Below are 230,686 nucleotides of genomic sequence, written 5' to 3'. Positions count from 1 at the left end.
CTCAGTGCCACGACCATAAATTCGATCCAATTTTGCAGAAAGATTATTTCGGATTGCAGGCGTTTCTATCTTCGGTGGCGTGGCCCATGGATCGCCCCCTGGCAACGCCGGAACAGATCGCAGCTCATCAAGCTCAGCAACAGAAGTGGGAAGAGGCAACCCAAGCAATCCGAGATGAAATTGACGAGTTGGTAGGAAACGGTATCGAGAACACTCGCCACAATATCGTCAAGCAGTTTCCGCCGGACGTTCAGGACATCTACAACAAGCCGGAGTCAGAAAAGACGACGTTCGATAAGCAATTGTCCTATCTTGTTTGGCGACAGGTCGATCGTGCAGAACAGCGGTATGATCGGGCCAAAGGACTGAAAAAGTCTCCAGAAAAGCTGAAGCGTTACGAAGAGCTTCAGGCTGAGTTGAAGAAGCATGACTCCTTGAAACCCAAACCACTCCCCACTGCGTTCGTCGCAACCGACATCGGTACAGAACCGGCACCGACCTTCTTGATGACGCGCACCACGAAGGAAGAAGTTCAGCCATCGTTCCTAACACTGCTTGGCGAACAAAAACCAGATATCGATCCGACCAAGTCTACCACCGGTCGACGTACGGCACTCGCCAACTGGATTGTCCGCAAAGACAATCCGCTGTCGACACGTGTGTTTGCCAACCGTATCTGGCAACGTCACTTTGGCCAGGGAATCGTACCAACGCCGAACGATTTTGGCTCACTGGGCGAGCCACCAAGTCACCCGGAACTACTCGACTGGCTGACACAGCGATTCCTGGATGGCGGTTGGAAAACCAAGCCATTGCATCGCCTGATCATGAATAGTGCTACATACCGCCAGACCGCTCGTCGTGAAGGCGACATGCCCCAGTCTGTCAGCATATCTTCACAGGAAGATCCTTCCAGTAGTACGACAGCCGCTCGTCCACTCGATATCGATCCGGCCAATCGACTGCTTTGGAGATTCCCAGCTAAGCGGCTCGATGCCGAGCAGTTGCGCGATGCGATGCTCGCCGTTTCCGGTGAATTAAAGCATCGTGACGGAGGTCCATCTGTAAGTGGATCAACACCAAATCGCAGTGTTTACGTTATCAAGAAGCGAAATAAACCAGACGAAATGCTGAGTGGATTTGATGCGCCATTGTGTTTTGAATCCGCCCCAGACCGCGTTGCAACAACGACGCCCGTTCAGTCGTTGCTTTTGGTAAATGGCGAATGGACGCTGGACCGCTCCGAGGCCTTCGCTAAGCGACTTTTGGCGGGCAAGACGGAACTTGATGCAGATGATATTCGCGAGGCTTGGCAGCTAACCTTCGGACGTAATGCAGACGACGAAGAAGTCGCTGCCGCATTAGCGTTTATCCGTGAACAGGCCGAATCGATCACGGTTCCCGAGGTCGTTGCCAAGTATCCCAATGAAACGGGACTACGCCCTGTCACCCAACACTTTGGAGCGGTTAAGGGATTTGGGCTCGGAACGAAGACGCTGTGGATTCAACCGGGCAGCCGCTTTGAACGGCTTCAGGTGAAAGACACGAACGGTTTCGATGATCAGTTCACGGTGGAAGCGGTTGTGAATCTCGATCGCCTCTACCCCGATGCCAGCGCGAATTCACTAATTTCTCGTTGGAATAGCAACTCAAAATCTGATGGTTGGTCGGTAGCCGTGACCAGTACAAAGTCGGCGTACCAGCCACGTAACTTTGTTGTCGTCTTGAGTGGTCGCGATTTCCAGGATCAAGCAGCGTTCGACGTGGTCGCGTCCGGTCTACGAGTTCCCTTGAACAAGCCGGTTTATCTAGCCGCAGCAATTTCCGCGACTACTTCCGATGACGATCCCACTGCCGGATCGGTGACTTTCTATATGAAGGATCTATCCGATCCTGACTCAGAGGTAGAAACATCAACCGTGACAACGTCCGTTGTGTCCGGAATACAGAATCCGGCACTGAAGATCACTGCGGGGGGTCGAGATGCAAGCGGGCATCTGTGGGATGGTCAATTTGCGCGTCTGACCATCAGCCGCGGCACCTTGCCACGTCAGCAACTGCTGATCGGCGAGCACTCAGAGAAGGCCGTGCGAATCCTCGACTGGCGTTTCAATGATGAAGATGGTGAGCAGCCTGCCCCGAACACGGCATGGCTACGTTCGAGTCAGGAAGGTGAAAAATCATTGGCCGAGAAGAAGATACTCTGCGCCGTTACCGATTTTTGTCACGCTTTGTTCAATTCCAACGAGTTTCTGTACCTGCAGTAGACAGCGTTCACAATAACTGAAACATCCTGAAGCCTGGATTCTGGATATGAAATACTCCATGTGCAATAACATCGAACTCCCCAATTCGCGTCGTGACTTTCTTTGCCGCGCTGGTGGCGGATTCGGAGCGCTGGCGTACACAGCACTCACGGGCCAATCACTCTTTGCCGCACGCGAAAACAATCCGACGGGCGAGAAGATTCCACATCACGTCGGCAGGGCGAAGAATATCATCTGGTTGTTTATGGAAGGTGGACCAAGTCATTTGGACCTCTTCGATTACAAGCCAGAGCTAAACCGCCTTGCCGGTCAAAAGCTGCCGGAGAGTTTCCCCCGGCCGGTCACTGCGATGGGTGAAATCAATTCTCCCATTCTAGAGTGCAAACGAAAATGGTCGCAGTGCGGAGAAAGTGGGCTGTGGATTTCCGACTGGCTGCCTCATCACCACGCAATCGCAGATGAACTGTGTGTCATTCACTCATGCGTATCTGATGGTATCAACCATGCTGGTGGCGTCTGCCAAATGAATACGGGTGCCGTGTTTGGCGGGCGTCCATCTCTCGGGGCATGGGTCTCCTACGGACTGGGTTCGGCTAGCAAGAGTCTTCCGGACTTCGTCGTGATGAAGGATAGTAACTCGATGGTGGTCAACGGAGTTCGTGCGTGGGGCTCCGGGTTTATGCCGTCCGGTCATCAAGGAGTGTTGTTCGAGGGGGGCGATGAGCCGCTGCGGAATCTTAACAATCCCAAAGGCATCTCATCTTCCCAGCAGAAGCGGAAGCTGGAGTTTATCAATCAACTAAACCGCCACCACTTCGAGGGCCGCGAATCGAACACTGACCTCGATGCTCGCATTCACAGCTATGAACTGGCGGCAAGGATGCAGGCCGATGCACCGGAAGCGATCGATCTTGAGAACGAGCCCGAACACATTCAGAAGATGTACGGACTCGATCAGAAGGAGACCGAAGTCTACGGTCGTCAATGCCTCCTGGCACGACGGTTAGTCGAGCGAGGCGTGCGTTTCATTCAGCTCTACTCTGGGGCTGGCAGCAAGTGGGATAGTCATAGCAATATCGAAGGCAATCACTCACGTCTTTGCCGCGGCGTGGACAAGCCGATTGCAGGCCTGATCGCGGATCTGAAACAACGCGGAATGCTGGAAGATACGCTCGTCATGTGGGGTGGTGAATTCGGCCGTACACCGATGAGTGAAAAAGGAACGGGACGCGATCACAACCCAACAGGTTTCACGATGTGGATGGCCGGTGGTGGAGCCAAAGGCGGACAAACGATTGGTGCGACGGATGATCTTGGATTGTATGCAGTCGAAGACAAACTGCACGTGCACGACATTCATGCGACCGTGATGGGCATGATGGGGCTTGATCACACAAAGGTCGTCTACATGCACAAAGGAAGACCTGAGCGTGTTGATCTTAACGAAGGTCATGTGCATAAGGGACTCGTGTACGGCGCATAATGCCTGCTCTCAGCCTGCTCATCCGCGAGACATGTCAGACAATTCCCCCGTCCTTGCCGGGTCTATTCCATGGAACGAATCGCACGTCCCACCTACCTGATTCCCTTCCAAACCAGCTACGACAAAGAAACAACTGACGCCTAACGCTGAGGCAATTTTTGAGAGCATGTGAGAAGCGGCCATTTACGCAGCTCACGGACTCAATATTGGCCTTCTATAGGTAACCTGATCGAAAATGAATTCCCTATTGCGCACTATTCTTTTCCTCCTGATCGTCTCCGCGCCGCCCCTAGCTGGCGCGGCACCGCCCGATCGCGAGGACCTGACACCAGCTGTGCCGGCGCTTACCTGGAATTTTGATGGCGAAGATGATCTTGGGCCATGCCCTGATACCGTCGCTGGACCGCGTCCACCACTGCATCCGCTTTTCAGAAAAGATAACAAGGCAGCCCACTTCACAACGGAGGCACCGCTTATCCTTTCCGGAGATAGTGCGCCCACATTCAAACACGGGGATTCACTGACATTCGACTTTTGGATCGCGCCAAAGGAGTTGAAGGAAGAACAGCCCGTCTTTCTACTCGCCAAGGGCGATCCTAATCGAGCTGGAAAAGCTGACGACAATCTCAATTGGTCGTTGATGGTAGAACGTCTAAGTTCCAGTTCGATGCGAGTTGGCTTCTGCTTCGCGGCGGAACCGGAAAAGGAAGGTGATGTACCGACCCGTCATCAGTGGTGGAGCGGCACCATTAGCCTGACCGGACTCGAATGGCATCACATCGCCATTCCTTTCACCTACGGTGATCCGTCAAGCATTCTGCTCTACGTAAACGGCAGGCTACAGTTGTTCTCGGGAAAGTGGGAGAAGTCGACCACTCGGGGACCAGTTCAGCGACCTGCATCACTACAACTCGGGGGTGCCACCGGAGAAGGTGAACATAAGTCATTTTTCCAAGGCCGGCTTGATTCCCTGGTATTGCATCGTGGCATTTTAAAGAACTCAGAGATCGATAGCCGCTATGCGATCTCCCCTCCCCCGACCCCAATTTCCCACGATGACGTCAAGTCCGGCGAAGTACTGGTAGAACTTTGCACCAATGGTATTCCTGGTAGACGAGAATGGCCAGACACGTCCCCTGCGGCAAGCGAGACTCTGACCGAAGACGCATTTGGATTCTTCGAGGTACCCAAAGTCTATACGGCCACTGGCGTCATCGGGAATTCCCCAAGCAACACGTTCCTCAGAGCAGTGGGCCTGGTTTCCTTTCCTAAAGGCAAACATCGTATCCTGCTGCGGGCAAGAGGTATTTCACGTTTAGTCATTGATGGAAAAACGATTCTCGACACGCCGCTCATGCCATCCAGCTTGAATGGCCATCACCTGACTTCTGAGCAGGACAACTATCTCGATCTAGGACCTGATTTCCGCTTTGCGCCTCCCGGCAATCGCGAGGCGTGGTGTGAATTCGAATCCACGGGAGAACAGCCACATCTCGTGGTTCTGGAAACCGTTTTTGGAACGGTTCGTCCAGGTCTCGGTGAAACGGTGGCCGCTTGGTCGCCTGAGGGCGAAGAGTCTTGGCAATTGATCTCACCCTCAGGAAGGAAGATCCCTTACACCGACCAACGATGGGCCGATTACGAAGCGGAACGCAGTGCGCATTACGATCAGATTAATACTCAACGCCGACATGCCAAGCGTGACCTGTCAGCCGATTACTGGAAACAACGACGCGAACAGGCTGATGCATGGCTTGCCTCGACCTCCGACGTGCCGGTGCCACCACTACCGGCAGCCATGCCCGCGTTAAATGAGGTAGATCATTTCATCGCTGCTCGCATTACCGAGGTCGCGCCGGCCTATGAGCATGCCGATCAGGATGGGTTGGATTTCTTCCAGGATATTAAGCCCATACTGGAAAGCCGCTGCAACAGCTGTCACTCAGGCGAAGACGCTAAGGGTGGCTTGCGATTGGAAACGCTGGAATTCAGTCTTCAAGGGGGCGATTCGGGTATCCCAGCAATCGAACCAGGCGAGCCGTCCGCCAGCGAGTTGTTCTGCCGCGTTACCACCGACGGCGATGACATCATGCCGCCTAACGGCAATCGACTTACACCCAAAGAAACCGCGCAGCTCGAGGCATGGATCAAGCAGGGAGCCAACTGGCCGGAGTTCCAGGTAACGACTCTGGAGATGCCCCCGCTGGCCGACGACCTTACCTTTCTACGCCGTGTCACACTCGATACGGTTGGTGTGTTGCCAACCACTGAAGAAATTCGTGTCTTTCTCGACGACGATTCCCAAGTGCGTCGCGAGAATGCGATCGACCGCCTGCTCGCCGATCCTCGCTGGGCCGATCACTGGATGGGTTATTGGCTCGATGTGTTGGCCGAGAATCCAAATATGCTCTCAGGAAGCCTGAATAATACGGGCCCTTTCCGTTGGTGGATTTACGAATCTCTCCGTGACGATCTGGCAATGGACGCGTTCGTAACGGAACTGATATGCATGGAGGGAAGTTCAAGCAATGGCGGTCCCGCCGGCTTCGCGCTGGCTGGCCAGAATGACGCTCCGATGGCAGAAAAAGGCGCCATTCTCGCAAGTGCCTTTCTCGGTGTGCAAATGAAATGCGCACGCTGCCACGACTCCCCAGTGCGTTCTTCAAAACAGGAACAGCTATTCCAACTGGCGGCCATGCTATCGAAGAAGCCTGTCCGGGTTCCAGCCACGAGCGTTGTTTCCACTGATAAGCTTAGTGCCGGCGGCCGCGAGCCACTCATTCAGGTCACGCTGAAGCCTGGAACGGATGTGCAACCGACTTGGCCGTTTAGCCAATTCTGCTCAGAAAAGTCCTTCCAGAAGATTGCAGCCGATCCCAAGAACACTCGTGAACAACTGGCGGCATTGATCACCGCGCCTGAGAACGAACGATTCGCACGCGTGATGGTGAATCGTGTTTGGCAGCGTCTGATGGGGCGCGGCCTGGTAGAAGATCCAGGAGACTGGGAGAAGTCGCAAGCCACGCACCCCGCTTTACTGAATTGGTTGGGACGTGAGTTCGTACACTCCGGGTACAGCCTCAAGGCCGTGTCGCGGATCATCTTCAATTCCCACGCCTACCAGCGAGCTAGCCTGCCACAACTGTTGCAACCTGAGGCTTTATACGTCGGCCCCGCTCCGCGACGTATGGCCGCCGAGCAGATCGTCGATTCTCTCTTCGCCGCCACCGGAACGCCGTTCAAAGTGGAAGAAATGACCTTTGACGTGGATGGTATCTCTAACCAGCGTTCGCTCGGAAAACCACGGCGTTCTTGGATGCTGGCCTCGACTTCCAACGAGCGTGACCGCCCCAGTCTCACACTCCCGCGGGTTCAGTCTGTTATCACCGTTCTCGAATCCTTCGGCTGGCGTGGTGCTCGACAGTCACCGGTAACGTTGCGCGAAAGCGATCCCAACGTGCTTCAACCTGCCGTCCTGTCAAACGGAACGATGGCAAGCTGGACCACGCGTCTAAGTGACGATCACGGCATTACGCAACTAGCACTGGAAGACCAGTCTCTGGAAGAGTTCATTGAATCGCTGTATCTCCGGCTTCTCACTCGCGAGCCGACTGAAGCTGAGTCCAAGTTTGCAATCAACTTGCTGGGGCCCGGTTTCGAACAACGGCGCACGAACGTACCGCCTGAAGAGCCGGTTAAACGCGTTCGTCCAAAGTACACGGCATGGTCAAATCACCTCGATGGTCCCGCTAACGCCTTGGCCGCCGAACTTGAAGCCAAAGCAAGGCGTGGCGATCCGCCGACTCGAAAGTTAGATGCCGACTGGCGAGAACGCGTCGAGGATTTCCTCTGGTACACGTTGAATCAGCCTGAATGGATTTACATCCGTTAGACCAACCCCCATCATTCACCCAAAACCATTGGTTCCTATGAATCGCCGTAAGTTTCTGGCCCAGAGCGCCCCTGCGATCGCCGCCCCGATGTTGGCAGGAGCTCCATCATCGCTGCTCGCTTCCTTCGAGACGCCTGTCCACGTACCCAAGGGCAAGGCCGAGCATTGCATCTTCATTTGGCTCGGCGGCGGCATGTGCCAACTTGACACTTTTGACCCGAAACGCCGGGGCAACTCACGCGCTACTCCGAAGATCGCCGGGACGGATTACGGAAGCGTCGATACTGCCGTGTCGGGTGTACGGTTCACCGAGCATCTTTCTCGTACGGCGAAAGTCGCTGACCGGCTTACCGCGGTTCGAACCGTGAATCACACCATTGTGGACGAGCACGCTTTTGCGACAAACTTTGTCCACACCGGTCGCATGATCAGTGGTACGGTCACCTATCCTTCGCTTGGTGCGCTCGTTTCCCATCAACGTGACGCGGCATCGGAAGATGTACCTGCCTACATGCTGATTGGTTATCCGAATGTCAGCCGCGGTCCTGGATATCTTGGCCCCAGCTACTCTCCGGTTCACCTTGTCGACACGCAGAGTGGTCCCGCCGGCTTTACCCAACCCGACGGACTCTCCAAACGCCAGATTGAACGGCGGCAGCGTCTGGTGGCCACAATGGATCATCCTGTGAAGGAACGCGTTATCGCCCACTATGCAGAATTGCAGGCTCAAGCTCGCCGCTGGGCTGGTCCGAAGTTCATGCAAAACTTCCGACTCGACGAGGAACCCGCCGCACTTCGTGATGACTATGGGGGCGAGTTCGGTCAACGATGCCTACTTGCTCGGCGATTAACTCAGGCCGGTGTCCGATTCATCGAGGTATCCCACAATCTCAACTTCATCAACGGCACAGGTTGGGATACACATTTCGAGGGACAACTTAATCAGCACATACTGATTCAGGAACTCGATACCGCGCTGTCTGCGTTGATTCGTGATTTGGAGAAGCAAAAACTACTCGACAAAACACTTGTGGCCGTTGGCACCGAATTTGGTCGACCCGCGGAATTTGACAACCGCGGTGGTCGAGGTCACCAAGGCACCGCCTTCAGCCTCATTCTCGCTGGCGGTGGATTGAATCACATGGGTGCCTACGGCGTGACCGACGAAGAACACGGAAAGAAGATAGAAGAGAATCCCGTATCCATACCTGACTTCCATGCAACGATCTATGCTGCCATGGGAATTGATCCCCGCAAAGAACTGCACGAGTCTGGCCGTCCAGTGCCCATTACCGACGGCGGCACACCCATCGCGGCATTGTTCCCATCGTAGGTCTGTTTGCCCTAACTCCTCGTCATTCCCGCCGAGCACTGTATCCATGAAGATTCCGACCCTTATCGCATTCTCCTTGCTACTGATGACCAGTAGCCTGGCCGTGGCAACGGAGCCAATTCTTGAGTGGCGTTTCGATGGGACGTCATCGCCCGGTGCTTGGGTGGGCAAGTTCGGCAGTGTTGCTGACGGCCCCAGACCGCCCAAGTATCCTGGGTTTCATTCCGGAAACCGTGCCATGTCCTTCAAAGGACATGAGGGTGCGATCGAAGTCAAGGATCATGAACGAGGTGGCTTCACGAATGTGCGATTCGGCATTGGTGATACCTTCGCTTTTGAAACCTGGGTGAAGTTCAGCTCGCTTGGTCGCGGAAATGTCGCCTATGTCGTTGGCAAAGGACGGCATATCAAAGATGGCGAAGATTTTCCTGAGACCAACCAGAATTACGCCGTTCGGTTTCAAGACACTGGTCGAGGAGCACAACTCGGATTTCTCTTTACCAGTAAGCATCCCAAGACTGGCGAGTTTGCGTGGCACCGGTGGTGGAGCGATACGACTGTTCCATCCACAGGCTGGCATCACGTCGCTTTGCAGTTCACCTTCGGAAATGCCGACAGCCTGAAGGCCTGGATCGACGGTAAACCTGTTGCGGGAAAATGGGATCTCGAAGGCAAGACCGATCTGCCACCAGTTCAGGACCCGGACGACCTGATCATCGGCACCGGATACACACGTGGCGAAAGTTCCTCGTTCCACGGTTGGCTCGACAATCTAGCAATCTACCGTTCGGGATTCGAACCAGAAGAAATCGCTCAGCGATACCAATACATCCCACCGCCGCCAGCCGTCACGCGCGAGATGATTCCACCAGGAAGAGTGCTTGTACAGATTAGCGAGAAAGGTGTGCCCGAAACGAACGGCTGGCCTGAAGAGCCCGAAGTAACCGAATCGTACCTGGAGAACGCATTTGGGTTCTTCGCCGTTCCACACAAGTACATTTCCACCGGTGTGCGAGGCGATCGCCCAAACCCTTCTCACTTTCGCGCGTCTGCAATCGTAAAACTCCCAAAGGGAAAGCATCGTCTACTGCTGAGAGGCCGAGGCTTATCACGGCTATACATCGATGGAAAAGAGATTCTGGAAAACGGACCTCGCAATTTCGACTCTGGAGGCCATACGCCGTTGTCCGTGCAGGACGATTACCTCGATCTCGGTCCCGATTTCCGTTTCGTGCCGCCGGGAAACCGCGATGCATGGTGCGAGTTTGAATCCTCTGGTCGCGAGCACTTCGTGATCCTCGAAAGCATGCTCGGAAACGTTAAGGGAAAGCTCAAACAACGCCCCGAGCTTGGTGAGACGGTTGCCGCGATCTCGCTGGAAGGGACCGACTCATGGTCGCTGTTGTCGCCGGGAAATCAACGTGTTGCCTACAACGATGCTGGCTGGAAGGACTATGTCGCCGATCGTCATGCGTGGCTCGATCAGGTAAATGCAGCGGCCAGAGCTAAGTGCCGCGAATCGCATAGCGAATACTGGAATAGAAGGCGCGAGGCTGCAGCAGACTGGCTGGCCAGCACAAAACCGGTCACCGTGCCTGAGCTGGCAGCCGGTTATCCTGCTCACAATGAGATCGACCATTTCATCGCCGCGCGGATTGCTACTGTCGCCACCGAGGCGCAACAGAGCCAGCAAGCCGACGTCGACTACTTCAAAGACATCCAACCACTGCTCGAGAAACGATGCTACGATTGCCACCAGGGTGGAAAGGCTGCTGGTGGATTGCGAATCGATGATCACGCCTCGATGCTACTGGGCGGCGACGCTGAGGGGCCTGCACTTGTCCCAGGCGAAGCCGGCAATAGTGCATTGATCGATCGTGTCACATCAGAAGACGAAGATGTTGTGATGCCGCCCAAGGGCGAGCCGCTCTCAAGCGAAGAGGTTGCCTTGCTGAAGCGTTGGATCAACAACGGAGCGATGTGGCCGCAATTCAATGTGAAGACCTTTCAGCCCACGCCCCTGTCGGATGACCTGGCATTTCTACGCCGCGTGACGCTGGACACGGTGGGAGTTACTCCGACTGAAGTTGAAATCGCGGCATTCCTTAATGACAGCCCTGACACCCGGCGTATTAATGCGATCGATCGACTGCTGGCCGACCAACGCTGGGCCGATCATTGGATGGGCTACTGGCTTGATGTGCTGGCCGAGAACCCGAATATCATCAACCCAACACTCAATAACACAGGCCCGTTCCGCTGGTGGTTATACGAATCGTTGGTTGATAACAAGCCCGCAGATTTGTTCGTCACTGAGTTGATTCGGATGGAGGGGAGCGAGCGTTTTGGGGGACCGGCAGGTTTTGGCACAGCTTCGCAGAATGACCTTCCAATGGCAGCCAAAGGGATTATTGTCAGCTCCGCGTTTCTGGGCGTAGAGATGAAGTGTGCCCGATGCCACGATGCACCGGCGCACGTTTCGCGTCAGGAAGACCTGATGCAGCTTGCAGCATTGTTGAAGCAGGATGTGATTCAACTACCCCAAACGAGTAGTGTCCCTGCTGGACGACTCCATCAAACCGATCGCAAACCACTGATCGAGGTAACGCTCAATCCCGGTGCTAAGGTCGAACCGACCTGGCCGTTCGAGCGGTATTGTGACGAGTCGGTTGCTGATGCTCTCGCCGAGCATCCTGACAATTCGCGGGATCGCCTGGCGACCTTGATCACAGCACCTCAGAACGAACGCTTTGCGCAAGTGATGGTCAACCGCGTCTGGCAGCGACTAATGGGACGTGGCCTCGTAGAGAACCTCTCTGACTGGGAAAAGGGTAGTCCGTCGCATCCAGAACTCCTGCAGTGGCTGGGGCGAAAGTTCATCGCATCAGGGTACGATGTGAAGGCGATCAGCCGATTGATCCTCTCTTCTCACGCGTACCAGAGAGCTACCGATCCTTCTTTGACGGAAACGAGTCCGCTCTATATTTCTCCTGCCCCGCGCCGTCTGACCGCCGAACAGATCGTCGATTCCGTCTTCCACGCCACTGGGACGCCGTTCGACCTGGAAGAAGTCAGTTTGGACATCGACAGCGTACGAGAGATTAAGAATGCGCTCACCCTCGGGAAGCCACGACGTTCGTGGATGTTAGCTTCCACTTCCAATGAGCGTGATCGTCCGAGTCTAGGACTACCACGCGTTACCGCGGTCGCTAGCGTTCTGAGAGCCTATGGCTGGCGTGGAGCCCGTCAAGATCCACGCAGTCAGCGCGATATGGAACCTAACATTCTGCAGCCGGCAATTTTCGGCAACGGGGTCATGAGCATCTGGCTGACTCGCCTAAGCGATCGTCACGGAATGACACAGCTTGCCCTAGAAGATCAAACCGTCGATCAGCTTGTTGACCGAATGTTCCTGCGTTTGTTGACGCGTAGGCCAACGTCTGCTGAACGAGATCTTTACGTACGCTATCTGTCCGAGGGATATGACACGCGCGTGATTCCCGAGTCGGAACGAGTCAAACCGAATCCCCAAAAACGTGAACGAGTTCGATATGTAAGCTGGTCAAACCACGTCGATGGCCCAGCCAACGCTCTGGCACAACAAAAGGAGGTCGCTGCCCGGCGTGGCGATCCTGCGACCAACGCTTTGAATAACGATTGGCGTCTCCGCATGGAAGACGTGCTGTGGGCCATTCTGAATGCGCCCGAATGGATTTACACACCATAACCAACCAGAGAGATACGCCCCAACTCAGATTGGATCTATCCGATGCACAGACGAACATTTCTTCAGCAAACCGGCGCGTTGACTGGTGCTGCTCTTTCCGGCTCCTCACTGCTGGCATCGCCCGCCGCCGTCAACGTGCCCAAAGGCAAAGCTGAGCATGTTATCTTTCTTTGGCTGGGCGGCGGTATGGCGCAGATCGACACTTTCGATCCCAAACAACGCGGAAACTCGAAAGCGTCCCCCAAGGTCGCAGGTTCGGAATACGGAACAGTCGACACTATCGTGCCCGATGTGAAGTTCTGTGAGCATCTACATCGCACGGCAAAACTGGCCGATCGATTGACAGCAATCCGTACGATTAATCATCACCTCATCGACGAACATGCGTTCGGTACGAACTTTGTTCATACGGGACGACTCATCAGTGGCAGCATTACCTATCCATCGATCGGCTCAATCATGGGACACATCCGCGGCGCCGCCAATCCAGATGTGCCCGCTTATATGGTGGTCGGGTATCCCAATGTGAGTCGCGGTCCCGGCTTCCTAGGTGCTAAAGGCGGCTTTGTCTATCTGGTGGATACCGAGAGCGGTCCGGCTGGTTTTACTCGCCCCGAAGATGTGCCTTCCGATCGTGCGGCCCGCCGTCAACAACTACTCCAGCCTTTGACCGATCGCGTTCCCAAGGGTTCTGTCATCGAGCAGTATCGCGAAGCACAGACGGAAGCCATGCGACTTGCCGGCCCAGACTTCATGCGTCACTTCCGCCTGAAAGACGAATCTGCCGACTTGAGAAATGCATATGGGGGTGAGTTTGGCCAACGGTGCCTTCTCGCTCGACGCCTTGTTCAGGCCGGGGTCCGCTTCATTGAAGTGTCACACAACCTGAACTTTATCAACGGTACGGGCTGGGATACGCATAACGAAGGTCAGAAGAACCAGCACTTGCTCATTAAGGAACTCGATATCGCGTTATCAGCCTTGATCGCCGATCTCGAGAACCAGAAACTCCTCGACAAAACACTGGTCGCAATCGGCACTGAGTTTGGCCGACCCGCCACGTATGACGGCCGTGGCGGACGAGGGCACCAAGGTACTTGTTTCAGCCTACTGTTAGCCGGAGGCGGACTAAAACACCAGGGAGCCTACGGAGTGACCGATGAGCTAAGCAAAAAGATCGTGGAGAACCCTGTTTCAATTCCGGATTTCCACGCCACCATTCATGCAGCTTTGGGGGTCAACCCGGCCCACGAACTCTTCGATGGATCTCGACCGGTTCCGATTACCGACCAAGGCACGCCAATAGCGGCTCTGTTTGCATAGCTTAGGCCTCCATCGGCAAACAGCAACACCTTTGAAAGGACTGGAATGAAGATCGCAAACATCGGCGGCCGCGCACATATCGTGACGGCCACAGGTGGAGTAGACATTGAAGAAGCATCCGACGGCCGATTCACCTCCGATAATCAACAACTTATTTCGCAGCTTGACGAACTCCAAAGTTGGTACTCCAGCAGCGAACTAGCGGAAGACCCATCTCTAAGTACAGGTAGTCTCGAAAAGTCATTCGATCGTTTGCAGTCGCCGGTACCTAATCCCAGCCAGGTCTTTGCCATTGGCCTCAATTACAAGGCGCATGGTGAGGAAGTCGCTATGGCTACGCCGCAGGAACCCATGATTTTTACCAAGTTCCAGTCTTCTATCGCGGGACCAGGGGCAACCGTCACTCTGCCCAGCGATACGGTCGACTGGGAGGTTGAAATGGTGGTGGTCATTGGTCACAGCGGCCGCAACATTGGCAAGATGGATGCGATGAAACACGTGGCGGGTTACTGTGTTGGTCAGGACATCTCTGAGCGAACGCTTCAACTTGCTTGCAAACCACCACAGTTCAGTGTGGCCAAAAGCTATGAGGCATTTGCTCCCATGGGTCCCTGGCTTACCACTTCCGACGCCGTTGATATCTCATCGATTCGACTAACCTGCCAAGTTGGTGGTGAAACTCTGCAGGACGGGAACACACGGGACATGATATTTGATGTTCCCACACTGATTTCATATCTCTCAAACATCTGTGAGCTCAGAACCGGCGACATCATTTTCACTGGCACACCCGATGGAGTGGGCATGGGGCGCAAGCCACCCAGGTACATTGAAGATGGCTGGTTGCTGGAATCAACGATCGAAGGCCTGGGAACGCTTTCCAATCCATGCCGTCGACGTTAGTCTCGCTGGCGAACAACTTCAGTGATGATCACACCAAATCACGGAACAAGACAATGAGTCATGACTTTCGCAAGAGGCTTCGTGAGCGACAAACGCTACTCGGAACGATTGTGAGTTCAACCGATCCTGCTTCCGCAGAAGTGCTCGCTGAATGCGGTTTCGATTGGCTCTTTATCGATGCCGAACACGGACCTTACGAAACGACAGATCTCTTGCCCGTCTTACGCGCGGTGGATCATCGCATTCCTTGTATCGTCCGCGTTCCTGCGTCGGAAGAGATTCCTATCAAGAAGACACTCGATATTGGTGCGACCGGCATCATCGCACCACAAACGAATACTGTCGAACAGGTTGAATCGGTAGTGCGATACTGTCGCTATTCACCCAACGGCAATCGCGGCGTCGGCCTGTCTCGGGCATCGACATATGGACTAGGGCTCACCGAATACGTTGGATCAGCCAACGACGAAGTGGCTGTTATTGTGCAGGCCGAGCATATCGAAGCCGTCGAGAACATCGAGCAGATCGTGAAAGTCGAAGGGGTCGACGCCATATTCATTGGTCCGTATGACCTATCCGCCAGTATGGGCAAGATGGGCGAAGTGACCGCTCCAGACGTCGTGGACGCAATCGAACACGTGACCAAAGTGTGCGACGCTGCGAAAATGCCACTAGGCATCTTTGGTGTCTCGGCCGAATCGGTCAAGCCATATATCGAGCGAGGTTACTCACTAATCGTATCTGGTGTGGACGTCTTAATGATGGCTCATGCCGCGAAGGGAATGTTGTCAACGTTACGATCGTCTAACGATCGAAAGGGAACCGAATGAGAGCTATCATCCCGTGCATGGCCATCTTAGTCATGGCATCACTCACTTTGGCCGCTTCTGCTCAGGACGAAACGGTTCACAAAGGTGTTTACTACGGCCCCGAAACTGGGACAGAGTACCAGAAGGAACGGTGTCAGCTAGATATCTATCTCCCTGGGGATCAGTCCGACAAATTCCCGGTACTCATTTACTTTCATGGAGGCGGAATCGTCGGTGGAAGCCGAGGCGGTCCTAACCTGACGAAGCAAGGCGTCTGTCTTGTCGCGCCATCCTATCGTCTAAGTCCCAAGGCCCAATGCCCTGACTATCTCAACGACGCAGCGGACGCAGTGGCCTGGACATTCAAGAACATCGAGAAGTACGGCGGAGATCCGGACCGCATCTTCATCGGTGGTATGTCGGCCGGAAGTTATCTAGCCGCTATGATCGCCATGGATAAGAGCTGGCTCGAGAAACGTGATATCGACGTTGACCGGATTGCCGGGCTGCTCCCGATCAGTGGCCACATGATTACACACTTTACTGTCAGGAAGGAACGTGGAATCTCGGCGAGTACCGGATTATCGGACGAGTTCGCACCGCTGTACCACGTGCGCAAGACGCCCTTTCCAATCTTCATTCAGTGTGGCGACAATGACTATCCCAGCCGTCAGGAAGAAAACAAACTCTTTGTTTCCATGATGATCAAGTACGCGAAACAGCCGGAGAGTGACATCATCTACAAAGAGTACCCGGGAACACACGGTACCTTTGGTAAAGACAAACAGAAGCAGGAAGACTTCGCCCATTTCATTCTCGAGAAGTCTGGAATCGAAGAACGTTAGTCCAGTTGTCGATCAGCCTTCAGTTTGAATCCAGCTGAAGGCTGGTGTCCAACATGAGCGAGAGTACTTTGTGAGCATATTGCGGGCAAGGGACTCAGTTTTCCCTAACAGTTTACGAAAGCACTCTGCCGCAATCGCGAGGAATACTCGATGAGTAGCAACCATTTTATTCCTCAGGGCGTTATTCCTGCTTGTCTGATGCCGTTCGATGCTCGGCTTGAAATCGATGAACAGTCCTATCGACGTCACCTCAGCGATCTTGCCGGTACGAATGGCATCTCCGCAATCACCGTCAACGGACATGCCGCCGAGGTTCATGCATTGAGCTTTGAGGAGCAGCGACGCGCGATAGAAATTGCCCGTGACGAGATCGTGGATCGGATACCACTGGTAGCTGGTATTCACACTGGAAATACGCGCGAAGCGAGCCGTCTAGCAGCAATGGCAGCTGTCGCTGGCGCCGACGCACTGCTGGTCTTTCCCTCTGATGTCCTGGTCATGGGTGGTCAGCAGCGCCCTGAATGTGCCCGTGCTCATGTTGCGGCCATCGCTGAATCGACGGATCTGCCTCTGATTCTCTTTCAATACCCGCTGAACAGTGGTCTCGGCTATCCGCTGGAGACGCTGCTCGCGCTTTGCACCGAATTTCCTTCAATCAAAGCCATCAAGGACTGGTGCAACGACCCTCATCTGCACGAACAACACATCCGCGAACTTCACGCGTTAGATCGTCCGGTTCGCGTACTCTCTACGCACAGCATGTGGCTGCTGTCCTCCTTGGTTCTAGGCTGTGACGGGCTGCTTTCCGGTGCCGGTAGCGTGGTCGCCAGTCTGCAAGTTGCGTTATTCCAGGCTGTTCAGAATGACGACCTGGAAACAGCTCGTGTTATCAACGATCGCATCTATCCAACCGTTCAGGCTTTCTACCGTGCCCCCCTGCTCGACATGCACAATCGCATGAAAGAAGCGCTGGTATTGCTCGGTCGACTCGACGCAGCCTACGTACGTCCACCATTAGCAAAACTCACTCAACCCGAAATTGAACGCATTAGCGCGCTTATGCAAGACGCGGGTTTTACTACTTCCACTAATTCCGACTTTGGAAACCACTAACGCTGACGGGAAATATTGGCAGTGGGTGGATAGCGAATCATCAAGAGCAGGTCATCAACCATGAGAACGATCATTGCCTACATCGTGCTTCTTGCCACGTGCGTAAACTGCTTCGGAGCGGACGCAAATCAAGAGTCATCTGGCATATATACTCGAGAGAACAATCACACCGACCCCAATGAACGTGAAGGGACGCCGGTTTACTTGACCGCTAACGACATGTCAATCGCGACGGGCAAGCCATCGCTCGTGAACATGTCGCACGGTTCCACGCATATACCAGTTTGGTCCTTATCCGGTGGTACCGTCGGACAGTCTGTTGCCGGTATCGTGAACGGTCTTCCAGCGGATTGTACCGCCGTCCGCGTCGAGATTGTGGTTACGACAACGCACAATTCGACGAGCCCTGAGTTCTCGGATGTTTACCGGGTCCACTTATCCCAGTTGGTGGAGAATGCACCGTTTACAGACCGCTATGCGTTGGGTAAACCTGTGCAAACGGCCCTGCCTTCCGCGCCGCTCCATTCCCGGACCATCGTTCTTGAAACCTACTACGAAGTTGATCCAAGTGCTCCCCTTTGGCTTCGGATTCAACGGGAGCCTGGTGAACCTGCCGACACTTTCATCCATCCCACCGGTCTGGCTGTCGTCAAAGTAACTCCCCTGAATCTCGACCCGCGCCAGTCGTATGTTGTCCAAGACGTTAATGGATACAATTCCTGGCCAATGACCCAGGCCATCGGAGAAACACTGGTCTGCACATACAGTCGTGGCTCTGCCCACTCCATCGGCGAAGATGCCCGTGCAGTTTACGCTCGAACCTCTACGGATGATGGCAAGACCTGGACGCCGGAAACCGTGGTTGCCGATACCCCTGGTTACGGGGAGGTTACTGTCGGAAAGGGATTGGATTCCAAGGGAGCGATGCTTCTCTGGGTTCGTCGAATCGGAAAGGATTGGAACCACGATCTTTACCGCACCACAGATGGCGTGACGTTCACGCACGTGGCGACGCCGAAACTCGACGTACAACCCATGCAGATCACGGATGTGTTCGCAGTCCCCAAGGTCGGGCTCATGGCGTTATGGTTCGCGGGAAAGTATAGCGACGAAGCCGTTCACTCTTGGGGCGTGATGACTAGCAATGACGATGGCCTCACCTGGACGCAGAAAACTATCGAGTCTGGGTTGACGAAGAAAGAGTGGCCGACCGAGCCTGCCGCCGTCTACCTGGGCGATGGCCGAATCCTTGCCATTGGACGAACGGAAGGCGGTCCCTCACAATTTCAGATGGTCTCCACCGACTACGGCGCGACCTGGACGCGCGAGCGAACGAATATTGGCGATATCATGGCCTCCACGCCGAGCCTCATCCTCGATCCTAAGACCGGAATGCTGAGCAACTATTACTACGAACGTGGTAGAGGCATCCTTCGCTGCCGAGTCGTCGATCCAGAGAGCATCTTCGATCATCCCCGCAACTGGCCTGCGTCCGAAGTCGTTGCTATTGGTAGCAAGATCGCTTTTGATTCTGGCAATGCGAATGCTACCGCTATCGGGGACACGCACTATATCTCGTTTTACTCCGGCAAGGCTCCTAATACGGCGGTCCTTATAGCAGAGCAACCGGCACCGGCGGCTAGTAAGTAGCCATCAGCACATCGGTTTCGAAACATGAGCTACTACTCTTGAGGAGCTAACTGCTGCTTTGTTAGATCGATGAAGGCCTGCAGGATCGGGTCTTCCGAGATTCGATGCTCGCGATACCCATAGCAGATGGTTGGAGGCAAGCAGTGTGCCAAGGATCTCTCAATCAACTCAGGGTCTCCGGGAGAATTGGGAATGACGCGACCTACCAAACCAATTCCATGACCCTGTTTTACACAGCTTCGAATCGAAGCCGCCAATACCAGGTCGAAGCCTCGCGCCGGGTTTTTGAAAACGCCCGCTTTGGTCAGAATGGCTTTGCCTTCTTCGTCCGGATACGACTCTCGATGATTCAGGACCGGATATTTGGCAAGGTCCTTGGGCATTATCTTTCGGCGTGATGCAAGCGGGTGCCCCACAGGCATGATGACCATGGGATCAATCCTATACATCTGTTCGACGACCAACTCTTCCGGGCGGCGACAACACTTGCTGTCGCCAATGACAAAGTCTACCTCCCGGTTTTCCAGCATTTCGTTGCCCAAAGACTCAAAGACCTCACGCATGATCAGCTGGACATCAGGAAACCTCTGACGAAAGCTGGCAATCACCCCAAGCAGGTCATCAGTATAGCTCCGAGGGGGCGAGGCAATCGTAAGTATGCGCGGCGATGCGTCGCAAGCCTTTTCAAATCGCTGCTGGAGTGTCTCGAACTCCGTAATGATGGGAGTCGCCAGCTCTGCCAAAATTCTTCCCTGGGGAGTGATTTCACTACGCCGTCCGTCCGATTCAATTAGCTTCTGCCCTAGCAACTCTTCCAGCGCACGAATCTGTTTCCAAACGGTCGGATGAGACACCTCAAGCGACTCGGCTGCAGAGGACATGCTCCCGAGTCGAACCGTTTCGCAATAGCTCCGCAGTTGTTGATAAGACATGTCCTTGTAAACATGCTTCAACGATGCCTTCCTCGCCATAAGCCGTCACTCGTTGCATATTGTGCAACGCTCCATTTCATATTATTGCACCTAATGCATTGTCGTATTTTAGCGAAAAACTACCTAAGATCGAGTAAAAGAAATAATTGGCGGATGATTTCTTGAGACGATTCGCATTTCTGAACTCGTTGATACTGGGGTTTGCATGTTCTCGTCCTCTTCAATTTCCTGCCAATCTCTTTGTGCTTGCCTATCGACACCATCCCATTCCCATGGGCATGTCGAATCGATGAAGTTATCTCCTCGTTGGCCAAGTTTTTCGATCGCCGAATTCAACGAAACGGCAGCCTGACAAATGATCGTCTGCTTAATCCCGTCCATTAGGTCCTCCAGGGCAGAAAGCAAGTATGCCAGCCTGTTGTCCTTACGATGCACTTCCTGCGGATTCGGCCTATCTCGATAAGCCTTATTTGAATACCGCAGCCGAAGGCCTGCCTCTTGCCGCATGTCTGGATGCCGTGCGTCAATATTTCATCGAGAAGTGCCTAGGCGAACCCGGTCGCGTTTTCTTCTGGAATCAATATCAGCGGGCACGCGTCGGCGCGGCGAACCTGTTCTCAGTTGATCCTTCTCAGATAGCCTTGGTTAGCAGCACGACCGAGGCTCTGAACACGATTGCCCACTCAATCGAATGGCAGCCAGGCGATGAGATCGTCCTCACGTCTAACGAATTTCCGTCGAACATTTTTCCCTGGGTCGTTTTGCAGCAGAAAGGGGTTCGCCTGCGAATCGTTGCTCCTGGCCCCGAAGGCATATCGATCGACAAATTGCTAGAAAATATCAATCCCCGTACGAAGTTGATCACGCTCAGCCAAGTGAGCTATGCCACCGGCGAACTAATTGACCCAGAACCGATCTGGCAGCGAGTCCGTGACACAGACACTCTCCTGTGCGTTGACGCCACACAAGCTGCCGGACGCGTCCCGGTCCGTGGAGACCTTGCAGATTTCACCGTCGCCAGCGCCTTTAAGTGGATCAACTCAATCCATGGCACGGCAATGATGTCGGTCAGCTCTCGAGTGCTCGCAGATAACTTACGCGGTCCCACCGGGTGGCTCTCCACGGAATTTTGCTTCGCTGACGACCGTTTCGATACGTTTCACCCTCGCAGTGATGCCCAGCGATTTCAAGCCGGCATGCCAAACTTCGCGAGCGTTTATGCCGTTGCCGAGGCTTTAGCGTTTCACACACCAGAGCGAGTCCAGGCACAAGCCACGCAACAGGCTCCCCTCATTCAATCCCTAAGAGACAGTTTGCTGGAGATGGGGCTTGATGTCCTACTTCCCGAAGATAAATCGAGGCACGCAGGAATTGTATCCTTCAACTGCCCTAAGGCGGCCGCGTGGAAGCAGGAACTCGCCCTCTACGGGAGCTATGTCCAAGGCGACGATAACCGTATTCGAGCTGCCGTGCATTGGTATAACACGGAACAACAGATCCATCAGTTCCTCGACGCGTTAGCGCGTGTCCAAGGAAAAGAGCCGATTCCAACACGTACCCCCGCTTAGGGCAACCGAACACTGGAAATCTATCCCCGACAATCCCTCTCATGCCTGCACCTAAGGACACCTCCATGAAACCCGCAGTTGATCCCCTAGAGGTTTTGCAAGCGTTGATCGCGATACCAAGTGTCAATCCGATGGGCATCGATCGAGACGGTAGTGAATACTACGAGGGGAAAATATCCGATTGGTTGCTTACGTTCTTTAGCGACCTGGGCGTTCCCTGCGAATGTCACGAAGTCGCCGAAGGGCGTAGCAACGTAATTGCAAAGTTTCATGCGGATACCAACGTCCCAACCATTCTTTTGGATGCTCACACGGACACCGTCCCTGTCGACGGGATGATCATCGATCCTTTTCATCCTACGGTTTGCGATGGACGTATCTATGGGCGTGGTGCTTGCGACGTGAAGGGAGGCATGGCCGCGATGCTTGCCGCTTTCGCAACCCTAGTCCACCAGAAACCGGCTAGCAGCGCGAATGTGATAATGGCCTGTACATGCGACGAAGAATACACCGCGACCGGTGCTCGCCATTTGGCCAAGCACTGGACCACTTCGCCCAAGCGTAGTGAACTGGTTTCCACACCTCCAGACTACTGCATCGTTGCAGAACCAACTGATCTGAATGTCATTGTCGCCCACCGTGGTGTGCTTCGCTGGAAACTGCGAACCACCGGACGAGCCTGTCACAGTTCGCGGCCACACGAAGGGCGCAATGCCATTTACGATATGGCACAGTTAGTTTTGGCATTACAACGGTATGCCGATGATCTCGCTCAAAGGGTTGCTTCGCACCCTCTGTGTGGGTCTCCTACGTTAAGCGTTGGCAAGATCTCAGGCGGAACGAGTGTCAATATCGTTCCACACGAATGTGAAGTCGAAATCGATCGAAGGACGATCCCGGGTGAGAATTCAGTCGACGTTCTAAAACACATCGAAAGTTTCTTGCGGGAAGAGACAACATCAGACTTCGAGATGCTACCGCCATGGATCGATGCCGATGCACTGTCTGACGACGACAACCAGGAGTTGGCGAATCACTTACTTACGCAGGTCGCGGCAGTAGCTGGCCCACACGAAAAACAGGGAGCATGGTATGGGACCAACGCCAGTTGCTTTGCTGTCAGAGGAAATGTTCCCTCGGTTGTGTTTGGTCCAGGCTCCATCGCACAGGCACACACTGAGGATGAATGGCTCGACATCGCTCAACTATACCAGGCGACAGAAGTCTATTACCGAATGTTTCAGAGTCCTCTCACTTCTGATTGCTCGCGAAAAGACGGCGTTCACGCTACGGAGATTGTTTCGTTATGAAATCTGCTAGTTCGGTGACGCTACTGATACTTTTGGTTTTTGCTATTGGAATCAACTACATCGACCGCGGTAGTCTTTCGATCGTTAAGACCGATGTTGCTACTGAATTCCAACTTTCCAATACCCAATTGGGCTTGCTCTTCTCTGCATTTTTCTGGAGCTACGCGCTATCGCAGATATTCGCAGGATGGCTTGTCGACCGAGGCGATGTGAAATGGGTTTATGCCGCAGGCTTCCTAATCTGGTCACTGGCAACGGTCTCCATGGCTGTTTCCAGTAGCTTTGCAGTGTTTCTAATGCTGAGACTGCTTTTGGGGATGGGAGAAAGTGTCGCTTTTCCGGCTTCCTCCAAGCTCATCGTTCTAAACTTCCATGAACATCGCCGTGGTCTCGCCAATGCGCTATTGGACGCGGCCTCGAAACTGGGGCCGACTTTGGCGTTACTCTTGGGCGGTTTGTTGGTCGCTAGTAGCGGCTGGCGAATGCTGTTTCTGGTTGTAGGTCTAGGTGGCATGGTCTGGCTTCCGGCATGGCTGTGGCTCGTACCTTCGCAGAAGAATGACACGACCCACAAAGCAACTCAGCAGACAATTGTCCCGGTTTCGGCTCTGTTGCGTCGCCAGGAATTTTGGGGAACGTGCCTGGGCTTCTTTTGCTTGGGATATACATGGGCATTCCTGCTTTCCTGGTTGCCTGCCTACCTGGAAGAATCTCGCAATTTTTCTAAGGAATCGATGGCCATCTTCGGTTCATTGCCTTTCCTGGCAATGGCCATCACTTCAATTTTGGGAGGTTGGCTCTCCGATCGCTTGATTCGCGGCGGCGCTTCGCCAACCCGCGTAAGAAAGTCGTTCATGCTTGGTGGCTTGATACTTTGTGCGTTTCCAATGTTCGCCGCGGTAGTTGCCACCGACCATCGCGTTTGCATCGGTCTATTGTGCGTCGCGTGCGCCTCGCTTGGATTCTACACGTCCAATGTATGGGCCATTACGCAAACGATGGCAGGTCCTCACGCCGCCGGCCAGTGGACCGGGCTACAAAATGCGATCGGCAATATTGGCAGCGCGATCTCGCCAGCACTAACTGGGTGGCTCGTCCAGGAGACCGGCAGCTATTACTCCGCGTTCGCAGCAGCTTCGGTGATCTTGGTAGGAGCTGTGTTCTGCTACCTGGTATTAGTGAGACAAATTGTTCCTCTCGAGTGGCAAACTCCCAGCCACGAACTTCAAGGGGCTACCTAATGAATAACACGTCCGTTTCGAAGCAACTATCTCGACGTCAAGTCATTCAGGCAGCCGCTGTCGCCGCGATGGCTAGTTCGAATCCCATTTGGGCGAGCGAATCACAAAAAAATAGGTGGATCGATGCACACGTTCACATATGGACGCCTGACACCCAGGCCTATCCTTTGGCCCATGGGTTCTCGAAGACCGATATGGTTCCGACAAGCTTTACTCCAGACGAGCTATTTGCTGAGTGCCACCCCGTCGGCGTCGATCGTGTCGTTCTGATTCAGATGAGCTTCTACAAGTTCGACAACCGGTACATGCTCGACGCCATTGCCGAATATCCGAATACCTTCCGCGGCGTGGGCATTGTTGATCATCAGCAGGCCTCGGCGGCGGCGACAATGAAGTCCCTTCATAAGCAAGGGGTAACCGGCTTTCGGTTGTATGCCAATGCGGAGTCTGCGGCGTCTTGGATCGATTCTCCAGAAATGTCGGTGATGTGGAAGACAGCCGGCGATACAGGTCAAGCCATTTGCCTACTCGCCAACCCGGATGCCCTGCCTGCCATTGAAAAGCTCTGTCGTAAGTTTCCGAAAACTCGCGTCGTTGTCGATCACTTCGGGCGGATCGGAGTCGACGGAAGCATGCGAGCGAAGGATCTAACCAACCTTTGCAGGCTCGCAGATCTTCCGGAAGTCTTTATCAAGACCTCCGCTTTTTACGCGTTGGGAGAGAAGAAACCGCCCTACGTCGACCTGACCTCCATGATCCGACAACTTCACGCGACATTCGGGCCGCAGAGGCTTATGTGGGCGAGCGATTGCCCCTACCAGGTACAAGGCTCACATACCTATGCCGCGTCAATCGAACTAATTCGCGATCGACTCGATTTCCTCACAGACGAAGACAAGTCGTGGATACTGCAGAAGACCGCCCAGAAGGTGTATTGGTCGGCATCGTAGACGACCTAAACAACGGCAGCGCCGAGAGGCCGTTGTCGACTTTTCCCTAAGATCGGATCACATCATGAACCACCCACCGTCAAAAACTACTCTTGAGAATTTCGGCCCGTGCATGGAAGCTTCACGCTACCCTTTCGGGGAGGTTATGCATCGCCGACAACTACGATTCGACAGGCAATCACCCGGTTCTCGTAGCTGTTTTCTTGGGTAGTGTCCTTCAACCTGTTAGAATAAAGAGTCCTAGGATTCGCAGAATTCCTGGCAAACCCTACCTGGCAATTCCTTCCCGCCCAAATGCCTGCCACCGTCAACTTGCCTAGACGGCGTGTGAAACTTTCAGGGGCTTTCAATGCGACTTCTCACGATCACTTTTGCGCTCGTCCTGAGCTATTGCTCAGCCGTCTTTGGCGAACCTATTCAAATAGCCGATTTGCAGCGGTCAAAACCTGTCTCCTTCGAGAAAGAGATCCTCCCGATCTTCAGGCAAAGCTGTCTCGCTTGCCACAGCGACAGTGAGGCGAACGGTGAATTGGTCATGGAGACTCCGGACAAATTGCGCGTCGGTGGGGATTCTGGAGCCGCGATTGTTCCTGGAAATGCAGCCGAAAGCCTGCTTCTCAAACTGGCAGCCCACCAAGAGGAGTCTTTCATGCCTCCACCGGACAATGATGTGAATGCCCCCACACTGACCTCACAACAACTTGGCCTTTTGCGTCTTTGGATTAATCAAGGTGCCAATGCGGGCTCCCATTCAGCATCAACATCGCCCCAACAATGGAAGTCGATACCGACGAACCTCGGGCCCGTATATACCGCAGTCATCAGCCCGGACGGGCAATATGTTGCCGCAAGCCGCGCCAATCAACTTTTCATTTACCACCTTGCGTCAGGGCGGATGGTTGGTACGTTAGTGGATTCTTCCTTGGAATCACCGGCAGCCCATCGCGATCTGATACAATCTCTCGCCTGGGGTCGCGATAGTACCATGCTTGCTTCGGGTGGATTTCGCGAAGTGAAGATTTGGGAAAAGCCCCTAGATGCCCGTACCGGTTCTTTCCCTACCGGTTCAATGACTACCGCTTTAGCGACGAGTGTGGATCTTAAGTGGCTTGCAACGGCTGGGGCCGACCATGCCATTCAACTTTGGAATCTCGAGACTGCACAGCCAGGCCCTAAACTGACTGGGCACCAAGATACCATCACATCGCTCTGCTTCACTCCCGACGGCCAACGCCTGCTATCGGCCTCGCTGGACAAAACGATTCGATCCTGGAATTACGTAGAAGAATCGCAAGCTGAGGTTCTTGATGTTCCAACGCCAATACACGCCATCGAGTTGGTACCCTCGGTGTCCCCGACCAAAGACGCGCCACACCCTCCCCAACTATTGGTTGCGGGTGGTACGGACAAGGTTCTGCGAGCCTGGAGCTTGCCGAGTAGCGATGCTCCAGACTCTTGGTCACTTCTCGAACCAAAGGAAATCGGGACACACGACGACGCGATAACGTCTCTAGCCTCAATTCCAGGGCACCCTAAGCAAGTCTATGCCGCAAGCTTAGATGGAACCATTCGTAGTTGGGACCTGAATGAACCGAAACAACTCGGCAGTTTCAACCACGAGGGCCCTGTATTCGATATCGCCGTCCGCTCTGATGGAAAACGAATCGCTTCGGTAAGTGACAATCACACGGTCAGGCTTTGGGACGATTCCGGCAAACAAATCGCGGAAATGAAAGGGGCACCCAACGCACAGCATTATTCATCTCGCATGAAGTATGCCCTCGATGCAGCCGAACAACGACTGACAATCGTCCAGCAACGGCTTACGGCCGTCGAGGAAGTTCTCAAGAATCGCCTCGCTGCCAAAGAAGTAGCAGTTATGGAGGTAGCCGCTGCGGTCGCCCTAATCGCCAAGAAGAAGAAGAAGGCACTCGAGACAGTTGCCGCCGAAACGTCGGAATCAGAGCCAACAACGGAAGCACCGCAGCCAAAAGACGCCCCTGCAGACGACAAGTCGAAGCTCGACAGGGCAGAGAAAGAACTCGCCGATGCAGAATCGGCGCATCAGTTGGCGTTAAAAAGACAAACATCTGAAGCGGTCGCTGTACAAGCATCTCAAACGAAAGTAACGACGGTCAAAGCTTTGGTCGCTCAAGCCGAAGCCAACAAGAAGGACGTTCAACAACGAGTTGACGAGGCCAAGCAAAAGGCAGTAGCTTCAGAGCGACCATTGCGTTCGGTCAGTTTTTCGCCTGACGGCACGAATTTGGCGACAGCAGGCGAATATCCGACAGTCCAGCTGTGGAACGCCGAAACCGGTAGTGCATTGGGTGAATTGGGTGAATCGTCTACCCCCCTCTTTCCCATCTCATTTCTCGACAATGACCGCCTGGCCTCTTCGCACGGTTCAACCGAAACTGTGGTCTGGGATGTAAATCCCGAATGGCGAATTCGAAGGACGATCGGCCCCGCGAAATCAGGCGATCTATTCGCGGATCGAATTACATCGCTCGATATCAATCTAGAGGCCACAAGACTATTAGTTGGCAGCGGTTTGCCTTCTCGTAGTGGTGAACTTAGCCTAATCGACCTGGCCGATGGCTCGCTCATTCACCATCTGCCCAAAGCACATAGTGACGTCGTGGCCTGTGCGAGGTTTTCGCCTGATGGGCACCAGATCGCTTCTGCCGGTACGGACAAGTTTGTTCTACTTTGGAATCTTAACGATGAGCAACCACTCAAGAAGTTCGAGGGGCACTCCGATTATGTTCTCGGCGTGGCTTGGAGTGAAGATGCCAAGTCGATCGTGACGGGATCGTCCGACCGCACGATCAAGACTTGGACAATGGAAACGGCTGAACAATCTCGGACCATCTCCAACTTCGGCAAAGATGTGACTTCGACGCGATTCGTTGGTAGTTCAGGCAACATCATTTCAAGCTGTGGCGACGGAATCGTCCGCCTTCAGGTAGCCTCCAACGGAGCAACCACACGAACCTTCAACGCCGGAGTGTGGCTGCACTGTGTCGATGCAACCTCCGACGGACAGTTGGTTATCGCGGGAGGAGATGACGGACGACTATTCGTGTGGGATGGGACCAATGGCAAACAGCTACAAGCAATTACGGTAGGCCAGTAGCGGCCATGGATTCCCGCTCATAGAACGCAACGATATGTGTCTTCGGCCAAGCGACTTCTTACTCCATGGCCTTCCACCATCCTAGGAAATCAATTCCGGAATCGGATCCCCATGGTCGACAATCGGGGTCGGGCGGCCGTTGAAGTCTTTGATGAAGACCTTCCGTCCGTCGATACCAAGGTGATGGTAGATTGTGGCGAGGAAGTCCCCAGGACCACAAATTCTCTCGATTGAGTCCTCACCACGTGCATCCGTGGCGCCAATGAACCGTCCCGTGTCAATTCCACCACCGGCCCAGATGTTAGAAAATGCTCGCGGCCAATGATCTCTGCCTGGTTGCTTCGTACCAGCAGCCGCACTGGCATTTCCGGCACCTGTGCTGGGCTGATAATTAACTTTGGGTGTCCGACCGAATTCACCGGTTACGACCACCAGTACACGCTCGGAAAGCCCGCGTTCATAGACATCTTCAATCAGTGCCGAAACCGCTTGGTCGTAAGCTTCCGCACGAAACTTCAGGGCATCGAACACATGATGATTCACCGCATGATCGTCCCAATTGTTGACCCGGCCGCAAAGCGGCCCCGACAGCGACGTCGTAAGAATATCGACTCCTGCTTCGACCAACCTTCGAGCTAACAGAAGTTGTTGACCCCACTTGTTTCGTCCGTAACGGTCGCGCGTCTTATCATCTTCTTGAGTTAGGTCAAAGGCTTCCTTGGTCTTAGGGTTGGTCAACAGGCTCATTGCCTGCATTTCAAACTGATCGAGCGCCTCCATCTCACCCGCCTTGTCGAACGCACGCGTGAGAGTGTCGAGCTTTTGCCGTAACGAAGCCCGGCGTTCGAGATGAACTGCTTCTCCAGGATTGTCCACTCCAATATTGGGCACGGAAAAACTTGGGCTGTTTGGATCGCCTGTCACTGCGAACGGACCATAAGCGTCGCCCAGATAGGCAGGACTGACGTAATTCGATGGTGGGTTCACTCCAGCGTAAATCGGAAGAGGATTAGTACGACCTCCTTCTTTTGAACGAAGGTAGTTCGCCACTGACATCCAGTCTGGCAGGCGCGGTGCTGGTTTGTCACGGGTATCTGGGTCACCCGAGAGTAATTGCATCGTCCCTGCCGGGTGGCCACCGGCCGTCTGTCGCATGGAACGCAATACGGTCAACTTGTCGGCGATGGCAGCCTGCCGTGGCAGCAACTCGGTGAAGTGCATGCCCGGCACTTTCGTCTGGATCGTATTGAATGGCCCCCGATATTCAACCGGAGCATTCGGTTTCGGGTCGTATGTGTCAATGTGAGAGCATCCGCCAGGCTTCCACACCATGATAACAGCGTTCTTCTTGCGGCTTGGATCTGCCGAAGGACTCTCGGCCCGCAGACGAAACATGCCTGGAAGGCTTAGCGAAGCGAAGCCCGCCAAGCCCATCCGCATGAATCCGCGACGCGATGCTGGGCCGGAACAGATGGCCGACGATGCGTTGAACGGGTGAGTCATTTCAGCGTTACCTCAAGTGCAGGGACAACACGGATCTGTATAGGCTTCGAGACGATGATATCGACGATATCCTTCGGTGCCGCTGCCTTCGTGACGGCCTTCAGATGACTTTCAGCCGCCTTGACCGCAGCCTCGGCCTTTGATTTCTCTTCATCAGTAGCTTTCTCGACGGCTTTTTTGGCTACTTCCAAAGCAATCTCCGCTTCGGTGACGGCTTGTGGGTTATGCGAATACTTGGTCACCGCTTTTCCGTAAAAGGCGATCGTGTGCAAGCCGGCGGTAGGTTTCAGTTTCGACAAGTCGAGAACTGCTTCTGACGAATCTTCGTTCAGTGGTACATCGAAGGCAGCATTGTTATCGAACCCGTGACCGAATGTCTTAAGACTCATTGTCGCCCCAGAGAACTCGCCCCGCCGAATATGCTTCAGCGGAATTGTCAGCTTCTTGCCGGCCGAGACCTCCCACACTTTTTCTTCAGCAGCCACAATGCTCAACGGAGTTGCCTCTGAGCCACCAACCGACACTGGAACCTCGGCAAGGAGGCGTGGGCTCGGTATCTCAGATCGTGCATCAGTGACGGGCCATTTCATCGATGCAAAACTCGCTTGCCGTGTCACCGTTTTCCCTTCGATCTCTGCACGACCAAAGAAGTTAGCAATGGTTACTCCTCGAGGCGCATCTTCCTCGGCAGTTATCAGAAGCGTCCCACAGCACTTGCCTGGGCCAATTGTCAGCCCGTGAGCGGTAACGCCTTGGGGAAGGTCTTCCAAGCCCAGCTCAATCGCTCCGTCAAAACCATCCCGGCGAATTACGACCACCTCGATCGGCATCGTAGTCCCGCCACGAAGTGCGATCGGCTTCGACAAGGCATTTCGATCACCATTGCGAAGGTTCATGTGCAGTGCCCATCCCACGATCGCGAAATCTGGTTGAGCCTTGCGAATGATCAGACGATAGATATTCCGCGAGTCATCCCGAGTTCCGCCAAAGAGGTCGGTCACACTGAGACGGTAGACACCGTCTTCCTTGATCTCCATCTTCCCCAGGATGTCAGAAGAACCGGCGTTGTAAGGTGGTCCGTCGTAACTGTAGTGATTGGTCGAAACCTTGATCGGGCTAGGAATATCGGTGAACTCCACCAAATCCTCCACTTCAGCCTCTGGTCCAGTTCCCTTCACATGCTGTACCGATACCGAAGGGTCCGTCGGCAAACCAAGTCTTTCCGATGCGACTTCAACCCACCATACCTCGCCCTTCTTGGCCGTAAACTCAAACGTGTCAACATCGGCGGCTGGGTAAAAACTTCCTTCGATATCACACGGTAGCGTAATTTTCTGGGCCTCGGTCACATCGTTATTTGGCTCTGCTTCGGTCGATGCTGCCGTAGGACTCAAGTTGACAGGTGGCCACGAGAACGCATTAACTTTGCGGGTCGAAGCAAGACGCGGGACCAACGCATCGACGGATAGTTCCTTAAGAGCCAACCGGTAGAAATAATAGGCACCGCCGTCATAGGTAAGATCGTGGACCTTAATCACATACTTTCCGTCTGTCTCGGCCGTGAAATCAATCGCGCCCCCACGGCGTTCTACCTGAAGATCGTTTCCACTTTCATCGGCCACAACCAAAACTGGATTCAACTTGGAGTCGATACCCTCAGCCGCACAGTCCACGACCAGTCGCTGTCCCTTCTTGGCCTCAAAAGTATAAAAATCAATCTCCCGGGATTTGGTCTGTCCGTTACAAATGGAATTGATCTCTAGCTTGATTGCTGTCTCCAGAGAGTTGTTTGGCTTCGACGCGACGATCTCTGGCAACGTGCCAACGCTGAACACACGAGAACTTGAAAGCCCAAGCCGCGTCATAATCCGCGCCTCGTGAACGCCAGGAGGACAGTCGCTCGCAATCGTGATCGTATATTGATTGGCGACCGGAGCACCATCAGCATCAAGCTTGGAAATCGCGGTGATTCCCGGATGAGAAAAACGCAGCTCACCAAATTTCTCAAGGTTCTGGCCGCTGATGGTCACGTCGACAGTCGTCCCAGCCTGACCGCCCATCGGCGTCGTGGTTAATAGCCTCGGAGAAGGCAGGCAAACGGACTGCGCTGTACATAGTGATGGCCATAAGAAGACGAGCAATACAAATTGAAGCCCCTGATGCCAGATGGTCAGTCTAAAGCGTTTGGAATTCATTTCGTCCTCTAATGGTTGAACATAAATTCTTTGGAGTTCATGAGCGCCCAGATCAAATCTTGATAGTTCTGGCTGATCGCCGCTTTGGCATCCAAAGGTTTGCCATCGGCGTCACTGGGAACCTGATCTAGGTATTCGAGTGCAATTCTCAGTTCATCTGCGGCTGGCTCTCGGGAAAACGCAATCATATAGAGCTCCCGAATACTCTCTTCCGCAGGTGAATTGCGTTTCGCCAGTTCTGCAGCACGCCCGCTGGATGACCTCAGCTTCGTCTTGACCTCATCCGAATTAATGAAATGCAGACTTTGGGCCAAACTGGAGGACTGCACTCGCTCGCATTCACACACACTGGCATTGTCGGGACGTCCGAAGATCTTGAGAAACCCTGATGCCGTGTTGTAACTGTTGTCTGGCAAGGCAACCGCACGTGTCCCAAGTGGTAGGTTGCGAAAGCTGGTCTGCGAAGCCGTCAAGTCGTTCACCGCGTCCAAAATCACTTCTGCTTGAAGCCGACGCGGGTAGTATCGCGAATAATTCTGCTCGTCAATCAGGTTGTGCTCATTGGGGACCGCACTCAACTGATAGGCTCGCGACTGCGTAATTATGCGTACGAGTTCCTTCAGGTCATAACCACTTTCAACAAAGTGCTTTTCCAAAGCGGCCAACAGCTCAGGGTTTGAGGGTGGGTTCGTATCGCGAATATCGTCTTCCGGTTCAATCAGCCCCCGTTTGAAGAAGTGCTTCCAATAACGATTTACCAGGGCTTTGGCGAAGAACGGATTATCCGGATTGGAGATCCAGTCAGCCAGGAGAAGGCGCGGGTCTTGATCCGCGGGAATATCACCAACAGAATCACCCAGTGCTGCAGGCCGAAGCTTTTCCCCCGTCTTCATGTTCGTGGCAGTCGCAATCCCTCGCTTGTGAAAGATCATATCTTCGCCACGAGTCGCCGTAGGCTTCCGGCCCACCTGGCTAAAGAACGCTGCCAGACTGTAGTAATCGTCTTGACTCCAGCGCTCGAATGGGTGGTGGTGACATTGAGCACACTGTAGGCGAACCCCCAAAAACAGTTGAGCCACGTCCTCTAATTGCTCTTTGGGCTCCCTTACGCGCTTGTACCATGCCACCGGCGGATTCGCTACAACGGTCCCCGTTGCGGCAAGAAGTTCGCGAACCAACTGATCGTACGCGACGTTGTCGAGCAGGCCATCTCGCATCCACGCATGAAACGCAAAATTGGACGTGATATCCCTTGCATCGTCTCGGCGATTCTTGAGTAGCGACGTCCACTTATTGGCAAAGAAGTCGGCATAACCAGGACTCCGCAGCAGGCGTTCGATTACTTGATCCCGCTTAGCCGGATCGTCGCTGTTCAAAAAGGCTTCGGCCTCCTTCGTCGTCGGGAGTCGCCCCGTAATGTCGAGCGTCACTCGTCGAAGAAAAGTTGCATCATCACATACCGGCGAAGGCGGAATACCAATCTCCTGGAGATTTCCAAAGACAAATTCGTCGATAAAGTTTTTCGCCTCTGGCAACTCATCAAGGGGAGCACCCAGCGGCACCGCTGCCGTAAAAACAGCCGATTTGTCCTGGTAACGCAACATGATCGCAACCCGACCAGGAATCTGCTGGATCTCGACGAAGCCCTCTAAAGACACCTCCGCCATCGCTTCCGAATTCGATTCAAACAGCGTGAATTCGGTAACATCGCGTTGGCTACCATCAGAAAACGTAGCAACTGCCTTTAGCTGAATCTCTTTTCCCATTCCGACAACGCTTCGAGCAGGCTGCACCTCAAGCGTCTCAAGACTCGGATCGTTTTCCTTCTCGAAGGGAGCACCTTCGCCAATCCAGCGACGTATCAGTTCGTAACCTTCGGAATCCTTAGGCAGTCTCACCCCACCGCCGTGAGGTGTTTCGCCTGCAGCCTTCTTGAGCAACAGGCTCTCTTCGGGAATCGTTGGAAACAGACGGCGTCCGCGGCCCTCGCGAACAATCGCTTCGTAGTCTTCCGCAACTTCGAATCCTAACAAGGACAGTTGAAAGCCGTTCTGCCCACTTCCTGCTTTCGCATGACACCCGCCAGTATTGCAACTTGCCTTCGTCAGTACAGGAATAACATCGTTGACGAAGCTAACCGACGGGACGGCAACCTCTTCCGCATGGACCGCAGATGCAAGCATCAACGCGATTGATGCACCGAAAAGAACTCCGTACAAACGATCACTCGCTCGGCGATAGATTGGCAATACCATCTTGTTTGCCCTGAAAGCTTGCGGTGGGAGCTCAACACAAGGACACCTTGCAATGAGCCAAACTTAGAGAGAGGCGGGAGGTGACGAGCAGAATATCATCCCGACCTAATTAGGTCCAGATTTTTCTGTCTCATTCGGTCCCCAAACCACAGAAAATAACTCGTGACATCATGTTGACCAGATTTATTATAGCTAGTTCGGTCGGCCTCGGCACAATAGGAAATCCTGAGAACATTTCTAGATAACGAGTTTGGCTCGCTTTTTACGGTATCTGCGATCTCTGAGACGCAACATCGCCTCCGCGTAGTTCAAATAACGCGTTCGTTGATTTGGCGGAAAAGAGCTAACCAACGGGCACATACGCTCGAACGTCTGACCTGTCGGATCACGCGAGTCAAGATTGCGTAATATGCAATCTCTCATTTCACATTATTTCATCCGAATACTTGTCGAATTCTGAAAATATACCGATAGACTAGACGTTGTAGTCATGGCGGATGATTGCATTGCTCGTGGTTTTTTCTTCCCGAACATTGATGCAGAGACGTCCTCATGATTCCATTTCTAGATCGATTTCTTGAGTCACTTCTTCTCGGCTATTCAGTTCGCTGCCACGCGTTGGCTAGTAAGCGACGAGGTTTTACTCTCGTTGAGTTGCTGGTGGTCATCGCCATTATTGGCGTGCTGCTCGCTCTCCTCTTGCCGGCAGTACAACAAGCTCGTGAAGCAGCGCGTCGAATGCACTGCAGCAACAACCTGAAACAACTTGGGCTTGCGCTGCATAACTATGTCGACACGCATGCCAGGCTGCCTGCGTTTAGTCGTGGCTTTGCCGGTTGCTCAAACGGTACACCGGACAACGATGAAATCAAGAATGCCAATGGATTGGTAGCGCTGCTTCCTTACATCGAACAACAAAACGTCTACGACCAGTTCAACCACGAGGAAGCGTTCGCCGTATTTCCTTCCTACCATAAGGCTCCTGGCACCGTCATCGGAGATCCTGTAACCAATGGCAACGCAGCCCTGTCCGAAACGGTATTAGACGCATTCCTCTGTCCGTCGGATAACAATCCCGTAAAGGGCCGTCTCAAAGGCACCTATTACGGGCCAGGTGGATCTTATTCAGCTGCGGCGACCAATTACGACTTCATCACCGACTGTGGTGATGAGTTCTCATACTGCAATGGTTACGTCAGTTCAACTTCGCCTGACAAACGTATGTTTGGCGCCGATGTCAACACGAAGTTTGCTGAGGTGACCGACGGGATATCGAACACATTCATGCTAGGCGAGACCACCAGGTACCACGTGAACGGTGGCGCCTTCGCTTGGGCCTATCGAGCGCACGTCATGGCTGGTATTGATCCCTATCATGGAACCAATGGTTCAGCCGGTGGAATCAACATCTGGCACCAGCCTTTCATTCATCCGACATGGCAAAGTCCACCATTCAATCCAGTTCGTGGTCGAGCTCGCAGTTGGTGGGTCGCGGCCGCCAGTTTGCACCCAGGGGGTTGCCATTTCTTAATGGGCGATGGATCCGTTCATTTTGTCGCTGAAACAACCGATAGATCGTTACTGAATCAACTTTCTGCCATGGCCGACGGTAAAGTTGCGGCCCTTCCCTAGCCAACTCCCCTCCATCATCGCCAAAGACTAGCCCCTTCCTAATCCCCAAACCTTCCTTATCCATTGATAGGTGAGACGGATGTCGAAACGATGGAGAATACTTGCATTACTGTTTCTATCAACACTAGTTGGCTGCGGTGACTCGGGCCCTTTGCGACACCCTGTTGAAGGAGTCCTGCGTATCGATGGCGAACCACTTCCTTTCAAGTCCCTCACCTTTTTGCCGATCGAAGGCACCAAAGGACATGGCGCCGCTGGATTTTCTGATGAAGATGGTAATTACAAACTTCAAGCGATGGTTCCAGGGGCTCTACGCGACTATCCTGGCTGTCCTCCAGGACGCTACCGTGTGGCCATTGGCGAGCCCATGATCCCATTAGATTCTCCCCAGCCTCAAGGTGATGCCGATAACGAAGCTCCCGTGGTTATCCTCGGTCCACCAGCCGGCAGTCGACGCAAGAAGGGTAAAGGGAACATTCCCAACCTGTACCGATGGGAGGCAACGACTCCACTTATCGTCGAAGTCGGTGAAGGGTTCGACAACTTTGACCTCGAACTAAGCTCTAAGCCGCAGTCGCTGGCAGCTTCAGCACGTTAGACGAAGAACAGGGGGTCTCTCACCAAGGTGGCTGATTTGGTGGCCGCCTGGACGCAGGTAAGATTCACTCCATGATTTCAATGTACTTCACTCCGCAATCCCGCTAAGATGCAGGCACCTTCCTTTTCAAAACAATGTTTACCAGGAAATGCTTCGCATGCTCTCCTTTCTGGGAAAACAGACAAGGCTCTGCAATGGCGTCTCACGACGTGATTGGCTTCGTCTTGGTGGCCTAGGGGCGTTTGCTCTTTCGGTTGATCAGCTGTCCACAGCACAGGCGACTGAAATATCCCTAGCCCCTAGCTCCGGTTCTTTTGGCAAGGCGAAACGCTGCATTGTGCTTTTCATGCTGGGTGGTCCTCCGCAGCTTGAAACATGGGACCCCAAGCCGGATGCTCCGAAGGAAATTCGAGGAGAGTTCGGAACCATTGCCACCGCAACACCTGGGTACCATGTCGGCGAATTAATGCCACACACAGCGAAACTGACCGACAAGATCGCTGTCTTGCGTGCCATGGCAACAGGAGACAACGCCCACTCTTCCAGTGGTTATTGGATGCTGACTGGACGACCGCACTCTCCCAAGGGACAGGAGAACGCTCTGCCTGGTGCTCCGAACAATTGGCCGTCACTGCCAGCGGTGGTAAGGCATTTAAAAGGAGATCAATCCAGCCTGCCTGGATCGATTCGTTTGCCCGAGGAGATCTGGAACACAGGACACATCGTATGGCCGGGACAAGATGCAGGATGGCTAGGTAATCATGCTGATCCCTGGCTGATTACTTGTGATCCCAATAAAGCCGACTTTCGCGTACCTGACATCGGACTTCCGCTTGAGATTTCACCGGAACGTCTCTCTCAGCGAAATGCCTTGCGGGACCTGATGAACAATCACTTCAATAAGGTCGACAGTGCCCCCGTACAGCGCTGGTCAAACTGGCAGGCGAAGGCAATGGACTTACTTCGAACCGAGGAAACACAAGCGGCGTTCACGGTCGACCAAGAGCCATCCCATGTCCGCGATCGCTACGGCCGCAATCGTTTCGGCCAGAGTGTACTACTGGCGCGACGATTGGTCGAGCATGGCGTATCTTTGGTACAAGTCAATTGGACCCGCTGGGAAGAAGACGAAAACGTCGCACCGGCTTGGGATACCCATGCCAAGAATGGCGAGCGACTCAAGAACGCTCTCATGCCGCCGATGGATCAGGCCTATTCCGCCCTGCTGGAAGATTTAGACCAGCGCGGCATGCTGGAAGATACTCTAGTCGTGTGGATGGGAGAGTTCGGACGATCGCCTAAGATCAACGCCCGGGGAGGACGCGACCACTGGGGACATTGCTTCTCGGTGGCCCTGGCAGGCGGGGGCGTTACGGGTGGCGTCGTTCACGGCCAGTCCGATCGACAAGCAGGCTATCCTCTGGATGGGCGAGTCGAACCTCAAGACCTAGCCTCGACCGTCTATCATTGCCTCGGAATACCGCCAGAAACCACCATGAAAGATCCGTTTGGGCGACCTTTGGCTATCTCTACCGGTACGCCGATTACCGCGATTCTCTAAGACGAGACCAGTAAATGACTCGAATCATCCAACAAGCTGACCGCCGGGCTTTTCTAATTGCCTCGGCGACCGGTTTCGCTGGTTTACATTTCGGAATTCCTGGCAAGGTCTCCGCAGGTGAACAAGACACGCTTGTATCGCAGAATCGTGGTGGCGGGAAAGCCAAATCGGTCATTTTGTTCTTTCTGTGTGGGGGTGCCTCGCACATCGATACATGGGACCTGAAACCACAAGCCCCCGCAGAATACCGAGGACCATTCAAGCCAATTTCAACATCGGCTCCCGGTCTACAGATTTCCGAACATCTCCCACAACTGGCCAAACAGGCACATCACTTGGCCGTCATTCGCTCCGTTTGCGGAACGGTCAACACCAACGATCATCACGCCGGTTATTACTACAACTTGACGGGTCACGTGCCAGATGTGACCTTTAAGACGCTTGGAAACGACCGACGCCCGTATGCCGACGATTGGCCATTCATGGGGTCCGTGGTTGCCTCGCGACGCCCCAGCCAACTCGGGCTGCCCAATGCCATTACCCTGCCCCACAAACCAAGTCGACTGCCGTACACGCGACCTGGCCAGTTTGCGGCGCGGCTTGGCGTTGAATTCGACCCGCTCTACGTAAAAGGTAGTGTTGCAGAGCCACTCAAGTTTCAGGTCCCTTCTTTGGTATTAGCTGGGGATGTGACGCCAGCTCAACTTCAGTCACGACAACAGTTACTACAGACGTTGGATGTCGCGAGAAGGCAGTTCGATTATTCCCCTATAGAGCGGACGTGGAAACGCCATCAGAAACGAACTCTCGACTTGCTTCTTTCTTCGCAGACAAGCACCATGTTCGACATTGAGAGCGAACCGGAATCGATTCGCACGCGGTACGGTCCGTCGATTAACTCGACAAGCTTGCTACTAGCGCGCAGGATGGTCGAAGCCGGGGTGCCGTTTATCACGGTGTTCTGGAAAGAAAACGAAGCGATTAAGAACAAGTGCCGTAGCGCCGGTGGCTGGGATACACACGGCAACAACTTCGAATGCTTGAAGCAACATCTACTACCGGAATTCGATCAGGCGTTTTCTGCGTTAATCGAGGACTTGCAGCAGCGAAATCTACTGGACGAGACGCTTCTGGTCGTTAATAGCGAGATGGGACGCACACCGAAGATTGGTGACCCACGTTCCGGCGGCGTAAAGGGTGCCGGACGTGACCACTGGACCCACTGTCAAAGCGTGATCATGGCCGGCGGCGGAATTCAAGGAGGACAGGCTTACGGCTCAAGCGATAGGCTGGGCGAATACCCGGCCGAACATCCGTTGACGCCGGCAGATATTGCAAAGACGGTCTACTACGCAGCCGGAATCGACAATCTTCAAGCAAACGACCAACAAGGCCGCCCTTACAATCTGTTGGAAGAAGGCCACCCAATCGAGCAGCTATTTTAACTCGCAAATCGGCTTAAGGCTTCGCCGTCCAGCTTCGTACCGGCGACGCGTCGGCCACTTTCCATAGTTTTACTTCGCCATCAAACGATCCACTCGCCAGCAATTGACCTGCCGGATCACTCACACCGGGCTGCGGCGTGATGGACAAGACCCAGTTGGTGTGTCCTTTAAACTCTTTGACGACTTTATTGCTCTTCAAGTCGATCCCCAAAAGACGCGTGTCGGAACATGGCACAAACACATCATCTCCCTGGCGGACAATCTTGTTGCCGTCACTTCCGAGCCCTACCTCGGCAACCTTCTTGTTGTCAGCAATATTCCATCGGTGCAACTTCTTATCGGCTCCAACAGAGACAACCTGCTTGTTATCGGGCAGGATGTTCACGCCCCGAACGATGTCCTTATGTCCCAGATAGCTGGAGACCAAATCACCAGAGGCACCATCGTAGACCTTGGCAGACTTGTCGCGACTGCTCGAAGCAAGCATCTTGCCGTCATCGCTCCAGGCTACTGATGTAACCCAATCCGCGTGACTTACGATCGTGCGGAGTTCTTTCATGGTTTGGGTATCCACGATACGTATTGAACTATCCGCCGAAGCGACGGCTAATTCCGAAGTGCCGGGACGAAAGGCAATGTCCAAGACAACATCACTGGTCCGCGAAACGACTCCCTTGACCTCGCCCGTCGCATAATCGACTAGCCGTACCTCGCCACTTTTCCCAGGCTCGCCGCACCCGACCGCCAAGGTCTTTCCATCAGGAGAAAAGCTCACCGCAAACACACGTTGTCCAACATTTGGTATCCGTCTGATGAGTGCGCCGTGTTCAATATTCCAAACAGTAAGCTCATGGTAGCCAGCTGAGATAATCTGCTTTCCATCTAATGAAAACGAAACAGCGGTGATCGGAATAGGGTGAGAATAATGCTCGGGAGGCGGCGCATAAGTCGGTGGGGGAATCACCAGGGCGAGTTCCTGAGTGGGGTCTTCTCCATCGAATTTCGCTCCCTCTGCGACCCACCTTTTGAACATGGCAATCTGCTCACCAGTAAGTGGATCGCTTTCCGCTGGCATCCTTTCGAATTCGTCTTCACATACGATACGGCGAACCAATTCGCTTGGATCGTTGGCATTCTCCGAAATCGGCACTTCACCTGAGTCGCCTGCTTTAAACAACTCTTCGTAGTTGTCGACACGATACCCGCCTTCTGCCTTCTTTGCTCCATGACACGCCAAGCAGCTATCTTGAAGTATGGGCGCAATATCACCGCGGAAGCTAACTGGCGCGTCAGCACCGAACGCCACCACAGACATGCTGCCTAGGAAAAGACACGACAGATAAAATTGACCAGTCATGGATTGCTTTCAGAGTCTCGCTCGCCGTCACTGACACCAACAACAGAAGCAACTTGCTTAATGCTGAAACAAGAACTCGTCCGTGTTAAATAGCGCCCAACAGACATCCTCGACACCAGAAACCGGATCGGTAGCCTTCGAGCAATGCGCCAGCGCCGCTTTCAATTCGACATCCGAGGGAAGGCGACACACCGCCGCGAGGTAAATCTCTTTGATTACGTCTTCGGTACTCTTTCCCTCAGCCAGATTCTTGCGGAATCGATTGTTTTCCGCACGGAGTTTCTCGTGGATCAGCGGTCCGTTGAACAACTCAATTGCCATCCCTAGGTTGGAATCGCTGGAACGTTCGCAAGCACACACCGTACTGCGTTCGGGTTGCCCGAAAACTTTCAAAAAGTCGACCTTAGCGACATCGGGCGCTGGCATCTGGGTAGCCAACGTCCCTGCTGGCAGACTACCCAACTTCTGATTCAGCTTCAACGTATGATTGATCGCATCAAGCAATTGCTCGGCGCCCAACATACGAGGTTCCTGATGAGAAAAGTAGGTCGTATCGTCGCGATTCATTTCGTTGGTCACGTGGCTTGCTTGATAGGTTCGGCTATTCAGAATCGCACGCAACAAATGCTTTCGATCGAAACCGCTGTCGACGAAGTCTTTCGCCAATGCATCTAACAGTGGGCCGTTCGCTGGTGGATTCGAGTCGCGAAAGTCGTCGATGGGCTCGACGATTCCCCGGGCAAACAACTGGCTCCAAATTCGATTGGCCTCGATACGAGCAAAGTAAGGGTTTTCCGGCTGGACGAGCCATTCGGCAAACGCGATGCGTTGATCAGCATCTGCTTTGCGATCGATACTACCTACTTGTGGCAGCCATGGAGTCATCACTTGTCCGGTTCGCGGCTGCGTAACCTCCCCTGAGAAGGATGTATAGATGAACATCTCACCGGGACGCTCGGTTTTGCGCTGTTGGACTCGATTAAAGAACGCCCCTAGACCGTAGTAGTTGTCTTGAGTCCAACGTTCGAACGGGTGATTGTGGCACTTAGCACACTGTAAACGAGCACCGAGAAACACCTGCGAGATTGTTTCCACGCATTGGTTCATGTCGGCGGCTGTACGATAGAAGTTTGCTGGCGGATTCGCCAATGTACTGCCTGATCCCGTCAAAAGGGCGGTGGCGAATTCATCATACGGCATGTTCGTACGGAGTGAGTCTTCAACCCAGCGATGGTATTTGTACACCCCGTCATCACCAACCTCTTTGCTGGTCATCCTCAGCACATCGCCCCACTTGAGTGCCCAGAATTTGGGATACTCGTCACGCTCGAGGAGAGTGTCGATCAACTTCGCCCGTTTGTCCGCGGATGTATCGGCCAGGAAAGCGGATGTCTCTTCTACCGCAGGCAACACGCCCAGCAGATCCAAGTGAACTCGCCGGAGGAATTCCGCGTCTGTGCAAGTCTCGGCTGGGAGGTACTGAAGCTGCTTTAGTTTTTCGTTTACCAGTTGGTCGATATAGTTGACCGGGGTTGGCGCCGTCCACTTAAAGCCGAACTGATTCTCGACGAACATCAGCGGAATTGACTCGATATATTCCAATACTCGCACAAGGACAACGACTTCACCTCGGGCATGTGGCGTAACCAGGCCATTGGCATTGACTGTCGCAACCGTTGTATTCGACGACTCGTATGCCGCGAGATGCGTTACATCACGCGTTTTGCCGTCGGCGAAATGTGCGGTTACCGCTAGCTGCTGGCCACCATCGGCGACCAGTCGGATTTGCTTCTCACTTGGAGACACCTCCAGCTTGGTTATCCGCGCAGTGCCATCAGGATCTGAGGCCGCGCCGCCTGCGATCCAGTCTCGCAGTATCGCATAAGCTTCGTCTTCTTTGCTTAACTGCTTGCCTCCGCCGTGCGACACCTTCATTAGCGGCTTAAGAAGCAACAAGCTCTTCTCTGGTTCAATCAGATTGACGCGGCGGCCGAAGTCTTCGTGAATAAGCGTGAGTTCATCCAGCTTCAAATCAAACGCTCGCAACGATAGCCGAAAGCCTCCCTTGCCGCTGGGAGATCCGTGACAGGCACCCGAATTACACCCCTGCTTCGACAAGGCGACCAGCACTTCGGATTCAAATTGGACCGGACGTCGTGTCGACATCTGCGATACCTTCACTGGAATCGTCTGTTGAGTGGCTCCAACTTCGATCTTGATCGCCGCTTCGCCATCGGCCCGTGGGTAGACAACGCCGTTACGAACCTCGGCAATTTCAGGATGGGACGACGTAATCCGCGCATGCCGAGTCCAATCTCGTGAATTCTCACTTTCATCCGTTCCGATCACGACGATTTGTTGCCGCCCTGTGGAATCGTTCAGATCAATTCCAGTGGGATAAATAGTCAGTTGCTTCGGGCTGTCGATCAGCGGCGGTATCTCGTGGCTCGAACTTACAGTAAAATCCTGCCCCTGAAACTTACTGGCGGCTTGGACTGTCACTGCACTAGGTACGTCAACGGAAAATTCACTCCCAATCTTGAGTTCGAAGTTCGCAACGGATTGGTCGGCCGCAATTGCGATCGACTCTGGACCAGTGACGCCTTGCGGAAGGTTAGGCAATGTCAGGCTTACCGGCTGAGCATCACCTCCGTCACGAATCACGCTGGCTTGAACATTCACTGAACCACCACGGATGATCGGTTCCTCAAAAGCAAGCTTTACAATCACCGGTTCCATCCATTGAATCGGCACATTGAAGCTCTCCAACCGTCCCATTCCTTTGAATTCGCCATAGGCCTTTAAAACCAAGTGATCAGGCTCGCCAGTTGCCTGTTCGTTTCGGCTGAACGTCAGCGTGTATGTGTCTTTGTCGGCCTTGACTTGAGTACTCCAACCGGGCGGCAGCGTGCCAGCCAGGACTTCTACGCCTGCCTTGAATTCACCTTGCAGGCGTTTGAGGTTCATCTGGGCACTGTGAGATCGAACCGGACGAGCAAACTTAATTGGCCCCGTGGCTTCCATCGCGAACGGTGAATTCGTTTTATTATTAGCCGACAGAACAAGAGTTCCGTCCAGCTGAGAATCGGGGGTTAAGACAAATGGTTCTTTCGCGCGATGAATCGCGTGGCTGCTTACCATGCACGAATTGCTCGGATCACCCACAGCCGCAGCGATAAGTTTCACCACTTCCAATTGCTCGAGATTCCAGTTCTCGGTGGCTTCGAGGTAGACACGCCCAGTTTTCGCTTGGGCGGGAATACGCGAGTTGACGAGGCGAATGCCACGATCAGGCTGCGCTAAGGTGAGATCGATTTCGCCATCGAAGCCAAAACGAGCCACATCGAGGTCAATTGCACATGCACCGTTCTTTAGCTCGATGACATATTGCTCGCGTGTTTTCGCGTCGCCCTTGATCGACACCGAAAAGGTCCCCCCTGGTACGACCTCAACCCAGTAGCCGAATTGTTCCCCGCCACGCTTCAGCAGGTCAGACACCTCCAGCCGATACTCGCCATCTTCAGGGAAGGTGGCATCCATGCTCCATTCGTCGCTGTCGGAAACTTTCGTCTCGGCAATCTTGCCGCCCAATGGGTTGAGTAGTGCCATCTGAAGCAAGGTAGGACTATTCAGGCTTCGCGTTCGTGATGTGATCCTGACCGTCTGACCCTTAGCTCCCTTAATCGGATAGACGTCAATCTCTTTAGGCTCACTCAGGCGGCCATTGATGCCAATCGGCGGGGCAGAAACTGGCATCGATTCTGATTCGGTGAGTTGGGGGTACTTGCTCGTAAGCAGGGGAACCCAAGTTGCGGATTTGCCATCGTTAGACAGAGCCTGAATGTTAACCATCTCGGTCGAAGCCGACGGAACCTGAACTTCACGCGCCTGGACTTGCCCAGCATCCGCCCCCACAAAAGTTACTTTCGTTGTTTGATCATTCTGTACGGCGAGCGGAAAGCTGTGACTGACTATTGGAAAATCACCGATACGTAATTGATAGGGCGCGCCACCAGCTGCATTGCGGTTGTCGTGGACTTCAATCCAGTAATCGCCCTCCTTGGGAAAGACGTAGCTGAAACGAACATCCGGGCCCACTTCGGAATCATCTGCCTGAATGAGGGTATTGCCATTTCCATCTACGACGCGACATACGGGGTCCATTGCTGAGTGAAGATCCTGGGTATGAATCTCGAAGGCAATGCGCTGCCCAGCTGCGGCATGCAACCGATAAAAGTCGCTCAACGATGGATCGCACTTCCCTTCGACGGACGCTAACGAAGGGACTTCCTGTGCCGATTCGAGGGAGTGGTTGTTCCCGTTATCTACAACGGGTTCCAACCCATCGACTAGAAGCGTACGAACTTGTGCCGTTCCGTTCTTTCCCGCTACCCAAAGATGAACCGGTCCGAGGGGATGCTCGGCGGGTACGCTAACTGAGACAACCGCCTGAGTCGGCTCAATCTTCTCGACATTCCACGTGATGCCTGGCGCACTGAATGCCAGTCGCACGGTGTCGGAAAGATCTTTCCCATGGATGACCAAGCTGGTTGATTCGCCTGGCTTGCAGGTACGCGGCTGGATCGCTTCGAACGTTTCGGCATATGCGGAAATTTGCCATACGGCAATCACAACGCCGAGCACGTAAGTTGAAATCGTTCTCATTCGCATGGTACTGATGCTGACGGTAGGGGGAGAACAGTTGGAAGGCGGTAGTATGAGGAGCGTCCGAAGGACGAGTTGGTTTAGCTGATGAGCAAATCCTGCAAGACTCTTCCGGAACAAATGTGATGAGGTCGGTTTTCTCGATCCAAGAGAGTTTCTGCCGTGGGGATACCCATCGCATGCAGGATTGTCGTGGCAAAATCCTGCGGGGTGACTGGGTTAGCAACTGGATACGCGGCGTGCTTATCGCTGGCGCCATAAACAATCCCGGGCTTGAATCCGCCACCCGCCAACAGACCGTTGTAGCAGAATGGCCAATGTTCTCGCCCAGCATTGTTCTTGCTAATTTGCGGCTTGCGTCCGAATTCTCCGACCCACGCTACGATGGTCTCGTCCAACATGCCGCGGTCTTCGAGATCTTGTAGCAGCGCCGCTAGCGCCATATCTGTTGGTGGAATCAAGTCGTTTTTCAAACGATTGAAATTGTCACCGTGCGTATCCCAAAAATTCTTGCCATCGTTATGCCAATTAACCGAAACCAGCGGGACACCATGTTCGACCAGTCGGCGAGCCATCAAAACGGACTGCCCGTGCACATTGCGGCCATATCGATCTCGCGTCTCAGGAGTTTCCTGGGAAAGGTCAAACGCGCTACGAACCTTCGCGGAGCCGATCATCTCGAGCGCTCTTGTCTGATGACTTTCAAAGGACGAAGCAGCTAATGACTCGTGAATACCGGCACGCTGCGCATCCATCATCTTCAACAATTCGACGCGTGACTGCAGCCGACCCAGTTCTATATCGGCGGGCAAGCCGAGACCTTGCGGACGCCAGTTCGGATCGTTCAAATCGCCACCGAGCAGCATCCCATCATAGGCCGACCCCAGCCACCCGCCATGTTGCCCGGGCGCCTCGCCACCAGGAGCCGCCGGGTGAAGTGCTTTCCATGGCATAGCAACAAACGATGGCAAGCCTCCGTTGTTGGGTCGCATCTTTGAGATGAGTGAACCAATGTGAGGGGAATCCTTGGAACTTGGCGGATCGGCATCGCTTTTCACGACTGGTGCCAAGTGACCGGTTAGTGTGGCATGCCCGCTCGACAAGTGAGCAGGGTCGTCATGCGTCAGCGAGCGGATGATCGCCAGCTTGTCGGTCCACTGGGCCACTCTGCTAAAGTGCTCACAGATCTGAGTTCCTGGTACCTTGGTAGAAACAGGATTAAAGTCGCCCCGCACTTCGGCCGGCGCATCCGGCTTGAGATCGAACGTATCCAGTTGACTGGGTCCGCCCCACATGAATAGGAAAATGCACGCCTTGGCACGCTTTCGTGGCAGGCTGTGATTCTGCTCGGCCGCAGCCAGGCGGGCCTGGAAATCCCCTAGGCCAAGTCCCAACGTTCCGAGGGCTCCAGCTTGAAGCAACTGTCGACGGCTGATCACCGAGGCGTTTTGGAATTCAGGACATCCTTGTGTTCTAATTGTCTTGCGCGGAGACATTCGTTGATTTCGGCTTTTCAGGAGAGGGTCGAATTGGCGAAGTGGCAGGACCAAGTAGTTCAAGCACCCTTGCTAGAACAACTCGGCGATGGGTTCGCCGTGGTATATATGGTGAGGTCTGTTTTCTACGTCGTACCACGCGGCCGTCGCAGGAATGCCCAAGGCATGATAAATGGTTGCGGCGAAACTTTCCGGCTTTACGGGTCGCTCGGTGGGGTAGGCACCTATCGCATCGGACTTGCCGATCACGTTACCTCCTCGAACTCCGCCTCCCGCAAAAAACACTGACTGCAAAGCGCCCCAGTGATCACGGCCCGGTAGTTTGTAATTCTTTTCAAGCAGGGTGATTTTGGGTGTACGACCAAATTCGCCCGCCATCACGATCATGGTTTCATCCAACTCGCCCGTAGACTTCAGGTCATCTAACAAGGCAGCTACCGCTTTGTCAGTCGGTGGGAAGAGATTATTCTTCAAATGCGGAAAGGCGTTGCCATGCGTGTCCCAGGTTTCGTCGTTGCCTAGATTGACCTGGACCAAGCTAACACCTGCGTTTACCAGTTTACGCGCCATCAGCAAGGACCAGCCGAAGGAATTGCGGCCATAGCGATCAAGGTCTTTGGCATCCGCATGGGTGACATCGAGCGCCTCATGAACGCTTGATTCCGTGAGCAGCGATACGGCACCTTGTCGCAAACGGTCGAAGTTCTCAACCTGAGCATGATGAGCCAGATCACGACGTTGGCGCCTAAGAGACTTTAGTAACTCCAAGCGTCCCTGAACCGATTCCATACCGAGGCCATGTGGCAACGACAGTTGCGGAGCTTGAAACACTCGTTCGTCTGGTTTGCCTCGGTCTTGATGATCGAAGGCGTACTCCGGAAAAGCTCCGTACGACATGTTGTGAAATGGGGATGCTTCGATGATCCAAGGATCGTGCTTCGGTCCCATTTCTCCGGCATGTTGCCCAGGAATGACTCGACCGCTGTTGTGAACCAGTCGCTCTGGCAAGACAACCGCGGTTGGAAGATTGTTCTTCTGGCGATTCCGTGTGGCATAGCCCGCGATGGCGGCAATCGATGCTCGATCCGTTCTTTTGGGACTGTTGGGATTGAAGCCCGTTGGTAGCTCGGAGTGTCCCGTCAGCATCATATGGTGACCGGCCGAGTGCTCGTTCGATCCGTGCGTTACCGAACGACATAACGCCCACATCTCGCTTCGTTGAGCCAAGAGGGGTAGGTGTTCGCAAATCTGCAGTCCAGGTGTCTTCGTCGCAATCGGCTTGAACTCGCCACGAATATTATCTGGAGCATCGGGCTTCATGTCGAAGCTATCATGCTGAGACAATCCACCTGACAGGAAAATGAAGATGAGTGACTTGGCCTTACCCAGCGGACGAGCATCGACATCGGCCTTAGCTTCTCGCAACCCGGCCAAGTGATTCATTCCGAGACCGAGAAGTCCAACCGCACCGGCGTGTAGCGCCTGGCGACGCGTGAAGCCGCCATGTTGCCAATCATTCGACGGATTGTACCCCGGTCGAAGACTCATGCGCTGGCTCCTGTGTATAGGTTTGAAATCACGGATCCGTTAAGAAGGTGATGCGGACGACTCAAGGGATCATAGATGGTCGCATCCGCGTCGATACCGACCGCGTTGAAGATCGTGCTGCAGACATCGGCCGGAGACCACGAAGTTGTAATCGGATAGGCAGCCTTCGCATCAGTTTCTCCTAGGACCTGACCTCCCTGAATCCCTGCCCCTGCGAAGAGACCACTGTAAGCGTGCGCCCAGTGATCGCGTCCCGGGATTGTTTGCCCAGGCAGCGTCGACACCTTCGGTGTACGACCGAATTCGCCCATCACAATCAGCAGCGTTTCATCTAGCTTGCCCGAGTTCGCCAAGTCGTCGGTCAATGCTGCTAAGCCTTGATCGAGTTGAGGCAGAAGTCGGTTCTTGAGCTTTCCCCAATTGTCGACGTGGGTATCCCAGGTCTGTACGATTCCCATGGTGGTTTGCACGATCGGCACCCCGGCTTCAATCATGCGGCGAGACAATAGCAAAGACTGTCCAAACTTATTGCGGCCATATCGCTCGCGTGTCTCGGCAGACTCGCGACTAATATCAAATGCCTGGACCAGTTTTCCTGAATTGAGCAATTTGTAGGCGATGTCTCTCTGGTCGCGAAGCGAATCAGTCCTGCTTCCACTCAACGTGTGACGACCGCGATTCAGATCGTCGAGCAATTGCTGACGCGACTGCAGCCGATCCAGTGAAACGCCATCACGCATCGAGAGAGCTTCGATGCGGAACTTCTCGTCGTTTGGATCGCCGTTGATTTGCCACGGGTCGTGCTTGGCCCCTAGGAACCCCGCATGCTGTCCGGGCCAAGTGAGTGGTCCCTCGATCAAGTAGTTCGGCAACGACACTCCACTTGGAATTCCATCTGTCCGGGGTCGTATGAAATCGAGGGCTGCCGCGTAATTCGGGAAGTCGTTGCGCGACTCGACCCGGTCTAAGTCCGAGCCACCTCGTGGCAGCGGAGTTGGTCTTCCGGTTAGTGCCACGTGCGTTGCCAGAAGATGATTGTGCTCGCGATGAGCCATGGTTCGCACAATTGCCCAACGCTTCATCTGACTGGCCAGTTTCGGAAGGTGTTCGCAGACACTGATTCCAGGTACCGTCGATGAAATCGGTTGAAACTCACCCCGTACTTCTTGCGGAGCATTCGGCTTCAGATCGAGAGTATCGAGTTGACTGGGGCCACCGCTAAGCAACACGATCAAAACGGACTTCGCCTTGCCAAACCCGACCGGTCCATTCTGGCCCGAATCGGCAGCGACAACCGGCAGACCGGGGAGTGTTGCTCCCATCACGCTGCCAGCGGCAATGCGCAACATGTTCCGGCGATCCAAACCGAATAACGGAGTAGTTTGCATGGCAAGTTGTGGTGTGCTTAGACAAGCGGGTAGGTCCGCATCCGATGCGGAAAAAGGTGAGTACTATCAATATCGGCCATTTGCCAATTAATTGCAACAGAATTATGGCGCCGAGGGTTCGCCGTATGGGTCGCAGATCTAAGGCATTTTTCGGCAAGAGTGGCCGAATTTGAGAGCGGGTTACTGTTCCTCCGTGACTCGCCATCCATGCATTCCCCTCATTCGATGGGCAATTAGTTATTGAAGCATACCTCGGCAATCGACAGGGCTTCTTTCAGCTTGCCCAAATTCGTTAAGCCAAAGAAAGCTGTCATGAAGGTTCACACACGGACAAATGTGATTTGGGATTACGGTTACTCTTTCCCCAAGACATGGCTTAGATGAGCATTCGGAAACGTCGATTTCACCATGCTCTTCACTGAGTCGTACGATCTTAGCATCGGGATACTCAATGACGTGGCCAAAACCCGAGTCTGGAACGATCCAATTTCGGTCACTTGCCAGCGCCTTCGATCCGGCGTCCACAACAACCTTTCCAGCAACCGCAGTACTTACCACCGTAGCGACTACGCCTGCAGCGCACTGCTCGATGTCGCAAAATCGACCTCGCACCGTATTCATGTCGTTGAATACATAAGTACCTGGTCGTATTTCGGTCTGGCAGGTGATGTGGTGTGATTGAAATGAAGATGGGGTCGAGCCCCCAGAAACGACCTCGACTTCGATTCCCATACTCCGACAACTCTGTAGAGTCATTTGTAGCTGGTCATCAATTTGTCGAAGTAGCTCTTGCTGTTGATCCGCTGGTGCCGTGATATGCCCGGGATAAAAGAAGATTCCGTCAAATCGAAGCATATCTGGTTGCTCTAGCACGTGTGCAGCAAGTCCAACAACCCCATCCGGTGACGATATTCCAGTACGATGAAAGCCAACGTCTTGATCGACTAAGATCCCAATTGTCGCACCATGTACTTTGGCAGCACTTGCCAAGGCGTCGACACTCTCTCGTGAATCCACAGCAACTCTTAGATTGACCTTCCTTGCAAGCTGGGCGATCCGCTGGCACCTTTGAGCATCAATAGCAGGGTAGGCAATTAGCAAGTCATCGCATTCTTGACTCAATACTTCCGCCTCACCCACTTTGGCGACAGACAACCCGTGACTGCCCATTTGCAATTGCTCTCGCGCGATGCGAAGTGACTTATGTGTCTTGGCGTGAGGGCGCACTTGCAAATTGTGTTGCTGAGCGTATTGCTGGAGGGCTTCGAGGTTGCGACGCACCACTTGTGAGTCGATGACCAGACATGGTGTGTCCAGTTCCATCGACTTTGCCGACATCAATCGATCGAACATCCAATCAATTCCTAATGGGGTAGCGTCCTAGCGAAGAAAATTCAGGCTAACTCGAGCCCGTTTTGAATGGAACGCTTTACAAGTCGAAATAACTTCAACACTCTAGTCGAACTTGAAGTATTGATCGAACGACGACATAGATTTCGCGCACAAGGTCTTGTCATGCACAAAGCAATCGCTGCGCAGTTCAATTCTATCAGAGAGTCAACCGATATCGTTCCGCGACAGGCAAATTAACCCATGACATCAGGTAACGACTTCCTTAATAACATGCCCGAAGTCCTTCTCCAGTCGCTTTCTTCCCGGTACCTGCATCGCACGAGGGTCTAAGCCCAATTGATTCAAGACAGTAGCATGAATATCAGTTACATAATGCCGATTCTCCACGGCATGAAAACCGAGTTCGTCCGTCGCGCCATGGGCAACACCACCTTTGATGCCTCCACCGGCCATCGCAATTGTGAAGCCGTAAGGGTGATGGTCACGTCCATCCGTACTTTGGGAACCGGGTGTTCGGCCGAATTCCGTGGCCCAGACAACAAGTGTTTCGTCGAGAAGTCCACGTCGCTTCAAGTCCTTCAGTAATGCCCCAAGCGGCTGATCGATCTGCTTGCATAACTTGGTGTGATTTGTCTTGAGGCCCTTGTGGCTGTCCCATTGTCCGGCGCCGCCATTGCTGCCGTGATAAACTTGCACGAACCGAACTCCCCGCTCGACCAAGCGGCGGGCAGCAAGCATCTGTTGACCGAAGGTCTTCGTCTCTTTTTGCTCAATCCCGTATAGATCCAACGTCTCTTTCGTTTCATCGGCGAACTGCACAACTTCAGGCACAGCCGTTTGCATGCGATAGGCAAGCTCATAGGAGCGGATCCGAGCAACGAGAGCATCATCGTCTGGAAATTTATCGACCGTGAGCCCGTTCAGCTTTCGTAGCAAGTCAAACTGGCCGGCTTGTTCTTCCTGAAAAGTGCCCTTGGGAGGCTTGGCGTACGGAAGCGGGTTCGCTGGGTCGATGTTCAGCGGAACACCGTCATATCTGGGACCAAGATAGTTTGCCCGATGACACTCTCGCCCTCCACAGCAGTCAGCGACCGGAGTCCCCATCACCACAAACTGCGGCAGGTTGTCGTTGATCGATCCTAGCCCGTAGTTTACCCATGAGCCGATGGTGGGAAAAAATCCTTCGACACGATGCCGTCCGGTGTGAAACTGCAATTGAGCACCGTGATTGCTATCTTCCGTCCACATCGATCGAATCAAACAGAGGTCGTCGGCGCGAGAACCCACATGTGGTAGCCAGTCGCTTATCTCCAGCCCACTCTTACCTCGTCGCGAGAAACCAACTTGCATAGGGAATAGCTTGTTCCGAATAAAGCCATTATTGGGATCAAAAGCGACGACCCGTTCGTTTTCCAGAAACGACGACTTCAGGACTCCTGCATGCGGAGTCGCTTCGATCGATTTGCCCGCGTATTTGTTGAGCGCTGGTTTGGGATCAAAAGTCTCAAGGTGACTAGCACCACCAATCATGAACAGCCATATCACACTTTTGGCGCTTGGCGCTATCTGCTGCAACTGGGTTTCGGAAAAGCCATCCTTAGCCAGCATGCTCGAAAGAGCAATGCTGCCGAAACCAAGGCCCAGGTCATTGAGAAATCTACGACGAGTAAAGCTCTCGGAGGGCAAGTCGGTCTGGCGGGTGAAATAGCTCATCGGACTGTCACAAAATCGTTGTGGTTGAAGAGAACATGCACGAGGTTCTCTCGGGCACGTTGAGCGGAATCTTTGGAAGCGGGCACACTCGCGTCTGCCACACCAGCGATTGGAGTTAAACCTTCAGGCTGACTCAGACGCTCTGCCTGGCTTTCCAGAAAGTCTTGGCACGCAGCAAGCTCCTGGGTGGTACAGTCTCGACATAGAATCGACTCAAATGCCAAGCGGATGAACTTCTCGCTCTCCAGAGCGGTTTCGCTTAGCTTTTCCGCCAATCGACGCGATTGTTCGACCACCAAAGAACTGTTCGACAAGGCAAGCGCCTGCTGCGGGATAATACTTTGAGATCGTCGATAGCACTCGTTTGGCGCGGCGGCATCGAAAGTGACAAGCATCTGCATCTGCTTCTCGTATGCATGCCGAAAATAGAGGCTGCGACGAAATACCTTTTCTCCTTGGTTGAAATCAATGTCGGGACCACCCTGCGTGCGATCCAAGCTGCCTGCGACGTGAAGCACACTATCGCGGATGCTCTCAGCATCTAGTCGCCGAACATTTGACCGCCAGAGGAACTGGTTATCCGGATCCTGATCTAAGTTGACCGCGAAGTCCTTACCAGAGATGCTAGAAGCACGACGATAGGCTGACGAGGTCAAAATCAATCGATGTAGATGCTTCATGCTCCAATCGTGTTCCATGAAATCGACTGCCAACCAATCGAGTAGTTCAACATGCTCCGGCTCTGGCGAGCGGAGGCCGAAGTCGAATACATTCGCCACTAGCGGTTCACCAAAGTGACGCATCCAAATTTGATTCACGGCCACACGTGCGGTAAGCGGGTTGCGGCGATCCGTTATCCAGCCAGCCAGGGCGGAACGCCTGCCGGTACTCTTGGCAGGATAGGCGGTACCCACTGACGAATATTTCGTGGTATCGGTATCCTGAACCAAACCTTGTGCTTCGTCGCGCTGCTTGATGGCTTGATTGACTTCTTTCTGAGCTTTTTCCAACGCTGCCTTCTGTTTATCTTCCGCCTGGTCGCTCGACTCGGCTTGAGAAAGCGCTCTTTGCTTGACGAGCAGCGTGTGTCGCGCTCGCTCCAATTTCGCATTGTTTTCGGCCGCAGCAGCCCGCCTGGCAAGTTCCTGCTGCTTGGCTGCTTCCACATTCTCGGCATACTTGGCCCGGTCGGCTGCCCAACGAGCTTGCAGTGACTCCAATTCCGCAACAGCTGCAACCACCGCTTGTTGGTGTGACGGCTTGTCGGCCGCGTCCTTGCTCTCGGCGAGGCCATTTTTACTGGCTTTCACTTTAGCCGTCGCAGCTACCAACTGCTCCTTCTCAACGTAATCACGTAAGCTGGGATAGACAGCCAAGGCGGGGAGATCAACCGGCGCTGGTTCATACGGCAAATCGATCACCTCAGGAAGGCCAGGCGCAACGGGGTTTTCCTTGTCAGGATGCTTCTCGTTACCCGCGATGTACAGGTAGGTCGGCTCTTCAAGTTTTGCGTCGTAGGCACGTACCAAACCTTGCTTGAGAAGATCGGCCTCGCCAGGCAGTCTTTCTGTGCGAACATCATGTGGTTCAAATACTGCCCGCATTGCGTAGTACTCGGGTTGCCCGATTGGATCGTACTTATGATCGTGGCAGCGTGCGCAGTCGATTGTCATTCCGAGGAATGCCTTGGCCGTATGTTCCACTGTGGCATCAAGCCAGATATTGCGGTTACTTTTGTGATAGTTACGGGCGAGAAATCCAGTGGCTCGTAGTGTTTTATCATCTGTGGGAGCGAGCTCATCCGCAGCGAGCATCTCCGCTATCATTCGATCGTATGGCTTGTCAGCGTTGACCGATTCGATGATCCAGTCGCGCCACCGCCAAATGTGTCGTTGGCTACCACGAAGCTCGTTCTTGTACCCGTCCCAATCACTATAGCGCCAAACGTCCATCCAATGCCGTCCCCAGCGCTCGCCGTAGGCAGGATCATCGAGAAGCTCATCGACGAGCTGGCTCCATCCATCGGGCGACGTATCGCTCAAGAATTGATGTTGCTGATCTGCCGTCGGCGGCAAACCAAGCACATCTAGATAGACCCTTCGTACCAGAGTGGCTGGATCCGAGTGTGGTGCGACAGGAAGCTGAAGCTCCTGAAGCTTGGCGAGCAGAAACGCATCAATCGGATGGACTTCGCCTATCTCGTTCTTGATTTGTGGTATCTCTGCTTTGCGCGGCACCTGGTAGGCCCAGTGCTGCCGAGGATCAGGAGGAATGTCTTCTGACTTCGGAAATGACGCCCCAGTGCGTATCCAGGTCGTCAACACCTCAATCTGCTCTCGGGTAAGTGGCTCGCCCTGACCCTCGGGTGGCATTCGCAGATCCAGGTCTGCAGACTGAACCCGACTGAGCAGCAGGCTCTCCGGCGGTTGCTCCAAATCAAGAACCGGGCCACTCGCTCCGCCGGTGTGAATTAGTTGACCGGCGTCAAGTCGCAGATCGGACTCTTGCTTCAGCGCTCCGTGACACGAAGAACATTTCGTGGCCAGCAGCGGCTTAATATGTTGTTCGTAGTACTTCTCATCAGCCCAAATTGGCAGGGCGAAAAGGTGTAGCACCAGGAGGGTGAGGAGGAGTCTCATGGTATTTCGAGGGAGAGACGGTGGGTGGTGGGACAACAGTGATATCAACTGATATCACCGCTGTTCACCGATGATACAAGAAATCGACCATCAAGGCGAAGCGAATTTTCCTGAATCCAAAATTACCAGCCGACAGCGTGTAGTTTGGCTAAGGGCATTGCTCCCCAGGACCACCAGCATTTCCTCCAGATTCCCGCTTGCCTGTTGTCCTCTACGAACGAAAAGGGTTCGCTGCGGCAAGCGTCAATTCTTCGTGGGCAGGCGTTTCAGATTAGTGTTTTGCAGTTCAGCAGGCTGTAGCGACTGAATTGGAATGACTGCCAATTCCGCGCTATTAAGATTGCCGCGACGGCCACCATTGTTGGAATACCCGACGTAGAGATACCCTTCGTGCTCGACAGCACAAGGATATGCCAAGCTGAGATTCTGTGCCGATTCCCCCGGCTGATCTTTATGGAGAGATCGTCGGATCACGAATACCTGGGAAAACTCATTTTCGCCGGGACGTGTGACGGCAATCGTCAGGGGCGTTCGCTTACCTCCATTGTTTCGCGCGGTCGTGCAAATCAAGTATCGCGGTCCTGTGCTAAGCGTTCCACTTGCCGGTTTCGACGTGGCCATAGGCAGGTTACTGGCCTGTGAGTCTGTCCATGTACGACCATAGTCGTCACTCACGGCAACCAATGCCGCAGCCTTACCGCCGTATCGCGCAATGTTGAAAATTCGCTTGCCGTCGATCCAGATCGAAGACTCGCCCCACATCCGGCCAATACCGTCGGCGGTGGGAATCTCAACACAGTCCCAGTCCGTGAAGTCGTCACCGTGACTGATGGCAACCGCTGCTGGAAAGACCTTGCTATTGTCGTAAGGTCCAGCCAAAACCCCTGGCATAATCCAGTTTCCATCAGCCAGTTGAATCGGCTGATTCATCGGCCAAAAGCCGTTTTGAATCACAACGCCGTGCTTGATCCACTCGTCGGTATCTTCATCAAGCGAATAGGCACGGGTGTGTATCCGCTGCATCTTCTTGTAGTAAGCCCCGTGAAATGCCCACAGTTTCCCATTGTGCGAGAGAAACACGCCGTGACTTACGGCAAGATCAGCTTCATCACCACCGTCAATAACCTGAAGTTCGCTCCAGGTTTGTCCATCGTCACCGCTTACGCAATACTGCGCTTCCTCAGTCACGGTGTTCTCGGCACCCTTATTATGGCCAATCGAAGCGAAGAGCTTCCCCTTGTGCCAGCCTAGCCCCACACCATGGAGAAACGTATAGCCGTCCTGTTTTTGATCCCACTTCTTGATCACATGGAAAGTGACTTCAGGCAGTTCCTGAATGTCCTTGACCACCGGCAACGGCTCTTTCTCATCCCAAAGCGGAAACGGCCCATCATTGTCTGCCCCGAGCAATATCTGAGGGATAAGCAATGCGAACAATAACACAGCGAGATTTTTCATAACACTTGCCGGAGGAGAATATCTACTTCAGTGCCTTAGCAATCGCGTCGGCGACGTTCTGACCGAGGAAATCGTACCCCGTGGCATTAAAATGGACATCGTCTGGATTCTGCATCTTGTCGAGATGAGGCGTGACTACGAAGAACAGGTCGTCCGTTGCTACGTCATGCTTCGCCATGATCTCAGCGGCTGCCTTGTTGCGTTGTACGATCGATTCGGAAGCCTGTTTCTTGGCAGCATCGTCCGGAATCGGGGTCGTTGACGCCCAGACAAGTTTAGCACCAGTCTGCTGCATACGCTCGACAAGTTGCTCCAATCGTTGTCGGTACTCCACGATGGGAGTGTTCCGATCATGGATTCCAAAATTGAAGTGGATGACGTCCCAATTGCCATCACCCAGCCAAACGTCAATTTTTCTCAGCCCGAGTGATGTCGGACCACAGTTCGCGGGGGCTCGATGGACATTCGCTTTGCCTGCCAAATGTTTGCGGACGCTTTGCGTGTAACCACGAGAAACGGAATCGCCGATCAACAGCACGCGAGGAAGTTGGGGATCGTCTTCGACAAAATCCCAGGCGTTAGACTGGCCGGCAACCTTTTGCCGCTTGTGGATCGGGAGGTAGAAGTTGCCCAGGTTCTCCTGAAGTGTACGTTCCCAGGCTTGCTCAGCGGGTGAGAGCATCTTGATCAATGTTTGATACTGTTGCTCAAGCTTTTGATCTTCCTCTGCCTTCTTTGCGGCAGCTTCCTTGGCATTGGTTGGTTCACCTTGAACAGCCGGACAACTGATCAACCCGATAGAGAGGCAGAAGGCCAAAGGCCACAACTTACAGCGTATCATCAAATCTTGTCGCCTTTCGATTGCTAAACAGCGATCTCCATGCGGATCGCAGGAGCCGCCAATTACACGAGGGATTTTACGCGACGTTGATTGCCCATTGCAATGAGTTGCCGTCATTGGGGAATTTGGTGATGACGTCAACAACGAAGCAGATGACTCTTTCCTACCTGGCTAAGAGTTGTTCGGTCTCTGCTGTTTGCGATACTCGGAGGGTGGAATACCGACTTCGCGAGCGAATACCTGATACATCTGCATTGTGGCACCAAAGCCAACACTGCGAGCGATTGCCTTAATGGATGCATCCGTCTGGGCCAACTCCCGCTTTGCCCTCTCGATGCGAACACGGCGAATTTCGGCGGCTATTGAACGATCAAGGTGCGCACGAAATCGTCGCTGAAGTGTCCGCAGCTCGGTCGTCAACACTTGGGCAACTTTCTCAGGGGTAATGGGCCGATGACTATTCGCCGCGATGTACTCAAGCGCCGAGGCGACCAACCTATCATCAACAGCAAAGAAGTCTGTAGATTCTCGTACGACCAACGCCTGTGGAGGAATGAGAAGATGCGTTGGCTTTGCCTCGTGGTCTCCTGGGCGTTCCGTATCCTTCCCTTTCATCAAGCGGTCGAGCATTTGCGCGGCCTCGTAACCGATGCGGTTGAAGTTCAGTTCGACACTCGTGAGTGACGGACGCGGATGTGCGCAGATGATTTCCGTGTTTTGACCGGTTGTGATAGCAACATCCCGTGGCACGTGCCAACCACGGTCGCTGCATAGTTGCGCGACCAATCTTCCGATCATTTCATCACCAACATACAAGCCGAACGGTGGCTTTAGTTTGTCCATCCAAGTAGTGATCGCTTGTTCGGTCGCTCGCCAATTTGCTCGCTTCAAAGCATGAAGCGCCACGTTGGCGGTCTTACAGGTACATCCCGCCTCTTCGACGACACAACGGAATTCCTTCATTTGAAGTTCCTGACCTTGGTCGCCGCGGTTGGTGATCGTCCCAAAATTTCGTAGCCCACGGGTCAGAAGATGTTCCGCTTGAAGATGCCCGGCGGCCTCGAAGTCTGGAAACACCCCAGGCAAAAGCTCACGTGCAGGGGAACTCCACCAGACGTTTACCACCGGGAGCCCCAGACGAACTGCATGCTCGGCCAATGGTTTCGTTATCCGGCCGATAATTCCGTGATACGCCAGCGACTTCGTCCTTCGCTGCGGAAGTTTATCGATAACGACCTCATCGACCATCGATTCCCAACTGTGCTGCTGCGCGTACCGCTGGATGCCGGCAAAGATGTCGACGTGGCGTTTGAGTGGCCATTCGATCTCCAGGAATACAGCCACCCGGAATGTTACGCCGTTTGCCATTCGACCGCCTGTCGCAAGTACTATAGAGATTGTCGCGAATTACAGCATTCTTTCATTTACATTTACTATATGTCCGTTTTCGTTGGGAGACAAACCAGTTCGAGCAACTTCTTAACTCTCCTCTAGGTAACAAATACATGCCATTTCAACCGATAAACCGATTACTTCTGACTATTCTGACCGTCGCGTTGTTGCCCTTTGCGGTTGACGCTGCTGACAAGATTCAGGCCCCCGACGGTAAGCCTGCGGATATGACCAAGCCCGTGAAGGTCTATATCTTGATGGGGCAGTCAAACATGCTTGAAATGGGCAAGGTTGCTGGGGATAAGGAAGGCACGCTCGAGCATGCAGTTAAGAGCAAGGGACTCTATCCCTACCTTGTTGATTCCGCGGGCAATTGGACAGAACGTAAAGATGTACGCAATGTGGCTGTGATGGGCAGTGGTGGTCCAGGCAAAACACAAGTACGGAAGAACGACTGGCTAAAGGTTGCCGGCGGTAAGGTCGGCGTCGAAATCGGCATCGGCGAGCACATGGGCCAATTCCACGATGAGCCAGTACTGATCCTCAAGAGCGCAATTGGTAACCGGTCCCTTGGCTGGGACCTTCTTCCGCCAGGCTCACAATCTTACGAATTCACGGACCCTAAGGACGGCAAGACCTATGTCTATGCGGGTTACGGACAGTCGCCTCTTCGTTGGGAAAAAGGCACCGAGCCTAAACCTATCGGCTGGAAGGCTGGCGTCCAATACGACGGCGACATCGCTCGTGCCAAGCAAGTATTGAGCGAACTCGATAAGTACTATCCCGGCGCCCAAGGTTACGAGGTTGCAGGCTTCTTTTGGTGGCAAGGCGACAAGGATCGTTATAACTCAGGCCATTCTCAGAAGTATGAAGAGAACCTGGTGAACCTGATCAAACATCTGCGAAAAGAATTTGACGCACCACGTGCCAAGTTCGTTTGCGCCACGCTAGGCCAAACGGAAAAGGAGGATGCTTCAGGTACCGAGAAGGACATCATTGAAGCACAACTAGCCATCAGCGACCCGAGCAAGCACCCCGAATTCAAAGGCGATGTGGCAACCGTCTATACCCATCCCCTATCTCAAGGAGGTGCCTCGAATGGCCATTACGGAGGTAACGCAGAGACCTACATGAACGTGGGCGAAGCGATGGGAGCTGCGATGGTTGAACTAATGAAGAACAAATATTAATTCGCTAATCCTTTGCCAGCAGCTACGTAGTGCCCCATGGCAAAGGACGACGACGAAATCGCCAGGGGTGTATGATCCCTAGCGATTGCTGACCAATGCGTTTAAGGCAAAACACAATGGAAAGCCTTAAACGCTTCTCTCGAATAGGCCCATCGCTCCGAGAGAATTTACCCTACCCTACGCCCCACCATACGACCGCCCGCAACACTTCATTGGCTTGAAAGCCGCCACCTTGCAGAATGAGGTTCAAGTGATACGCAACCTATCGCTACGATTCTTCGCACTTGTCATTGCTGCATCTCTGCTCGCGTCCGCGCGAGCCGAAAACACTTTCGCCATACCTACTGACGTTGCAGCAGTCTTTTCCCAAAGCTGCCTGGATTGCCACAGCGACGACTCCGCTGAGGGAGATGTGCGTTTAGATGCGATATCGACCCTAGATCTCGATGCCCGACTCGACTTGCTGAACAGAGTCCAAGAACAACTGTTCCTCGGCCGAATGCCACCTGAGGACGCAGAACAGCCGACATCCGCCTCACGCACACATCTAGCGGCTTGGGTTTCGCAAGAACTAGAAACATATGATGCATCGAAACTCAAGCTGAAAATGCAGAAGCCAGAATATGGAAACTATGTCGATCACGACAAGCTTTTCTCTGGCGAATTCAAGGATATGCCCGGCTTTACTTACGACCGTCGCTGGCTCATGAGTGAATACATTTTCAATGCAAAATTCCAGCGCATTCTGCAAGGTAATGCAAGGGCCAAGCGATACGGACAAACCGTCTCGGTATTTGGGAGCCACAAATTCCGAGATCTCAGCCTAACGAATCCATTTCTGCTGCCGAATCGATCCGGAGTGAGATACTACGCCAACACCGACCTCACCGGTGGCCATCTGTCGAGCATGCTGACAAATGCACAGAACACGTCGGAGTACATGACCAACTACTTGGTCAAGCGTAATCCGAAGTACTTGCCTGCTGTCACGCAAATCATGGCGATGGAGGACGCACACAACGCAACATTGGCGACTCGCCGCGAGTTCCTGGAGAACTTCATAGATCGACTTTGCGTGGACGTCTTCGGCAACGAACACCATTCATTGCTGCCGGAATTCATCCCGGTCACGCTGAATAAGCTCGAATCACTTGAAGAAGGCGAGACCTACAAGAAAGCCCCAACGCACGTTGCACTCAAAATGCTGACGAGCCTTGAGGGGGATGATACTGTCTACCAGGCTCTACTAAACCCAGAACACGAGAACAAAACGGACGACGAGTTTCGTAAGTTGTGCGAGCGTACCTGGTTCTACTTTGGAGATCACGAGCGAGACATTCAGGGTCGAATGACGATCCTACGGGACTACATGCCGGAAATTCGCGAAAACCTTGAAAAGAATCGTCGCAAATTCAAACCACTCGTGTACAAGCCGCTTACTGACGACGAGATGAAAGAACTTCAATCGTCAGTTCGTAAGCATCGCAAACCTGGCGACCACTACGCTGATATCATTGATAAGTGCATCGCTCAATGGGAGCAGGATTTTGTGGCAGAGCGAATAGAAGCAGGTCCACCTTCCAAAGAACTGCTGCACCAACTCGTAGATGAGTTGAGCTTACAAATCTTAGAACGTTCTCCCGATTCAGCGGAATCCGAAGAATACGTTGCCCTTGCCGAAAGCTACATCGACAAGCTCGGGAACCTGAAAGCGATTCAGAAGCTGATTCAAACGATGATGCTTTCAAGCGAGTTTTCCTACCGTCAGGAATTCGGTCGCGGAATGCCGGACGAACATGGCCGTCGAATGCTTTCTCCTCGCGATGCTAGCTACGCAATTGCCTACGCACTCACGGACCAGAGCCCGGATGAGCAACTGGTCGAAGCAGCCAAAAGTGGCAAACTCAACACGATAGAAGATTACCGTCGAGAAGTAACACGGATCTTAAATCAACGAGATGTGTACTACCTGATCGACCCTATCCTGGAAGACAAGAACTACCCAGACAATACTACGAACATGGCGATCCGCAAGCTGCGATTCTTTCGCGAGTTTTTCGGATATCCAACGGCGATCACCATCTTCAAAGATGAGAAACGCTTCGGCGGCGACCGCCTTGAAAATGCTACGGCACGATTGCTTAACGAAACGGATCGCCTTGTCGAACATATCTTGGAAAGAGACCAACATGTGTTCGAGGAATTGCTGACGACCGAAGAATTCTACGTCTACCACGACGGAGACAACGAGCGGATGCAGGCGGCCTCAGACCGAATTAAGAGCATCTACAACCACTTCAAAGATCTCGACTGGCAGAACTTCGACAAGGAAGATCTGCTTGATCACCGAGACTTTCTGAAAGAGGTGAAGATGCGCAGCGTCGATCCGGACAACTTAGAAGCCAGAAATCGCCAAGGTAACACGATCCAGCTGTTCAAGAAATCGATGACAACGATCACCGCCCGACTCGATAAAGGACAACAGGAGGCGGCACCTTACGACCTTTACCGAGGCTACGGCAACGATTTCATGCGGGGCTACAACGTCGCCAAGTTTTTCAACTTCAGTTTGGACAACTGGGACTATCAGACTCAGCAGCCTGCAAAGGTTGCAAATCGCAGTGGTTTGTTAACCCACCCAGCTTGGCTCATCGCTCATGCTCAGAACACCGAGACCGATCCGGTTATTCGCGGCAAATGGGTTCGAGAGAAGCTGCTGGCCGGCACGATTCCGGACGTACCAATCACGGTTGATGCAGCCGTTCCGGAAGACCACCACCGGACACTTCGCAATCGTTTGGCGAGCGTGACGGAAGTCACCTATTGCTGGAAATGTCACCAGCATATGAATCCACTCGGCTATGCGTTTGAGGCATATGATGACTTCGGTCGCTTCCGTCAAGAAGAATCGCTTGAACACCCGGACAACCTTGTTCAAAAGGGTCCGGAACAACGTGGCGATCACCTCGTTGACACGCGAGATACCTACAAGACTCTACCAGTTGATTCGTCCGGATATCTCGAAGGCACCGGAGACGACTCATTAGACGGCGAAGTGCGGGATGCCATAGAACTCACCAAGCGTCTGGCAAAATCGCAGCGGGTGCGGCAATCGATTATCCGCCATGCCTTTCGCTATTTCATGGGCCGCAATGAAACTCTTTCCGACTCGAAAACGTTGATTGACGCCGAACAGGCCTATATCGACAACAACGGCAGCTTCGATGCTGTCATCATCTCGCTGCTGACTTCCGATTCATTTGTCTATCGCAAAGCTATCGAGGACTAAACCTGTGCTCAACCGAAAAGAATTTCTGAAAACGACGGCACTTGGCCTGGGTGCAATGACTCTGGCTCCGTCCTTCAATCAGCTGTTTGCGGCTCCAGGTGAACAAGGTATTCCCAAACGGTTCATTTTCATTCGGAAATCGAGTGGCATCCGCCCTCTTGAAATCGCTCCGCTTGATTTTTCTGACCGGGACAAGGCCCTGGATGAAAAGAAGTCACCATTTGAGGCCGATCTGCACAAGCATGAATTGCCAAAATGGCTGCGCGGCCTGGATGCCCACAAAGAGCATATGACCATCTTGCAGGGCCTGTCCGCTAAGATGAGTGAAAACGTCCACTGGTCGTTTTCGTCGGTGATGGGTTGCTTCAAGTCAAATCGAAACACACTAAGTGCGATCAAGCGGGCCACAATCGATTTTGAGTTGGCCAAGTTGTTTCCCTCACCATTTGGGCATGTCGAACTCTCATTTGCCGGTGGACGGACGGGTATCGTAGACGGTTACTCGGCACCGGCGCCACAAACGCGAAACTACTGCTATGCCGATCCAGAAACGGCGCGCAATGAGCTTTTTAAGTCGGTTCTCAACCCTGAAGCTGTCAATTCCGACAATGACATGCTTTCCTTCCTGCAAAGCAAAGAGGGCCTGACAATCAGTGGCATCAATGGCCATGAGAAGAAACGTCAAGAGATGCAGGTGGATTCGATCGATGCTATCCGGAAACGTAATGCTGAACTGATCAAGATGTCCGGATCGCTCGCTGAGTTTCTGCCTGAGATTGATGCTGTCCATGCCAATGGGGGACCAAACGCAAGTACCCCCGAAAAGCAGGCAGCAATGACGGATGTCCTGATTGCAGCACTCAAGGCCGGATTGACCAACGTAGTAACTTACACAATTGATGACCTGGGGACACCAATCACCGGTTTGCCAGGCAACGAAACGGACCGTGTAGGCATTCACCCATTGGGACATGACGAAGCCTTTGGAGGGGTACCGGCCTGGAAGACTCGGGAGCAGATCCGGATCAGCCACGTGAATCAGATCAAGAAGATCATCGAGGAACTGAAACAGGTGCCAGAGGGGAATGGCACGATGTTTGACAATACGATGATCATGTACTTCCCTGAAAACGGGGAAACGCACCATGGCATTGGCACCGAATCGCCATTTTTAATCATGGCCGGCAACAACTGTAACTTGAATTGTTCTGGTCGCTATATTCGCTTGCCATTTCTCGGCAATGAAGGCCACAAGACTCTGGGCAACTGGTATACGACCCTGTTGAACGCTCATGGCAATCCAATTGAACACTACGGCGATCTCGACGCAGAGATGTCACGAAAGAAGCTACCTCAAACAGGCCCCATTTTACAGTTGATGAGCTAACTCGCCGTCGTAAGAGTCTCAACTGCGAAGCAATGACGACACCCTTTCAATCCCTTAATCAACAATGACGAACAGACTGCGCAAAGCTGGTTGGCTAGGAGCATTGCTTCTAATCGCCTTCTCACAACAACTCTTCGCCGCTGAAACGCTAAAGGTACATGGCATCTTCCGAAGCAATATGGTCTTGCAGCGTGAGAAGCCAATCACTGTGTGGGGATGGGCACCGGTCGGCAATGACGTGACCGTAAAGCTCGGTGATTTGTCGGCGACGGCAACCGCCTCAGGGGATGCGGGCCGGTGGGAAGTCGTCTTCAAACCTCAGCCTGCCAATACCAAAGGTCAGAAGCTGATCGTAAAGTCGGGTCCTCACACCGTCGAGATGGACAATATTCTTGTCGGTGATATCTGGGTGATGAACGGTCAGAGCAACATGGCCTTCGCCCTCAAGGCCGTCTACGAAGCCCCCTTCGAGGCCTCGATGGCCCACTTACCACTACTTCGCCACATCAGGATCAATTCAGGGGCTGAATCGGAAGAGATCGAAGTCGATCTTGCCGACGAGTTTATCAACGGAGGCGCCGAAGATAAGAACTGGAGTGTAGTCACCCCAGAGGTCGCCTTAGAGATGGGCGCCATCGGTTACTTCTTTGGTTCCCGCCTTCAGCGAAGCTTACAGATCCCGATTGGAATCGTCGACAACGCCCGCGGAGGCGCATCGCTGGAAAGCTTAGTACCGCGACATAAATTTTCCGAAAATCCGCTTGCGGCTGAATATCTGGCGTGGGTCGATCAGCGTCACGCCGAGTTCAGTGAAGAGGAGTTTCTTCAGAATCAAATGGATCGTTGGCAAGTTTCCCACGATAAATGGAAAGCCCAGATTGAAGCCGACAAGGCCAAAGGGCTAACCAAAAACCGTCGAGAGCCGCAGAAACCTGACGGCAGTATTCGCACGTGGTCGGTGCCTGGACGCAGCCCCAGCGATGCCGCCTCTTGCTACAACGGCATGTTCGGCGTCTTCAAAGGGCTGAACATCAAAGGGGTCGCGTTTCATCAAGGGTTCAATAACGCAATGATGAACACCAGTTGCAAGCCGAAGCTTTATCGCACGCTGATGAAACTGATGGTCGAAGGCTGGCGTGAAGACTTTAAGGACCCGCATCTACCAGTGGCGGTGATAGGGCTTTGTGCTGGCGGTAAGGCGCAAACGCGCTCGAATTTTGAGGAGTTAGGATTTTCTACCGCCGCTTACATTCGCGAATCGCAACGTCTCGGGTTGGCTGATGTGAATGACCCGGATCATACCGTCTTCATTCCTGCGTATGACCAGAAGATACCGCAGCTGCATACCAAAAAGAAAAAAGAACTCGGACTCCGAACGGCACGCTGGGCATTGAAAACGGTTTACGGCAACGATGATATTGTATGGGAATCGGCGGAGTTGCTGTCAGCCGATATCAAAGGTAATTCTATCGTCTTGACTTTCGACAAACCCGTGCAACCTGATGACTTCGGCTCTGAAATCGAAGGGTTTTCGATCGCGGATGAGACGGGCATCTTTTACATGGCCGATGCTACTGCTAGTCCGACCAAAGACAAGTCGATGCAGAATAAGCAAATCGTTGTTTCCAGCCCACTTGTCAAAAACCCGGTGGCGGTACGTTACGCCTGGTCACGATCGCCGATGGGCAACCTTAAGGTGAATGGAATCCCGTGGCAACCGCTCCATAGTTTCCGCACGGATGACTTTGACTTTACTGCCGAAGTTACCCATATGGATCCTGACGGACCTACCAAAAACTCCGCCGAGATTAAAGCGCTGAAAAGCCAGGCCATCGCCGCACTGCAGACGCGGTTAGATGCCAAGATCGACTAGGCTGAAATGAACATAAGCCCACAAGGCATACTCAGCTACTTAATTCGGCGGCAAGGCACCGGAACGACGGAAATTCTCGGCATGAAACTGGACGATCTCCAGGCCACGCTTTTCGTAGACCTTTTGAGCACTATGCGGCGCGCCTTCGACAATGATTCGCTCGAAAGGAATCTCTAGTGATTCGAGGAATTTCATGTACTCTAGGTTATTGTCGTAGTTGAATCCTTGGGTACCGACATGCAGCATAATGCGTATTGGCGGCTCTTTGCTCTGGGCATACTTACGTGCTAGATCCCAGGTATTGTCACCAGGAGCAAACACCAGGTTCTCACTCTCTCGCCCATTTTCTTCTGAAATCCGCTTCTCAGTCGAATATCCGGAACCGCCGGGCGCTGCTGAGTAGAACAGATCGGGATGCTTAAACATAATCCGAGTGGTCCCGCGACCTCCCTGAGAGAAACCCTCGATTCCACGCCCATTGCGATTCGCAACGGTGCGATAGGTCTTGTCGATAAATGGGATCAGTTCTTGCACGAAGACATCCTCTCCCATCGCGTTCTCACGATCGGCGAGGTTGTAATGACTTACTGGACCGCCATTGACGAACACATAGATCACGTCCGGTATCTCGGAATCGGTCATGTAGCGATGGAAATAGTTCGCCAGCCCGATACTCTTGGCTTCACTTCCAGGTCGGCCACCATGCAAGTAATAAACCACCGGATAGCGACGATCGGTATCGGTTGCATATGACGGTGGCAAGTAGATACAGTAACCCACGTCTTTCTTCATGGACGGGCTCTTGAAAACGCCATGCTGAACACCAGTTGGCATCATGCGTGGTGGATTGACCCACTTGAACAGCGGGGGCGTTTTCTTCTTAGCGTTCTGCGCCGACACGTCCGAACTTGGCAGAGCGAGCAGACACATCACGATAATGAGCACAATGATTCGACGCATCACTTTCGTATTCCTATACAGAGAGGCTAATGTTATCCGTTTGTTCACCGTAATTTGACGCAGGCAGCCATTGCAAGCTGTTGCGGAAAATAGCCTATTTGGATTCGTTAGCTTCGTATCCGCCAACTAACTTATCTGGGTCAGCCGGATCTAATGTCCACAGTGGCGGCGGAATAAAGCCGGCCCGTCCGATTGCATACGAAGGAACAGCGTTCTTCGGCTGCAGGGACCGGTGGTCGATCAATTGTTTTGCCAGTTGAGTGACCTTTCTGGGCTTCTCTTTCACCAAGTTGTTCGTTTCATTCAAATCCTGCTCGAGATGATACAGACGAACCTGATGCGAGCCGTCTTTTAATTGCTTCACGTCAGTTAGCTGAGGACCGTTAACTACGAGCTTCCATCCCTTGTCGACGATTGCCAGATGCTCGGACGACACTCCAGACTGCCCGTGGTACGAAAACCAAGAACGCTCGGCAACGGATGCTGCCGGCTCGGCAAACACGGACGTTAAGTCGATTCCATCGATGGTTTGCTCCGACAGCTTACTACACTCCCCGCCCGCAATCGCGACCAATGTTGGCAAGAGGTCGATATAGCCGCAAACGACATCCGTCGAGTTTCTAGCAGGTATCTTTGCAGGCCAACGAACACACGCAGGCACCCGAATCCCTCCCTCAAACACCGTCAGCTTTGCCCCCTTCAGTGGTTTGTTGATGTCTTGCAAGTTACCGACGCCGCCATTGTCACTGAAAAACCAGACGATGGTGTTGTCCGATTCTCCGGAGTTCTCGACCGCCTGCAAAATCCGCCCAATACCTTCATCCATTCGCCCAATCATTGCCTTGTAAATCTCGCGATGCTTACCATCGCGGTCAGTCGCTTCCGGTAAATCACCGTATTGTTCAATGGCCTCTTCTGGAGCTTGATAGGGAGAATGAGGTGCATTGAAAGGTACGTAACAGAAGTATGGAGCATCTGATTCTGCGGACTGCCTTATCCACTTCGCCGCAGCATCGGCGATTAGGTCGGTTGCGTATCCCTGTTCATCGAGGGAATCAAAGCCAACGTGCCAGTCATGAACGCCATCCCTTGAGAGGTCGAAATAGTCGATAGCCCCGTTGTAATGCCCATGGAAATGGGTGAACCCTTGAGCCAAAGGGTGCCATTTCGCCCGACGGTGTCCCAAGTGCCACTTTCCGAAGATTCCCCGATTCTTGTAACCCAGAGTCGACAACATCTCTGGTAACGTCACTTCGGATGTTGGCAGGCCGAAGTCTCGGTAGGGTGGAATCACTGCCCGGGCGCAACCGAAGCGAATTGGATAGCGTCCCGTCATCATCCCGGCACGCGTTGGAGAGCACATCGGTGCGACGTAAAACCGGTTCAAGGTTATTCCACTGGCGACCAGGGAATCGATGTGCGGCGTCTGAAATTCCTCGTTGTGATATCCCACGGAGTTCCAGCCCAGATCATCCGCAAGAATCACTACGATGTTGGGCAATGGATCAGAAGTAGCACCTGGTTTCGAAGTATCCGTGGACGACTCATCTGCAAGAACATTACAGGAAAGCGAAACGACCAGAATTCCAAACGCAGTACAAGCACGCATCAACATGAGGGAGTATCTCGCGGAAAGAGTTCGAATAGCGTGTCCATATTGTAGATACCTCGCAAAAGTCTGCCACGCGATTGCCTCTTTGTCGGCCGCCGAATCCAAGTGATTTACGGGACAAACCGTACGTTTCGAGGATGAAACCTTTTATAATTCAGTTCCCGTGCCCTGCACTTTTCAATTTCCCTCTAGCCCCTCCCGCCATAGCATTACAGCTTTTTGGCCCCGGAACTCCGCCATGAACTCGCTACTCCAGTCGTTCCTATGTTTGCTAATCATCATCTGGGCTACTGATGTCGCTCACGCGGCAGACAAACGACCGAACGTCTTGATGATCTGCATTGACGACTTGAATGACTGGACTGGCTTTTTGGGTGGTCATCCAGACGTCCAGACACCTCACATGGATAGCTTGGCCAGTCGGGGGCGAGTATTCGCCAACGCACATTGTGCAGTACCCGTTTGTTCAGCGTCACGCATAAGTGTCATGTCAGGCCTGTCGGCCACCACGCACGGCAGCTACGAATTGGGGCCTTCGTACGAACAGTTGCCCAAGTTGAATGGGGTTCCCACGCTGCACCAATATTTCCACGACAACGGCTACTACACGATGACCGGCGGTAAGGTTCTGCATCATGGATTTCGGGGCAAACTAGCGTCGTCGATTGACCGAACGCTGCAAGACCGCGCTGGCGGGCCAAAACCTAAGGAACCGCTGAACTTGCCTAAGGGGTGGAGCCGAGCTTGGGATTGGGGCGCGTTTCCTCAAAAAGATGAGGACATGTTCGACGCTCAATTGGCCAATAGGGCTGCCGCGACGCTGAAGGAGAATTTCGAGAAACCGTTCTTTATGTCCGTCGGCTTCTTTCGTCCACACGTACCGCTCCACGTTCCTCCGAAGTGGTTTGCCCTGTACAACCAGCAATCGATCGTGCTACCGAACAATCCCCTGGCTGATCTAGACGATGTCCCGGAGAACTTTCTCTCCATTAATAAGTTCGCCGCGGCACCGACACATGCAGAAGTCGTGGAGACAGATTCGCAGCGAAGTTTGACCCAGGCGTACTTGGCATCGATCAGCTTTGTGGATCATTGCGTGGGCATTGTGCTGGATGGTCTTGCGGCAAGTCCCCATGCGGATAATACGATTGTCGTGCTTTGGAGCGATCACGGGTTTCATCTCGGCGAGAAACAGCATTGGGCCAAGCGTACACTGTGGGAAGAATCGACGAGAGTGCCACTTTTGTTTGTCGGACCTGGCATTGAACCGGGCCAGGCCTGTGATGAGGCGGTGAACCTGCTCGACATCTTTCCAACGCTTGTTGACTTGTGCGAGTTGCCAAGCAATCGACGCCTGGACGGCGTTTCACTATCGCCACAGCTTGCCGATCCGAAGTCGCCACGCCAGCGGCCAGCGATTACATCGTCGTATTTCGGAAATCACTCGATCCGCAACCACGACTGGCGTCTTATCGTCTACCGCGACGGAAAAGAGGAGCTGTATGACCATCGTTCCGATCCGGATGAGTTCGATAATCTCGCCGACGATCCGGTTTACAAAGGGGTACGCGACGAACTGGCACGTTGGCTGCCTCAGAATGCTACGCCAGAGGTTAAAAAGGACTCAGAACAAGCGCGAAGACCGAAGTAATTCTGACTACTCGGTTTTCCTTAAAAAAAGATTGACACCACCTACTACAATCTGTAGTTTTACATTTGTAATACTTAGGCACTGCAGAGGAGTCGATCGTGAAGTTGGGTGGCCGACAACTGGCAATCATGAACGTTCTTTGGGAGCGGGGCGAAGCGACCGTTGCCGATGTCCAAGCTGCTTTGGATGTGGAACGTGCCCTCGCGTATTCGACGGTGGCCACTGTGCTTTCCCGCATGGAGAAGAAGGGCCTTGTGACTCATCGAGTCGAAGATAGGGTCTATTTCTACCAGCCTGCAGTGACCAGAGATGGTGCTGGTCAATCCATGATCGGCGACGTGATCTCACGGATCTTTGGTGGTAGCCCTGCCGAACTGGTCAATCACTTGCTCGAAAGTGAAAGCATCGATTCATCGGAACTTCAGAGAATCAAGGAACTGGTTCGGAAACATGAAGCGGAGCAAAAGAAGGGAGATCGTAAATGATCGAACCTACTTTGCTGGCATTCTTGTTGACGTATCTGATTCACTCCTCCGTATTCGTGCTAGGCACCTGGGGAGTATTAAACGCGGGATCGAAACATTTCCGTCCAGAAATTCGAATCTTTGCCTGGAAAACGGCCCTTGTACTTCCTATCGCCACGGCACTCATCGCTTCGACGACCACGCTTCCCCACTTCGGACCTCAATGGTCTGTACATGACACCGCATCAAGCACAACGGCCCAGACTCTTGAACGGTACGTAGAACCGAGTATCCAGCGCTCGAACGATAATACTTCTGAGAGCCTTGAAGACACTTCCTTAACGCCTGGCGAGCTCTCCTCGGCCGTCGGTATTGTCTCTCAGGCAAAGGAAAGTGGGCAACCCGAAAAAACAGCAACGTTTGCCCCTTGGTTGCGATGGCAAGCCGTCGCTTGGCTTGTATGGGCAACTCTTATCCTATGCTTCTTAGGAAGACTGATTAGTCAGGCGGTGCGCCTTGGACGCTTACGGCGAAACGCCCGGAAAGTTTCCGACGGCTACCTGAAAGACTCGCTCGCTAAGATCCAGTCCGCGATGGGTATCCGTCGCACCGTCGATATCTATCTTTCGCCTGAGATTGATAGCCCGCTTACAGGCGGCGTCTGGAGGTCTTTCATTCTGATTCCTGAAAGCTGGCAACGAGAACTTACCACATGTAATGGGACTTCACACGAAAACCATTGTGGAGATACGGACGCGGTACTAGCTCACGAACTTGCTCACATCGCGAAGGGAGATGCGATTTGGACACTGATTGCTCACCTCGTTGTTGGGCTCATTCCCTGGCAGCCTTTCAATCGTTTTGTCTGTAGGCAAATCCGAAAGGAAATGGAGTATGTTGCCGATCTCTTCGCAGCACGAACCATGGGAGAAGGGATTTCCCTTGCCAAGTGCTTGGTTAACATCGGCGAACGACGCGTGAATGCGACTTGCAAGCCACAAGCTCCCATCTTAGTGACTGGCATGGCCAGCTATTGTTCTGAATTAGGACAGCGCGTCGAGGCATTGCTTGCGCACCACTATGACACTCCTTCCCGCAGCAACTGGAATCAGTTTCTCATCTGTCTAACCGTAGGGATGGTCAGCTTGCTAATGATCATGCCCAAAGCGGTCTCACACTCCTCACTCTTGGATAACAGGACCATGTCCATGCGCAATCATGTTCTCACCCTGGCTGTACTTGTCGGTCTCACGTCTCCAATAGCCGCGGAAGAGCCCCAAGTGCCCCAAACTGAACGCGAAACGGTCGCTCTGAAGACATCACCCGATGAGTTGCCCGCTGGCATCCGGAAGTTCAGTGGCATGGTTGTAGGACAACTGGCCACGAAGGACATCGAACGTGGAACATTCGTCGTTCAAGTCGATGCCATACCTCGAGTCTGGAGAAATAACGGTTCCGAGAATCCGAAGGCAATTGTTGGCAAAACGATCGAAGTTAGCGGCGTGACAGGCAAATTCCTGGACGTGCTTGTCATCATGCGTCCCGGTGATACCGTAGAATTCGAGTGCAAGCATGACGGCGATCGGCTTGTCTTTCCCGGAGAACTCCTCCGCAAGGTCGCTCCCTACAAGCCGGAAGACTACCCAGTTCTTCCTGACGATTTTCGCGGGTTTCGCGGTCAGGTGGTCGCCGATGTCCTTCAAAAAGACCCTGAAACATTTGAACTGATCATTAAGGTAGCTAAGGTCACGAATACCTGGAAAGAAAACGATGCGAAGAATCCTGAGAGCATCGAAGGCAAGACCTTGATGCTCGCTGGCTTTTGGAATCGCCGCGAGGCTTACCACAACCTGAAGGTTGGAGATCGTATCAACGTAGGGATGCAACACATCGGCCGACAAAGCGACCACCTGACGGTCGCCGAAGCTGTTCGCAAAGTCTCTGTGTCGGACATATCCGAAGGTCAGATGGAACGGCCGGAGATGAAGATGGAGCGCCCAGGCGATCAAAGAGGTTTCCGAGGCCTTCTGGTAGGAAGATTGACTGCTAAGGATAGCGAACGCGGGACTTTTTCCATCGTCGTTGATGCTGTACCTCGCGTCTGGCGCAATAACCAGGCCCGCAATCCCAAGGCCCTGATTGGCAAGACGGTAGACGCAGGTGGTGTCCACAGCAATATGCTCGACGCGTTAGTTGTAGCACGGATTGGTGACACGATCGAATTTGGCGCACTGGACAATGGCGAGGGAGAGATCCGCGTGGGTGAAGTCCTCCGAAAGGTGGCCCCCGTCAAGCCGGGCGATTATCCCGAGCTTCCGCAAGAGTTCCGCGGCTTTAAGGGCATCTTGAATGGAAAGATTGTCAAGAAAGACGAACATCTTCTCGATCTGACAATTGAAGTCTCCGGCGTGGTTCGAACCTTTGAGCAAAACCGTGCTCGAAATGCCGAGTCGATCGTGGGCAAGCAGGTGATGCTCTCAGGCTTTTGGAAACGAAAAGAAGCCTTCCATAACCTCAAACAAGGTGACGAGATACAGTTCGGTGCCGAACATCCTGTCGTGCTAAGTGATAGTCTCAGCGTAATCGAGGGCATCAAGAAGCTCGACTAGGTACTCGTAGGCAAGACTTATCGAACTCGTGAGTCCGATCCATGAAATGTTTCCTCGTCACCTTTGCTGGAATACTCATTTTACTGGCAGGCGTCTCCGAATCAGTCCAATCGGAGACGCTACCAGCTGCTAACGACCTACCGGGCTTCAAGGACCCATCTCAGGAGCCAGATTTCCAGCGGCATGTGATTCCACTTCTCGGTAGGCTTGGATGCAACGGAAGATCCTGTCACGGATCTTTTCAGGGTCAGGGTGGCTTTCGGCTGTCACTCTTTGGATTCGACTTTCGGATGGACCTGGCAGGGTTAACAGCCCAAGATCGAATTGATCGAAACGCTTCCTCCAAAAGTCCTATTCTGCAGAAGCCGACGCTCCAGGTGGATCACGAAGGGGGAAAAAGATTTGAGGTGGGATCCTGGGAACATGATCTCCTCCAACGCTGGATCAATTCCGGCGCGAAGGGAATCAGCACTCCAAGCGAATTGTCACGCCTCGAAGTTACCCCAGACGAAGTTGTATTTTCGACCGAGCAACCTTCGATCGCACTAGATGTAATTGCCGTCTGGGCGAATGGTGATCGTGAAAATGTGACCGAGCTTTGCCGCTTCCGGACAAATGACGATTCCGTCGCAACCGTAGATTCCGGTGGAACGATCACCTCCCAGGGAGTTGGTGATACCCACGTCATGGTGTTTTACGACAATGGGATCTCGGCCGTGCCAGTGATGCGGCCGCGAGACGAGTCCCTCCATCTTGCGTCGCATCAAGCGTTCGCGCCTGGGATAGATCGTTTTGTGAACGAAAAGCTCGACAAGCTTGGCATTATTCCTTCTGACGTATGTACCGACGCCGAGTTTCTTCGACGTGTAAGTATTGATCTCACGGGGACACTTCCCACACCCGATGAATCAACCCGTTTTCTGGCAGACAAGCGTCCCGATAAACGGGAACTCAAGATTGACGAACTCCTCACTCGGCCCGCATACGCTGCATGGTGGGCCAACAAGTTATGCGACTTCACGGGATGCAATCCCCAGCAACAAGCCGAACTCGGTCAAGACACTTCGGTTCAGTGGTACATGTGGACGTACCAGCGGTTGCAGGACAACGTTTCTTACGACGAGTTGGTAAGACGCATTGTTCTCGCGAAAGGTCGTCGGCCCGGACAGTCGTACGATGAATATACCGGCGAAATGTCGAGCTACTTTCGTGAACAGGACCCTAACGATTTCACAGATCGCGAGTTCATGCCACATTACTGGACCCGCCGTAGCATGCAAAACCCGGAAGAAGCCGCGCAAGCGTTCGCGCACAACTTCCTGGGCATTCGCCTGCAATGTGCCCAGTGTCATAAACATCCATTCGCCCCGTGGACCCAGGACGATTTCAGACAGTTTTCGCGATTCTTTGAAACCATCGAGTTTGGAGTCCAACCTCAAGACGAATCCCAATACCGCCAGCTTGCCAAGAATGTTGGCTTAAACGTACGCGACAAGAATGGATCTCCGATTCGCGACGAAGTATTGCGTCATGCCCGTAAGGGTCGAGTCATCCCGTGGCGCGAACTATACGTTGAAAGCCGCGGATCTGAAGTTCGCCTAGACCTCTTACGAAGCGGAATGGTTTCCCTACCGCCTGAGCTTGATCCTCGAATGCCAATCATGGATTGGATGCTCGAACCCGAAAATTCCTATTTCGCCAAAGCCTTCGTCAATCGTGTTTGGGCTGGCTATTTTCATGTCGGGATTATTGATCCTCCGGACGATCTCAATCCAGCAAATCCACCCAGCCACCCCAAGCTTCTCGATTGGCTGACCCTCGGTTTTATCGAGAACGGATACGACATGAAATGGTTGCATCGCACGATCGTGTCGAGTCAAGCATATCAGCGAAGCTGGAGACCTAATGAAACGAACACAGAGGATCGACGCAATTTCAGCCGAGCCATTCCGCGCCGTTTGCCTGCTGAGATCGTCTATGACTCGGTGAAACAAGTACTTGCCGCGAGTGACCAACAACACGAAGTGCGAACCGATCTTTCGCGACGCGCTATTGGTCACTTATCCATGCGACTAGCAGGTACGTATGCAATGCAGGTTTTTGGAAAGCCAGAGCGGGCCGTAAATTGCGACTGTGAACGGTCGAATCAATCGACCCTGCTGCAGTCGATCTTTCTGCAGAATGATCCTTTAGTCGACCAACGTCTGGAAGGCAGTGGCTGGCTGGAAGAACTTTCGCGGCAAGAAGAGGCAAAGACAAAGCCTGATCACGCGGCATTGGTACGCGAGGCATGGCTACGATCTGTTTGTCGTCTCCCGAATCACGACGAAGAAACACGTGCACGACAGCATCTTGCCTCTACAGATTCTCTTGCCGATGGAATGCGGGATCTGCTATGGGCGCTCATGAACACTAAAGAATTCATCCTCAATAAATAGCTCACTTTCCAAAGGTTTGAACATGGCTCTATCGAGGCGGAGTTTTTTGAAGGTCGGTGCTTTGGGCACCAGCTTGACTCTGAGTCAGTACCTAGAGCTTCAAGCGGCTACTGGTAACCCCGACTCAGGGCGTTCGGCGATATTGGTTTTCCTAATGGGTGGGCCAGCCCACCAGGATACGTTCGACCTTAAGCCGGATGCTCCCTCGGAATACCGCGGGCAATTTCGTCCGATCAAAACCTCCGTACCAGGCATGGAGATATGCGAACACTTGCCGCGTCTTGCCCAACGAGCGGGTAACTATGCGCTGATTCGCGGTGTCACCCACAGTCTGGCCGATCATGGTTTAGGAACTCGCTATCTCATTACGGGAAACTTGCCAACGCCGGTAGTCAACTATCCAATGTATGGCTCGGTCGTTAGTAAGGAGTTTCCTTCGCACCCCGACATTCCACCGTTTGTGTCGATTGACCGGCCTGTTGAAGGACCAGGCTATTTAGGTGCCGAGTTTGGACCACTATCGACAGGAGAGAAGCCCCAACATGGCCATCCGTTTCGCGTCCGGGGCATCACATTGGATGGTTCGCTTACGCTCGAAAAGTTCAACACACGCACAGCGTTATTAAAGGATATCGATACAGCCTTCGCCGGGTTTGAAGAACTTGACGACTCCGTTAAGGGTTTGAATCGATTCTCGGAACAGGCACATCGTATTATTGCTTCCCAGCGTTCCCGTAACGCCTTTGATCTGTCCCTCGAGCCTGACCGAGAGGTCGATCGCTTTGGGCGTCATGACTACGGTCAGAGCATGATGTTGGCAACTCGATTGGTCGAGGCTGGCGTTCGATTCGTAACGGTGCTGCTTGAAGGCTGGGATACGCACCAAGACAACTTCAACCAGTTGGGCAGAGAACTGCCCCCAAAATTCGATCAAAGCCTATCGGCGATGTTCGATCGATTGGGAGAGAGTGGACGACTCGATTCGACTTCGATTCTTGTCACTGGCGAATTCGGTCGTACACCTAAGGTAAACAATAACGCCGGAAGAGACCATTGGGCCCGGGCGATGTGTAGCCTAATGGCAGGAGGCGGTGTTCGCACGGGTCAAGTCATAGGGGCGACGGACGACAAAGCCCAAGGTCCACTAAACGAAGGATTCAGCCCCGATGATCTGGCAGCTACATTCTTCCAAAGTATTGGCATCGATCCCAAGACGGAATACGAAGCAAACGTCGGCAGGCCAATAACGCTTGTACGAGACGGATCAGCGATCGCAAGTGTGCTCAAGTAGTTCCTAACAACGAATCGATGAACCCTTAGCACCAATCTGCTTCGAGCGCCTGACTTTCACTCTTCGCATCTTGGACGCAACCTAGCCATCAACGCATAGAGAAAATGCGTATCATGAAGACCGGAACTCTACCAAATGCATCGCCGTCTTGGACGAGGTCGCGGTAGCAGCGGGTGCCGCATCATCCTGTGATTTGTCGGGAGGAGAGCGGAAAATCATACCCAGCGACAACAGCAGTAGTGTGCCCATCGTAAGGCCACGGAACACGCGGGCATCGATGTTATGCGACACCTTGAGCCCGCAATAGATTCCGAGAAGAGCAAAAGGAATGGCCAAGACACAATAGCTCAGCACCGAGAGGTCCATCCAACCGGCGGCGGCCAGACCGCTGACTCGGAGAATTGCGGTCAGAAAACTGAATGCCAAAAGAAAGACTTTAATCTGCCTTGGTGACCACGATTGCCTCGATGCAAACGCTGCCACCGGCGGTCCACCCATGCCGACCGCGCCTGTCAGCAGGCCACTGGCAACTCCAGCAATCGAAGTCCACAGCCAAGAGGTTTCCTTTTCCGTTTCGATCTTGATTTCCTTACGCATTGACCAAAGACCTTCAGCCGAGAGCAAGAAGATCAACACTCCGGTGACTTGAATCAACAACGTCTCATTTACGACACTAAAGAAGTAGAGGCCGACTGGCAGCCCTACGATTGCCCCTGCCAGGCAGATTAATAGCGTCTGAATCTTGAGCTCACCTCGGTACATCCACACCGCCGAAATCAATGGAGCCAAAACGCTCACGGCGACGATCACGTTGGCTTCGCGAAAATCAACGAAGTAAGAGAAGAGAGCAAGACAAACGATTGCATAGCCAAAACCGATTGTCCCCTGAACTGTGGCAGCGAGGAAAATAACCAGAGGGATCAGCAGCAATATCACACTCAATTCTTTCCGGGAAGCAAATCTATTCAGGCAATTCCTGGCCTTTAGTTTCCGGCAAGAACAGCATTATCACCACCCCCACTAGGAAGAGTAGAGCTAGTAAACTAACCGCTATTCTCAAATCGATTTCCGACTTTAGCGTGCCGGCCGCCAGCAATACGGGAACGGCGACGACTCTCCCGCCGTTGAAACAAAAGCTCGTACCCGTGGCACGAAGGTGCGTCGGAAACAGTTCTGGAAAGTAAATCGCATAGCCTGCATGAATTCCTAGTGTGAAGAATCCAAACAACGGCAAGAGAAACAAAAGTTGCCAATAGGTCTGTGGCAAAAAGCAGACCGCTGGCACGATAGCCAAAGCCGCAAGTTGAAAGAAGATGAATGTTGGCTTACGACCGAATCTCGCGGACAGAGGTCCAAACGAAAGCAGCCCGATGCCCCCTCCCGTCGCTTGAACAATTCCATAAGCAAACTTGGCCTGTTGTGCCGCCCCTTCTGGAGAAACATCGTTTCGTAGTAATAACTCGCGCATGAGATCTTGCCCGGAAACCGTCACTGCCCAGAACGTCCCCAGCCCAACCGCAGCAAGGCCCATTCCCATGAAAGCGCGAAAACTCCATGGATTGGCCAACAGCAATTGCTTAAAGCTGCCTAGCTTTTCAGGCCCAGCAGAAGACTTCGCTGCATCCTTCGTCTTTTGCCATCGCTCCGGTTCCTGAACCGAAGAACGGACCCACACGATCAAAAGCGCAGGCAGAATACCCACGAGGTAAGCATATTGCCAATTCGCTCCAACGGCCAAACCGGCGAGCGCCGCGAGCCACGTCCCCAGGATGCTTGTCGCATGGAAGATGCCGGACGCCTGGGCCCTCGCCTTCGGTGGAAAGACCTCCGCGACCAAACTAGCGGCAACCGCCCATTCGCCACCCACACCCACGGCAACCAGGAATCGCAAGATGGCAACATGCCAGAGTTCCGTAGCGAAAAACGTCAAACCGGAAAACACAGAGTATGCGAGGATCGTCGCAATCATGATAGGTCGCCGGCCGAAGCGATCTGCCAATGTGCCAGCTAGTAGTCCCCCGACCGTTCCGCCGAACAGGAAGATGGCCAGAAAGAAGTCTCCGTACCACTTCACGTTTGCCCCGGCCTGCGGGACGATGTCGTTCAACATCTGGTTGCGAGTGATGTTGAAGATCTGCCCTTCATAAACATCAAACACCCAACCCGCTGAGGCAATGATCAGGACCAACCATTGGTAACGCGTTACTTCGTGATACCATGGTCGCGCTGGTTGAGAAGGAGAGTCCATGGCTTCATTTCACTTGTTTAGACGAGATGAGGATTAAGGAAGGACATGTATGTGGAAGGAAGAACGAGTTAGGGAAGCTATCTAAAGGATGTCGGTCATGGCAACTGGTTGCCACGATTCAACGGACTTTTGGGCAGCCAAGCACATGGCCACGGACCACATACCATCTTCCGCCGTTGTCGACAACGGCTTGTCACCGCGGATGGCCTCCAGCAGCATAGCGACCTGGTCTTCGAGTTCAAAGATTTCGCCGGTGATCTTATCGATCTGAATATCTCGAACGGTTTCACCGTTGGAGGCCTTGAGAAAGAAACTAGGGTGACGCGTCCGATCCATGGCACCACTCCAACTAGCCCACAAGGACCCTTCTGTCCCGGCGACCTTTGCGGTCTGGTGATGCTCGAACATCGACAGGGACTGCGATACGACCGCGTATTTTCCTCCATCAAAGTTGACAATCGCGCTAAAGTTGTCTTGTAGTTCGGGATGACCTGCCTGGCGAGAATTGGCTGTGGCGTATAACGAAGTCGGCTTGCCGGCAGAACTCAGATACCAACGAGCCAAATCGAAGAAATGGATCGGCTCTTCCAAAATCCAGTTACCCACACGGTCGATATCGTAACGCCAGCCATCGGCTCCCAGGCGATAGGGTTTGCGAGATAACTCCACCAATGCATATTGTGGCTCGCCGATTGCTCCTGCGTCGATCTCTTGCTTAACTCTTGACCATAGTGATGATAGCCGCAGTTCGTGCCCAACTGCCAGTAGAAGATTCTTGTCTTTTGCCAACTGATTCAAAGCCTGGCAGTCGGCGATATTCAGGCACATCGGCTTTTCCAGCAGCAGATGCTTGCCCGATTCCAATACCGCTTTCGCGATCTCAAAGTGCAGATAGCTCGGTATGACCACATGGACCACTTCAATATCGTCCCGGGCCAGCAAGTCGCGATAATCGCGGTACACCGATGCATTGGGATACATTTCGCGACCTTCCGCACAAGTCTTTTCTGACTTCGCGGCGATGGCGGCGACTTCGGCACCTTCAGTATTGTTGATCGCCCCGGCGTGACACTTGCCCCAGGCGCCGAATCCAATCACGCCAAAACGTACGGGTGATGATGTCATGAGTTGTCCTATCTTTCGTATCGACCAGCGTGGTCACAATGCGAGTTTTCAAACTTGAGGATTTACGAGTTATGTCGCGTGGGCGTGCTGTCCCATCTCGAGCAGCGAGGCCAGAATTTTTCGTGGGCCTTGGAATGTTCGGCGACCGTGCATCACCAGGAAGTTATCTACCAACGCGATATCACCGTCTTGCCAAGCAAGGTCGAACGTCAGTTGGTCCGCCATTTTGGCAACTTCCATTACCGTGTCCCGATCGAGCGGTTGCCCGTCGCCGAATGTGATCGACTTGGAAGGATCATTTCGACTGTCCTTCCAACCACAGAAGGCCGCAATTAATTGATTGAAGAAGACTTTGCGGCCCGGTGATACTTCGCGGACTGCCGGCAATACAGGCGTGGTTGCGCGAAGGCTGCCATCCTCCATCCATTCCCATGTGTACCCATACTCAGCCATGCGAGCTTGAGCTTCTTCTTGCGTTTCGACCCGAAACGTGCTTTGCCAACTACGCCCCATCCCAGAAGATGCATCGTTCGCGGCGGGCATTACGTTTGTGTATTTCAACCCTTTCGTTTCGCAGTCATAGGCGAACTGAGGAAAACGCTCTTGAATCCGCTCGAACAAAACATCGGAGCGGCACAGTGGCGTGGCACCTCCCTCTTCGGCGGCCTGCCAGCAGCAGAAGAACAGCTTGCTGGGGAAAATAGGCGTTTGCGCCATCTCGTGATGCAAATAGATGTTCACCGTCGAAGGAGCCTCGTTGGCCGAGAACACGCGTTCTGTAAAGTTTGTCCGAACGGCGTTGGAGAGAGATACCTCGTAGGGAAAGTTCTCAATGTCGAATGTGGCAATGAAACGATCGAAATCTTCCGGTTCGCTCAACGGAAAGCCACGAAAAAGGATCGCCCCATGCGTCTGCCCCTGTCGTAACAAGTCAACATGGTTCTCCTTGGCCCAATTAACAGCGTCTTCCAGCGTCGCTGACTTGGCGTCACACTGCAGAACTAATGGAAATACTTCTCCATCATACGACTGTTGATTGGGCACACTGATGGGCGAGACGTTCAACCGTGGATCGGTCATGGTGGGAGTTCCTGAAAACTAGGTTCCGTTTGTCTTGCGGGAATGAAAGGAATAAACCGTTAGCGCAATGGCTTCCACTGATGGACGGCCAATGCGGCAGCCCCGAGCGCCCCTCCATGCATGCCGAATTCAGAAGCCACAATTCGAGGAGCCCTGGCATGCTTCGTATTGGACAGGGGATAGACAACCTGACGGATTGGCTCGAGGAACGCATCTGTCAACTTAGCCAATGGCCCGGCTACAATGATCTTTTCGGGGTTTAGTAACAGGCTGATCTGCGCGATTACGCGTCCGACAGCACTGGCTGCAGACTGTAAAACATCGAGAACTAACGGCTCCTGCTTCTCAGCGGCGGCAAGCATGTCCTCCAGGACGACACGGTTCCGTTTCAGCGACAACGCAGTCTTTTCCCCGGCAGCCATGCGTGCGGCCAGTTGATCAAGAATCGCCCAAACCGAAGCGATGCGTTCCAGCGGAACAAGCTCTCGCGAGTCGTCTTCAAGACGTTCGCACGGCCAGTTCCCGATTTCGCCTGCGAGACCGTTCTGCCCGGTATGAAGCCGCCCGTCGATTACGACTCCCGCGCCAATACCACTACGAATTCCCAAACAAACGAAATCACTCACCCCACGAGCAGAACCAAACCACTGCTCAGCCAGTGCCATAGCACGGATATTGTTTTCGATATAGACAGGTACGTCGAACTGTTGTGAGAAGTGCTCGACCAAAGGGATATGCTGCCATCCAGTGATATGTTCATAGTGAACGGCCTCACCCAGCTGGTGATCGACAACACCAGGCACACCGATGCCGATTCCTAGCAGTTGACTGCCATTTTTGATTGCTTCGATGCCCGTTTCGATCTTCTTGACCACCTGCGCGGCCGAGTCGGATGCGAGAATGCGAACGACCTCTTGCTGGAGCACCTGTTGAGAGAAATCGACCGATGTGATCGCGATTTGCGATGCCTCAAAGTCGACCCCAATGAAATGCCCTGCTTCTGGATTGAGCTCGAGTATGGTTGGGGGACGTCCTGCGCTGCTAGCGACCTTTCGCCCTTCCTGAAGGAATCCTTCACTCACGAGTCGATCGACATAAAGGCCTACCGTCGATGGGGCCAAACTCAACTGACGCGCTAGTTCGACGCGTGAGACGGACTCGGTCTGACGAACCAGACGAATCAACTCGGATTCCGCTTCTGCAATCGCGCGCTGTTTAGTTTTAACGGCCTGCATCCAAATTTCCTTGCGGGCAACGAGTGAACTGCCTAAGATATTATTTCGATTTCAAAAAAAGTCAATCATCTGCCGGCAGGATTCTATAAAACGTTCCGTTAGCCTCGTCGTGTGATCCTTTCGACTAAACTTTTTTTGCCCCACGAGAAAGGTGCGATGGGATTGACGCCACCCCCGCAATCCTACTTTTCCAGCCCCCTCCCCATTCATCCAACTCAAGGAATACCCCCATGCCCAACTCGACTTTCCGATTGACACGCCGCAAGTTTCTCGCTGCCGGCGCGGTCGCAGCGGCAGCACCGACAATCCTTTCCTCTCCCGCGAAGGCCGCTCCAAGCGAACGGATCACAGTTGGCGTGGTAGGCCTGGGCTCAAGGGGATTCAACTTGCTGGATGATCTACTCGGTTCAAGCGACGCTCAGATCGTTGCCGTTTGTGATGTCGACACGATGCACTACCGAGATCAGACGTGGGGTAAAGGCAGGGAGTTTGGGCTTAAGGCCGGGCAAGAATATATCGATCAGAAGTCGGGCTCCAAGACCGGCGTTTCCACCACCCGTGACTTCCGCGACATCTGTAACCGGGATGATATCGACGCGGTTGTTGTTGCGACGCCGGACCATTGGCATGCATTATGTACGCTTGAGGCACTGCGTGGTGGCAAGGACGTCTACTGCGAGAAGCCAGTCACCCATACTTTCCATGAAGGGCAAACCGTTTACCGCGAAGTCGCCAAGCAAGAGGCGATCTTCCAGACTGGCAGCCAACAGCGAAGCGATTGGCGTTTTCGCCGTGCGGTCGAACTGGTTCGCAACGGGCATCTAGGCAAGATTCATTCGATCGAAGTCGGATTGCCACCTGGATATGACAATCCACAAGGCGATCCGACGGTTGCGAAGCCGCCAGAGCATCTTGATTACGATTTCTGGTGTGGCCCTTCCCCGATGCTTCCATACATGCGGGCCCGGCACCATCGCTGGTGGCGTGGCCACCGGGCTTATGGCGGAGGAGTATTGATGGACTGGATTGGCCATCATAACGACATCGCTCACTGGGCGCTTGATTTGGACCAATCGGGTCCCGTAAAAGTAGAGGCGGTCGGTTGGACATTCCCAGACACCGATGTCTATAACACGCCACACCAGTATGAAATTGAATGCGAATACGAAGGCGGCGCTAAAAGCTCGATTTCGAGCCGCAACAGACTGGGCCTGCGACTAATCGGTGACAAGGGCTGGGTGTTCGCTACGCGCGGAAGAATTGAGGCATCTCAGCCGACTTGGATCGAAGCCAAATTCGACCCGGGCTCGGAAAAGGCTTATGCCTCGGACAATCACATGCACAATTTCTTGAGTAGCGTTCGTACTCGTCGCCCGTGTATTTGCCCGGCCGAGACGGGACATCGCTCGATTACGCCAGGACATCTTGCCTATGTCTCGCAGGCCCTTGGGCGTGCTCTGAAATGGGATGCGAAAACCGAGACCGTTGTAAACGATCAAGCGGCCAATGAACTACTACAGCAACACCATTACCGCCAGCCATGGGGCTAAGTAGCGTTGTCGAGCGGCGGCTATCGCGACGATTTCAACTCGGTAATCGTCGCATCCAGAGCCTCCTTGGAAGTTGGGGCTTCCGGAAGAGCCTTGTCGTGAAATGCTGGCAGCAGTTTGTCCCAAACCACGTTCAATTCTGCCTGCATGTTGCCGGTGTGAGCGGTAATGGCCACGACTGCATCTTGTTCCGGCAGAACGATACAGAATTGGCCATCTTTTCCATCACCGCGAAAAGCTCCATGTCGGCAACGCCAGAACTGGAAACCATAGCCCTGATCCCAGTCGCTGTCTGGATTGCTTCCGTTAGAAACTTGTTTCGAGGTGGCCATGCTGATCCATGATTCTGGAATCAGTTGCTTCCCGTTCCAATTTCCCTTTTGCAAGTAGAGTTGGCCAAACTTCGCGATATCCTCAGTCCGTAAGTAGAGCCCATATCCACCAATGGAAATTCCTTGAGGGCTGTTCTCCCAGACTGGCTTTTCTATGCCCAAGGGCTCAAATAGTCGCGGCGTCAGGTAGTCGAGAACCGTTTGCCCGGTCACCTTTTGTACGATCGCAGAAAGCATATACGTGGCAGGCGTGTTATAGCGAAAGTGGGTTCCCGGCTTATGAGGAACCGGGTGGGCCAAGAACGCTTTCGCCCAATCGGTCTGCTCTCGCCAATTCAGTTCGTCCTGATGTCCAGCGTTCATCGTCAGGAGATCCCGAACCCGCATTGATCGGAGATTAGCCGAAGCCTTTTCCGGGGCATCCTCGGGAAAGAACTTCAGCACAGGATCGTCGATGCTGAGCTTCCCCTCAGCGATTGCAAGCCCGACAGCCGTTGAGGTGAAGCTTTTGCTAAGCGACCAAAGAATATGCGGCTTATCGGCCGACTCAGGTGCCCACCAAGCTTCCGCAACAACTTTGCCATGACGAACAAGCATGAAGCTGTGCATCGAGTTGACTTCACGATCGGCCGCCAGGATGTATTCGCGAATTGCCTCTGAAGAAACGCCCTGCGATTCCGGCGACGCTCGTGGCAAATAACTCTCTTCAGCGCAAAGAGTACTGGCTCCCAATAGACACAAGACGAGCAGTACACGAGTGATTGACTTCATATTTGATTCTTCACGTTTCTAAAAGGTCTACCGTTACTGGGTAGTCGGTACGCTGATGAATGGTACGGTCATACTGTGTTTTACTTGACTCGCCATCGTTGCAGGCGTCAGGCCAAGCTTCGTTCTTGATCAGTCAACTTTGAGTGAAGATCGAATATGACCGACTAGGGGTGGATGAATCGGCTTGCGGTCGAAGAAAAATGGATCCGCTCCGTGACTCGCGGGGCGGTCCATATCGATCAATGCGAGAACATAAGAATACATGTCGTTGATCTCGATCGATTCTTCCTTCATAACTTTCGCGGCAATCATGTTGTACTCAATCTCCGAGCCTAACTTGAAAACGTTCGATGTCGAATGACGGATCGGAGTCGTGTTGGCCCAAATCAATTTGGCATTCGTCTCTTTCAATTGGGCGACGAACTCTCGCAAATTGTCTTCATACTCTTGTGGAGATGTTGCGCGGATACCGCCAGCGTGAATCGGCATGACTCGGAAGGATTTCATTCGAGGAGCACAATAAATCAAATCTCCGAGGCCAAAGTTGAATTGGATCACATCCCACGGCTTGTCTCCCAACAGCGAATCCAAATTGGCAAGCGCTGTTGTGGTGTTCACTATCGCGACATGCTTAGGCTTGGCATAAACAACCTCGACCTGGCCCTTCAACTCTTTTGCCGCTTCGGATGCTGCCTGTTGCGAGACGCTATCGCCAAGAATGAGAACCCGGGGACGCGCCGTTTCTTCACCCAATGCAACGGTTGGCAAAAGCAACGTTGCCACGACCAGAAGATTCGTTACAAGTTGATACATGGGCTAACCTATCAACTGGTTCAAATTGCCCGTACTATCAGCAAATTTCTCGACAGGTACGTCCATTACATTCAACATAGTGACAAACAAGTTGGCCAACGGCACTTTTTTGCTATCCACGAATTCATGCAGGTAGCCATGCTTGAATCCTAGGTTCTTCCCGCCTGCCAATTGCAATGGATAATTCTGACCGCTATGCGACGCATGGGGATGGGCCGACCCCCAAAGCACCAATGTGTTATCCAGCATGTTGCCATCCGCTTCAGGTGTATCACGCAAGCGTTTCAGAAAGTAAGCGTGATTCGAGGCCCGCCATCGATCCCATTGCCCCGAGAAACCTTCGGGACGTTTGTGCGCGATGTCGTGCGTAGCCCCTTTATAGCCGAGCACGTAATTTGCATAATTCCACAACTCGCTACTGCTTGAGTGTTCACTCTCGGTCATGAACGTTGCCAGCCGAGTTTGATCGGTCACAAACGCCAGGTACATCAAGTCGTACATACACTTGATGTACTCTTCCGGATCTTTATGGGTGACATCTAGATTCAAACCTTTCGTCGAGACGTCTGGCAGCGGCTTATGAGTCCACTCGCTCGTTCGCTCTACTCGTTTCTCAATCTCGCGAACCGACTCCAGGTATTCATCCAGTTTGACTTGGTCCTCAGAACCAAGCCGATTGCGAAAGCTACGACTGTGTTCCATCATTAGATCGAGGATACTTGCATCTCGCTTCAAGTTTGCCCGCACCTGCTCAACACCTTGATTTCCGTAAGGGTTGAATAAGCGATTGAATATCTCTTGCGGCTTATGCAGCGATGGTATTGCCTTCCCTGGACCTCGGTGCGACAGCGTCTTGCTGCGAAGGTATGAACCTGTGCCTCCTTCGGTACCCATTACCAACGAAGCATGTCTTGTGTTATGCCCGTGATAAAATGCGATTAGTTGGTCGATCGAGACATTGTTGGTCGTTTCGATCTCGGCCATGTCGGCCCCGGTAAGAAACACGTCGCCACTGCTGTGCCCGCCCAGTTGCCAGCCTCCCTTGTGGTCTAAACCACGTAAATAGGTAATGTCATCCTTTAAGTCTTGAAATGGCTCGCTCGACTTGTTGAAGGAAAGTCGGCCTGGTTCGGCACACGGCCACCAACTCCACTCATGATGCTTATACTTACCTTCGCTATCCTTGCCAGGGACTCCTGCAGGGCCATCCGGCATGTAAACACCGTACGAGATGTACGTAGCGACCATCCGTTTCGGAAGATCCCGAGCAACGCCGACAGTGGCTCCTACTGCGGTATTCATTGCATTGAGCCAAGGAAGCGCGAGCGCTACCCCACAACCTTTGAGTAGCTCGCGGCGATTAACCTGCCAAGACTTCTGTGCCATGATTAGTCTTCATCCTCAGAGTACTTTTCGCGAAAGATGTCACTCAGACAGATAGAAATCAGAATGTCCCGCGTCCCAAAGGAGTTTTGTTCCGTTGCGGACATAATTGCTTCCACGGTCGATCGGTCTCGATATGTCAATTTTCTGCCGGCTGCGTAAGACAAGAGCCGACGAATAATGTTCTCGGCGATTTCTTCTTTGTGAACATCGATCAGAAATTCTTTTAAAGCTTCTATGCCCTCGACTTCTGGGCCACCTGGCACGCGTGCCGTGGCCTCGACTTCGACAACATTGATCGATTCGAGATAACGTCGATACCCGCTGAGATCACGATCAACCTTCTCGTCAAAGCGACGAACCCTCACGCCGTCTTTGGGAACCCTTGGCTGAAACTGGCCAACTGCGTTGTATTGCTCGAATGGGATACCCCATGGATCGAGCCGCACATGGCATTCATTGCAGCTTTCGGTATTGCGATGTTTGGCCAGCAGATCGGCAATCGAGATTGCCTTTTCCACGGAGTCGCCAGCAGTTTCACTTAGTGCCGGCACTTCCGATGGCGGGGGAGGTACGTCGTCCCCAAGAATTGCCTCGCGAAGCCACACAGCGCGATAGATAGGATGGGGAGCCGTCCCAGTACCATTTCCGATAAGCACTGACCCCTGCGTCATCAGACCGCCCAATTGATGTTTCGGTTCAATATCAACGGGACGCAACTGCATACCGTGAACTCCTTGAACACCGTAATGGGCTGCAAGCCGCTCGTTCAGAACGGCAAAGTCCGAATCAACAACCGCCATTGCACTTGCATTACGATCGATCATCTCGCCAAAGAATTCCACCGTTTCTTGGAGCATGTAGTCGCGTACCGTCGGGCGATAGGGTACTTCCGTCCCAGCAGTTTCGCCCGCTGAGACCGTATACAAAAATCGTGGAAATAGATCTCGATTGATTGGCACTGTCCGCATCTTACGGATGCTGAGCCATTGCAGAGTGAATTCTTCGATAAAGCGGTGGGCTTTCTCGTCGCCAAGCATTCGGATCACTTGCTGTTGGATCACTGCTGGATCATCCAGTTTTTGGTTAGCGGCCAGCTCCAGCAAATGGGGATCTGGCATGCTTGCCCAAAGAAAGTATGAAAGGCGAGAAGCCATCGCATGGTGGAACTCGGCATCCACACTCCACTCGTTGTGATAAAGAAATTGCGGTGACACAAGCACCATCGCGAGTGTCTCACGAAACGCTTCCTCTTTGGATTCTACGTTTGCACGAACAAGGTCGTAAATCTTAGAAAAACGCTCTACCTCACTCTCGGTTGCCGGTCGACGGTAGGCCCGTGACATGAATCGTGTTAACACTTCTCGCACATACGCAGCAGGATCGCTTTCCTTCAAGGGCGAGGCAAACAAGATCGCCTTGTGGTGTTCGGGAGGCCATACATCAACAACGGGTGCCTCGAATTCAATCCAGTTAATGACTGCCCGCGGAAACTCAAGTTGACGCGCGTTACCGTAACCATCATTCAACGTTCCATCGTCAAAGATAAGACGCGGGATGATACTCATCTGATCGACCAATTCACCGCCGTTACCTCCCTTGCCCGTGCGGGTAGTGATGTACGGATGGTTCTCCACTCGACCGGTAAATTCAAAGATCTGAGGGTCGTCAGGGTTATTCGTTAGGTATAGCGTCGCTACCGTCTTGAAAGGTGTTTGCGTTCTGCCAGGAGGCGTCCCCATATCGATATTAAGAGGAGCTTCAGAATGCCCATCAGGCAAAACTGCCGACGCCTGCATTCGTATGCGATACTGGCCCGTCTTAGGGAAATTATTCAATCGAATTCCATCCGACGCGCAATTACGACGATTACCCCAGATCCCAACTTCATCCTGCCCCATGCCACGATCAATCCCAGCGGACGACCATTCTCGACGCACCTTGAAAACCTCTGGCTTCTCAAGATCGACGATCGCACTCTTCATCGCTCGGCGGGCTATTTCCATGTACCGATCCAATCGCTCGGGACCGATACGCATGAGTTCAGCTGTGTTACGAAAGTCATAGAACTTTTCGGGATCTTCCGGCAAGTCGTCCGCAACATCGAATTCAAACCCGAGCAGATCGCTGATCGTGCTTTGATATTCCAAATTGGTGAGTCGTCTCACCGCTGGTGCCGATGTTTGTCCCGGTGACTCGGTCGCAACATGCTTCAGCTCGCGATCAATCCAATCAACAATTGCCGTTCGCTCAGCATCAGTCGGTTGCCGCTCGTCCTCGGGCGGCATCTGGCCATCTTCAAGTTTCTCCAGAACTTGTTCCCAGCGGTCCAGGTCGGCCTCTGTACTAAAGTCACCCCGCAAGTCATGAAGAGTCATGTCCCCCTTGCGCTTCTCAGTGCCGTGACATCGAATGCAGTAAGTAGCAACAAATGACTGAACGTTAGACGCAAACCCATCAGCCCCCATGGGAATCTCGGCGCTGAATGCCAGGCAGGGAACAAACAGCACGCAAGCCATCGCAACAAATGCATGAAGCAGTGGTTTGTATGGTACGAAAACAATGTCTTTCTGTACTAACCAAACGCTGCTCGTTCGAAGCGAACACACTCCACCACTGCGATACGTTGGCGGCATCGAATAGCAATGCCGACTTTCATCTGGGGAGGAATGGCAGGCAGGCAAGCAGAGGGGCATGAGCAACCAGCGAGTAATTCTAGCGCGGGAAGGATTAGAACCCTTTCTATAATATCCAGAAGCTCGTCGAATCGCGATAACAATTGTGACGTTTTCCTCAATCGAGGTATAGGACAACGCCCTTCAATAGGGCAGCGATTCGACGAAGACTACCCAGCAGACATTGGTCACACTCTGAGTTAGCTAACTGTTGTTTTCCAAACTTTGGGTCCAAGCCTGATTGAACTCACAGCGCTATCCGGTTCGCTTTAGCTTTTGCGGCACATTACAATGTGTTCTGAAAGCTACGGCGATGTAGCCGTGCCGATAGCCAGTGGGATTGCCCCGCTAGAAGGAAGCTTCCTGGTGAGCAGTAGTCTATTTGTATTTGTAACTCTTGTCGCTTTCTCTGTTTCAGGTTGTACCTCAGTAGCGCTCGCAGAGTCGGTCGATCCGCATGCACTCCCCAACGTTGTCATTATCTATACCGATGACCTGGGCTACGGCGATGTATCGTGCTACAACGCGGACGCTAAGTACGAGACCCCTCGGATCGATCAGATGGCAGCCGAGGGGATCCTCTTCACCGACGCTCATAGCCCCTCAACAATCTGTTCGCCATCACGCTACGGCCTCTTCTCGGGCCAACAGATTTATCGCTCGACGGGGCGAGGTGGAGGCGCGTTTGAGGGGCCTTCCGGCCCGAGCTATCTCAAGCCAGGCACGCTTACCCTTGGCCAGATGCTCCAGGCCAAGGGATATCGAACCGGCGTCTTTGGAAAGTGGCACGTAGGGCTGACCTGGCTGGACAAGGATGGCAAACGACTCGGCGGAGGCTTTGAGAATTCCCTCCTCATCGATTATGAAAAGAGCACTCCGTTAATCGATGGTCCGAACGCACGCGGGTTTGACGAATCATTCATTACTCCGAACTGCCCCAACACCGATCCGCTCTACCTTTACATCCATAATGGCATGGTTGTCGAGCCAGCTGACCGCCGGCATAAACGCGATACTCTTCCCAACCCTGGCGGAAAGTGGCGGTGGGACAATGACGAAGGATGGCGTCCACCGCATTATGATTTCGTCGGCGCGGACCAGCTTTTCTATCGCAAGATGAAAAGCTTCATCACGTCGCACCACAAAGCACAGCCACAAACGCCATTTTTAGCAGTTTTGTCTACGCAGATCTGCCATGCCCCGGTGCTACCTTCGCCTGAGTTCAATGACGTTACCGATGCCGGTCCGCGTGGCGATTTTGCGGCCGAGCTTGACTCCATTGTTGGCAAGACACTCGATCTTCTGAAAGAAATAGATATCGATGACAACACGATTGTCCTGTTCAATTCGGATAATGGCCCAGAGACACTTCACACGGTCTGGATGCGGCAGGACCATAATCACGACGCGGCCGGAGGTTGGCGCGGCATGAAACGCGATGGATGGGAGGGCGGCCATCGCGTCCCCTTTATTGCTCGCTGGCCTTCACGAATCCCGGCTGGGCGGGTCTCCGATCAGATGACTAACACAACCGACATCATGGCGACGCTTGCTTCGGTTGTCGGCTACAAGCTTCCCAACGATCAAGCAACCGACAGTTTCGACATGCTGCCAGTGATGATCGGGACACAGGCCGCTGATGAATCCGTCCGGCCCCATCTTTTGACCCAGAGCTTCCGTGGCGAGTTCCAAATCCGAGTGGACGACTGGAAGTATTTAGACCATCAGGGCTCAGGCGGAAATAACTACGACAATGGCAACATGGCCCAGTACGTCCTACCTGAACAAGCCCCTCACTCCAAAGGACAGCTCTACCATCTGGCTAACGATCCAGGAGAGACAACGAACCTATACTTTAAAGAACAGCAGCGTCGCGAAGCGATGCAATCGCTGCTGAAAGAACTCAAGGAAAGCGGCCGAAGTGCGCCACTAAATCGCGTACCAATCGGTATCGGGAACATTCCCATCATTCAAAACTAGCCCACCAAGAAGCCTGTATACCTCGGCGTATCGCACTGCGTACAGCCAGGCCAGGTACATATGGAGTAAGAAATGACGCCCCGCTTCTTAGCGCTAATCATCCTCCTCCTGGCAAGCACAAAGGCCTACGCAGACGTCGACCGTTCTCCTAACATTGTCGTTATTCTGGCCGACGATTTAGGTTGCCGCGACTTGGCACTGTACGACGGCTGGGTAAAGACGCCCCGACTAGAGCAGATGGCTCGCGAGGGTATGCGTTTCACTGATTTTCATTCCAACTCTTCCGTGTGCAGCCCGACACGGGTGGCCTTTTTAGCAGGACGCTATCAACAGCGTCTGGGTGTTGTCGATGTTATCGTCGGCGACCGCGAGCCGGAGAAGGGAATTCTGCCATCCGTTCCCACCATCGCGAGTGTCCTCAAAGAAAACGGTTATGCGACTGCCTTGTTCGGCAAATGGCATTGCGGCCACCAGGATAAATACAATCCTCTGCACCATGGCTTTGACGAGTTCGTCGGATTCCTCAATGGCGGAAGCGACTATCACCAGCACGGTGGCTGGCGTGTAGGACTGAAAAGAGAAAACATGCCAGGATACACGACGCACGTAATCACCGACCGTAGCATCGATTTTATCAAGCGTCATCAGGACAAGCCGTTCTTCCTCTACATCTCACATGCCGCCGTACACAATCCTTATCAAACCATTGAAGACACACCGGAAAAGAGAATACCGGGCGAGAAATCGCACCTCATCAACGATAAGAATCGTGTACGTTACAAGTGGATACTTGAAGACCTCGATCAAAGCGTCGGGAAGATCTTCGACACCTTGAATGAGCAAGGGCTTGCTGAGAATACTCTGGTATTCTTTTTCTCTGACAATGGCGCCGTTGGGATGGCTCCACAGCAGTATCGCCAGTTTCGAGGCGGTAAATTCAGCAACTACGAAGGTGGCCACCGCGTGCCGGCTATCGCCTGGTGGCCGGGCAAAATCAAGGCTGGCAGCAAGTCGGATGCTTTAATTGCTGGTTTCGATCTTTTCCCTACGTTTACGGATATCGTCGGTCTAACTACGAGCAACCCGGATAATCTCGACGGTACCAGTTTAGAGGGACACCTCCTCAAGCAAGAAGATTTCCCTGGCCGAGATATCTTCTTTGGCTATGAGCCCAAACTGGGGACGGCGATGCGGCGTGGACCTTGGAAAATGATTGTCAAGGAAGATGACGTTCAGCTTTACAACCTTACATATGATCGTATGGAAACCACCAACTTGGCAGATCAATATCCCCAACGCGCCGAAGAAATGCGTAGCGCGATTGAGCAATTTAAGAAAGATGTCACGCCCGGCTCATAACCTGCTCGATCGCTAGTCAGCGACTTGGCACGCCCCTTCTCCCCTACCCCTCTTCCATTGAAACCTCTCATGACGCGGATTGCCAAAATACTGACACTAATCATAACCATCTTTTCCGGGATGGCTCTTACCGGCAATTGCCACCTTCAAGCGGAGGAAAATTGGTACCAGCCAGCGGGACCAAGCGGTAATTGGCAGATCGAGGGCGACCCGCCAATTAAGTGGAGCGTCACCCGAAATGAAAACATTCGATGGCGAACGCCTATGCCAGAAGCAGGCATGAGCGGAGTGACTATCTGGGGGGATCGTGTTTTCGTGACAACCCATGTGCCTATTGGATCTCCCGAAGAAAGGAACTCGGTGAAGAATATTCTCGGGTTCTGTCTCGACGCCGACACAGGCGATGTGTTGTGGCAGGTCAAACTACCGGGAACGGCCTTTATTTCTCTTGCCGGTGGGTTCACAGACGGAACCGTTTTCGCACCCATTACCGATGGTGAGCACGTCTGGTTCTTCAACCGCTGTGGTTCAATGGGGTGTTACGACATGTCCGGCCAAGAGATATGGCTACGTGAATGGACACCAAGATTCAAACACAACAACCGGCAAGCCGAACCTTACTTAATTGGCAATACGATCCTGTACGTAGAAGTCGCCAACAAGCAGCAGGGTGCGAAGATCCAAAAATGGTTAGCTCCAGGACAACAGTCCCGTAACACAGCCGTACCTACCGGTGTTGACGAAAAAGAAGTATGGACCTACGTACATGGTATCGACAAGCGTACCGGCGAAGTGCTTTGGCGTGAGCAGGTCGGAACAGTCGTCCATAACACTCCCACAGTCGGCAAGACAGCGGATGGCAAGTGGGCAATCTCGCACGCACGGGGCGGTCCCCATCAACCACTCGAGAAGCCAACGGGACACAGTCTGACGAGTCTCGCACCGGGCGAAGAAGGCAAAACGCTCTGGAGCACTGAATTGAAAGGATATGACCCTTCATTCGCAAGCCACTGGAACCAGAATTGTGTTTTTGGTTTTCGCGGAGGCCAGCATATTGTGCTCGATGCCGCGTCCGGCAAACTGTTGCGTGAGCAGCCACTGTACACTGGCGCGACGCTCTGGAAATTCGATCCCACGAAGAATGTCTGGAGCAAGAAGACCGACATTACAGTCAAAGCCGGAAAAGGACATCCCAATACCAATCAGGCCAACATTGTCGTTGGCGACTGGCACTGGTTTCTCTCACACAACGTTCACTTTCTCGGTCGGATTCATGTCGAAACTGGCGTCGTTGAGTATCTCGAATTGCCTGCTCAGTTAATGGCCAGTCCTGTGTCTCGTGAAGCAGACGAATGGCTATGGGGTAAGGGCAATCCCAGCAATATGCCGGTCAACGCAGCTGGTTTTCCAGTTGGAGACAAAGGGCACCAAGGAACGGGATGGGGGCATATTTCTGCAGCTAGTCCGGTTTTAATCGGCAGGTACCTCTTGCTACCGGTAGTAACAGGTACGGTGTACGTCATCGACACCCACGCCGACGAACTCACCCCAGAAGCCCTGGTCGCCATCAATGACCTTGGTCCTGGCGGAGAAACCTGGACGCTGGCTACCGTAACCTACGCTAATCAAAGACTGTACGCCCATACCATGAAAGAAGTCATCTGCATTGAGGCAGACAGCCACCTTAAGCCGATCCCATCGAGACCCTAGTCATCTACTCCAATACACTCAAGACACGCAAATATGACATTCCCACGAAGTTTCAGCCGCCCCATCAGCTACCTGCCACTCTTAATCGTCTCAGCCTTTTTCGCCAGTAATCAATTACAGGCCGCCGACTGGAAAATCGATAGCGAGGCAGAGTGGAACCAGAATATTGCCAAGGCTCAAGGAGCCTCTGTCGCCGATGGAACGGTCTCCCCAAAGGAAAAGACCGCGACCATCACCACAAAAGTTCATGCTACTGACAAGAAACAATCTGCCAAAACCCTCACCCTGACCCAGTCACCGATCTGGCAAAACTGGAATCCGATAGACAATATCGGCCCGTCTAACCTGGGCGACGCGCCGGTTCTGCTGACAGTCGGTCCTAACAACTACTGGATGTTCGGGCGTTATGGTAAAGGGAAACAGAATACAAAGTTTCAGCCAGCGGAAGTTGCATTGGAAGGATATGACTACCCGGTGCAAACCACGCCCTACCCCAATCAGTACAACGCCCCAGGAGGACTAAAACCAGGTAAAGGTGGTTACCATGCCTGGCAGAGCCGGGACATGAAGACCTGGGTTCATCACGGTCCGGTCACTGAAGGTTTTTCCAAGTGGGTGACCAGTGCTGAGTGGGTCGATGGCAAGGCATTGATCTACTACGACTTCCCCAATGACCAAGACCCACACGTCTACGTCGATGAAGATCTCTTCGATGGCAAGCCTGGCAAGAACATGGGCATCGCCGTACGCGACCCCTCGCACGGTTCGGATGCCGGATTCATTCGCGATCTACAGGGAAATATGCATGTGATCATCGAAGATTGGAGCCCGATCAACGCCAGCAAACGTTCATGGGACTCTCCTCTAGCTGGCCATGCCGTCAGTGGCAATGGCATCACCGATTTCAAGTTCGGCAAGCCGCCTGTCGACATGCGGACGAAACCAACGGGAGAAATAGCCACCTACAAACATCCTCACTGGGCCAAGGAAGATCCGAAGAACTTCAAAACCAACATTGCCCAGTACAACGTTCACGAGCCTGAGCAGGAAGCCTTTGGTGACTGGGCAGCGATCTGCATTGGCGGTCAGTACTACCTCTTCGGCGACTACGATCCCGTGGGCGGGCATCAGATGAGCGTGGGCTGGTTTACCTCGCCCTCAATCGACCAACAGTTCACATGGTGCGACCATATCGGCAACGGCCACCCGGATCCGGATATTGCGTTCGCCGAGGGACAGTTCTACCTCGCCACACAGCAGAAGACCGATTTTGTCAGCCCGGGTCCGTGGGTCGAGACCGTTGAGGTCCGTGTCGGAGTCGATACCGACGACGATGGCAAGATCGATCAGTGGACCGGTTGGACCGAAGTCCAAGAGAAGTACGACTACACACCAGGCTTTTCGAAGCAAATCGCGAAAACGCCTGCGGAGCTAGACCTTTCGGGTTTGCCGGCCGGCTACGGGTTTCAAATCGAAATGCGTCTGACTGATTCAACCGAGAACAAGTCGAAGCCAATCATCGAAAGCATGACGGTGGCATTCGCCGAGTAGTTGCATCATGACGTTTCCAAAACTGCAAACATTGTCTCTTGTCCTTTTCGCATTTTTCAGCATCCAGACGTCATTTGCATTGGCGGCTGACAAGCCCAATGTCATTATCGTGATGACGGATGACCAGGGGTACGGCGATTTAGCGTGCCATGGGAACCCAATCCTCAAGACACCGAATCTTGACCAACTCAGTGCCGAGTCTGTTCGCTTCACGGATTTCCATGTCAGCCCCTTTTGCACGCCAACGCGTGCTGCCCTAATGACGGGCAATCACCCAGGTTACACTGGGGCATACCGGACTAGTTCCGGGCGTACGATGTTGCATCGCGATGAGAAGACGATCGCCAACCTGTTTGCTGATAATGGATACACCACCGGCATGATTGGTAAGTGGCATCTTGGAGACAACGCTCCGCATCGACCACAAGACCGGGGCTTTCAGGACGTGGTATGGCATCGCTGCGGCGGTATCGGGCAAGCCTCCGATTACTGGGGCAATGACTACTTCGATGACACCTACGAACGTAACGGCAAGTTCGAACAGTTCGAGGGATACTGCACCGACGTTTGGTTCCGAGAAGGAATTCGTTTTATCGAAGAGCATCAGGACAAACCTTTCCTGCTTTACCTTCCGACCAATGCCCCGCACGGACCCTACCGAGTCCCTGAAGAATGGGCGAGGCCATACGTCGGCAACAAAAACGTGCCCAACGCAAACTTCTACGGAATGATTGCGAATATCGACCACAACATTGGGTTATTGCGCGAGCGACTCAAGACTCTCGGGCTGGCCGACAACACGATCCTTATCTTTATGACCGACAATGGTACGGCAGCAGGTGGCAAGTTTCAGGGTTTGGATTCCGAGCCGCTGGTTGGTTACAACGCAGGAATGCGCGGCAAGAAGTCTTCCGTTTTTGAGGGTGGCCATCGTGTGCCGTTCTTCATTCACTGGCCCCAGGGTGGTCTTGGTGGTGGCAAGGAGATCGACACACTCGCGGCCCACATCGACGTTCTACCGACTCTTGCCGATCTGTGCGGTCTCTCAGTACCAGATGACTATAAACCTGACGGCGTCTCGTTGAAGCCATTGCTATACGACCCTACACCCAACTGGACACGAGATCATCACGTCATTCAATATCACGGCGGTGCGGGTGCGACGAGCCTACCTTCCAAACCGTGGGAGTACTCCGTCGTGTTGACCGAGCGGTGGCGACTGGTCAATTCCGATCAGCAAAGTTTATATGACATTCAGGCAGATCCCGCGCAAAAGCATGATCTCAGTGAAAAGCACCCCGAGGCCCTCGTCCAATTGCGTGATTATTATCTCCCGTTCTGGGATAAGGTTTCTCCGCGACTAACGCCCGTTCGCATCGACGTCGGCAACCCAACGGAAAACCCCACGGTTCTGTGCTCGCAAGACTGGTACATGCCAACCGGAAACCCTCCTTGGAACTTCGGTACGATCAAGAAGCTTCCAAAGATTACCGGGCCATGGATGCTGCAAGTACAGCAGGCGGGGCGATACCGAATTACGCTTCGCCAACTCCCCAAAGAAGCCGATACCATTGTCGTCGCAAAGAGCGCAAAGATCGAGATCGCCGGAAATACTTTGAGTGAGAATGTAGAAGCCGGCAGCAAAGGGGTCGTGTTTGATCTCGAACTTCCCGCTGGCCCTACCCAATTGGTGACGTACCTCTACGACCAAGATGGCAACGCAGGCGGAGCCTACTTCACCGAGGTGGAAGCCCTGGATCATCAAGTCCCTGAACGGCAACCAGCGTCCCAGGGCTTGAAACATACCGGCAAGGCGTCCCTGGAAGGAAACGCGAAGTGACCGCCAACAACAACAAATACCTTTTCAATCCTTAGACATCTCCTTCTACTCATCACGTTCTCATTGCTATGAATAGAATTCTTTCAGCCGTCCTATTCTCGCTTCTGCTTCCATTCACGACTTTTGGGGAAGCAGATTCAACACGGCCCAATATCATTATTGTTATGCCCGATGATCTCGCATACGGAGACTACGGCTGCCTTGGCAACCCTGTTCTGCAGACGCCTGCCGTCGATGGATTCATCAAGGAAAGTCTGCTGTTCACACAGTTTCACGTAAGCCCCACCTGCTCTCCCACGCGTGCCTCTCTGATGAGCGGTCGACACGAATTCAAGAACGGAGTTACCCATACGATCCTCGAGCGAGAGAGAATGAGCCTGGACACATTCACGCTTCCGCAGATGCTCAAAACCACTGGCTACTCCACAGGTATCTTTGGCAAGTGGCACCTTGGAGACGAGGAAGCCTATCGGCCTGAAAGTCGCGGATTTGACGAAGTCTACATTCACGGAGCCGGAGGTATTGGTCAGACATTTCCCGGTTCATGTGGTGACGCTCCCGGCAACAGCAACATCAACCCAACGCTGTGGCACAATGGCAAGTTCGAAAAAACCAAAGGTTATTGCACCGATCTCTTCTTCCAGCAGTCTTTCAAGTGGATTGATTCGCAGCGGAAAACTAAGCAGCCCTTCTTTGCTTACATTTCACTGAATGCTGCCCACGGTCCGCACGTCGTTCCGGACGAGTACTGCCAGAACTACCAAGGCAAGACGGGTATCAGCGATGGACTGGCCAAGTATCTCGGTATGGTCGAAAATATTGATACCAACTTTGGCAAGCTGTTGGCGAAGCTCAAAGATTGGGACCTCGAAGAGAATACCCTGCTGATCTATCTTGGCACTGACAATGGCGGCGGCATCAGCCGTAAACTTTTTGACTCGGGATTGCGAGGGGGCAAGAACTCACCGTATCAAGGAGGAACGCTCTCTCCCTGCTTTGTCCGCTGGCCAGCCGGTAACGTTCCAGCAGGTGAAACTTGCAATGCGTTGACTGCCCATGTCGATCTATTCCCAACGCTGATGGAGATAACGGGCGCCAAGACGACCCCCAAACTTGAGCATCAACTCGAAGGACGCAGCATGCTGACTCTCCTGACAGATCCAGCGGCCAAGTGGTCTGAACGCCTGCTTGTCCACCATACAGGCCGCTGGAAGATTGGTACGGTAGAGAAAGCTATGTACAGTAAGTCAGCTATTCAGAACTCGCGATTCACACTCGTCAACAATCAAGAGCTCTACGACCTGAAGACCGACCCAGGCGAAACCACCAATGTGATCGATGCCCACCCCGAAGTCGCGGCCACACTTCGTTCAGCGTATGATCAATGGTGGCAAGACGTGCAGCCACTGTTAGTCAACGAAGACGCTGTCGGTCCCGAGATCAATCCTTTTCAAAAGCTGTACTTCGAGCAATTCGGAGGAAGCCCTTCCCCACAAGATATCCAGAAGATGCGCCGGCATCTCATGTCTAGCGACGCTCTGCCTGCTTCGAACAATAAGCGTAAAGCTCGATAGACCTCTTCTGCAAATCTCAAACACTAAACGTTTCTGCCGCACATCTCTTCCCTTGATAAACTCCCGGACCATATGATGCGAAAAACACTTGCTCTAATGCTGCTGTTTATCTTGTCTCAGGCAGAACTTAAATCGGCCGAGCCAGCACGTCCCAATATTGTTTTCCTCTTCGCGGACGATCAATCGACCTATTCCGTTGGTTGCTATGGAAACAAGGACGTCAAAACGCCCAACATGGATCAGCTTGGTCGAGATGGGGTGATCTTCGACAAACACTACAATACCACCGCCATCTGCATGGCCAGTCGAGCTAGCGTTTTCACGGGCATGTATGAATATAAAACCGGGTGCAATTTCAGCCATGGGGATATGCATGAAGATGTATGGGCCAAGTCGTATCCTGTACTACTTAGAGAAGCTGGTTACCTCACGGCATTTGCAGGGAAGTTCGGAATCGTCGTGAAAGGTAAGGGACTCTGTGCTGAGGACTTCGATTTCTGGGGAGGCGGCCCTAGCCAGACCAATTACCAAACGTCGAAGAACAAGTCGATGCAGAAGTACGCCGCTCAGTACCCTCACTCGACCTTGTCCTACGCGGCGTTCGCCCAAGATGTCATTCGCGAATCGGTTGAACGGAAGAAGCCGTTCTGCCTATCGATCAGTTTTAAAGCTCCCCACAAACCGGCGACCCCAGACCCCCAATTCGATGACGTTTACGCAGGCAAGACATTCACAAAGCCGGCAAACTTTGGACGTGAATTCGGCGAGCATCTATCATTTCAAAGCAAGTCAGGGAGACAATATCCTCGGTTCACCGAATGGAATTACGACACCGATTACGACGGAGAAATGGCCAAGTACCACCAACAGGTCTACGGCATCGACGTGGCACTAGGCATGATCCTTGATGAACTAAAAGCCCAAGACATCGCAGACAATACGGTCGTTATTTACACGAGCGATAACGGCTATATTTGCGGTTCGCACGGTTACGGTTCGAAGGTTCTGCCCATGGAGGAGTCTTCCCGCGTGCCATTGATGATCTATGACCCGCGGAGCCCGCTTAATGGGAAACAAATGCGGTGTGATCGATTAACCGGAAATATTGACTTTGCCCCGACGATCCTTGAACTGGCCGGCGTACCAGTTCCCGCGAATATGGACGGAAAGAGTCTTTTGCCATTACTGCAAAATCCGCGGGTCGGAGGTCACGAGCAAATGGCCTTCATCAACGTGTTTGGCCCCCTGCCAACGCACAGCTTGAGTTGTCTAACGGCGCGATTCAAATACACATACTGGTGGTACGCTGACGACAAGATGAAGCCGGTGGAGGAATTATTCGATACCAAGAACGACCCGCTCGAACTCACCAACTTGGCCATTAGCACCGCTAGCCAAGAAGTTCTACAGGAAATGCGAAAGCGATACGATCAAGAACTGTCGAAGTGGAATCGTCAGGCCGTCGACTATAACGACTACCAACGGTATGGCAATCTTTTCCGTCGGAAATAACTACGCCAGGATGTCCTTGATCACATGGCCGTGTACGTCGGTTAAACGGCGTTCTAGGCCGTTGTGATAGAAGGTTAGTCGCTCGTGATCTAAACCCAACAGATGCAGAATCGTCGCGTGAAAATCGTGAACATCGACAACATTGTCAGCAGCCTTGTACCCAAATTCGTCACTGGCACCAAAAGTAAAAGGCGCTTTAACGCCCGCTCCCGCCAGCCAACAGGTGAATCCTTCCGGGTTATGGTCTCGCCCACTTGCTCCCTTCTGGAAGGTCGGCATTCGTCCAAACTCCGTACACCAGACAACTAGTGTGTTCTCCAACAAACCCCGCTGTTTCAAGTCCTTCAGAAGCGCCGCCGTTGGCTGATCGAGAACCGGCCCATGGACACTGTACTGCGACTCAAGCGATTTGTGCCCATCCCAATTGCTGACCCCTTCGCCGCCAGTCTGATAGGCACCGTTGAATAGTTGGACGAAGCGAACGCCTTGCTCAATCAAACGTCTCGAAAGAATGCAGTTCCGAGCATAGGCCGCCTTAAGCGTGTTTTGAGTATCATCCGCCCCATACATAAGTAGCGTTTCCGCAGACTCCGACGAGATATCGCTTACCTCCGGGACCGTCATTTGCATGCGAGCAGCCAACTCGTAGCTCGAGATTCGAGCGGCAAGTTCGCTATCTCCCGGAAACTGTTCTAAATGACGAGCATTCAGTTCATTCAGAAAGTCACGCGTAGCCGCATCCGATTTAGGGTCAATCCCTGTTGGTCGTCCCAAGTTACGAATAGGCTTATTCGCATTAAAGTCAGTTCCTTGGAACGCTGCCGGCAAGAAGCCTGGTCCCCAATTGTTGACCGAGGCCTGAGGCGTACCGCGAGGATCGGGGATCGCCACGTAAGCAGGAAGATTCTGATTGGCACTCCCCAGGGCATATGTCGTCCATGCGCCCATGCTTGGATAACCATCTAGCGTAAACCCCGTGGACATCAGGTTCTCGCCCGGACCATGCGTGTTCGTTTTCCCTTTAATGGAATGTAGGAAGCAAATATCGTCTGCCATGTCGCCAAGATGGGGCACCAGGTCGGAGATCATCTTGCCACACTCACCGCGAGGGCGGAACTTCCAAGGGCTCTTGGTTAGATTCCCTTGTTGCCCCTGGAACGTAACTAGCTCGTCCGCTCCAGGCATGGGCTGACCGTGCCGCTTGATCAATTCTGGCTTGTAGTCGAACGTATCAACTTGACTGCATGCGCCAGAACAGAAGATCACCAATACGTTCTTCGCAGCAGCCTGAGCATGCGGCGTCCGCGGGGCAAACGGTTTACCAGGATCGATTTGAGGCCGAATGGGAGCCTGACCGCCGACAGATCGCGCATTCTCCGCCAGTAGTTTGTCTTGGGCAAGCAGCATCGAGAACGCAATGCTCCCCAGGCCCGATACCGTATGGCCAAGAAAGTTCCGGCGATGCAACAGGTGACTCCCTAAGGGACGCTGCATGTTTTCGCTCGAGTTAACTTGAGTATTCATGATTTGAATCGCTTCGTTACTGCATGAATAGAAACTCATTGCTGTTGAGCAACGCTCGGCAAAAGGCTTCCAAGCCCTGCTTTTCAATGAACGCTTCGCAAGCCTTCACTTCCTCATGGCTTGGATCACGCGCATAACACAGTTGATACGCCCGAGTAATTTGAGGAGTTGTTGAATCTGATTCCGCACGCAATCGGTTGCTGAACAACACTGCTTGCTGCAACACAAACTCGCTGTTGAAAAGGTTTAATGCTTGCAGTGGTGTCGTCGAGCGAGACCGCTTTGCGACAGACGTTGCCGCATCGGGACAATCGAACAGGCCAAAAATGGCATCTTTTTCCATGCGGACCTTGGTCATATAGATCATTCGGCGCCAATCTTTCGGACCGAATTCTGTTTTTGGATGGTAGTGCCGGACATTCTCCGCTTCGACTTCAAAGGCACTGAAGCCTGGTCCGCCACTTGTCCGGTCTAAGACGCCCGAAACTGTCAGAATGGAATCACGAATAGGCTCTGCTTCAAGTCGGTGAGGTGGATATCGCCAAAGGAGTCTTGTTCCGGCATCTGCCTTCAAAGACGTGGGATCGGGACGGCTCGACTGCTGATAGGTAGCCGATTGTAGAATGAGCCGGTGGATATGTTTAAGCGACCATTGATTATCCATGAGTTCCATCGCAAGCCAGTCGAGTAATTCCGGATGCGTTGGAGGAACACCGGCTGCACCGAAATCACTCGGCGTATCCACTAACCCGGTCCCAAAGTGGAATTGCCAAATCCGGTTAACGATTACGCGGGCCGTCAATGGATTCTCGCGTGAGGCGATCCAATCGGCCAACTCTTTCCGGCGTTGTTTTTCGGGACTATCCGCGGCCAACTCTAAATCAGTAAACACGTCCGGAGCATTCGGCAGCACTTCTTCGCGCTTTGCCGTCGGTTCACCGCGATAAAGACGGTGCGTTGGACCAGGCTGTCGGTATCGGCCAGCGTAGGCTTTCGTAGGGGCGGTTATTGTTTTCAACTCTGCCGTGGCAAACTTCAACTTCTCGACCAGTGCCTTCGCAAATTCAGCATCCGCGGAAGACAGATGAGTGAACTGATACTGACGTGGCGTGTTTTCACTCGACATGGCTGTCGCAAGCCGATCGGAACTACTAGCTACCTCATTCCAGGCCTCGCCATCGTTCGAAAGCTCTACCCGATACTTTGTAGGAACCCGGTCCGCGTAGACGCCAGCTTGATCTCGCGACCATTCAACGCGTTCAACTTCAAACACTTTCGGCAACTCAATTTGAACCCAGCCCTTACCTTGGGTATCAGAAATCCAACTGTGGTTGTTTGAGTATTTTCCGTCATTGATGTGCTTCAATTGGTGGATCGGATATCCAGACAACGAACCGGACGCGCTCGGCTTGGAGCCTTCACTTGCCAGAGCGACGTTGCGTCCCTTAGAAAAGATGGCGAGCTCATCTAGGCAAGGCTGTGACCCAGAATTGGTTTCCTCAATCGTAAAGCGAACAAACTTCGTCGACTGGGGAGATATGTGCTCGACGTTGGCAGTTGCGGAGACAGCTTCTCGGAAGATCGGTTTGTCTGGCGTCGCTGATGAATCTGGTTGCACCTCTTCCAGTAGTAAGACATCCGCTGTCAATGCCGTACCGGTGGAGCCACCGACAAGCAAAATCTGATCGTCGGCATCCAACTTAGTAACCGACGCATGAAAGAATCCACTCCACATCGGCTCGCTCTTCAGTTGCACATCTCCATTGGCAAACTGCTGCTGGTTGACAATCGCCAAGACCTCCCAGTCGTTGCGTGTTTGTGGATCGCCGTCTCGGTCAACAACATATTGAGCGTCTTGGCAGTGCGTATCATAGCCACATCCCCAGGAAAGCCAGACGCGATAAGTACCTGCCGTTTGAGGATGCCAGGCAATTACGGGCTCACCGGGCTTATGCTTCCACCACGAATATTTGCCTCCGCTGACATTGGGTGATCTTTTCGCATCGCCAGGATCATTCGCCTGCCCGACTGCGGTGCCAGGTAGATTGATCCCTCTTGCGGTTACCGGTTTGAGCAACTTGACCTTCGTTCCGGCAATGTCAGGATCGTCATCGATCATAAGAAAGCGGCTACTATGAGAGTGCTTCACATAGGCAGAGAGTTCTTTCTCGATCCCGGCAACTTGCAGCTTCAATGCCTTAGCTCGCTCTATCCTTTCCTCTGATAATGGCAACTCCATATCACCATGCTGTACTCCTGCAAAGATGGCCTGCATGGAGTAATAGTCGCTTTGCGAAATTGGATCGAACTTGTGGTTATGACATCGGGCACAGCCAATGGTGAGACCAAGAAACGCCGTACCCGTCGTATTGATCATATCGTCCAGTTCATTCTGGCGTTGCATGAGCGTCAGGTTGATGTCGGGACTTTTCACCTGATCGAACGGGCCGGCGACAAGATACCCTAGACCAATCGGGCTATCGTAACTGTCGCCTGCAATCTGCTCGCGAATGAACTGGTCGTACGGCATGCCGCTGTTAAATGCCCGGATCACGTAGTCTCGGTATCGCCAGGCATTGGGGCGTTCGCGATTGGTCTCGAAGCCATGAGTCTCAGCAAATCTGACGAGATCAAGCCAGTGCGAAGCCCAACGCTCACCAAAATGAGGGCTTGCCAGAAGCTTTTCGATGAGTCGGTCGGTGGCCTCAGGGGATTCCTCATTAACGAATGCGTCGACATCCTCCGGCCGCGGTGGCAAACCGAGCAAATCCAAGGACAAACGACGAATGAGTGTGCGTCGGTCGGCTGGGCCACTGGGAGACAGACCTTTGTCAGAAAGCCGCTTCAAAATGAATTGATCGAGCGGGTTGTTTACCCAGTCGCTCTGCAAGTTGGGTACATCAATATGCGTCAGCTTTTGAAATGCCCAGTGATCTGTAGTTAGCTTCTTTTCTTCGACGACACCATTGGGGCCGGGCCATTTCGCGCCTTGGTCGATCCATGCCCGGAGAATCGATATTTCCTCTTTGGACAGTGCGTCATCCTCGTCCGGTGGCATTCTCAACTCAGGCTCAAGACCCGCTACTAGCCGAATCAGATGACTCTTCTCGCTGTTACCGACAATGATTCCAGGCTCACCGGAATCGCCACCGCGTAGCAGCGGCGTTTTCTTATCGAGTCGAAAGTTGCTTTCCTGGCCAAACTCGCCATGACAATCGTGGCACTTCGCTTCTAGAATCGGCAATACGTCCGACTCAAAGCTAGCTTGCTTGTCCGCTGGTGTAGGTAGGTCTTCTGCGGACAGAAACCCAGGAACAAGAAGCAAAATTCCGATTATCAGGCAGTAACGAATCATGCTCTTGCCTCGAAGCGTCGTCAGGACTTGTTCAAACGTCCTGATGACCCGAATGCAATTCGTTCCACACGAAGCGTTTGAAGTTTTAGGTGGGCTAGTGAAAGGTAGGTCTATGAATCAAGATAACTTGTGGCGATGACTGCTGGCAACCCAATTTGCCATTTATCGATGAGTGTGCGCGATATAACGGCTCACACTCGAGCAACAATCTGTACTTGTAATTTTTTGTTAAAGTGTCGGCTAGTCCAGTAACTCGATACGCAGGTCCACGTTACCTTCCTTGGAGATACTCTCTCGCAGAGGTGACGTCTTGATCTCCGAATACTTCTTAGGAATAGCTGTTTTCACTTCCGCGTATAGTTCATCGGATGCAGGCTGGGTGAACTTTTGCACAAGCACGTGATGTTCTCCCGGAAGAGCTCCATCACCTTGAACAAAGGTAGTAAGTTCGAACTCGCCGTTCGAATTGGTCGTTCCACTGGCAGGCCTTCCACCAGATGGAATAAACGACACATTTGCATCGGCGAGAGGTTTTCCCTTGTACGTAATCACACCTTTTACCGGTGCCGTTTTCGGATAACCATTCCCTCCGAAGCATCCCGTGACGAAGGCCAGCAAGGCTACGCTCCCGAGAATGTTCCACTTCGTCGGAAAGTTTGTTTGGCGACCGCTCATTAGAATTCACCTACGACCTGGCCGTCACGACGGTCCCCGAGAGCCTGATACGTTACCATGTCCAGTGTTTCACTGAGGAAATGAACCGAACCGTCACACAACAGGAACATAGCTCCGCCCGGGTGACGAGACTTGAAGCCTTGTGAAGCGCCCCACTGACCTGAGTGTTGATTGCATCCACTACCCGTCCCAGGTTCTCCCTCACAGGTATTGAAGTTGATAGCCACTCCGGTGCCGGTATAGACCGAATTGACTCCCATCCAACCGTCGCGAGTGTGCATCGAACATTTAGGACGAATTTCCCCGAGAGCAATTGTGTTTGTCAGGCCATCGGTGATGTCCCGCATGCGAGCTGCCCATGCCCAGTGACCAAAGACCCCCGAGATTTGATTAGGATTCAACGTATCGGCGCGGACAATGGGACCATTTCCGAAATAGTTATTGTGCGTTCCGCATGGCGAATTTGCCTGGCTTCCCATGCTGAATGAATAGTTCGTCAATGCGCGGTCTTCGCCGTTGGAACCTCCATTAATCGCGGCACCGTCTTTCCATCTCCCCGGATGATCGTCCGAGGGGCAAATAATGGTATCTATGACTACCGAATTGACTTTGTCTCCATCCGGCGTAACGCTTACTGCGACCGTATCGCCTTGAAAGTTGCAGTTTTCATATAAAGGGTTTTGCTCAAGGTAGGGAAGGATCTTCACATAGGGGCTTCCCTTGTGCGAATCATGCACAGTGCCCCAGTTATGACCCACAGCTGAAGCACAGGGGAAGACTTTGTGTGTGTCGTGATAGTTGTGGATGGCCAGACCAATCTGTTTTAATTGATTGGAACACTGCATTCGCCGGGCCGCCTCACGGGCTTGTTGAACGGCGGGAAGTAATAACGCGATCAGAACGCCAATGATCGCGATGACCACAAGCAGTTCGACCAAGGTGAAGCCGCCTCGCGATGAAGATTTCGTCATAGGGATACTCCTACGAAATGCGGAACAGAATGAGAGGAAGGAGAATAATGCGACAAGGATCGGTCGATCTATTGTCTGGGGGGAACATTGACAAGAGGACGTCATTCTATTGCTACTATTTCCCAAAAGTAACTATATTTATCGTTTTTTATACAAAAGTTGTTCTCATACCCTTGTCTCAATGATTGCAATTGAGAATTTCATCCGCTTTTCTAAGTCGGGAGCAGAAAAGTCCGTTAAATATCCAGTTGACCTGGAAATATCGTGCAGAGAGCCTCCAACATGCTGATGAGCGAATCCAATCGAAATGCACGCTTTGTCCGCGAGTTCGCTTGCCATGAAGAGGCAATTCGTGCTTACGTGCGCCGATTGGTTCCCTCGCGCAGCGACTGCGACGACATCTTGCAGGAAGTGGCGATGATTCTATGGGAGAAGTTTGACGAGTTTCATGAAGGGGGCAATTTTCGCTCTTGGGCCTTCGGATTTGCTCGCTACAAAGTTCTTTCCTGGCTCCGTGACAACGGGCGACGACGCTTGGTGCTCGATAGTGATGTGGTGTCCATGATCGCCGACGAGTCGATCGAAGAAGATTCGTATCTCGAACAACAACGGCTCGCCTTTCGGTCCTGTTTCGGAAAACTCCCCGACGACCAGCGGACGTTAATAGCGAACGCCTATCGAAAAGATATGACGATCCAAGATATAGCGGCGACGAGCGGCCGCACGACCGCCGGATTTTACCAATGGCTCTATCGCATGCGGCAGATGTTGTTGGAATGCGTGCAACGTACACTCGCCAGCGAGGCGAATCCATGAGCAGCGATCATACCTTCCGCCAGAATGTTCAAGACTACCTGGAAAGTCGTGCGACTCCAGAGCAAGTCTCCCAGCTTAACGAGCAACTGCGAAACGATCCCGAGGCCCGACGTGCTTTCCGAGAAATGCTGAATCTTGATTCATTTCTCATGGAAACGACCGAAGAGTTCACGCATGACACGTCAGCGGTGGATGTCGCACTTCACCCGTCACGTGCTGAGGCTCCTTTCCCTGCCGAACAGCAGAAAGATCGTATCAAACCAGCGTCAGATTCAAACGGCAACCGCGGTTGGGTGAGCTTGCTTCTTGTGATCGCAGCCAGCTTGTTGGTAGCCGTCGGAACGGTGGCATGGTTTGTCGAGAATCAAGAGTTTGCCAGCGTAGAATATGTAGCTGGGGCGCAAGAATTGTCGGTTGGGATGGTTCTGGGCAGAGAGTCGCATCTCATCCAAGCCGGAACAGTTCAATTAGTGACTCCACGGGGGGCTCGCATCGTGATTGAGGCTCCCGCTCTGTTTTTCTTCGAGTCGGCTCAACGGTTGCAGTTGAAACATGGCCGTTTGGCAGCAGATATTCCTCCAGAAGCTCATGGGTTTACCGTCGTTACACCAACCGGCCAGGCAATTGACTTGGGCACGAAGTTCGGCGTGGATATGCCGGAATCAGGAGAAGCTGAAATCCACGTATTTCAGGGAGAAGTCGTCGCCCAATCGACTGAAGGCGGCAATCTAAGTAATCTTCGTGATAGTCAGGCTTTTCGCCTTCAATCGGCGGCAGGAATTCCGAGCAGTTTTCGCTCGGGCGCCTTTATTCAACCTGGGGAAGTCAATTCCCTGAATGCCGCTCTTCAGGCTGGTCAACCGAGTCGCTCCCAATCAGCACTCGAAGTTTTGCGAGAAGATCCCCATCTCATCACCTTGCTAGACTTCGAATCTGAGCAAAAGAATCCAGGAGTTTATCGCAGCGTTCAGGGGCGCTGGCCAGGATCTCAAGCCGCGGAGTTCGTCAGCGTAGGGGATCACATGAAACTTGACGTCGGTGGAGAACGCTTGTGGCCGCAACTGACTTTGGCCGCATGGGTTCGCCTCGACCAACTTGGAGAACCGTACCACTCCCTACTGCATACTGATGGTTGGGAAAACACCAAGAAGGGTCAGGTTCATTGGATGGTTACAGGATTGACCACCATGCGATTGGCCCTCCGTGACAACACGCTCGCCTCGGAAGAACGGGCGCATCATGGATTTCCTGACTCGCAAACAAGCGTTCTGCCCGAACAAGGTCGCTGGGTGCACTTGGCTGCTGTTTACGATGCGGACAACAAGACGGTCCGTTTCTATCTAAATGGCAAGTTTGACGGTGAAGCCAAGCTGTCTCAGGCATTTCCCGCCCGTTTGGGGCCCGCACAAATAGGCAATTGGAATACGAACGACCGTACACTCAGTGGCCGTATTGACGAAATGTTAATTCTTGGTCGTGCGATGTCGGATAGTGAAATGGAACGGCTCTTTACCGCAGGAAATCCTTACCGCTAGATGTTCGCGCCGTCAGAATACCAAGCATTGGGAATCGTATCTGAGTCAGGCCCCGATCATTCCCCCACTTCCACTCGAGCTATCATCCTTGTATCGGCCATGCTTTTTCCGATTCGATGCTTTATTGTGACAAATGTGTAGATCATTTGTGTTAAAGATCGCGCGGCATTGGAAATACAAAGGTGAGCAAACAATTCTCTTGATTTACCCCTGTGAGAATGCATGATGCGTTTGAGCGTCCTGGCAATCATTGTTACCTGTTTGGTTAGTAACATCGCGCTGGCCGAACCAGTCGACTTCGTCCGCGACGTTCGTCCGATTCTGCAAAAGTATTGCTACGATTGCCACGCCGGCGACGTTCGCAAGAGCGGTCTACGACTTGACGTTCGTTCCGAAGCAATGCAAGGCGGCGAACTCTACGGCAAATCGATTCTTGCTGGTAAGCCGGAAAAGAGTCCATTGTGGCAATTCATCGCTGACGAGGATGCCGATATTCAAATGCCTCCGGAGGGTCCCTCTCCTACTTCAGAGGAGATTGCCATAGTTCGCCGCTGGATCGAGCAAGGAGCAGTTTGGCCAGACGGCGTCGACAAGGTCAAATTGGCAAATCCGCGTGATCACTGGTCATTCAAGCCCGTTAAGAACGCGCCACCTCCTCAGGTACAGCAAACCGATTGGCCGCGGAACCCCATCGACCACTTCATTCTCGCTCGACTTGAAGCAGAAAAGCTTTCTCCGGCAGAGGCCGCTACACGTGCCGACTGGCTACGACGGGTAAGTTTTGACCTGATTGGTCTCCCTCCTACCCAGAAGGAATGGGAAGAATTCCAGCGTGATGATAGCCAAGAAGCCTACCAACGAGTGGTCGACCGACTACTCGATTCCCCGCGCTATGGCGAGCGGTGGGCGCAGCATTGGCTCGATGTCGTTCGTTACGCCGACACGCATGGCTTCGAGGTCAACACGGAACGCCCCAACGCCTGGCCCTACCGTGACTATGTAATCGAGGCACTCAACCAAGACGTACCGTACGACGCGTTCATTCGTCAGCAACTAGCTGGCGATACGATAAACGCGGACGCAGCAACCGGCTTTCTTGTCACCGCATCGGTTCTCTTGCCTGGCCAAATCGGTAAGGACGAAGCTTCGAAGCGATTAGCCCGACAGGATTCGCTCGATGAAATTGTCACCAACATCGGCACCTCCTTCTTGGGAATGACGATTCACTGTGCCCGGTGCCATAACCATAAGTTCGACCCCATTTCGCAACGCGACTACTACGAGATGCAGGCATTCGTATCCGGTGTCGAATACCAAGATCGCGAGTTTGAAATTCCCCTAGGTGATATGCAACGCGATCAACGCAAACGCTGGCAGGAACGCCGACGCGAGTTATCGCTTCAGTTAGCTCGTGCCATTCCGAAGGCCGATTCTCACACACCTCGCCCGATGGTCAATTCGTACGAGAACATCGATCGCTTCGTCCCGGTTCGCACCCAAGAGGTTCGATTTCTAGTGAAAGCGACCAACAAGTACGAACCCTGTATCGACGAGTTGGAAGTCTTTAATATCGAGGGAGTTAACGTGGCTTTGGCCGACAATGGGGCAAGTTTATCCTCGTCCGGAAACAAAGTCGCGCTGAATCGTCATGAACTTCGTCTAATCAATGATGGACACTACGGCAATTCCAGCAGTTGGATGTCGAACGAAGTCGGAGGAGGATGGGTCGCGGTTAAGTTTGCTCAACCTCAAGTGGTCGAGCAGGTCGTCTGGGGACGGGACCGACAAGGAAAATTCTCCGATCGACTCGCTATGGAGTACGTCATTGAAGTTCGTGACGACAATGGGTCGTGGAAGAGCGTCGCCAACTCGTCCAACCGACATCCGTTCGACCCGACGAAAAATCAACACGCACCGATCGACCTAGAATCGCTCAAAGTAGACGAACTGGCTGAGGTGAACAAGCTACTTCGAGAAAAGGATGCGCTGGATCAGAAATTGAATGATTTGACAGATCGGCGGTCAGTCTTCGCTGGCGTCTTTCGCGAACCAGACGAAATCCGCATCTTGGGTCGCGGAAGCCCAGAACTGCCGAAGGAACTTGTCTCGCCTGCGGTGCCAGATCTTCTGGGTGATACGCAACTCTCCCGGGATTCGGATGAAGGTCAGCGCCGTCTTGCTCTGGCTGATTGGATCATTTCCAAAACCAACCCGTTGACTGCGCGTGTTATGGTGAACCGAATCTGGCAAGGGCACTTTGGCTTGGGGCTGGTCGAAACGGCCAATGACTTTGGTCACAACGGCGTCCCTCCGTCGCATCCGGAATTGCTCGACTGGCTTAGTGCCGAATTCATGCGCAGCGGCTGGTCCCTAAAACATATGCACCGTTTGATTGTTCTTTCCTCAACCTATCGGCAGGCAAGTTCCTACAATCCCGCAGCAGCGGCTGTGGATACGGATAACCGACTGCTTTGGCGGTTTCCGCCCCAACGTCTGATGGGAGAAGTGATTCGCGATTCGATTCTGTTAATTAACGGGAACCTCAATCTGGAAATGGGGGGACCTGGTTTTAGCCTCTTCGATAAACGAGGTGGGCTTAGCGGATTCTCTCCTATTGAGTCCTTCGGCAAGGATGGTCTTCGCCGAATGATTTACTCGCATCGTGTTCGCCGAGAACGGGATCCGGTGTTCGGGGCTTTCGATTGTCCCGACTATGGGCAAAGCACATCTCGCCGTCGGGCATCGACCACTTCGATTCAAGCACTGAACTTGTTTAACAGTCAATTTATGATCGACCAGTCAAACGCCCTGGCCGACCTGCTCAAGACCAAATATGCCGAGACGCCTCAACAGATCGAGGCCGCCTACGAGCGTGTCCTAATGCGATCTCCGACGCGACAAGAACGAACGGAAGCAACCTCACTGGTCAACCAACATGGCTTGGCCTCGCTCTGCCGAGCGTTAATGAACAGCAATGAATTCTTGTATATCCGTTAAGGAATTGGAATGTTTCGATCTCATTCACAAGTCATGCCTGCCAATAATTGGCTCGATCGACGCAATTTCCTTAGCCATGCCGTTAGCGGTCTAGGGTCGATCGCAGTAGCCAGCTTGTTGGGGCAAGAAGGCCTGCTTGCAGCCGATGACCAGTCAATCGATCCTTCCCGTCCTTATCAGTCTCGTTCTTCCCATTTTCCTGGTGCTGCCAGAAACGTCATTGTCATCTTCTGCGCTGGCGGTGTGAGCCATCTCGACACATGGGACTACAAGCCAGAACTTGAGAAGCGGGACGGCAAACCCATGGAGAATGGACCAGCCGTCACCTTCCAGGGACCGGCTGGCAACCTGGCACGTCCGCAGTATCGATTCCGTCCTCGCGGGGAAACCGGCAAAATGGTCTCGGATATGTTGCCTCACTTGGCTGAACTAACGGACGATCTGACTTTCATTCATTCACTGACGAGTAAAAGTAATACCCACGGTCCCGCTGAGAACTTTCTTTCGACAGGCTCGGTACTCGATGGGTTTCCCAGCTTGGGAGCTTGGGTTACCTATGCCCTGGGTTGCGAAACGCAAGAGTTACCGGCGTATGTTGCGATTCCAGATCCTCGTGGTGTTCCTCAAAACGGCTCGAACAACTGGGGACCGGGCTTCCTCCCCGCAGCGTTTCAGGGCACCACCTTTAGTGCCACCAGGCCGATTCGTCACTTGCAACCTTACGATGTTACTTCCGAAAAAGATCAGGCAACGCGTCAATTCCTCTCTCAGATGAATCAACGGCATCTGGAGGACAACCCCCACGACTCACAACTCGCCGCTCGAATTGCCAGCTACGAGTTGGCAGCAAAGATGCAACTGAGCGTGCCGAACGTGATGAACCTGGAAAGCGAACCGGAGCATATCTTGAAGATGTACGGAGCGGACTCGCCCGACAAAACTAAGGCCGCTTTTGCCAGAAACTGCATTTTGGCAAGGCGACTCGTTGAGCGAGGCGTCCGATTCGTTCAGCTGTTCAACGGTGCCTATGCAAGTGGAGGCGAATTGAACTGGGATGGGCACAATAAACTAAAGGAACAATACGACAAACATGCCCATATTCTCGATCAACCGGCGGCAGGTCTCATTCGCGATCTGAAGCAGCGCGGTCTACTCGAGAATACCTTGGTAGTCTGGTGTACCGAGTTCGGACGCATGCCCATGTTCCAGAAAGGATCGCATGGACGCGACCATAACCCCGACGGCTTCACTTCTTGGATGACCGGAGCCGGTGTAAGACCCGGCATCAGCCACGGGGCTACAGATGAACTCGGCAAGAAGGCCGTGCAAAATGTACACCCACTCTACGACTTCAATGCCACAATCTTGCACCTGCTAGGACTTGATCACGAGAGGCTTACCATCCGCCACAATGGAATCGATCGTCGTCTGACCAATGTCGAAGGGCACGTAATTCGAGAGATTCTGGGTTAAGTCTCAGGGCCGGCGCTGGGACGAGCATCGCCCAAGCTTGTCACCTTGCCAATTGCAATGCGAGCCGTAGCACTTGGCTTGGTCTGTTGTGAGTAGGAATGCGAAGGTCTTATCAAGCGCCAACTACATCCTAAGTAGTTTGCGAAATTCATCTCTGATGTGGTCACTTGCATTGCAGCAGTGAGGGGAAACTATTTTGTAGATTGCACTTGCCACATTTGATACGATCCATCTAACTACAGCGATCTCACATTTATCCCACCTCAAACTCGCACCCACCCTGCCCCGAGTTTCAACCATGACGCATATACGGAGCTCCTCCAGCGGTTCGATGTTTGCTGGGTTTGCGATTGTTTCTGCATGCCTTTGTTTCTTACCGAAGGCAGGCGCTGCTGAGTTGCACCAGACAATCGATCAGCTAATTGCACAAAAGGCTGGTGGATCCGTCGCTGCCCCAGCCGATGATGCCGAGTTTCTGCGTCGAATCTTTATCGATCTGACTGGCAAGCTACCCGCGCCCGCTGAGGCCAGAAAGTTCTTGGCCGACAAGGACAAAGCCAAACGCAAGACGTTGATCGACAGCCTGCTTGCCAGCGACGATTTTCCCCGCCGCATGCAAGAAGCCTTTACGGCCATGTTGTTGGAACGTCGAACCGATACACAAGTGCCGGATGCCGAATGGGAAAGGTATCTCCGCGACTCCTTCGCCAGGAACAAACCGTGGAACCAACTCGTAAGCGAATTACTGTTTGTTGATGAAAAGGATGAGACGCTGAAGCCGGCATCGAAGTTCTTTCTAGTCACGGGTCGAAACGATGAGAATTTAAGGACGGAAGACGTTGCCCGCCTGTTCCTGGGTCGCGACATCACCTGCTCTCAATGTCATGACCATCCGGAAATTGCGGACTACGCCCAAGATGATTATTTCGGCCTGTTCACCTACCTGAAAGACAAGCCGGCTGAAGCGTCCATTGAATACGAGTCCGTTTTCGGACCAGGCAAGCATACAACGGGACCACGGTTACCTGGTGGCGAAGAGTTGGAAATCCCCACGTTTGAAAAGGATCAAAAAGAAGAAGCCGCCAAATATCGCCCGCGATTGCTCCTGTCGCGCAACCTCCCGACGGCGGAAAACGAATTGTTCGTTCGTAATAGTGTCAATCGCTTTTGGTTCTTGATGATGGGGCGTGGGCTGGTGCACCCATTGGATCTTCACCACGAAGACAATCCTCCTTCGCATCCGCGACTGCTCGACACCATGGCGGCCGAGTTTGTTGCCCATAACTTCGACGTAAAATGGCTCCTTCGCGAAATCGCCCTGAGTGACAGTTATCAGCGGAGCAGTATCTTGCCCAACGGGGTAGCCTTGAAAGACGCCCCACCACAACTCTACCGCATGGCAATTCTTAAACCCCTGACGCCTGAGCAGATGGGCTGGTGCATAGCAGGCGCAACCGGAAATCTCGACTGGTTGCTTGAAGCCCCAGTGCCTGATAATTCGGAGTTCACGCACTTCGATTACATCAATGGCCGAGTTGATCAGTTTCCCCAGAATTTCCCGGACGTGATGAAGCTATTCGTTGGTGTGTACAGCAATCCACCTGGCGAAGCGGAAGTCGACTTTACGCCATCGATGGGACATGCCTTGTTCTTGATGAACGACCAAGGAGTGCTTGATTGGCTAAAACCAAAGTCGGGCAATCTGGTCGAGCGACTCTCGAATCTGAATGACGCGGCGACGGTAGCAGACGAACTCTACATCAGCGCACTGACACGACCACCTGCAGATGAAGAAGTGGCTGAAGTGGCCGCCTACCTGACTCAGAATAAAGATCGACGAACCGAGGCGTTGGGCGAACTGGTCTGGGCATTGATCTCATCCGCAGAATTTAGGATGAATCACTAGCAGCTTGCGACTCGATTTTTGGATACACAACGATGAAGCACAACTTCGCATGCAACAGCCTTGCACACGACCTTTCGCGGCGGCAAATGCTGGGTACGTTGGCTGGGGCAGCAGCCGGAACCCTTGGCATGGGTGCGCTCTTGCAGCCTGCCATGGCTGAGAAGATCAAATCGCAGGGTAAGCAAGTACTGTTTATCTGGCTCGACGGCGGCATCAGCCAACTGGAAAGCTGGGATCCTAAGCCCAACACCGAATTCGGCGGCCCCTTTCGTGCGATTCCCACCGCAGTGCCAGGCGTGCATTTCAGTGAGTTGGTACCCGAGACTGCCAAACGGATGGACAAACTGGCCGTCATTCGCAGCATGTGTACGAAGGATCAAAATCACTCAACCGGCGTTCCGCGTGTGCAGCGAGGTGATCCAAAGAATCGCGGGGTGACCTATCCATTTATCGGTTCGGCACTCGCCAAGTTGATGCCGCCGGTCAAAAATGACTTGCCTCCCTATATGCATATCAAGCCGGGACGCGGCGGATATATGTGGAAAGACGCTGGATTTCTCGGGGCAAAATATGGTGCGTTGGCCCTAGGGGATGGTAAGCCTCCGATCCACATTCATCGCCCTGATTCGATCGACGACGCGGTGGACGTCGCCCGCGGCGATCTACGACGCAGGCTAAACAACCGATTTCGCCAACGCCGCGTCGATTCCGAAGTCGACGCGTACGAGTATTCCTATCAGGTTGCCGAGAAGCTGATGAAGCGAAAGGAACTATTCGACGATTCGCTCCTGCCCCCGAAGGATGTCGAGCGGTACGGTACGCATCCGCTGGGGCGGCACCTTTTGCAAGCTCGGCGACTGCTGGAGGCCGGCGTTCAGTTCGTCAAAGTGACGTCGTTCCACTGGGACACGCATGGTGACAATTTCAATATGCACTTGAACCTTGTGCCGCAGATCGATCGCCCGTTTGCCGCCATAATTGATGATCTGGACGACCGTGGCATGCTGGACAACGTCCTGGTCGTGCTCATGTCTGAATTTGGTCGCACTCCCAAGATCAACACCCGGGCAGGCCGCGACCATTGGCCAGAAGCTTGGTCGGTGGTACTCGCCGGTTGCGGCATCAAGCGTGGGGCGGTCATCGGCAAAACGACTGCCAACGGCGCCTGGGTTGACTCACAGGAACACGACATCGGGCATCTGTTTCACACAATTTTCCACACAATGGGAATTGACGCCAAGAAGGTTGAGTACGTTAACGACGGGCAACCTCTGCCGATCGCTCACGACGACTGCAGCAAGATTAGCGAGGTGCTCTCCTGATGGCCGCCACTAGTCCAGATTTCGATCCGACCAAGATTTGGGAATCGCAGTCCTTCGAACACGATCGCATCTTAACCGTATGCGCTTTCAGCCCTTGCGGAAAGTTCGTCGTGGCCGGGGCGCAGCATGAAGACCTGCAGCGGTGGGACCTGGAAAGCGGCACTCGAACGCCACTTACGGCACATCGCAGTTGGGTAATGGCGTTAGCATTCCATCCAGATCGGAAGCGACTGATCAGCGGCGACTATCACGGCGTGGTGCATTGTTGGAACTATGCCGAAACCGAGCCTAAGCCCCTATGGACGATTGAAGATACCAGACACGGCTGGGTGCGCGACCTCGCGATTACCCCTGATGGCAAGCATCTCTTAACGACTGGCAACGATAAACTGGTGAAGCTCTGGTCGCCTGACGGTGGTACTGCAATTCGAGAATTCACAGGCCATAAGCATCATGTCTATAGCCTGACAGTGGCTCCTGATGGCAAGTCTTTCTACAGCGGTGATGTGCTTGGTGAAATTCACCATTGGGATCTCGCTAGCGGTGAACTGATACGAACGATCGACGCAAGCGTATTGCACGAGCGTAAAGAGAATTACTTGGCAGATGTCGGCGGAGTCAAACGACTCGCCATCTCCCCCGATGGAACACTTCTCGCGTGTAGTGGAATGACGGATGCCAATGGCAACACTTTCTGTGTCGGTAAAGCGGCAGTCTTGTTGTTTGACCTGTCCACCGGCGAGCTAAAGCAAACGTTGCGTCCGCAGACCAAGATGGACGGTCCGTTGGAAGGACTATGCTTCCTGCCAGATGGGAGTATCGCCGCTCAAGGACAATTGCTCCACAGCTCTACATCAATCGAGTTCTGGAAGCCTGACGCGGAAGCGCCGTACCACATTCTCAAGGCGCCCACCGGCTACAGCCTACATCTGCATCCCGACAAGCTTCGCCTGGCCTCAGCCTGTTACGAGGCCCATGGCCGCACGGGCAACGGACGGCACACCGACCAGCAAGAATACGTGAGCAACAACGGAGCCCTCAAGATCTATAGCTTGTTCGAACAACCGAAGGATGAAGTTGCCTCGACGAAGTCGTAGCGACTGCTTCGTCCGGGACCTACCCTAGAGAAGTCGGTCGACCTGAAAATCCGGAAGGAAGGCGATCGAAGGGCACAGGTCACTCGACATAGCCCCGATGGACGCTATGCAATTTTCACCCCTGTTCGCCTGCGTCTGTCCATATCTTTCGGATTCGCTCCAGCTTTCTTTCGACGGTTCGCTCGACTCGATCCGTTTTTACGCCAATTTCGCGATTGGAATACCCTTCCAATTTCAACTGTGCGATCTCCAAGAGAACCGGATCGTCAAGTAGACCCAGAAGGCGATCTAGATTCTCCGAAGACTCGACGATCATCTCAGGAGAGGGACAGTCACCCATGACTTCGCCCAAACCAGCGCCGCACATCCCATCCGTATTGAGAAAGACCGACTCACCTCGCACCTGACCTCCACCTCTTTTCTGTGCGTTATTTCGGTCACGACGATTGGAAATCTTGCGGGCAGCGATAACGATGATCACCTTCCATAAATCGTGCCGGTCGTTAAGTTGCGGAATCCGTTGTTCTTCAACCGCACGAAAGAAGCTATGAAAAGCACTCACAGCAACGTCCTCCTCGTCGAACGATCGCTTTTCATGGTTGTTAAGCTTCTTGCGAATTGCACCGAGTAGAGCCTGAAAATAGGCATTCCAAAGCTCTTCGTGCGAACGAGGGTCATTCTCTTTGAGTTTTGAGATCCAAAGGGTGATTTCATCCATGGCGGTTTCTTTAAGCTTTGAATAGCCAGTAAGAGTGCGATCAGATACTTCAAACAGGGCGCCCAACATGCTAATTTTGCTTGTTTCAAGCATACGCTTCTAGTCCACGTTTTGCACGGATCAACACAGCCCAACCGGGGTAAAGGATATGCGAGACGCTCTAGCCTGTACTGGGTCAAGACAGTTGAGGATCTCTGCCCATGTCCGATCCTGACGATGCAGAATTTGATGCTCTTTTGGATGAGTTTGAATCGCTCTGGCGAAACGGAGATGCGCCCAGCATCGAAGTTTTCGTGAAACAATACCAGGGAACCAAGCAGGACGAATTCATTGAAGAAATGCTAATGATTGAGTTCGAATTTCGTAGGCGACGCGAAGAGACGATCGATATTGCATTCTATTCAGCCCGATTCCCACGATTGAAACATGTCATCGAACGATTTGGGCAAAGCTCGAGAAGCTTTATTACAGAGGACTCACCGACTCGTAGTTTTGTTTCTTCGCCCGACAGCCGAACTCTTTGCGGTCAAATGGAAGCGGGACGATCGCTCGGCCCCTATAAACTCATACGGTGTCTTGGCGAGGGCGGATTTGGACAAGTTTGGCTGGGTGAGCGACAAGGAGCTTTTGCGACAACCTACGCTGCAATCAAAGTTCCTTATTTCTTTCCCGACCTTCATGCATTCGTAGAAAACGAGGCACGCACCTGGGTTCGAGCGAGTGGTCACCCCAATGTGGTTCCCATCATCGAAGCGGACTTCTATGGTGATACCGTTGCGATCGTGAGTGAGTATGTATCGGGAGGCACGCTTTCCGATGTCTTAAACGAAGGAACACTGCCACTCGCTGTCGTTGTTGAAATCGGCATCGGAATCCTAAGTGGCCTGGAGTTTCTTCATTCGCGTGGAATTGTCCATCTCGACTTAAAGCCAGCAAATGTACTGATGCAGGATGGAATACCCCGGCTATCAGACTTCGGGCTTGCCAGAGGAGGAGAAACGGCCCAGCAAGGGATAGCTGGGTCGCCCGCCTATATGGCGCCCGAAGCGTTTGTCGGAAAGTCCGATGACAGAACAGACCTATGGGGCGTCGGCGTCATTCTCTATCGAATGCTTGTGGGATCGGTACCGTTTTCAGGCACTTCACTCAGTCAACTCGTTGAAGAGATCTGCGGTCCTCATATTCCCGAACTTCCCGCTGAACTTCCCGATGATATTCGACTTGTGCTTTCACGTAGCCTAGAAAAAGATCCTAACAGTCGCTTTCGTACGGCTTCAGAGATGAAAGCCATACTGAGCGACATACGCCGAACGCTTCCCTCGCAAGTTAGTGGAGAACCACTGGAAGCACCCCGCCACTTTACCGTCGCAGTGACGGGCACGATGAACGTGGAATCTTCAGCAATCGAACGCAAAGTTGCAGAAGCTCTTGCTCCTTACTGCTCGCTTTTGACAACCTGGTATCACGGCAGCTATGGATGCGTTGACGAGCAGGTGGCCGAATATCTCGTTAGCCGTGGTCAAAGCCAATTTCTCGTCGGTTATTCGGACGCGGATATATCCGAATCGATGAAATCCCTTGTGAAGAAGCACGACCTGCCATTTATCGACGCTAATAAAGAGTCTGTGCTCCCGAATCCCGACGCTCCAAGTCGTCGGGATATCTTCTTTGCAACCAAGGCAGATCTAGTCGTTCTTCTCTGGGACGGCAAGAGTCGCGGAACTGGCCGATTGATCCGATGGCTCTCGGCCAATCGCCGGGATCACTTGGTGGTGTACTTGTAGCATTCGCGAATTGAAAACTCGCGGACCGACTCAACCAAGTTGCGAGTCAACGCAGGATCAAGTTCGGTAAAGCTCTTGCTGATTCCCGTGGCCACCATTACGCAATCGCAATGCGGCAGTAAGTCAGACACATTGTCCGGCGTCACTCCGCTTGCGATCGCTAAAGGAAACTCACCCATAGCTTCCTTCATGGTTTTCAGTTTTTCGACGGTGGGGGCATGCCCCGTGCCAGGTCCGGAGGTTGTGACGACGTCCATGTGACGCATCGCGATGCGTGATGCAGCAGCAAGTTCGTCAACCTCTCGCTGATATTTGAAGGCAACACCTCCGAAATACAGCCCAGGCCAATCTTGCTTCGCCCGAACGTCATCGATCTTTTCCGCTTTCTCCTGCTCGCCAAGACGTTCGTCAATCTGAGCGTTATCGGTCCAGATACCCGATACTTCCGTATTACCAAACAAATTGCAGGGATCTTCCCCCAAGCTGTTGATACCAATCCAGAAGTCGGGAAGAGCCTCCTTTACGGCCGAGAACGCGGTCATCAATGCCGCATGGGAAATCCCGTGATTGATCAGAAAGACACCGTCACACTGTGCGTCGCACGCAATTCTTGTATTGCGAACAGCTTGCGACGGTGATTCGACGTGCACGACAGGCAGCACCACATGAGTATTTGCAAAACAGTTTCGAAATCGATTGTTCATTGTTTGAATCTCCCAAAAATCAGTATCAATAACTTGTCACTATTGATCACATGGGGTTTTCGAGATTCTGCCCGACATCGATTTCCAAAGTTTTTCCTGGATGCCCCCCACTTGGTTAAAGCGATCTTAAGAAGATCAATCGGTGACGGGGCGTGGAGCGACCAAATCCACTGTTGGACCGACAAATAAGTCCTAGGCTTCCTGCTATCCGTTCTGAAATATCTGCCTTGTTGATGGAAATTTTCAACTTCAATTCTCTCCTGCGCAATTATTAACATGATAGTTCACAGGCAATTTGCAGTTACCACGAACTGAACTGAGAAGTCTCTTGAAGCCCTATCTCGACGCAAATCCACTGTTACGACTGTCGACTCTTTGCATCCTTTACGCGGCTCAGGGCATTCCCGATGGTTTCGTTCGGATTGCTTTGAAGACGTACCTAATAAGCGAAGATGTCCCCACCGGGGCAATCGGCACGGTCGTGGCAATGGTCAGCTGGCCTTGGGCACTGAAGTGGATTTGGGGGCCGTTTATTGACCGATTCGGCTACTTTCCGATGGGGAGACGTCGTCCTTGGATCCTCGGGGCTCAATTCGCGATGACCGCGACTTTGGGAGCGATGGCATTCATTCCCGAGCTAACCTCAAGCATCGGCATCATTGCCGCCATGGTCCTCTTGGTGAATATCTTCGCTTCGCTTCAAGATGTTTCTGTCGATGCCCTCGCGGTAGACCTACTTCCGGCGAAGGAACGGGGTGTAGCCAACGGCTTTATGTTTGCCTCCAGCTATGGCGGTACCTTCATTGGTGGGGCCGTTTTGGGGAATATTATTCTGATGTATGGATTCCCAAGTGCTGTTTCACTGCAAATCGGCATCCTCCTTCTGATTGCCGCCGTTCCATTCTGTTTACGAGAGCGGCCCGGCGACTTGCTCTGGCCCAGTAAGAAGGCCAAGGATCATCAGTCACGATCCGAGCAAGAGAAGCACCCCACGTCCCTTCGGGCCCTGTTCCGGATGTTGTTTCGTGCATTCTCGATTCGCTCGACGATTCTCGGTGGTCTATTGGCTGTGTTATCTCTGATTACGATTAACTCCCATCTCATCATTTGGCCGGTTTTCCTCCAGCGTCAGCTCGGATGGACAAGCAGCGATTGGTTATTCCTGGAAGGGCAACTCGCGGTCTGGTTTGGACTGGGAGGATCAATTCTCGGAGGGATCATCGCCTCGACACTTGGAACCAAGCGAACGGTAATTCTGAGCCTCACTGCCCTGTCTGTGTGCTGGCTGGCATACCCCATGACAGAAGCCTATTGGAGTAACTCAGCGGTTGTGACAACTCTCTTTCTGATGGAATCGACGCTAGCAGCCATACTGCAGGTCTCGATGTTCGCACTGTTCATGGGAATCTGTTGGCGACCGATCGCCGCTACCCAGTTCACCGCATTCATGGCCCTATTAAATGTGTCGAATGGACTCGGAGCCAGATTCGCCGGCACTATGGAGTGGGCGTTCAGCATCAGCGAGCTACACGTGTTTCTCGCCGCTCTCCAGATCCTGCTCGTCTTCATCGTGTTGGCAATCAACCCCAAACAGGTCGATGAGGTGCTGGAAGATCAACACGAACCTACAGGCTCCGCCGTTGAAAACAGTGAGATTATCGCACCCGAAGTGGCATCTTAGCATTCCAGCGTTGACCTGGTTCAGAGCAGCAAGATTGATGACTAGTCCATCAAGATCTACTCGTCCTGAGTAACCTGCCTGCAGCATCAAAGCGTACAAGTACGCCTGATGATAGAAAGCTTCTTTCGCTCGACAATGCAGTCGGCTCCCTTTTACGACCATTCTGCATTCTCTCGCCGAGACGCACCGCGTTGAGTTCAGCTGCTGAACATTGCGTCTCCACTACTTCTAGTGGGGATCCTCGCGACGATCGGCAGTCAACGAATAACACGGCCCTCTCATGGAATGAGTGACGGGATTGCGAGTATCACTTGGCAGCACTGTCGAAAATAATTCGCCCCATGTTTTCGTGAATCGACAGCGGAAATCGCCTCTCGACATCAGAAGACAGGTGCAATCAACATAGGCTCCGTCGAAATAATACAAAAACATACAGCCATGAATCCAGATCGCCTAAGAATAGACGCATAGTTTCTGTGTCAGGAAACGATTTTGATTGACAAAATGCTCATGGGAATGATGCGGATATATCTACAAAATAAGAGCACATGGAAGAAACTTTGCCTCGTACTTCTTATTTTTTTGGGAGCCAGAAAATGCGTACCATTCGATTACGGCGTGGATTTACTCTCGTTGAACTTCTAGTTGTCATTGCCATCATCGGCGTTTTGATTGCGTTGCTGCTTCCCGCGGTTCAGCAGGCCCGTGAAGCAGCCCGACGGATGTCCTGTACGAATAACTTGAAGCAACTCGGTTTGGCCGTGCACAACTATCACGACACGTTTCAATCCTTCCCCACAGGTGCCATCGGCTACAAGAACGTCGGTGGAAACCAGGACACGAATTACTCAGCGTGGACCCTCCATCTGCTTCCATTTTTGGAGCTTAACAATCTTTACAACGCTTTGGAGCCGGGACGAATTCGCCTGGATGAAGCCGCCACGGTGGGAAGTGCAGTCAATGGAGCATCCGGTCGAGTATTGATCGACATGATGCGACAACCCATTTCGGCTTTGAATTGTCCGTCGGATGCTGGGGATGAGATTCTCGTGCCAGTCGAAGGAACGGTCGGACTACTCGCCACATCGACAGGCGCTCCCGTCAACAACCCGGCTGACAACTGTGCCAAGGGCAACTATGCAGGCGTCGCGTCCTCAATCCGCTACGGTGCTGACTGGTGGGGGCCTGTAACCGGAGGCGTTGGTCCTAACGCCTTCAATGGAGCATTTGGGATCGAGTCGAACGTCAACTTCGCCAAGATACTCGACGGAACGAGCAATACGCTCTTGATCGGTGAAAGGGCTTCGCTGGTGAAAGAACCAGCCGGCCACGATTCCGATGATGTCGATTCGATTCCTGGAAGTCTCGCTCCCAGCGTGGGAACGAATCCATTCGGGTTCCCCAATCGCGGAGCCGATGGATGGGATTGTGCCGGAGCCATGGGCACCATCGGCTACCCGCTCAATTCTTCCTTCTACACCATGTGGGGCCGTGGTGGATTCAGTAGTCATCATCCCGGTGGCGTGCAATTCGCCTTCTGCGATGGCTCCGTGCATTTCATCCCAGAAACAGTCGAACACAAACCAGACGAAGTGCTGGACAACGTCGTGTTGGAAAACTTGGCCAATCGTAACGACGGCCAGACCGTTAAAGCCAGCTTCTAACGGCTGTCGGGAAAGTCTTCAGGGCACAACGCACACAGCATTGTGCCTAGAGAATCAAGGAAGCTTCCTAACGCCACTCTATTTAAGGAGAAAGACAGTATGTTTCGCAAGCATTACCTATGTGCACCCGTCATTGGCATCTGTATCGGTGTATTGGGATGCAGTGCCTCAAGTCCAAGTAACGTTTCCGAAGTGCAAGGTACGGTCACAGTTGACGGGCAGCCGATCCCAGATGCACTGGTCACTTTCAAGCCAAGGCACTCTGGCAAGAATTCATTTGGCCGCACCGACACGAGTGGCCACTATTCCCTCGTTTACAGTACCGATTTAACAGGAGCGGAAATCGGGGAACATGATGTCACCATTAGCAATAAACCTTTCCCCGGACATGCAATACCAAAAGTCCTCATTCCAACGAAATTCGGAAAGCCTGGAACGCTTACGGCAAATGTTGCTGGCGGCACTAGCAACGAAATCGATTTTGCGATGAATTCCAAACGCTAGACGCCATACACCCTTTACCCACGAGAGAAGTTGGTGATGCCGAAAGTGGTCTCTGAATTTGTCTCAGTGCGATTCCCCATAATCGACAGCCGCCCACTGCCCACCCCATCTGCGAACGTCCGCCTATCTGTTTCCAATAGGCCCATCTGCCAAATGCAACATGATCTCAAAGGTCACTCTTGATGTTCGCCAAAAGACTTACGACAACTCTAGTTCACACATCGCTTCTAACACTGGCCTTCGTCATTACGGGCTCAGCAATAGGTCGTGCAGATTCGTCATTCGATGTGGCGGTAGAAAAAGGGTCCCTGACCCAAATCAAAAGTGTCGGAGACACCTTCGATACGAACTACCTTCGTCAGGATGGGCGGCTCGGTGGTGTTGTGCTCCGCTACAAGCAGGACCAAGATCCCTGGAGTCAGATCCGAACGGATGACCTTGTCGATTCACCCACGACGCTCTTCGAAGAGAACCCGGATCGCAGCACGAACAAGGCCGTGTTTCAAATCCACAAAGACGGTGCGAGTGTTTTAACCGTCGAAACCTCCATCGAGGTTACGTCGAATGAGATACTTTGGTCGGCAACAGTGCGCAACGACACCTCTAGCCCATTGCGAATAGGCGACCTATCCCTGCCACTACCGATGAATAGCGACTTCTCGACGCAGCATCCCGGGCATTCATCAGTATTCAAACACAGCTTTATCTCCGGACACGGTTCATTCCTGTATTGGATGAGAAGCAACAGTGTCGGCCCCTACCTAATGCTGACGCCTACCAATAACACACGCCTCGAATACTGGGAAAACCACGGCAAGCAAGGTTTCCACATCTTCTTTCATAGTGAGGCCGCTTTTGCCGACGCTGCTGAACGAGGAGGAACCTGGCGACAACCTACCACCGGGCTGACTTTAGCAGCCAAGGGCAAGCCCACCGACACGAAAACATTTAGCCTGAAGTTCCAATGGGCAGAGAACTATGACGACGTTCGCAGAATTCTTGTCGAAGAGGGGCTCATTGATGTCCATGTTGTTCCAGGCATGGTAGTACCCAACGATCTCACGGCCAAATTCGCACTTCGCACAAACGAGCCGATCAAGTCGATCGAGGCTGAATTTCCTCATCACACTTCCGTGCAGCGTATAAGCGAATCGGATGATACGACGATTTACCAAGTAAAGTTTTCTCGTCTCGGTGAGAACCGCCTGACCGTCAACTTCGGGGACGATAAGCAGACCTACCTGGAGTTCTTTTGTACTGAGCCCATCGAAACGCTGATTAAGAAGCGAGGAGCGTTCATAGCATCGCATCAAATTCGTGATGAATCCAAGTGGTACGACGGGCTACTGTGTGAATGGAACATGGAAACACAAGTCATGCTCGACCCGAGCAACTACGATCGGATTCGCAGTTGGAGAATCTACGAGATCACTTGTGATGATCCAGGGCTCAGTAAGCCAGCGTTTCTCGCTTCCAAGAATGCGGAATACCCAGTGCAATCGGAAGTAGAAGCACTTGACTATTACATCGAATACTTTGTCTGGGGTGGCTTGCAGCAAACCACTTCGGAACCGTACCCGTACGGCATTTATGGAATCCTGGATTGGAGGCGAAACCGGGAAAGCAGCGATCCTGGCCCAGATGGGCGACAGCACATGTGGCGCGTCTACGACTACCCTCACATCGCATTGATGTACTACGGGATGTACAAGGTCGCCAGTCGACACCCGGAAATCGAAACCAAACTACCAGCTGAGCAATATCTGCAACGAGCAGCTCGGACGGCAATCGCCATGTTTACCGTGCCAGACAAGTTAGTTGGCTGGTCCGCGTACTACACAGGTCTTTACAACGAACTCGCCTACGTCGAGTTGATCGAAGATCTCGAGAACGAAGGCCTAACAGCAGACGCACAAGAGCTTCGCTCACATTGGGAAGCCAAGGTCCGGCATTTCGTGAACGACAATCCCAATCTCTTTGGCTCCGAGTACCCATTTGACTCGACGGGTTTTGAATCGACGCATGCCTTAGCTACCTATGCACTTCGTCATCCCAATTCTCTCCAACTAAGTGATCCCAATGAAGCCGAGACAAGTGCCAGACGCTTTCTTGACAAGCAAATGGCGGCAAACGTTTTCTGCCGCGGCTGGATTGAGCCGACGTACTATCACCTGGGAAGCGACTACCGCCAGCAGGCAGGCGACACCTATACGTTAAGCTACATGTCTCAAATGGGTGGATGGGCAGTTCTGGACTATGCGTTACACCATGCGAGCGATCCCTATCCTTACGCAAGGCTAGGCTACGCTTCGTACCTTAGTTCATGGGCCTTGATGAACACCGGTACGCCTGATTCAAACTACGGATACTGGTACCCTGGCAAGGCAAATGACGGCGCCGCCGGCGGAGGATTCGAGCCCGCATCGCGAGGTCACACCTGGCTTGGTCAGCCTCATCATCGTGGAAGCTGGTACTACTCCTGTGAAGAGGATCTTGGGTTCTGCGGAGCATTACGGATGGCTGCAACCGTTGTCACGCAAGACCCGATCTTCGGAATGACCTGCCTCGGTGGTGAATTACATACGACAGACACGCATATTGAAGCAATTCCCAAAGATGGCATCCGCCGCCGGTTTCATGCAATTTTCCAAGACAGGACCATTGACCTCAGTCTGAAAACGCGGAGATTTGCCACCGGGTTTCCCATTCGGCTGGAATTAGCACGTAGCGGAATCCAATTTGAATTAGAAGCCAGCAAGTCGCCAAAAGGCGAGTGTCATCTGAACATCGCGGGCTTGGCAAGTGGGCGGTACGTCGTAGAAACTCGGGGAACCAAGTGTGCCGAATTCGACGTGCAAGACGATCGACTAATCGCAATTGCCCTCGAGAATGTTCCAGGCAATGCCACTTCATTTACGATCACACCGGCTGCGGCTTTTTCCACTGAGTAAAGCCATGAGGAAACCCTGGTTTAGTGAATGATGCTAGACCAGGGTTTTCCGGCCGGGAAGATCAAACACAGTATCGAACGAGACTATGTAAGTTCCAATGTGAAGTTGTTCTGGGGCGATGCATTGATCTGCTCGCGAGTCGGAGAGTAGTCCGTAATCCCAATTGTATTGTTCTTGCGGAACTCAAGCAGTCGCAGCCATCCATCACCTCCTTGCGGTTTCATTTGGAAATTCACTAGCATCTGATGAACCGTGTTTCCATCTGGCGATTTCGACGACAAGCGGCCGAGCCCATCGTACAGCACATGACCGTTCAGCGTAAGAATGAAATTCTCGTGTTGGCTGACCAAACCGTTCCACAACTCTTCGCCATCGCTCACATCTTGGTTGCCTGTCTTTGCCAAGGGGTATCCGTGGGGGTTCCAGCGCTGCTTGTCGCCGTGCTGCTTCCAGTCATACCTCTGGTCATCATGGAATAGGTAGGCATGCGTGATGAGGATGGCCTCTCGATCTTTATGCTTGGAAGCGATTTCGTTTGCCCAGCGAATAACATCCTTCCGAGGGCCAAATTCCAGACCGAGAACCAGGAACTTGCGGTCCCCCACGGAAAACAAGTGATAGCTATTCAGCATGCTCTCTGGCTCACGATCGTAGGTACCACCGAAGGTCGGAAGGTCACGATAGTGCGAGACAGGAAAGTAGTTGTCGAGCAGGCTTGTCCGATCACGCGCGCCGCCGCCATTGCTATAGTCATGGTTCCCAGGCACAAAGAAATAGGGGAGATGCCCATCGAGCTGACGCATGGCCTTCTGGGCAACTTGCCACTGCTCGGTCGTATTTCGATTGGTGATATCACCTAGGTGAAGCACTGCCTGAATATTCCGCTGCTTCTTTTGCTCTACCAGCCATTTTGTTTGTTGGTAGAAGCCGTCCGGAGCACGCTCGCAGTAGTTCTGCGTATCAGGCAAAACGGCCACTGTAAATGAGCCATCTTCTATTTGAGGTAGCGGGCCCGGTTGTAGTTGCGCTTCGTCGTAGGGACCTGCGGCAAGGGCGTTCAGGGCCGGCAACGTAGCGATCGGCAGCGAAAGCCCCGCATGCAAAACCGTGCGACGAGTAATGTTGGGCATATCTAAACTCCTTGGCGGGTTGTGGAAGTCACTGATTACCTGTCATGCAAGTAACCTTAGAAAACGTTTCTATATCACGTTTGCAAACCACTAGAAACCGCATCCCCTATGAATGACTAGGGCGACGAAACACTTGGCCTTTTCCTGGTCAGATCGGGAATTGGCAGCTTCTCAGGAAATAAGCGAGCCAGGGAACTGGCATCAGGTTGAATCGCGTACTCGCTAATCTCGTAAGCTTCGACAAGATCGATGGATTCCCCTGCTTCTGGCCCCCACTTTGCGATGACTTCATCTCGAAAGAATTCGGTTCGTCGACGTACATGGCCGGCATACCAGTCCTTTGCCCATTGAAGTCGCTCATTCTTGCCGGTGGGGATCTTGTCTAAGGTGCCTTCTTCATACGCAAGCCATTCAAACAACTGAGACTGATGGCATGCCATCATTTGAGCAATCGTTTCATGCAATTCGGTAACATCGATCAGAACGTCCGCGCGAAAGCGGACAGGGCGAGTAAACAGGTCGCCCATATACGCAATCACCGGGCAACGCCGCAGCGCCGCCACCTCGGGCACAATGTGGGGGACAGTTACCATGTACGATGCATCTTGAACGCACTGGCCAACCGCTCGATGGTCCGGGTGATAGTCACACGTTCGATGCGTCAAAATGAGATCGGGTCGAAACTCGCGGATTTCGCGGATGATACGATGACGCACTTCCAAAGTCGGCTCGAGGCGACCGTCCGGAAACTCCCACGTCTCGTAAGCAGCTCCGATCACGTTTCCGGCCGCAGCAGCTTCTTGCCGACGAATATCAACGAGCTGCTCCGGAGATCGCTCGTGATGGCCCACGGATCCATCGGTAACTGACACGAGTTTGACAACTCGCCCGAGTAGCCGGTATATCGACGCCAGCCCTCCGGCATGGAATTCGGCATCGTCAGGATGAGCACCCAGAACGAGAAGTCGTGGTTCTCGATTCTCTTCCGTATTTGGCATAGGAATCTTGAATTCAAAGGGAGCGTTTAGGACTCACCCGAATACCTCAAACCACCTTCGTGACCCCAGGCATAGCAATCGTAACTTCGGGTGCGTCTCCCCATTGGTACGCAGCCGGAGACAGATCTAGGTTCGAATTGAGTGCCTGATCCCATGTAATCTCCTGCCCGGTGTATGTCGCCATTCTTCCCTGGATAGCCATTAACGTGCTATAGGACATGTACTCACCATCGTTACGTGGTTTTCCAGAACGAATACTCTCAAACAGTCGGTCATGCTCGACCTGGTACATGTTCTTTACAGGTCCCTTAAATGACCATTTTTGTCTTCCCTCGATCTCGAGGCCTCTCTCCGAGATAAGCGCCGACCCGGCTGTTCCCATCGCGAAAGCACGCATTGAATTCTTGCAACCTGACTGTTGTCGACAGTTACTGACCACTCGCGAGCCATCGTCATACTCGTAGATCACGCTATGGTGGTCATAGATGTTTCCAAACATCTCTTCTGTTCTGACTTGTCGACCTCCCATTCCGATGGCTTTGACCGGATACTTGTTCATCACCCAGGCACACACGTCCAGGTAGTGCACATGCTGTTCGACATTAAAGTCACCAGACAACCACGTGAAGTAATACCAATTATGCATCTGCCAGTGCATGTCAGACCAATCGGGTTTTCTCTCCTTGACCCAGATCGGACCGCGATAGTCATCTGCAAACAGAGTATGCACGTCTCCGATTTCTCGGTCGTGAATCCTCTGGATCGTCTCCTGAAATCCCGCATCGTAACGAAGGCAGAGCCCTGATACGACGGAAAGATTCTTCTGCTTGGCCAGCGCACAGCTCTTCAGAACCGACCGCACCCCAGGGCCGTCGACGGCGACCGGTTTCTCCGCAAAAACATGTTTGCCCGCTTCGATCGCAGCCTTTAGGTGAATGGGCCGAAAATGTGGTGGGGTCGTTAGCAAAACGACGTCCACATCACTGTCTAAGACATCTCGGTAGGCCTCGAATCCCAGGAACTGTCTTTCTTTGGGGACGTCGACTTTCGCCGCTACGTCACTATCGGCAGAGAGTGATCTTAAGCAAGACGAGACGCGTTCCGGAAACATATCGGCAATGGTCACCAGTTTGACATTCTGGTCTGCCATTAACGCTTGTTTCGCAGCCCCCGTTCCGCGACCACCAGAACCAATCAAACCCAACTTCAAGGTATCGCTACCAGCGGCATGGACTGGATGGCCCGCTGCCAGGATGGCTCCGCTTGCGACCGAGAGGGACGCTGTTTTCATAAAGCGACGACGACTGGAACCGTTCGTGACGGAATGACCTAGTTTACTTTGCATGAACTTCTCGCATTTCCACGGACTTTGAGTCTTCCTCGGCAAGTGGCTGAATCTTCATGTTCCGGAAGAATATCTCGTTCTTCTCATTTTCCAGTAGGATCTGACCTGCTGTGGGGAAAACGTTGTAACACTGGTTAACCGTCTTTCCGTTGATTTTCACTGTGATTCGATCTCCCCGGCAGATACATTCAACCAGCGTCCATTCCCCGAGCGGGCTCGCCACGTCGTGCTCACCTCGAGTATCTCGCAATTCCTGAAAACCCACTTGATGCTTGTTCCACCAAAGCTGCGACTTGGTAAACTCCTCGGGGTTGCCGGCCTCGTTCCATCGCGGTCGTCGATCGGCCCCTCGGATAGAGTTCGCGGTAAAGGACACTGGGATCACATCGCCGTTCGCATCTCGACCTTGGATCGGAATAAAGTCGCCCTCACAGCCTTGGGCAAGTTGCACTTCGATGGAAGACATCCATGTATCCCGTGCATTCCCGGGGGGCCCAACGGCATGCAGCAGAATGCCTGAGTTGCGGACAAACTTCGAGCCATCGGTACGCTCGCCCCATTTGTATTCAAAACTTAGGTGATAATTCTGATAGGCGTTGACCGTCGCGAGGTAACCCATGCCTTCCCCGGAGATATGGATCATCCCGTCGGTCACGCCATAGACCTTTGCGTCTGCCAGGCGATCCTCTGGCCTCAACCACGTCGTGAAGCCGGTCAAGTCGCGTCCATTGAAGGGGTAAATTGTTTCATCGCGCGGCTCGACGAGTTTAGCCACGTCTTGGGCAAAGCACGACTCTTCGGCCCCAATAATCACGGCGATCAAGCAAATCATACGTATCATCAGCATTTCCCCCCTGCCCATCACGACGACTGATTTACCTTTTTAATGCCTGCCACAACTGTTTCCAGAAACACCCTCGCTCGCTCCGCGTAGGCGTCCACCTCTTCGGGACGATCGGGACGACTAAGAATCGGAGGAAAAATATTCTCGCAGCAAAGAGGAATCGTGCGTCCAAGGCGTGCTACGGGGTTAAGCAACCGATAATGATCAATCTCGCCCAGCCCAGGACCACAATCCTGATCGACGGGCCAATTGCGATGATCCTTAATACAGAAGCTATGAACGACGTCGGCACACTTCTCGATGTCGGGAATTGGATCGACGTTCAAGTAGTCCATCACGTTTCCGGCATCGTAGTTGACGCGTACCCCTGGATCGTTCACCTCTCGGATTATGTCCGCACATGCCTCGCCAGTTCCCGTGGAACCCCCGTGCTGCTTGACAACCAGGGTCACGCCAAGATCTCTCGCAATTGGCCCCAACTTCTGGAATCGCTCGACCCACAGCTTGCGCGAGCCACCTTCCGTATGGCCAAAAGTGAGAACCTGATTAATCCCGGCGGCAGATGCCTGGCGAAGTCGATGCGTGAGCACAGCGAGCCCATCAGCGTGCTCCGGATAGATCGTCGAGAACATCATTACTGGCTTCAGACCTAGATCACGACATTCCTGCCCAAGCTTGGCAGCTGTCTTTTCAGGTGCATCGTCTGCCAACACCGGAGTTCGCTTACCGTCCGTACCTTCAAGATGAGATGTTCCCCAGGCAACATATTCAAACCCGGCTGACTTGATCCCTTGAAGAGCACGACGTAGCGGAAAACGAGAATACGGAAGCGTCATACAGGCGATCTGAAACTCCGTAGCCGTCGGCTCCTTCGTCTCCATAGCATGCGTGACTGATGAACCAGTCAAACCATGCAGACTGACCGCGGCCGCACCACCTGCCATAAACTTTAGGGCCTTTCGCCTGGTGCACCGTAACGGCTCGATAGTAGTCATGACATCCAATCTATTCAGGGACGACAGTTCTCTCGCAATACATTCACTCTGGCAGAAATCGAGTCGCCAGCGTTGTTGCGTTTTGCCCGCCAAACTGCCGTCGACGAACGATATGTTAACAGGCTAAATGCTCAATGCGAACGAAAACACACTATTACCAGTATCTTGTAATTGTGTGATTTGAAGACATCCAGCATGCCCATTGAGATACAGACGTAGATCGGCTACCGTCTGGGCGTTGTTCCGAACACGAGTAGCTCAGGTGCTTTATCGATAGAAAGCTACTTCGACAAGTCAATTATTGGTCTGCAGAAAACTCGCCGGTAAGTGAGCCCAAGTACTCTTCCAGGTTCGTAAACCCGTCGTTATCTCGGTCCTCATTGCCGTCAGCGGGATCGTTGGGATTGAGGGAGTTGACCATTTCCCAATTGTCCGGCAGACCGTCACGATCGCTGTCCCATGAAGCCGGTCGGCAAGACTCCGGGTAGACTTCCCATCCGCCCACATCCTCTTGAGAATCGGGCAAACCGGGTAGTCCGGTGACACTGCCCCGATGTTCACATTCTCCAGTCGCGACTTCATGAAGTATCCGCTTGTCATGATCGTCCAATCGTGGAATGTTGCAGCCGACGTTTGCCAAAACACTGCCTCTAGCTAGGTCTGCGGAGTGTGTTTCGACGTGGCTTTCAAAGAACGGAGTTCTCTCGACATATTCGTCGATTGGTGTTTCTTTCCATGCCACGAATCCGCCGAGAGGATTTTCCGCGTTAAAGTATCCCTCCAACACATTGCCTGCGATGTAGTACTTCTGTGGACCGTACAGATGCACCCATTCAAGCTCGGGACGAATCACGTGAAATTTCTGCGTTGCTGGGCCAGGCTTGTAATAGTTATTCACAAACTGGACACGTGCCGCGCCTCCGTCCGTGGCTCGATCTTTCCAGTTGAAGACAACGTTATTGCGAATGTCGAGCCAGCCTGTATGGCGTTTTTCTTTATCGAGCCCACCGGCTAGGCTCCAGTTTCGGCCCGCGCAATTGGCGAGCAGATTGTGATGAAAGCTGCCGGTCATTCCACCGATACTCGCTGCGTATCCATGCTGGGTACCTGCTGGATACTTACGATGCCCGGCAGCATTCAACGCCTCGGAAATCAGGCACCGCTGCAACGTAATGTTCTTCGCACCACGTGAACTGAAAGCTTCGTCAATCGTCCAACTGATCGAGCAATGGTCAATGATGCAGTGATCGCTGTACGCCATGCCCATACCGTCCAACGTCTCTCCTGATATATTTCCAGGACGCACTCGGATGTGTCGAATGATGACGTCGTGGGTTGCATAGAGTCCTACGTTAAATTTCCGGATGCAGATCCCTTTGAAAGGGGAAGTCTGGCCCGCGATAGTCAAATACGGATTACGAACGACCAATGGAGATTCGAGGGTAATTAGGCCCGAGACGTCAAACACCACGGTTCGCGGTCCTTCCGCTTCGACGGCTTCTCGCAGGCTCCCCATCCCTTGGTCGTTCAGGTTAGTGACATGAATGACTCGTCCGCCTCGGCCTCCTTTAGCGAACCGGCCGTAGCCTTCGGCCGTTGGAAATGCAAGCTGCGTGCGTTCCTCCGCCACCAATTGCCCACTTGAAAGGATCACCAGAACGGCGATCAGACAGTGATACCATTTCAGTTGAATCATTACCCGCTGGTTTCCAAAAACGCACGATCTGGGCTCTTACTCGGCAGTCACACTTGGCGAGAGATTGACACGTCTATCTGAGCGTGCTCATAAAACACATTCGTAGAGCATGTTTTGCAGAACCATGATCTGATTGAGCGTGACTAAACGCGTCCAAGTGCATCAAACTGCTGTCGTAGCTTCTTTCCTTGTTGAGGATTGACCATCTCGACATACGAAATCATTCCGACTATCCAACCGGAGAAGTTCGTGTGGCCGTTCCGGTTTTGTTTTTCCAGTCCTTCAAATTTAGCCCGATGCAGGATGGCTCTTAAATTGCGAACAGTCTTGCGGTCGATTGAGGGACGTTCGTTGACGACGATTCCTGTTACGGACTGCTGGGTACTTGGCCGCAGAACCCGCGTCTTCGAATCTTTCACCTCAAACCCTTCCTCACCGGTCAAATGGCGAACACGGGCAAGTAAGTAGGCGACCTTGTCGCTTGCCTCTTTGCTGGAGAACGACAAATCATCCGCATACCGCGAATACCGCCATCCGATAGATTCCGCGAATCCTGATAGTCGTTTATCCATCCGATGGGCAATCAGATTCGAGATCGCTGGGCTGGTGCAGGCCCCCTGGGGTAAAGAGCGATTTCCCACGGCAACATGCAGTGTTTCTTTGCCCGAGCGAATGACGCGTCTCGGAGCTTCCGTTACAAGAAGTGCCAAGATAGTGGAAACCGCAGGCGAATATCCCATCCCACTAAACAGCCCAACGACACGTGCAAAGTCGATCGTCGGAAAGAACTCTTTCAAGTCGACGTTAACCAGAACGGCAGATTGGACATGCACACTGGCTCCGCTCAATGTACTACGACCTGGTACGAATCCATGGGCATTCGGGTGAACCGGACGTTTACTCAAGATGTTCTGCAGGATCCACCGCTGAGCCTGCTCAAGCCTTTTGTGCGGTCGGCTGATCGTTCGCTCTCCACCGGAACGTTTGGCAACTTTCCAAGAGTGATAGTGAATTGTCTTACTGGCCGGATGATGATACGCCAACCAGCGAAGCGTGGCCACCGAGACACCGATCGCCTCGGCGAGGTCGGCTGGCGACGACAGCACCGGCAGCTCATTCTCTTTCAACCGTTCGATGTTTGATCTGCGATCGGCCAGACCCTTCGAGACTCCTCGACCGAGAAACACGATGTCGGTTGCTTTTCGCTCGGCAACGGCCTTTAGATGAGTTTCCTTCTTCTCGGCCGCAAGTTGCTTCAGCTGGTTATTGCGGGCTTCTCGGGCCGCTCGTGCACCACGAACCGCTTCGTCGCCAGCCTGCTGAATCGCATGATAATCGGTGCGAAACTTAGCCATCTCCTTGCCGATCTGGTGAATCTCGGCCAACTCTTCGGCACCAATGAGCCCCATGCCGACCATCGTCTGGTCAATCACGCGGATCCGAGGCAGATCTGCGGAAGGGATCACGTTGAGCGGATCAAAGTAGGCGGTTCGCCACCCAGGATCGGCACTCGCATCCATCGCATCATCTTGCGACAGAGGTTGGAAACGACTCGCATCGAGACCCGACAGATCCGAGACGTATGACGGCGATTCACTTCCGCTTGAACTGGCAGGCGGTGTCGACGATGGGTCAGAGCCAGACTGGCGAGGTACCGATTCCGGTGTAGTTCCCGTCACCGGAGGCGTAAAGCCACGCTCTTCTACCGATGAAGGCCGATCCGAACGAGCCTGCGACGGCCCCTGGTCGGGATCGAATCCGAATAAGCGCTGAAGCGTACGAAACAAGCCCATGTTGGAAGATATGACCGGAGCGGGTGACGACTCAACTTCACGCCTGCGGACCGAGGTCGTTCACCAAGGCCACCACCGTCGGGTAGTGCGTCAAAAGCCTTGGCTTGTCCTGGTTGACGCACTACCCGACGGTGGTGGCCAAACGAACAACGACCTTGGGGAAGAATGAGAAGCAAAACTCGACCGCGGCGGATCGCCGCAGCAAGGTAGTCTTGATTCGTCACCTCGCTCCCGTCATTACTCCTTAGTTTGTAGGGGGTGGTGGAAAGTATTTCAATAGTCAGACCTACGGTGGTGATCTATTCCAGGAAAATTCACCACAACTATTAGGTCATCTAGATTGGATTACGTGGGAAGTTCCCTTCGACTGTGAGCCAATCGAAGGGCCTGAATATGGCGACAGGGTCCATTGCGAATCCCGGCCTTGCGATGCCAGCTACAAGCACATTTGCCGCGTCGGACGATTCCGTCGCCATCGAGTAGTGTTTCACATTCATTTGTATCAACGCGACCCGTGAGAATGATTCCGCCGCGTGGACCGGGTATTTCCTCGTGAAGTGTTACCTTGTTCGACCTTGCTAACACTTCGGCTGCCTCCATTTCGGGATGAGGAGGTGCGATCTCCTTATCGGACAGTGGTAGCGGCAAGATACTTCTCCAACGAAAAAGGCCTGCGTGCAAGTCATAGATCGCTTGCCCTCGCAAAGCTAGTTCGTTCAGCGCCGAAGTGGCAACTCCTCGGGAGACATAGGACTGACCGACAATCTTATCGAGCGTCTCCGCTCCTTTGTTGCTAAGCGATTCTGCAATCTTGGCGACGACCTCAGGCCTCGCTTTCTCTTGCGGCATAAGCATGTCGACGGCACTCCCAGCCGACCAATCATTGGTCGTCCAGCCGCTCAAGCCCAAGGTCAAACGCATCGGACCCATCCGTACCACCCAGAAACTTGGCAGACCTGTTCCCAATAAGTAGACATCCACTTGGTCAGCCAAGGGAAGCAACCGCGACAAGGTCAACAGTCGCCGCCTCCCCCAAATCCGGATCGGTTCGCACGGTGGTCCGTGATACTCGCCCCCAAACGCGTCAATCACTTGTTCCCATGGCTCGAGGACCAGTCGCGGCGTTTGCCCTTCCGCTAGTTCAAATCGAATTGCTCGCGGACTGGCCTTCGCCTTATTGCGTTTTAGAAAAGCCAAAAGGGAATAGACCGCCCCAGGGGGCAGCGAAACCTTTCGCATCGGCATTGCCATGGCAGCCTGCAGCCGCACAAATCCACTGAGCCATCCGTCCGGAAGGTCGATCTTTTCTTCACAATGTTCAGCGCCGCCTGAATCGGTTGACACTTGGAACGCCGACGGATCAATTTGAAATCGCGTCTGTCGATAGGTCCGTAGGGATTGAAAACTTTCATAGAGATCCCATGAATAGTCGACGTTCGTGGTTCCCAGTTGGGTTTGCCCCGATTCTCCGAAACCATCACCGCGATCGACGGTCAGACAGCCATAACTCGATTGGTCGACAGAAAAGCACTCGAAGAACACCACATCATCAGCCACGGTGATCACGGGATCGTATGGCATCAATCGCCGCCACAACTCATGATTCTCTTTTCGCAAGCGGCGATCGAGTATCCGACGTGCGGCCCAATATCGCTTGAGCGCTGACGTGTGGGCCGTCTTCAGATCGGCTGTTGGCTTTTCCACTTCGCCCCGAGCGATAGCTTCTCGTTTCTGATCCATCGCCGCTTGGCGAATGACTTGTTCTCGCTTCCGCTGTTGCTCGACCCACTGCTTGTAGGCAGTTTTATCTCGGGGTTCAAAACGCAGATCGTTGATAACCACATCGTGCAATGCACTAATCGCCTCACGAAACTCGATGGGGCGATTCAATGCCCCATCGAACGCAACTTCCTTCCGGGCAAGATTCGGAGCCATCTGCAGCAGTCTGGTTCCCGATGACCCGTCATATAGCCCGCTGCGGCTGGCGTACTTCATGGTTACTATCATGAGGAGCCCCCCTTTTTGTACGCAGCATTTCCCGACAAAGTCGTTTCCGACTGCATTTCCCACGTCCATTCAGGAAGAGCCCCGGCAACTTTCTTCGAAAGATCCGGCCGCTGCTCGGCAATCATAGCCAACGCCGATAGACCGGCTGCTCTTTCTGGATCACGTATCGATCGCGCTGCGATGGCCAGAACCTGGATTGCCACATCAGCATGGCGTACCTCTTGAATCGCTAGCGATGCCAACTGCCCGATGGCCTTGGGTTTGGCCCGCGATCCACGATTCACACACAGCACAATAGCCGAGAGAACACGTAAGTACTGATCGGTCGACCAAGTCGCTGCGTCGCGTGCCGGGGCTTCGTCGATAATGCCTTGCATTCGCTCCATCAAGGCGAACTTCACCTCATCATACGGTGATTCGATCAGCTTGAGCCATAAACGCGGATCGCGGTGTGCTGATTGCGATGAGCCACTATCTTCTGGGTTATCATCCGGCGTTTTATCGTTCAACCAGCGACACGCCGAACGGCGAACCGCAGGCGAATACGAATCGAAGAATTCAACCAGATTCTCGGGAGTGTATTGGTTCGGTTTAGCAATCTCAGCAATCGCCCAGTCCGCAATCGCCTCGGCCTCCCATTGGCAACCAGCCGCGGACAGACGACACAATTGCTGAGCTGCTAGCGGCCGCTGCTGATGCCGTGTCTGTAGCCACGACAACCCTAGCTTTGCTACGGCAACTGGTCTGGCCATCGTCAATTCAACGAGCTGTTCATCGCCGAGTCGACTGGGATCGATGTGCTGCTGCATTGCTTCACAGATCACCGGTAAGACAGAGAAATCGGCTTCATCGAGCAGGCGTAACCAGGTGGGAATCTCTACGTGTGCCAGAGACTTATGTCGTCGAAATAGTTCGACCGCAAATTCGCCAACCGTGGCATCCCCGCTGGAGAGAAGTTGAATCAACTCTTCGATAGACACGTTAGTAAGCCAATCGGCATGCCGCATTTGAAGCATTTCGATCGTCCACATTCGGACGAATTGACTGCGCGCCACGGCCAGAAGGTTCCACAACTTCTTCGCACATGGGTCACCCTTCCACAGATCTGGCAAATACGGCGATGCATTCATCGTCGCCAACGAATGCCCTCGTACAATATTGGTGTGCGACGCCGTGAAAGCAATCTCGGGGGCATGAAAGAAACAAGCATGCATTAAGGACCAGTTGTCGAGGATCACCTCACCGGAACGAAAGAATGAATCCTCGTAGCGAGCTAAAGCCACGGTCATCGCTTCTACGTAGCGCTGCGAGTCTTGGTAGGCCAAGAATCGAAAATACCGCCACACGCGTCTGCGAAGATGGGCTCTGGTTTGCTGGGAGAACAGACGATTGCCTTTGCGATTGCGGATATCCGGTAACGGCATACGGTACGTCTTACCGCGGATCGTGTATTCATGAACGCGTCCTGTTTGCTCAATTACTGATTTATTCGGACGAGCCAACAAATACTCACGTTCATGACCGCGACGAGTGCGATAGTCGTACCGATACTGCTTCGACCGCGTTCTACGAACGATTCCGTCGAGCATCACCATGAAATGCGCCAGCAACTCGTCGTCGCCTTTCTCCAATGCCCCCTTTAAGGTTCGCTTGACGACCACTTCGTGGCCAGGATGATTGGGGACCAGGTGCAGATACTTAATCATCTGCTGGCGAGCCCAGGGACGCTTATCCTCAATCCATTGGCCAGAAAACTGTTTCAACAGCGGATATGAGTTAAACTGCACGAAGCAGTTGAGAAAGGAATCGTCCTCGCTTGCATACAACTCATCCAGCAAGATCTTCGACGGCCTCGACCCGCCGGAACCTTGTTTATCCGCCATCTGATTTCCATTCCTTTTACGAAGGCATTTCAAGTGGCAATAGCATAGCGGATCAAGAACTAGAATACAGCAAAATAATTCCAATCACTCGTTTAACTGACGTCCACCGCAAACGCTCGAATACTGAAAGAACTAAACACGGGCCAATTTGCCGATTCTTCCTTCACCCCAACTCTCAGAATTAGGACGGGCACTTGCCACAAGTCACACTCCCAATGCTAGTCCTCTGAATACCAACGCCGAATTTACGCGGCTGAACAGTACAAACCATTGCCTCGCTCTGTGCATTCGATTTAAGTTAGAAATATGCCCAAATAATACAAACACCACTTCTAAGGGGCGGTTCATGACAACATCGATCGCAGCTCAGTCGGAATCCGAACTCAAAGAAGTAGTTGCGGCTATGGCAGTGGTTATCGTCGCGTCCGGGGCGCCTTTTCGCGAAGAGCTTTCATTATGACGGATCGAAAACTGGCTAACCTCTGGTTTCTGTTGCTCAATGCCGTCCTATGCATCATCACAAGCTGGGGGCTCATTCCACTTCAGGCTCAATCGATCGATTTCGACAAGCACATCGCTCCGATTCTGGTTTCGCATTGCCTGGAATGCCATCAGGGTGCCGAACCGGAAGGTGGACTGAATCTTACCGAGCTTGCGCCGATCATTCAGGGTGGCGACAGCGGAACGGCTATCGTTGTTGGTACTGCGGCGGACAGTTACCTGTGGGCGCGAGTCAATTCCGACGAGATGCCTCCGAAGCACCCGCTAAGCAATCAGGAAAAGGCTGCGTTGAGACAGTGGATCGAAGAGGGAGCCAACTGGGGCAGCGGTCCGTTGGATCTCTTTTCCATCACAACGGACCGCCGGGCTGGTCGCGACTGGTGGTCGTTACGACCCTTAAGTGAGGTCGCTCCACCGGCAATAAAGTCACCCTGGGTCCGCAACGAAATTGACGCGTTCGTACTGCGGCGTTTGCAAGAGGAGGGATTGAACCCGTCATCGAAAGCAGATCCTCGTACGCTCATTCGGAGGCTGTACTTCGACCTGATCGGGTTACCACCAACCCCGGGACAGGTCGCTGCGTTCGAGAAAGATCCATCAGAAGCGGCTTACCAGAAAATTGTAGATGAGCTGTTGCAGTCGGAACACTACGGCGAACGGTGGGGACGCCACTGGCTGGATGTCGTCCGTTTCGGTGAAAGCGACGGCTTTGAGCGGAACTTTCAGCGAGAGAACGCATGGCACTATCGTGATTGGGTAATCAACGCTCTCAACAACGACATGCGGTACGACCAGTTCGTCCGCATGCAACTGGTCGGAGATCAAATTGTTGGTGGGACTGAAGGCGCGGCAGCAACCGGGTTCTGGGTTGCTGGCGTTCACAACACGACGGTAGGTGGCAGCAAACGAATGAAGCAATTAGCGAGACAGGACGAAATTGAAGAGGTGCTCGGTACGGTTGGGCAGACCTTCGTTGGATTAACTTTCAATTGCGCTCGATGCCATGACCACAAATTTGACCCAATCAGTCAGACGGAGTACTACCAATTGGCTTCGACGATATCAGGATTGGGATTCGGTGACCGTGACATCCCCATTCCTGAAGAACAAGCCACATTGGCGAAGCTTGATCGGAAGATTGCAGATCTGCGCCGAGAACTTGCGGCGATTGACCAAGCCGCTCGCGACAAAGTTATCGCATCGCGTCTACAAGACTCCGTCACGACGACGCCACCTGCGGCTTTGGCTCGCTGGGAATTCGATAGTGACCTGAACGATTCCATCGGAGGTCTGCACGGCACTGCGCACGGGCAAGCCCGCATTGAAAATGGGGCGTTGGTTCTCGATGGCAAGAGCTTTGTTCAAACCCAACCACTCACCAAGAACCTTGCCGAGAAGACGCTTGAAGCGTGGGTGCAATTGGATAATCTTGATCAGCGGGGCGGCGGGGCCATTTCGCTTGAGACGCGAAATGGTGTTGTCTTTGACGCAATCGTCTTTGGCGAACGCGAACCGAAGCGTTGGATGGCCGGAAGTAACAGCTTCGTTCGTTCGGACTCGTTTGGCGGGGCAGAAGAAACAACTGCCACGATGCGTCCAGTTCACATTGCGTTGGTCTACAAAGACGACGGAACGATCCTCGGTTATCGAGACGGCCAGCCCTATGGTCATTCCATGCGCAAGTCGCAGCTCCAATCGTATAGCGAAGGTGAAGCTGAGGTTCTATTTGGACTACGACACAAGCCCGCAGGCGGCAATCGCTACCTGACAGGCAGGATTCATCGGGCTGCCCTATATGACCGAGCCCTTTCCCCACAAGAGATCGCTGCGTCGGCTGGCAATGCCGCTGAGTATGTTTCTGAAGAGCACCTCACCGCAGCTTTAACCAAAGCAGAACGCAATCACCGCGAAACCTTGAAGGCACGTATTAGTGAATTGGCAAAGGACCGAGACGAGCAAGCTGCCAAAGCAACTTCTAGGATTTATACGCTTGTCGCTGGCAGAGGAGAAGCCACGAACGTCCTGCTGCGAGGCGATCCCGATAACATCGGGGAAGTCGTTTCCCCCGCAACCACTGCAGCCATTGACGAGCTTTCTGCGGGATTCGACTTGGCTCCGGATGCACCCGAGGTCGATCGTCGCCGCAAACTGGCGGAGTGGATCACCCACGAAAACAATCCGCTCTTCGCACGGGTGATCGTCAATCGCGTCTGGCACTATCACTTTGGTACAGGCATCGTCGATACGCCCAACGATTTCGGTTTCAACGGCGGGCGACCAAGTCATCCAGAGCTTCTTGACTATCTCGCGCGGGACTTTCGCCAGAATGGCTTTCGGCTGAAATGGCTGCATCGGCTGATTGTCTCTTCAGCTACGTACCAACAGGCGATTCAAGGACCTTCCGAAACCGACGGGCGAAATGCGGCTGATGTAGATGCCGCAAACCGCTTGCTGTCGCGAGCCAACATACGACGACTAGAAGCCGAGTCCTTACGCGATTCAATCCTATACGTGTCGGGCAAATTGAACCGAGAACTGGGAGGTCCCAGCTTCAAAGACGTGTCGGTCACACTCAATAGCGGCACGACCTACTACGAGCCGATTGACGTTGACGGAGCGGAGTTCTTCCGACGGACCGTGTATCGCTTTAATCCACGCGGCGGTCGGAGCGCCTTACTTGACACGTTCGACTGTCCTGACCCTGCGTCCACGGCGCCGCGTCGCTCGATGACCACAACACCACTGCAATCACTGAGCTTGCTGAACAACCCTTTGGTTGTACGAATGGCGGACTACTTCGCACAACGAGTTCGCGAAGAAGCAGGCGAAGATTCTTCGCGACAAATCACGCTTGCTTGGCAATTAGCGATTGCACGTGATCCGACTAACTCAGAACGAGCCCTCTCAGAGCAATTGGTCAGCAAACACGGGTTACCGGCGCTTTGTCGTGGGTTGTTCAACATCAACGAATTTGTCGTCATTGAATAGCGTAGGACAATCTATGAATTACACGCTTTCACTCGATCGTCGCGACTTCTTTCATTGGGGTATTAACGGCTTGGGCGCAACGGCGCTTGCCGCGTTATTGTCCCGTGAAACGGCTTCGGCTGAAGGTACTTCAGTGGCACTTGTACCCAAAGCCAAACGCGCAATTCACATCTGCTTGATCGGGGGCTTAAGTCACGTCGATTCGTTTGACCATAAGCCGGAACTCAGGAAGATGCACGGCAAGTCCCTTCACACGGACGAAAAGCCTGACATCTTTTTTGGAAAGATCGGGTTACTGCGTGGTGAGGATTGGAAATTCAAACCGCGTGGGAACAGTGGCCTTATGATCTCTGACATGTTCCCGCACATCGCCGAACTGGCTGATGATTTGACAGTGCTGCGGAGCATGGAATCGAAGTCGGCGAACCATACGCCTGCGTTGTTTCTGGCGAATAACGGATTTGAGTTCAACGGCTTTCCTTCGATGGGCAGTTGGATCTCCTACGGAATGGGGCTCGAAAACGAGTCGCTGCCTGCCTATGTCGTGCTCAACGACGAGCGTGGAGCCCCGAACACCGGTGCTTCAACCTGGAGCAGCGCATTCCTGCCGTCAAGTCACCAGGGAGTTGTGCTGCGGGGCGGCCAGCAACCGGTGCGAGATCTGTTCCCTCCCCAGACTCTGACGAAAGGTGCCGACGCGGCCACCCGACACTTTATTCAGACGATCAACCAGCAGCATGTAGAACGTACTGGTCTGGACGACGCACTAACCGCTCGTCTCAGGAGTTACGAATTGGCCGCGAAGATGCAGACCTCGATTCCCGCGGTCAGCAGCTTTGCAGATGAATCCGAATCAACTCAAAAAGCCTATGGTATCCATCACACGCAAACGGCTGACATGGGCCGCCGCTGCCTGCTCGGTCGTCGACTACTAGAACAAGGAGTCCGCTTCGTGCAGTTGTTTTCTGGCGGTCCCGTTGCCGGCAGTCCGCGAGCAAGCTGGGACGCCCACGAGAACGTCAAAGAAAATCACACAATTGAAGCCGGTCGAATCGACCAGCCGGTGGCGGCTCTGCTCAAGGATCTCAAGCAACGGGGCATGCTTCAGGACACACTCGTCCTGTTCACAACCGAATTTGGTCGTACTCCATTTGCCCAGTCTGCCGCCGATCAGGTCGGACCGGGCCGTGACCACAATCGCTATGGATTCAGTTGTTGGATGGCCGGAGCCGGCTTGAAACCCGGTATAGCTATTGGCAACACCGACGACATCGGTTGGAAAGCCGTAGAACGGCCAATTCCATGGCACGACTTTCACGCCACGATCTTGCATTTGTTTGGCATCGATCACGAGAAGCTCACCTTCTACCACAACGGAATCCAACGCCGTTTGACCAACGTCCATGGAGAAATAGTGACCGAGGCACTTGCTTAACCACCTCGTTTCGAAGAAATTTGCAATCGGAAGATTCAGATGAAACAATTGACTAGTAGAAACTGATTCAACGTGAAGTAAGTATGCAGACCCAAAGAATGAGAAACATGAAGAGTCTAAATCGCCGAGAGTTGCTGAAGTACTCGGCTGCTGCATCTGCGGCAGTAACATTTGCGTCGAAGTCTGCCAAAGGCGAAGTCGCGAAGAATGACAAGCTAAATCTTGCTGTCATCGGTTGTGCAAACCGTGGTGCTGCGATCGGCTCAGGGGCTGTTGGCCACGAATTAACGCAGTGTGTTGCTCTCTGCGACGTCGTTCCGGCACGCGCTGAAGGCTTCAAGAAGAAGATGAAGGGCAAGTGTGACGACGCTCTTGTCTTCGATGACTTCCGCGAAATGTTCGAGAAGATGGGGGACAAGATTGATGCTTGCACGATCGGCACTCCGGACCATTCACACTTCCCCATTGCAATGCTCGCAATGTCGCTGGGAATTCATGTGTACGTCGAAAAACCGCTTGCCCATACATTTGAGGAATGCCAGCTGTTGATGGCGGCTGAGAAGAAATACGGCGTAATGTGCCAGATGGGCAACCAAGGGCATTCGAGCGGGCAGCGACTGCAGTTTCAATCTTGGGTAGATGATGGCGTTATCAAGAACGTTCGACGCGTCGATGCCTGTATGAACCGCGGACGTCGCTGGCATCCCTGGGGAGATATCCAAGCGTTTCCCGAAGAGCAGAAAATGCCAGAGGGTATGAACTGGGACGTCTGGGCAGGTACAGCGCCGAAACATCCGTATAACAGTAAATACGATCCAGGCAACTGGCGCGGCTGGTACGACTACGGAAATGGCGCCTTCGGTGACTGGGGACCGCATACCCTCGACACGGTGCACCGCTTCTTAGAATTGAATTTGCCTCACACCATTCGGGCTGTGAAGATTGAGAAGCCGAATGAGTTTATCTACCCGCATGGCACCACGATTGCGTTCGACTTCCCCGAACGCGGTCCCGACATGCCGGAGATGACCATCAACTGGTACGACGGAGTTAAGAATCGCCCGCCCAGCGAAGACGGCGTAAGCATTCCGAGTTGCGGCAAGGCGATCTATAGCGACGATCTGACTTTTGTCGGTGGAACCCATTCGGCTTCCCTTAAGATTGTCGGCGAAGATAAGGAAGTCACGGCGAACCTACCAGGTCCGTCTGTCAGCGAAACATCGACCAACCACATGGACAATTTCCTGAGAGCTGCCGCAGGTTTGGATCCGTATTGCAACTCATCCTTCGCTGTTTCCGGCCCGCTCACGCAGGTCTTTATGCTTGGTTGTATCGCTCAGCGGTTGGGCGAGGATCTCAAGTTCGATGCAAAGACCAAACGGATCACAAATAACGCCCGCGCCGACGAACTGCTCAAAGGTCATCCGCCACGCGAAGGTTGGGAAGAGTTCTACAAACTCGCGTAGTCTACACGCAATTGCGACCCATCAGAGCTTATTCCGGATGAGGCTGCTTCCGGCGCTAAGGAAGCAGCTTTCGTTTGGCTGAACACTTTCACCGTTCGCCGAACGAGTCAGCCTACTTGTACGCCGCTGGTATTTTGGGAACAACTCCAAGTTCTTCGTAGTTGAAACCACTGGCGAGCGGCTTATACTGGCCAACATAGTCCACACTGCGAGTGGCATCTATACCTTCTTCCATACCTAAGCACCAGTAGGCGCCATTGATCACAAGCCGCCGTAGACCAGCACTTTCGAAGTCCTTGCCGCTACCCATCGTCGATTGAAATACACGTGCGGACTTGCCAGTGCTTGTCTGCCAATCTTTAAACCACGCCACCGGTAATGGCTCCTTCTCTGGGTTGGATTCCCCTCCTCGTTCACGACCGATCAGTGGCTGGCCATAAACGAGTGCCGTACAACCAGCCGGCAAACCATCTCCTTCTTTATAGGTTCGATAAACGTCGGACGGCCCCCAGATCTCTTTGACTCCCCGAAGAATCGGGTGGTCTTTCATTTCCGAAACGATATCCCCCCGTGTTGAATCGCGATGCCACGCCCCGTGATGCCCCAAGAACGTTCCCCCGAGGACCTGGCCAATATGGACTTGTTTCCCATCAATCTTGTAGGGTAGCGGTTTTCTAAAACCGTGATTGGCTGTACGCAGTCCAATGATAGGCTTGCCTGAATCAAGGTAGTCGACAATGTGCTGCGTTTGTTCTGGCGGCAACGTCAACAATCGAGTGAAGAAGATCACCAGGTCTGCCTGCTTAAGGTGTTCCAAGCCAGGAATGTTGTGCTCTTGGAAGGAGTCCTCCTCTCCCTTTTTCGGATACACGGGCATAGTGGGATCGACATGGCGCTTGGCATTCACACCAAACAATACGGTGCAGTCAAAGCCATGATGCTGAGACAAGATCTTTGCCAGCATTGGCATCGATTGCTCGCTGCGGTATTCCTGATCAGCGGCGATCAGAACTATGTGTTTGCCTTTGCCGGGGCCTTCGCCTCCTGAAAAGGTGAGCCACAATTCACTTTCCGGAACGGGATGTGGGTGGCTTTGTCGTCCAAGGCTATTACAAACAAATGCGACCAGTTTCTCCGACTGAAACCAGCCATTCCACATATCGTGACCTTGGCCCTTAACAACTTCTAATTCCATTTCACCACCATGTTGCCTATATCTCTCCGCAGCCAAGGCGGAGTTATCCTTCAACGGAACGACCTTATCTTCGTCGCCGTGAAGGTGGAAAATGGGAACCTTTGCTTCGGCAAGCGAATCGAGACGATCAATCGGATTATGATTGCTTAACTTGGCTTCGAGTTGTTCGGGCGTCAGTTCATAAGCGGTGCTGGCACGATCGACCCCGGGGTAGCTCGCAATATTGCAAACTGGATAAATTCCGGCGATGCCGGCAACAGAATGTGGATTCTCTGTTGCCCAGCTATAAAGCATCAGCCCACCACGACTCCTGGCCAGCAAACATGGCTTTCTGCCGAACTTTCGGGAGGTTACCAGATAGTTATAGAAGTTGCTGTACTGCTTCCGTCCATTGGGACTTCCAAACGATTCACCAACATCAATGCCCGCAATCGCAATACCAGACTCTAGAAATCGCTCGAACATCCACTTCTCGGCTTGGCTGGGAAGTCCATTGAGGGTTGGTGCGTACCACACCCATGGGATCTCTGACTTTGCATTGCGCGCGCTTTTCGGCAGAATAACGAAGGCATCGGCCCCGTTCAACTTGAAGGTCTCACCTCTCAGCGGCAAAGTCTTTCGACTCGCCGTAATTCGAGGTAGCGGGTCTGCCCCGCCCTGCTCGCCCAAAGACAAGTCTTGAATCCAGATGTTGCGGAACTGGACCTGATTGTGATGGCCTTGAAGTTTGATGGGACGAGCCGACCGCTCTTCTTTCATTCCCGCGCCAGTGTTGTGATTGAGAATAACGTCATCGTGAATGAGTTCTTCGTTCTGATAGACCGTGATGCGGGCGTTTTCGACCTTACGCGCACCATCAAATCGCGCGGCGCGGAAAGCGATGTCAAAGCTCTGCCACTGGCCGGCCGGCTTACAAACAAGTTTGTCCGGTTTCTTCATCCCATAAAGACAGCCACAATCGCGTTTGCCGTAGTCAGCTTCAGAAACCCCATAGGAATTAAGAATCTGTAACTCATACCGTTGCTGAATATAGACTCCCGAGTTTCCGTTCTTCTCTCGATCGACATCCCCGGCTTCGTTAATGTTGAATTCCACATGCATGCGAAAGTCTTGATAGGCGTCCGGTGTCACCACGCTATCCCACTTGGGCGATGCCGTTAGTACGCCGTCTTCAAAAGTCCATTGGCATTCATAATGCGACTCGGGGACTAGCGTTGACCCCGACTCGCCTACCAATTGCAAAGCGTTTGCGGGCCTCTTAAAGTCGATAATCCCTTTCGTTGAGACAGCCTGCACCGAAACATCACCCGTGGTTTCACTTGGGTTTTCGCTCGTGTCATAGGTCTCGGCCTTCGCCTGTAGGCACATCCATGTAGACAACAGCACAGCCAGTAGCGTAGCAACTTTCATGCAGAACCTTTACGCAGGAATGGTGGGATAAGAGCCTACTATTCTCGCACACGAAGCCCGCAAAGTCGAAAGGACAGCTTCACCAGGTAAACGGTTTCGACTGAAGAGGCCAGTTCGCGGGGGGGCTTCTCGGCCCCAAAAGTAAAACTTTGCGAACAACAAAGATCCCCGGGCCAAACGGACCACGGATACAAAACACGACCAGGTAGAATCCATAAGCAATGCACACCCACGGAATTACATGATTCTTATGGCTGATGTGCGTACGATTGACCTGTTGCGTTCAGCTTTGAAGTAGCAGTCATTTAAAGTTGCCAAATCATGATCTTGCCATGGCCGACCGTGAAGAGTTTCCCCTGCTCGTTTTCCAGTCGGATATCATGCACATGCGAAGGAGCTTTACTATCTGTGATCGTCTCGCCCGTGGTTGCATCAACGCATTTGACGAACCCGGAATGGTCGCCACCTGCGGCAATAAACCACTTTCCACTAGGGTGGAACACGAGGCGTTCGGTGAGACCTTTGTAAGAATCATCCGTCACTTGATGTAGCAGCTCACCCTTTTCCCAGTCGAAGATCTCGAACCGCGCTTTCCCACCAAGGTGATCGATATTGCCTACGTGCCCCATGCCGCCGATGACCAGCTGCTTGCCATCGGGAGAAAACGCCAAGCTTCGCACGCCACCAATCGAATGAATTCGAGCCTTGGGGTCCCAAGTGTACATTTCAGGCGTTTCGATCGCCTCGACTTCTTTGCCGGACCGAAGATCCCAAACAACGACATGACCAATTCTGTCAGCCGTTGCCAAGAAGCGATCATCCTGACTAAAGGCACAGCAATACAACATGGATGGAAAATGGTTGGGCGTCACCGTTTGATGCCCCTTCAGTTCGTGCACACATTTACCATTGACAGCATCCCATACGCGACAGACCATATCGTCGGAGACCGTGGCCAATTGTTTTCCATTGTGTGACAATGCTGTGCGGCGAATCCACTTGGCATGCGCATCGACACTCCGGATCTCGGTCTTCTTTTCCAGATCCCACCATTTCAATTTGCCATCATAGGCTGCGGAGACGAGTCGATCACCAACTCGTTCCAGCCCAGTGACATAACTCGTATGCCCGGACAGTTCGCTTGCTTCGGCTTTGTCATCTTCGGTGTTGAGTCGATGGACCTTACTATCCGAGCTACCCACAAAGACTTCCGTCTCGTTGAGAGCGACGACGCTAAACAAAATATCCCGCCGTGAGATTTCTTTGATTACTTTCAGATTGTTCGCATCGGCTGTCATGCGTCTTGCCTAAAGGAGGTCTCTTTGTTATTCATCATTTCCTATCGCCGCCCGGGTTACGCGAGCACTTCTGTCACCGCAGACGCTTCTTCATGCACCAGTGGAATGGGCCGAGAACCAACGTAGTACTCCGTATGCGGGTCGATGCCCAGAGCTTCGTAAATCGTGGCAAACAAATCACCGGCGTCGATCTCGCCATCTTTTACGGTCTGACCATCCTCGTCAGTAGCACCGTAGACCATACCACCGTTGATCCCGCAGCCAGATAGCGAGCAGCTCCAAGCACTCGCAAAGTGATCGCGTCCTAAGCTGCCATTAATCTTGGGCGTTCTGCCGAACTCGGCCAATGTGATGACCATCGTTTTCTTAAGCAAGCCCCGTTGCTTTAAGTCGTCCAACAGCGTGGACATGACGTGGTCTAGCTCGGATACGAGTTCCAGATGAGTTTCAAAGTTCTGTCCATGGCTATCCCACCATGCACGAGAGACTTTTACAAACGGCGTGCCGGCTTCGGCCAATCGCCGCGCGATCAAGCATTGTTCGGCAAAAAGTGATGGACCGTAACGATCGCGAATCGATTGTGGTTCTTCCGAGATGTCAAAAAGTTTGTCGCTGGCCATCAATCCACGTACGCGGGAATACGCCTCGTTGTGGCTTCGTAAGCTGTCGGAATGTCGATACTCGATGAACCTGTTACTCAATAGCTCTCGCAAGTCGTGCCTTTGTTTGTGATCCAGCTCCGAGATCGATTCCAGACGCGCCAGATCGTCAGGCTTTGAGTTTGTCGTCAGCGACATCGGCAGGTAGCGAGCGCCCAGGAAGCCTGCTTGTCCCACGGCGTTCCCTCGGCCTTCGGTCGCGGTATAGAAGGAAACATTGTCCGGCACTTTGCTATCGACGCTTCCCAGTTCGCGGGCCAATACGGCGCCCAAATCAGGAAATTTGACCGTCGCTTCGTCGCGTCTTCCAAGGTGCATCATGCGTGCCCCGCCACCATGTGATCCGTCTTTTGTGTTTAGAGAGCGGATGATTGCCGTATCCTCCATACGCTGAGCCATCTTGGGCATCAATTCGGAAATGTGAATTCCGGGCACGGAAGTCGGGATCGCAGCAAAAGGCCCCCCGGTCGGACGTCCCGGTTTCGGATCCCATGTCTCCAGTTGGCTCGCACCTCCGGCCAGCCAGAGCAAGATGACGCGTTTATCTTGTTTCTTCAGTTCGGCAGCTAAGGTTGGCTCGCGCAGTAGATTCAAGGCAGACATCGAACCGGCGGTTGCTGCGGCCGTGCTTAGGAATCCGCGCCGGCTAATTCGATGTTCATCAGATCCGCAAAACCAATTGCGTCGTTTCGACATAGTCATTCTCCTGACTCAAATGCCATGGCAAGCCAGCCTGGTTGCCCAATTTTATGCGGTTAGTAATTGAATCGACACTCGCTGCAGGTCAACATGGCCCAGACCATTTGACCAATGGCTTCGTCGCGACGGTCCGAACGAGTTTCAATGTATGCGGCCAAAGCCGCTTCTTCGTCTGGATCAGGCAAACGATTCCAGATCGACATGGTGGCAACACGTACTATTTCGTTCGTGTCATCAATCTTTTTCAATTTTCCGATGAGCATGTCATTGGAATCCCGCAGCAGTTCATTGCGCACTCGTTCGTTGTTGGAAAACAACAGAGCCTCGGAAACGCTGACCTGAAAGCCAGCGCCGGGATACTCGATTTCACGGGCGAACCCGCGTGCTGCGTTTTCGAGGTTATCCAAGCGCGATTCTGTATCTCCTGCCTCTTGATCGTTGCCAAGTAGGTCTGGATTGGCAGTCGCCACGCGCAAGAGCGTCGCATATTGGAAAGGGGTCAAAGGTCGTACGCTGCCTACTGCGAACATATCTGGATCGGGTCGAGAATCTCCTGGCCATATACTGGAACGACAGTACGCCTCGCTCGAAACAATGCCACGGACAAGCCGGGTCAAATCGAATTTGTGCCGAACGAGATCGCGAGCAAGCCACTCCAACAATTCTGGATGGCTCGATGGATTTTCGGGATGCATCTGATCCAAAGGCATCACCAGTCCATATCCAAAGAATCGATTCCACACTTTGTTAACAATCGCTTTGGCGAAGTAATTGTTTTCGCCTGACTTCAAGGCGATCTCGACCAATTGTTCGCGACGACTGAAACTGGGCGCAGGAGGAGCTTGCTTTTGCTTCTTTAACTCATCCAGCTTCTTCTTTTCTGCCTTCTTGGCCTCGTCGTCTGGCTCAGCAAACTCCGGTTCTTCTAGCACCGTGCCGGTCAAGAACATCAATTGGGCTTTGCGTGCCTCGCCGTCAGTCGTCTGATACGAAACCAACCCATAATTACGCTCGCCGAGAAAGCCTCCGTTTTCAAAGGAACGGTTGAAGAATGACTTCATGCCGTAGAAGCGATCTTGACTCCATTCGAACACATCCGGGTGGTCGTGACACTGAGCACAACTTACATTGACGCCGAAGAAAGTAACGCTGACATCATTCGTCAAACGGTCGATATCGCCTACTCGGGATTTCACAAACTGGAGCGCTCCTTTCTGCTCTGGGTCATCCTCTCGCCCAAGCATCATCTCCCGAAACATCTGGTCCCATGGCCGATTTTCAGTGAACGCCGGCAACAGGTACTCACGCAAGCTGCTCTTATTGCCTGGCATCAGTAAGGCGTCGAATTCATTCACTTGGTGCCGAACGAAAGCTGGCGACCCGATAAGCCGATCAATCAAATTCTGCCGCTTGTATTCATCGGTATCCGCGAGATAGCTGGCGGTTTCGCCGCTGGTCGGTATGCGTCCAACCAGATCGAGTGTTGTCCGCCTAAGTACATTAGCGTCATTGGCCGACGGGGCTGCCTCGATCTTTTCCTGCTTAAGTCGCTCCGAAATGTAGTGATCGACCACTTCGGCGATCGATCGTTCCTCCGGCAGTAAATCGGCTCCACGAATGACAGACGGGACGTTCGATTCAATGAAGGTGATCACGAGAGTGAAACATACGAAGCGCATCAGCAACGCGCAGTGACGAGCCAGTGCCATGATTCAAAACCCGGGAAATGAGGAAATCGGCGAGGGGCCGACCGAGTTGTGGAAGGGATGTGAGGGGAAGAAGCGCAGGAAGGATTAACCGTTGGTGGCAATGTAGCAAATTCCGCAAAAAGTTTCCATAAAAATATTACGAAATGACGAGTCGCTTAAACTCGCGTCTTCGACGCGGCCACCTGGAAAGATAAGGAGCTTAAGCAAAATGTGCCGTGTGTGACGCTCATCGTCGCGCTCGTCTGAGTTGCCTACTCGAAGATACAGTGCTTACAACGAGAAAACAATTTCTCAGTTCGACCAGGCGATCGGTGTAACCGAGCGTTTGCTTGATCGCTGGCGGAAGGAGTACTGCGGCATTACAGCCGAGCGGGGTTCACAGGCACGGTGGGCGTCTTTCCTGAAGCTTTCTTTCTGAGTTGACTGCGCAGCGTTGCGATCACGGCTTGCGCTCCCTTGTCAGGATCCTGAGCCAGATTGTTGAACTCGCTAGGATCGGCGTGATGGTCATATAGCTCGACACCATACTTGCCGTCGCCCCATTCGGTGTAGCGGTAACGATCGGTGCGAATACTGCACCCCATGACCATCTCCGGTAGGCGGTCGTCGGCCGGACGCAGGACTTGGGTGATGGCTTGGCCGTCCCACTGCGCGTGCGGATCCTCAATCAAGCGACGCAGACTACGACCCGCCAGATTATCCGGTGCATCGACACCCGCCAGATCGGTCAACGTCGGATAGATATCGACGAACTCTACAATCCGACCGCAGGCTCCCTGCCCTTGCTGTCCCGGAGCATGAACGATTAACGGAGCTCGAGACGCTTGTTCAAACAGCGTACGTTTCTGCCAGATGCCATCGTGCTCGCCCAGGTGGTAACCATGATCACTCCAAAAAACAACAATGGTATTCTCAGCGATACCCAACTCATCCAATGCAGAAAGCAGTCGTCCGACCTGGGCATCTACCATCGACACACAGGCATAGTAGGCCTGCGTAGCTTTTAGTAAGGTCGGTTCATCGAGGCCATAGTTCGGCACAGGGCAATTATGGGCGAACGCAGCTGTGGGGATATCGTCGCGGTCGTTCTCCGGGGCGTATGGCAGGCGCAACGAATCGAGCGGGTACATCTCGAAGAACTCTTTGGGAGCCACGTAAGGGGTATGCGGTCGAAAGAAGCCGACACCCAAAAAGAATGGTTCGTCCTTCCTTTCCCGCATGATCTTGATCGCTTCAGTGGCGATCATGCCATCGGTTTGCTCTTCGGCAGTCCCGTCGGCGGCTAGCCAACTGAGGGCCGCGCTGATCTTGCGATGGGGCTCGGCATTGAAGATCTGCGCCTCTTCGGCCTTATCGCGGCCCTTCGGATTGACCGTTCGGTGCCACGAAGGAGGGTCGTCGAAGCCATCGGTTCCAATCGAAGCTGGCACGTTGTAGTGATAGATCTTCCCGACACGTGCTGTAAAGTAACCCGCCTTTTGAAACGCCTGCGACAGCGTCACCACATCAGGCACTTCGTCACGAAAATGACGATCGAGATCATACACTTTGATCTGATCGGGACGCAGTCCCGTCATCACCGATGCACGCGTCGGATTGCACAGCGGCAACTGGTTATAGGCCCGCCGAAAGCAGATTCCCGCGGCCGCTAATCGATCGATGTTCGGCGTTTTCGCAACGACGTCTCCGTAACATCCTAGTGTGCAAGCCAAGTCATCCACGGCAATAAACAACACATTGGGGTTAGCGGCCTGGACAGGCGAGCCGTGGAGAAGCAGAGCAACCAGCGTACAGAGAATCAAAAAAGCAGAATGGACGGATTTCATGATGGCCTTCGAAGAGGTTTCGCTGGGAAAAGGGAATACCCAGGAGGGCGGCGAACTCCATAGTAACCCAACCGCACAACCGGAATCGAGTCCCTGCGAAAACACCATGGAGATTAGCCGCACCCCCGAACCGAGTGGCTCAGCGAAGATTATTCTTGCCCCAGACACAGGCAAAGTGGAAGATAAGTTTCTGGTGTTGGGTCTACGACCAGCATCCCCACCACACAGCCCTCCACAATCTCGCCAGATGAATTCCTTGGAATTCTTCGCCTCGTCTGATACGGATAACCATCCACGACATGAGAACAGCCTACCTGCATGACAAACAATTTCGTCCGTCGCTCGGTACGAACTTTTCACCGGCTCACACGATGCTGCGTTTGGCAATCGGCGTCGGCCTGGTGTTGTCTTTAGTTTCACTGTGTCGTGCAGAGCCCATGAGCGAAGAAGCGCTTCGGGCCGATGCTCAAAAGACATTCAAAGAAAAGGTTGGCCCCTTCGTCAAAAAGTACTGCATCAGTTGCCATAACACTCGTCCCGAGGCTGGCATCAATCTTCAATCTGCCCTTAGTACACCTGGTGCTACGTCGTCATCTATACATTGGAAGAAGTCCGTAGCAAACGTCAAAGTGCACGACATGCCGCCCGAGTATGCGGATGAGATCCCTTCCGAGGAACAGCGCCGCCAGTTCGTCGAGTGGATCGGCAAGCTCAAGTTCCTGGCCCCACGCGACCCCGGCCCCTTCGTACTTCGTCGCCTGAGCAAAGTAGAGTACGCCAACACGCTTCACGACCTTTACGGCGTCTCCCCGTCAATTACAGCCAGCCTGCCTGACGAGGTCGTTGGTGAGGGCTATCTGAACTCGATTTCACCACTACAGTCTGAGTTGTTTCTCACGATTGCGAACCAAGTTGTCGATCAGATCGTTGCCCCCGAGGGTGATCCGCCCACTGACGTCCAGAAACGCCTATTCGGCGAGTTACCAACCAAGGATACTGATCTGCGGGCCGCGGCTCGGGAAGTCGCGCGGTCGTTGGCTCGCGACGCCTACCGTCGGCCGCCTACCGATACAGAACTAGATGTCCTGGTTAGCATCTTTGACCTCGGCCACGAGAACAAGCTGAACTATACCGAGTCGCTCAGCCTGATGTGGAAGGCAATCCTCGTCTCTCCGCAGTTTCTTTTTATTACACCAGCGTCGGAAGTCGACTCGAAGGCCGAAGTCGTACCATTGGATGACTTTCAGTTGGCATCCCGGTTGTCCTATCTGCTGTGGTCCGCCCCTCCAGATGCCACGCTCGCCGCGCTTGCTGACAATGGTCAACTGCACAAGCCGGAAGTTCTGCGAGCTCAGGTCGAGCGAATGTTACAGCATGAACGATCGCGAGCTCTATTCGACGGATTTGGTGCGCAATGGCTGAGAGTTGGCGAGTTAAAGAATCAAACGTTTGATCCAGAGCTGTTCCCACAAATGTCACCGGCGCTGCGTGATGCGATGATCGAAGAAGCTCGTCTATTCTTTCAGAGTATCGTCCACGACAACCAGAGCGTGTTACGATTCGTGGACAGTGACTATACCTTCGTGAACGAGCCCCTTGCTGAGTTGTATGGTCTACAGCAAGCCGTAACTGGCCCAAAGATGCGACGAATCAAGTTAGACAACGCCAACCGAGGCGGTATCCTCGGCATGCCGGCCACGCTGGCAAGCACGTCGTTTCCCAATCGGACCAGCCCTGTTCGGCGAGGCGTTTGGGTTCTCGAGCAGGTTCTCGGAGAACGTGTTCCACCACCTCCGCCCAACGTCCCGGAACTCGAAGACCAGGAGCAGAAAAGCTTCGAGGGATTGACTCTACGTCAAAGGACCGAGCTGCACCAATCAGAAGCCACTTGCGCCAACTGCCATAAGGTTCTGGATCCGATTGGCTTTGGCCTGGAGAATTTCGACGCGATCGGACGCTGGCGCAACAAGAACAACACAGGCATCGCGATTGACTCCGCAGGCACGCTTCCCACGGGCGAAAGCTTTTCCAACCCGGCAGAATTGAAAGAGCTATTGGCCACGCGAGAAGGCGACATGGCTCGCAACGTCACCGAAAGGTTGATGGCATACGCACTTGGGCGGCAGCTAGAAGGATATGATGAGGTCGTGATCGATCAACTGATGGTCAAGATCGCCGAAGACGACTACAAAATGTCGACGATCATCAGAGAGGTCATCACGAGCTACTTGTTTACCCACCGCCGAGTCAAAGAATAAGTTCCATGACCCCATCATGCGCGGCCGTACATGAACATGGTTTTGGTGCTGAGAGTTTTTCGATTTCTATCATATACTTAACATGAAACACCCACTCTGCTTGCTGGTCCTTTTTCTAACCGCGTCGCTGGCCGCGGCTGAGGAACGCCCCAACTTTGTCATCATCATGGTGGATGACATGGGCTATGCCGGGGTCGGTTGTTTTGGAAATCCCTACTTCAAGACGCCAGAAATCGACCGTCTTTCCGCCGAGGGAATGCGCCTTACCGATTTTCATTCATCGGGCACGGTCTGCTCACCAACGCGGGCTGGGTTGCTGACTGGGCGTTATCAACAACGAGCCGGGATCGAAGCAGTGATTCATCCAGTGCGAGAGCATCCCGAACACCTGAAAGGCCTGCAGACGTCCGAAGTGACCTTTGCGGAGATGCTTCAGTCTGCCGGCTATCGAACTGCCTTGATTGGTAAATGGCATCAGGGTTATGTACACAATTCCAAAGACTACCATCCTCAGAATCACGGATTTGACGAGTTCATCGGCTACCACAGCGGCAATATCGATTTCATCAGTCACGTCGGCGATCACAACGAGCACGACTGGTGGCACGGCCACAAAGAGACGAAGGAAAAAGGATACGTTACCGACCTGATCAACCAATATGCGTTGGATTTTATTGAGCGGAATAGAGACCACCCTTTTTGTCTCTACATACCGCATTTGGCTATCCACAATCCGGTCCAAGTACGCGGCGATCCCATTCGAAGGACGGAAGAAGAAGGTTGGAAACGTTGGAAGCCTGTTAACTTTGAAGAACGCGTTGAAAAGTACCGTGGCATGACGCTGCCCATCGACGAGGGTGTGGGCCTGATTCGCGAACAGCTTGTCCGCCTTGGATTGGATCGCAAGACACTTGTGCTTTTCTTTTCCGACAATGGCGCAGCAGCCTACGATTTTCCTAGTGGCAGCAAACAACTGCGTGGCAACAAAGGCAGCGTCTATGAAGGAGGCCACAAGGTTCCATTCATCGCGTGGTGGCCCGGCAAGATCAAAGCAGGCAGCGAGTGCAATGATCCTGCCATCACGCTTGACATCATGCCCACTCTGCTGTCGCTGGCCGGGCTAGAGCATTCCGCAGATCGCCCGCTCGACGGTATTGATCTCTCAGCTCTTCTCCTCCAGCAGAAACCGCTCCCAGAGCGTCCACTGTTTTGGGCGTCACTTAGCAACAGCGGCAATCGTGACGAGGCCATGCGCGACGGACCATGGAAGCTGATCGTCCATCACCCTAAGGCCCGCAAGGGAAGCTTTGAGAACGAACAGGTAGAACTCTACCGTCTCGAACAAGACCCGTCCGAGACGACCGATCTTGCTGGCGAGGAACCTAAGCAAACGGCCGCCATGCTGAAGCGACTGAAGACGTGGTATGCCGATACACAGCTTACGGCGACTGAGCAGCCCGGCGGCTGGCCGCGGTGATGAGTATCAAAGCAAGTAATCGCCCAACACGAAAGTAAAACATCATGCAAAATCTAATTCACCTCATTCGCCGCACTGCCCTCGCCTTGGCAACTCTCGGTTTGATCGCTGGTTTGGTGTTAACCGTGCCCGGCGTAATCATCGCCCAAGAGCAAAGTAACGCCAGAGCCCAAAAGCGGCTGAGTCGCTGGGACCGGCAACCGCAACTCACCGACGCGGTCGTTCGCGCTGAGCAGCAAGTTTTCAAATCGACTCCGCAGGGTGATCTGAAGCTCCATATCTGGTCGCCGGAGAAGTCCGGCAGGAACAGGCCTTGTATCGTCTTCTTCTTTGGCGGTGGATGGAAAGGTGGAACCCCTCAGCAATTTGCCCGGCAGTCCGCATACCTTGCCAGTCGGAACATGGTTGCCATAAGTGCGGAATATCGAATACTCGGAACCCACAAGACTACTCCCGACGTTTGTGTGGAGGACGCCAAGAGCGCTATTCGCTGGGTGCGTGCGCATGCAGGTGACCTTGGCATTGATCCTGATAAGGTGATCGCTGGAGGCGGCTCCGCTGGTGGTCATCTCGCCGCAGCAACGGCGCTTGTACCTGACTTCAACGCAAAGAGTGACGATCCTTCTATTTCTGCGATTCCCAACGCGATGGTACTCTTCAATCTGGCGCTCGACCTCACCTTGCTCGATCGGGAGATTACTGACGGAGAGGGGAAATCCATTAACAAGGCCATCTCGCCGACACGTTTCCTACACAAGAAAGCACCACCAGCGATCATATTCTTTGGCACCGACGACGGACTTGCAAAACATGGTGTTGAATATGCGACCAAGGCCAAAGAACTCGGCCTTGACGTCGAGTTGTGGTGGGCTGCTGATCAGGGGCACGGTTTCTTCAATGATACTCCTTGGCTCGAAGTCACTACTCAACGCGTTGATAAGTATTTAACTCGACTTGGCTACCTGAATGGCGAATCAGCAATTTCAGAACCGAAGAACGCCCCCTCGTTGACGCGAGAACTCGAATAAACGCCGTGAGAACGCCTCCCTTCGCTGCGTGAACCTTATGCCCATCGCCCATCAACGAGGTTAGTCCCTGTGTCTCGATTGTTTTTTCGAATCGCCATTTTCACCCTGCTTCTGTGCCCCGGCATTAGTCTTGCGGAAGACCAACTCAATATCCTGTTGATCACCGCCGACGACCTGGGACTTCAACTCTCGTGCTACGGTGATCCGATCGCCCGAACGCCGAACATGGACCAGTTGGCTGAGCAATCGGTTCAGTTTCAAACCGCGTATGTGAGCCAGGCGTCCTGTAGTCCATCGCGTTCCACGATGTTCACAGGCCTATACCCACACGGAAACGGCCACTATGGATTGGCAAACGCGAACGTTGGATTTCAGGTACATCCCGATCTGTATGATGCGTTGCTGCCAAATGTTTTGAAGCGAAGCGGATATCGCACTGGCATCATCGGCAAACTGCACGTGAATCCGGAAAAACAATTCCAGTTCGACATGCGGCAAGGAAATGGGTTCGGAAGCCGGCAGGTCAAAAAGCAAGTGCAGTACGCACGGGAATTCATTAAACAATCGAATGACCAGCCCTGGTTCCTGATGTTAAACGTGTTTGATCCGCACGTTGCTCGACGGCGTAAGCCAGGTGGCGGCCAGGGACCGCAATACTTCCCTGATCAGGTCGAAGGAATACCCAAGTCGGTTGTGACGGCGGAAGACGTTCCTGCCTGGCCTTGGCAGCAGATCGATTCACCTGAACAACTCACGAAAATTGCCGGCTACTATAACTGTGTGCATCGTATCGACGCGGCCATCGGAATGCTGATGCAAGTGCTGCAGGAAACGAATCAATGGGATAATACATTGATCATTTTCCTGGGTGATCATGGACCTCCTTTCGCTCGTGGTAAGACGAGTTGCTATGAAGCTGGCCTTCGTGTGCCCTTTTTGGCTCGCTGGCCGGGTGTCTCACAACCCCATGTCTCGAAACGCCTCGTGGGGAGTGTCGATATCTACCCAACGATCTTGGACGCAGCTGGTGTCGACATGCCACAACGACTCCATGGCCACTCGCTTCGGCCTATATTGACGGCCTCGGACTCTGCTGATTGGCGCAAGACGTTAGGTGCCGAGTTCCACTATCATGGCGCTGCCCCCTTCTTTCCGCGACGAGCCATTACCGATGGGCGATTCAAGTTGATTCACAACATACGTGCCGGGAAGTTGTCCGCTTCACCTTCCATTGATGGAGACCAGGCCCCTGTTTTCGCAAAACAACTTGCGGCCGATCATCCGGCCCGGCAAGCCATGGAGCGTCTCGAGAACCCACCAGAATGGGAGCTCTACGATCTACTTGAAGACCCCATCGAGTTTGTCAATTTGTCCGACGATCCCGCGTTTGCAAATCAAAAGCAGCGACTCACACACGCATTATCCGACTGGCAGAAGCAGACAGATGATCCATTCACCGACGCCGAGTTTCGCAAAAAGATTGAAAAGAAGTATTCGAACTCATCCCGTTGAACAGCGATAATGCTTTAACTGTCCACGAGACTTTCCCTCGATCCAATGACAGCCCGTTATTGGATACAACTCCTCGGAAAAGGCCTTCCCATGAGTGAAAACCGATTCATTGACCGACGCGCCTGCCTGAAAGGCGTGGGAATGGCTCTCGCCTTGCCGCTCTTGGATACCATGGGTTGGGCGGAGGCAAGCGAAAAGAAGGCGTTTAAGCCACCGGTTCGCATGGGCTTCATGTACATGCCGCACGGTGTGATCATGGATCAATTCTGGCCTGCCGACGCCGAAAGTTTCCTGACATCGCCCCCCCCTGCGTTAGAGTCTCTGCGGCCGATTCTGGATCAATGCCTGATGATGAAAGGAATCTCCGGAGTCTCCAACGGTCCCTTCAAAGGCGCGCCTCACGCGCTCGAACTGTCGACGTGGCTCACGGCCGCATTGCCCGACCCAGACCGTCGCGGTGAGATCAGTATCTCGATCTCTGCCGATCAGATCGCCGCCAATGCTTTGGGAGCATTCACCACGCTGCCGTCGTTAGAACTCGCCACCATGCCGCAGACCTGGAAAGAAAACCAGGCCGGGCTGAACGAAGCCTACTATTCGCACTGTAGCTATCGTTCCCCGACCCAAGCAGTCCCCGCCGAGATCAATCCACGCAATGTGCTTAATCGTCTGTTTAATAAGAAAGAACAAGGTGGACAGTCATCGACCGGATCCAGTCCGCTTGACCGAAGCATGTTGGATTTGGTCCTCAGCGGTGCACGTGATTTCCGCCGCACGCTGCCATCCAACGACCAGCGAAAGCTGGACGAATACCTTGATAGCGTGCGATCCGTGGAACGCCGAATCGCGGCGATCGAAATTCGTCAAAAGGAGGCCGCCCTTGAAAAGGCAGGCGTTCGAACTAGCCGACGCAACGACACGGACTCGCCACCCATTGAGATCAAGATCCCTGAGGGTGACAAACGAAGCGAATACATGCAGGTGATGTGTGACCTGAATGTCCTGGCATTTCAAACCGATACCACCAGGGTCTGCACATACATCGGTTCGACACCTAACGGCGTCTCCTACCCCGAACTGGGATTCTCGGATAAGCATCATTCGACAACGCACCACAACAACCAACCGGAAAAGGTCAATAAAGTCGCCGCCATCACGGCCTTCAACATCCAGCAGTTTGCCTACATGGTGAAAAAGATGCACAGCCTTAAGGAAGGTGACGGCTCACTGCTCGACAACTGTATCATGATGTGGGGTTCGGGCCTGGAAGACGGTGACAGGCACACCCGCAAGAACCTGCCATTCATCATCGCTGGTAAGGGAGGCGGTTCGATCAATACCGGCCGCTTCCTGCCTAACGTTCAGGGCAACCAAGGCGACCTGCTAACGACTCTGCTATCAGCCGCAGGAGTGCCGCTGGATCGCCCAGTTGGCATCGCAACCAAGCAGATTGACGAAATAAAGACCTGACTAAGCTCGAACCGAAGAGGCAAATTCCACAGGTCTGCCAGTTGCATCGCCATTCACAATCGGCAATGCAGGCTGTTCGGTAATTGAGCGCATCGCTGTCTTGTCTTCCCTTCGAAATGAATGCTTCCGCCAGCACACTGAAATTGCCAAGTCATCGGAAAACCACTTAAAACAATGCGATAGTGTCAATCGCCCCTATAACGCTCCAAAAGTGAGAACCTCATCATGCAACTTCGTCATTTGCTATCCGCGGCCCTGCTGCTCGTTGTTACGTCGTTTTCGTCTGTCGTCTTCGCTGATGTCGAAGTTCCTCCCTTATTCAGTGACCATATGGTCCTGCAACGCGACATGGAGGCGCCCGTCTGGGGCACAGCCGAGCCGGGCGAAGAAATCGTCGTTTCCATTGCTGGCCAGTCACATGAAGCGAAGGCGGATGCCGATGGTAAGTGGAGCTTGAAGCTCAAGCCGCTCAAGGTTGGTGGGCCGTATGTCCTCAACATCAAAGGGTCGAACACGATCGAGTTGAAGGACGTGCTGGTCGGCGACGTCTGGATCGGCTCGGGTCAGTCGAATATGGCCGGCGGCGTGGGTGGCTACGCCAAAAATGATGAAGTGCTTGCCGAACTCGCGGCGGGAACCTATCCACAGTTGAGGTTCTGCCGCGGCAAGGGAGGGAATTGGCAGGAGTCCAATCCGAAAACGAATCCCGGCTTTTCGGCGATTCTATTTGCGTTCGGTCAGCAGTTGCAAAAAGATCTCGACATACCGGTCGGTCTCATCTTGGGAGCAGTGGGTGGAACACCATCGGGTCGCTGGCTGACTGACGAGATGCTGGCCAACAACAAGCAGACCAAGGAATACAAAGCGGCCAAAGGCGGGGACCTCTACAAACAACACATTCAGCCAGTAGTACCCTACGGCATCCGCGGCGTCCTGTGGGATCAGGGCGAATCGGGTACGGCCATCAAGGGCCTCGACCAGTTTACGACGATGGGCGCGCTGATCGGCGGGTGGCGTGATACCTGGGGCCAAGGTGAATTCCCTTTCATATACGTGCAAAAGCCAAGTGGCGGAGGATGTGCTTGGGATAAGTCGAATCCGACGAACCGAATGGCCGAAGATTTCACCACGCTGCCTGCGACGCCTCAGCAGGGTAACGCCGGAGATTATCGAGCGCACCACGTGGGGATTATGAATCATCCCAATACGGCTATGGTCACTGCTCGCGATCTTGGTTCGGGTATTCACCCACGAAACAAATCTGGTTATGGCCACCGGGCGGCACAGGTGGCGTTGGGCTTTACCTATGGAAAAGACGTAGAAATCTATGGTCCGATTTACGCTTCGCACAAGGTCGAAGGGAACAAGATTCGTGTTCAATTCAACCACGTCGGTAACGGACTGGCGACGAAGTATGGCGATGGCTTGCAAGGATTCGCCGTGGCGGGGAAAGACGGCAAATACCATTGGGCTCAGGCAACGATCGATGGCGACACGGTAGTCGCTTCCAGCGAGAATGTGCCTGAACCGGTCTCCGTGCAGTACGCATGGGACAAGAATTCGACGTGGGCGAACCTGTTCAACAAGGATGGCCTACCAGCATTGATATTCCGCGCCGGCGAGTGACAGGCCGACCATTCGCTCGCGATTGGTTATTCATATGCCCCGTCAGTTTACTAACAAGTCACTATCAAGCTATTACCACAGGCACATCGATGACACTCAAACAGGCCTACGTTGTCTTGAATCTCCTGCTTGTAATGGCTTTGACGTGGTTGCCGGTATCGTCGTCAGCCGCCGATAAACCGGTCAAGGTTTACATCCTTTCTGGCCAATCGAATATGGTTGGCATCGGTCAGGTTACTGGCGGAGGAAGCCGCTGGGGTTCCGAGTTCATCGAACCGGTCGTCTCCGTTTACTCAGGCGAATACGATCCTGAGGCAAACTACGACAAGCTGGACCCCACCAATACGATCCAGCTTGAGAAGTTTGGAGGTGTTCATCCCACGCCTTATCCAGGCGGCGGGACTCAAATCGTCCGGGGCTTCATTCAAATGAAGACGACCGGCATCTATGAGCTTCGCCCCGGTTACGGCGGATCGACCTACAACATCATGGAAGTCGCCGGCAGCGAGGTCTATCGAAGAGAGCTCGGCCAAGACGCTGTCCATACGCACATCAAGCTCACCGCTGGAGAGAAGGTCCCTTTCAAGGTTACCTACCTGACCGATCAGGCCAATGGACTGGGCTGGATCGCCCGAATTGACATTCCAGGCACGCTGTCAACCATCGTGAACCAGGATGGAAAGTTTCCTTACCTGCTGGACGACGACGGCAAATGGGCAGCGCGTGACGATGTCTGGTACAAGGGCGTGGTGACTGCCACAGCGAACAAGTGGCTAAGCGTAGACTGCGGCGCTGGGTCCAACAAAATCGGCCCAGAACTGGGCTTTGGACACGTCATAGGCAACTTCCACGACGAACCCGTGCTGATCCTCAAGGCGTCGCAAGGTAACCGATCGCTGGGTTGGGACTATCTGCCGCCCGGCAGTGACCAGTTCGAGTACGAAGGGCAAGTCTACGCCGGCTACAAAGATTCGCCTGCCAAGTGGGAGCAGGGAACTAAACCCCAGCCGATCAATTGGTACGCCGGCAAACAGTACGACGAGTGCTTCGGCGAGGTCCACCAAGTTCTGAACAATTTCGACAAGGAGTTTCCCCACTGGAAGGGACGCGGCTACGAGATTGCTGGATTCGTTTGGTGGCAGGGTCACAAGGACGGCGGCGAACCATACGCCAGCCGCTACGAGCAAAACCTCGTCCACCTCATCAAAACGTTACGGCAAGAGTTTGATGCTCCGAAAGCTCCGTTTGTTATCGCAACCATTGGGTTCGAAGGCTGGAATATGTCAGGGCCGCATAAGATTGTCGCAGAAGCCCAACTCGCCGTCAGCGGCGAAAAAGGCAAGTATCCCGAATTCACGGGAAATGTGCTGACGGTCGAGACTCGCGACTTTTGGCGCGACCCGGAAAGGTCGCCTAAGAATCAAGGCTTTCACTACAACCAAAATGCCGAAACTTACATGCTCGTTGGCGAGGCTCTTGGCAAAGGCATGCTCAAATTGCTCAAGCCGGAAAACGACCAACCATGACGCGTCATCATGACATGGTGCCCTGGTCATGTCATGTTCTACCCTTTGTGGAGGCTCTCATTTTGCGGCCTCCTTCAACTCGTTAAATCGTTTGCGCATCTCGGCAAGTCTCTTCGCCTGGGCCGAATCGCTCACGAGATCGTTCTCTTCGCGCGGGTCGTTTTTCAGATCAAATAGTTGTTCAACATTATCCTCCGGCCAAAACATGTACTTCCAGTCCCTGCGGACCAGTGCTTCGGATGCCGGGATGAAATCTTTGTTGCGTAGCGTTGGGTGCTCGTAGAAGAACTCCTTCCTCCAAGCTGCGGGCTTCTCATCCACAACTGGCAGGTAAAGATCACCAATATTTCGTCCTTGCATCCGCTGGGGCGCCTCCACGCCCGCCGTGGCCAGAATCGTTGGGGCAAGATCGACGCTCAGCGTAAACTCCTCGTTGATCGTTCCCTTCTTACTGCTCGGCATACGTGGGTCGGCAATGATTAACGGCACACGAATCGACTCCTGGTGCGGGTACCATTTGTCCGCCAAGCCGTGCTCGCCGTGGTAGTAGCCGTTGTCAGTCGTAAAGATCACCAGCGTATTGTCGAGAACGCCCTGTTTCTTTAGTTCGCTCAACACGACGCCGCAAGTCGAGTCAACCTCGCTCGCCAGACGGAAGTAGTTCTTCATCATCCGCTGATACTTCGCCTCGTCATCAAAACGCCAATGCCAGCGGTTGCGTCCCTCGTTCTTCTCGTCGAAGAAATCAGGCAGGCGTTCCCAAGATTCTTGCGTTGCGTTCGGCGGCACGGGAATCGCTACGTCCTTGTATAGTTCCATCGACTCGGGCTGAGGTAGGTACTGGTCCTTGTGGCCGTCTTCAGCATGGGTCGCGAAGAACGAGACCGTGAGATAAAACGGCTGGTCTTCAGGACGATTTCTGAGGAACTTCAACGCGTCCTTTTCATTGCGTTTGGTGACGTGGATTCGACCGTACTCTTTGGTTTCGTACCAGTGTCGACCATGATAGGCGACCGCAAAGTCAAACTTATCCTGAGGAATCCCACCGTTATGCCATTTGCCAACATGGCCAAGGTAGTAGCCATTGGCCTTGAGCAAGCCTAAGTAGGTTTGCTCCCATGGCGTCTTCCACATTCCAAATCCACGGTTCCCGTGCCGTGACATCCACTGCCCGGTATAGAGATTGGCCCGGCTGACCCCACAGATGGAAGTCGTCACACAGTTCTCAGTGAAACGAATACCCTGAGAGGCAAGTTGGTCGATATGGGGAGTCTTTACCACTGGGTTGCCGGCGACACCGAGCGTGTCGTGCCGCCAATCATCAGCATACAGCACGACGACATTCATCTTGTCGGCGGCAAACGCGGGTACAATGGAGGCAGCCAATAACAGGTAAAGTGAAAGCAGAAGCGTTCTTGTCGCGCGGGTAGGTATCAATGAACTGTTTCCCTAAATAAGCAATTGGAGTGTCTGCGGGCTATTATCAACAGAAATGGCTACCGGCACAATCAAAGCCAGCGAGCTAAAGATGTTTGTTGGGGGGGGCGATTATACGCTCCGAAGGCGGTAGTAGCAGTCTCGACACATTTCATACGCAAGTCGTACGGATGCCCTGTGGCATGACGCATCATTTCTATCCGCGTTCAATCGTCAGAGCCACTAATCGAACTGGCTTCAGCTGAAAGGGCATCTCATGAAATTGAAACAAAGCCACCTCGTCATTGCGCTTTCACTCTGGCGTGGACCTCTCCGGCGGCGTCTGTCTCCGCCGTCAACACACCGTTGGCTTTGGCAAAGTTAGCTGACAATGGCCGGTTCCGTAACGACAAGATCAACACCATCATCAAAAATTATGCCGACGATGAGACCGTGTCCTGGCTGGACATCGGTCATGTGTTTCTCAACACGAGCGAAAGATGCTAAGAGCTGGCAGATGATCGTCAGTATTTCCTTCAGTTGGGAAAGAACTCGCTGCTGACCCCTATTTTCTTTTGCAGATCAGCGTGGTTTGAAGTAGCTGCAGCTCGAATTTGAACGGACGATATCAAGGGTATGTGGGGCATTCATAGACAGCCCTGCTCTTCTCATCAAAGTATTCTTAGGTAGATCCTTAGAGTCTCCTACACCCAAAAGTTGCTCGACACGCCTGTTTGGGCGTACAAAAAGTGTCGAACTACCGACCACTGCACGGATTATTGAGGACACGACCAAGAGTACGACGGCGAACGCGTCGTACTCCATGATCGCCCGTTCCTCATGGCTCTTCCAGAAAATAGCATGAAGACACAGCCTTTTACGGCGATGCTTTTGTCTTGAGGCTAATCAGATACGCCATCAAGTCATCGAATTCCTGGCGATTATTGAGTGACCGCACCAAACCACTTGGCATCATCGAGCTCTTGGACTCAATGACCTCTTCGATCGTATCTTTGGGAATCCGAATCGGTTTGGGTTCGGCGACATTCCGTACAACGATGCCGTCCTTATCCTCAGAAATACGAATCCCGGAAATCACTCGTCCATCATCTGTCAGAACATTGATCTGAGCGAACTCTTTGTCGATCTGCTTCGAAGGATGCAGAACCGATTCAATCCAGCTACTGGGCTGCATTACCTTAGTAAGTTTCGTCAAATCAGGTCCCAGCTTTGGTGCGTTTCCTGGTGGATCATGACAAGCAAAGCAAGAGGCAGCCGAAGTGTAGAACAAACGCTTGCCGCGATTCTTGTTTCCCTTTTCCGAAGCGGCCTGGACTAACTCCTCAAGTGTTTGTTCTAGCAACTCCTTCTCCAATTCCACGTTGTTGATGGCGACCGGTTCCTCCAGATCCACTTTAGCCATGAGTTCCTTCTCCAGCGGATGCAGCGCCTCTAACTCCTCAGGCTTCCAGAACGTGGTTCGATCGGACGACTCGGCACGAACTCGGGCGACGGTCGCCTTATCAATAGGCGCCGCCTTGTTGCCCCAGGTATTGCGGACGAATGTCAACACATCAGCCATCTCTTGATCATTTAACAGGTCCCGAAATGCGGTCATCGGTGGTACGCCGCGAGCCGGGTCATAGATCTTTCCTCCAACTTGCATCTTTCCCCACATACCATGGAGGGCAAGCTTGATTAGACGATCCTCACTACCATTCACCCAGGGGCTCTTGACTAGAGGCGGGTAGACGACTCCATTACCCTGCCCGTTGGTTTGATGGCATGTCGCACAGTGTGATTCGCGTTGGAAAATCTCGCTCCCACGTTTATACGAATTCTGTGCTGCTCGGTCCAAATGTCCCGGGACGCGGTAATTGACGACGTGCAATTCCGGAGATGCTACGAAATCGGAAGCCAGCTTTGTATCAAACTTCGTCCAGAAGTGCTGAACCGTCTGAGCTGCGACCGCGGCATGTGGAACCGTTGAATTCAACAATTGCTCCAACAACTCGTGGTTTACCACGTTGTGCTGTTGGTGCAGCCACAAGGCCTCCAGGAGATGGTGCGCTTCGAGTTCGTCGTTCGGATCGAAATCCTTTGCCCAAGCTTGGGCCGCAGCGATCACCTCATCGGAATCACGAGCACTCAGTTCAATACGTGTCCGATGTCGCACACCGTCGACCGGATGCTTTAAGTTTTCAAGCAATTGTTCGATCGACTGACCGTGAATTGGAACAGGCTCCTGCAGCGGTCGATCCTTAACCGTAAGTCGCAGAATCCGCCCGTGCTTGTGGTCGCGACTTGGGTCACGAATGTTGTGCTGCATATGGCCGATGATCATGTTGTGCCAGTCAGCCACGTAGAGCGCACCGTCTTCACCTACGATCGCATCGCTTGGCCGAAAGTTTCGATCTTCTCCGCTCAGCAGTTCTTGTACGGGCGTGCCCCAAACGTGACCGTACTCTCGCCGGCCACCATCACCACGGTTCAAGTCGTATTGCTTGATCCCCAGAAATCCGATCACGTTTAGGATCAGGAAGTCTTGCTGCATATCTTCAGGGAAGTGTGCCGAAGACAGAATCTCATTCGCTGGAACCGGACGAAACTCTTTTTCCAGCAGCGAATGCATCTGGAAGCCATTTCCTTTGGGGCGAACCTGGTACGACTTTCCACCCGTTCCGTCGTTCGCGTAAAGATAGCCCCAGCGGTCAAAACTGGTACCGTGCGGGTTGGGGCTGTTGGCGGCGATTGGCGTAATGGCAAATGTGCGAGGGTCGAATCGATACATGCCCGATCCACCAGTATTCAAGTTCTGCTTCCACGGTGTTTCGTGGTTGTGGACCAGAAAGATACCGCTTTGCCAATAGATCCCACCGTCGGGACCATAGATCAAGTTATTCGCCGCGTGGTGCGTATCTGACGTACCAAGACCTTGCAGAATCGGATAGCGAACATCTGCCTTGTCATCTCCATCGGTATCCTTCAGGAATAGCAGGTCAGGGCCTGATGTTACTAAGACACCGCCTCCCCAAAACTCAAAACCCAGTGGGTTGTGCACATGGGCAAAGATCTTACGCTCATCGGCAACCCCGTCCCCATCAGTGTCCTCGAAGATCATTAAGCTGTCTTTCAGCTCATCTCCCGGCTGCCATTTTGGATAAGAGTTCCAACTGGCCGCCCACAGTCGTCCCTTTGAGTCGACTTGAAGTTGCACAGGATTGGCCAAATCGGGGAACATCTCTTCCGAAGCGAAGATATTTAGTTCAAAACCTTCTGGAACTTTGATTTGGGCCAGGCTGTCTACGGGACTTAGATAATCCGAGCTTCCTTCCTTGGCCGCGCTCGAACTACGGCTGCCTCCTCCGACATTGGTTTTCACCTGAACGGGGGCAGGAACGTTCGTATCGTCGGGTTCGATTGATTTACCATGGGCAGCAGCCCAAATGACGCTATCACGATTGGCCGTCATGAGATCCAACATCTTCAGTTCGTGAACTAGGACCTCGGCGTTGGTTTGACCGTCCACAAAGCTGAGCTTGGACCGCGAACCCCAAATGTCGTTCCCGTCCGTCGCACGATAACGATTGTGCCAGTGCCAGTTCTTGTCTTTTACCGCTTCGTAGATCATTTCAAGTGAGTCACCGGAAGACGCTGTTTCGCCGACCAGTTGCTTAGAGATTACGTCGGCCAGTTGACGGTAACCTTGCTCATTCAAATGAATCCCGTTGAGCGTCAAATTCTCATCAGTCGCTTCATATAGCGCCAGGGTCGGAGTAAACAGATCGACGAACGTGGCATCGGCAGCATCGGCGGCATTCTTCGTCGCCTGCGTGATTGCTTCTAGATTCGCGTTCAGTTCTTTGCCGTCAGGTAGATTGCGATTACCGGTGTTCTCGTAAGCAATCGGGCTGAATAGCACGAATCGGGCATCCACGCCATCTTGCTTGCGTAGTGCTCGGTACTTGTCTACCAAGTCGACCAACTCTTTCTCATAGGTCGATGCTCCTGCCGGGCCGGCGTACGCTTCGTTGTAGCCGTACATGACCCACACGACCGTGGGTGCGACATGCTGCAAGTACTCGGTATCGTTAGTAAATCCTTGATTTCGAGGGCGTTTGTTCACCAAATCACCCGAAAAGCTCATGTTGCGGAATCGGACATTCTTGCCTTTCAACTTCGACTGCAAGACCGTTTCGACCCAAGGAGCATGCTGCATCCGGTCAGCCAGCCCGTTTCCGAAAATCGCTACGACATCCTCGTTCTTGAATTCGAAGGGCGCATCGGCTCGGGCGACAGAACTAGAGAACAAAGTGAATATTGTGACCAGCATCCATAGCATGGATGTCGGTGCACGGTGGAGAAAAGCAGGCGAGATTTTTCTAGGCGGGTGGTGCATTTCGTATCTCAATCAAGTTGGTCATGAACGGACATGTTCGTTCGTGTTGTTGGGGCTGCGTTACTTCGTTGTCCGTGGTGCGTTTAGCCACTGGATAAGTTCCGCACTCAACAGAGCGACCACATCCGGGTGATCGGCCATGAGGTTTCGATTTTCGTTTGGATCAGCGTCTAAGTCAAAAAGTTCTACAGGCTTCCCGTCGATTGCAAGCAATTTCCACTTTCCGCGCATGGCGACTTCGGTCGCATAGGGTTTCGGCTTGGGATAGTGGCGTTGCAGATTCTTGTAGAGATTGAGCTGCCAGAACACAGTCCCCCTGGCCTTTTCACTCGGTGGATCTTCGCCTTTGAAATGCGGCAACAGACTCAAACCATCGATTGGCAATTCGCTCGGCAGCCGAATACCTGCTGCATCGCAGAAAGTAGGTAGCAAATCGTTCGTGTGACCAAACGCTTCAGATGTTTGACCAGGTGGAATCGTATTCGGCCAACGAACCAACATCGGTACGCGAATTCCACCGTCATGCAGATCGGTCTTGCCGCCTTTCAAGTCGTGGATGAACCCTTCGTAGGCCGCTCCATTGTCGCTTGTAAAGAGAACAAGGGTATTGTCTGCGAGTTTCAGTTCGTCGAGCTTTTTGAGGATCTCTCCAACTTTGGCGTCCATATGCTGCACCATCGACCGGAAGCGATGCTGGTCATCGCTAGTATCCTTAGAAGCGGTACCAGACCAATGGGGCTCGGGAGCAGGCTCATATGGTTTATGAGGAACGAGCCACCACACGTTGATGAAAAATGGCTTCTCTTCGGCGGAGAACTTTTCGATCGTCTCGATCACAAAGTCGCCATTGGCATCAGTAAAGTGCTTGGGATAGTACGAATCCTCTTCCCGAACCTGTAGATCGTTTCGAAGGAGGACCGTTCCGCCCTGCCGAAAGAGCGTTCGCTCACGACCCATCCGGCCGCGAACTGGCTGCTGCTCGATTTGTGTCTGATAGAGATCGAACCCGTGCTGGCGGGGACCCGGCTGATCAGTCTTTCGCTTTCCATTTTCGTCGACTTGAAGCCCGCCCAAATGCCACTTGCCGACATGGGCCGTGTTATAGCCAGCTTCCTTCAGAAGTTCTGCTATCGTGGTCGCCGATTCTGGGAGCCATTGATCGCGATCGTTGAAATGTTTGGTGATTCCAAATCTCAGTGGATAACGACCTGTCAGCACGGAAGCTCTCGTTGGAGAGCAGACGGCCGACCCAGCGTAGAATCGATTGCACAACAACCCTTCATTTGCAAGACGATCAAGATTTGGCGTCTTCACTGCAGGGCTGCCGAAGCAGGAAAGGTCTCCATAGCCGAGATCGTCTGCAAGTAGCAGAATGATGTTAGGGCGTTCGTCGGCACAAACTTCGCTTGTTCTCCCCAGCACGTTCACGGCAACGCTGGCCATGATTAGAGAATAAATGACGTAAGGCAGTTTCATAATCTGTTGCTTTGACCGTCTTTGCTTATTTTTGTGCAGGCTCTTCCAGTCTTTTTCCATTTGACGTGATCACTTGGAAGTGATGGATGCCGACTTTTTGTCCATCGGCGTATCTCCACACAACTTTCTTGTCGGGCGTCACCTCGAACATCTTGGGAGCGTTAGGATCTGCCCGCCCAGCGGCGTAGCTGGTGATGACGATATTGCCATTGGGTAGAACTTGCGCGCCGCAGGGATCTTGAAGCCAGTCGCCTGGCAAATCATCGTTGGTCAGTATCCAGACGATCTTGCCGTTGCTGTCGAAATCAACAACTCGGTTGCCGTGCGTACAGCAGACGAGTGTATGCCCATCGTCATGTCGAATGGCTGTAAATGGCCAGGTATGGATCTTGTGTTCGCTATCACCCGGTGCGGTTGTATCTAACTTGTTGAGGACTGTTCCATCTCTGCCATAGTGGAAGACGGCAAAGTCGAGCAAATGCGGTGCGAGGTACGTTCCATCCGGGAGCTTCCGGGCCATCCGTGTTTGCATATGATGATTTTCCTTCTGGCAAGCTAACGGAAACTCCAGAACCACCTCGCCATCGGGACTAAGTTCGAGAAGACGCGGGTTATTGCCTGCTTCCGTGATTACCAGTTTTCCTTCAGCAGTTGGCTGAGCGCTGTTGACTTCGCTCTGCGTACCTTTCCAAAGAACCGTTTCGGTTCTATCTGGACCTATTCTGACAACCGCCCCGCCCTTGTATTGCTTCGATTTGCTGAGCGTCAGAATGATGGAACCGTCGCCGAGCACATAGCCGTCTCGCGTAGAAGCTGGGTACGTCCAGCTCGCTTTGCCATCAGCTCCCATAATGTAAGTCTTCTGACCGCACGCCAGGAAACTGTGAGTCACTTCTTGGGCGCTGACACTAATTGAACAGGAAAGGAAGGCGATCAGAGCCGCCCAAAGCGTTGCGGATTGCATGATGTTTCTCATCTTCTCGTTCGCCGGTTGTAATTCTCTAACTTGAACAGTTGCTTGCACCTTGCCTATGCATGGGCAGTCCTAGTTTTTACCGGGGAAAGAATCATTAGTCTTTTTAGGCAGGGTGTGGAAGCATCGTCGCTCGATCGCTGAGATGCCTTGGTATGTCGTCGGGGAAAGGACCATTTTTCACGGCGAGAACACTAACTTTAGGGTGCTCGGTCGTCGTGCATCCAGAGAGGTTCGTGGAGGCATGCACGATGCCAATGGACACCCGAAGGCAAAGTTCGTTGGCCGTCAATCCTGATGCATCGATCCGATTATAGTCGACATAGCGTCGCCCGGCACGTTTTTCAGAAAGTCACAATTTACGCTACCTGATCTAGGCGTGCCGCATGATTGATCGCTGTATTCCAGCAACTTCCCGGGCGGCGGTGACGTAATTGGACCGACGAATTAATGCAATCGAATAGAGAGGGGCAAGTGCCCCCCAAGCTTTCATGCCCAGCAAGTCAGATCCAGAGATCATTCACAAAAACGTTTCTGCCCAGGGAAGACGTCGCTTACCATGAAAGGCAATTGGAGCTTTTCACAGCCCGAGCTCATCCCAAGTGCAAGACTCCTAAGTAGGATCTACCCCATGCGTCCCATCCAATGCACATTCTTTTTTTTGGTTGCTACGTTTACCGCACTGGCCGATGCGACGGCGAACGAAACATCGGCTCCCAACATTCTTTATATCTTCACCGATGACCAGAGCTACCGGACGGTTAGCTGTTATCCCAGGGCTTATGACTTTGCAAATACACCCAATATCGATCGTCTCGCCGAACGAGGTGTACGTTTCGATCAGGCCTACATCGGCGCCAAATGCGTACCGTCACGGGCGACGGCACTGACAGGCCGACTTCAGTTTGCTGTTGAATCGAACCATGACGGAACCAACATCGACGGCAACACCTACTGGTTTCCGACGATTCGGGAAGAAGGCTACTACACCGGGATGATCGGGAAGTGGCACTACGGCAAGGGAGCAAAGGCGCATCAACACGGCACATCCTGGGACTGGTCCGTGGTATGGGACCATGGGTCTTATGATGCCGCCGGCGGATACTACTACGACCAGAAGGTCATGATCAACGGCGCTCCGCAAGTTCCGCTCGAAGGCTACAGCACCGACCGCTACACCGACTACACGGAGCAGTTTATCAAAGAACGCGCTCAGGAACCCGATAAGCCTTGGTTTTTTTGGCTCTGTTACGGCGCGGTTCACGGGCCCTACACCCCAGCGGAGCGACACAGGAGCTCGCTGAAGGACGAACCCGAAACCGCCATCCCTGAAGATATCTGGGGGCCAAGACCTGGCAAGCCAGTCCACTTTCAGGGAAGCAAGTGGAAGAAGGGCGAAGACGGTAAGCCTATTTACAAAGGGAAATCCCTCAACTTCTGGGTCAAGCAACAGACAGAGGCCGTCGCCGCCATCGATGAAAGCGTCGGTAGGATCGTGAACGCACTTGAAGAGACCAACCAGTTGGATAATACGATCATCGTCTTCACTGCGGACCAAGGTTATGTCTGGGGACACCATGGCCTAAAGGGCAAGATTGACCCGTATGAAACGGCAATTCGGTCGCCATTCATTGTGTCCTGGCCGAAACACTTCCCGGTAGGTCAGGTCTGTAAGGCACCAATCAACGGACCAGACGTCATTCGCACTTTCCACGCATGGGCAAAAGCTGAACCGCGTTTATTCATGCCCGGCAGGGATATTACTCCCCTGATCATGAATCCGGAATCGCAGGCGGTGCTCAAGCAGTGGAACAAGGTTCCGACGATGATGACCTACGTGCATAACCGATACGAACCCATGGAAATGGCCAAGCGGCTGCAAAACAAGGATTGGAAAGCGTGCATGTACGGCAAGGATGCGCCGTGGTATTTCATGATTCTCGTCGAGAACTACAAGTACACACGTTATGCTCACCCCGACCGTATCGAAGAGCTTTACGATCTGCAAAAAGACCCGGAAGAGTTGGATAATCTGGCGGTCAAAGAGGAGTTCACACTCAAACTCCAGGAAATGCGTGCGGCCTGTGTGCGCTCGATCAAGGATAATGGTGGAAGTGCTTTCGCCGACTACCTCCCGCCACCAAAGACCACAGACAAGTCAGAAGAAACGGAGCTCCCTGGTAATACGATTGTCTTCTACGGCGGAAAGAATCGAGTTCACTTGGAAGGGTGCCGGCGACTATCAACGGATCCGAAGGTATTGGAGACCATGACCAAAATGACGCTGGACCAAGCCAAAGCGAGGGGACTACCGCTATGCTCCCGCTGTCCGGGCAGTACGACCCCTCCCTGATTGCAGCCCGTCTAATTGCATCTACCGCCGAAAAGCAAAGACCAGACGCACATTACGCGGTTTGGGCGCCTAAAGTGCGTCGAACTCTATAGTTGCTTCTACAAACAACCAAGCGATTAGATCTGCATCAAGTCGAGACGAATCTTTTCTGAAGCTTTCACTTTTCTTCGTAAAAAGAAAAGAACTGGCGGAGTGTAATTAGCATGCCCCCGAACGACCAGACACAAAACGAGCTGTTTCTAAGGCTATTCACGGCCAATGAGCCGGCGGTACGTGCCTACGTCCGTCGTTTGGTCCCCACCAGGGACGATGCTGCGGACGTGATGCAGGGCGTTTCGCTTGTGTTGTGGAGGAAGTTTGGCGAATTGGACGACCCAAACAGTTTCCGTAAGTGGGCCTTTGGCGTTGCTCGTTACGAGACTCTCGCTTGGCTTCGTGACAAATCGCGTGATCGTTTAGTGCTCTCCGACGATGTTCTCCAGACGATCGCTCACGAATCGACTCGTGACGAATCCAGATTGTCGGCTCAGAGAGAAGCACTTGAGGGCTGTCTTGAAAAGCTTCCGCAAGACCAACGGAAACTAGTACTGGCAGCCTACGCCCCTGATGTTGGTATCGTCCAAGTTGCTAAGCAAAGCGGACGAACGGTCAACGCGTTCTACCAGTGGCTCCACCGAATGCGCGTACGCCTTATGGAATGCACCCACCGAGTTCTTCAGGCGGAGGGACTTCTATGAGTGACATACCAACACCTCGTCAGATATTTTCTAGGTATGTATCTGGTGAGATTTCGCCAGAGGAGATCGCTACGTTAGAAACTGCCTTGCGCGACGACCCGGATTTACGGCAGGAGTTTATCGACTATCTGAACATCGACTCGGCCCTGGGTGACTTAGCCGCATTGAGCGACGAAGAACTCAAAGAGGCGGAACAAATCGTGGCTTCGGTCTCCGATGACCCTTCCTACGTAACAAAAGACACATCTCAGCGCCAGAATCTTTATCGGACTGTAGTTGGACTATCGGCCTTAGCCGCAACCTTCCTCGTGATCGCTCTTGTCTGGAACTCCCTGTCGCTCAACGACGGAGTTGTTCCCGTGGCAACGCTGGTCAGCGAAGTCGATTCCGTTCTGATGCTCGACGGAAAACCGTGGAGCAGCAGTCACCTTTTGACAGGCGACTATGTACTGGAACGCGGGTTAATGCACTTGCGGTTTGGAGGCGGAGTGATGGTTTACATCGAGGCCCCTGCCCGTTGGAAGGCGGCAAGCAAAGAGCGTCTGGTACTCTACGACGGACGGATATCTGCGTCCGTACCGCCGGAAGGTGTTGGTTTCACGGTCGAGACGCCTGAGGCGGAAATCATCGATTTCGGAACCGAGTTTTCTGTTGACGTCAATGGTGGCGCAAGCGAAGTGCACGTCTTCGAGGGACTCGTTCGCGTGCAGCCAAGATTGAGAGGGAATGAAAAACCAGCCGAAGCCATTGACCTGCGAACGTCTCAAGCGGTAAAGATCAGAGAGGTTTCACCGAATCCGGTGCCGATTGAGTTGGCTAAGAATCGGTTTATTCGAACTTTCGAGGAAGCGAAACGAAAGTACCCCAGAACCATCAAACAATTATCGCCGGTCGCCTATTATCGGATGGCAATCCGTGACCAGGGTCTTGCTTCCATACCTCCGGAGTATTCCGGGGTCGTTTTGACCGGCAAGGGAGTCCGTCCGCCGCACGCAAGCGGTGTGTTCGCTGGTGGATCGTTACGGGTGCTGGCAAATTCAACCGGAAGAGGCGGTCGCGTTGATAGTCCGCCTCCACTAGAAACTGGCCAACTCACCCTCGCGACCTATCTATATCTCCATGCCGAAACCCCTTCCGCCGTTGCCGTTAGTGATCTTCAGTCTGATGAGGGCAATTTCACGCTTGGGATTAACGAAAACAGTTTCCTGAAAGCAACCATTCGAGACAACCAAGGCCGTCTCGTGACTGTCTCAGGTGACGCTCCACTTCCAATTCAAAGCTGGCATCATGTCGTCGTAACTGTCGATGGCAATGCGCTATGCCTCTACGTCGATAGCCTACTCGTCGCGTCGACTCCGTGTAATCCTCTGAACCCAGAAAACACTGCTCCACTTTGGTTCGGCAGAGGTACCAGCGGTGATGCGTTGTGGAACGGACGCATCGATGAAGTAGTCATTTTTGACAACGCCCTCAGTGAAGACGAGATTACCGTCCTCTATCAGGCCGGGCTCGAAGAAATAAATGGTTCACCTTGAAACGCTTCTCCCTCCCCAATTCTAGACACGTACAACATGTCAGCTCGACTCAAATGGATCTCTATGGCTTCTCTGCTTGGGTGCTGCCTTCTTGGCAACATGGCGCAGGGACAAACGGCGGACAAGCCCAATGTCGTCTATATCCTGGCAGATGACGTCGGCTGGGGCGACCTTAGCATGCATGGAGGCCGAGTTCCGACACCCAGTATTGACCGCCTTGCCAAGCAGGGCGTCGAACTGACGCAGTTCATGGGGTGGTGCGTCTGCTCTCCAACCCGTGCGATGTTGCTGACTGGTCGGCATCCGATTCGTGTCGGCACAGCGCCGGAGGTCGGAGGAGAACTTGATCCGGCGGAAACGACGATTGCGGAAGGATTCCAGGCCAATGGTTATCGCACAGGCATCTTCGGGAAGTGGCATAACGGAAGCGATCCTGATACGCCTGAATTCCGCACCGAGTTCGCCGAAGCGTTCTCGAACATGCCCAACAAACAATTGAAAGCAGGACATGGGGTCAATTCACACGGATTTGACGAGGCCTGGGTCTACTACGGTGGCGGAGCGGACTACTTCAATCGAAAAACGGTGAAAGGACGCGGCCCGATCAGTTGGTGGCACAACTTAGAGTTTCGACCGAACGACGAAGGCTACACGGATGATCTGGTTACCCGTCATGCAATCGAATTCATTCGCGAAAACAAAGACAGGCCTTTTTTCTGTTACATCCCATTTCATATCGCCCACGCGCCGCTACAAGCTAAAGGAAATGACCTCGCGGAGATTGACCCTGACCTCGCTAGTGAGCTGCCTGCTGCCAGCGAGCGGGCAACCAGCGAAGACAAGTACATTCACGCGGCAATGCTGCACTCGATGGACAAGAATGTTGCTGCCATTGTCGCCGAGCTCGACTCACTTGACCTGAGCAATAACACTATCCTGATTTTCACCAGTGACAATGGCGCAATGGAAGCAGGCAGCAGCCTGCCCCTGCGTGGTCACAAGCATACGATCTACGATGGCGGCGTCCGCCTACCTACAATTGTCTATTGGCCCAAAGGTGGACTAGCTGGCGGTGGGCAATGGAATGGCCTGTGCGGCTCGCTCGACATGTTTCCGACACTGATGGCCATGACTGGTTCGGCGATGCCAGAAACTCGCCCCCTGGACGGACGGAACATTTGGCCAGCTCTAAAAGATCGCCAATCGAGTCCGGTCGATAGCTATTACTGGGTTTGGCGCAATGAAGACGCGATACGCACCCAGCGGTGGAAACTGCACCGATTCCTGGAACGGTTCGAGCTCTATGATATGGACGCCGATGCAACAGAGTCGAATAACGTCGCCGAAATGCATCCCGATATCGTGAATTCACTGACGAAAGAAATGGATCGCTGGACCGAATCCCTGGGTCTTGCCCTAAGCCATCGCCCTGCCCCGGATACTCTTCACGCTTCGGCAGCGCCAGAGGGAGACGTACTGGCCGTAACGGTTACCGTTGCGGAGGAGGCCAAGCCAAAGGATCGCCTGTCAATATCTCTGGCCAACTGGAATGGAACGCAGTACGCAACCGACAGGATTGAGTATGACATCGCTTTCTCGTTCGAACAGCCCAGACGACGCCCCTATTACTCCACGCTCGAAGGGAACAACTCCAAGCCATTTGGACCGCTGTTCAAGCCTGATCTCTATGTCGATCAGTTTGGACGTGATCAGAGTACCGGTCCCGGCCTCTTCGATAGCACAGCCACTTGGGAACACCGAATCGTGGGGCTTTCGAGTACGGCCCCGGGGCCCCTCGGAAAGCATGGTGTCGTTTTTGCCGGAGGTACGCCAGGCACCTTTACCGTCTACCTCGATAATCTTCGAGTCCGCCACGCCGACGGCAGCACGACAACTCTTTGGTCCAGCAGAAAGGATACTCGCTTGGGAAAAGTGATTGAAAACAACCTATTCCACGACATCCAGATTCGCACGGTCGACGTGATGGAGGTCGGAAAATGATCACGTACGTCGCTACAAACTCGATAACATACCGGACTTTTCCGATAGGGCTAGGCCTCATCCTAGGGGTGTTTTTCAATACCCTATCCCAGGCGAATGAAACAAAGCCTTCACGCCCTATGAATGTGTTGCTGCTAGTCGCTGATGACATGAACAGTTGGCCCTTAGGCGATCCCGATCGATACGCGGGCAAGGTCGTGGTGCCGAACATCAATAGGCTTGCCGAGAGTGGCGTTAACTTTACCCGAGCTTACACTGCCGCTCCAGTTTGCTCGCCATCTCGAACGGCACTGCTTTCCGGGGTGGCACCTTGGAACTCGGGGCACTATCACAATCTGCCTGGGGCGAGTAGTAGTAAGCCGCTCAATGATGCCCTTTCCGTTGCTGGCATGTTCAAGAAGGCAGGCTACACGACCGCTTCTTATGGAAAGATAACTCACGGCTGGGATCAACGAGAACAATGGGACGAACGTCTTGGACATAAGCGAGATCCGGCACCACCGGGCGCGCCTCTCACCACCGTAGGGAGAGGAGAACAGGACTGGGGTCCGATTCACCTCATAGAATCTGAGATGAACGATAGCCAGAACGCGGACGCTGCGATTGCCCGGTTGCAAAAGCAACACATCGAACCGTTTTTCATCGCGTTTGGAACCTTCAGTCCGCACATGCCGTGGTACGTACCTCAAAAGTACTTTGACATGTTTCCGCTCGAAGAGATCACCATCCCCAAATTGATCGAGAATGACCTGGATGACGTTCCGGCTCTGGGCCGTGCATTAACGGATGGGAAAAGCAAGTTTGTCGATGCCGTGATCGACCAGGGTCTCCACAAGGACGCTGTCCAGGCCTATCTGGCGACAATTGCCTATGCCGATGCTCAAATTGGGCGCGTACTCACTGCGTTGGATGAAAGTCCACACAAAGACAATACGATTGTCGTATTCCTGACCGATCACGGCTTTCATCTTGGTGAGAAACATCATTGGCAAAAAGCGACACTTTGGGAAGAAGCGACCCACTCCCTGTTGATGATCCGTGTGCCAGGTGTCACTCCGTTCGGCAAGCGATGTGATCGATTTGTATCGTTACAGGACGTTTACCCTACCTTGGCCCAGTTGTGCGGAATCGAGCCGCCAGCCTATTTGGACGGTCGTTCGTTGGTTCCCTTGTTAAAGGCGCCCGACAGTGAATGGCCAAGCACGGCAATCACTTGTTTGACTAGCAAGGGAAAGCCGAGCGATGGCTTCATTACGATTCGCTCGGAAGAAGGACGCTATATCCGTTACGCAACCGATCAAGAGGAATTTTACGATACCTCACAGGACGCACATGAGTGGACCAATCAAATCGACAACCCCACTCACGCGGCGACGATTGAGGAGCTTAGGGGCAGAGTTCCACGTCTCACGGAAATGGCTGTTCCCCTTCCCCAGGTAGGAAAGATCGCAGAATAGCGGCCAAACCCGTACGCATATGAGGTGACGATGAATTCAAATCGGTTCAAATTAGCTTGGTATGCTTTGTTCGTCGTGGGAACGATGCTTGTCGTGGCATGCGATTCGGAAGCAGCTACAGAACGTCCACCCAACGTCGTTTTCATGTTCGCCGATGATCTTGGGTATGGCGACCTTGGCTGCTACGGGCATCCCTACGCGAAGACGCCCGTACTCGACCAGTTAGCCAAAGAAGGAACACGATTCACACAGTACTACGTAACCGGCGTCACATGTAACCCAAGCCGGACCGGCATCATGACGGGCCTGTTTCCTGCACGTTTTCCTCAATATGCGGCGGACTTTGGTTTTGGCGATCGCATCACGATCACTGAGCTTCTGAAGAGCCGAGGCTACAAGACAGGCCACTTCGGCAAGTGGCATATCGGACCAGATAACCGCAGTGGAACCTACGGAATCGACGTGGTCGACGCCATTGGAAAAAGCAAGAGCAAGACATCCGGTCGAGATGACGACGTCTACAGCGCGGCCATTGACTTCATTCGTGAAAATAAGGACAGCCCGTTCTACGTGAACGTCTGGGGACATGCTACCCATTTTCCCGTCAATCCCGCAGAGAACCTCGCCGCAAAGTTTAAGGACGTACACGTAAGTCGCGATGATTTCTCATCAACGATGCAACACAAGTTCGATGAATGTGTACAGATCGGCGGCAACCTCGATAAGTCAATGCAGCGATACCTGGCGGATGTGTATCAGATCGACGCCAACGTTGGCCGGTTACTATCAGTCATTGACGAACTGGGACTACGGGACGAAACGATTGTTGTCTTCTCCAGTGACCACGGTCCCGCTCCTGTTATCCTAGGAAACAAGGGAGCCCGCGAATTCTCAATCAATATGCTCGGGTACGCTAGCCACTTCCGAGGAGGCAAGCACGAGCAGTACGAAGGAGGAACGCGAGTGCCGTTCATCATCCGTTGGCCAGGCCATGTCCCGGCTGGTCGTATCAACGACCATGACGTCTGCTCTTTTATCGATTGGATGCCCACCCTTTGCTCGATCGCAGGGGTCGATGAAATTCCAACGCAGATCGACGGAGAAGATATCTCCGACATTTGGCAGGGGGCCGACCGCTCTCGCTCGAAGCCACTGTTTTGGAAATCCAGCTCCATTGGAAGTACGCCGGCCGTACGGCATGGCAATTGGAAACTGCATCTTAATCGCCGTCGTGGACAAGACGTCGAGCTCTACGATCTTTCCGTCGACCCGAGCGAAAGTAAAAACGTCGCCAAAGATCACCCCGAGGAGGTCGCTCGCTTGGCAAAGATGACCCAAGCTTGGATGTCAGAGCTTCCCAAGCAATACGAGAAGGCGGACGCGAAGTCCCGCTCCAGGGAAGACTAACGCCGCCCATTCCACATTTAGATATGGAAAGTCCATCATGCCCAAACGTTATGCCTTGAAGGCCGTTCTCTTTTTTGTCAGCACGTTGCTGATTTGCACGGAAACAGTATTAGCTCAGGAAGCAACACCACAAAAGCCGAATATTGTTCTCTTGTTCATCGACGACTGGGGTTGGAGCGGAACCCCGGTGGCAATGGACGATGACATGGCAAACTCGCGGATGCCAGTCCTGCGGATGCCAAATGTCGAACGGTTGGCCAAGGAGGGCATGAAGTTCACACATGCGTATGCGTCCCCCCAATGCTCGCCGTCACGGGTTTGCGTTCAAACAGGCCAGTCCTCCCCACGTAACGGCTTCACGGTCTACATGAACAGTCGAGGAAGCGAGTATTACGACGAGAGCAAGGCCTATCAACACTTCCCCGTCGTTCCTTGTGTATCGGATGAGGCAATTGACCCAGACGCGGTCACCATTCCTGAGGCCCTCAAGAAGCTGGGATACGTCAGCGCTCATATCGGCAAGTGGCACATGCGAGGAGACCCAGGCGACGAGGGATACGTGCTGCATGATGGTGACACGAACAACAATCCAGGCAACACGCTGCCCGAGAATGCGAAGCAACGACTACCCGAAGATCTGACCGATCCCAAATTGATGTTTAGCGTTACAGAGAAGGCGATCGGCTTCATGGAAGAACAAGCCAAAGCAGGGAAGCCTTTCTATCTTCAGATATCACACTACGCCATGCATGAAGGTCGTGAATGTTTGCCATCCACGAGAAAGAAGTACACAGACCACGCTTCGGTGCAGGCCTACTACAAAAAGTTTGGCAAGACGGAAGAAACCGTCAATCGAAAGCAAGATCCGGCAGTCTGGCTTGGCATGGGAGAGGACCTCGACGGCCGGATTGGTGCTGTTTTGGACCGGATTCGAGAGCTCGGTATCGAGGACAACACCTACGTCATCATGGTTGCCGACAATGGCTATCGTCACTCATTTCTTCCTGGTCTTACCCAACCACTGCATGCAGCTAAGTGGTGGGTCTGGCAAGGCGGTATCCGCGTTCCCATGATCGTAAAAGGACCAAGTATCAAACCGAACAGCGTCTTTCACGGGAATGTCGTGAATTACGACTTCCTACCAACATTTGTTGATTGGGCGGGGGGTGATCCGAAAACGCTTAAGAACATCGACGGAGTAAGCCTCGCGTCTTTCATGGCGGGCAAGGCACCGGATAGCGGATTCCTCAACCGCAATCTCTATTTTCACTATCCTCACTACCGATCGAGTATGCCCCATTCTGCGGTAGTATCTGGCCAACATAAGCTGTTGCACTTCTACGAGCGACCTGAAGTTCCGATGCTTTTCGATCTATCTCAGGATGTCGGGGAAGTTCACAATATCGCCGAGAAGAATTCATCAGAGCATAAGAAGCTATTCAAGCAAATGATGGCCTATTTCGAGGAGGTCGGTGCCCGGATTCCCAAGCCTAATCCCAAATTCGACCCTACGGCCTATCAACAATCGAATGACTACGAAAAGCGTGTGCGATGGGGGCCTTTTGACGGTGACCGTCCCCTTGAAGATGACGAGAAAGTCGAGCGCTAATCCCCTGATTAACTAAATCGCTAAGGATACTTCTATCCATGCAATATCAATGGACATCGATTGCGTTCTTTGCCCTACTCTTCCTCAACGCATCGATTCTGCAGGCCGAAGGACCTTTGCCGCAATTCACCTTCCAGGGAGAAGTCCTGGAAGCAAAGGACCTTCATTTCGCACCTTCACCGGAACTCGAGCGTGCCTCGCTGATCAAGACGGAAGGTTGCGTCGAAAACCCGCTCGGCAAGTACTATCTCTACTACTCACCTCACAAGCATGTCGGAGTAAGCCTGGCGTATTCCGATAGCATCAAAGGTCCGTGGATCCAATACAAGGGCAATCCGATCGTCCAAGACGCTGCCATCCCGGATGTGCGCTGGATCGAGGACAGCGGCAAGTTCCATCTCTGGGCGCACAAAAAGAACAAGCAGACCGAAATGTGGACTAGCTCTGACGGACTCCATTTCGACTACCATAGCGTCAGCGTCGCCGCGAGTGAAATCGGTACGCGTAATGCCACTTACACACGTGCCTACGATTTTCCGCTGGAGCGTTACCAGAGCAAGTACATCATGCTCTACTCCGGCTTTATCGTCGACCGCGGTATTCGGTGCATTTGGTTGGCGCACTCAAAGGATGGCACACAATGGACCCAGGAAAAGACACCATTAGTCGAGCCGATCGAGGGTGAGAACAACGACATCTACGGCCCTTCGCTCTTTCAGTGGCAAGGAAAGAACTACATCGTCTATCAGGACCATACTGCTTATCGAGGCGGAAACGTGAAGTATGTCGAGCTCGACCAGCAGCTCACTCCGATTGGCACCACGGGAAAACGTCACTTGCTGATCAAGCCCGTCGCCGACTCGCCGATTGACAACCGATACCGGGAATGTGAGATCTATCGGGATGGTAGTACCTTTTATCTGCTTGCCAGCGGAGGAGACAAGCCAAGGCGAATTGTTCACGCAACGGCTCAAATCGAAGAAGTTGACAATATAACGCAAACCCCGTCCGGCAAGACCATCCGTGTACTTGGAGATGGAAATAAGTCGACCAAAACTCAAACCCCGAGAGTCGACGTATCCAATGAGGTAGTCCTGAAGATTCTGCGACCTAAACTCAAGGGAGAGCAAGTCAGTCCAACCTGGATCGAGCTGAACTACCTCATCATTGACGCACGACATCCGGATGGGTTCGAGCGACTTCAATTATGGAAACCGGGAGCCAAGAAAGCTGAGCGATCGTTTACCGAGGCCGATCGTCATGCATCGGGATACTTCTTCTTCAAGAGACGTTTTAAATCAGCAGGAGTCCGCGACTATACGATCCATTACTGGCCTCGCGGGACTGACCCTCACGTGGATCCGCCACTCAAGAGCGATACTGATTTCTCCCTGGAATATCGCGATCCCAAGCCTAATCTGCCAGACTATCTAGGATTTACGAATCTAAACGACGGAAGTGTCGTATTGGCGAATGACCCTGCCAAACCTGACGATCTCACCTACATCTATCTCGACTGCATGGATTCGTGTGGCACCTGGGGCAAGGGCAATTTGGGCAAAGCTATGCACGTCGGATACAAAGACGACGACGGAATCAAATGGGTTGAGCTAGTGGTCAATGGACCAGATGGAGAAACCGTCTTGCGTAATGAAGCGGCTCTCATTTTCGACAAGGATCAGAAATACCACGGACCATTTTGGGGAGAATCGATCGACCCCAATCAAACAAAGAGCCCCGATGACGCTTGGCCACAGGGGACGAAATGGAAACGGATCGAGGGCTTCGGGCTCTATGAGTTTACGGTTTCCTTACGACCGGGAACCTACCGGTTAAACATCCGGGCAAAAAACAACGTCGATAAACTTGTTAAGGGACCGTCGATTTCAATAACCACCCAATAGGTTTGTAGCTATCTTTGTACAGTGATCGTGTTTGGCCTCGATCGCAGTATTCTCCCATCAGCAGTAGAAGCTTGAAGAAAAATGGGAAAGAAACCAGGCTTGGACAACTCCACTGTTAACCGTCCTTCTTTCAATTCTCCCAATTTCGTTGCTCCGGCGTACACTTCAATTGGGCTACTCACGTTCGGGCTGCCGGCAACTCGCACTTCGATTTCCTCGCCAGCGTTGTGAATGATCAACGGCTGTTTGTCGCCTAACCCTGGTGGACTGGCAAGTTTCAACTTCGGCTCCGTCGCGACGAAAGCCTGCCACGCTCGGGCAGTATTGGCGTCAGGGAACCAGCAAGCCGAAGCCTTGTCGCCCTTGAATTCGTCAAATCTCGCGACGACCGTATTCCCTTCTCGCCAATTCGAGAGATCTCCCAACCAGCCCGAACTCTCGGAATATGCCTTAAGCGCTTCACCCGGTTCTCCAAGTCGTTCCCGAATGGCCGCATCGAAAAGAGGAAACAGAAGATTGTTCGCTTGGCCGAACTCATGTCTTCGTCTCCATTGGACGGCAATACCGAACAATCCACCCTGTGCCCGTACCTCTTGTAGCTTGGTGGTCAGTATTTCGTACTGCTTACCATCACGTTCACCAAACACCGTCATGGTCGGTATTGCCATCGATGCCGCATTTCGAGGCCCCACTTCCAGGCACACCGGGCCCACCGCGATCGTTCGTTCAGGCATCAACTCGGCGATACGCGTGCAATTGCCAGCACCGGCAGACATGCCGACCAGACACATCTTCGCTCCAACAAGCTCAGCGTGTCCGCTCTCCTGAGAGAACGTTTCCAAGGCCATGTCGATAACTCTCGGAAACTCCTGGCTCTTGGCTCCGAAGAAATTCGACGACAGAATCCCGAATTTCCAATGTCGACCGGCGGCTTGCCAATGCTGCTGCGTTACCGCATCGGTATACATAGGATTGAAAATTACGCCGCGGATTGTCTTCACACCTTCTGGTAGCCAGATACGAAATGGCACATGTTCGAGGCCACCTTCTCGTGAACGAGAACTGTCCTTCTTGGGTGACTGAAGTTTGACCTCGGTCTTAAAATAAGCGTCTTCTGCAGCCACGGAACTCGATGCAACACCTACTAGCAAGGTGATCAAGAATCCAATGGCAGCATGCATAACAACTCTCGGAATCATATGGCTCCTCGCTTCGTAAGTCATCTAGCGTTGCTTCTTTCGAATAACGAAGCGGAAACCAATGAACGGTTCGCTGTCACGGTCACCAAATTGATGGCGATAGGCACTGCGGCAATTCTCGGCTGAACTAACCCACGAACCACCTCGCGTTACTGCGTTCTCGCACCACTCCGCCAAGTTCCCGTAGACATCGTGCAAACCCCATGGGTTCGGCAGAAAGGAACCAACTGGCGCCAATCGTGCGAATCCATCGTCAAGGGTTCGATTCGCCGAGTTGGAATAGACGTCGAGCGTGTCGTAATAACTGCGATCTCCAAAATTCGCGTGTTTGGGAAGCTCGCTGATGTCATCTCCAAAATAGAATCGCGTGTTGGTTCCGGCTCGTGCGGCATACTCCCACTGCTCTTCCGTCGGCAAGGCATACTCCCAGTCCGATGGAATGACTCCGGCTTTGGACTCCGCCTCATTAAGCGCTCTCAAGGCCCGCCCACCCCCTTTCAACTGAGTGGCCATGTCCTGCGGATGCTGGTCTTCGCTAGCCAAGCAATTACGAATGTCACTTCCTGTCCATTGTCCCTTGGTCACTTCGTACTTCCCGATCCAAAACCCTTCACGAATGATTACTTCGCGCTGGGTTTCGTCCTTGTAGCGACCTGGTTCTTCCGTCGGACTGCCGACCACGTATGTTCCCGGGGGACACCAACAAAAGGCCATCCCATGGCTGTTAACCCATTGGTCTCCGGCCTTCTCCCCGGTGTAAAACTCAACCCGTCGCGCATCTGAGCCCCCTGAGTCGCTTGGCTTATCGGCCATAACATTCGAGGCGGCTGTCAGTACGAATACGATCCCCAGAAGGACGCTCGATCGATGGGACACGCTCATTCTTTCTCCCTCTAGCGATGTCAGATCATCAGTTCCGACAAGGGCCCACGTTGGTCGAGATCCGCGATGGCAAGGTCGTCTATGCCGAACGATTCGCGGCGATCCCCAACGGCATGCAGTAGTGACATGTATAGACTGGCAATCGTCCGATGCCCGGTTTGTCCATACCAGGGATAACGGAGGTAACGATTTCCTAGATTTAATCTGCCGCCAAGATCTCCGATCAATACATATGGCCATTCGTAGCAGCCGGGATGGTGCTGATCGGCGGCGTCTGACATGTACACAATCAAAGTATTGTCTAGCATCGTGCCGTCCCCTTCAGGAATCGACTCCAACTTCGACAGAAAGCGGGCCAATTGCTCCAGGCACTTACGGCGGATCAATGCATGGCACTCGGCAGCTGGTATCCCTGCTTGAGTGCTCCCATGTCCAATGGAATGGCCGCCAATGCGACCTTCGCCTTTGCCAACCTCACTGGCCAGGCAACTCAGTCCGACTCGATCCGGACCTGCACCGGCAGTAACGGTCACTACATTCGTCAGACCAGCGATGAGCGTCCCTGCGGCGATATCGAATTGGGCTTCAAGTCGATCGAAAATTCCGGTAGGGCCTGTTTTCGTGTCGATCAAGTTTCCAGTAGCAGGATCAATATTGGGTGCTGCCTGAGAAATTCTGTCAGACATGCCGGCAAGTTTGGTCTGCCTTCCGCTCATCGCCTCGAATGCTTCCAGGTAGCGATCTAGCTTATCCCTTTCGCTACCGTCTAAGCGGGCCGTCATGCGTTTAACATCATCCGACATGAAGTCTAATAGGTTCGTGTCGACATCGAATGCCTTGCGAGCCTGGCCATTGGCACCTGCGGCAAAATATTGTTGATGGGCAAGGACAGGGTTGAGCAAGGTGGGCAGCGCCTTGCCGCGTCCAGCGGACGTCACATTGTATGCAATCGATGCCGAAGAATCGTGAACACCCAAACCAATGTGCGGATAGATACCGCCCAAGCTTCTGGCAAGAGCGGCATTGACGGTTTCGTCATAGTCCCTTTTACCGCAAGGCCAACATCCAAGAGCGGCGAAACCCATTCCATGGCTTCCACGAGCAATCCTCCCAGAGAGACCATGAACCAGCGTCATCTTCATAGTCCAAGGAGCCGATGGCTCCATACTGTACGCCATCTGGTGATCGTCGAGCGAGCGGTCCTCTAACGTCGTCGGATTCTTCGGACGTTCGATACCTGCCGGCTGGATTTCACCTGGATAGATTCCATTGGCTTGAACAAAGAACAACACTCGCGCCGGTTTTGCCTTATCGGAGGCTGCTTCCAACTGACGCAGGAAGGGACCTAAATACAGGCCAGCCAAACCGAGCGAGGTCCCACGAAAAAATGTCCGACGATCGAACATGACTAATCCTCCGAGTGATGAGGTATCTGCCGCAACAGAAACGAATCGGAACTAAGTAGCGATACGACCAGGGCACGGAAACTCCCACCACTGTCGCGATATATTTTGTGTGCGTCTTGGAGCGTATTCGCATCCCCAAGCGTTTCATTGCGTCCCATGAAGAAGCGAAACACATGACGAACAAACACCTGCTCGACGTGGTCGGAATTAGCTAGTAGGTCCATCATCTCCGTGGGACCAGCGACCTTCTTTCCATCTAGCTCGAGAATACCGGTACGCGTAATCTCTCCGCTTGCATCGACTGGTTGCCCGGCGTCGAGTCGCTGAAAACGTCCGTAGTGATCGTACCGTTCGAACGGCAACCCAAGCGGGTCCATCTTCCGATGGCAACGCCAGCACTCAGCCGCACTGGTCGCCATTGTCAATCGATTGCGGAACGAAGTATGTTCTTTCTCTGGCACGCGCGCATCAACGCCAATCGGCACGTCCGGAACCGTTCCTCCCAGGAGATGCGTTCGTACCCATTTGCCACGCTGGACTGGATGATTGTCAAAATTGCCACTCCAGGCCGCAAGCCACGCTGGATGCGTCAGAACGCCTGATCTTTCGTCGGAACGAAAAGAGATTGGCTGTCGTTCAAGCGACCATTTCCAATCCAGAGGCAGACCGAAGGCCGTCGGATAGTTCTGTTTACGCTCGACACCCAACTGCAGCACAACTTGGCGATCCTTGTTCTGCTTATAGATTGCGTTCACGTAGTACTTCCTGGAAGTGAGAAGTCGTTTCAGAACGTCCTTGTCGTTGCGAAGGATGTCACGAATATCTGTTTCCAGGTCCGCGATTAGTTGATTGGGGACATGAGTTCCTCCGTCGGGATGATCTTTAAAGACTTCATTGGCGAATGGATAGTTAAAGTATTCTCGAAAGAATTCCATCACTCGCGCGTTCTTGTCCTGCAAGAGTGACTGATCGCGCAAACGTTCTCGCACGACATCGGCGACATCTTCGTTACTGGCAAGCGTCCCCTGTTCAGCGGCTTCAAGGAATTCCTTGAGACGTTCATTGGTTAGTGCATACGACAGGGCGTAGGCCGTCTCGATCTGAGTGAGTCGAACACGACCGTAAGTATCTGGCATACCATTGCCCAATTCTTGCCGATAGAGCACCTCCGGCTGAAGCAGGATGGCGGTTAACAACGATCTGGCAGCTAGCTGGTAACCGCCGATTTCCGACGCCTTGTTATAAAAAGCGAAAAACCTCAGCCGTTCTTCTTCGGTTGGTGGCCGAGAAAGCATTTTGCGAAACGCAAGTTCGATCGCAATCAAAACACTCTCTTCGTCCGGTACCGTTTCATCGCTCACAAGAGCCTTGAGCGCCTTGTCTTTCGATTGGGGAGAAACCATTCGATCCGCGATTTTCTTCGCATTGTTCAACAGCGGAACGGTTGCCGCTTCGTCCAGAAAATAGTTCGACGCGTAATCCTTAAAGTTCGATCCGTCCGCTACGTTTAATCCGTTGGCCAGATCGCTGACTTTCTCGGCCAGCCGAGGCATTTGTCGATCGTAGATCTCCGGTCGTAGTCGCCATATCCGAGGGGGCACAGGGTAAACGCGCGGAAGCCTCTGGTTGAAAAGAAACTGATGATCGACGTAATTCCCGAACTCAGGAAGCAGAAGTTTTTCGTCCGTGACGACACCAGGACGCTGGGTCTTCAACTTCTCTTGTCGGATCCATTTCAGCAGGATGCTTCGTTCTGCGTCGCTAGGTTGATCGGCATCCTCAGGAGGCATGTCGCCAAACTGCAACTGCTCTTCAACTTGCCGCCACGTCTCGAGGTTAGCTCCCCGCAGAAGATTCGGATCGATCGATTCGAGCGATAAACTCCCTTCCGCCAAGTCAACTCCATGACAGTCGATGCAATACTTTGCCAAAACAGGTTCTACGTGCGCCTTGAAGCCCGCCAAATCGGGCTCATCTGCGTTTGCCATCGAGACAAACGGCAAAAACACGATAGCTAGAATGCCGAGTTTACCGAGGACTGATGTCGGGAAGACCACGCTTACACCAAGCCGTTTCATGTGGGGCGGAACAGAGGAGGTGGAGGAGGAAAACATGATGCCGAATTATGCTTCGGTGTAAGGAAAGTTGCTTTCCGTTCCCGCATTAGGCGCTTCACGGCGTAAAAAAGTATAACTTCCTGTAAGTTATGATGAGCCTAACACTTACGAATTGACTCGGAATTCCGACGAAAATTCTCCTGCGACCAGCGCGCCTGAATTTGTAAAGAATCGACACATTTAAGTGGGAAGTCCAATTACTAGGCATACGCTCGCCCCACCAAGGATTTTGTATGCAAGAGAATCCGAAGCCAAACCACGATATCGGTGCTCGTCTGATGCAGCATCGGCGCACTTTGTACAGCTATGTGTTCGCATGTGTTCGCGATGAGCACACGGCGGAGGATATTGTTCAGGATGTTGCCCAAATAGCGATCAGCTCAATCGACTCGTTACGCGATCCCGAACGATTCTCGAATTGGTTGTTTGGAATTGCCCGACGTCGCGTGCTGATGGAGTTTCGCAATCACAAGCGGGAGCAGGTCATGCCACCTGACGTGGTCGAGCTATTGGCCGTCGCCTCGGAAAACACCTCTTTGAATACTGTGAGTCGACGCAAGCAGTTTCTCACAGAGTGTATCGAAGATCTTCCCGATGAAATGCAAGCGATACTAAGGCATCGCTATGACGGATCGGTGCAAGATATCAGCGAATTGGCTGTTAGATTCGACCGAACCGTTCAAGCAGTCTATGGCGTATTGAAGCGTTTGCGAGTCAAGCTGGCGACTTGTGTCGAGCGAAAACTGGCCGAGGCGGGCCCATGAACCAGAACGATACAGAACTGCTGCATTGTTTTCTGGCCAACGAAGTGTCGGCCAAGGCTTTCGACCAGTTGATGGAGAGGCTGCGGCACGAGCCGGAGCTTGTTCAAACACTTCTTGCATTGGCAACTAATGAAGAGTTGATCAGCGAATGGGCCAGTCGCCCGCACATGCCGATTGTTGAACTCGACTTGGTAGAAACCAGAAACACCGGGCAGGCTCAACGGTCACCTCGAGAACCGGAGAGTACTTGGAGACGCACTGCCGTCTTCCTGTCTAGCTCAGCCGCGTTGGTCATGATCGGCCTACTCATTTTCTGGTGGCTTAGCCTGCCAGCGACCATTGCCAAAGTGCGCCACACATCGAATGTTGTGGGACTTGACCAGTCATTCGATTGGCAAACGGTCCGCCAAGGCGAAACGCTTTCATTTGAGACCGGAATCATCGAATTGACGACGGTCAATCAGGTTTCTCTCGTCCTAGAAGGACCAATCCATTGCCAGTTCCATTCTCGGAATGACATCGAGCTCGATGAGGGGCGACTGTTCGCGGATGTTCCTGAAACGGGACGCGGCCTGACCATTATCACACCGGATGGCGAAGTCATTGATTGGGGCACGAAATTTGGCGTGGAGGTTCTGCCAGAACAGAAGACAGAAGTTCATGTCTTTCAAGGCCGCGTTACGGCGGAATTAAAAAATGGAGATGATGCCCAAAAGGCCGATCTCACTGCCGGACGAGCCGTTCTTCTGAGTAAGCAAGAAGAGCAGATCAAGGATGTCAAACTGAGTAATCGATTCGCGAGAGAGTCCGCGGTTTTCCTCGAAGAGTTTACTTATCGTGGTAATGATCTGGCTGGTCACGCTGGTTGGTTTGACAGTGGACTATCTCCACAAAGAATACGTTCCGATCCCCATAAAAGTATTCAATACCCAGGGCTTGTTCTAAGCAGCAAGGGAATGCTGGTAGTCAAGGACGGCAATCAAGCATCTTGGTCGCCGGTCGGACGACGGTGGCATAACCGATACTTTTCGATGCTCATCTATCCTGATGACGATTTCGTGAAGCGGCTTGGCGACCAAACTGCCACACTCATTTCGTTCGGGTCACTTGATAGCGCCGAACGTAGCAACGTTCGCCTGGTGGTTCAAAAACCCAACAAGTTCGCAAAGCAAACAGCAGAATTTGGAATCGAAGTGAACGGCCAGCAGGCTTTCTACGAGAATCCCCTATTCAAGGGCTTTCATCCCTGCCTGGTTGTGATGCGTCTGGGTGAAGACGAAGTTGATCTATGGATCAATCCCCCCAGCGATTCACTCGGCTCCCGTGCCCCCCCTCCTCCATCGGTCACACTACCCTATTCCGCCGAAACAAAGTGGCACGCTCTTTGGATTAACGATATCGACAATCCCGGCAGCACGTGGTACTGGATCGATTCGCTTCGCGGTGGAGACAATTGGGCGAATGTGACCCCGCGGTCCCAGCTTGAAAACTGAATTTGCACAAGTCGGAATATTGCCCTTAACGCGTGTACCGCATTATCACATGCAACGCATGATCTCATGCGTCACTGACGACTCGCCTATGCCCGAGCCCTCGTAGTGATGCCGCCGGGATGCTAAGATATGAGGATTTCCATCACTGCAAAACAGCACAGCCAATGTCTCGAATCTGTTTGTTTTCGATCTTGCTGCTCTTGAGTGTCTCTGTCATCGTCGAAGCCGCCCCAAATGAGATCATCGAGCAACAAGCGGTTAAGAAAACTCCGTCGCGATCATCGATGTTTGCGTCTGAGGTCTGGCTAACGCCGTTGGTGTTGTTGCCGGGCGTGGCATTGCTGATCGTTTCGACATCTGCTCGCTTCGGACAAATCCATACCGAGGTTCACCGACTACTGGATCGCCCTGATGCCCATGCCAAGATCCTGGCCCGGAACCTCCTGAAACGATCGGCATTGTTTCGAGACGCCTTGATTGCCCTCTATGCCAGTGTCGGATTGTTTGCTTTGGGTAGCCTGCTAGGTGGTGTGGTCAATCTTTGGCGACCGGAATCTCTATGGGTGGTCGGAGGGGCCACGATGGTTGGTATTGGCTGCGTCGTGTTTGCGGCCATGCAACTCATCCGAGAAGCTTGGATTTGCTTACAAGTCGTCGTAGATCAAACCGAGCGACTGGAAACCGAGTAGCCCGGTATGTAGAAAACACGTGGTTGAGTATCTCTTTAAACCATTCGCGATGTTGTGATCACAGGGGGCACACGGACGGAACTGTCGCGGTAGATAACGTAGCGATCTCGTATGCATAAGGCCAGCCTATTGATCCTAGATATTGATCCCGTCCATCAAAATCAATTATATTTTATTGCGCAATCCAACCACGCTAAGCAAATTATCCACGCCTACTGCGCTTCTACTTCCCGCTGCTCATTCACTCCTACCTGCGATCCATCAGCTTTCCCGCCACCTGACGTGAGAAGATGCCGATGTTGAAATTGTATTCGACCGTGAAGCAAGCTTTGCCAGTGGCGATCTTGTCGCTATCAATCACTATAGCGACGGCAGCGGAAAACCGTCCTGCGGATGCGGCCAATTACGATCGTGACGTGCAACCGATCTTATTCAAGCGGTGCATTGCCTGCCACGGCCCCGAAAGATCGGACGCTGACTTAAGACTAGACAAACTCGATCCGAACCTGGCTACCGGCTCCGACGCAGAAACCTGGCACGATGTTCTCAACAAATTGAATTTGGGAGAAATGCCCCCGGAAGACGCAACGCCCCTTTCCCAATCCGAACGTAATAAAGTCGTCGGATGGCTTACCAATGAACTCAAGGTCGCTTCTGAGCTAAAAAGGAGTACCGGAGGGAAAGTTGTTCTGCGTCGATTGACACGCTACGAATACAACAACACCATGCGTGATCTGTTGGGGTTAGAACTCGATTATGCAGGCAAGCTTCCCCCCGATCCCACGTCAGCCGATGGATTCAAGAACAATGGATCCGCACTGGGAATCTCTCCGTTACAAATGGAGCTATATCTCGAAACCGCTCGCATGGGTCTTGGCAAGGCGATTGTCACCGGCGACAAACCGCCGGTCTACAAACATCGCGTGGAAAAAAGTGAACCCGACAAACGTGCAAAAGGGAGCGATCTCAATGAAGTGGGTGCCCGCAATCGCTTCCTTGCTCGAATCATGGACTTTCCGCGTGAAGGTGAAGTGGTCATTCGTGTTCGGGCGAGCACAAATGCCGCCGCAGATGCTCCTTATCCGCAAATGCGAGTGACAATGGGCGTGCGGGCAGACACCCAGGCTGCCGAGAAGACGCTAGCGGAGGTCGACGTGACGGCTTCCCGGGACGCACCGCAAACGTTCGAGTTTCGCGGCCGGATCGAAGACTTTCCATTGCCAGGACATAACCCCAAATTCCCAGGGTTACAGGTAAGCATTTACAACACTCTGGCAAATGCCGCTGATAAAGGATCTAAGCGAAATAAGAAGCGAAGTCCATCGCTTGCCGGAGCTGAAGACACTCCTGCACTTATTCGGATCGAGTCCGTTGAATTTGAAGGACCATTTTTAACAAGTTGGCCACCGCCGAGCCACAGGCAAATCTTTCAAGCCGCTGATGAAGATCCGAGCGAGACAGAGCACGCTCGAAAAGTTCTGCGGCGTTTTCTGACTCGTGCCTACCGTCGTCCCGCCACAGCTTCGGACGTTCAGCCGCTTCTAGAATATTTCTCTCAGATCCGTGAAGGCTTTCCCAGCTTCGAAACGACAATGCGCGAAGTGTTGGCCATGTCGTTAATTTCGCCTAAGTTTCTCTATCTCGTCGAACCGCAATCTAACTCGACGGGCCGCGAGCAGTTATCGGATTATGAATTAGCGTCGCGCATGTCCTACTTCCTGTGGAGCTCCATGCCCGATGAAGAGTTGCTCAACCTGGCGGCCGCCGGCACGCTTGACGATCAGCAGGTTCTGGCCCAACAGGTCGAGCGGATGCTTTCTGACCCGAAGTCGCGGCAATTTGTGCAACATTTCTCGGACCAATGGTTTGACCTATCAGCTATCGATCGCGTCGCGGTGAATCCGGAGTACTATCCCGATTTCGACGATCATCTCAAAGCCGACATGCGGATGGAGACCCAATTGTTCTTCGCAACCATTTTGGACGAGGATCTCAGCTGCATGACGTTGTTGGACGCTGATTTTACCCTGCTTAACCGCAGACTGGCCGAGCACTACGGTCTATCAGGCCCACGCGGAATTGCGTTTGAGCATGTGGAGCTATCCTCTGCGGATCGTCGTGGCGGACTTTTGACCCAAGGTAGCTTTCTGTTGGCCAACTCCAATGGCGAGAATTCACATCCCATCAAGCGGGCGGTATGGGTGCTGGATCGACTCCTCGACACACCTCCTGCTCCTCCTCCGCCTGATGTGCCTGAACTCGATCCGGAAGAACCCAACCTGGCAGCGTTGCCATTGAAGCAGCAGTTGGAGATTCACCGTCAGAAAGAAGCGTGTAACAGTTGTCACCGCGGGATCGATCCCTGGGGTGTCGCACTCGAAAACTACGATGCCGTTGGCAATTGGCGCGAGAAATTCGCTTCGGTAACACGCGGAAAGAAACAGAAGGCGTCGCTCATCGATGCGGTTGCCAACTTGCCCGATGGAACAACCGTAGCGGGCGCAGATGAGTTGAAGCAGTACCTGCTGAAGGAAAGACGCCAACAATTCGCGGAGACAATCGTGAAACGCATGCTGAGTTACAGCCTCGGCCGTTCGCTGGAGTGGACGGATCGAGAAGCAGTCAGTTCGTTAACAGGAGGTTTCACGGAAAATGAATACCGTCTTCGAGCTTTGATCACTGAAATTGTGCAAAGCGAAGTCTTTCAAATGAAGTAGTGGCATTTTCACAAGCAAACAAGCCTTGAAAAGAAGCAACAATTATGTCGCAGCCATCCTGGAAGCTTGATCGTCGCACGTGTCTCAAAGGTGTTGGCGCATCTCTGGCCTTGCCGTTGTTCGAAGGAATGCTACATGGGGCCGCTAAAAATGCAGAGCCACCGCGGCGGATGTGTTGTGTATTCTTTCCTTTCGGTGTCGCGATGCCTGCCGACAATAGCGAGGAGCGGCAATGGGGCTGGTTTCCCACGGGTGAAGGAAGGGACTACCAGCTAACGAATCCGTTGAAATCGCTAGAGCCACTGCGCGATGAGGTGACAATCCTCGGTGGGCTTTCCCATCCCAACGGGCGAAAGCTCGGCGGCCACGATACAGGCGACACGTTCCTAACCGGTTCGGATTTAGCCGGTAGTCAACTCGTCAACAGTATTTCACTTGATCAATACGCGGCCCAATCGATCGGAAGCGAAACCCGCTTTTCGTCCCTTACCATGTCCAGTGATGGTGGTGTCGGGGAACCAACTCGGTCAACAACATTGTCGTTTTCCGCCGATGGTCGCCCGTTGCCGGCGCTTTCCAGTCCGAAACACATCTTTCAGCGCTTGTTCGGGAAGGAGGATGGAGAGGCATCTAAAGCTCGACAGAAATCCGAGAACACAGCAAGCATGCTGGATCTGGTGCTGGAGCATTCGCGGTCACTTAAAAGACAATTAGGGAAGCAAGACCAACAAAAGCTCGACGATTATCTCGCGTCGGTTCGCGCGACCGAACAGCGAGTAGAACAATCGCAGAAGTGGCTCGACATACCGAAGCCGAAAGTGGATACCGATGCCATCGATCAGTCGGTCGATACGAATGCGCCTCGCGAATACTTAAAGGCTATGTACGATCTGATCTTCCTGGCCCTGCAAACTGACTCCACGCGTCTGGCGACGTTCATGCTCGGACAAGTCGCCGGTGCGACGACCGTTGCCAATGCCTTTCCTGCCTGCATCGGCCTGTCAGGAAACTGGCACGGCCTCGCCCACGGTGCCGGCAAAAAGGGAGGTGCCGAACGCCTTGGGCGGTTCGATCAATTTCTTGCCGAGCAATTAGCTCGTTTTCTCTACCGCCTATCCGAAACGCAAGAAGGAGACGCCTCGCTCCTCGACCGGACAATGATTTTCTACGGAAGTAGTAACAGCAAGACACATTCGAATCGCAACTATCCACTGCTGCTTGCCGGTGGACGTGGATTGGGACTCAAGCATGGTCAATATCTGCGATTCGAAGAGAAGACTCCGCTTGCGAACCTATTCGTAACAATGCTCGACCGTCTGAATGTTCCTGTCGATACCTTCGCCGATAGCACGGGCGAAATGTCGGAAGTACTTAGCTGATACGATTCCTGGCACTTGTCGTACACTACGCTGGGGTTCAGGGCTCGTTACCGTTTGCCGTTGGTTTACCGCTGCGCACATCGTCAAACTCCGCCTGAAGTTGTTCCAACTCACTCATTATCTGCATAACTTTCTCGATCGCCTCAGTATTCGGGTTACTGATAGTCCCAATCTCCGACTGGAGCGTCTTCAGTTCATTCCTCTTCTGTTCCATCTTCTCAACGATGGCCTGTTCTTGAGCGAGCATCTCTGACGTGACGATTGTTTCGACCGTGGGAATGTTCAGGGGGACCGCGATTTCCTGCCTCTCAGCCGACTTTGTATCGATAGGATCGCCGGCTACCGGCGACGGGGTTTCCTGGAACGGGGCAAACGAGCCCTGGCGGAATTCTGGTTCGGTCTGCGGCATTGCCTCGACAGCTGTCCTCCAAAGCGGTGGGACAAGGAATGCCACAGCCAACACGGCGAAAATAACGGCGACGATCCAACCTATGCGGCTCGGTTTGTAATCGGCGCTGGATTGCATCCTGTCGCGGGCCAACGGATCAACTGGTATCTGGTGGGTATCGAGCCAAGCCAGGAACGACCGGGCCCCGAACAGCCCTGCCCCGGTGAAATTGAAGGAGTGCCCCTGTTTCGTGGCAATCGAGAAGCCGGGATCAGACTGTTCCAACAGGATCGCCGACGATCCGGCCCGCCAGTTGAAAATAGTGATGATCCATGCCAAGGTCTTCAGCCAGGTGGGTGCCTGTAGCAAGTGGGGCCCCACAGTTTCGATTTCGGCGGCCGTCACGTACGTTGGCTGGCGGCCCCAAGTTTCAATCCATGCACCGTGCTCGTCCCACGTCACGCGTCGTGTCTGGTACCAAGTGGTCATGACGAACATCGAAGCGAAAAGAACTGCTATGCCCCACATCACTATGGTGATCGGCAGCCAGTCGAGTATCAGTGGAAAGCCCCCCGAATCGCTGGCGATCAGGAATGGCAGACCAAAGAACATGCCCGAACCGAAGGCGGCTAGCAGGTCAGGCAGCCAGCCAGCGGCGCGGGCCTCGTAGAACATGGCCGCCCCTTCCGGCCGCGGACAACGGGGAAACCCAATGTAAAATAGCAGCCCAAATATCAGCATGCCGGCGCCGTAGGTGCGATATGGGTAAGCAATATGCAAAGGAGCACAGCGGACTAGATCGCTGGGGCTGACTTGAACGACGTCTAGATAACGCGGCTGGGCGATTGTCTCGACCGGATCGATCCGCACGTAACTTTGCACGAATTCTGCGGGCCATTTGTCAGCCAACTGAGCCAGAGGCTCGGCCGACTGCCTGAGGTAGACACATCCACGGCAGTCTTCGCCACCACGGCAAGCAGCCCAGGCGGGGGAAGGAGCGTTGTCCGCAGCGGTCGCTGCCACATCATTCCACAGCCCTTCCCAATCGTGACTGGAAACGATGATGAGCCTCCCCTCCGTTTCGTCAGCAATGAATTCCGCGAGGGTTCCACGGGTATTCTCGGCCAGATCGACCCCTTCAACCGTCTCGCTGCCCAAGTAGGCAGACATCATCCCCGTGATTTGCCGAGATTGCTGCCGCTTGGCTTCGACCTCGTGGTGCCAGTCAACCGGTGAGACCCGGTAAAGATCGCTACCCTGGATCAGGCACAAGGTAATCCCGCCATAAAGGCAAACGGCCGTCAAGATTCGTCGAATGACTTCACGCATGATAGTCACCCCCCTTACCGTCAATATACTCCAAAATCTACGGTACTCCAGAGCATCTCGAACGCCTTATTCTCGGCCCTGCACGTCGAGGAGAGTTACCTTGACGAAGCGATAGTTTCGCGGATATGCGGGATGATTTTCTCGTGCTTAAATGGACTTCTAGGAATATGACATCACCATTCAAGCAGCCATGCATTCAGCGAAAGCTAATTCAACGAATTCACGCGGCTGAGATCTGATTTTAGAAGCAGACGAAATATGGATTTTGGTCTGCTAATCAAATCTGACGATGAAATGAAGGCCGGTTTACATCCTCCTCGCCCCAACCGAACTCAACACCTAAATCGGCCCAGCAGTAGTGGCTCAGCCGAATTGGTAAGACAACGTCAAAAGAGAGTGGGTGCGTGTTTATGGGAACAATCGACGCACTTCAATCAGTCTCTTGACGCGCCCACGAAAAAACCCTGGTTAAGCTTTATTTGCTAAACCAGGGTTTAAGTGGAACGAGAATGACCGTCTTCGGACCAAAAAGGGAGTCCGCGTGAAGCTAGGAACGTAGCGTGGCTAAACTAATCTCACTCCTCGTCAGCTTCAAACGTCACCTTCGTCACGTCTACATGGAGTTCCTTGAGTCGGTTCGCAACATCGGCTGGCATCTCTTCTTGAAATCGTCCGCCGATTTGATCAGCAAGGAAGGCCTCAATCGCGGCGTACATCGCCATGCGGTTCACAGGCTTAGCGAAGCCGTGACCCTCATCATCCGCCAATAAGTACATGACCTCGTGGCCTCGATCGCGAAGTGCAATCGCGATCTGATCCGCTTCGGCCTGTTTCACTCTCGGATCGTTCGCTCCCTGGACAATCAATAGTGGCCTTGAAATCTTATCAGCACTGAAGAGAGGACTTGCTTCTTTGATTCGTTGTTTTCCTTCTTCGGTGGCAGGATCACCCACCATGCCATACAGGAAGGCACGTCCCGCTTCCCAGTAGGGAGGAATCGAATCGAGCAACGTGAAGATATTGCTCGGCCCAACAATATCGACGCCGCAGGCGTAAAGCTCAGGGGTGAACGCGAGCCCTGCCAAAGTCGCGTACCCGCCGTAGCTACCGCCCATGATGGCCACGCGATCCTTATCCGCGATGCCTTTATCGATCAAGTATTTCACACCCCAGGTGATGTCGTCCTGCATCAACTTGCCCCATTGCAGGTCACCCGCATTGAGAAACTTCTTGCCGTAGCCGCCACTGGCACGAAAGTTTGGCTGCAGTACCGCGTAGCCACGGTTGGCAAGGAACTGAACCTGCGAGTTGTATCCCCAGGAATCGCGAGGACCTTTTGGGCCACCGTGTACCAGTACAACAACTGGCAAGTTCTTTGGTTCTACGCCAGTGGGAAGGGTCAGATACGCCGGAATCTCCAATCCGTCACTGCTGGTGTAGCGAATCGAAGTCATCGGTGCGAGATACTCTTCGACCTTTTTGAGTTCGGGTCGCGGTGTGTACTGATGAATGAGTTCATGTGTTTTTGCGTCGAAGTACCACGCTTCAGCCGCGTACTTGTCGCCGTGTACGGCGATCAAGAATTTGCTGTAGTCATTGGTCGCACTTTGGAAGGCGATCTCACGTCCGGGAAATCGCTCTTGTAAAAACTTGTAGTTGGATTCCCAGGTTGTGTCCCGCCAGTAATACTCAGTCTTATCGTCGGTATACGAAGTGGAGATGATTTCGCGGGTGTTGCGATCCAACCGTAATCCGCCGAAGTCAACGGTCTGCTTGGGATCACTCTCCAACAGTTCCTGTTCCTTCGTTTCGGGATTCATCTTAAACAGAGTCATCAAGTCGAGGTCACCTTTGTTGGTAACCAAGTAGATGTTCTTATTCTGGGGATCCCAACCTTGGACGCCTGCATTCTCCGTGACCAGAGTTTCGTAAATTGGTACCAGGTCGTCGCCGTCTTTTCGCAGCAGTGTCGTATTGCCCGCAGGGTCAGTTCGACTGAGCAAGCGAAGGTTGTCGTCCCAGTCAAATTCGTAACCGGTGATGCGTTCCTCGTTTTGATATACCAACGTCAATTTACCCGACGAAATCTCAAGTTGATAAAGATCGTGCCAAGCCTTATCTCGGTCATTCAGCCCCACCCAAAGGAGGTCGGGATTGTTCTGACTGGCGTGCATGATTCGCGCGGTGACATCTTTCATCGGCGTCAGGTTGCGTGAGTTCGGCGTTTCTTTATCGGCCTCCGGTTTCTCATTCGGATCAACGGCGAACAGATTCATATTCTCGTCGCCGCCCGAGTCTTTCACGAACAGGATGTACTTGCCATCTTCAGTCCAGGTGTACCCATACAAAGGCCGCTTACTATCAGTCAACGGGCGAGCCTTATCGAATGGCTCCGCGAACTCCTTTACCCAAACGTTCATGATTCCCTTATACGGTTTCATGAACGAAATGAACTTGCCGTCGGGACTCAATTGACCGCCCGCAATCTGCGGATTGCCAAAAAAGAGCTCCCGATCCAATAACGGCGTTTCGGCTGCATTCGCCGCAGAAAGGCCAAAGTTAGATTGCATGCAACAGGCCAACAGAGTTAACGCGAATGCAGCGATCAATGTGTTGTTCATCAGAGAGATCCAAGGTGTTAACGGGAATGAGGTAAAGCTTCGATGTGAGCAGCATCGTTCCGGTAAGGTCATCGAAGTGGGTCGCGGGAAAACGAGACGGTTATGGACCGTTTGAATAACGAAGACGATCTTACCAGTAATCATGGCGAAATTGGGTAGTTGAACACCTGAGACATAGGAGCGTCCTCTTTGCCATTGGCAATGCCTACATCACAGGCCTTTCTCTAACCCGCTCGTTTTGCAAAGATTATGCAAATACGATTCAAACCGATCTGCTGCTGACCGTCCAGAGGAAATTGAATAGGTGAGACCAAAGAGCCATGCAAAAGCCGAGAGACGCGTTGGATAGAAACTGCGTCGAGATAAACCCCAACTGGATAAGCTTTTGCTGAAATTGGGCTTCTTACTGACCCTCGTCAGAAACCCATTGCCCAGTTATCCCCAGACAACTCGATTCACGATGACAGATAACGGTTTCAAAGCATCGTTCCGCAATATTTGCAGTAGCGGGCATCTGCTTCGTGCCCTTCGGCCATGCAGTTTTCGCAGACCCGCGTCGTCAGATTCTTCCTGGCGGCCTGGGCGAATTCCGCAGAAACTATGCTCGTCGGTACGATAATCATGCAATAGCCCAGCAGCATCATGCACGCCGCGAGCGCTTTCCCCAACGCGGTCGTCGGAGAGACGTCGCCATAGCCGACGGTCGTCATCGTTACAACCGCCCAGTACATGCTCTCGGGAATAGAGTCAAACCCGTTGGACATCGTTTGGCCGTTCTCATCAAGTCGGCCCCCTTCAATCAAATGCATGGCCGATCCAACAATTACAACCGAAATCACCACGAACGACAGGAACACAGCCACCTTGGCCCGGGCCGCCCAGATCGCGTTGCGCAGTGCATCTGCTTCCGAAAGCATGTGAGCCAACTTGAAGATTCGAAACGCCCGCAAGAGGCGTAACGCCCGGATCGTCGTCAGCCGCTGCGTCTCCGCATCGGACGTAATTGGAAGTGCAATAAGATAAGTCGGCAAGATCGCCAGAAGATCGACAATGCCGTAGAAACTGAATATGTATCGTAGTGGACGGCGGGCACAGATGATCCGCACAACGTACTCTACCGTGAAAAGAAGCGTGAAGAACCATTCAGCACCAACTAATAGGGGGCCATACTGCACCCGTATCGACTCGACGCTCTCGAGCATTACCACCATCACGCTGAGGAAAATGGCAACAAGCAGCAAGACATCAAACAGTACGCCAGCCGGTGTATCGGCTTCGAAGACGATCTCATAGACCTGCTGCCGCCACGAGCGATCATCGTTCTCAGGGCGGCTCTCGACGTCGTTTCCCAATTTCATATCCTTTTCTAGACCTTACGAAATCCCGTCGCTTACTACATGAGTGAGATGAAGTTCAGGTCAGATGATCGAATATCTTCGTTGTTCTTATTTGAATGCCGGCAGTTAAACACTTGCCCCAAGATCTGCTTGGCGGACAACACGGGGAAATCCACTATCTTCTCTTAGTAGAAGCCATTCGCATGTTCGATTGTCAATCAAATATAATAGAGGACAACCACAGCGAGATCACCATCGCTGGCAGAATAGGCCACGCCAAGAACGTCCCATAACCGATTGGAAGCTAAAGATCCAATCCATCGAATAGATTTAACAATTTCGTAGCGTTCCAACGAAATTACCACATCGTTGACCTGCCACCATCCGTCCGGCAAAATGCAGATCGTTCGTTGCGATCATTTCCTCCCTCCTCTCGCGGAAGCCTTCCCATGCCGCCAATTCGCTTGTTTGCCTTGTTCGCCCTCGCTATTGTTCTCCCAGCCGCAAATATCGCCTCAGCCGAGAAGCTCGCCGATTGGCCAAAATGGCGTGGCCCAGACGATACGGGAAGTTCACCGCTTGTCGGTTTGCCGATCGAGTGGAGCGACGAGAAGGTGCAATGGAAAACAGAGCTATCTGGGAAAGGTTGCTCGACGCCAATCGTTTGGCAAAACACGATTTATGTCACCGCCCCAATAGACGGCAAAGACGCGCTGATTGCCCTGGACGCTGATGGCAAGTCGCTATGGAATGTTCAGTTCGGTAGTGAAAACCCCGGCAAACATCGCAATGGCTCGGGTTGTAATGCTTCACCCACCACAGACGGCGAGCATGTTTTCGTTTACTTCAAGAGCGGGACGCTGGCAGCAGTCGATCTCCAAGGAAAGACCGCCTGGAAAACTAATTTGGTCGAGCGTTATGGACCGGACACGCTGTTTTGGGATCACGGAACGTCGCCAGTGCTAACGCAAAATTTTGTGGTCATGGCCCGGATGCACGAAGGCGAATCATGGCTGGCAGCGTTTGACAAAGCCACGGGTGAATTAGCCTGGAAAGTCGCTCGTAACTACGAAACTCCCGTGGAGTGCGATCACGGGTACTCCACGCCGGTGGTCATTGACTTTCAAGGCGAAGAGTCGCTTCTCACCTGGGGCGGTGAGCACCTCACGATCCACCACGCCAAAACAGGACAACTCGTCTGGAGTTGCGGCGGCTTCAACCCCGAAGGCAACAAGCTTTGGCCCACGATCGCCACACCTGTCGTGGTCGGTGACGTCGCTGTGATCGCTTATGGTCGTAATGATCGAGGGATTCCTCGGCTGCATGGCGTGCGTCTCGCTGGAGCTGGAGACGTCACTGAGACCAATCGTTTGTGGGACCGGGACGACATCGGTACGTTTGTTCCTTCGCCGGCCGTCTATCAAGATAAGATCTATCTTGTGGGCGACAAAGGAAAAGTCACCTGTTTCGACCCGGCAACCGGCAAGACCGTTTGGGAAGGCGCTTTCCCCAAACATCGGTCCCGCTACTATGGATCGTCGCTGATCGCTGGTGGCACCCTTTACGCCCCACGGGAAGACGGGATCATCCTGGTCGCTGACATTCGCGAAGGTTTCCAAATGCTGGGCGAGAACGATATGCATCAATCGGTGATCGCCTCGCCCGTACCCGGTCCGGGTTGCCTTCTGTTGCGCGGCACGGAAACTCTATTCTGCGTCGGAAAATAGCAGACTCGGTAACGGGAATCTATCATCAGCAATCAACGCCGATGAACCTGCCTAGGCGCCCAAGATATGTCCTTGCGATGCTCGACACCCTTGGCAATTCCGGGCGATTTGCCCGTGCGCGCCATAAAAGCACAGGGAAGCCCTGCTCTACACCAAAATATCCCGAATCACCTTTGTTGGTTCGACCCCCGTCAGTCGTTGATCCAGCCCTTGGTGGCGGAAGGTAAGTCGGTTGTGATCAATTCCCATCTGGTGGAGAATCGTCGCGTTGAAGTCGCGGATGTGGACCGGGTCCTTTAGGATGTTGTAACTGAAGTCGTCGGTCAGCCCGTATTCTACCCCGCCCTTCACTCCCCCACCGGCGAGCCACATTGTAAAGCACCGCCCGTGGTGGTCGCGGCCATGGTTGTCGTTAGAGAGCTTTCCTTGCGAGTAGATCGTCCGACCGAACTCCCCGCCCCAGACAACCAAAGTATCGTCCAACATGCCCCGTTGTTTGAGGTCTTTCACAAGAGCTGCCGCAGGCTGGTCAATGCCTTCGCATTGTCCGCGGATCAGCTTCGGGAGGTTGCCGTGTTGGTCCCAGCCGCGGTGGAACAGCTGCTGAAATGGTACGCCGCGTTCCGCCAACCGCCGGGCGATGATGCAATTACGGGCGAATGTGCCAGGCTTCTTAGAGTCGGGGCCATAAAGCTCAAATGTGCTTTCCGGTTCATCGGAAAGGTCAACCAATTCTGGCACGCTGGCTTGCATGCGAAAGGCCATTTCGTACTGCGCAATACGGGCCTGGGTTTCGGGATCGCCAAAGTCTTCGTAATGCGACTCGTTGATCTCGGCGATGCGATCGAGCATGCGGCGCCGCATATCACGGTCGACACCGTCCGGGTTTTTGAGGTAGAGCACCGGCTCCGCTCCGCCACGTAATTTGACACCTTGATGGCGCGACGACAGGAAGCCCGCACTCCAGAGCCGCGCGTAGAGGGCCTGCTTCTGCCCGGGGCCGCGAGAGATCATCACAGTGTACGACGGCAGATTCTCGTTGGGGCTACCAAGGCCGTAACTGAGCCAGGCTCCCAAGCTTGGCTTGCCAGGCTGTTGGCTGCCGGTATTGATGAAGGTGATGGCCGGGTCGTGATTAATCGCCTCGGTCGTCACCGATTTTACGATGGCGATGTCATCCACGATGCCAGCGATGTTCGGCAGGAGTTCACTGACCCAGGTTTGACTTTCGCCGTACTTTTGGAACTTGAACATCGGGGCGACACACGGGAAAGACTTCTGCCCGCTGGTCATCCCAGTGATGCGCTGATCGCCACGGATCTCGGCAGGCAACTCTTTGCCATGCATCTCTCGGATCTTCGGGTGGTAGTCGAAGGTGTCGATATGAGACGGCCCGCCCGCCATGAACAGGTAGATTACCCGCTTGGCTTTCGGAGCGAAGTGGGGCAGACCTGGCAACCTGCCACTGGAAGACTCCGCGGCCATTGCCATGTTGGTAAAGCCTGGGTTCATCAACGACGCAAGGGCCGCCGCGCCAATCGCTCGGGACGTGTTGCCTAGCAGTTGTCGACGTGTTTGCAGCAGGGAATATTCGCGGATGGGATTCATCGGTTATCCTCTGGTGAGGGTTTCATCGAGATTAAAAATCATGCTCATCACGATGGTCAGAGCCGCGTGTTCAGCCTGCGGGATCGCCTCGTCACGCTTAGATTCACCAATCTTGAGAAGTGCAGTAGCTTGTTCGGGGGCCGACTCAAAATACTGAAGCTCATCGCGATAGGCAGCCGCCAGAATTTCGAGAGTTTGTGGCTTCGGCCGAACGCCCGCTGCCAATCGATACGCCTTCGTAAGGCGATCGTTCAGCTCCGGGGTGTCTTTGTCGAGAAGCATCCTCTGAGCCAACACCCTGGCCGCTTCGACGAATTGCGGATCGTTGAGCGTCACCAACGCCTGTAGCGGCGTGTTGGTGCGGGATCGTCGGATGGTGCATAGCTCACGGCTAGGAGTATCGAAGATAATCATGCTCGGCGCCGGGGCCGAGCGTTTCCAGTAGATGTACATGCTGCGGCGATATAGCTTCTCGCCGTGGTCCTGTACAAACCGAACGTTGCCGCTGAGGCTGACTTCGTTCCACAATCCCGGCGGCTGGTACGGTTTAACGCCGGGTCCGCCGATAGTGTCAACGAGCAGGCCCGATGCCGCGAGGGCGTTGTCGCGAATGAACTCGCCCGCCAGTCGGAACCGTGGGCCGCGAGAGAGAAACGCGTTCTCCGGGTCGACTTCCCATACCTCAGGCGTCACCTTGGTGGACTGCCGATAGGTTTGCGACATAACTATTTGCTTCATCATCCGCTTCACGTCCCACCCACTGTCGACGAAATCGACGGCCAGCCAATCGAGCAGCTCTGGGTGGCTGGGCCACTCACCTTGAGACCCGAAGTCTTCAAGCGACTTGACCAATCCGCGGCCGAACAGCATGTACCAGTAGCGGTTCACGGCGACTCGCGCGGTAAGCGGGTGGTCTGGCTGGGTCAGCCATTGGGCGAGACCAAGCCGATTGTTGGGAGCACCTTCCGGCATGTCGCCCAGGATACTGAGCACGTCTGCGGATATCGGTTTCTCTTTGTCCGGCGATGCGTAGTTACCCCGCATCAGCAGATACGTTTGCCGCGGCTTGGACAGGTTCTCCATGATCATGACGTTGCCGACAGGATTTTCCGCCTCGGCAATGGCCCTCTTGAGGCGGCCCTGCTCTTTGGCGATCTTCTGAGCGAGCTCATCGTAGGAAGTAAAGTAGACGTTGCGCAAAGCAGCGAGGTCGTCGTCGGTTCGCTGGTCGGCGGGCTTCGCGATCAGTGAGAGATGCAGTTTGCCTTCAGCTAGGGCCGCGACCTCGGCCTCCGTTAATTGCCGAGCGTACATGCGCACATCATCGATTTGGCCGACGAAGTTTGAACTGCTGCTGCGGCGACCGATATTGAGAGACGTCTTGGCTACTGTCGTGGCAGACAAGCTATCTTGCTCAACGTTTACCGGTTGCAGTTCTCCGTTTACAAATACCTTCACCCCCCCGACTTTTTGCGAGCCGTCATACGTGATGAAGACGTGTTGCCACTCATCCTTTTTGAGCGGTGTTTTGGTAACGACCTTTAGCGCGTTATCGGGCCAACTGTGAATTAAATGCATCCCAACGTGCCCGCCCTGCAACCACAGATCGTAGCCGCGGTGCGCGTTGCCGTCATTCATTCGAGCCAACACGGCTCCGCTCATGTTGCCGCCTGGGCGAATCCAGGCTCCGTAGCTGAAGCTCTGCGTGTTGTCGAATGCGGCCAGGTCACCGAACTCGACAAAGCTTTTTCCGTCGAGCTGCAAGGCGGAGCCTTCCTTGCCTTCGACGCGTTGCACGGAGCCTTTGCTGGTCCCTGCCAGGCTGTCGCCGGCGGAATTAGCGATCTGCTGCGTATCGTCCTCTTCGAAGGTGCAATAGAGCAGCGCGTCATCGATCACGTAGGTCTCACCGTTTTTGGCGGCGGACTCCATTTTCGTAAGCCACTTTGCAAACGCTTCTTGCGACGCGGCTTTGTGGGCTTCAAGTTGTTTCGTGACACCCGCAAGTTCGTTTTTCAGCGTCGCAGCCTCGGCCAAGCCGCGATAATTCGGAACGTCGATTACAGGCTTCTGATTGCCATTGCGCGTTTGCATTCCGGGATCAGCAGACTGATTGAAGAAATCGTAAAAAGCGTAGTAGTCTTTTTGGGAGATGGGATCGTACTTGTGATCGTGGCACTGCGCACACTCAACGGTCAGTCCGAGCCAGACCTGCGCGGTGGTCCGCACGCGATCCACTGCGTATTCCACGCGGGCCTCTTCCGCGATCACGCCGCCCTCGTCCGTCGAGGCGTTGTTCCGCAGGAAGGCCGTGGCAATTTTTTGTTCCACGGTTGCGTCAGGAATCAGGTCGCCTGCCAACTGCTCTCGGGTAAACTCGTCGAACGGTTTGTTGTCGTTGTAAGCATTGATGACCCAATCCCGCCATGGCCACATCGTCCGTGGGCCGTCAGCGTGAAACACGCTCGTGTCGCCGTATCTTGCCAGGTCCATCCAGGAAACCGTCATTCGCTCACCGTACCGCGGCGAAGCAAGCAGGCGGTCGACCACTTTTTCATACGCGTCCGGGGAATTGTCGCCGAGGAAATCGTCGATCTCTGCGATGGTCGGAGGAAGCCCGGTCAGATCGAGGGTGACGCGTCGCAGCAATCGCTCTTTGTCGGCTTCTTCCGCTAGTGTGAGTCCGTCTTTCTCGAGTCGCTGTTGAACGAAGGCATCGATTGCTCCGCGAACGCGCGCTTCGCTGTTGACCTGCGGCACGTCCGGCTTCACCGGCGGTATGAACGACCAATGTCCTTGGAACTCAGCGCCTTGCTGAATCCATTGCCGGAGGATTTCGCGTTGTCCAGCCTTCAGTTCAAGGTGCGAGTCGGGTGGCGGCATGACTTCATCAGCATCGCCCGAGAGAATCCGCCGCCAGCCTTCACTGTCTTCCAGACCGCCGTCGCGAAAGGCGTATTCAATACCTTCTTCTTCATCCAACCGCAGGTCCGCGCCGCGTTGCTTTTCGTCCGGGCCGTGACAATGAAAACAGGCGGTGGACAAGATCGGACGGACATCTTTGTTGAATGAAAGGCGTGCAGCTTCATCCGCTAATACTGACCTCGCCTGCATCAATCCAAGCAGCGACATCGCTACCATAAGCAAGGCAAGACTTCGGGATTGCGTGAGGGTCGGCACGCTGCGAATCGACAACATCGCATCACCTGCAAGAATAAGGCCGGAATAATTGGCTTCAGGTGGGCCCGTCTCGCAGGAAGATACGCTGGCGCGTTGCGGACGGTGTTCGGCCGGTGAGACTTTTACAACCAAACCAGGATTTCCCAGTCGGGTCAAATGATGTTGAGCCTGGAACCGTTCCAGGGTTAACACCATCTACATATTAACATCACGTCCTCCATTCTTGAAGAGATGTTCCAGGCAGAATTCCCCGGTCTTTCTTGTTTCCGCCACTGTCTTAGGAGGGTATTTCTACGATATCCCGTCGTTTCGACGAACGCTTTTCCCTTGCTCACTCAACGTCCATATGACTATTTGCCACTGTAATTCAAGGGGCGGTTAAGAAAGATTGAACGAATCCAAAGTAAGCCAGTTGTAACAAGAGCTCAATTACCGCTGGTCCATACAATTGCAGATATTGCTTCCAGTAGACACAATGGCGGAAGACATTGAACAATGCGAGTTGAATCTATCGATCTTTTTCGCCGAAGTCGTTCTGATTGAGGAGGTTTGAATCCTGTGACAAGTACCAAGTTTCTCGCGCGAGTATGCCTCAATTTTGCACTGGTGGCATCGATTTCCTTGCTGGTAACCACAGAAGCCAAAAGTGCTGATGCCCCCAAAGGAAAGGTCGTGTTTTCTGACGATTTTGATGGGACCGACGCGAATCCAGTTCAGTCGATTGGCGACCTCAAACGTTGGGAATTCCTCGATCCCAAAACTTGGAGCTGGAAAAATTCAGAAGACGCCGGCGGTGTCATCGAGATCACCGAGCGCGGCAGCGAGTACAAGCCTCCCACGCGCAGCCCGGGTCATGTTGCCTTGGTCAAAGACTTGCAAGTTGGCAACTGCGAAATTCGCTTTCGAGTTCGCAGCACAAAAGACACCGGCAACCATCGCGACTGCTGTATCTTCTTCGGTTATCAAGATGCATCGCACTTCTACTACTGCCACCTGGGCGCGAAGCCTGACCCGCACAGTGGCCAAATAATGATCGTCAAAGAAGCTCCGCGGTTAGCACTTACGAAGAACGAGAAACTTACCCCCTGGGACGATCAATGGCATAACGTCATGGTACGTCGCAATATCGATACCGGACTCATCGAAGTCTTCTTCGACGACATGACCACCCCACACATGAGCGTAACCGACAAAACGTTTGGCGCGGGGCGAGTAGGCATTGGATCGTTCGACGATCTCAATGCTTTCGATGGGTTTACGGTATCAACCTTCTGATGAAGTGTTGCATGAAGGTGTATTGACGGTGAACACCATCTCCTGCATCGGCGCAACCAACGAAGCGCGGGCTAACGGTTGGGGACTGTCGCTGGCACAGATGGTGCCGTCAACGTCGATGGCTTCGATCCTGAAAATCGCCACGATGACGGGGTAAACAATGGATCCGAATGTTGAGTTATCGTATTGAACTTCTCGGAATGCCTTCAAAAAGCACTATCGTTGCCTCGTATCAATAGGTGTCCCGTTCAGACATAACCGAAAACTGGAGAACCGATATGCAACCTACTCGTACTATGATGACACGGTTGCTGGCATTCTCTTGTGCAACCCCGATCTTTCTGCTTGCGACCACGACCCGAGCGGCAGACCCTGCGGCCGTGGACCAGCCTGGGAACGTAGCAATTCAGTACAGACTCACGAAACTCGTCTATGAACGTGCTCACAGGACCACGTTTTGGCTTGAAATTGATAGTAAGCGAAAAGGACTTAGTGCAAAAGCTGTCTGCGATCTTCGTGAGGACGGCACAGGCGTTGGTCGATTCCCTTTGGAGCAGATTACGCCCCAGGAGAACCCAGACGCTCTAGGTTTCAGGATCAGCTGCCTGAACGACGACTTTATCGAAGACACCATCATCCATGTGCTCATCCGGGATGAGTCGACAGGCGAAACTGTTCACGGTGCTAGGATTCAGCTGAAAGATGCTAAGCCAAGGGCAGACAACAAGTCCCCTGCGGATGCGGCCGCGATCCCCGTAGTCGACGAAGCCACGAAGCGTGAGCATCGCTAACCCTAGCAAATCCTAGGGATAACAGGCCCCGTCTCTCCACCCTCGCACGACAAGATCCGACTTTCACGGAATTTCGCTACCTTGGGGTTTATAGGAAACTTGCTGAGATCAGTTCGACGCCAAGAACGAACCGTCATTGGCTACTTTTCAAGACCATTTTCTAAGCCAGTCGAATTCTGCAAAGCTCAACTTTTCGGTTCATTCTGCGCGGCTCCTGAATGCGATGCTTCCTCCGCCGGATTCGGTGCCGAACTTGCAACTATCAATGCTCGATGCTGCCAGCTACCTCCATGGCTGAATTGCTGCCAACCCACAGTGAGCCAGCGCAACAATGCGGAAGCCAACCAGAGTGCCCAGATGAGCATCAGCAGTCGGTAAAACCATACCGAGATGGACACGATCGCTGGTTCTGGCAGGATTGTCCCGGTTCGTGGCTCAAACCACTGCAAGTATGTTCGCGATGACCCGTTGCCGACAATGAACATTTCTGGATTGCCAAGCAGCCCGGCCCACACCACCACAACTAAGATTCCCAATGCCAGCAACGTGAGTATCGCTAATCCAATCTGTGCCAGATTAAATAGTTCCCGACGAGAAGCATTCGGCTCGCAAGTACCACGCCACGCCAATAAAAAGAGCCAGGCTACAACCAAAAGCGATGCAACCACGTTCACTTGTGTCAAACCGATCACCAGCAGAATCCACTCAATACGAGTCAGCGGCGACAGCTTGAATCCACCTAGCACCAAGGCTGCGAGAAGTGCGGCGACTAAGATCACCCAAAACCGAACGGCGGGGCCACGCGTCGGACCACGGGTCCACAAAACCCAGCGACTCACTGGAACACGCACGACTGAAGTAACATTCGCAGCGTCAACCGGCAACTCGACCTCTTCCATGTGCACCAATGTCTGCATGGGTGTGTTGGATCGCCACGCAATCTCAACTGTCTGCTCGCCTGGCTGAACAGGAACAATAAGCGTATCGCCATCGCGACGAACTGGAATGCCTTGCCCGTCGACCAAAACGGAAGAAACTTCTGTCTCGGGATTCAATTTCATCCTAAAGTCACTGCCAAGACTACAGGTCAACTCCAGTGTCAAGTCTGTCGTGCGTTGGCGGCTTCCCAACGTTGTTTCATGACGTGCTCTTTGCACCGTTACCGTGTCACCTGACACTGCTTCCGGCCGGCTAAACACCAAAGTTGCCGTTTCACCAGGCCAGGGATACCAGACGGGCACCAGATCTTGCTGTTCCGCCTCGAAAACTGGTGTGAGTCCGCTGTACGTGACATTCCATACAGGCGATGCCATGAGATACCATCGTTCGACCCATTGGTCGGTTTCGGTAGCAGCCAGTTGAATGGTTTTCCCCACCGGGAGTTCGCTCATCCACGACACGCTTTCCTCATTCGCCCCAAGTTTGACCTCGATCTCACCTCCTTCGACGACCACGTTCGGCGTCAGCACACTTTCGCCAGGCAACAACGGAACCTTGAGCGAAACGGCCGTCCCGAGAGGGGACAACCGTGTCACGACATTTCGAATTTGCCAGCTAATTCCGGTCTCTAGATGCCGATTCACTGCGACGACTGCATTAAAGTCCTTACGGTCGTAAGTGGGTGCGTTTTCATCTTTCGGTTGCTGACGCACAAAGAAGACTTGTTTCTCAGGAACACCATTGGGACGGACTCCGGTCACCATCCATCCCGGTGCCTCGATTGAGACGGTGCGTGGTTTCAACAGAAACGTCCATTGCCACTCGGTCACGTTAGGAAGCATCGTTTCCACGACGACATGATGCACGCCGCGGGGTAATACCACCCACAAGTAACCGTCTCTTCGGCAGATCAAATCCGTCGGTTCGCCATCAACGCTCACAGAGATTGGCGACCAATTGGGGACTTGTCCGGGAAGTGGCGTGGCAACTTCCAGAGCCGTATGGATTTCAGCATCCATCGTGACTCGGTTGTCTTGCAGTTTAAGCTGCACAGATGAAATCTCTGCCGCTCGCGGAAACGCATCGGCTGGTTCCAGCAACCGCTCCCTGAGTGTTTGCAGCATTTCCGGGCTGGGAATCTCCTGAGCATTTAGTTGAGTCGAACCGAAACTGAGCAGCAAAAGCACTGATGCCGCTTCGGCTGAACGCCGAAAGAGCGGATTCGGAAATTTGAAGCCACACACTACCGCGGCCAGCAGTGTTAGCAACAAGATCCTCATCACGGTAAGCAACCGATATATAGGGCCTGAAATGAGAATTGGTCGGATCCGCTGGTCGGCATCCACCGGGCCATCCCAACGACAGTCGATTCGATTCCAGGTCCACTCCGGTTGCGCTGGTCCCGTCTGAATTCGAGCCTTGGGATCATACAGCAAATTTTCCGACTGGACTTCTTGTTTCATTTGAGCCGCTGGCTTGGCCAACTTATCGGCCTCGAAGGCCATCTCATCCATCCCAACCGACGGACCGTACGAGGTCTCTACTGGCGGAAAAATACGCTGCGATGCGTAGTTAACACCGTGCGACTCCAACTGAGGGTACAAGGCGCTTTGAATCTGTAAGACAAGGAAAGGAATCAGAATGATGACTAGCAAGGCAATCGCTATGTACTTCCATGCTTTAATCCACTTCTGGAATACACCGTCCGGCACGACTCGCAACAGACCGATGGGCATCAAGAGGAAAAACCAAGCGAGACGTGGTGCGCCCGGCTCCTGGTACGCCAGAGTGAACGCGACGAACGCCAGAATTCCCGCAGGGATTCCCCAAAGACGATAGACAGCCAAAGTAAAAATGAGCAGTAAGAACAGGTCCAGCAAAGACCAAGCGGTAAGCCAATCGCCGTCTACATCATCCGCTCCGAACAACGCCAGCGCACGCCAACCAGGCGGAAGATGCATCGTCACCTCCAGTGCATCCGCATCGACTTGCCAACCCGTTGCTGGAATCTCAGAGGGGTTTTCTATCGTTCCAATTGCTTCCAAGTTTAAGTTGCGAGTACGAATCTCTACGCCATGGGCGCCTGTCTTAGGATTCGCTGTTATCAGTTGCCCCTGTCCATCCACACGAACGACCCCAAGTTGTTCGCCGTCGGTCGAGTCGAGGCGCCAGATTTGTTGCATCTGGCCGCGTACTACATCGTGATATGTCAGAGTTCGGCCATCTTCATCCAGCCAGAATTCACGAGTAATACGCAAACCCTCAGGACGTTGCAGCCCCATTCCGCGAATTCTCTCGACAAGCCCAATCGCCGACTTCGTCTCCCATTGGTAAACAGGCAGATCACGCCACTTTTCCGGGAAGGTTGTTTGTGTGACGTCCACCGCCTTGACATCCGTCACCTCTGCCAGGCGAAAATCAGGCTTTGCCCGAAAACCCACTAACTCGATATTGACGACGGGCTTGGCGTCCTCTGCGTATTGAATGGACTTCGTGTCACTGGCATGAAAGGCGGTAAGACTAATGGTCCATTTTCCCGCACGCACCTGGGCCTTAAGGCGACCTTTTTCATCAATGGCTACCGGTATCGGACTATCGACTCTGGATAACAGCCAACCCGAGGGCAGAATCCAACCGAGGTCTTCTTCGCGACTCTTTCCAGAGACGGTCAATTCGACGTCGGTTCGCAGCCAGAGAGGGATTCCGTCTTCAATAACTCGGTACACTTCAGCGGTAACGAGATTCTGTTGCGTCTCCATCGCCCGTGATCGGCTTAACCATACATTTCCGTGTGCATCCCAATCGGGCAATGGAATCGTATTATCATTGACAACCAATGATAAGATCCCAAACTCCTGCGGAATCGCGATTGTTTGGGGCATTTCACTCCAGGCAAAATCACCAGAGAGTTCATAACGACCAACCTCCAACCGTACGGCGGGGCGTCCCTGCCTCTCAATGACAACGAGTGGTTCTCCATTACCCGTCACGTTCTGCGGCCAAATTTCATTGTTTCCGGGAATCGGCACCCAGGTCTCAGCAAATACAACGACATTCGCTTTCCACGAACCACCCTGCTGGCCGGCGTCGAGACTTAACCGAGAGGGCCAGAAGCAGACTCGATCTTCGGCATCGTTATAAACCGGCGGGCAATTCTGTTCCTTATCATTCCAAGTAGCCCAAGCCTCCCAGGGCTTGAGCGCATCCGGGATTTCGGGGCTTTGGGCTAATACGCTTTCTCGAGGAAGGCAGAGGATAGCGAACAGAAGGACAATCGCGAACGCTCTTGAGGGAACAGACATACCGGATTCTCCCCTATGCGATTTAGTGCACGCGCAGGATGTAAATAGAACGCTCCGTACCACCTTGCATTATGCTCAGCCTGGGCAACCAAAGCGACTATCATGACCTCATTGCCGCGGAAAAACTCCTCGGCAGATTTGTCGTTGAAGGAAGATCTCTACCCAGCAAAGTTGCTAGAACGTGGCGGAATCTCAGTTTAAATGGAAGGCACTGCGAAGTTCATCGATCACTGCCTGAGACATGGCAGAAACGTTCCCAATGGAGGTCGCGTTGATTACGGCTTCCGAGGTGGCTTCCAGAACTTCCAAGCGATCAAACGCATCCAGTACGCTCGAGCCGGTTACCAGTACACCGTCGTTCTCTAGAATGGCCGCCGGCGAAACTGTCGATATGTAGCTGGCGATCTTGCCATCGTTCTGATACTGAACGCCGTAAGGTACGCGTCCAACATCACGAAGAAAGACATAGCTTTCGGGAATGGTTCGCGTATCAAATACCGAGTCAGTAACACTGAATGCCGTCGCATTAACCGGATGGGCAAACACAATAGCATCGACACTTGGATGCTGCTGATAAATGGCTCGATGAGCCAATACCGCACGGCTGGCCTTCTTGCCGGCTTCTCGGTTTCCGTCTTGCACGAGCACAAAGTCTTCGATTGTTAATGACTCTCGATCCTGTTGGGTCGGAGTGATCAGGAAAGAATCCTTATCCACACGTGCTGAGAAGCTACCTTCGGTACTGATCAAGAGTCGTTGCCGACAGCCTCGGCGAATAAAATCGCAGAGTTGCTTACGGAGCTCGCGTTCTTTTTGATTCGCTGTCGAGGGCTCGAACGACGGCGGGTCAACACTGCGGCTTGCTGCGAGTTCCAGCTGAGAATCGCTCAGGTATTGGACGCTCCCCAGCTTGCTCGCTTTGATCAAGGTTTTGCCGGCAAACTCAAACGCTTCAAAACGTTCAAATGCCCGCGCAAGAGATTCTGCACCCACGACGACGCCGTGGTTCTCCAAGATCACACTATCGCATCCCTCCGCGAATGCGGTTGCGATATTACTTCCCAGTTGTTGGCTGCCTGGACACGCGTAGGGGGCGAAGCCGACTTTGCCACTGACTGAGTGCGTTTGGTGGAACAGTCGTGTATTGGGAACCGATTGGCAAATACTAAACGCGACCAAAGCGACCGGGTGGGCGTGTACGATTGCCCGGATATCTGGCCGGGCATCGTAGATCGCTCTATGAAACGGAAATTCCGACGAAGGAGGGTGCGGGCCCTCCACGGTTCCGTCGGATCTCACGCGGATAATATCGTTCCGCGTGAGATTGCCTTTATCGACACGGGCAGGCGTAATCCAGATGTCGCCTGATTCGTCGCGTATCGAAAGGTTACCACCAGATGTTGTGGTCATGCGATAACGATAGATACGATCCATCGTTTGCATGATCTCATCACGCGGGTGCAGGTAATCAGATCGGGTGCTCATAGGTTCTTTCTGGGGCTAGAGTCGCGACTAAAGAGGCCGCACGACAGAGGTGCTGCGGTAATAGTCGAGAAGCGTTTCCACCGAAAGAACGCCGCCACCCAGACCACTCTGATTGATTCCTCCATAGGGGACACCTTGGGCAAACACGTTATGGGCGTTGATCCAACTATTGCCTGCCACCATCGATTCAGCAACGCGAGCCGCGCGAGCGAGATCGGCTGACCAGACACTATTGGCGAGACCATAGGTCGTGTAATTCGCCATCTCGATGGCTTCCTGCTCTGTCTTGAAAGGAGCCAGGTAAGCAACCGGACCAAAGATCTCCTCTTGAGCCGCCGTGTTATCGAGCGAGCCTGCCAAGAGGGCTGGCTTGACGAAGTTCCCAGGGAATCCTTCGACGTTTGCAGGTCCTCCACTGAGCAAACATTCGGCGCCTTCCGCGACCCCCTTTTCTAGATAGCCGAGTACACGTTCGCGCTGCTTGGCATTTACAACCGGTCCCATCTGGGTGCTCACGTCGAGCTGATGGCCGATCTTGACCTCAGAAAGAAGGTTTACGCATTGATTGATGAAGTCGTCGTAAATGTCTTGATGCACGAGCCAGCGCGTCGCATCGCAGCATACCTGACCGGTATGGAAAGTAATAGCCGCTGCGAGCTTTTTGGTCGTGTCTTCGACGTCGACATCATTGAAGATGACTGCCGCGCCTTTACCACCCAATTCGAGCTTGACGGGTACCAGGTTACGACCGCACGCTTCACCAACCAGACGACCAACCTCCGGAGAACCGGTGAACGACATGCGTTTGATTACTTTGTTGCTGGACAGTGCGGCGCCGACGGTCGCCCCACGCCCAGTGATCACATTAATAACGCCATCAGGAATGCCGACTTCCTTGGCCAGTTCGGCCAGATAGATTGCCGAGAGTGGCGTATCTTCCGCAGGCTTGATCACAACGGTATTGCCAGCCGCCAGCGCAGGGGAGATCCCCCAACCGATTAACAGGAATGGAAAGTTCCAAGGAAAGATAAATGCACAAGCTCCCCACGGCTTACGAAACGTCCAGGCTTCATGTCCTTTGACGGCCAAGGTCGTGCGGTGGTTCATGTGCTGGGCAAGGTCCGCGAAGTAACGCAGCGTATCGGCACAGTTCTGGACGTCACCTTGAGCCTGGGCTTCGACCTTGCCAGCATCGAGCGACTCAATCTGTCCGATTATAGCCTTGTGCTTCTCGATCGCGTCGGCCAGGCGATGCATCAAAGCGGCTCTCTCATTAGACGGCATCGTCGCCCAGGTCGTATTTTTGAATGCCTCGTCCGCAATTTGAACCGCCTGGTCAACTTCCTGCGAAGTCAGTTCTTCGACGTCAGCGAGCTTTTCACCAGAACCAGGATCGTAGGTCGCAATGCAGTCATTGCTGCTGGTTGCAAATGGCTGACCGCCCACAACGCTCGTGAGACGTTCTCGACTCAGGAATTTTTCGACTTCAGGTAGCAACGTCAATTTCGGTAGGGTGCTCATAGGTATTCTGGGATTAGAGATGCAGTGGCGGGATGGCGATGGGAAACACAAACCTTCTTGTTATTCATCGCCGTGATGTTTGATTCATTGTCGCAAGTTGAGAGTGCTAAAACAAATAGGGCTCGTGAAACTATTTTCCGTTCATCGTGATTCGCGCAGTAGCAGGGAGCGAGTTATTCTTTAGCCCTTTGTCGGTGTTGTCAGTAAATCGAGCCGAGGCGATTTTCATTCGTGAATGCGGCCTGGCTCACGAGAATTCTTCTGCAGGTCTTCTTCAAATTCGTTTAGTCGTTGCCGAAGACGCTCTACTACCTCTGGATGTTGTTTGACAAGATTGTTTGACTCGCCGGGATCAGCAGAGAGGTCGTACAGAGCGTCCCCTTGATGACGCCAAGTGCCCGCATCGACATCGATGAGTAATTTCCACTTCCCCATCCGGATACCGGCGCGTTTGCCAAATCTGGCATGGTAAATGAAGGCGTCATACGGCGACCATTCGTTGATTCTTCCCAAAAGAAGGCCACTGATGTCCTTGCCGTCGATAACTCTATCTTCCGGTAGACTTGCCCCGGCCATCGCCGAAAATGTAGGTAGCAAATCCATGACTGACGTCACTTCACTCAAGACCACCTTGGATGGGATACGTCCCGGCCCCCATGCTAGACAAGGGACTCGCAGCCCACCCTCCCAAGCCTGCTGCTTCTTGCCGCGGAAGGGTGCATTGGAACCGAACCAATCGGCCTTCACCTCCCAGTTCCCGTCGTCTGCGCCGTTGTCAGAGGTAAACATGACAATGGTGTCTTGATCTAGCCCGAGTTCGCGTAGCGTCTTGAGGATCTCTCCAGTACTCCAATCGATCGTCTCAACAGCGTCCCCATATACCCCGCCTTGGCTCTTGCCACGGAATCGCTCTGACGCTGCGACGGGGCCGTGCGGCATTGGGTGCGACAGGAACAGGAAGAATGGCTTGTCCCGAGTCGACTTGATCCACTCGATAGCGTCTGCGGTCACGTCCTGCGTGAGCTGATCGTCCGGCGGGAACGGCACGCGAGTTTCGTTTCGAAGAAACAGATCGGAATACTTGCCACGCTTTTGCATGCGTTCTGTTCGGAAGCAATGCCCCAGCGGCGTGCCGTAATAGTAGTCAAAGCCGTGTCGCGTAGGATAGAAGTCTGGTTGATGCCCTAGGTGCCATTTGCCGATGCATGCCGTGGCGTAACCTTTCGATTGAAGCAGCTCCGCAATGGTCACTTCATCCTGATTCAAGCCGATCCGATCTGGTGTGTGCAGCGGTGTGCCAAGCCCGACCCTCGAAGGATAGCAACCCGTCATCAGCGATGCGCGCGTGGGGGTGCAGATGGGTGCCGTGGCATAGAAGTCCGTAAACTGGATGCCCTCACTCGCCATGCGGTCGAGGTGAGGTGTCTTTATTTTCTCGGAGCCATAACACCCCACGTCGCCGAAGCCCAGATCATCCGCGAGGATGATGATGAAATTGGGGGGGCTACCTGCCATGGCAGATCCCGAGAGGGACACCGCAAACGCGATCCCCAAGAAAAGCAGGACAACTTGATACAACCGACGGCTCGACAAATGCACTTACTCTTCCTTCGCATCAAGTGTGGTAATCGATTCAGCATAAGCCAGGTCTCCGGTGTAGCCATCGTGCCAGCGGATGACGACCTGAGGTTCATCATAGGCAACATACTGGTAGCCGCCTGAAGGCGAAGCGACCTTGAGAATGTTATTTACCTGAACGACACCGTAGTAGGTATTACGAATCTTCTGGTAGGGCAGATTGTTGGGGAATCCTGTCACCCAACGGACCTCCACATCGCGGCCCATACTCTTCCACTTTCCGCCGGTGGGAGGATTACCGAGCGTCCCCAGGGGGTGCCCTGTGGAACCAAGCGGTCCACACATCATCTCGTAGACGTTATCCGTTATCTTGACCGACGCCGAAGCATGTACGTCACCGGTAAAAATCAGCACCGGCTTTTCCACCGAGTCAAGCAGCTCAAGCAGCCGCTCGCGCTGATGAAGAAACGATGGAAAACCATCCCCTTTATCATCCTTGTCATCGCCACCGACATGAGCAGCCGTGTGATAGATGACCCACGGGTCGGGAGAGATGACAAAGATAAAATCAGCATCCGTGTTCTGCACGCCTTCAACAAACCATTCTTCCTGCTCGGGTCCAAGAATGAATAGGCTGGGGTCGGTGCGGTCCCTCGGGTTTCGGTTGGAGCGTTCTCCTCGGGTATCCAGCGCGAAGAAGTGGCAGTTGGAAACTTTCCAGTCGTAATAATGATGTGTCCCTATGCTATACGACAACGTTTCATCCGTCTTGGCGGGTGGAGTGATCTGCAGGCGATTTGCGTCAATGACTTTCGTCAGTCCGTAGACGCCCGCATTCTTAGGAGCACCACTGCGTCTTGCGAGATTCTCACCGCGAGTGTAGTTGCCCAAATGAATGGTGCTGACGGTTGCCGGATTCAATTGCGTGAAATCAGCGTCCGGATCAAATAGTACATCGCTGCCGTTGGAAACGTGGCACTCACCGAACTGGACACGGCCCGACTGTTCTCCACGATAGTTCGCCCACGACAGGTATTCCTCATATCCCCGCAGCCCTAAATCGCGGATCAGATGTCGGCCTTCCCCCAAACCGATTTGACCACACCCGTGGATGTCCCAGCCGACGTCATGGTCATCAAACGTGAATAGTGCCGGTGTTTGGCGAAACAGCGAAGAAAAGGAACGACCTCGGGAGAAATAGAGTTTGTAGTTTTCCCGAATGCCATTGAGCGTTCCGTTGCGGCGTTCTTCGTAGATCACATCACCGTTGACGATCGCAAACATAGCTTCGTCTGCTTGATGCTTGCGAATCATGTCATAGGCTGGCGTACTTGTGTACATTCCTCCCGATACGTCAGGATCCTGAGATGCGCAATGGCCGATCGCGAAGGTCACGTTGAACAATCCATTGGGATTGTTGCGATCATCAACAAACGACGTTTCGTTGGGGAGCGTTTTAAAATATGGCCAAGCGTCCGAGACTTCGGGGCGAAGGTCCGGCAGTTCACCGTTGATGCGGACTGCGTAGTAGTACCTTGTGTTGGGCTTCAATTCCTGCAGCGTCACCGCCACCGCGTTGTCGCGAGTGTCGGACGTTTCACCGGCGACCTTCGCGGATGCTTCCGTGAGAGGCAATTGCTCACCGTAAAGAACCTCGAAGCCCGTAGCCACCCTTGTTCGCAACCAGACTTTGACTGAGGTATCCGTGATTGCTCCAAGCAGCGGACCATGAGATAGTCCAGCAGTAGCATATGGCAGAACATCATTCGCAATGGGATCAGGCCACTGCGTATCCTGCGCGCAAAGCGACGACGTTGTAGTGAGGACAAGTAGCAGGAGGGTTCGGAACATGGAGCTTAATCACTGTTGATCGTGTTAAGAAATTCGCTGACCCCAATTGACTGTCCACTATCGGTCGCCAGACCTCTAGTTGGCTGGGGAAGGTATGGTAGAGGATGGAGTTCGAGGTAGACAAACCGGTCAGGCGTCATTGCCATCCATTGTACGAAGCGAACTCGCTCCGTGCGAATCGCTGGCTATACCTAGTGGCCACACAAGGCACTAAAGAAACCGAGCCTCTTTGATGTAGGACTCGGCTTGTAGCTATTGTCGATTTTGACTTGGCTTTCCCTTTACTTTGTTGGAGCAAGTCGCAAGATCGACTTTCCACGCAATCCTTCTGGCTCAAAGGTAACGCCGGCATCCAGGGACTTGAAATCTGGCAACAGTGCTGCAGCAGACTCGGGAAACTTCGGACGGGCCGGTGGCAGTGGACTCCATGGTGTGCCATTCTTCGTTCCAAATGTACTGGCCCCTGATGGGCAGATAAGTTTTTTGGTCCATAAACGCTCGTGCACTTCTACGGCATCTTGCCCCGGATACTTTTGCTTCCACTTGTTCAGGATAGGAAGGTTCGACCAAGATCTTTTTTGTACCCGCTGAACCACCGGCAGCGAATTGATGGTCTCAAATCTCTTTCTGTCGCTCCGACACGGAAGTCATGGTCCTTAATCGACTTGCCCTGGTTTTCGGCCGCTCCCAACGCTTATTGAATCCTGCGGCATTGTCTCTAATTCAAACAGCGAACGAAACACTGTGGTAGCAAGATCGCTGACTACCATCTAACGTAGAGATGGGGTTTCAGCGTAAAATTCTCAGATTGTCGATTTTCTGGATTTCCGATTCGCTCGACAGTATGCTCATTTGAATGAGCGACGTTACCCACATACTTTCCGAGATAGAACACGGCGATCCCAGCGCGGCCGAGCAACTATTACCGCTAGTCTACGACGAGTTACGGAAACTGGCGGCAGCCAAGCTGGCTCAGGAGAAGCCGGGGCAGACACTGCAGGCCACCGCATTGGTGCACGACGCCTACCTTCGCCTCGTGGATGACGGCGATACTCAAGAGTGGAAAAGTCGGGGCCACTTCTTTGGGGCAGCCGCAGAAGCGATGCGACGCATTCTCATTGAAACAGCAAGACGAAAGAAATCACTGAAAGCGGGTGGTGGCTTGGATCGAATTTCGATCCATGACGATGAACTTATCGGATCTGAACATGCCGAAGAATTGCTGGCGCTGGACGAGGCATTGCAGAAACTCGAACGCCAAAGCTCGCGTAAAGCCCAGGTCGTGAAGCTCCGCTACTATGCCGGCCTGACGATCCCGGAAACGGCGGAGGCACTGGGAATCGCGCGATCAACGGCAATCGCCGACTGGTCCTATGCCAAAGGCTGGCTCAAACTCGAAATTACTAGGAATTCATGAAACACTGAGATTTCAGTCGGTCGATTCCGTAGCCGTTTTCGCACTGCTCTTCAGATCGAAGCGACTTTTCCAGTGGAGATACACGGTGAGTTCGAAACAATTGAGTGAAGAAGAGATTTTTGAGCAGGCATTTCAAAAGACATCGCCTCAGGCCCGCAGGGAGTATCTGAACCAGGTCTGCCGAGATGAGGTACAGCTTGCGCGAATCGAGGCACTGCTAAGCGAAGGCTCACCTGAATCGAGCTTTCTCGAAAATGGGCCTCACATAATACAGGAACCGAGCCACCAACTGAAAGGTCAGCCTGATCGGATCGGTGATTTCGAGATCCTCGGAGAACTGGGACGTGGTGGTATGGGCATCGTTTATAAGGCCCGGCAATGTTCGCTAAAGCGTCTGGTCGCACTTAAGGTACTTTCCAGTGGCTTGGCCCTGACAACCAGGGCAATCATGCGATTCAAATTGGAAGCGGAAGCTGCCGCCAAACTGCATCACACGAATATCGTGCCCATCTACTCGACCGGCGAAGAGAACCGGGTTCCCTACTATGCCATGGAATTGATCGACGGCCCTTCACTTGATCGGGTCGTCAAGCAGCTACGTCAGGAGGCCGAAGGATCGAAGAATGACTCTGATTCAGATGGCACGATCGATGCTCCGATGCCCGCCTGGATTAAGGAAACAATTGCCTTTCCGTCAAAATCGTCCAAAGAAGCGGCATCAGACACGAACACGCCGAGTTTTGACAGTTCTTCAACGCTTGGTTCGGACAGTACTTACTACGACAACCTGGCGAAAATGATCGCCGGTGTGGCCGACGCTCTGGCGCATGCCCACGACCAAGGCATTGTCCACCGAGACATCAAGCCGGCAAACCTTCTGCTCTCGTCGGACGGACGGCTAAGCATCAATGATTTCGGACTAGCCCGGATGCTGGAACAACCTGGCA

At 53.3% G+C, this 230,686-nt stretch carries 145 protein-coding genes and 2 pseudogenes (2 of these 147 only partly in view); 80 read left to right on the top strand and 67 right to left on the bottom strand.

The features are described 5' to 3' along the window. From PSR63_RS24800 to PSR63_RS24750, 11 genes are all read left to right on the top strand, one after another. Positions 1-2,267, top strand: partial view of a PSD1 and planctomycete cytochrome C domain-containing protein gene (locus PSR63_RS24800; protein ID WP_274328562.1) — the 3' portion only. The gene continues 1,048 nt to the left of window position 1, outside the view; the window shows 2,267 of its 3,315 coding nt (coding positions 1,049-3,315); its start codon lies off the left edge, out of view; its stop codon occupies positions 2,265-2,267. 46 nt (positions 2,268-2,313) lie between these two features. Next, positions 2,314-3,750 (top strand): DUF1501 domain-containing protein, encoded by a 1,437-nt coding sequence (locus PSR63_RS24795; RefSeq protein WP_274328560.1) that lies wholly within the window; start codon positions 2,314-2,316, stop codon positions 3,748-3,750. A gap of 247 nt (positions 3,751-3,997) precedes the next feature. Next, positions 3,998-7,642, top strand: a complete 3,645-nt coding sequence (locus tag PSR63_RS24790) for a DUF1553 domain-containing protein (protein ID WP_274328558.1) — start codon at positions 3,998-4,000, stop codon at positions 7,640-7,642. Positions 7,643-7,679: 37 nt separating this feature from the next. Next, positions 7,680-8,975 carry a DUF1501 domain-containing protein gene (locus PSR63_RS24785; protein WP_274328557.1) on the top strand — a complete coding sequence of 432 codons (1,296 nt, stop codon included), beginning with the start codon at positions 7,680-7,682 and terminating at the stop codon, positions 8,973-8,975. Between the two features lie 46 nt (positions 8,976-9,021). Next, positions 9,022-12,702 carry a DUF1553 domain-containing protein gene (locus PSR63_RS24780; protein WP_274328555.1) on the top strand — a complete coding sequence of 1,227 codons (3,681 nt, stop codon included), beginning with the start codon at positions 9,022-9,024 and terminating at the stop codon, positions 12,700-12,702. Positions 12,703-12,744: 42 nt separating this feature from the next. Further along, entirely contained in the window at positions 12,745-14,025 is a 1,281-nt protein-coding gene (locus PSR63_RS24775; protein ID WP_274328553.1) for a DUF1501 domain-containing protein, read from the top strand. Between the two features lie 45 nt (positions 14,026-14,070). Further along, positions 14,071-14,928 carry a fumarylacetoacetate hydrolase family protein gene (locus tag PSR63_RS24770; RefSeq protein ID WP_274328551.1) on the top strand — a complete coding sequence of 286 codons (858 nt, stop codon included), beginning with the start codon at positions 14,071-14,073 and terminating at the stop codon, positions 14,926-14,928. 53 nt (positions 14,929-14,981) lie between these two features. Next, the gene (locus PSR63_RS24765; protein WP_274328549.1) at positions 14,982-15,758 is read left to right on the top strand and encodes an HpcH/HpaI aldolase family protein; all 777 of its coding nucleotides are present in this window, start codon (positions 14,982-14,984) and stop codon (positions 15,756-15,758) included. Then, entirely contained in the window at positions 15,755-16,582 is an 828-nt protein-coding gene (locus PSR63_RS24760; protein WP_274328548.1) for an alpha/beta hydrolase, read from the top strand. The genes PSR63_RS24765 and PSR63_RS24760 overlap by 4 nt, the downstream gene beginning before the upstream one ends. Positions 16,583-16,732: 150 nt before the next feature. Next, entirely contained in the window at positions 16,733-17,695 is a 963-nt protein-coding gene (locus PSR63_RS24755; RefSeq protein ID WP_274328546.1) for a dihydrodipicolinate synthase family protein, read from the top strand. 60 nt (positions 17,696-17,755) lie between these two features. Beyond that, entirely contained in the window at positions 17,756-19,345 is a 1,590-nt protein-coding gene (locus PSR63_RS24750; RefSeq protein WP_274328544.1) for a sialidase family protein, read from the top strand. Positions 19,346-19,377: 32 nt separating this feature from the next. Here PSR63_RS24750 and PSR63_RS24745 read toward each other — a convergent pair whose 3' ends face one another. Both PSR63_RS24745 and PSR63_RS24740 read right to left on the bottom strand, forming a co-directional pair. Continuing rightward, positions 19,378-20,298: a LysR family transcriptional regulator gene (locus PSR63_RS24745; RefSeq protein ID WP_274328542.1), complete on the bottom strand. Its 921-nt coding sequence runs from the start codon at positions 20,296-20,298 to the stop codon at positions 19,378-19,380. A gap of 102 nt (positions 20,299-20,400) precedes the next feature. After that, positions 20,401-20,658 (bottom strand): hypothetical protein, encoded by a 258-nt coding sequence (locus PSR63_RS24740; RefSeq protein WP_274328540.1) that lies wholly within the window; start codon positions 20,656-20,658, stop codon positions 20,401-20,403. Between the two features lie 26 nt (positions 20,659-20,684). Here PSR63_RS24740 and PSR63_RS24735 point away from each other — a divergent pair, with 26 nt between their 5' ends. From PSR63_RS24735 to PSR63_RS24715, 6 genes and pseudogenes are all read left to right on the top strand, one after another. After that, positions 20,685-21,845: an aminotransferase class V-fold PLP-dependent enzyme gene (locus tag PSR63_RS24735; protein ID WP_274328538.1), complete on the top strand. Its 1,161-nt coding sequence runs from the start codon at positions 20,685-20,687 to the stop codon at positions 21,843-21,845. Between the two features lie 65 nt (positions 21,846-21,910). Further along, positions 21,911-23,155, top strand: a complete 1,245-nt coding sequence (locus PSR63_RS24730; RefSeq protein ID WP_274328537.1) for a M20 family metallopeptidase — start codon at positions 21,911-21,913, stop codon at positions 23,153-23,155. Next, positions 23,152-24,396: an MFS transporter gene (locus PSR63_RS24725; RefSeq protein WP_274328536.1), complete on the top strand. Its 1,245-nt coding sequence runs from the start codon at positions 23,152-23,154 to the stop codon at positions 24,394-24,396. Before PSR63_RS24730 ends, PSR63_RS24725 begins: the two co-directional genes overlap by 4 nt. After that, on the top strand, positions 24,396-25,346 hold the full coding sequence (locus tag PSR63_RS24720; protein ID WP_274328534.1) for an amidohydrolase family protein: 951 nt from the start codon (positions 24,396-24,398) through the stop codon (positions 25,344-25,346). The genes PSR63_RS24725 and PSR63_RS24720 overlap by 1 nt, the downstream gene beginning before the upstream one ends. 349 nt (positions 25,347-25,695) lie before the next feature. After that, positions 25,696-25,998 (top strand): annotated as a pseudogene (locus PSR63_RS28300) (c-type cytochrome domain-containing protein); the annotation flags it as partial. 333 nt (positions 25,999-26,331) lie between these two features. Then, positions 26,332-28,485, top strand: a complete 2,154-nt coding sequence (locus tag PSR63_RS24715; RefSeq protein WP_274328532.1) for a hypothetical protein — start codon at positions 26,332-26,334, stop codon at positions 28,483-28,485. A gap of 81 nt (positions 28,486-28,566) precedes the next feature. Here PSR63_RS24715 and PSR63_RS24710 read toward each other — a convergent pair whose 3' ends face one another. From PSR63_RS24710 to PSR63_RS24700, 3 genes are all read right to left on the bottom strand, one after another. Next, positions 28,567-29,988, bottom strand: coding sequence for a DUF1501 domain-containing protein (locus PSR63_RS24710; RefSeq protein ID WP_274328530.1), 1,422 nt, complete (start codon positions 29,986-29,988; stop codon positions 28,567-28,569). Then, positions 29,985-32,048: a PPC domain-containing protein gene (locus tag PSR63_RS24705; protein WP_274328528.1), complete on the bottom strand. Its 2,064-nt coding sequence runs from the start codon at positions 32,046-32,048 to the stop codon at positions 29,985-29,987. Before PSR63_RS24705 ends, PSR63_RS24710 begins: the two co-directional genes overlap by 4 nt. Positions 32,049-32,191: 143 nt before the next feature. Beyond that, positions 32,192-34,438 carry a DUF1549 domain-containing protein gene (locus PSR63_RS24700; RefSeq protein ID WP_274328526.1) on the bottom strand — a complete coding sequence of 749 codons (2,247 nt, stop codon included), beginning with the start codon at positions 34,436-34,438 and terminating at the stop codon, positions 32,192-32,194. A gap of 552 nt (positions 34,439-34,990) precedes the next feature. On the opposite strand from PSR63_RS24700, the gene PSR63_RS24695 reads away from it, so the two are divergent. From PSR63_RS24695 to PSR63_RS24680, 4 genes are all read left to right on the top strand, one after another. Beyond that, positions 34,991-36,070, top strand: coding sequence for a DUF1559 domain-containing protein (locus PSR63_RS24695; protein WP_274328524.1), 1,080 nt, complete (start codon positions 34,991-34,993; stop codon positions 36,068-36,070). A 79-nt stretch (positions 36,071-36,149) separates the two neighbouring features. Next, positions 36,150-36,668: a hypothetical protein gene (locus PSR63_RS24690; RefSeq protein ID WP_274328523.1), complete on the top strand. Its 519-nt coding sequence runs from the start codon at positions 36,150-36,152 to the stop codon at positions 36,666-36,668. A 157-nt stretch (positions 36,669-36,825) separates the two neighbouring features. After that, complete coding sequence (locus tag PSR63_RS24685) at positions 36,826-38,229, top strand: DUF1501 domain-containing protein (RefSeq protein WP_274328522.1); 1,404 nt, start codon at positions 36,826-36,828, stop codon at positions 38,227-38,229. A 14-nt stretch (positions 38,230-38,243) separates the two neighbouring features. After that, positions 38,244-39,674, top strand: a complete 1,431-nt coding sequence (locus PSR63_RS24680; protein ID WP_274328520.1) for a DUF1501 domain-containing protein — start codon at positions 38,244-38,246, stop codon at positions 39,672-39,674. Between the two features lie 13 nt (positions 39,675-39,687). Here the strand turns inward: PSR63_RS24680 and PSR63_RS24675 are convergent, their stop codons facing one another. The 11 genes from PSR63_RS24675 to PSR63_RS24625 form a co-directional block, all read right to left on the bottom strand. Beyond that, positions 39,688-41,031, bottom strand: a complete 1,344-nt coding sequence (locus PSR63_RS24675) for a c-type cytochrome domain-containing protein (protein ID WP_274328518.1) — start codon at positions 41,029-41,031, stop codon at positions 39,688-39,690. Positions 41,032-41,088: 57 nt separating this feature from the next. Next, positions 41,089-45,696 carry a DUF1549 domain-containing protein gene (locus PSR63_RS24670; protein ID WP_274328517.1) on the bottom strand — a complete coding sequence of 1,536 codons (4,608 nt, stop codon included), beginning with the start codon at positions 45,694-45,696 and terminating at the stop codon, positions 41,089-41,091. Positions 45,697-45,776: 80 nt separating this feature from the next. Beyond that, complete coding sequence (locus tag PSR63_RS24665; RefSeq protein WP_274328516.1) at positions 45,777-47,192, bottom strand: DUF1501 domain-containing protein; 1,416 nt, start codon at positions 47,190-47,192, stop codon at positions 45,777-45,779. A gap of 72 nt (positions 47,193-47,264) precedes the next feature. Then, the gene (locus tag PSR63_RS24660) at positions 47,265-48,740 is read right to left on the bottom strand and encodes a DUF1501 domain-containing protein (RefSeq protein ID WP_274328514.1); all 1,476 of its coding nucleotides are present in this window, start codon (positions 48,738-48,740) and stop codon (positions 47,265-47,267) included. After that, positions 48,737-50,089 carry a DUF1501 domain-containing protein gene (locus tag PSR63_RS24655; RefSeq protein ID WP_274328512.1) on the bottom strand — a complete coding sequence of 451 codons (1,353 nt, stop codon included), beginning with the start codon at positions 50,087-50,089 and terminating at the stop codon, positions 48,737-48,739. The genes PSR63_RS24660 and PSR63_RS24655 overlap by 4 nt, the downstream gene beginning before the upstream one ends. Positions 50,090-50,365: 276 nt before the next feature. After that, positions 50,366-51,481 carry an alanine racemase gene (locus PSR63_RS24650; RefSeq protein ID WP_274328511.1) on the bottom strand — a complete coding sequence of 372 codons (1,116 nt, stop codon included), beginning with the start codon at positions 51,479-51,481 and terminating at the stop codon, positions 50,366-50,368. A gap of 246 nt (positions 51,482-51,727) precedes the next feature. After that, a complete protein-coding gene (locus tag PSR63_RS24645) occupies positions 51,728-53,194 on the bottom strand; it encodes a DUF1501 domain-containing protein (protein WP_274328509.1) in 1,467 nt (488 codons plus the stop codon). Continuing rightward, a complete protein-coding gene (locus PSR63_RS24640) occupies positions 53,191-55,833 on the bottom strand; it encodes a DUF1553 domain-containing protein (protein ID WP_274328507.1) in 2,643 nt (880 codons plus the stop codon). The genes PSR63_RS24645 and PSR63_RS24640 overlap by 4 nt, the downstream gene beginning before the upstream one ends. Before the next feature lie 243 nt (positions 55,834-56,076). Beyond that, positions 56,077-57,291 (bottom strand): sialidase family protein, encoded by a 1,215-nt coding sequence (locus PSR63_RS24635; protein ID WP_274328506.1) that lies wholly within the window; start codon positions 57,289-57,291, stop codon positions 56,077-56,079. Positions 57,292-57,313: 22 nt separating this feature from the next. Continuing rightward, positions 57,314-58,132, bottom strand: coding sequence for an SGNH/GDSL hydrolase family protein (locus tag PSR63_RS24630; RefSeq protein ID WP_274328505.1), 819 nt, complete (start codon positions 58,130-58,132; stop codon positions 57,314-57,316). Positions 58,133-58,303: 171 nt separating this feature from the next. Beyond that, positions 58,304-59,500, bottom strand: coding sequence for a substrate-binding domain-containing protein (locus tag PSR63_RS24625; RefSeq protein ID WP_274328503.1), 1,197 nt, complete (start codon positions 59,498-59,500; stop codon positions 58,304-58,306). A 137-nt stretch (positions 59,501-59,637) separates the two neighbouring features. On the opposite strand from PSR63_RS24625, the gene PSR63_RS24620 reads away from it, so the two are divergent. The 5 genes and pseudogenes from PSR63_RS24620 (at position 59,638) to PSR63_RS24605 (ending at position 67,263) form a co-directional block, all read left to right on the top strand. Continuing rightward, positions 59,638-60,714, top strand: a complete 1,077-nt coding sequence (locus PSR63_RS24620; RefSeq protein ID WP_274328501.1) for a sialate O-acetylesterase — start codon at positions 59,638-59,640, stop codon at positions 60,712-60,714. Positions 60,715-60,964: 250 nt separating this feature from the next. After that, positions 60,965-61,216, top strand: a pseudogene (locus PSR63_RS28295) (c-type cytochrome domain-containing protein); the annotation flags it as partial. Positions 61,217-61,321: 105 nt separating this feature from the next. Next, positions 61,322-64,003 carry a DUF1588 domain-containing protein gene (locus PSR63_RS24615; RefSeq protein WP_274328499.1) on the top strand — a complete coding sequence of 894 codons (2,682 nt, stop codon included), beginning with the start codon at positions 61,322-61,324 and terminating at the stop codon, positions 64,001-64,003. Positions 64,004-64,007: 4 nt separating this feature from the next. Further along, on the top strand, positions 64,008-65,390 hold the full coding sequence (locus PSR63_RS24610; protein ID WP_274328497.1) for a DUF1552 domain-containing protein: 1,383 nt from the start codon (positions 64,008-64,010) through the stop codon (positions 65,388-65,390). 184 nt (positions 65,391-65,574) lie between these two features. Further along, entirely contained in the window at positions 65,575-67,263 is a 1,689-nt protein-coding gene (locus tag PSR63_RS24605; protein ID WP_274328495.1) for a hypothetical protein, read from the top strand. 39 nt (positions 67,264-67,302) lie between these two features. Here the strand turns inward: PSR63_RS24605 and PSR63_RS24600 are convergent, their stop codons facing one another. Beyond that, positions 67,303-68,223: an alpha/beta hydrolase gene (locus tag PSR63_RS24600; protein ID WP_274328494.1), complete on the bottom strand. Its 921-nt coding sequence runs from the start codon at positions 68,221-68,223 to the stop codon at positions 67,303-67,305. Between the two features lie 94 nt (positions 68,224-68,317). Further along, positions 68,318-69,838, bottom strand: coding sequence for a sulfatase-like hydrolase/transferase (locus PSR63_RS24595; protein ID WP_274328492.1), 1,521 nt, complete (start codon positions 69,836-69,838; stop codon positions 68,318-68,320). Between the two features lie 235 nt (positions 69,839-70,073). Here PSR63_RS24595 and PSR63_RS24590 point away from each other — a divergent pair, with 235 nt between their 5' ends. The 3 genes from PSR63_RS24590 (at position 70,074) to PSR63_RS24580 (ending at position 74,559) form a co-directional block, all read left to right on the top strand. Next, positions 70,074-71,486, top strand: coding sequence for a sulfatase (locus PSR63_RS24590; RefSeq protein ID WP_274328490.1), 1,413 nt, complete (start codon positions 70,074-70,076; stop codon positions 71,484-71,486). A gap of 98 nt (positions 71,487-71,584) precedes the next feature. Continuing rightward, positions 71,585-71,971 carry a BlaI/MecI/CopY family transcriptional regulator gene (locus tag PSR63_RS24585; RefSeq protein ID WP_274328488.1) on the top strand — a complete coding sequence of 129 codons (387 nt, stop codon included), beginning with the start codon at positions 71,585-71,587 and terminating at the stop codon, positions 71,969-71,971. Continuing rightward, complete coding sequence (locus PSR63_RS24580) at positions 71,968-74,559, top strand: M56 family metallopeptidase (RefSeq protein WP_274328486.1); 2,592 nt, start codon at positions 71,968-71,970, stop codon at positions 74,557-74,559. Before PSR63_RS24585 ends, PSR63_RS24580 begins: the two co-directional genes overlap by 4 nt. Positions 74,560-75,104: 545 nt before the next feature. Here PSR63_RS24580 and PSR63_RS24575 read toward each other — a convergent pair. Further along, positions 75,105-75,323: a hypothetical protein gene (locus PSR63_RS24575; protein ID WP_274328485.1), complete on the bottom strand. Its 219-nt coding sequence runs from the start codon at positions 75,321-75,323 to the stop codon at positions 75,105-75,107. 30 nt (positions 75,324-75,353) lie between these two features. Between PSR63_RS24575 and PSR63_RS24570 the strand changes: the two genes are divergently transcribed. Together PSR63_RS24570 and PSR63_RS24565 are read left to right on the top strand one after the other, a co-directional pair. After that, positions 75,354-76,997, top strand: a complete 1,644-nt coding sequence (locus PSR63_RS24570; RefSeq protein ID WP_274328484.1) for a DUF1549 and DUF1553 domain-containing protein — start codon at positions 75,354-75,356, stop codon at positions 76,995-76,997. A 22-nt stretch (positions 76,998-77,019) separates the two neighbouring features. After that, positions 77,020-78,288, top strand: coding sequence for a DUF1501 domain-containing protein (locus PSR63_RS24565; protein ID WP_274328483.1), 1,269 nt, complete (start codon positions 77,020-77,022; stop codon positions 78,286-78,288). A gap of 111 nt (positions 78,289-78,399) precedes the next feature. On the opposite strand, the gene PSR63_RS24560 is transcribed toward PSR63_RS24565, so the two are convergent. From PSR63_RS24560 to PSR63_RS24540, 5 genes are all read right to left on the bottom strand, one after another. Next, positions 78,400-79,224, bottom strand: a complete 825-nt coding sequence (locus PSR63_RS24560; RefSeq protein ID WP_274328481.1) for a sulfite exporter TauE/SafE family protein — start codon at positions 79,222-79,224, stop codon at positions 78,400-78,402. Positions 79,225-79,249: 25 nt separating this feature from the next. Next, the gene (locus tag PSR63_RS24555) at positions 79,250-80,536 is read right to left on the bottom strand and encodes an MFS transporter (protein WP_274328480.1); all 1,287 of its coding nucleotides are present in this window, start codon (positions 80,534-80,536) and stop codon (positions 79,250-79,252) included. Positions 80,537-80,617: 81 nt separating this feature from the next. Beyond that, positions 80,618-81,661 carry a Gfo/Idh/MocA family protein gene (locus PSR63_RS24550; RefSeq protein WP_274328478.1) on the bottom strand — a complete coding sequence of 348 codons (1,044 nt, stop codon included), beginning with the start codon at positions 81,659-81,661 and terminating at the stop codon, positions 80,618-80,620. 69 nt (positions 81,662-81,730) lie between these two features. Then, on the bottom strand, positions 81,731-82,741 hold the full coding sequence (locus PSR63_RS24545) for a TauD/TfdA family dioxygenase (RefSeq protein ID WP_274328476.1): 1,011 nt from the start codon (positions 82,739-82,741) through the stop codon (positions 81,731-81,733). A 59-nt stretch (positions 82,742-82,800) separates the two neighbouring features. Next, positions 82,801-83,976 carry an ROK family transcriptional regulator gene (locus PSR63_RS24540; protein ID WP_274328474.1) on the bottom strand — a complete coding sequence of 392 codons (1,176 nt, stop codon included), beginning with the start codon at positions 83,974-83,976 and terminating at the stop codon, positions 82,801-82,803. A gap of 230 nt (positions 83,977-84,206) precedes the next feature. On the opposite strand from PSR63_RS24540, the gene PSR63_RS24535 reads away from it, so the two are divergent. After that, the gene (locus PSR63_RS24535) at positions 84,207-85,526 is read left to right on the top strand and encodes a Gfo/Idh/MocA family protein (protein WP_274328472.1); all 1,320 of its coding nucleotides are present in this window, start codon (positions 84,207-84,209) and stop codon (positions 85,524-85,526) included. A 20-nt stretch (positions 85,527-85,546) separates the two neighbouring features. Here PSR63_RS24535 and PSR63_RS24530 read toward each other — a convergent pair whose 3' ends face one another. The 4 genes from PSR63_RS24530 to PSR63_RS24515 form a co-directional block, all read right to left on the bottom strand. After that, positions 85,547-86,629 (bottom strand): serine hydrolase domain-containing protein, encoded by a 1,083-nt coding sequence (locus tag PSR63_RS24530; protein WP_274328470.1) that lies wholly within the window; start codon positions 86,627-86,629, stop codon positions 85,547-85,549. 129 nt (positions 86,630-86,758) lie between these two features. After that, positions 86,759-87,442, bottom strand: a complete 684-nt coding sequence (locus PSR63_RS24525) for an SGNH/GDSL hydrolase family protein (RefSeq protein ID WP_274328468.1) — start codon at positions 87,440-87,442, stop codon at positions 86,759-86,761. Between the two features lie 3 nt (positions 87,443-87,445). Then, entirely contained in the window at positions 87,446-88,828 is a 1,383-nt protein-coding gene (locus tag PSR63_RS24520) for a DUF1552 domain-containing protein (protein WP_274328466.1), read from the bottom strand. A 2-nt stretch (positions 88,829-88,830) separates the two neighbouring features. Then, positions 88,831-91,335, bottom strand: a complete 2,505-nt coding sequence (locus PSR63_RS24515) for a DUF1592 domain-containing protein (protein WP_274328464.1) — start codon at positions 91,333-91,335, stop codon at positions 88,831-88,833. Positions 91,336-91,866: 531 nt separating this feature from the next. Here PSR63_RS24515 and PSR63_RS24510 point away from each other — a divergent pair. The 7 genes from PSR63_RS24510 (at position 91,867) to PSR63_RS24480 (ending at position 103,026) form a co-directional block, all read left to right on the top strand. Then, a complete protein-coding gene (locus PSR63_RS24510; RefSeq protein WP_274328462.1) occupies positions 91,867-93,480 on the top strand; it encodes a sulfatase family protein in 1,614 nt (537 codons plus the stop codon). Between the two features lie 72 nt (positions 93,481-93,552). Next, entirely contained in the window at positions 93,553-94,839 is a 1,287-nt protein-coding gene (locus tag PSR63_RS24505) for a sulfatase-like hydrolase/transferase (protein WP_274328460.1), read from the top strand. Positions 94,840-95,199: 360 nt separating this feature from the next. Then, on the top strand, positions 95,200-96,549 hold the full coding sequence (locus PSR63_RS24500; RefSeq protein ID WP_274328458.1) for an outer membrane protein assembly factor BamB family protein: 1,350 nt from the start codon (positions 95,200-95,202) through the stop codon (positions 96,547-96,549). Positions 96,550-96,582: 33 nt separating this feature from the next. Continuing rightward, positions 96,583-98,100 (top strand): hypothetical protein, encoded by a 1,518-nt coding sequence (locus tag PSR63_RS24495; RefSeq protein ID WP_274328456.1) that lies wholly within the window; start codon positions 96,583-96,585, stop codon positions 98,098-98,100. A 7-nt stretch (positions 98,101-98,107) separates the two neighbouring features. After that, positions 98,108-99,940, top strand: a complete 1,833-nt coding sequence (locus tag PSR63_RS24490) for an arylsulfatase (RefSeq protein ID WP_274328454.1) — start codon at positions 98,108-98,110, stop codon at positions 99,938-99,940. Positions 99,941-100,008: 68 nt separating this feature from the next. Beyond that, positions 100,009-101,514 carry an arylsulfatase gene (locus PSR63_RS24485; protein WP_443111066.1) on the top strand — a complete coding sequence of 502 codons (1,506 nt, stop codon included), beginning with the start codon at positions 100,009-100,011 and terminating at the stop codon, positions 101,512-101,514. A gap of 96 nt (positions 101,515-101,610) precedes the next feature. Then, positions 101,611-103,026: a sulfatase family protein gene (locus tag PSR63_RS24480; RefSeq protein WP_274328452.1), complete on the top strand. Its 1,416-nt coding sequence runs from the start codon at positions 101,611-101,613 to the stop codon at positions 103,024-103,026. Here PSR63_RS24480 and PSR63_RS24475 read toward each other — a convergent pair whose 3' ends face one another. The 4 genes from PSR63_RS24475 to PSR63_RS24460 form a co-directional block, all read right to left on the bottom strand. After that, on the bottom strand, positions 103,027-104,550 hold the full coding sequence (locus PSR63_RS24475) for a DUF1501 domain-containing protein (protein ID WP_443111065.1): 1,524 nt from the start codon (positions 104,548-104,550) through the stop codon (positions 103,027-103,029). Positions 104,551-104,566: 16 nt separating this feature from the next. Beyond that, positions 104,567-107,905 (bottom strand): DUF1553 domain-containing protein, encoded by a 3,339-nt coding sequence (locus PSR63_RS24470; RefSeq protein WP_274328450.1) that lies wholly within the window; start codon positions 107,903-107,905, stop codon positions 104,567-104,569. 240 nt (positions 107,906-108,145) lie between these two features. Further along, on the bottom strand, positions 108,146-108,580 hold the full coding sequence (locus PSR63_RS24465) for a hypothetical protein (RefSeq protein WP_274328448.1): 435 nt from the start codon (positions 108,578-108,580) through the stop codon (positions 108,146-108,148). Next, complete coding sequence (locus PSR63_RS24460) at positions 108,580-109,551, bottom strand: DUF1559 domain-containing protein (protein ID WP_274328446.1); 972 nt, start codon at positions 109,549-109,551, stop codon at positions 108,580-108,582. Before PSR63_RS24460 ends, PSR63_RS24465 begins: the two co-directional genes overlap by 1 nt. Before the next feature lie 264 nt (positions 109,552-109,815). Between PSR63_RS24460 and PSR63_RS24455 the strand changes: the two genes are divergently transcribed. From PSR63_RS24455 to PSR63_RS24425, 7 genes are all read left to right on the top strand, one after another. Beyond that, positions 109,816-110,367, top strand: a complete 552-nt coding sequence (locus tag PSR63_RS24455; RefSeq protein ID WP_274328444.1) for a sigma-70 family RNA polymerase sigma factor — start codon at positions 109,816-109,818, stop codon at positions 110,365-110,367. 149 nt (positions 110,368-110,516) lie between these two features. Further along, positions 110,517-111,902, top strand: coding sequence for a LamG-like jellyroll fold domain-containing protein (locus PSR63_RS24450; RefSeq protein ID WP_274328442.1), 1,386 nt, complete (start codon positions 110,517-110,519; stop codon positions 111,900-111,902). 222 nt (positions 111,903-112,124) lie between these two features. After that, complete coding sequence (locus PSR63_RS24445) at positions 112,125-114,899, top strand: PSD1 and planctomycete cytochrome C domain-containing protein (protein ID WP_274328440.1); 2,775 nt, start codon at positions 112,125-112,127, stop codon at positions 114,897-114,899. A gap of 9 nt (positions 114,900-114,908) precedes the next feature. Further along, positions 114,909-116,372: a DUF1501 domain-containing protein gene (locus PSR63_RS24440; protein WP_274328438.1), complete on the top strand. Its 1,464-nt coding sequence runs from the start codon at positions 114,909-114,911 to the stop codon at positions 116,370-116,372. A 298-nt stretch (positions 116,373-116,670) separates the two neighbouring features. Beyond that, entirely contained in the window at positions 116,671-118,278 is a 1,608-nt protein-coding gene (locus PSR63_RS24435) for a DUF1549 domain-containing protein (RefSeq protein WP_274328436.1), read from the top strand. A 32-nt stretch (positions 118,279-118,310) separates the two neighbouring features. Continuing rightward, positions 118,311-119,600, top strand: a complete 1,290-nt coding sequence (locus PSR63_RS24430) for a DUF1501 domain-containing protein (protein WP_274328434.1) — start codon at positions 118,311-118,313, stop codon at positions 119,598-119,600. Continuing rightward, positions 119,600-120,697 carry a WD40 repeat domain-containing protein gene (locus PSR63_RS24425; RefSeq protein WP_274328432.1) on the top strand — a complete coding sequence of 366 codons (1,098 nt, stop codon included), beginning with the start codon at positions 119,600-119,602 and terminating at the stop codon, positions 120,695-120,697. Before PSR63_RS24430 ends, PSR63_RS24425 begins: the two co-directional genes overlap by 1 nt. A gap of 115 nt (positions 120,698-120,812) precedes the next feature. Here PSR63_RS24425 and PSR63_RS24420 read toward each other — a convergent pair whose 3' ends face one another. Further along, the gene (locus PSR63_RS24420; RefSeq protein WP_274328430.1) at positions 120,813-121,415 is read right to left on the bottom strand and encodes an ECF-type sigma factor; all 603 of its coding nucleotides are present in this window, start codon (positions 121,413-121,415) and stop codon (positions 120,813-120,815) included. Positions 121,416-121,615: 200 nt separating this feature from the next. On the opposite strand from PSR63_RS24420, the gene PSR63_RS24415 reads away from it, so the two are divergent. Further along, complete coding sequence (locus tag PSR63_RS24415; protein WP_274328428.1) at positions 121,616-123,199, top strand: serine/threonine-protein kinase; 1,584 nt, start codon at positions 121,616-121,618, stop codon at positions 123,197-123,199. On the opposite strand, the gene PSR63_RS24410 is transcribed toward PSR63_RS24415, so the two are convergent. Then, a complete protein-coding gene (locus tag PSR63_RS24410) occupies positions 123,178-123,903 on the bottom strand; it encodes a BtpA/SgcQ family protein (protein ID WP_274328426.1) in 726 nt (241 codons plus the stop codon). The two genes, PSR63_RS24415 and PSR63_RS24410, sit on opposite strands and share 22 nt — an antisense overlap. A 328-nt stretch (positions 123,904-124,231) precedes the next feature. Between PSR63_RS24410 and PSR63_RS24405 the strand changes: the two genes are divergently transcribed. The 4 genes from PSR63_RS24405 to PSR63_RS24390 all read left to right on the top strand — a co-directional run bounded on the left by PSR63_RS24405 (position 124,232) and on the right by PSR63_RS24390 (position 130,703). Next, entirely contained in the window at positions 124,232-125,584 is a 1,353-nt protein-coding gene (locus tag PSR63_RS24405; protein ID WP_274328424.1) for an MFS transporter, read from the top strand. Positions 125,585-126,180: 596 nt separating this feature from the next. Further along, on the top strand, positions 126,181-127,248 hold the full coding sequence (locus tag PSR63_RS24400; protein ID WP_274328422.1) for a DUF1559 domain-containing protein: 1,068 nt from the start codon (positions 126,181-126,183) through the stop codon (positions 127,246-127,248). A 99-nt stretch (positions 127,249-127,347) separates the two neighbouring features. Then, positions 127,348-127,752, top strand: coding sequence for a carboxypeptidase-like regulatory domain-containing protein (locus PSR63_RS24395; RefSeq protein WP_274328420.1), 405 nt, complete (start codon positions 127,348-127,350; stop codon positions 127,750-127,752). Positions 127,753-128,039: 287 nt separating this feature from the next. Further along, on the top strand, positions 128,040-130,703 hold the full coding sequence (locus PSR63_RS24390) for a DUF5695 domain-containing protein (RefSeq protein ID WP_274328419.1): 2,664 nt from the start codon (positions 128,040-128,042) through the stop codon (positions 130,701-130,703). A gap of 83 nt (positions 130,704-130,786) precedes the next feature. Here the strand turns inward: PSR63_RS24390 and PSR63_RS24385 are convergent, their stop codons facing one another. From PSR63_RS24385 to PSR63_RS24355, 7 genes are all read right to left on the bottom strand, one after another. Next, complete coding sequence (locus PSR63_RS24385) at positions 130,787-131,833, bottom strand: metallophosphoesterase (RefSeq protein WP_274328418.1); 1,047 nt, start codon at positions 131,831-131,833, stop codon at positions 130,787-130,789. A gap of 116 nt (positions 131,834-131,949) precedes the next feature. Further along, positions 131,950-132,831, bottom strand: coding sequence for a PIG-L deacetylase family protein (locus PSR63_RS24380; RefSeq protein WP_274328416.1), 882 nt, complete (start codon positions 132,829-132,831; stop codon positions 131,950-131,952). 46 nt (positions 132,832-132,877) lie between these two features. Next, entirely contained in the window at positions 132,878-134,176 is a 1,299-nt protein-coding gene (locus tag PSR63_RS24375) for a Gfo/Idh/MocA family protein (protein WP_274328414.1), read from the bottom strand. Then, entirely contained in the window at positions 134,166-135,017 is an 852-nt protein-coding gene (locus tag PSR63_RS24370; RefSeq protein WP_274328412.1) for a 3-keto-disaccharide hydrolase, read from the bottom strand. Before PSR63_RS24370 ends, PSR63_RS24375 begins: the two co-directional genes overlap by 11 nt. Positions 135,018-135,037: 20 nt before the next feature. Beyond that, complete coding sequence (locus tag PSR63_RS24365) at positions 135,038-136,015, bottom strand: sugar phosphate isomerase/epimerase family protein (protein ID WP_274328410.1); 978 nt, start codon at positions 136,013-136,015, stop codon at positions 135,038-135,040. Positions 136,016-136,313: 298 nt separating this feature from the next. Further along, positions 136,314-137,711: a pectate lyase family protein gene (locus PSR63_RS24360; RefSeq protein WP_274328408.1), complete on the bottom strand. Its 1,398-nt coding sequence runs from the start codon at positions 137,709-137,711 to the stop codon at positions 136,314-136,316. A gap of 143 nt (positions 137,712-137,854) precedes the next feature. Beyond that, on the bottom strand, positions 137,855-139,498 hold the full coding sequence (locus PSR63_RS24355; protein ID WP_274328406.1) for a reverse transcriptase family protein: 1,644 nt from the start codon (positions 139,496-139,498) through the stop codon (positions 137,855-137,857). Positions 139,499-139,502: 4 nt separating this feature from the next. On the opposite strand from PSR63_RS24355, the gene PSR63_RS24350 reads away from it, so the two are divergent. Next, the gene (locus PSR63_RS24350) at positions 139,503-139,673 is read left to right on the top strand and encodes a hypothetical protein (protein WP_274328404.1); all 171 of its coding nucleotides are present in this window, start codon (positions 139,503-139,505) and stop codon (positions 139,671-139,673) included. A gap of 176 nt (positions 139,674-139,849) precedes the next feature. Here PSR63_RS24350 and PSR63_RS24345 read toward each other — a convergent pair whose 3' ends face one another. Then, complete coding sequence (locus PSR63_RS24345) at positions 139,850-141,511, bottom strand: metal-binding protein (RefSeq protein ID WP_274328402.1); 1,662 nt, start codon at positions 141,509-141,511, stop codon at positions 139,850-139,852. Next, positions 141,508-143,394 carry a hypothetical protein gene (locus PSR63_RS24340; RefSeq protein ID WP_274328400.1) on the bottom strand — a complete coding sequence of 629 codons (1,887 nt, stop codon included), beginning with the start codon at positions 143,392-143,394 and terminating at the stop codon, positions 141,508-141,510. Before PSR63_RS24340 ends, PSR63_RS24345 begins: the two co-directional genes overlap by 4 nt. Before the next feature lie 456 nt (positions 143,395-143,850). On the opposite strand from PSR63_RS24340, the gene PSR63_RS24335 reads away from it, so the two are divergent. The 3 genes from PSR63_RS24335 to PSR63_RS24325 all read left to right on the top strand — a co-directional run bounded on the left by PSR63_RS24335 (position 143,851) and on the right by PSR63_RS24325 (position 149,784). After that, complete coding sequence (locus tag PSR63_RS24335; RefSeq protein WP_274328398.1) at positions 143,851-146,883, top strand: DUF1553 domain-containing protein; 3,033 nt, start codon at positions 143,851-143,853, stop codon at positions 146,881-146,883. Between the two features lie 13 nt (positions 146,884-146,896). Beyond that, positions 146,897-148,318: a DUF1501 domain-containing protein gene (locus tag PSR63_RS24330; protein ID WP_274328397.1), complete on the top strand. Its 1,422-nt coding sequence runs from the start codon at positions 146,897-146,899 to the stop codon at positions 148,316-148,318. A gap of 107 nt (positions 148,319-148,425) precedes the next feature. Continuing rightward, positions 148,426-149,784, top strand: a complete 1,359-nt coding sequence (locus PSR63_RS24325; RefSeq protein ID WP_274328396.1) for a Gfo/Idh/MocA family protein — start codon at positions 148,426-148,428, stop codon at positions 149,782-149,784. 112 nt (positions 149,785-149,896) lie between these two features. Here PSR63_RS24325 and PSR63_RS24320 read toward each other — a convergent pair whose 3' ends face one another. The 5 genes from PSR63_RS24320 to PSR63_RS24300 form a co-directional block, all read right to left on the bottom strand. Beyond that, positions 149,897-152,389, bottom strand: a complete 2,493-nt coding sequence (locus PSR63_RS24320) for a family 16 glycoside hydrolase (protein WP_274328395.1) — start codon at positions 152,387-152,389, stop codon at positions 149,897-149,899. 305 nt (positions 152,390-152,694) lie between these two features. Next, a complete protein-coding gene (locus tag PSR63_RS24315; RefSeq protein WP_274328393.1) occupies positions 152,695-153,687 on the bottom strand; it encodes a WD40 repeat domain-containing protein in 993 nt (330 codons plus the stop codon). 56 nt (positions 153,688-153,743) lie between these two features. Then, positions 153,744-155,042, bottom strand: a complete 1,299-nt coding sequence (locus PSR63_RS24310) for a DUF1501 domain-containing protein (protein WP_274328391.1) — start codon at positions 155,040-155,042, stop codon at positions 153,744-153,746. Between the two features lie 59 nt (positions 155,043-155,101). After that, positions 155,102-156,754 (bottom strand): DUF1549 domain-containing protein, encoded by a 1,653-nt coding sequence (locus PSR63_RS24305; RefSeq protein WP_274328389.1) that lies wholly within the window; start codon positions 156,752-156,754, stop codon positions 155,102-155,104. 359 nt (positions 156,755-157,113) lie between these two features. Continuing rightward, the gene (locus PSR63_RS24300; RefSeq protein WP_274334248.1) at positions 157,114-158,553 is read right to left on the bottom strand and encodes a sulfatase; all 1,440 of its coding nucleotides are present in this window, start codon (positions 158,551-158,553) and stop codon (positions 157,114-157,116) included. Between the two features lie 326 nt (positions 158,554-158,879). Between PSR63_RS24300 and PSR63_RS24295 the strand changes: the two genes are divergently transcribed. The 7 genes from PSR63_RS24295 (at position 158,880) to PSR63_RS24265 (ending at position 169,477) form a co-directional block, all read left to right on the top strand. Next, entirely contained in the window at positions 158,880-160,838 is a 1,959-nt protein-coding gene (locus tag PSR63_RS24295; RefSeq protein ID WP_274328387.1) for a DUF1592 domain-containing protein, read from the top strand. Between the two features lie 82 nt (positions 160,839-160,920). Then, the gene (locus tag PSR63_RS24290) at positions 160,921-162,315 is read left to right on the top strand and encodes a sulfatase-like hydrolase/transferase (protein ID WP_274328386.1); all 1,395 of its coding nucleotides are present in this window, start codon (positions 160,921-160,923) and stop codon (positions 162,313-162,315) included. 44 nt (positions 162,316-162,359) lie between these two features. After that, the gene (locus PSR63_RS24285; RefSeq protein WP_274328384.1) at positions 162,360-163,343 is read left to right on the top strand and encodes an alpha/beta hydrolase; all 984 of its coding nucleotides are present in this window, start codon (positions 162,360-162,362) and stop codon (positions 163,341-163,343) included. Positions 163,344-163,412: 69 nt separating this feature from the next. After that, a complete protein-coding gene (locus PSR63_RS24280; protein WP_274328382.1) occupies positions 163,413-164,855 on the top strand; it encodes a sulfatase family protein in 1,443 nt (480 codons plus the stop codon). A 90-nt stretch (positions 164,856-164,945) separates the two neighbouring features. Continuing rightward, the gene (locus tag PSR63_RS24275) at positions 164,946-166,325 is read left to right on the top strand and encodes a DUF1552 domain-containing protein (RefSeq protein ID WP_274328380.1); all 1,380 of its coding nucleotides are present in this window, start codon (positions 164,946-164,948) and stop codon (positions 166,323-166,325) included. Between the two features lie 225 nt (positions 166,326-166,550). Continuing rightward, positions 166,551-167,951, top strand: a complete 1,401-nt coding sequence (locus PSR63_RS24270) for a sialate O-acetylesterase (protein WP_274328378.1) — start codon at positions 166,551-166,553, stop codon at positions 167,949-167,951. Positions 167,952-168,040: 89 nt separating this feature from the next. Further along, the gene (locus PSR63_RS24265) at positions 168,041-169,477 is read left to right on the top strand and encodes a sialate O-acetylesterase (protein ID WP_274328377.1); all 1,437 of its coding nucleotides are present in this window, start codon (positions 168,041-168,043) and stop codon (positions 169,475-169,477) included. A gap of 57 nt (positions 169,478-169,534) precedes the next feature. Here the strand turns inward: PSR63_RS24265 and PSR63_RS24260 are convergent, their stop codons facing one another. The 4 genes from PSR63_RS24260 to PSR63_RS24245 all read right to left on the bottom strand — a co-directional run bounded on the left by PSR63_RS24260 (position 169,535) and on the right by PSR63_RS24245 (position 177,732). Continuing rightward, positions 169,535-170,884, bottom strand: coding sequence for a sulfatase family protein (locus tag PSR63_RS24260; protein ID WP_274334246.1), 1,350 nt, complete (start codon positions 170,882-170,884; stop codon positions 169,535-169,537). Between the two features lie 886 nt (positions 170,885-171,770). Further along, complete coding sequence (locus tag PSR63_RS24255; protein WP_443111064.1) at positions 171,771-175,235, bottom strand: PVC-type heme-binding CxxCH protein; 3,465 nt, start codon at positions 175,233-175,235, stop codon at positions 171,771-171,773. 117 nt (positions 175,236-175,352) lie between these two features. Next, positions 175,353-176,768 carry a sulfatase family protein gene (locus PSR63_RS24250; protein ID WP_274328374.1) on the bottom strand — a complete coding sequence of 472 codons (1,416 nt, stop codon included), beginning with the start codon at positions 176,766-176,768 and terminating at the stop codon, positions 175,353-175,355. A 25-nt stretch (positions 176,769-176,793) separates the two neighbouring features. Beyond that, complete coding sequence (locus PSR63_RS24245; protein WP_443111063.1) at positions 176,794-177,732, bottom strand: beta-propeller domain-containing protein; 939 nt, start codon at positions 177,730-177,732, stop codon at positions 176,794-176,796. A gap of 640 nt (positions 177,733-178,372) precedes the next feature. Between PSR63_RS24245 and PSR63_RS24240 the strand changes: the two genes are divergently transcribed. From PSR63_RS24240 to PSR63_RS24205, 8 genes are all read left to right on the top strand, one after another. Beyond that, positions 178,373-180,094: a sulfatase-like hydrolase/transferase gene (locus PSR63_RS24240; protein WP_274328372.1), complete on the top strand. Its 1,722-nt coding sequence runs from the start codon at positions 178,373-178,375 to the stop codon at positions 180,092-180,094. Between the two features lie 203 nt (positions 180,095-180,297). Further along, positions 180,298-180,831, top strand: coding sequence for a sigma-70 family RNA polymerase sigma factor (locus PSR63_RS24235; RefSeq protein WP_274328371.1), 534 nt, complete (start codon positions 180,298-180,300; stop codon positions 180,829-180,831). Next, entirely contained in the window at positions 180,828-182,366 is a 1,539-nt protein-coding gene (locus tag PSR63_RS24230; RefSeq protein ID WP_274328369.1) for a LamG-like jellyroll fold domain-containing protein, read from the top strand. Before PSR63_RS24235 ends, PSR63_RS24230 begins: the two co-directional genes overlap by 4 nt. A gap of 63 nt (positions 182,367-182,429) precedes the next feature. After that, positions 182,430-184,367, top strand: a complete 1,938-nt coding sequence (locus PSR63_RS24225) for a sulfatase-like hydrolase/transferase (protein ID WP_274328367.1) — start codon at positions 182,430-182,432, stop codon at positions 184,365-184,367. 119 nt (positions 184,368-184,486) lie between these two features. Then, on the top strand, positions 184,487-185,824 hold the full coding sequence (locus PSR63_RS24220; protein WP_274328365.1) for a sulfatase: 1,338 nt from the start codon (positions 184,487-184,489) through the stop codon (positions 185,822-185,824). A gap of 30 nt (positions 185,825-185,854) precedes the next feature. Continuing rightward, on the top strand, positions 185,855-187,231 hold the full coding sequence (locus PSR63_RS24215) for a sulfatase family protein (RefSeq protein ID WP_274328363.1): 1,377 nt from the start codon (positions 185,855-185,857) through the stop codon (positions 187,229-187,231). 37 nt (positions 187,232-187,268) lie between these two features. Continuing rightward, positions 187,269-188,840, top strand: a complete 1,572-nt coding sequence (locus PSR63_RS24210) for a sulfatase (protein ID WP_274328361.1) — start codon at positions 187,269-187,271, stop codon at positions 188,838-188,840. 38 nt (positions 188,841-188,878) lie between these two features. Beyond that, positions 188,879-190,744, top strand: coding sequence for a hypothetical protein (locus tag PSR63_RS24205; protein WP_274328359.1), 1,866 nt, complete (start codon positions 188,879-188,881; stop codon positions 190,742-190,744). Between the two features lie 8 nt (positions 190,745-190,752). Here PSR63_RS24205 and PSR63_RS24200 read toward each other — a convergent pair whose 3' ends face one another. The 4 genes from PSR63_RS24200 to PSR63_RS24185 form a co-directional block, all read right to left on the bottom strand. Next, positions 190,753-191,868, bottom strand: a complete 1,116-nt coding sequence (locus tag PSR63_RS24200; protein WP_274328357.1) for a hypothetical protein — start codon at positions 191,866-191,868, stop codon at positions 190,753-190,755. A 99-nt stretch (positions 191,869-191,967) separates the two neighbouring features. Then, positions 191,968-192,819: a formylglycine-generating enzyme family protein gene (locus tag PSR63_RS24195; protein ID WP_274328355.1), complete on the bottom strand. Its 852-nt coding sequence runs from the start codon at positions 192,817-192,819 to the stop codon at positions 191,968-191,970. A 26-nt stretch (positions 192,820-192,845) separates the two neighbouring features. Further along, positions 192,846-194,231, bottom strand: a complete 1,386-nt coding sequence (locus PSR63_RS24190; protein ID WP_274328353.1) for a DUF1552 domain-containing protein — start codon at positions 194,229-194,231, stop codon at positions 192,846-192,848. Positions 194,232-194,233: 2 nt separating this feature from the next. Continuing rightward, the gene (locus tag PSR63_RS24185; RefSeq protein ID WP_274328352.1) at positions 194,234-196,345 is read right to left on the bottom strand and encodes a DUF1588 domain-containing protein; all 2,112 of its coding nucleotides are present in this window, start codon (positions 196,343-196,345) and stop codon (positions 194,234-194,236) included. A 236-nt stretch (positions 196,346-196,581) separates the two neighbouring features. Between PSR63_RS24185 and PSR63_RS24180 the strand changes: the two genes are divergently transcribed. The 5 genes from PSR63_RS24180 to PSR63_RS24160 all read left to right on the top strand — a co-directional run bounded on the left by PSR63_RS24180 (position 196,582) and on the right by PSR63_RS24160 (position 203,390). Continuing rightward, positions 196,582-197,112, top strand: a complete 531-nt coding sequence (locus PSR63_RS24180; protein WP_274328350.1) for a sigma-70 family RNA polymerase sigma factor — start codon at positions 196,582-196,584, stop codon at positions 197,110-197,112. Next, positions 197,109-198,605 (top strand): FecR domain-containing protein, encoded by a 1,497-nt coding sequence (locus tag PSR63_RS24175; protein ID WP_274328348.1) that lies wholly within the window; start codon positions 197,109-197,111, stop codon positions 198,603-198,605. The genes PSR63_RS24180 and PSR63_RS24175 overlap by 4 nt, the downstream gene beginning before the upstream one ends. Before the next feature lie 164 nt (positions 198,606-198,769). Then, positions 198,770-199,294, top strand: a complete 525-nt coding sequence (locus tag PSR63_RS24170) for a DUF2721 domain-containing protein (RefSeq protein ID WP_274328346.1) — start codon at positions 198,770-198,772, stop codon at positions 199,292-199,294. 296 nt (positions 199,295-199,590) lie between these two features. Then, the gene (locus PSR63_RS24165) at positions 199,591-202,011 is read left to right on the top strand and encodes a DUF1592 domain-containing protein (RefSeq protein WP_274328344.1); all 2,421 of its coding nucleotides are present in this window, start codon (positions 199,591-199,593) and stop codon (positions 202,009-202,011) included. A 44-nt stretch (positions 202,012-202,055) separates the two neighbouring features. Then, positions 202,056-203,390 (top strand): DUF1552 domain-containing protein, encoded by a 1,335-nt coding sequence (locus tag PSR63_RS24160; RefSeq protein WP_274328342.1) that lies wholly within the window; start codon positions 202,056-202,058, stop codon positions 203,388-203,390. Positions 203,391-203,427: 37 nt separating this feature from the next. Here PSR63_RS24160 and PSR63_RS24155 read toward each other — a convergent pair whose 3' ends face one another. The 3 genes from PSR63_RS24155 to PSR63_RS24145 all read right to left on the bottom strand — a co-directional run bounded on the left by PSR63_RS24155 (position 203,428) and on the right by PSR63_RS24145 (position 209,086). Further along, on the bottom strand, positions 203,428-205,107 hold the full coding sequence (locus tag PSR63_RS24155; protein ID WP_274328340.1) for a hypothetical protein: 1,680 nt from the start codon (positions 205,105-205,107) through the stop codon (positions 203,428-203,430). Positions 205,108-205,682: 575 nt separating this feature from the next. Continuing rightward, a complete protein-coding gene (locus PSR63_RS24150) occupies positions 205,683-207,728 on the bottom strand; it encodes a S9 family peptidase (RefSeq protein ID WP_274328338.1) in 2,046 nt (681 codons plus the stop codon). A gap of 476 nt (positions 207,729-208,204) precedes the next feature. After that, the gene (locus PSR63_RS24145; RefSeq protein WP_274328336.1) at positions 208,205-209,086 is read right to left on the bottom strand and encodes an ion transporter; all 882 of its coding nucleotides are present in this window, start codon (positions 209,084-209,086) and stop codon (positions 208,205-208,207) included. A 428-nt stretch (positions 209,087-209,514) separates the two neighbouring features. On the opposite strand from PSR63_RS24145, the gene PSR63_RS24140 reads away from it, so the two are divergent. Then, positions 209,515-210,792, top strand: coding sequence for a PQQ-binding-like beta-propeller repeat protein (locus PSR63_RS24140; RefSeq protein WP_274328334.1), 1,278 nt, complete (start codon positions 209,515-209,517; stop codon positions 210,790-210,792). Between the two features lie 147 nt (positions 210,793-210,939). Here the strand turns inward: PSR63_RS24140 and PSR63_RS24135 are convergent, their stop codons facing one another. Beyond that, positions 210,940-212,400 carry a DUF1501 domain-containing protein gene (locus PSR63_RS24135; protein WP_274328332.1) on the bottom strand — a complete coding sequence of 487 codons (1,461 nt, stop codon included), beginning with the start codon at positions 212,398-212,400 and terminating at the stop codon, positions 210,940-210,942. 3 nt (positions 212,401-212,403) lie between these two features. Then, positions 212,404-215,598 (bottom strand): DUF1553 domain-containing protein, encoded by a 3,195-nt coding sequence (locus PSR63_RS24130; protein ID WP_274328330.1) that lies wholly within the window; start codon positions 215,596-215,598, stop codon positions 212,404-212,406. Positions 215,599-216,252: 654 nt separating this feature from the next. Between PSR63_RS24130 and PSR63_RS24125 the strand changes: the two genes are divergently transcribed. Together PSR63_RS24125 and PSR63_RS24120 are read left to right on the top strand one after the other, a co-directional pair. Continuing rightward, positions 216,253-216,855 carry a hypothetical protein gene (locus tag PSR63_RS24125; RefSeq protein WP_443111062.1) on the top strand — a complete coding sequence of 201 codons (603 nt, stop codon included), beginning with the start codon at positions 216,253-216,255 and terminating at the stop codon, positions 216,853-216,855. Between the two features lie 28 nt (positions 216,856-216,883). After that, positions 216,884-217,012, top strand: coding sequence for a hypothetical protein (locus PSR63_RS24120; protein WP_274328328.1), 129 nt, complete (start codon positions 216,884-216,886; stop codon positions 217,010-217,012). 427 nt (positions 217,013-217,439) lie between these two features. On the opposite strand, the gene PSR63_RS24115 is transcribed toward PSR63_RS24120, so the two are convergent. From PSR63_RS24115 to PSR63_RS24090, 6 genes are all read right to left on the bottom strand, one after another. Further along, positions 217,440-217,640 carry a hypothetical protein gene (locus PSR63_RS24115; RefSeq protein ID WP_274328327.1) on the bottom strand — a complete coding sequence of 67 codons (201 nt, stop codon included), beginning with the start codon at positions 217,638-217,640 and terminating at the stop codon, positions 217,440-217,442. Between the two features lie 191 nt (positions 217,641-217,831). Further along, a complete protein-coding gene (locus PSR63_RS24110) occupies positions 217,832-221,887 on the bottom strand; it encodes a hypothetical protein (RefSeq protein ID WP_274328326.1) in 4,056 nt (1,351 codons plus the stop codon). A 192-nt stretch (positions 221,888-222,079) separates the two neighbouring features. Then, positions 222,080-223,372, bottom strand: a complete 1,293-nt coding sequence (locus PSR63_RS24105; RefSeq protein WP_274328325.1) for a class II aldolase/adducin family protein — start codon at positions 223,370-223,372, stop codon at positions 222,080-222,082. Between the two features lie 27 nt (positions 223,373-223,399). Continuing rightward, positions 223,400-224,893, bottom strand: coding sequence for an aldehyde dehydrogenase family protein (locus PSR63_RS24100; protein WP_274328324.1), 1,494 nt, complete (start codon positions 224,891-224,893; stop codon positions 223,400-223,402). A 225-nt stretch (positions 224,894-225,118) separates the two neighbouring features. Further along, positions 225,119-226,408 carry a sulfatase family protein gene (locus tag PSR63_RS24095; protein WP_274328323.1) on the bottom strand — a complete coding sequence of 430 codons (1,290 nt, stop codon included), beginning with the start codon at positions 226,406-226,408 and terminating at the stop codon, positions 225,119-225,121. Between the two features lie 84 nt (positions 226,409-226,492). Further along, positions 226,493-228,322: an alkaline phosphatase D family protein gene (locus tag PSR63_RS24090; protein ID WP_443111061.1), complete on the bottom strand. Its 1,830-nt coding sequence runs from the start codon at positions 228,320-228,322 to the stop codon at positions 226,493-226,495. Between the two features lie 856 nt (positions 228,323-229,178). Here PSR63_RS24090 and PSR63_RS24085 point away from each other — a divergent pair. Both PSR63_RS24085 and PSR63_RS24080 read left to right on the top strand, forming a co-directional pair. After that, the gene (locus tag PSR63_RS24085; RefSeq protein ID WP_274328319.1) at positions 229,179-229,739 is read left to right on the top strand and encodes an ECF-type sigma factor; all 561 of its coding nucleotides are present in this window, start codon (positions 229,179-229,181) and stop codon (positions 229,737-229,739) included. 85 nt (positions 229,740-229,824) lie between these two features. Then, positions 229,825-230,686: the start of a serine/threonine-protein kinase gene (locus PSR63_RS24080; RefSeq protein WP_274328318.1), read on the top strand. The gene runs 1,844 nt beyond the window's last position; the window shows 862 of its 2,706 coding nt (coding positions 1-862); it begins with the start codon at positions 229,825-229,827; the stop codon falls past the right edge of the window.

Origin of the sequence: Bremerella sp. P1, assembly GCF_028748185.1 — a bacterium.
Classification (GTDB): domain Bacteria; phylum Planctomycetota; class Planctomycetia; order Pirellulales; family Pirellulaceae; genus Bremerella.
This window is presented reverse-complemented; position numbering and strand designations above follow the sequence as displayed.

What these genes read in the sequence shown, in the direction of transcription:
- PSR63_RS24410 (WP_274328426.1), bottom strand. Translation starts at nt 123,903, where the DNA reads ATGAACAATCGATTTCGAAACTGTTTTGCAAATACTCATGTGGTGCTG.
- PSR63_RS24135 (WP_274328332.1), bottom strand. Translation starts at nt 212,400, where the DNA reads ATGAATCCCATCCGCGAATATTCCCTGCTGCAAACACGTCGACAACTG.
- PSR63_RS24115 (WP_274328327.1), bottom strand. Translation starts at nt 217,640, where the DNA reads ATGCTCACGCTTCGTGGCTTCGTCGACTACGGGGATCGCGGCCGCATC.
- PSR63_RS24270 (WP_274328378.1), top strand. Translation starts at nt 166,551, where the DNA reads ATGCAACTTCGTCATTTGCTATCCGCGGCCCTGCTGCTCGTTGTTACG.
- PSR63_RS24795 (WP_274328560.1), top strand. Translation starts at nt 2,314, where the DNA reads ATGAAATACTCCATGTGCAATAACATCGAACTCCCCAATTCGCGTCGT.
- PSR63_RS24725 (WP_274328536.1), top strand. Translation starts at nt 23,152, where the DNA reads ATGAAATCTGCTAGTTCGGTGACGCTACTGATACTTTTGGTTTTTGCT.
- PSR63_RS24600 (WP_274328494.1), bottom strand. Translation starts at nt 68,223, where the DNA reads ATGCGTCGAATCATTGTGCTCATTATCGTGATGTGTCTGCTCGCTCTG.
- PSR63_RS24475 (WP_443111065.1), bottom strand. Translation starts at nt 104,550, where the DNA reads ATGAATACTCAAGTTAACTCGAGCGAAAACATGCAGCGTCCCTTAGGG.
- PSR63_RS24535 (WP_274328472.1), top strand. Translation starts at nt 84,207, where the DNA reads ATGCCCAACTCGACTTTCCGATTGACACGCCGCAAGTTTCTCGCTGCC.
- PSR63_RS24545 (WP_274328476.1), bottom strand. Translation starts at nt 82,741, where the DNA reads ATGACCGATCCACGGTTGAACGTCTCGCCCATCAGTGTGCCCAATCAA.
- PSR63_RS24490 (WP_274328454.1), top strand. Translation starts at nt 98,108, where the DNA reads ATGACGTTTCCAAAACTGCAAACATTGTCTCTTGTCCTTTTCGCATTT.
- PSR63_RS24505 (WP_274328460.1), top strand. Translation starts at nt 93,553, where the DNA reads ATGACGCCCCGCTTCTTAGCGCTAATCATCCTCCTCCTGGCAAGCACA.
- PSR63_RS24580 (WP_274328486.1), top strand. Translation starts at nt 71,968, where the DNA reads ATGATCGAACCTACTTTGCTGGCATTCTTGTTGACGTATCTGATTCAC.
- PSR63_RS24685 (WP_274328522.1), top strand. Translation starts at nt 36,826, where the DNA reads ATGCTCTCCTTTCTGGGAAAACAGACAAGGCTCTGCAATGGCGTCTCA.
- PSR63_RS24720 (WP_274328534.1), top strand. Translation starts at nt 24,396, where the DNA reads ATGAATAACACGTCCGTTTCGAAGCAACTATCTCGACGTCAAGTCATT.
- PSR63_RS24335 (WP_274328398.1), top strand. Translation starts at nt 143,851, where the DNA reads ATGACGGATCGAAAACTGGCTAACCTCTGGTTTCTGTTGCTCAATGCC.
- PSR63_RS24240 (WP_274328372.1), top strand. Translation starts at nt 178,373, where the DNA reads ATGCGTCCCATCCAATGCACATTCTTTTTTTTGGTTGCTACGTTTACC.
- PSR63_RS24425 (WP_274328432.1), top strand. Translation starts at nt 119,600, where the DNA reads ATGGCCGCCACTAGTCCAGATTTCGATCCGACCAAGATTTGGGAATCG.
- PSR63_RS24250 (WP_274328374.1), bottom strand. Translation starts at nt 176,768, where the DNA reads ATGAAACTGCCTTACGTCATTTATTCTCTAATCATGGCCAGCGTTGCC.
- PSR63_RS24370 (WP_274328412.1), bottom strand. Translation starts at nt 135,017, where the DNA reads ATGATACGTATGATTTGCTTGATCGCCGTGATTATTGGGGCCGAAGAG.
- PSR63_RS24275 (WP_274328380.1), top strand. Translation starts at nt 164,946, where the DNA reads ATGAGTGAAAACCGATTCATTGACCGACGCGCCTGCCTGAAAGGCGTG.
- PSR63_RS24660 (WP_274328514.1), bottom strand. Translation starts at nt 48,740, where the DNA reads ATGAGTCTTCGACCGGGGTACAATCCGTCGAATGATTGGCAACATGGC.
- PSR63_RS24480 (WP_274328452.1), top strand. Translation starts at nt 101,611, where the DNA reads ATGCTGCTGTTTATCTTGTCTCAGGCAGAACTTAAATCGGCCGAGCCA.
- PSR63_RS24395 (WP_274328420.1), top strand. Translation starts at nt 127,348, where the DNA reads ATGTTTCGCAAGCATTACCTATGTGCACCCGTCATTGGCATCTGTATC.
- PSR63_RS24440 (WP_274328438.1), top strand. Translation starts at nt 114,909, where the DNA reads ATGTTTCGATCTCATTCACAAGTCATGCCTGCCAATAATTGGCTCGAT.
- PSR63_RS24375 (WP_274328414.1), bottom strand. Translation starts at nt 134,176, where the DNA reads ATGCAAAGTAAACTAGGTCATTCCGTCACGAACGGTTCCAGTCGTCGT.
- PSR63_RS24695 (WP_274328524.1), top strand. Translation starts at nt 34,991, where the DNA reads ATGATTCCATTTCTAGATCGATTTCTTGAGTCACTTCTTCTCGGCTAT.
- PSR63_RS24340 (WP_274328400.1), bottom strand. Translation starts at nt 143,394, where the DNA reads ATGGCGGATAAACAAGGTTCCGGCGGGTCGAGGCCGTCGAAGATCTTG.
- PSR63_RS24460 (WP_274328446.1), bottom strand. Translation starts at nt 109,551, where the DNA reads ATGACGAAATCTTCATCGCGAGGCGGCTTCACCTTGGTCGAACTGCTT.
- PSR63_RS24210 (WP_274328361.1), top strand. Translation starts at nt 187,269, where the DNA reads ATGCCCAAACGTTATGCCTTGAAGGCCGTTCTCTTTTTTGTCAGCACG.
- PSR63_RS24095 (WP_274328323.1), bottom strand. Translation starts at nt 226,408, where the DNA reads ATGGCAGGTAGCCCCCCCAATTTCATCATCATCCTCGCGGATGATCTG.
- PSR63_RS24310 (WP_274328391.1), bottom strand. Translation starts at nt 155,042, where the DNA reads ATGTCGAAACGACGCAATTGGTTTTGCGGATCTGATGAACATCGAATT.
- PSR63_RS24420 (WP_274328430.1), bottom strand. Translation starts at nt 121,415, where the DNA reads ATGGATGAAATCACCCTTTGGATCTCAAAACTCAAAGAGAATGACCCT.
- PSR63_RS24700 (WP_274328526.1), bottom strand. Translation starts at nt 34,438, where the DNA reads ATGGTATTGCCAATCTATCGCCGAGCGAGTGATCGTTTGTACGGAGTT.
- PSR63_RS24305 (WP_274328389.1), bottom strand. Translation starts at nt 156,754, where the DNA reads ATGGCACTGGCTCGTCACTGCGCGTTGCTGATGCGCTTCGTATGTTTC.
- PSR63_RS24595 (WP_274328492.1), bottom strand. Translation starts at nt 69,838, where the DNA reads ATGTTGATGCGTGCTTGTACTGCGTTTGGAATTCTGGTCGTTTCGCTT.
- PSR63_RS24175 (WP_274328348.1), top strand. Translation starts at nt 197,109, where the DNA reads ATGAACCAGAACGATACAGAACTGCTGCATTGTTTTCTGGCCAACGAA.
- PSR63_RS24330 (WP_274328397.1), top strand. Translation starts at nt 146,897, where the DNA reads ATGAATTACACGCTTTCACTCGATCGTCGCGACTTCTTTCATTGGGGT.
- PSR63_RS24645 (WP_274328509.1), bottom strand. Translation starts at nt 53,194, where the DNA reads ATGAGCTATTTCACCCGCCAGACCGACTTGCCCTCCGAGAGCTTTACT.
- PSR63_RS24085 (WP_274328319.1), top strand. Translation starts at nt 229,179, where the DNA reads ATGAGCGACGTTACCCACATACTTTCCGAGATAGAACACGGCGATCCC.
- PSR63_RS24385 (WP_274328418.1), bottom strand. Translation starts at nt 131,833, where the DNA reads ATGCCCAACATTACTCGTCGCACGGTTTTGCATGCGGGGCTTTCGCTG.
- PSR63_RS24225 (WP_274328367.1), top strand. Translation starts at nt 182,430, where the DNA reads ATGGCTTCTCTGCTTGGGTGCTGCCTTCTTGGCAACATGGCGCAGGGA.
- PSR63_RS24090 (WP_443111061.1), bottom strand. Translation starts at nt 228,322, where the DNA reads ATGTTCCGAACCCTCCTGCTACTTGTCCTCACTACAACGTCGTCGCTT.
- PSR63_RS24690 (WP_274328523.1), top strand. Translation starts at nt 36,150, where the DNA reads ATGTCGAAACGATGGAGAATACTTGCATTACTGTTTCTATCAACACTA.
- PSR63_RS24520 (WP_274328466.1), bottom strand. Translation starts at nt 88,828, where the DNA reads ATGGCACAGAAGTCTTGGCAGGTTAATCGCCGCGAGCTACTCAAAGGT.
- PSR63_RS24140 (WP_274328334.1), top strand. Translation starts at nt 209,515, where the DNA reads ATGCCGCCAATTCGCTTGTTTGCCTTGTTCGCCCTCGCTATTGTTCTC.
- PSR63_RS24650 (WP_274328511.1), bottom strand. Translation starts at nt 51,481, where the DNA reads ATGTTCGATCGATTGATGTCGGCAAAGTCGATGGAACTGGACACACCA.
- PSR63_RS24750 (WP_274328544.1), top strand. Translation starts at nt 17,756, where the DNA reads ATGAGAACGATCATTGCCTACATCGTGCTTCTTGCCACGTGCGTAAAC.
- PSR63_RS24145 (WP_274328336.1), bottom strand. Translation starts at nt 209,086, where the DNA reads ATGAAATTGGGAAACGACGTCGAGAGCCGCCCTGAGAACGATGATCGC.
- PSR63_RS24495 (WP_274328456.1), top strand. Translation starts at nt 96,583, where the DNA reads ATGACATTCCCACGAAGTTTCAGCCGCCCCATCAGCTACCTGCCACTC.
- PSR63_RS24665 (WP_274328516.1), bottom strand. Translation starts at nt 47,192, where the DNA reads ATGTCTCCGCGCAAGACAATTAGAACACAAGGATGTCCTGAATTCCAA.
- PSR63_RS24170 (WP_274328346.1), top strand. Translation starts at nt 198,770, where the DNA reads ATGTCTCGAATCTGTTTGTTTTCGATCTTGCTGCTCTTGAGTGTCTCT.
- PSR63_RS24150 (WP_274328338.1), bottom strand. Translation starts at nt 207,728, where the DNA reads ATGAACAACACATTGATCGCTGCATTCGCGTTAACTCTGTTGGCCTGT.
- PSR63_RS24255 (WP_443111064.1), bottom strand. Translation starts at nt 175,235, where the DNA reads ATGCTATGGATGCTGGTCACAATATTCACTTTGTTCTCTAGTTCTGTC.
- PSR63_RS24400 (WP_274328422.1), top strand. Translation starts at nt 126,181, where the DNA reads ATGCGTACCATTCGATTACGGCGTGGATTTACTCTCGTTGAACTTCTA.
- PSR63_RS24190 (WP_274328353.1), bottom strand. Translation starts at nt 194,231, where the DNA reads ATGTTCGATCGTCGGACATTTTTTCGTGGGACCTCGCTCGGTTTGGCT.
- PSR63_RS24705 (WP_274328528.1), bottom strand. Translation starts at nt 32,048, where the DNA reads ATGGGCGGTCAGGCTGGGACGACTGTCGACGTGACCATCAGCGGCCAG.
- PSR63_RS24230 (WP_274328369.1), top strand. Translation starts at nt 180,828, where the DNA reads ATGAGTGACATACCAACACCTCGTCAGATATTTTCTAGGTATGTATCT.
- PSR63_RS24320 (WP_274328395.1), bottom strand. Translation starts at nt 152,389, where the DNA reads ATGAAAGTTGCTACGCTACTGGCTGTGCTGTTGTCTACATGGATGTGC.
- PSR63_RS24155 (WP_274328340.1), bottom strand. Translation starts at nt 205,107, where the DNA reads ATGCGTGAAGTCATTCGACGAATCTTGACGGCCGTTTGCCTTTATGGC.
- PSR63_RS24160 (WP_274328342.1), top strand. Translation starts at nt 202,056, where the DNA reads ATGTCGCAGCCATCCTGGAAGCTTGATCGTCGCACGTGTCTCAAAGGT.
- PSR63_RS24755 (WP_274328546.1), top strand. Translation starts at nt 16,733, where the DNA reads ATGAGTAGCAACCATTTTATTCCTCAGGGCGTTATTCCTGCTTGTCTG.
- PSR63_RS24430 (WP_274328434.1), top strand. Translation starts at nt 118,311, where the DNA reads ATGAAGCACAACTTCGCATGCAACAGCCTTGCACACGACCTTTCGCGG.
- PSR63_RS24325 (WP_274328396.1), top strand. Translation starts at nt 148,426, where the DNA reads ATGAAGAGTCTAAATCGCCGAGAGTTGCTGAAGTACTCGGCTGCTGCA.
- PSR63_RS24130 (WP_274328330.1), bottom strand. Translation starts at nt 215,598, where the DNA reads ATGTTGTCGATTCGCAGCGTGCCGACCCTCACGCAATCCCGAAGTCTT.
- PSR63_RS24635 (WP_274328506.1), bottom strand. Translation starts at nt 57,291, where the DNA reads ATGAAAAATCTCGCTGTGTTATTGTTCGCATTGCTTATCCCTCAGATA.
- PSR63_RS24530 (WP_274328470.1), bottom strand. Translation starts at nt 86,629, where the DNA reads ATGAAGTCAATCACTCGTGTACTGCTCGTCTTGTGTCTATTGGGAGCC.
- PSR63_RS24220 (WP_274328365.1), top strand. Translation starts at nt 184,487, where the DNA reads ATGAATGTGTTGCTGCTAGTCGCTGATGACATGAACAGTTGGCCCTTA.
- PSR63_RS24540 (WP_274328474.1), bottom strand. Translation starts at nt 83,976, where the DNA reads ATGCAGGCCGTTAAAACTAAACAGCGCGCGATTGCAGAAGCGGAATCC.
- PSR63_RS24265 (WP_274328377.1), top strand. Translation starts at nt 168,041, where the DNA reads ATGACACTCAAACAGGCCTACGTTGTCTTGAATCTCCTGCTTGTAATG.
- PSR63_RS24380 (WP_274328416.1), bottom strand. Translation starts at nt 132,831, where the DNA reads ATGCCAAATACGGAAGAGAATCGAGAACCACGACTTCTCGTTCTGGGT.
- PSR63_RS24435 (WP_274328436.1), top strand. Translation starts at nt 116,671, where the DNA reads ATGACGCATATACGGAGCTCCTCCAGCGGTTCGATGTTTGCTGGGTTT.
- PSR63_RS24105 (WP_274328325.1), bottom strand. Translation starts at nt 223,372, where the DNA reads ATGAGCACCCGATCTGATTACCTGCACCCGCGTGATGAGATCATGCAA.
- PSR63_RS24100 (WP_274328324.1), bottom strand. Translation starts at nt 224,893, where the DNA reads ATGAGCACCCTACCGAAATTGACGTTGCTACCTGAAGTCGAAAAATTC.
- PSR63_RS24640 (WP_274328507.1), bottom strand. Translation starts at nt 55,833, where the DNA reads ATGAGACTCCTCCTCACCCTCCTGGTGCTACACCTTTTCGCCCTGCCA.
- PSR63_RS24165 (WP_274328344.1), top strand. Translation starts at nt 199,591, where the DNA reads ATGTTGAAATTGTATTCGACCGTGAAGCAAGCTTTGCCAGTGGCGATC.
- PSR63_RS24180 (WP_274328350.1), top strand. Translation starts at nt 196,582, where the DNA reads ATGCAAGAGAATCCGAAGCCAAACCACGATATCGGTGCTCGTCTGATG.
- PSR63_RS24445 (WP_274328440.1), top strand. Translation starts at nt 112,125, where the DNA reads ATGATGCGTTTGAGCGTCCTGGCAATCATTGTTACCTGTTTGGTTAGT.
- PSR63_RS24780 (WP_274328555.1), top strand. Translation starts at nt 9,022, where the DNA reads ATGAAGATTCCGACCCTTATCGCATTCTCCTTGCTACTGATGACCAGT.
- PSR63_RS24740 (WP_274328540.1), bottom strand. Translation starts at nt 20,658, where the DNA reads ATGGACGGGATTAAGCAGACGATCATTTGTCAGGCTGCCGTTTCGTTG.
- PSR63_RS24770 (WP_274328551.1), top strand. Translation starts at nt 14,071, where the DNA reads ATGAAGATCGCAAACATCGGCGGCCGCGCACATATCGTGACGGCCACA.
- PSR63_RS24205 (WP_274328359.1), top strand. Translation starts at nt 188,879, where the DNA reads ATGCAATATCAATGGACATCGATTGCGTTCTTTGCCCTACTCTTCCTC.
- PSR63_RS24450 (WP_274328442.1), top strand. Translation starts at nt 110,517, where the DNA reads ATGGAAACGACCGAAGAGTTCACGCATGACACGTCAGCGGTGGATGTC.
- PSR63_RS24715 (WP_274328532.1), top strand. Translation starts at nt 26,332, where the DNA reads ATGCTTGCTTCGGGTGGATTTCGCGAAGTGAAGATTTGGGAAAAGCCC.
- PSR63_RS24110 (WP_274328326.1), bottom strand. Translation starts at nt 221,887, where the DNA reads ATGTCTGTTCCCTCAAGAGCGTTCGCGATTGTCCTTCTGTTCGCTATC.
- PSR63_RS24470 (WP_274328450.1), bottom strand. Translation starts at nt 107,905, where the DNA reads ATGATTCGTTACTGCCTGATAATCGGAATTTTGCTTCTTGTTCCTGGG.
- PSR63_RS24485 (WP_443111066.1), top strand. Translation starts at nt 100,009, where the DNA reads ATGAATAGAATTCTTTCAGCCGTCCTATTCTCGCTTCTGCTTCCATTC.
- PSR63_RS24675 (WP_274328518.1), bottom strand. Translation starts at nt 41,031, where the DNA reads ATGACTGGTCAATTTTATCTGTCGTGTCTTTTCCTAGGCAGCATGTCT.
- PSR63_RS24710 (WP_274328530.1), bottom strand. Translation starts at nt 29,988, where the DNA reads ATGACTCACCCGTTCAACGCATCGTCGGCCATCTGTTCCGGCCCAGCA.
- PSR63_RS24350 (WP_274328404.1), top strand. Translation starts at nt 139,503, where the DNA reads ATGTTGGAAGATATGACCGGAGCGGGTGACGACTCAACTTCACGCCTG.
- PSR63_RS24615 (WP_274328499.1), top strand. Translation starts at nt 61,322, where the DNA reads ATGCAGAAGCCAGAATATGGAAACTATGTCGATCACGACAAGCTTTTC.
- PSR63_RS24555 (WP_274328480.1), bottom strand. Translation starts at nt 80,536, where the DNA reads ATGGACTCTCCTTCTCAACCAGCGCGACCATGGTATCACGAAGTAACG.
- PSR63_RS24295 (WP_274328387.1), top strand. Translation starts at nt 158,880, where the DNA reads ATGAGAACAGCCTACCTGCATGACAAACAATTTCGTCCGTCGCTCGGT.
- PSR63_RS24285 (WP_274328384.1), top strand. Translation starts at nt 162,360, where the DNA reads ATGCAAAATCTAATTCACCTCATTCGCCGCACTGCCCTCGCCTTGGCA.
- PSR63_RS24215 (WP_274328363.1), top strand. Translation starts at nt 185,855, where the DNA reads ATGAATTCAAATCGGTTCAAATTAGCTTGGTATGCTTTGTTCGTCGTG.
- PSR63_RS24590 (WP_274328490.1), top strand. Translation starts at nt 70,074, where the DNA reads ATGAACTCGCTACTCCAGTCGTTCCTATGTTTGCTAATCATCATCTGG.
- PSR63_RS24315 (WP_274328393.1), bottom strand. Translation starts at nt 153,687, where the DNA reads ATGACAGCCGATGCGAACAATCTGAAAGTAATCAAAGAAATCTCACGG.
- PSR63_RS24680 (WP_274328520.1), top strand. Translation starts at nt 38,244, where the DNA reads ATGACTCGAATCATCCAACAAGCTGACCGCCGGGCTTTTCTAATTGCC.
- PSR63_RS24575 (WP_274328485.1), bottom strand. Translation starts at nt 75,323, where the DNA reads ATGCGACGCAAGATGGAGGGACTCGTCTCGCGGCCGCATCACTGGCAC.
- PSR63_RS24365 (WP_274328410.1), bottom strand. Translation starts at nt 136,015, where the DNA reads ATGACTACTATCGAGCCGTTACGGTGCACCAGGCGAAAGGCCCTAAAG.
- PSR63_RS24360 (WP_274328408.1), bottom strand. Translation starts at nt 137,711, where the DNA reads ATGATTCAACTGAAATGGTATCACTGTCTGATCGCCGTTCTGGTGATC.
- PSR63_RS24775 (WP_274328553.1), top strand. Translation starts at nt 12,745, where the DNA reads ATGCACAGACGAACATTTCTTCAGCAAACCGGCGCGTTGACTGGTGCT.
- PSR63_RS24655 (WP_274328512.1), bottom strand. Translation starts at nt 50,089, where the DNA reads ATGTTGCGCATTGCCGCTGGCAGCGTGATGGGAGCAACACTCCCCGGT.
- PSR63_RS24245 (WP_443111063.1), bottom strand. Translation starts at nt 177,732, where the DNA reads ATGCAATCCGCAACGCTTTGGGCGGCTCTGATCGCCTTCCTTTCCTGT.
- PSR63_RS24415 (WP_274328428.1), top strand. Translation starts at nt 121,616, where the DNA reads ATGTCCGATCCTGACGATGCAGAATTTGATGCTCTTTTGGATGAGTTT.
- PSR63_RS24235 (WP_274328371.1), top strand. Translation starts at nt 180,298, where the DNA reads ATGCCCCCGAACGACCAGACACAAAACGAGCTGTTTCTAAGGCTATTC.
- PSR63_RS24345 (WP_274328402.1), bottom strand. Translation starts at nt 141,511, where the DNA reads ATGATAGTAACCATGAAGTACGCCAGCCGCAGCGGGCTATATGACGGG.
- PSR63_RS24525 (WP_274328468.1), bottom strand. Translation starts at nt 87,442, where the DNA reads ATGTATCAACTTGTAACGAATCTTCTGGTCGTGGCAACGTTGCTTTTG.
- PSR63_RS24735 (WP_274328538.1), top strand. Translation starts at nt 20,685, where the DNA reads ATGCCAGCCTGTTGTCCTTACGATGCACTTCCTGCGGATTCGGCCTAT.
- PSR63_RS24185 (WP_274328352.1), bottom strand. Translation starts at nt 196,345, where the DNA reads ATGTTTTCCTCCTCCACCTCCTCTGTTCCGCCCCACATGAAACGGCTT.
- PSR63_RS24760 (WP_274328548.1), top strand. Translation starts at nt 15,755, where the DNA reads ATGAGAGCTATCATCCCGTGCATGGCCATCTTAGTCATGGCATCACTC.
- PSR63_RS24785 (WP_274328557.1), top strand. Translation starts at nt 7,680, where the DNA reads ATGAATCGCCGTAAGTTTCTGGCCCAGAGCGCCCCTGCGATCGCCGCC.
- PSR63_RS24670 (WP_274328517.1), bottom strand. Translation starts at nt 45,696, where the DNA reads ATGAGAACGATTTCAACTTACGTGCTCGGCGTTGTGATTGCCGTATGG.
- PSR63_RS24630 (WP_274328505.1), bottom strand. Translation starts at nt 58,132, where the DNA reads ATGATACGCTGTAAGTTGTGGCCTTTGGCCTTCTGCCTCTCTATCGGG.
- PSR63_RS24625 (WP_274328503.1), bottom strand. Translation starts at nt 59,500, where the DNA reads ATGGCAAACGGCGTAACATTCCGGGTGGCTGTATTCCTGGAGATCGAA.
- PSR63_RS24620 (WP_274328501.1), top strand. Translation starts at nt 59,638, where the DNA reads ATGCCATTTCAACCGATAAACCGATTACTTCTGACTATTCTGACCGTC.
- PSR63_RS24765 (WP_274328549.1), top strand. Translation starts at nt 14,982, where the DNA reads ATGAGTCATGACTTTCGCAAGAGGCTTCGTGAGCGACAAACGCTACTC.
- PSR63_RS24465 (WP_274328448.1), bottom strand. Translation starts at nt 108,580, where the DNA reads ATGAGCGGTCGCCAAACAAACTTTCCGACGAAGTGGAACATTCTCGGG.
- PSR63_RS24290 (WP_274328386.1), top strand. Translation starts at nt 160,921, where the DNA reads ATGAAACACCCACTCTGCTTGCTGGTCCTTTTTCTAACCGCGTCGCTG.
- PSR63_RS24550 (WP_274328478.1), bottom strand. Translation starts at nt 81,661, where the DNA reads ATGACATCATCACCCGTACGTTTTGGCGTGATTGGATTCGGCGCCTGG.
- PSR63_RS24565 (WP_274328483.1), top strand. Translation starts at nt 77,020, where the DNA reads ATGGCTCTATCGAGGCGGAGTTTTTTGAAGGTCGGTGCTTTGGGCACC.
- PSR63_RS24730 (WP_274328537.1), top strand. Translation starts at nt 21,911, where the DNA reads ATGAAACCCGCAGTTGATCCCCTAGAGGTTTTGCAAGCGTTGATCGCG.